Annotated in this window: 206 protein-coding genes, 1 tRNA gene and 3 pseudogenes (2 of these 210 only partly in view); 106 read left to right on the top strand and 104 right to left on the bottom strand. The window is 72.0% G+C overall.

The features are described 5' to 3' along the window. Positions 1-259, top strand: partial view of an MBL fold metallo-hydrolase gene (locus Cs7R123_RS37905; protein ID WP_212833826.1) — the final stretch only. The gene continues 380 nt to the left of window position 1, outside the view; 259 of the gene's 639 nt are visible here — the last part of the coding sequence; its start codon lies off the left edge, out of view; it ends in the stop codon at positions 257-259. A 4-nt stretch (positions 260-263) separates the two neighbouring features. On the opposite strand, the gene Cs7R123_RS37900 is transcribed toward Cs7R123_RS37905, so the two are convergent. Continuing rightward, positions 264-833, bottom strand: coding sequence for an exonuclease (locus tag Cs7R123_RS37900; protein ID WP_212833824.1), 570 nt, complete (start codon positions 831-833; stop codon positions 264-266). A 209-nt stretch (positions 834-1042) separates the two neighbouring features. Between Cs7R123_RS37900 and Cs7R123_RS37895 the strand changes: the two genes are divergently transcribed. Then, positions 1043-1759 carry a hypothetical protein gene (locus Cs7R123_RS37895; RefSeq protein ID WP_212835038.1) on the top strand — a complete coding sequence of 239 codons (717 nt, stop codon included), beginning with the start codon at positions 1043-1045 and terminating at the stop codon, positions 1757-1759. A gap of 150 nt (positions 1760-1909) precedes the next feature. Next, the gene (locus Cs7R123_RS37890; protein WP_244872397.1) at positions 1910-2815 is read left to right on the top strand and encodes a GNAT family N-acetyltransferase; all 906 of its coding nucleotides are present in this window, start codon (positions 1910-1912) and stop codon (positions 2813-2815) included. Here Cs7R123_RS37890 and Cs7R123_RS37885 read toward each other — a convergent pair. After that, entirely contained in the window at positions 2812-3267 is a 456-nt protein-coding gene (locus Cs7R123_RS37885) for a gamma-glutamylcyclotransferase family protein (RefSeq protein ID WP_212833823.1), read from the bottom strand. The two genes, Cs7R123_RS37890 and Cs7R123_RS37885, sit on opposite strands and share 4 nt — an antisense overlap. A gap of 169 nt (positions 3268-3436) precedes the next feature. On the opposite strand from Cs7R123_RS37885, the gene Cs7R123_RS37880 reads away from it, so the two are divergent. The 7 genes from Cs7R123_RS37880 (at position 3437) to Cs7R123_RS37850 (ending at position 12866) form a co-directional block, all read left to right on the top strand. Further along, complete coding sequence (locus Cs7R123_RS37880) at positions 3437-4840, top strand: NAD(P)H-quinone dehydrogenase (protein WP_212833822.1); 1404 nt, start codon at positions 3437-3439, stop codon at positions 4838-4840. Between the two features lie 207 nt (positions 4841-5047). Beyond that, a complete protein-coding gene (locus Cs7R123_RS37875) occupies positions 5048-6628 on the top strand; it encodes a circularly permuted type 2 ATP-grasp protein (protein WP_212833821.1) in 1581 nt (526 codons plus the stop codon). Further along, positions 6622-7575 carry an alpha-E domain-containing protein gene (locus tag Cs7R123_RS37870; protein ID WP_212833820.1) on the top strand — a complete coding sequence of 318 codons (954 nt, stop codon included), beginning with the start codon at positions 6622-6624 and terminating at the stop codon, positions 7573-7575. The genes Cs7R123_RS37875 and Cs7R123_RS37870 overlap by 7 nt, the downstream gene beginning before the upstream one ends. A 29-nt stretch (positions 7576-7604) precedes the next feature. Next, positions 7605-8468 carry a transglutaminase family protein gene (locus Cs7R123_RS37865; RefSeq protein WP_244872396.1) on the top strand — a complete coding sequence of 288 codons (864 nt, stop codon included), beginning with the start codon at positions 7605-7607 and terminating at the stop codon, positions 8466-8468. A 74-nt stretch (positions 8469-8542) separates the two neighbouring features. Continuing rightward, entirely contained in the window at positions 8543-9589 is a 1047-nt protein-coding gene (locus Cs7R123_RS37860; RefSeq protein WP_212833819.1) for a Fic family protein, read from the top strand. Positions 9590-9650: 61 nt separating this feature from the next. Next, positions 9651-11090 carry a GuaB1 family IMP dehydrogenase-related protein gene (locus Cs7R123_RS37855; RefSeq protein WP_212833818.1) on the top strand — a complete coding sequence of 480 codons (1440 nt, stop codon included), beginning with the start codon at positions 9651-9653 and terminating at the stop codon, positions 11088-11090. A gap of 39 nt (positions 11091-11129) precedes the next feature. Further along, positions 11130-12866, top strand: a complete 1737-nt coding sequence (locus Cs7R123_RS37850; RefSeq protein ID WP_212833816.1) for an MOSC and FAD-binding oxidoreductase domain-containing protein — start codon at positions 11130-11132, stop codon at positions 12864-12866. Positions 12867-12876: 10 nt separating this feature from the next. Here Cs7R123_RS37850 and Cs7R123_RS37845 read toward each other — a convergent pair whose 3' ends face one another. Continuing rightward, a complete protein-coding gene (locus tag Cs7R123_RS37845; protein WP_212835032.1) occupies positions 12877-14622 on the bottom strand; it encodes an acetyl/propionyl/methylcrotonyl-CoA carboxylase subunit alpha in 1746 nt (581 codons plus the stop codon). A gap of 259 nt (positions 14623-14881) precedes the next feature. Between Cs7R123_RS37845 and Cs7R123_RS37840 the strand changes: the two genes are divergently transcribed. From Cs7R123_RS37840 to Cs7R123_RS37825, 4 genes are all read left to right on the top strand, one after another. Further along, on the top strand, positions 14882-15487 hold the full coding sequence (locus Cs7R123_RS37840) for a PadR family transcriptional regulator (RefSeq protein ID WP_244872395.1): 606 nt from the start codon (positions 14882-14884) through the stop codon (positions 15485-15487). Positions 15488-15556: 69 nt separating this feature from the next. Then, the gene (locus Cs7R123_RS37835; protein ID WP_212835027.1) at positions 15557-16510 is read left to right on the top strand and encodes an ATP-binding cassette domain-containing protein; all 954 of its coding nucleotides are present in this window, start codon (positions 15557-15559) and stop codon (positions 16508-16510) included. 2 nt (positions 16511-16512) lie between these two features. After that, the gene (locus Cs7R123_RS37830) at positions 16513-17274 is read left to right on the top strand and encodes an ABC transporter permease (protein ID WP_212833814.1); all 762 of its coding nucleotides are present in this window, start codon (positions 16513-16515) and stop codon (positions 17272-17274) included. Between the two features lie 59 nt (positions 17275-17333). Next, positions 17334-18566: a sugar MFS transporter gene (locus tag Cs7R123_RS37825; RefSeq protein ID WP_212833812.1), complete on the top strand. Its 1233-nt coding sequence runs from the start codon at positions 17334-17336 to the stop codon at positions 18564-18566. 367 nt (positions 18567-18933) lie between these two features. Here Cs7R123_RS37825 and Cs7R123_RS37820 read toward each other — a convergent pair whose 3' ends face one another. The 8 genes from Cs7R123_RS37820 to Cs7R123_RS37785 form a co-directional block, all read right to left on the bottom strand. Further along, positions 18934-19593: an O-methyltransferase gene (locus Cs7R123_RS37820; protein WP_212833810.1), complete on the bottom strand. Its 660-nt coding sequence runs from the start codon at positions 19591-19593 to the stop codon at positions 18934-18936. Between the two features lie 31 nt (positions 19594-19624). Next, the gene (locus Cs7R123_RS37815; RefSeq protein ID WP_212833809.1) at positions 19625-20248 is read right to left on the bottom strand and encodes a nucleoside triphosphate pyrophosphatase; all 624 of its coding nucleotides are present in this window, start codon (positions 20246-20248) and stop codon (positions 19625-19627) included. A gap of 11 nt (positions 20249-20259) precedes the next feature. Continuing rightward, positions 20260-21384, bottom strand: coding sequence for a S8 family serine peptidase (locus tag Cs7R123_RS37810; RefSeq protein WP_212833807.1), 1125 nt, complete (start codon positions 21382-21384; stop codon positions 20260-20262). Then, complete coding sequence (locus Cs7R123_RS37805) at positions 21381-22592, bottom strand: hypothetical protein (protein ID WP_212833805.1); 1212 nt, start codon at positions 22590-22592, stop codon at positions 21381-21383. Before Cs7R123_RS37805 ends, Cs7R123_RS37810 begins: the two co-directional genes overlap by 4 nt. Next, a complete protein-coding gene (locus Cs7R123_RS37800) occupies positions 22589-23167 on the bottom strand; it encodes a hypothetical protein (RefSeq protein ID WP_212833803.1) in 579 nt (192 codons plus the stop codon). Before Cs7R123_RS37800 ends, Cs7R123_RS37805 begins: the two co-directional genes overlap by 4 nt. A gap of 125 nt (positions 23168-23292) precedes the next feature. Next, the gene (locus Cs7R123_RS37795) at positions 23293-23508 is read right to left on the bottom strand and encodes an acyl-CoA carboxylase subunit epsilon (RefSeq protein WP_212833802.1); all 216 of its coding nucleotides are present in this window, start codon (positions 23506-23508) and stop codon (positions 23293-23295) included. Beyond that, positions 23505-24446, bottom strand: coding sequence for an NYN domain-containing protein (locus tag Cs7R123_RS37790; RefSeq protein WP_212833800.1), 942 nt, complete (start codon positions 24444-24446; stop codon positions 23505-23507). The genes Cs7R123_RS37795 and Cs7R123_RS37790 overlap by 4 nt, the downstream gene beginning before the upstream one ends. An 83-nt stretch (positions 24447-24529) precedes the next feature. Further along, positions 24530-26113, bottom strand: coding sequence for an acyl-CoA carboxylase subunit beta (locus Cs7R123_RS37785; RefSeq protein ID WP_212835025.1), 1584 nt, complete (start codon positions 26111-26113; stop codon positions 24530-24532). A 150-nt stretch (positions 26114-26263) separates the two neighbouring features. Between Cs7R123_RS37785 and Cs7R123_RS37780 the strand changes: the two genes are divergently transcribed. The 3 genes from Cs7R123_RS37780 to Cs7R123_RS37770 all read left to right on the top strand — a co-directional run bounded on the left by Cs7R123_RS37780 (position 26264) and on the right by Cs7R123_RS37770 (position 28912). Then, positions 26264-27166: a hypothetical protein gene (locus Cs7R123_RS37780; protein ID WP_212833798.1), complete on the top strand. Its 903-nt coding sequence runs from the start codon at positions 26264-26266 to the stop codon at positions 27164-27166. Between the two features lie 9 nt (positions 27167-27175). Then, entirely contained in the window at positions 27176-27976 is an 801-nt protein-coding gene (locus tag Cs7R123_RS37775; RefSeq protein WP_212833796.1) for a biotin--[acetyl-CoA-carboxylase] ligase, read from the top strand. A gap of 378 nt (positions 27977-28354) precedes the next feature. Further along, complete coding sequence (locus Cs7R123_RS37770; RefSeq protein ID WP_212833794.1) at positions 28355-28912, top strand: PH domain-containing protein; 558 nt, start codon at positions 28355-28357, stop codon at positions 28910-28912. A gap of 7 nt (positions 28913-28919) precedes the next feature. Here Cs7R123_RS37770 and Cs7R123_RS37765 read toward each other — a convergent pair whose 3' ends face one another. The 3 genes from Cs7R123_RS37765 to Cs7R123_RS37755 all read right to left on the bottom strand — a co-directional run bounded on the left by Cs7R123_RS37765 (position 28920) and on the right by Cs7R123_RS37755 (position 32840). After that, positions 28920-29636, bottom strand: coding sequence for a GtrA family protein (locus tag Cs7R123_RS37765; protein WP_212835023.1), 717 nt, complete (start codon positions 29634-29636; stop codon positions 28920-28922). A gap of 77 nt (positions 29637-29713) precedes the next feature. Next, entirely contained in the window at positions 29714-30220 is a 507-nt protein-coding gene (locus Cs7R123_RS37760; protein WP_212833793.1) for a GtrA family protein, read from the bottom strand. Between the two features lie 10 nt (positions 30221-30230). Next, the gene (locus Cs7R123_RS37755) at positions 30231-32840 is read right to left on the bottom strand and encodes a sigma-70 family RNA polymerase sigma factor (protein ID WP_244872394.1); all 2610 of its coding nucleotides are present in this window, start codon (positions 32838-32840) and stop codon (positions 30231-30233) included. Between the two features lie 406 nt (positions 32841-33246). Between Cs7R123_RS37755 and Cs7R123_RS37750 the strand changes: the two genes are divergently transcribed. From Cs7R123_RS37750 to Cs7R123_RS37715, 8 genes are all read left to right on the top strand, one after another. Continuing rightward, entirely contained in the window at positions 33247-35085 is a 1839-nt protein-coding gene (locus Cs7R123_RS37750) for a phosphoenolpyruvate carboxykinase (GTP) (RefSeq protein WP_212833792.1), read from the top strand. Between the two features lie 92 nt (positions 35086-35177). Continuing rightward, positions 35178-35633 (top strand): Rrf2 family transcriptional regulator, encoded by a 456-nt coding sequence (locus tag Cs7R123_RS37745; protein WP_212833791.1) that lies wholly within the window; start codon positions 35178-35180, stop codon positions 35631-35633. A gap of 29 nt (positions 35634-35662) precedes the next feature. Then, positions 35663-36433 (top strand): isoprenyl transferase, encoded by a 771-nt coding sequence (locus Cs7R123_RS37740; RefSeq protein WP_212833790.1) that lies wholly within the window; start codon positions 35663-35665, stop codon positions 36431-36433. Between the two features lie 453 nt (positions 36434-36886). Further along, the gene (locus Cs7R123_RS40600; protein ID WP_244872393.1) at positions 36887-37612 is read left to right on the top strand and encodes a transglycosylase SLT domain-containing protein; all 726 of its coding nucleotides are present in this window, start codon (positions 36887-36889) and stop codon (positions 37610-37612) included. A gap of 129 nt (positions 37613-37741) precedes the next feature. After that, positions 37742-39034: a PhoH family protein gene (locus tag Cs7R123_RS37730; RefSeq protein ID WP_212833789.1), complete on the top strand. Its 1293-nt coding sequence runs from the start codon at positions 37742-37744 to the stop codon at positions 39032-39034. Between the two features lie 183 nt (positions 39035-39217). After that, positions 39218-39904, top strand: a complete 687-nt coding sequence (locus Cs7R123_RS37725; protein WP_244872392.1) for a lytic transglycosylase domain-containing protein — start codon at positions 39218-39220, stop codon at positions 39902-39904. Between the two features lie 93 nt (positions 39905-39997). Continuing rightward, the gene (locus tag Cs7R123_RS37720; RefSeq protein ID WP_212833788.1) at positions 39998-40792 is read left to right on the top strand and encodes a trypsin-like serine protease; all 795 of its coding nucleotides are present in this window, start codon (positions 39998-40000) and stop codon (positions 40790-40792) included. Between the two features lie 9 nt (positions 40793-40801). Then, positions 40802-41776, top strand: a complete 975-nt coding sequence (locus tag Cs7R123_RS37715; protein ID WP_212833787.1) for an NAD(P)/FAD-dependent oxidoreductase — start codon at positions 40802-40804, stop codon at positions 41774-41776. A gap of 24 nt (positions 41777-41800) precedes the next feature. On the opposite strand, the gene Cs7R123_RS37710 is transcribed toward Cs7R123_RS37715, so the two are convergent. Both Cs7R123_RS37710 and Cs7R123_RS37705 read right to left on the bottom strand, forming a co-directional pair. Beyond that, complete coding sequence (locus Cs7R123_RS37710; protein ID WP_212833786.1) at positions 41801-42724, bottom strand: carbohydrate kinase; 924 nt, start codon at positions 42722-42724, stop codon at positions 41801-41803. 46 nt (positions 42725-42770) lie between these two features. Next, on the bottom strand, positions 42771-43466 hold the full coding sequence (locus tag Cs7R123_RS37705) for a TetR/AcrR family transcriptional regulator (RefSeq protein WP_212833784.1): 696 nt from the start codon (positions 43464-43466) through the stop codon (positions 42771-42773). Between the two features lie 119 nt (positions 43467-43585). On the opposite strand from Cs7R123_RS37705, the gene Cs7R123_RS37700 reads away from it, so the two are divergent. Next, positions 43586-44503 carry an NAD-dependent epimerase/dehydratase family protein gene (locus Cs7R123_RS37700; RefSeq protein WP_212833782.1) on the top strand — a complete coding sequence of 306 codons (918 nt, stop codon included), beginning with the start codon at positions 43586-43588 and terminating at the stop codon, positions 44501-44503. A 10-nt stretch (positions 44504-44513) separates the two neighbouring features. Here the strand turns inward: Cs7R123_RS37700 and Cs7R123_RS37695 are convergent, their stop codons facing one another. Continuing rightward, the gene (locus Cs7R123_RS37695; protein ID WP_212833780.1) at positions 44514-45047 is read right to left on the bottom strand and encodes a DUF4245 family protein; all 534 of its coding nucleotides are present in this window, start codon (positions 45045-45047) and stop codon (positions 44514-44516) included. A 127-nt stretch (positions 45048-45174) separates the two neighbouring features. On the opposite strand from Cs7R123_RS37695, the gene glpX reads away from it, so the two are divergent. Together glpX and Cs7R123_RS37685 are read left to right on the top strand one after the other, a co-directional pair. Continuing rightward, entirely contained in the window at positions 45175-46173 is a 999-nt protein-coding gene (gene glpX, locus Cs7R123_RS37690; RefSeq protein WP_212833778.1) for a class II fructose-bisphosphatase, read from the top strand. An 18-nt stretch (positions 46174-46191) separates the two neighbouring features. After that, complete coding sequence (locus Cs7R123_RS37685) at positions 46192-47109, top strand: DMT family transporter (RefSeq protein WP_212833776.1); 918 nt, start codon at positions 46192-46194, stop codon at positions 47107-47109. A gap of 90 nt (positions 47110-47199) precedes the next feature. Here Cs7R123_RS37685 and Cs7R123_RS37680 read toward each other — a convergent pair whose 3' ends face one another. Both Cs7R123_RS37680 and xseA read right to left on the bottom strand, forming a co-directional pair. Further along, complete coding sequence (locus Cs7R123_RS37680) at positions 47200-47391, bottom strand: exodeoxyribonuclease VII small subunit (RefSeq protein ID WP_212833774.1); 192 nt, start codon at positions 47389-47391, stop codon at positions 47200-47202. Further along, positions 47388-48614: an exodeoxyribonuclease VII large subunit gene (gene xseA, locus Cs7R123_RS37675; RefSeq protein WP_212833772.1), complete on the bottom strand. Its 1227-nt coding sequence runs from the start codon at positions 48612-48614 to the stop codon at positions 47388-47390. Before xseA ends, Cs7R123_RS37680 begins: the two co-directional genes overlap by 4 nt. Before the next feature lie 9 nt (positions 48615-48623). On the opposite strand from xseA, the gene Cs7R123_RS37670 reads away from it, so the two are divergent. After that, entirely contained in the window at positions 48624-49610 is a 987-nt protein-coding gene (locus Cs7R123_RS37670) for a 4-hydroxy-3-methylbut-2-enyl diphosphate reductase (RefSeq protein WP_374707104.1), read from the top strand. Between the two features lie 90 nt (positions 49611-49700). On the opposite strand, the gene Cs7R123_RS37665 is transcribed toward Cs7R123_RS37670, so the two are convergent. Continuing rightward, positions 49701-50342 carry an N-acetylmuramoyl-L-alanine amidase gene (locus Cs7R123_RS37665; RefSeq protein ID WP_212833768.1) on the bottom strand — a complete coding sequence of 214 codons (642 nt, stop codon included), beginning with the start codon at positions 50340-50342 and terminating at the stop codon, positions 49701-49703. A gap of 225 nt (positions 50343-50567) precedes the next feature. On the opposite strand from Cs7R123_RS37665, the gene Cs7R123_RS37660 reads away from it, so the two are divergent. Next, positions 50568-51557, top strand: a complete 990-nt coding sequence (locus tag Cs7R123_RS37660; RefSeq protein WP_212833766.1) for a hypothetical protein — start codon at positions 50568-50570, stop codon at positions 51555-51557. A gap of 97 nt (positions 51558-51654) precedes the next feature. Here Cs7R123_RS37660 and Cs7R123_RS37655 read toward each other — a convergent pair whose 3' ends face one another. The 5 genes from Cs7R123_RS37655 to Cs7R123_RS37635 all read right to left on the bottom strand — a co-directional run bounded on the left by Cs7R123_RS37655 (position 51655) and on the right by Cs7R123_RS37635 (position 56578). After that, positions 51655-53097 carry a S10 family peptidase gene (locus tag Cs7R123_RS37655; protein ID WP_212833764.1) on the bottom strand — a complete coding sequence of 481 codons (1443 nt, stop codon included), beginning with the start codon at positions 53095-53097 and terminating at the stop codon, positions 51655-51657. Between the two features lie 21 nt (positions 53098-53118). Continuing rightward, entirely contained in the window at positions 53119-53664 is a 546-nt protein-coding gene (locus tag Cs7R123_RS40950; RefSeq protein WP_212833762.1) for a winged helix-turn-helix domain-containing protein, read from the bottom strand. A 360-nt stretch (positions 53665-54024) separates the two neighbouring features. Next, a complete protein-coding gene (locus Cs7R123_RS37645) occupies positions 54025-54483 on the bottom strand; it encodes a methylated-DNA--[protein]-cysteine S-methyltransferase (protein ID WP_212833760.1) in 459 nt (152 codons plus the stop codon). Beyond that, positions 54480-55862, bottom strand: coding sequence for an AlkA N-terminal domain-containing protein (locus Cs7R123_RS37640; protein ID WP_212833758.1), 1383 nt, complete (start codon positions 55860-55862; stop codon positions 54480-54482). The genes Cs7R123_RS37645 and Cs7R123_RS37640 overlap by 4 nt, the downstream gene beginning before the upstream one ends. Positions 55863-56047: 185 nt before the next feature. Further along, positions 56048-56578, bottom strand: a complete 531-nt coding sequence (locus Cs7R123_RS37635; protein WP_212833757.1) for a hypothetical protein — start codon at positions 56576-56578, stop codon at positions 56048-56050. Positions 56579-56646: 68 nt separating this feature from the next. Between Cs7R123_RS37635 and ychF the strand changes: the two genes are divergently transcribed. After that, positions 56647-57732, top strand: a complete 1086-nt coding sequence (gene ychF / locus Cs7R123_RS37630) for a redox-regulated ATPase YchF (protein ID WP_212833756.1) — start codon at positions 56647-56649, stop codon at positions 57730-57732. Between the two features lie 20 nt (positions 57733-57752). On the opposite strand, the gene Cs7R123_RS37625 is transcribed toward ychF, so the two are convergent. From Cs7R123_RS37625 to Cs7R123_RS37605, 5 genes are all read right to left on the bottom strand, one after another. Next, complete coding sequence (locus tag Cs7R123_RS37625; protein WP_244872391.1) at positions 57753-58850, bottom strand: site-specific integrase; 1098 nt, start codon at positions 58848-58850, stop codon at positions 57753-57755. Positions 58851-58860: 10 nt separating this feature from the next. After that, positions 58861-59037 (bottom strand): AlpA family transcriptional regulator, encoded by a 177-nt coding sequence (locus Cs7R123_RS37620; RefSeq protein ID WP_212833754.1) that lies wholly within the window; start codon positions 59035-59037, stop codon positions 58861-58863. After that, complete coding sequence (locus Cs7R123_RS37615) at positions 59034-59195, bottom strand: helix-turn-helix domain-containing protein (protein WP_212833753.1); 162 nt, start codon at positions 59193-59195, stop codon at positions 59034-59036. Before Cs7R123_RS37615 ends, Cs7R123_RS37620 begins: the two co-directional genes overlap by 4 nt. Before the next feature lie 37 nt (positions 59196-59232). Beyond that, positions 59233-60915, bottom strand: a complete 1683-nt coding sequence (locus Cs7R123_RS37610) for a replication initiator (protein ID WP_244872390.1) — start codon at positions 60913-60915, stop codon at positions 59233-59235. A gap of 71 nt (positions 60916-60986) precedes the next feature. Next, complete coding sequence (locus tag Cs7R123_RS37605; protein ID WP_212833751.1) at positions 60987-61388, bottom strand: hypothetical protein; 402 nt, start codon at positions 61386-61388, stop codon at positions 60987-60989. A 227-nt stretch (positions 61389-61615) separates the two neighbouring features. Between Cs7R123_RS37605 and Cs7R123_RS37600 the strand changes: the two genes are divergently transcribed. Beyond that, complete coding sequence (locus Cs7R123_RS37600) at positions 61616-62386, top strand: GntR family transcriptional regulator (RefSeq protein WP_212833750.1); 771 nt, start codon at positions 61616-61618, stop codon at positions 62384-62386. A 1182-nt stretch (positions 62387-63568) separates the two neighbouring features. Continuing rightward, positions 63569-65218, top strand: a complete 1650-nt coding sequence (locus tag Cs7R123_RS37595) for a pentapeptide repeat-containing protein (RefSeq protein ID WP_212833748.1) — start codon at positions 63569-63571, stop codon at positions 65216-65218. Positions 65219-65967: 749 nt separating this feature from the next. Here Cs7R123_RS37595 and Cs7R123_RS37590 read toward each other — a convergent pair. Next, a complete protein-coding gene (locus tag Cs7R123_RS37590; protein WP_212833747.1) occupies positions 65968-66273 on the bottom strand; it encodes a 4a-hydroxytetrahydrobiopterin dehydratase in 306 nt (101 codons plus the stop codon). 219 nt (positions 66274-66492) lie between these two features. Between Cs7R123_RS37590 and Cs7R123_RS37585 the strand changes: the two genes are divergently transcribed. Beyond that, positions 66493-66900, top strand: coding sequence for a (deoxy)nucleoside triphosphate pyrophosphohydrolase (locus tag Cs7R123_RS37585; protein WP_244872389.1), 408 nt, complete (start codon positions 66493-66495; stop codon positions 66898-66900). A gap of 65 nt (positions 66901-66965) precedes the next feature. Here Cs7R123_RS37585 and Cs7R123_RS37580 read toward each other — a convergent pair whose 3' ends face one another. The 7 genes from Cs7R123_RS37580 to Cs7R123_RS37550 all read right to left on the bottom strand — a co-directional run bounded on the left by Cs7R123_RS37580 (position 66966) and on the right by Cs7R123_RS37550 (position 76746). Beyond that, positions 66966-67982, bottom strand: a complete 1017-nt coding sequence (locus tag Cs7R123_RS37580) for a succinate dehydrogenase/fumarate reductase iron-sulfur subunit (protein ID WP_212833746.1) — start codon at positions 67980-67982, stop codon at positions 66966-66968. Beyond that, a complete protein-coding gene (locus Cs7R123_RS37575) occupies positions 67979-69862 on the bottom strand; it encodes a fumarate reductase/succinate dehydrogenase flavoprotein subunit (RefSeq protein WP_212833745.1) in 1884 nt (627 codons plus the stop codon). The genes Cs7R123_RS37580 and Cs7R123_RS37575 overlap by 4 nt, the downstream gene beginning before the upstream one ends. A 13-nt stretch (positions 69863-69875) precedes the next feature. Further along, a complete protein-coding gene (locus Cs7R123_RS37570) occupies positions 69876-70682 on the bottom strand; it encodes a hypothetical protein (protein ID WP_212833744.1) in 807 nt (268 codons plus the stop codon). Positions 70683-70872: 190 nt separating this feature from the next. Beyond that, on the bottom strand, positions 70873-71430 hold the full coding sequence (locus Cs7R123_RS37565) for an XRE family transcriptional regulator (protein WP_212833743.1): 558 nt from the start codon (positions 71428-71430) through the stop codon (positions 70873-70875). Between the two features lie 756 nt (positions 71431-72186). Continuing rightward, positions 72187-73503, bottom strand: a complete 1317-nt coding sequence (locus tag Cs7R123_RS37560) for a TldD/PmbA family protein (protein ID WP_212833742.1) — start codon at positions 73501-73503, stop codon at positions 72187-72189. Continuing rightward, positions 73500-74936 carry a TldD/PmbA family protein gene (locus tag Cs7R123_RS37555; protein WP_212833740.1) on the bottom strand — a complete coding sequence of 479 codons (1437 nt, stop codon included), beginning with the start codon at positions 74934-74936 and terminating at the stop codon, positions 73500-73502. The genes Cs7R123_RS37560 and Cs7R123_RS37555 overlap by 4 nt, the downstream gene beginning before the upstream one ends. A 55-nt stretch (positions 74937-74991) precedes the next feature. Continuing rightward, a complete protein-coding gene (locus Cs7R123_RS37550; protein ID WP_212833738.1) occupies positions 74992-76746 on the bottom strand; it encodes a prolyl oligopeptidase family serine peptidase in 1755 nt (584 codons plus the stop codon). A gap of 67 nt (positions 76747-76813) precedes the next feature. Here Cs7R123_RS37550 and mshB point away from each other — a divergent pair, with 67 nt between their 5' ends. Both mshB and Cs7R123_RS37540 read left to right on the top strand, forming a co-directional pair. Continuing rightward, positions 76814-77671 (top strand): N-acetyl-1-D-myo-inositol-2-amino-2-deoxy-alpha-D-glucopyranoside deacetylase, encoded by an 858-nt coding sequence (gene mshB / locus Cs7R123_RS37545; RefSeq protein ID WP_212833737.1) that lies wholly within the window; start codon positions 76814-76816, stop codon positions 77669-77671. Then, positions 77668-78102 carry a hypothetical protein gene (locus Cs7R123_RS37540; protein ID WP_212833735.1) on the top strand — a complete coding sequence of 145 codons (435 nt, stop codon included), beginning with the start codon at positions 77668-77670 and terminating at the stop codon, positions 78100-78102. The genes mshB and Cs7R123_RS37540 overlap by 4 nt, the downstream gene beginning before the upstream one ends. Here the strand turns inward: Cs7R123_RS37540 and Cs7R123_RS37535 are convergent. Next, the gene (locus tag Cs7R123_RS37535; RefSeq protein ID WP_212833733.1) at positions 78088-78849 is read right to left on the bottom strand and encodes a hypothetical protein; all 762 of its coding nucleotides are present in this window, start codon (positions 78847-78849) and stop codon (positions 78088-78090) included. The two genes, Cs7R123_RS37540 and Cs7R123_RS37535, sit on opposite strands and share 15 nt — an antisense overlap. Before the next feature lie 53 nt (positions 78850-78902). On the opposite strand from Cs7R123_RS37535, the gene Cs7R123_RS37530 reads away from it, so the two are divergent. Beyond that, a complete protein-coding gene (locus Cs7R123_RS37530) occupies positions 78903-80120 on the top strand; it encodes a hypothetical protein (protein WP_212833731.1) in 1218 nt (405 codons plus the stop codon). 183 nt (positions 80121-80303) lie between these two features. Further along, on the top strand, positions 80304-81236 hold the full coding sequence (locus tag Cs7R123_RS37525; RefSeq protein ID WP_212833730.1) for a hypothetical protein: 933 nt from the start codon (positions 80304-80306) through the stop codon (positions 81234-81236). Between the two features lies 1 nt (position 81237). Here Cs7R123_RS37525 and Cs7R123_RS37520 read toward each other — a convergent pair whose 3' ends face one another. After that, positions 81238-82593 carry a DUF2254 domain-containing protein gene (locus Cs7R123_RS37520; protein WP_212833729.1) on the bottom strand — a complete coding sequence of 452 codons (1356 nt, stop codon included), beginning with the start codon at positions 82591-82593 and terminating at the stop codon, positions 81238-81240. Positions 82594-82734: 141 nt separating this feature from the next. Between Cs7R123_RS37520 and Cs7R123_RS37515 the strand changes: the two genes are divergently transcribed. Beyond that, positions 82735-84447 (top strand): VanW family protein, encoded by a 1713-nt coding sequence (locus Cs7R123_RS37515; RefSeq protein WP_244872388.1) that lies wholly within the window; start codon positions 82735-82737, stop codon positions 84445-84447. A gap of 21 nt (positions 84448-84468) precedes the next feature. After that, complete coding sequence (locus tag Cs7R123_RS37510) at positions 84469-84918, top strand: hypothetical protein (RefSeq protein WP_212833728.1); 450 nt, start codon at positions 84469-84471, stop codon at positions 84916-84918. A 60-nt stretch (positions 84919-84978) separates the two neighbouring features. On the opposite strand, the gene Cs7R123_RS37505 is transcribed toward Cs7R123_RS37510, so the two are convergent. Continuing rightward, on the bottom strand, positions 84979-85929 hold the full coding sequence (locus Cs7R123_RS37505) for a GNAT family N-acetyltransferase (protein ID WP_212833727.1): 951 nt from the start codon (positions 85927-85929) through the stop codon (positions 84979-84981). 139 nt (positions 85930-86068) lie between these two features. Between Cs7R123_RS37505 and fdxA the strand changes: the two genes are divergently transcribed. Genes fdxA through Cs7R123_RS37480 form a run of 5 tightly spaced genes read left to right on the top strand, consistent with a single transcriptional unit; the run spans position 86069 to position 89646 of the window. Next, positions 86069-86395, top strand: a complete 327-nt coding sequence (gene fdxA / locus Cs7R123_RS37500; protein WP_212833726.1) for a ferredoxin — start codon at positions 86069-86071, stop codon at positions 86393-86395. 11 nt (positions 86396-86406) lie between these two features. Continuing rightward, positions 86407-87495, top strand: coding sequence for a succinyldiaminopimelate transaminase (gene dapC / locus Cs7R123_RS37495; protein WP_212833725.1), 1089 nt, complete (start codon positions 86407-86409; stop codon positions 87493-87495). Positions 87496-87538: 43 nt separating this feature from the next. Beyond that, positions 87539-88912, top strand: coding sequence for an AAA family ATPase (locus tag Cs7R123_RS37490; RefSeq protein WP_212833724.1), 1374 nt, complete (start codon positions 87539-87541; stop codon positions 88910-88912). A gap of 48 nt (positions 88913-88960) precedes the next feature. After that, positions 88961-89269: a hypothetical protein gene (locus Cs7R123_RS37485; RefSeq protein ID WP_212833723.1), complete on the top strand. Its 309-nt coding sequence runs from the start codon at positions 88961-88963 to the stop codon at positions 89267-89269. Then, on the top strand, positions 89242-89646 hold the full coding sequence (locus Cs7R123_RS37480) for a hypothetical protein (RefSeq protein ID WP_212833721.1): 405 nt from the start codon (positions 89242-89244) through the stop codon (positions 89644-89646). The genes Cs7R123_RS37485 and Cs7R123_RS37480 overlap by 28 nt, the downstream gene beginning before the upstream one ends. Before the next feature lie 133 nt (positions 89647-89779). Here the strand turns inward: Cs7R123_RS37480 and Cs7R123_RS37475 are convergent, their stop codons facing one another. From Cs7R123_RS37475 to Cs7R123_RS37460, 4 genes are all read right to left on the bottom strand, one after another. After that, a complete protein-coding gene (locus tag Cs7R123_RS37475) occupies positions 89780-90769 on the bottom strand; it encodes an AAA domain-containing protein (protein ID WP_244872386.1) in 990 nt (329 codons plus the stop codon). 279 nt (positions 90770-91048) lie between these two features. Beyond that, entirely contained in the window at positions 91049-92467 is a 1419-nt protein-coding gene (locus Cs7R123_RS37470; RefSeq protein WP_212833719.1) for a hypothetical protein, read from the bottom strand. Next, a complete protein-coding gene (locus Cs7R123_RS37465; protein WP_212833717.1) occupies positions 92464-93390 on the bottom strand; it encodes a hypothetical protein in 927 nt (308 codons plus the stop codon). Before Cs7R123_RS37465 ends, Cs7R123_RS37470 begins: the two co-directional genes overlap by 4 nt. 30 nt (positions 93391-93420) lie before the next feature. Then, positions 93421-94359, bottom strand: coding sequence for a DapH/DapD/GlmU-related protein (locus Cs7R123_RS37460; RefSeq protein ID WP_212833715.1), 939 nt, complete (start codon positions 94357-94359; stop codon positions 93421-93423). 19 nt (positions 94360-94378) lie between these two features. On the opposite strand from Cs7R123_RS37460, the gene dapE reads away from it, so the two are divergent. Next, positions 94379-95449, top strand: coding sequence for a succinyl-diaminopimelate desuccinylase (dapE, locus tag Cs7R123_RS37455; RefSeq protein WP_212833713.1), 1071 nt, complete (start codon positions 94379-94381; stop codon positions 95447-95449). 12 nt (positions 95450-95461) lie between these two features. Here dapE and Cs7R123_RS37450 read toward each other — a convergent pair whose 3' ends face one another. Continuing rightward, a complete protein-coding gene (locus tag Cs7R123_RS37450; RefSeq protein ID WP_212833711.1) occupies positions 95462-95599 on the bottom strand; it encodes a hypothetical protein in 138 nt (45 codons plus the stop codon). 263 nt (positions 95600-95862) lie between these two features. On the opposite strand from Cs7R123_RS37450, the gene Cs7R123_RS37445 reads away from it, so the two are divergent. Further along, positions 95863-96645 (top strand): TIGR00730 family Rossman fold protein, encoded by a 783-nt coding sequence (locus Cs7R123_RS37445; RefSeq protein WP_212833709.1) that lies wholly within the window; start codon positions 95863-95865, stop codon positions 96643-96645. A gap of 77 nt (positions 96646-96722) precedes the next feature. Here the strand turns inward: Cs7R123_RS37445 and Cs7R123_RS37440 are convergent, their stop codons facing one another. Both Cs7R123_RS37440 and Cs7R123_RS37435 read right to left on the bottom strand, forming a co-directional pair. Further along, positions 96723-98228 (bottom strand): thrombospondin type 3 repeat-containing protein, encoded by a 1506-nt coding sequence (locus Cs7R123_RS37440; protein ID WP_212833707.1) that lies wholly within the window; start codon positions 98226-98228, stop codon positions 96723-96725. Positions 98229-98336: 108 nt separating this feature from the next. Further along, positions 98337-99737 (bottom strand): DUF4407 domain-containing protein, encoded by a 1401-nt coding sequence (locus tag Cs7R123_RS37435; RefSeq protein WP_212833705.1) that lies wholly within the window; start codon positions 99735-99737, stop codon positions 98337-98339. Positions 99738-100054: 317 nt separating this feature from the next. On the opposite strand from Cs7R123_RS37435, the gene Cs7R123_RS37430 reads away from it, so the two are divergent. Then, positions 100055-102106, top strand: a complete 2052-nt coding sequence (locus Cs7R123_RS37430; protein WP_212833703.1) for a glycosyl hydrolase family 28-related protein — start codon at positions 100055-100057, stop codon at positions 102104-102106. A gap of 110 nt (positions 102107-102216) precedes the next feature. Here Cs7R123_RS37430 and Cs7R123_RS37425 read toward each other — a convergent pair whose 3' ends face one another. Beyond that, positions 102217-103449 carry a hypothetical protein gene (locus Cs7R123_RS37425; protein WP_212833701.1) on the bottom strand — a complete coding sequence of 411 codons (1233 nt, stop codon included), beginning with the start codon at positions 103447-103449 and terminating at the stop codon, positions 102217-102219. 2 nt (positions 103450-103451) lie between these two features. Continuing rightward, positions 103452-103985: a SigE family RNA polymerase sigma factor gene (locus tag Cs7R123_RS37420; protein WP_212833699.1), complete on the bottom strand. Its 534-nt coding sequence runs from the start codon at positions 103983-103985 to the stop codon at positions 103452-103454. A gap of 173 nt (positions 103986-104158) precedes the next feature. Here Cs7R123_RS37420 and Cs7R123_RS37415 point away from each other — a divergent pair, with 173 nt between their 5' ends. Next, positions 104159-105196 carry a M36 family metallopeptidase gene (locus Cs7R123_RS37415; RefSeq protein WP_212833697.1) on the top strand — a complete coding sequence of 346 codons (1038 nt, stop codon included), beginning with the start codon at positions 104159-104161 and terminating at the stop codon, positions 105194-105196. Between the two features lie 69 nt (positions 105197-105265). Here the strand turns inward: Cs7R123_RS37415 and Cs7R123_RS37410 are convergent, their stop codons facing one another. Both Cs7R123_RS37410 and Cs7R123_RS37405 read right to left on the bottom strand, forming a co-directional pair. Then, entirely contained in the window at positions 105266-105583 is a 318-nt protein-coding gene (locus Cs7R123_RS37410; protein ID WP_212833695.1) for a helix-turn-helix domain-containing protein, read from the bottom strand. After that, positions 105580-105945 carry a type II toxin-antitoxin system RelE/ParE family toxin gene (locus Cs7R123_RS37405; RefSeq protein WP_212833693.1) on the bottom strand — a complete coding sequence of 122 codons (366 nt, stop codon included), beginning with the start codon at positions 105943-105945 and terminating at the stop codon, positions 105580-105582. The genes Cs7R123_RS37410 and Cs7R123_RS37405 overlap by 4 nt, the downstream gene beginning before the upstream one ends. Positions 105946-106043: 98 nt before the next feature. Between Cs7R123_RS37405 and Cs7R123_RS37400 the strand changes: the two genes are divergently transcribed. The 8 genes from Cs7R123_RS37400 (at position 106044) to nudC (ending at position 119325) form a co-directional block, all read left to right on the top strand. Then, a complete protein-coding gene (locus Cs7R123_RS37400; RefSeq protein WP_212833692.1) occupies positions 106044-109253 on the top strand; it encodes an ATP-dependent DNA helicase in 3210 nt (1069 codons plus the stop codon). Further along, the gene (locus Cs7R123_RS37395) at positions 109250-112504 is read left to right on the top strand and encodes an ATP-dependent helicase (protein ID WP_212833690.1); all 3255 of its coding nucleotides are present in this window, start codon (positions 109250-109252) and stop codon (positions 112502-112504) included. Before Cs7R123_RS37400 ends, Cs7R123_RS37395 begins: the two co-directional genes overlap by 4 nt. A gap of 82 nt (positions 112505-112586) precedes the next feature. After that, positions 112587-112730, top strand: a complete 144-nt coding sequence (locus tag Cs7R123_RS37390) for a hypothetical protein (protein ID WP_212833688.1) — start codon at positions 112587-112589, stop codon at positions 112728-112730. Positions 112731-112805: 75 nt separating this feature from the next. Further along, entirely contained in the window at positions 112806-114038 is a 1233-nt protein-coding gene (locus Cs7R123_RS37385; RefSeq protein ID WP_212833686.1) for a S8 family serine peptidase, read from the top strand. A 291-nt stretch (positions 114039-114329) separates the two neighbouring features. Continuing rightward, complete coding sequence (locus tag Cs7R123_RS37380; protein WP_212833684.1) at positions 114330-115706, top strand: FAD/NAD(P)-binding protein; 1377 nt, start codon at positions 114330-114332, stop codon at positions 115704-115706. A gap of 63 nt (positions 115707-115769) precedes the next feature. After that, the gene (locus Cs7R123_RS37375; RefSeq protein WP_212835013.1) at positions 115770-117080 is read left to right on the top strand and encodes a pitrilysin family protein; all 1311 of its coding nucleotides are present in this window, start codon (positions 115770-115772) and stop codon (positions 117078-117080) included. Continuing rightward, positions 117077-118396, top strand: coding sequence for a pitrilysin family protein (locus tag Cs7R123_RS37370; RefSeq protein WP_212833682.1), 1320 nt, complete (start codon positions 117077-117079; stop codon positions 118394-118396). The genes Cs7R123_RS37375 and Cs7R123_RS37370 overlap by 4 nt, the downstream gene beginning before the upstream one ends. Continuing rightward, positions 118393-119325 carry an NAD(+) diphosphatase gene (gene nudC, locus Cs7R123_RS37365; protein ID WP_212833680.1) on the top strand — a complete coding sequence of 311 codons (933 nt, stop codon included), beginning with the start codon at positions 118393-118395 and terminating at the stop codon, positions 119323-119325. The genes Cs7R123_RS37370 and nudC overlap by 4 nt, the downstream gene beginning before the upstream one ends. Here nudC and Cs7R123_RS37360 read toward each other — a convergent pair. Further along, a complete protein-coding gene (locus tag Cs7R123_RS37360; protein ID WP_212833678.1) occupies positions 119248-120504 on the bottom strand; it encodes an MFS transporter in 1257 nt (418 codons plus the stop codon). The two genes, nudC and Cs7R123_RS37360, sit on opposite strands and share 78 nt — an antisense overlap. Positions 120505-120534: 30 nt before the next feature. Then, entirely contained in the window at positions 120535-121107 is a 573-nt protein-coding gene (locus tag Cs7R123_RS37355; RefSeq protein ID WP_212833676.1) for a winged helix-turn-helix domain-containing protein, read from the bottom strand. Positions 121108-121261: 154 nt separating this feature from the next. Here Cs7R123_RS37355 and Cs7R123_RS37350 point away from each other — a divergent pair, with 154 nt between their 5' ends. Both Cs7R123_RS37350 and Cs7R123_RS37345 read left to right on the top strand, forming a co-directional pair. Continuing rightward, positions 121262-122185: a helix-turn-helix transcriptional regulator gene (locus tag Cs7R123_RS37350; RefSeq protein WP_212833675.1), complete on the top strand. Its 924-nt coding sequence runs from the start codon at positions 121262-121264 to the stop codon at positions 122183-122185. A 176-nt stretch (positions 122186-122361) separates the two neighbouring features. Continuing rightward, the gene (locus tag Cs7R123_RS37345; protein WP_212833674.1) at positions 122362-122610 is read left to right on the top strand and encodes a hypothetical protein; all 249 of its coding nucleotides are present in this window, start codon (positions 122362-122364) and stop codon (positions 122608-122610) included. Between the two features lie 198 nt (positions 122611-122808). Here Cs7R123_RS37345 and Cs7R123_RS37340 read toward each other — a convergent pair whose 3' ends face one another. Further along, a complete protein-coding gene (locus Cs7R123_RS37340) occupies positions 122809-123066 on the bottom strand; it encodes a mycoredoxin (RefSeq protein ID WP_212835011.1) in 258 nt (85 codons plus the stop codon). 82 nt (positions 123067-123148) lie between these two features. Between Cs7R123_RS37340 and Cs7R123_RS37335 the strand changes: the two genes are divergently transcribed. The 4 genes from Cs7R123_RS37335 to Cs7R123_RS37320 all read left to right on the top strand — a co-directional run bounded on the left by Cs7R123_RS37335 (position 123149) and on the right by Cs7R123_RS37320 (position 126522). Continuing rightward, complete coding sequence (locus Cs7R123_RS37335; RefSeq protein WP_280517351.1) at positions 123149-125329, top strand: ATP-dependent DNA helicase UvrD2; 2181 nt, start codon at positions 123149-123151, stop codon at positions 125327-125329. Between the two features lie 132 nt (positions 125330-125461). After that, positions 125462-125803 (top strand): hypothetical protein, encoded by a 342-nt coding sequence (locus tag Cs7R123_RS37330; protein ID WP_212833672.1) that lies wholly within the window; start codon positions 125462-125464, stop codon positions 125801-125803. 134 nt (positions 125804-125937) lie between these two features. Next, positions 125938-126300 (top strand): WhiB family transcriptional regulator, encoded by a 363-nt coding sequence (locus Cs7R123_RS37325; RefSeq protein ID WP_212833671.1) that lies wholly within the window; start codon positions 125938-125940, stop codon positions 126298-126300. Between the two features lie 60 nt (positions 126301-126360). Next, the gene (locus tag Cs7R123_RS37320; RefSeq protein WP_212833670.1) at positions 126361-126522 is read left to right on the top strand and encodes a hypothetical protein; all 162 of its coding nucleotides are present in this window, start codon (positions 126361-126363) and stop codon (positions 126520-126522) included. A 92-nt stretch (positions 126523-126614) separates the two neighbouring features. Here the strand turns inward: Cs7R123_RS37320 and Cs7R123_RS37315 are convergent, their stop codons facing one another. From Cs7R123_RS37315 to Cs7R123_RS37305, 3 genes are all read right to left on the bottom strand, one after another. Then, positions 126615-127949: an AarF/ABC1/UbiB kinase family protein gene (locus Cs7R123_RS37315; protein ID WP_212833669.1), complete on the bottom strand. Its 1335-nt coding sequence runs from the start codon at positions 127947-127949 to the stop codon at positions 126615-126617. A 79-nt stretch (positions 127950-128028) separates the two neighbouring features. After that, entirely contained in the window at positions 128029-128991 is a 963-nt protein-coding gene (locus Cs7R123_RS37310) for a hypothetical protein (protein WP_212833667.1), read from the bottom strand. A 187-nt stretch (positions 128992-129178) separates the two neighbouring features. Further along, on the bottom strand, positions 129179-129334 hold the full coding sequence (locus Cs7R123_RS37305) for a DUF5679 domain-containing protein (protein ID WP_212833665.1): 156 nt from the start codon (positions 129332-129334) through the stop codon (positions 129179-129181). Between the two features lie 447 nt (positions 129335-129781). On the opposite strand from Cs7R123_RS37305, the gene Cs7R123_RS37300 reads away from it, so the two are divergent. Further along, the gene (locus Cs7R123_RS37300) at positions 129782-130297 is read left to right on the top strand and encodes a M48 family metallopeptidase (RefSeq protein WP_212833663.1); all 516 of its coding nucleotides are present in this window, start codon (positions 129782-129784) and stop codon (positions 130295-130297) included. A 121-nt stretch (positions 130298-130418) separates the two neighbouring features. Here the strand turns inward: Cs7R123_RS37300 and Cs7R123_RS37295 are convergent, their stop codons facing one another. Beyond that, complete coding sequence (locus Cs7R123_RS37295; protein ID WP_212833661.1) at positions 130419-131705, bottom strand: zinc-dependent metalloprotease; 1287 nt, start codon at positions 131703-131705, stop codon at positions 130419-130421. Positions 131706-131824: 119 nt separating this feature from the next. Here Cs7R123_RS37295 and Cs7R123_RS37290 point away from each other — a divergent pair, with 119 nt between their 5' ends. The 3 genes from Cs7R123_RS37290 to Cs7R123_RS37280 all read left to right on the top strand — a co-directional run bounded on the left by Cs7R123_RS37290 (position 131825) and on the right by Cs7R123_RS37280 (position 136036). Next, on the top strand, positions 131825-132895 hold the full coding sequence (locus Cs7R123_RS37290; RefSeq protein ID WP_212833659.1) for a PDZ domain-containing protein: 1071 nt from the start codon (positions 131825-131827) through the stop codon (positions 132893-132895). 89 nt (positions 132896-132984) lie between these two features. Further along, positions 132985-135867, top strand: a complete 2883-nt coding sequence (locus Cs7R123_RS37285; RefSeq protein WP_212833657.1) for a UPF0182 family protein — start codon at positions 132985-132987, stop codon at positions 135865-135867. Positions 135868-135962: 95 nt separating this feature from the next. Continuing rightward, positions 135963-136036, top strand: a tRNA-Met gene (locus tag Cs7R123_RS37280). A gap of 60 nt (positions 136037-136096) precedes the next feature. Here Cs7R123_RS37280 and Cs7R123_RS37275 read toward each other — a convergent pair. From Cs7R123_RS37275 to Cs7R123_RS37255, 5 genes are all read right to left on the bottom strand, one after another. Next, entirely contained in the window at positions 136097-136531 is a 435-nt protein-coding gene (locus Cs7R123_RS37275; protein ID WP_212833655.1) for a YdeI/OmpD-associated family protein, read from the bottom strand. Positions 136532-136588: 57 nt separating this feature from the next. Continuing rightward, a complete protein-coding gene (locus tag Cs7R123_RS37270) occupies positions 136589-137002 on the bottom strand; it encodes a VOC family protein (RefSeq protein ID WP_212833654.1) in 414 nt (137 codons plus the stop codon). A gap of 182 nt (positions 137003-137184) precedes the next feature. Beyond that, entirely contained in the window at positions 137185-138051 is an 867-nt protein-coding gene (locus Cs7R123_RS37265) for a hypothetical protein (protein ID WP_212833652.1), read from the bottom strand. Beyond that, positions 138048-138650, bottom strand: a complete 603-nt coding sequence (locus Cs7R123_RS37260; protein ID WP_212833650.1) for a hypothetical protein — start codon at positions 138648-138650, stop codon at positions 138048-138050. Before Cs7R123_RS37260 ends, Cs7R123_RS37265 begins: the two co-directional genes overlap by 4 nt. A gap of 66 nt (positions 138651-138716) precedes the next feature. Next, complete coding sequence (locus Cs7R123_RS37255; protein WP_212833648.1) at positions 138717-139499, bottom strand: trimeric intracellular cation channel family protein; 783 nt, start codon at positions 139497-139499, stop codon at positions 138717-138719. 172 nt (positions 139500-139671) lie between these two features. Here Cs7R123_RS37255 and Cs7R123_RS37250 point away from each other — a divergent pair, with 172 nt between their 5' ends. Next, a complete protein-coding gene (locus tag Cs7R123_RS37250) occupies positions 139672-139905 on the top strand; it encodes a hypothetical protein (RefSeq protein ID WP_212835149.1) in 234 nt (77 codons plus the stop codon). A gap of 456 nt (positions 139906-140361) precedes the next feature. Here Cs7R123_RS37250 and Cs7R123_RS37245 read toward each other — a convergent pair whose 3' ends face one another. Together Cs7R123_RS37245 and Cs7R123_RS37240 are read right to left on the bottom strand one after the other, a co-directional pair. Next, entirely contained in the window at positions 140362-141249 is an 888-nt protein-coding gene (locus tag Cs7R123_RS37245) for a siderophore-interacting protein (RefSeq protein ID WP_212833646.1), read from the bottom strand. A gap of 92 nt (positions 141250-141341) precedes the next feature. Further along, entirely contained in the window at positions 141342-142904 is a 1563-nt protein-coding gene (locus tag Cs7R123_RS37240) for an MFS transporter (protein WP_212833644.1), read from the bottom strand. 128 nt (positions 142905-143032) lie between these two features. Between Cs7R123_RS37240 and Cs7R123_RS37235 the strand changes: the two genes are divergently transcribed. After that, on the top strand, positions 143033-143776 hold the full coding sequence (locus Cs7R123_RS37235; RefSeq protein ID WP_212833642.1) for a TetR/AcrR family transcriptional regulator: 744 nt from the start codon (positions 143033-143035) through the stop codon (positions 143774-143776). Between the two features lie 41 nt (positions 143777-143817). Next, positions 143818-145215 (top strand): hypothetical protein, encoded by a 1398-nt coding sequence (locus Cs7R123_RS37230; RefSeq protein ID WP_212833640.1) that lies wholly within the window; start codon positions 143818-143820, stop codon positions 145213-145215. Here the strand turns inward: Cs7R123_RS37230 and Cs7R123_RS37225 are convergent. The 4 genes from Cs7R123_RS37225 to Cs7R123_RS37210 form a co-directional block, all read right to left on the bottom strand. Next, positions 145096-145725, bottom strand: coding sequence for a hypothetical protein (locus Cs7R123_RS37225; protein WP_212833638.1), 630 nt, complete (start codon positions 145723-145725; stop codon positions 145096-145098). The two genes, Cs7R123_RS37230 and Cs7R123_RS37225, sit on opposite strands and share 120 nt — an antisense overlap. Beyond that, positions 145722-146291: a hypothetical protein gene (locus tag Cs7R123_RS37220; protein WP_212833636.1), complete on the bottom strand. Its 570-nt coding sequence runs from the start codon at positions 146289-146291 to the stop codon at positions 145722-145724. Before Cs7R123_RS37220 ends, Cs7R123_RS37225 begins: the two co-directional genes overlap by 4 nt. Further along, entirely contained in the window at positions 146288-146905 is a 618-nt protein-coding gene (locus Cs7R123_RS37215) for a hypothetical protein (RefSeq protein WP_212833634.1), read from the bottom strand. The genes Cs7R123_RS37220 and Cs7R123_RS37215 overlap by 4 nt, the downstream gene beginning before the upstream one ends. A gap of 81 nt (positions 146906-146986) precedes the next feature. Next, positions 146987-147820 carry an aldo/keto reductase gene (locus tag Cs7R123_RS37210; RefSeq protein WP_212833632.1) on the bottom strand — a complete coding sequence of 278 codons (834 nt, stop codon included), beginning with the start codon at positions 147818-147820 and terminating at the stop codon, positions 146987-146989. A gap of 408 nt (positions 147821-148228) precedes the next feature. Between Cs7R123_RS37210 and Cs7R123_RS37205 the strand changes: the two genes are divergently transcribed. Further along, on the top strand, positions 148229-151102 hold the full coding sequence (locus Cs7R123_RS37205) for a glycoside hydrolase family 48 protein (protein ID WP_212835009.1): 2874 nt from the start codon (positions 148229-148231) through the stop codon (positions 151100-151102). 246 nt (positions 151103-151348) lie between these two features. On the opposite strand, the gene Cs7R123_RS37200 is transcribed toward Cs7R123_RS37205, so the two are convergent. Both Cs7R123_RS37200 and Cs7R123_RS37195 read right to left on the bottom strand, forming a co-directional pair. Then, positions 151349-152002 carry a histidine phosphatase family protein gene (locus Cs7R123_RS37200; protein ID WP_212833630.1) on the bottom strand — a complete coding sequence of 218 codons (654 nt, stop codon included), beginning with the start codon at positions 152000-152002 and terminating at the stop codon, positions 151349-151351. A gap of 101 nt (positions 152003-152103) precedes the next feature. Beyond that, on the bottom strand, positions 152104-152298 hold the full coding sequence (locus tag Cs7R123_RS37195) for a hypothetical protein (protein ID WP_212833628.1): 195 nt from the start codon (positions 152296-152298) through the stop codon (positions 152104-152106). A 248-nt stretch (positions 152299-152546) separates the two neighbouring features. On the opposite strand from Cs7R123_RS37195, the gene Cs7R123_RS37190 reads away from it, so the two are divergent. After that, the gene (locus tag Cs7R123_RS37190; protein ID WP_212833626.1) at positions 152547-153761 is read left to right on the top strand and encodes a helix-turn-helix domain-containing protein; all 1215 of its coding nucleotides are present in this window, start codon (positions 152547-152549) and stop codon (positions 153759-153761) included. A gap of 110 nt (positions 153762-153871) precedes the next feature. On the opposite strand, the gene Cs7R123_RS37185 is transcribed toward Cs7R123_RS37190, so the two are convergent. After that, complete coding sequence (locus Cs7R123_RS37185; protein WP_212833624.1) at positions 153872-154168, bottom strand: hypothetical protein; 297 nt, start codon at positions 154166-154168, stop codon at positions 153872-153874. 287 nt (positions 154169-154455) lie between these two features. On the opposite strand from Cs7R123_RS37185, the gene Cs7R123_RS37180 reads away from it, so the two are divergent. Next, positions 154456-155442: a LuxR family transcriptional regulator gene (locus Cs7R123_RS37180; RefSeq protein WP_212833622.1), complete on the top strand. Its 987-nt coding sequence runs from the start codon at positions 154456-154458 to the stop codon at positions 155440-155442. A 54-nt stretch (positions 155443-155496) separates the two neighbouring features. On the opposite strand, the gene Cs7R123_RS37175 is transcribed toward Cs7R123_RS37180, so the two are convergent. The 5 genes from Cs7R123_RS37175 to Cs7R123_RS37155 all read right to left on the bottom strand — a co-directional run bounded on the left by Cs7R123_RS37175 (position 155497) and on the right by Cs7R123_RS37155 (position 165357). Continuing rightward, on the bottom strand, positions 155497-158370 hold the full coding sequence (locus Cs7R123_RS37175) for a glycoside hydrolase family 9 protein (RefSeq protein WP_244872385.1): 2874 nt from the start codon (positions 158368-158370) through the stop codon (positions 155497-155499). Positions 158371-158581: 211 nt separating this feature from the next. Beyond that, positions 158582-159619, bottom strand: a complete 1038-nt coding sequence (locus tag Cs7R123_RS37170) for a LacI family DNA-binding transcriptional regulator (protein ID WP_212835007.1) — start codon at positions 159617-159619, stop codon at positions 158582-158584. A gap of 73 nt (positions 159620-159692) precedes the next feature. After that, entirely contained in the window at positions 159693-162560 is a 2868-nt protein-coding gene (locus Cs7R123_RS37165) for a beta-glucosidase (RefSeq protein ID WP_212833618.1), read from the bottom strand. A 328-nt stretch (positions 162561-162888) separates the two neighbouring features. After that, a complete protein-coding gene (locus Cs7R123_RS37160; protein ID WP_212833617.1) occupies positions 162889-163905 on the bottom strand; it encodes a sulfotransferase in 1017 nt (338 codons plus the stop codon). A gap of 240 nt (positions 163906-164145) precedes the next feature. Further along, the gene (locus Cs7R123_RS37155; protein WP_244872514.1) at positions 164146-165357 is read right to left on the bottom strand and encodes an ROK family transcriptional regulator; all 1212 of its coding nucleotides are present in this window, start codon (positions 165355-165357) and stop codon (positions 164146-164148) included. Positions 165358-165566: 209 nt separating this feature from the next. Between Cs7R123_RS37155 and Cs7R123_RS37150 the strand changes: the two genes are divergently transcribed. The 3 genes from Cs7R123_RS37150 to Cs7R123_RS37140 are packed head-to-tail and all read left to right on the top strand — an operon-like array spanning position 165567 to position 169175. After that, complete coding sequence (locus Cs7R123_RS37150) at positions 165567-167234, top strand: extracellular solute-binding protein (RefSeq protein WP_212833615.1); 1668 nt, start codon at positions 165567-165569, stop codon at positions 167232-167234. A 10-nt stretch (positions 167235-167244) separates the two neighbouring features. Further along, positions 167245-168261, top strand: a complete 1017-nt coding sequence (locus Cs7R123_RS37145; protein WP_244872383.1) for a sugar ABC transporter permease — start codon at positions 167245-167247, stop codon at positions 168259-168261. Beyond that, complete coding sequence (locus tag Cs7R123_RS37140; protein ID WP_212833614.1) at positions 168258-169175, top strand: carbohydrate ABC transporter permease; 918 nt, start codon at positions 168258-168260, stop codon at positions 169173-169175. Before Cs7R123_RS37145 ends, Cs7R123_RS37140 begins: the two co-directional genes overlap by 4 nt. A gap of 50 nt (positions 169176-169225) precedes the next feature. Here the strand turns inward: Cs7R123_RS37140 and Cs7R123_RS37135 are convergent, their stop codons facing one another. From Cs7R123_RS37135 to Cs7R123_RS37125, 3 genes are all read right to left on the bottom strand, one after another. After that, positions 169226-169990, bottom strand: a complete 765-nt coding sequence (locus tag Cs7R123_RS37135; protein ID WP_212833613.1) for an alpha/beta fold hydrolase — start codon at positions 169988-169990, stop codon at positions 169226-169228. Between the two features lie 196 nt (positions 169991-170186). Then, on the bottom strand, positions 170187-171581 hold the full coding sequence (gene xylB / locus Cs7R123_RS37130) for a xylulokinase (RefSeq protein WP_212833612.1): 1395 nt from the start codon (positions 171579-171581) through the stop codon (positions 170187-170189). Positions 171582-171585: 4 nt separating this feature from the next. Then, positions 171586-173955 (bottom strand): TIM-barrel domain-containing protein, encoded by a 2370-nt coding sequence (locus Cs7R123_RS37125; protein WP_212833611.1) that lies wholly within the window; start codon positions 173953-173955, stop codon positions 171586-171588. Between the two features lie 182 nt (positions 173956-174137). Here Cs7R123_RS37125 and Cs7R123_RS37120 point away from each other — a divergent pair, with 182 nt between their 5' ends. Then, on the top strand, positions 174138-176216 hold the full coding sequence (locus Cs7R123_RS37120; protein ID WP_244872382.1) for a beta-galactosidase: 2079 nt from the start codon (positions 174138-174140) through the stop codon (positions 176214-176216). Positions 176217-176300: 84 nt separating this feature from the next. Here Cs7R123_RS37120 and Cs7R123_RS40945 read toward each other — a convergent pair. The 4 genes and pseudogenes from Cs7R123_RS40945 to hisN all read right to left on the bottom strand — a co-directional run. Beyond that, positions 176301-177059: pseudogene (locus tag Cs7R123_RS40945) on the bottom strand (LCP family protein); the annotation flags it as partial. Positions 177060-177469: 410 nt separating this feature from the next. After that, positions 177470-177841 (bottom strand): hypothetical protein, encoded by a 372-nt coding sequence (locus tag Cs7R123_RS37110; protein WP_212833609.1) that lies wholly within the window; start codon positions 177839-177841, stop codon positions 177470-177472. 658 nt (positions 177842-178499) lie between these two features. Beyond that, a pseudogene (locus Cs7R123_RS37105) lies at positions 178500-179294 on the bottom strand (hypothetical protein); the annotation flags it as partial. Between the two features lie 105 nt (positions 179295-179399). Further along, entirely contained in the window at positions 179400-180203 is an 804-nt protein-coding gene (hisN, locus tag Cs7R123_RS37100) for a histidinol-phosphatase (RefSeq protein WP_212833607.1), read from the bottom strand. 80 nt (positions 180204-180283) lie between these two features. On the opposite strand from hisN, the gene Cs7R123_RS37095 reads away from it, so the two are divergent. Then, the gene (locus Cs7R123_RS37095; protein WP_212833605.1) at positions 180284-180562 is read left to right on the top strand and encodes a DUF2087 domain-containing protein; all 279 of its coding nucleotides are present in this window, start codon (positions 180284-180286) and stop codon (positions 180560-180562) included. On the opposite strand, the gene rsgA is transcribed toward Cs7R123_RS37095, so the two are convergent. Continuing rightward, positions 180547-181581 (bottom strand): ribosome small subunit-dependent GTPase A, encoded by a 1035-nt coding sequence (rsgA, locus tag Cs7R123_RS37090; RefSeq protein WP_244872381.1) that lies wholly within the window; start codon positions 181579-181581, stop codon positions 180547-180549. The genes Cs7R123_RS37095 and rsgA overlap by 16 nt on opposite strands. A 10-nt stretch (positions 181582-181591) precedes the next feature. Beyond that, positions 181592-182875, bottom strand: a complete 1284-nt coding sequence (gene aroA, locus Cs7R123_RS37085) for a 3-phosphoshikimate 1-carboxyvinyltransferase (protein ID WP_374707077.1) — start codon at positions 182873-182875, stop codon at positions 181592-181594. A 43-nt stretch (positions 182876-182918) separates the two neighbouring features. Between aroA and Cs7R123_RS37080 the strand changes: the two genes are divergently transcribed. From Cs7R123_RS37080 to Cs7R123_RS37050, 7 genes and pseudogenes are all read left to right on the top strand, one after another. After that, positions 182919-183596, top strand: a complete 678-nt coding sequence (locus tag Cs7R123_RS37080; protein ID WP_212833601.1) for an SOS response-associated peptidase — start codon at positions 182919-182921, stop codon at positions 183594-183596. Between the two features lie 177 nt (positions 183597-183773). Continuing rightward, positions 183774-184235: pseudogene (locus tag Cs7R123_RS37075) on the top strand (WhiB family transcriptional regulator); the annotation flags it as partial. Positions 184236-184305: 70 nt separating this feature from the next. Then, entirely contained in the window at positions 184306-184926 is a 621-nt protein-coding gene (locus Cs7R123_RS37070) for an alpha/beta family hydrolase (protein ID WP_212833599.1), read from the top strand. A 136-nt stretch (positions 184927-185062) separates the two neighbouring features. Then, on the top strand, positions 185063-185893 hold the full coding sequence (locus Cs7R123_RS37065) for a sigma-70 family RNA polymerase sigma factor (RefSeq protein WP_280517350.1): 831 nt from the start codon (positions 185063-185065) through the stop codon (positions 185891-185893). Further along, complete coding sequence (rsrA, locus tag Cs7R123_RS37060) at positions 185890-186165, top strand: mycothiol system anti-sigma-R factor (protein ID WP_212833597.1); 276 nt, start codon at positions 185890-185892, stop codon at positions 186163-186165. Before Cs7R123_RS37065 ends, rsrA begins: the two co-directional genes overlap by 4 nt. Before the next feature lie 136 nt (positions 186166-186301). Further along, positions 186302-186814 carry a SigE family RNA polymerase sigma factor gene (locus Cs7R123_RS37055; protein WP_212833595.1) on the top strand — a complete coding sequence of 171 codons (513 nt, stop codon included), beginning with the start codon at positions 186302-186304 and terminating at the stop codon, positions 186812-186814. Then, complete coding sequence (locus Cs7R123_RS37050) at positions 186811-187950, top strand: hypothetical protein (protein WP_212835147.1); 1140 nt, start codon at positions 186811-186813, stop codon at positions 187948-187950. The genes Cs7R123_RS37055 and Cs7R123_RS37050 overlap by 4 nt, the downstream gene beginning before the upstream one ends. A gap of 63 nt (positions 187951-188013) precedes the next feature. Here Cs7R123_RS37050 and Cs7R123_RS37045 read toward each other — a convergent pair whose 3' ends face one another. The 3 genes from Cs7R123_RS37045 to Cs7R123_RS41165 are packed head-to-tail and all read right to left on the bottom strand — an operon-like array spanning position 188014 to position 191041. Further along, positions 188014-189855, bottom strand: coding sequence for a hypothetical protein (locus tag Cs7R123_RS37045; RefSeq protein ID WP_374707076.1), 1842 nt, complete (start codon positions 189853-189855; stop codon positions 188014-188016). Between the two features lie 7 nt (positions 189856-189862). After that, a complete protein-coding gene (locus tag Cs7R123_RS37040; RefSeq protein WP_212833593.1) occupies positions 189863-190924 on the bottom strand; it encodes an ATP-binding protein in 1062 nt (353 codons plus the stop codon). A gap of 42 nt (positions 190925-190966) precedes the next feature. Continuing rightward, positions 190967-191041: a 50S ribosomal protein bL37 gene (locus tag Cs7R123_RS41165; protein ID WP_372451756.1), complete on the bottom strand. Its 75-nt coding sequence runs from the start codon at positions 191039-191041 to the stop codon at positions 190967-190969. A 125-nt stretch (positions 191042-191166) separates the two neighbouring features. Here Cs7R123_RS41165 and Cs7R123_RS37035 point away from each other — a divergent pair, with 125 nt between their 5' ends. Together Cs7R123_RS37035 and Cs7R123_RS37030 are read left to right on the top strand one after the other, a co-directional pair. Further along, entirely contained in the window at positions 191167-191382 is a 216-nt protein-coding gene (locus tag Cs7R123_RS37035) for a biotin/lipoyl-binding carrier protein (protein WP_212833591.1), read from the top strand. Next, entirely contained in the window at positions 191379-191879 is a 501-nt protein-coding gene (locus Cs7R123_RS37030; protein WP_212833589.1) for a GNAT family N-acetyltransferase, read from the top strand. Before Cs7R123_RS37035 ends, Cs7R123_RS37030 begins: the two co-directional genes overlap by 4 nt. Here the strand turns inward: Cs7R123_RS37030 and Cs7R123_RS37025 are convergent. Continuing rightward, positions 191867-192457 carry a TetR/AcrR family transcriptional regulator gene (locus Cs7R123_RS37025; protein ID WP_212833587.1) on the bottom strand — a complete coding sequence of 197 codons (591 nt, stop codon included), beginning with the start codon at positions 192455-192457 and terminating at the stop codon, positions 191867-191869. The two genes, Cs7R123_RS37030 and Cs7R123_RS37025, sit on opposite strands and share 13 nt — an antisense overlap. 150 nt (positions 192458-192607) lie before the next feature. On the opposite strand from Cs7R123_RS37025, the gene Cs7R123_RS37020 reads away from it, so the two are divergent. Continuing rightward, a complete protein-coding gene (locus tag Cs7R123_RS37020; protein ID WP_374707075.1) occupies positions 192608-194206 on the top strand; it encodes an MDR family MFS transporter in 1599 nt (532 codons plus the stop codon). A 61-nt stretch (positions 194207-194267) separates the two neighbouring features. Here the strand turns inward: Cs7R123_RS37020 and Cs7R123_RS37015 are convergent, their stop codons facing one another. After that, positions 194268-195839, bottom strand: coding sequence for a tetratricopeptide repeat protein (locus Cs7R123_RS37015; RefSeq protein ID WP_212833584.1), 1572 nt, complete (start codon positions 195837-195839; stop codon positions 194268-194270). A 203-nt stretch (positions 195840-196042) separates the two neighbouring features. On the opposite strand from Cs7R123_RS37015, the gene Cs7R123_RS37010 reads away from it, so the two are divergent. From Cs7R123_RS37010 to Cs7R123_RS36985, 6 genes are all read left to right on the top strand, one after another. Continuing rightward, positions 196043-197074, top strand: a complete 1032-nt coding sequence (locus Cs7R123_RS37010) for an SIS domain-containing protein (RefSeq protein ID WP_212834988.1) — start codon at positions 196043-196045, stop codon at positions 197072-197074. A gap of 64 nt (positions 197075-197138) precedes the next feature. Then, positions 197139-198665, top strand: a complete 1527-nt coding sequence (locus Cs7R123_RS37005; protein ID WP_212833582.1) for a sensor histidine kinase — start codon at positions 197139-197141, stop codon at positions 198663-198665. Between the two features lie 393 nt (positions 198666-199058). Beyond that, positions 199059-200765, top strand: coding sequence for a nitrite/sulfite reductase (locus Cs7R123_RS37000; RefSeq protein ID WP_212833579.1), 1707 nt, complete (start codon positions 199059-199061; stop codon positions 200763-200765). Then, complete coding sequence (locus Cs7R123_RS36995) at positions 200762-200959, top strand: hypothetical protein (protein WP_212833578.1); 198 nt, start codon at positions 200762-200764, stop codon at positions 200957-200959. The genes Cs7R123_RS37000 and Cs7R123_RS36995 overlap by 4 nt, the downstream gene beginning before the upstream one ends. After that, a complete protein-coding gene (locus Cs7R123_RS36990) occupies positions 200956-201666 on the top strand; it encodes a phosphoadenylyl-sulfate reductase (protein ID WP_244872379.1) in 711 nt (236 codons plus the stop codon). Before Cs7R123_RS36995 ends, Cs7R123_RS36990 begins: the two co-directional genes overlap by 4 nt. Next, a complete protein-coding gene (locus tag Cs7R123_RS36985; protein WP_244872378.1) occupies positions 201656-202411 on the top strand; it encodes a sirohydrochlorin chelatase in 756 nt (251 codons plus the stop codon). The genes Cs7R123_RS36990 and Cs7R123_RS36985 overlap by 11 nt, the downstream gene beginning before the upstream one ends. A gap of 148 nt (positions 202412-202559) precedes the next feature. On the opposite strand, the gene Cs7R123_RS36980 is transcribed toward Cs7R123_RS36985, so the two are convergent. Together Cs7R123_RS36980 and Cs7R123_RS36975 are read right to left on the bottom strand one after the other, a co-directional pair. Further along, entirely contained in the window at positions 202560-202814 is a 255-nt protein-coding gene (locus Cs7R123_RS36980; protein WP_212833575.1) for a WhiB family transcriptional regulator, read from the bottom strand. A 411-nt stretch (positions 202815-203225) separates the two neighbouring features. Beyond that, positions 203226-204170 carry a diacylglycerol kinase family protein gene (locus Cs7R123_RS36975; protein ID WP_212833573.1) on the bottom strand — a complete coding sequence of 315 codons (945 nt, stop codon included), beginning with the start codon at positions 204168-204170 and terminating at the stop codon, positions 203226-203228. A 295-nt stretch (positions 204171-204465) separates the two neighbouring features. Here Cs7R123_RS36975 and Cs7R123_RS36970 point away from each other — a divergent pair, with 295 nt between their 5' ends. Next, positions 204466-204861, top strand: a complete 396-nt coding sequence (locus Cs7R123_RS36970; RefSeq protein WP_212833571.1) for a hypothetical protein — start codon at positions 204466-204468, stop codon at positions 204859-204861. A 377-nt stretch (positions 204862-205238) separates the two neighbouring features. Here Cs7R123_RS36970 and Cs7R123_RS36965 read toward each other — a convergent pair whose 3' ends face one another. After that, positions 205239-205640 (bottom strand): anti-sigma regulatory factor, encoded by a 402-nt coding sequence (locus tag Cs7R123_RS36965; RefSeq protein ID WP_212834982.1) that lies wholly within the window; start codon positions 205638-205640, stop codon positions 205239-205241. A gap of 154 nt (positions 205641-205794) precedes the next feature. Beyond that, positions 205795-206190, bottom strand: a complete 396-nt coding sequence (gene sodN / locus Cs7R123_RS36960) for a superoxide dismutase, Ni (protein ID WP_212833569.1) — start codon at positions 206188-206190, stop codon at positions 205795-205797. A gap of 78 nt (positions 206191-206268) precedes the next feature. On the opposite strand from sodN, the gene Cs7R123_RS36955 reads away from it, so the two are divergent. The 3 genes from Cs7R123_RS36955 (at position 206269) to Cs7R123_RS36945 (ending at position 209185) form a co-directional block, all read left to right on the top strand. Next, positions 206269-206586 (top strand): S26 family signal peptidase, encoded by a 318-nt coding sequence (locus tag Cs7R123_RS36955; RefSeq protein ID WP_280517349.1) that lies wholly within the window; start codon positions 206269-206271, stop codon positions 206584-206586. Positions 206587-206782: 196 nt separating this feature from the next. After that, positions 206783-207904, top strand: a complete 1122-nt coding sequence (locus Cs7R123_RS36950; RefSeq protein WP_212834981.1) for an NADP-dependent malic enzyme — start codon at positions 206783-206785, stop codon at positions 207902-207904. Positions 207905-208213: 309 nt separating this feature from the next. Then, positions 208214-209185: a zinc-binding dehydrogenase gene (locus Cs7R123_RS36945; protein ID WP_212833564.1), complete on the top strand. Its 972-nt coding sequence runs from the start codon at positions 208214-208216 to the stop codon at positions 209183-209185. Here the strand turns inward: Cs7R123_RS36945 and Cs7R123_RS36940 are convergent. Together Cs7R123_RS36940 and Cs7R123_RS36935 are read right to left on the bottom strand one after the other, a co-directional pair. Further along, positions 209173-209349 carry a hypothetical protein gene (locus tag Cs7R123_RS36940; protein WP_212833562.1) on the bottom strand — a complete coding sequence of 59 codons (177 nt, stop codon included), beginning with the start codon at positions 209347-209349 and terminating at the stop codon, positions 209173-209175. The genes Cs7R123_RS36945 and Cs7R123_RS36940 overlap by 13 nt on opposite strands. Further along, positions 209346-209546, bottom strand: coding sequence for a hypothetical protein (locus tag Cs7R123_RS36935; protein ID WP_212833560.1), 201 nt, complete (start codon positions 209544-209546; stop codon positions 209346-209348). The genes Cs7R123_RS36940 and Cs7R123_RS36935 overlap by 4 nt, the downstream gene beginning before the upstream one ends. Positions 209547-209923: 377 nt before the next feature. Here Cs7R123_RS36935 and Cs7R123_RS36930 point away from each other — a divergent pair, with 377 nt between their 5' ends. Continuing rightward, positions 209924-210349: a LysM peptidoglycan-binding domain-containing protein gene (locus tag Cs7R123_RS36930; RefSeq protein ID WP_212833558.1), complete on the top strand. Its 426-nt coding sequence runs from the start codon at positions 209924-209926 to the stop codon at positions 210347-210349. 55 nt (positions 210350-210404) lie between these two features. Here Cs7R123_RS36930 and Cs7R123_RS36925 read toward each other — a convergent pair whose 3' ends face one another. From Cs7R123_RS36925 to Cs7R123_RS36900, 6 genes are all read right to left on the bottom strand, one after another. Then, positions 210405-211505 (bottom strand): acetate/propionate family kinase, encoded by a 1101-nt coding sequence (locus Cs7R123_RS36925; protein ID WP_212833556.1) that lies wholly within the window; start codon positions 211503-211505, stop codon positions 210405-210407. Beyond that, positions 211502-213577, bottom strand: coding sequence for a phosphate acetyltransferase (gene pta / locus Cs7R123_RS36920; protein WP_212833554.1), 2076 nt, complete (start codon positions 213575-213577; stop codon positions 211502-211504). Before pta ends, Cs7R123_RS36925 begins: the two co-directional genes overlap by 4 nt. 100 nt (positions 213578-213677) lie before the next feature. Next, positions 213678-215054, bottom strand: coding sequence for a glycosyltransferase family 39 protein (locus tag Cs7R123_RS36915; protein ID WP_212833552.1), 1377 nt, complete (start codon positions 215052-215054; stop codon positions 213678-213680). A gap of 54 nt (positions 215055-215108) precedes the next feature. After that, on the bottom strand, positions 215109-215285 hold the full coding sequence (locus Cs7R123_RS36910) for a DUF6104 family protein (RefSeq protein WP_212833550.1): 177 nt from the start codon (positions 215283-215285) through the stop codon (positions 215109-215111). Between the two features lie 94 nt (positions 215286-215379). Next, a complete protein-coding gene (locus Cs7R123_RS36905; RefSeq protein WP_374707074.1) occupies positions 215380-219081 on the bottom strand; it encodes a multifunctional oxoglutarate decarboxylase/oxoglutarate dehydrogenase thiamine pyrophosphate-binding subunit/dihydrolipoyllysine-residue succinyltransferase subunit in 3702 nt (1233 codons plus the stop codon). 157 nt (positions 219082-219238) lie between these two features. After that, positions 219239-219916 carry a hypothetical protein gene (locus Cs7R123_RS36900; protein WP_244872377.1) on the bottom strand — a complete coding sequence of 226 codons (678 nt, stop codon included), beginning with the start codon at positions 219914-219916 and terminating at the stop codon, positions 219239-219241. 79 nt (positions 219917-219995) lie between these two features. Here Cs7R123_RS36900 and Cs7R123_RS36895 point away from each other — a divergent pair, with 79 nt between their 5' ends. The 7 genes from Cs7R123_RS36895 to Cs7R123_RS36865 form a co-directional block, all read left to right on the top strand. Continuing rightward, a complete protein-coding gene (locus Cs7R123_RS36895) occupies positions 219996-220733 on the top strand; it encodes a GNAT family N-acetyltransferase (protein WP_212833547.1) in 738 nt (245 codons plus the stop codon). A gap of 8 nt (positions 220734-220741) precedes the next feature. Continuing rightward, a complete protein-coding gene (locus Cs7R123_RS36890) occupies positions 220742-221563 on the top strand; it encodes a 1-acyl-sn-glycerol-3-phosphate acyltransferase (protein ID WP_212833545.1) in 822 nt (273 codons plus the stop codon). Between the two features lie 100 nt (positions 221564-221663). Beyond that, on the top strand, positions 221664-222353 hold the full coding sequence (locus Cs7R123_RS36885) for a response regulator transcription factor (protein WP_212833542.1): 690 nt from the start codon (positions 221664-221666) through the stop codon (positions 222351-222353). Positions 222354-222421: 68 nt separating this feature from the next. Beyond that, positions 222422-223987: a cell wall metabolism sensor histidine kinase WalK gene (locus Cs7R123_RS36880; RefSeq protein WP_212834977.1), complete on the top strand. Its 1566-nt coding sequence runs from the start codon at positions 222422-222424 to the stop codon at positions 223985-223987. Positions 223988-224053: 66 nt separating this feature from the next. Next, on the top strand, positions 224054-225580 hold the full coding sequence (locus Cs7R123_RS36875) for a S1C family serine protease (protein WP_212833540.1): 1527 nt from the start codon (positions 224054-224056) through the stop codon (positions 225578-225580). 140 nt (positions 225581-225720) lie between these two features. Then, a complete protein-coding gene (locus Cs7R123_RS36870) occupies positions 225721-226383 on the top strand; it encodes a hypothetical protein (protein WP_212833538.1) in 663 nt (220 codons plus the stop codon). Between the two features lie 124 nt (positions 226384-226507). Continuing rightward, on the top strand, positions 226508-226650 hold the 5' portion of the coding sequence (locus Cs7R123_RS36865; protein ID WP_212833536.1) for a PD40 domain-containing protein. The gene runs 1783 nt beyond the window's last position; 143 of the gene's 1926 nt are visible here — the first part of the coding sequence; its start codon is at positions 226508-226510; its stop codon lies beyond the right edge, outside the window.

Genomic DNA, 226650 nt, shown 5'->3' with positions numbered 1-226650 from the left:
GACGCTCTACCACCCGGGCGACTCGTTCGACGTGCCCGCCGACGCGACCGTGGAGACGCTGTTCGTGCCGGTGTCCGGGCCGTGGCTCAAACTCAGCGAGTCGATCGACTTCGTCCGGGCGGTCAAGCCGCAGCGGGCGTACGCCATGCACGACTGCCTCTACAACGAGCACGGCCTGGCGCTGACCGACGCCCACCTGACCGCGCGCTCGGGCGCCGAGTATGCCCGGCTGGCCGCCGGGACGACCGTGGAGGTCTAGCGGGTCACGGCTTCCACTCCATCACGTTGGCGAACAGGTCGGCCTGCTCGACCGCGTCGTCCAGCGCGTTGTGCGTGTGCGGGCGGCGCGACAGCAGGTGTTTGGGCATCTTGCCCTTGACCGCCCCGCCGAACGGCACCTCGGCCTTGATCGCGTATGCCGTCTTGACGTCCAGGCAGCCCGAGTGCCCGAACACGCTGGCCCCGGTGAACCGGATCAGGTACCAGTACACGAACATCCAGTCGAAGCTCGCCGGGTATGCCACGAAGACCGGCCGGGCGTCGCCCGCGGTCTGCCGCACCCAGTCGCTGAGCTCGCGCATCGCGGCGGCCGGGTCGGCGCCGTCGCGCACCAGCGCGTCCCGGTCCAGCCCCGACACCGCCATCGCCTCGGGCACGAAGTCGTCGCTGATCGGCCGCAGCTCCCGATAGAAGGTCGCCGCCGTCGGATCGGCCCGGCTGAAGGTATCTCCCCTGGTCCCGGCCACCGCCAGCCCGACACTGACCATCGAGTACGGCCCGGGGATCGGGCCGTCGGCCTCCACATCGGCCGAGAAGTACATGTCCTGACGCATCGTGCGCCCTCCTGACGTATCGAAGATTCGCCTCAGCGTACGGGCGGCGGCCGATCCGGCCAGCGAGTTATCCACAGGCGTCGGCGCTGTCCACAGGCTCGCGGCCGGATTCCCCCGCTCGGGATCGGCGGGTGCGGCACGGGTGCGGCGCACGGCACAATCCACATGTGACAGTGCCGCTGACCGCCACCACGACGCAGACCGCCGCGATGGCCGCCCCGGCCGTGAACCGGCTGGGCGGTGCGTTCCTGGAGTGCCCGCGCACGCTGCGCCGCGCCCGCGAGCTGGGGCTGACCGGCTGGGCCTGCTACGTGGCCGGACGCGGCGGCGCGCTGGGCGACGTACGCCCCGACACGGTCGCGGCGGCGCTGGGGCTGATCGCCCCGGACGCGGTCCGCGACGCGTGGGACGCGGCCCGGCGCGCCCTGTCGCCGCGCGAGGTCGCCGCGCACATGCTCGCCGAGTGCTGCCGGTGGGGCTCGGAGCATCTCGACGACGCCCCGAAGATCGACCGGCTGGTCGAACTGACCGAGAAGGCGGTGCTCGCCGCCGACGCGTCCGGGCTGCCGTTGTTCGCCGCCTGGCGGGCCATGCCGGTGCCCGACGACGGCCCCGGCGCCCGCGCCGCCGTCGCGCTGCACCTGCTGCGCGAGCACCGGGCCGGGGCGCTGCTGCTCGGGGTGCGGGCGGCCGGGCTGAGCCCGGTGCAGGCACTGGTGGCGGGGCCCGAGGGGGAGGCGTCGGCGGTGGCGTTCGGCTGGCAGCCGCCGTACCCGCCGGTCGGCCCGCTGCTGCGCCGCCGCGCCTGGGCCGACGCCGTCGCCGACCGCACCGCCGGCCAGGCCGTCACCACCTTCACCCCCGCCGAACGCGCGGAGTTCGTCACCCTCCTCCGCACCACCGCCACCACCGTCTTCCCCCGCTGACCGGCCGCCTTCCTGCGTCGATCATGAACTTATGGCCGTGTTCGACGGCGTGTCACCACCCTGGCGCCGTGATCGACATCGGTGGCGGGCGGCTGGGCGGCCGCAGAAATGTGGTGGTGGTGTGTCGGGCGCGGGGGACAGGATGGCGGCGTGACTGACGAGCGACTGCCCGACGGCTGGGGGTTCCGGCCGGCGACCGCCGACGACGCGGCGGATCTGCTGGCTCTGGTGCACGCCAGCGACATGACGGCGATCGGGTTCGCCGACTTCACGCCCGAGGACGTCGCCGACGCCCTGACCGGGCCGTACGGCGAGGTCGCGCTCGCCCCGAACGGCGCGATCGCGGGCTGGGGCTACCTGGAGCCCGGCAGCGGCGAGCGCGAGTTCATCGAGGTGTACGTGCATCCCGAGGGCGGCCTGCCCGCCCAGCGCCCGCTACTGGCCCGCGCCGTGGCCGCCGCCCGGCAGCGGGGCGCGGCGACGGTGCGCTCGGCCTCGATCCCGTCCGAGCGGGAGTGGATCGACTCGCTCACCGCGGCCGGGTTCGGCTTCGTCAAGCAGTACGCCCGGATGCGGATCGACCTGCCCGCACCCGCCGCCGACCCGGTGCCCGGCGTGGTCGTGCGCCCGGTGGCCGAGGCCGACCTGCCGGAGTTCTTCGCCGTGTTCGACGCGGCGTTCCGCGACACCCCCGACCACCAGCCGGGCACCTACCAGCGCTGGCACGAGCGGTACGTCGACGGCCACCGGGTGCGCTGGGACGAGTGGTTCGTGGCCGAGGCCGACGGCCGGATCGCGGGCGTGCTCCAGTCCGCCGAGCAGGGCGAGGACGGCGACGAGGGCTGGGTGAAGCACCTGGCCGTACGGCGGGAGCACCGCAGGCGCGGCGTCGGCCGGGCGCTGCTGGCAGTGGCGTTCGCCCGCTACCTGGCCAACGGGCGCGCGCAGGCCGGGCTCGGCGTCGACCTGGCCAACCCGACCGAGGCGATCAGGCTGTACACCGGCGTCGGCATGGAGCCGGTGTACCGGGCGAACGTCTACGAGCGGGCGCTCTAGGGCCGGACCGTGCGGGTGGGGCGGGAACGCAGCGCGACGACGTAGTCGTCCGGGGCACCCGCCTTCTCCGCGGCGTTGGCGATCTCCGACAGGTACCAGGCGGTCGGCAGGCCGCCCTCGTAGCCGCGGAAGACGTACACCCACGCCAGCACTTCGCCGTCGAGGGTCGCCACGCGCACGTGCAGCTTGGCGTACGTGCCCGCGTTGGCGCCCTCGACCTCGTCGAGCGCGGCCTCGTCCCACGGATGCACGTCGTACAGCGCGACGAAGACCCGGTCGCCGGGTGATTCGACGATCGTGGTGACCGCGCCCTCCCAGCCGACGGTGTCCTCACCGGCGAAGGTGAGCCGCCAGTCCTCCAGCCAGCCGATGCCGACCATGGGGGAGTGCGGACAGTAGGCCCGCATGCGGGCCGGGTCCAGGTTCGAGCCGTACGCTGCGTAATGACGCACGGCGATGACGATAGCCGCCCGGAGCGCTTGCTGAGAATACGCCCGTGCGTGTCGAGCCCTCGGTATCTTTTCGACCACGCGCAGTGAGCGCTGTTCGTCGATGGTGGGCCCGCACACGGACGCCCCCATCCGCACCGTGACGCTTTCCCCGGTAGGGAAGAATGGCACCGTGAGCCGGATTGTGATCATCGGTGGCGGACCCGCCGGATACGAGGCGGCGCTGGTCGCCGCACAGCTCGACGCGGATGTCACCGTGGTGGAGGCCGACGGTGCCGGCGGCGCCTGCGTGCTGCACGACTGCGTCCCGTCGAAGACCTTCATCGCCAGTTCGGACGTGGTCACCGGTTACCGGGACACCGACGAGTTCGGCATCCACTCGGACGGCCTGGAGGCGATCACCGTCGACGCCCCGGCCGTCTACAGCCGGGTCAAGCGGCTGGCCCTGGCCCAGTCCGGCGACATCCAGGCCAAGCTGATCAAGGCTGGTGTCACCCTGATCCGCGGCACCGCCCGGCTCGGCGAGGACACCCTCGGCCACACCCACCGCGTCCGCGTCCGCCCGACCGACGGCGACTCCGAGTACTCCGTCGACGCGTCGACCGTGCTGATCGCCACCGGGGCCACCCCGCGCAGGCTGTCCAGCGCCGTGCCCGACGGCGAGCGCATCCTGACCTGGCGCCAGGTCTACGACCTGCCCCGGCTGCCCGAGCACCTGATCGTGGTCGGCTCCGGCGTCACCGGTGCCGAGTTCGCCTCGGCGTACCTGGCCATGGGCGTGCGGGTCACCCTGGTCTCCTCCCGTGACCGGGTCATGCCGCACGAGGACGCCGACGCCGCGATGGCGATCGAGCGCGTGTTCCGGAGCCGGGGCATGAACATCCTGAACAACTCCCGCGCCGACGAGGTCAAGCGGGTCGGCGACGGCGTCGAGGTCACCCTGGCCGACGGCCGGGTCGTCACCGGCTCGCACGCGCTGATGGCGGTCGGCTCCATCCCGAACACCGCCGACCTCGGCCTCACCGAGTACGGCGTCAACATCGCCCCCGGCGGTTACATCGCCGTCGACCGGGTGTCCCGGACCAACGTGCCCGGCGTCTACGCCGCGGGCGACTGCACCGGCGTGCTGCCGCTGGCCAGCGTCGCGGCGATGCAGGGCCGGATCGCGATGTGGCACGCGCTCGGCGAGGCGGTGGCGCCGCTGCGGCTGCGCACCGTCGCGGCGAACGTGTTCACCGACCCGGAGCTGGCCACCGTCGGCGTCTCGCAGGCCGACGTGGACAGCGGCAAGACCCCGGCCCGGCAGGTCATGCTGCCGCTGGCGGGCAACGCGCGCGCCAAGATGGCCGGGCTCGACGACGGGTTCATCAAGCTGTTCTGCCGCCCGGCCAGCGGGATCGTGGTCGGCGGGGTCGTGGTGTCGCCGCGCGCCAGCGAGCTGATCATGCCGCTGACCATGGCGGTGGAGAACCACATGACCGTGGACCAGCTCGCCCACACGATCACGATCTACCCGTCGCTGTCCGGCAGCATCGCCGAGGCCGCCCGCCAGCTCATGCTCCACGACGTGGAGTAACGCCACGACTTGATCGGTGCAGTTTCGGGGAAAGTGCTGGAATCTTGGGAGATTTGGCGGCACTTTCCCCGAAACTGCATGATCGCCAGCGCTGCGCGGCGGCCCGTGACGGCGGCGGGTGTCCATATCGAGGGGTGTGATACGGGACTCCGTCTCACTGCTCACATCGTTTACGTGGACGCAACGCGCCGCACGTAGCGTCGGGACATGGCGGACCTTTTCGAGGACTACCCGCTCGGTCCCGGCTGGGACGAGATGTTCGGCACGCCCGGCATGCCCCGGTCCACCTACGAGGCGCTGCACGCGACCCTGCGGCCGCTGGCCGGCGGCGAGCTGCGGCTGCGCGCCGACGTGCTGGCCCGGGCCTTCCTCGACCAGGGCATCACGTTCGCGCTCAAGGGCGTCGAGCGGCCGTTCCCGCTGGACATCGTGCCCCGCATCATCGCCGCCGAGCAGTGGCGCCAGGTGGAGACCGGGGTCGCGCAGCGGGTGCGGGCCCTGGAGGCGTTCCTCGCCGACGTGTACGGCGAAGGCCACGCCCTCGCCGACGGCATCGTGCCCCGCCGCATCATCGTGACCAGCGCCCACTTCCACCGCGAGGCGGCCGGGATCGTGCCGCCCAACGGGGTGCGGGTGCACGTGGCCGGGGTCGACCTGATCCGCGACGAGGCGGGCGAGTTCCGGGTGCTGGAGGACAACGTGCGCACCCCGTCCGGGGTGAGCTACGTGATGGAGAACCGGCGGGCCATGGCGCACGTGCTGCCCGAGGTGTTCACCGCGACGCGGGTGCGGCCGGTGGACTCGTACCCGGGGATGCTCCTGCAGGCGCTGCGGGCGGCCGCGCCGGCCGGGGTGGACGACCCGACCGTGGTCGTGCTGACCCCGGGCGTGCACAACTCGGCGTACTTCGAGCACGCGCTGCTGGCCCGGGAGATGGGCGTGGAGCTGGTCGAGGGCCGCGACCTGGTGTGCGCGGGCAACGAGGTGTCGATGCGCACCACCGCGGGCGAGCAGCGCGTCGACGTCATCTACCGCCGGATCGACGACGAGTTCCTGGACCCGGTGCACTTCCGGGCCGACTCGATGCTCGGCGTCGCGGGCCTGCTCAACGCCGCCCGCGCCGGGAAGGTGACCATCGCCAACGCGGTCGGCAACGGCGTCGCCGACGACAAGCTGCTCTACACGTACGTGCCGGACCTGATCCGGTACTACCTCGGTGAGGAGCCGCTCCTGCCGAACGTGGAGACGTACCGCCTCGACGACCCCGACGTGCGCACGTACGTGCTGTCGCGCATCGACGAGCTGGTCCTCAAGCCCGTGGACGGGTCGGGCGGGGCGGGCATCGTGATCGGCTCACAGGCCACCGCGGAGCAGCTGGAGCACGTACGGCAGCGGATCATGCTCGATCCGCGCGGCTGGATCGCCCAGCGCGAGGTCAAGCTGTCCATGGTGCCGACCCTGATCGAGGACCGGCTCCGGCCGCGCCACGTGGACCTGCGGCCGTTCGCGGTAAACGACGGGCGCCAGGTGCGGGTGCTGCCCGGCGGGCTGACCCGGGTGGCGCTGCCCGAGGGCGCGCTGGTGGTCAACTCCAGCCAGGGCGGCGGCTCCAAGGACACCTGGGTGCTGCCGGAGGCCGGCTCGACAGAGGAGATCTGGAGCGAACCGGAGACGGTCTCGGCCGTGCCCTCGCCGCGCCGCCCCGACCCCGGGCCGGGCCAGTCGGGCAACCAGCAGCAGCAACAGCAGCAGCAGGCACGATCCGCCGGGAGGGCCGCGGCATGCTGAGCCGGATCGCCGAGTCGCTGTACTGGATCGGACGCTACGTCGAGCGGGCCGAGGACACCGCGCGCATCCTCGACGTGCACCTGCACCGGATGCTCCAGGACCCGTGGACCGACGAGGAGCAGGCCTGCCGCTCGCTGCTGTCGGTGATGGGCCTGCCCGTTTCCGAGGACGGCGCCAGCCTGCCCGGCGTCGTCGAGCGCCTCGGCCTCGACCTCGGCAGCACCAGCTCGGTGCTGGGCGCCCTGGCCGCCGCCCGGGAGAACGCGCGCGGCGCCCGGGAGACCGTCAGCGCCGAGATGTGGGAGTGCCTCAACACCACCTGGCTCGGCCTGGCCCGGGCGCGCCGCCGCATCGAGGAGGGCGGCGTGCACGCGTTCTTCCAGTGGGTGCGCGAGCGCTGCTCGGTGCTGGCGGGCCTGGCCGACGCCACCATGAGCCGCGACGAGGGCTGGCTGTTCCTGGTCCTCGGCCGCAGCGTCGAACGGGTCGACATGACCGCGCGGCTGCTGTCCACGCACAGCCGGGCGGGCGGCAGCATCCCGAGCTGGCTGACGCTGCTGCGCTCCTGCGGGGCGTGGGAGACGTACCTGCGCACGTACCGGGGCTCGCTCAGCGACCGGCACGCCGCCGAGTTCCTGCTGCTGGACCGGCTGTTCCCGCGCTCGGTGCTGGCCGCGCTGGCCACCGCGGAGTCGTGCCTGGCCGAGCTGGAACCGGCCGGGGGCACCACCCGGTCCGGCCGGGTCGGCGTCGGCACCGACGCGCAGCGCATCCTCGGCCGCGCCCGCACCGACCTGGCCTACCGCTCCTCCGACGAGCTGCTGACCGACCTCGGCACCGTGCTGGCCCGGTTGGAACGCACCTGCTCACAGGTCAACGACGCCGTCTCGGCCCGCTACTTCCGGCAGACCGCGGCGGTGGCCTGGCAGGCCGGAGCGGTCGAGTGAGCCCCCTGGCGAACGAGAGAAGGACGCGCATGACGATGGCGCTGCCCGGCTGGCGGCTGCAGATCAGGCACCGCACCGGCTTCCAGTACGGCGGCCTCGTCGCCTCGTCCTACAACGAGGCCCGGATGACGCCGAGCAGCGAGCCGCGCCAGACGGTGCTCGACAGCCGGCTCACCGTGTGGCCGCCCGCGCGCACCGACCGCTACCAGGACTACTGGCACACCACGGTGACCTCGTTCGACGTGCAGGTGCCGCACGAGGTGCTGGAGGTCGTCGCCGACGCCGTCGTGGAGACGTCGGGTCCGGCCGCGATCCGCGCCGACGGCCCCCGCTGGGCCGAGCTGACCGAGCCGAAGACGGTCGACCGGTGGCAGGAGCTGCTGCTGCCGACCCCGCGTACGGCGCTGGACGAGGAGCTGACCGAGCTCGCCGCCGGGCTGCGCGCCGCGCACACCAGCCCCGACGAGGCGGCGCGGGCGGTGTGCGAGCTGGTCGGGCGGGAGGTGGCGTACGTGCCGGGCTCGACCGGGGTGCTGACCGACGCCGTCCACGTGTGGCGGCAGAAACAGGGCGTCTGCCAGGACATCTCGCACCTGTCGATCTCGCTGCTGCGGGCCATGGGCCTGCCCGCCCGCTACGTCTCCGGCTACCTGCACCCGACTCCGAACGCCCCGCTCGGGCAGGCCGTGACCGGCCAGAGCCACGCCTGGGTCGAGTGGTGGGCTGGGGAGTGGCACGCGTACGACCCGACCAACCGCGTCCCGGTCGGCGAGCGCCACGTCGTGGTCGGCCGCGGCCGCGACTACGGCGACGTCCCACCCCTCAAAGGCGTCTATGCGGGCCCGTCCAACACCGGCCAGACCGTCGAGGTGGTCCTCACCCGCGTCCGCTAATCCGCTAACGAATCCACTAAACTACATAATCGGCATGCGTTTTATGTAGTTTAACGGATTCATTGGGGGATCTCGTGCACGGTTTCTCCGCGCTTGACCGGATCATCGGCCAGGTCCCCGCCAGACTCGTCTCGTCGCTGCGCACGATCGACATCGGGCAGGGCTCGGAGGCTCTCTACCGTGATCAGCTTCCCGGCGTGCTGGCGACGCTCGCCCGCCGCGCCCGGGTCGCCAGCGTGACGGCCTCGTCGGAGATCGAGGGAGTCATCGTCCCGGACCAGATCCGGGCCGAGAACATCATCGAAGGGCGTACGGTCGTGCTGCGCACTCGCAGCGAACAGGAACTGGCCGGTTACCGCGACGCGCTCGACTACCTGTTCCAGCAGAACTGGCGGCCGCTGAACGTGGGCCTCCTGCTGCATCTGCACCGCCTTCTCTTCGGGCGCACCGCAGCCGACGGCGGCCGTTTCAAGCAGCACGACAACGTGGTGGTCGATCGGGCCCCCGACGGCAGCACGACCGTGCGATTCCGGCCGGTCGCCGCCGCGCGCACCGAGTTCTACGTGCACGAACTGGTCTCCCGCTTCCGCGCTGAGTGCGCGGCCGGAGTTCACCACCCGGTGCTGCTGATCGGGCTCTTCGTGCTGGACCTGACGATCATCCACCCGTTCGAGGACGGCAACGGCCGGGTCGCCCGAGTGATCACCAACGCGCTGCTCGCGGACGCCGGTTACGGCGTGGTCCGCTATGTCAGCCTCGAACAGCTCGTCGCCGACGCGGCCGACGAGTACTACCAGGCCCTCTTCGACTCGACCAAGGGCTGGCACGACAACGAGTTCGACCCCTGGCCCTGGCTCACCTACTTCGTCGCCACGCTCGCCCGCGCCTATGAGCAGTTCGCCCAGCGGGCGGCGGCCGACCGCAGCGTCGGAACCAAACAGGACCGCGTGCGCGAGTACGTCCAGCGGCACGCTCCGGCCGTCTTCCGGGTCGCCGACATCCGCAACGCGCTGCCGGGCGTGAGCGATCCGACCATCCGGCTGGTGCTCGACCAGCTGCGGACGGAGGGCGTGGTCATCGCCGACGGTGCCGGCCGTACCGCGTCGTGGCGACGTAGCTGATCAAGGTAGGTATATCGGCGTCGCCGCCGGGGCCGTGCGGTCGATGGGCGAAGATGGCGGTATGCGGTTCCTGTCCGGGGCTCAGCCCGTGTACGACCTGACGTACAACGACGTGTTCATGGCGCCGAGCCGGTCGGACGTCGGTTCCCGCCTCGACGTCGACCTGTCGACCAGCGACGGCACCGGCTGCACGATCCCGCTGGTGGTGGCCAACATGACCGCGATCGCGGGCCGACGTATGGCCGAGACGGTGGCGCGCCGGGGCGGCCTGGCCGTGATCCCGCAGGACATCCCGACCGCGGTGGTCGCCGACGTCATCGGCTGGGTCAAGCAGCGGCACCTGGTGCACGACACCGCGATCACGCTCGGGCCGTACGACACGGTCGGCGACGCGATCCACCTGCTGCCCAAGCGCGCGCACGGCGCCCTGATCGTGGTGGACACCGAGGGCAGGCCGCTGGGCCTGGTCACCGAGTCGGACCTGCAGGGCGTGGACCGGTTCTCGCAGCTGGGCGACGTGATGTCGACCGAGCTGCTGACCGTGCCGGCCACGGCGTCCCCGCGCCAGGCGTTCGACCTGCTCACCAGGGGGCGGCGCAAGGTGGCGCCGGTGGTCGACCACGACGGGCGGCTGGCCGGGATCCTGACCCGGCAGGGCGCGCTGCGGGCGACGCTGTACCGGCCCGCGCTGGACGAGAAGGGGCAGCTGCGGGTGGCCGCGGCGATCGGCATCAACGGCGACTACGTCGGCAAGGCGGCGGAGCTGCTGGAGGCGGGCGTGGACGTGCTGGTGGTGGACACCGCGCACGGGCACCAGGAACGCATGATCAACGCGCTGCGCGCGGTGCGCGGGCTGGATCCGCAGGTCCCGGTCGTGGCGGGCAACGTCGTGACCGCCGAGGGGGTACGGGACCTCATCGACGCGGGCGCCGACATCGTCAAGGTGGGGGTTGGCCCCGGCGCGATGTGCACCACGCGGATGATGACCGGCGTCGGGCGGCCGCAGTTCTCGGCGGTGCTGGAGTGCGCCGGGGCGGCCCGGGAGCTGGGCCGGCACGTGTGGGCCGACGGCGGCGTACGCCATCCGCGCGACGTGGCGCTGGCGCTGGCCGCCGGGGCGGCGAACGTGATGATCGGTTCGTGGCTGGCGGGGACGTACGAGTCGCCCGGCGACCTCTACACCGACCCGGACGGGCGCCGCTACAAGGAGAACTTCGGGATGGCCTCGGCGCGGGCCGTGCGGGTGCGCACCGCCGACGACTCCGCGTTCGACCGCGCCCGCAAGGCGGTCTTCGAGGAGGGCATCTCGACGGCGAAGATGTACCTCGACCCGGCCCGGCCGGGCGTGGAGGACGTCATCGACGAGATCGTCGCCGGGGTGCGCAGCGCGTGCACGTACGCGGGCGCGAACACCCTCGACGAGCTGCACGAACGGGCCCTGGTGGGGGTCCAGTCCGCCGCGGGCTACACCGAGGGCATGCCGCTGCCGACGTCCTGGTAACCGGCCTGGCGGCCCGCCGTTTCGCGTAGATTCGTACGGGTGGCCACCCTGCTGTCGGTCAACGTGGGCCTGCCGAAGGACGTCGCCTGGCGCGGCCGCACCGTGCACACCGGGGTGTGGAAGCAGCCTGTGGACGGCCCCGTCATGCTGCGGCGGCTCAACCTCGACGGTGACGGCCAGGGCGATCTGGGCGGGCACGGCGGCGAGCAGCGGGCGGTGCTGGTGTACCAGCTCGACTCGTACCGCCACTGGCAGCAGGAGCTGGGCCGCGACGACCTGACCCCGGGCATCTTCGGCGAGAACCTCACCGTGGACGGGCTGCCCGACGACGAGGTCTGCATCGGCGACCGCTACCGGATCGGCGGGGCCGTGGTGGAGGTGACCCAGCCGCGCGTGACCTGCTACCGGGTGGGGATGCGGATGAACGAGCCGCGGATGGCGGCGCTGCTGGTCGCGCACCGGCGGCCCGGCTTCTACCTGCGGGTGCTCACCGAGGGCCTGGTCCGGGCCGGGGACGAGATCGTCAAGCTGTCGACCGGCCCCGAGGCGATGACGGTGGCCGAGATCGACGCGCTGCTGTACCTGCCCGGACACTCCCGCGCCGGTGCCGAGCGGGCGCTGCGGATCCCGGCGCTGAGCCCGGGATGGCAGGCGTCCATGCGGGAACTGCTCGCCCAGCCGGACGGGCAGGGCAATCCGGGACTGGCCGCCGTCGGGGTGCCGCCCGCGTGGCCCGGATTCCGCGCGCTGACCGTCACCGCGGTCGACGCCGAGACCCGGGATGTGCTGTCGCTGCACCTGGCGGCCGCCGACGGCGCCCCGCTGCCGGCCCCGCTGCCGGGCCAGTTCCTGACCCTGCGGCTGCCCGCGCCGGGCGGGCCGCTGATCCGCAGCTACTCCCTGTCCGGGCCGCCCGGGGACGGGTCGTACCGCATCAGCGTGAAGGTGGAGCCGCACGGGGCGGCCGGGGCGTATCTGCGCGCCAGCGTCCGGCCCGGCACGGCCGTCGAGGTGGCCGCGCCACGGGGCACGTTCACGCTGGATTCGGGCGACGGGCCGGTGCTGCTGCTGTCGGCGGGGATCGGCGCGACGCCGGTGATGGCGATGCTGCACGCCCTGGCGGGCGAGGAGGCCACCCGCGAGGTGTGGTGGGTGCACTGCGCCCGGGACCGGGCCGAGCACGCGTTCGCGGCGGAGAGCCGGGCCCTGCTGGCCCGGCTGCCCCGCGCGCACGCCCACGTCTGCTACAGCCGCCCCGGACCCGACGACGTCGCGGGCCGCGACTACACCACCCCGGGCCGCCTGACCGTCGAGGTGCTGCGCGGGCTGCGGCTGCCCCCGCAGACCACCGCCTACCTGTGCGGACCGGCGGTCTTCACCCAGCAGGCCACCGCCGAGCTGCGGGAACTCGGGGTGTCGGCCGTCCGCAGCGAGCTGTTCGGCGCCGAGGCCGGCATCACCCCGGGAATCGCCGCCGCGCCTGCCGGGCCGCCGCACCCGCCCGAGGGCGAGCCCGGCCTCGGCCCGGCGGTGGCGTTCGCCCGCAGCGGGCTGACCGTGCCGTGGAGCCCGGCCTACGGCAGCCTGCTGGAGTTCGCCGAGGCGTGCGACGTGCCGGTCCGCTGGTCGTGCCGGACCGGCGTGTGCCACACGTGCGAGAGCGGGCTGCTGTCCGGGCAGGTGGCGTACGACCCCGAGCCGGTCGACGCCCCCGCCGACGGCGACGTGCTGATCTGTAGCGCTCAGCCGCGGACCGACGTCACCCTGGACCTCTGACCGCGCCGGGTTACTTGATCTCGCACAGCGTGGTGCCCGACTGGACGACCTCGCCGACCGAGGCGGCCAGGCCGGTGATGACGCCCGCCTTGTGCGCGGTGAGCGGCTGCTCCATCTTCATGGCCTCCAGGACCACGACGGTGTCGCCCTCGGCCACGGTGTCGCCGTCGGCGACGGCCAGCTTGACGATGGTGCCCTGCATCGGGGCGGTCAGCGCGTCCCCGCTGGCGGCGACGTTGGCGCCGCGCTTGCCGGCCGCACGCTTGGCGGGGCGGTTCGCGGCGGCCGCGGCGGCGGCCGTACCCCCGAACGAGGCGGGCAGCGACACCTCCAGGCGCTTGCCGCCGACCTCGACCACCACGGTCTGGCGGCCGCCCTCGTCGCCCTCGGCGGCGGCGCCCCCGGTGAAGGCGGGCACGGTGTTGTCCCACTCGGTCTCGATCCACCGGGTGTGCACGGTGAAGTCGGCGAAGGCGGGGTCGCGCACGATGGCGCGGTGGAAGGGCAGGGCGGTGGCCATACCCTCGACGATCATCTCGTCCAGGGCGCGGCGGGCGCGCTCCAGCGCCTCGGTGCGGGTCTCGCCGGTGATGATCACCTTGGCGAGCAGCGAGTCGAAGTTGCCGCTGATGACGCTGCCGGTGTCGAACCCGGTGTCCACGCGTACGCCCGGACCGGCCGGCAGGTGCAGTTTCGTGATCGAGCCGGGGGCGGGCAGGAAGTTGCGCCCCGGGTCCTCGCCGTTGATCCGGAACTCGATCGAGTGGCCGCGCGGCGCCGGGTCGGCGTCGAAGCGCAGCTTCTCCCCGGCGGCGATGCGGAACTGCTCGCGGACCAGGTCGATGCCGGAGGTCTCCTCGGTGACCGGGTGCTCGACCTGAAGACGGGTGTTCACCTCCAGGAACGAGATGGTCCCGTCGGTGCCGACCAGGTATTCGACCGTGCCCGCGCCGTGGTAGCCCGCCTCGCGGCAGATCGCCTTGGCCGAGTCGTGGATCGCGGCGCGCTGGGCGTCGGTGAGGAACGGCGCGGGCGCCTCCTCGACCAGCTTCTGGTGGCGGCGTTGCAGCGAGCAGTCGCGGGTGCCCACCACGATCACGTTGCCGTGCTGGTCGGCCAGCACCTGCGCCTCGACGTGGCGCGGCTTGTCGAGGTATCGCTCGACGAAGCACTCGCCCCGGCCGAACGCGGCCACCGCCTCGCGCGTGGCCGAGTCGAACAGGTCGGGGATCTCCTCCAGGGTGCGGGCGACCTTGAGGCCGCGCCCGCCGCCGCCGAAAGCGGCCTTGATGGCGACCGGCAGGCCGTTCTCGCGCGCGAACGCGACGATCTCGTCGGCGCCCTTGACCGGCTCGGGGGTGCCGGGCACCAGCGGCGCCCCGGCGCGCTGGGCGATGTGCCGCGCGGTCACCTTGTCACCGAGGTCGCGGATGGCCTGCGGGGTGGGCCCGACCCAGGTCAGCCCGGCGTCGAGGACGGCCTGGGCGAAGTCGGCGTTCTCGGAGAGGAAGCCGTAGCCGGGGTGGACGGCGTCGGCGCCGGAGCGCTTCGCCGCGTCGATGAGCTTGTCGATGCGCAGGTAGGTGTCGGCGCTGGTCTCGCCGCCCAGGGCGTACGCCTCGTCGGCGATGGTGACGTGCAGCGCGTCGCGGTCGCCGTCGGCGTAGACGGCGACGCTGGTCAGGCCCGCGTCGCGGCAGGCACGTGCCACGCGTACGGCGATCTCGCCTCGGTTGGCGATCAACACTTTGGACAGCATCGTCATCATCGTCCTCCCCGACGGGCCTGCGCGGAGTCTATCGGCGCAGTTGATCATTAACGACCGCTCAGGCGCGATGTGACCAGTCTCATGAACGAACGTTCACCAGAGCTCCGCGATCCGCGCTGTGGTGTGTGCAGTTTCGGGGAAAGTGCAGGAATCTCGGCCTTCTTTCGTGCGGTTTCCCCGAAACTGCACGAACGTGTGCGCCGCCCCGGCAGGGGTCGGCCGGGCGCCGGGTCGCACACTTGCTGGCGTGTCGACGACGCGGATGATGATCCTGGGTGTGGTCCGGCTGCTCCAGCCCGTGCACGGGTACGACGTACGCCGGGAGCTGCTGAGCTGGCATGCCGACCGGTGGGCCAACGTGCAGCCGGGTTCGGTCTACCACGCCCTGAAGAAGCTCGCCGACGAGGGCGCGCTGCGCGAGGTCGGCAGCGAGCAGGTGGGCAGCCGCCCCGCGCGCACCCGGTACGAGGTCACCGAGAAGGGGACCGAGCAGTTCCGCGACCTGCTGACGACGTACCTGTGGGGGCAGCAGGGCGGGGAGGACCCGTTCCTGGCGGCGTTCTCGCTGATGACGGAGCTGCCCCGGGAGGAGGTCGCGGCGGCGCTGCGCAACCGGGCGCGGCAGCTGCGGGCCGACAACGAGGGCAACCGGGCCGCCCTGGACGCGGGCTGGGCGGTGCCGGACAACAAGCCCACGCACGTGCGCTGGATGCTGGAGCTGGGCATCGCGCGGGCCGAGGGCGAGATCTCGTGGTGCGAGCGCGTGGCCGCCGAGATCGAGTCGGGTACGCCGTACTACACCCCGGAACTGCTGGCCCGCTGGCAGGGAAATCCCAACCTCGCAACCGATTAATCAAACTTGACTAGTGTCAGACCCCGGTCCTACGCTCCACGGGTTCCCCCGACTCTGGAGCTACAAATGATCATCGAGACCTCCGGGCTGCGGAAATCGTTCCGTTCCCGTGCCGGTCGCGACGTCAAGACCGTGGAAGCGGTCCGCGGCGTCGACCTGAGCGTCGCCGAGGGCGAGATCTTCGGCTTCCTCGGCCCCAACGGCGCCGGCAAGACCACCACCCTGCGCATGCTCGCCACGCTGCTCGAACCCGACGGCGGCAGCGCCGTCATCGCCGGTGCCGACCTGCGCAAGAACCCGGGCGAGGTGCGCCGCCGCATCGGCTACGTCGCCCAGGGCGGCAGCACCTGGGACGACTCCACCGGCCGCGAGGAGCTCGTGCTCCACGCCCGGATGTACGGCATCAGCAAGGCCGAGGCCCAGCGCCGCGCCGCCGACGCCCTGCAGACCTTCGAGCTCGCCGAGTACGCCGACCGCAAGTGCAAGACGTACTCCGGCGGCCAGCGGCGCCGCGTCGACATCGCGCTCGGCATCATCCACCAGCCCAAGGTCGTCTTCCTGGACGAGCCCACCACCGGCCTGGACCCGCAGTCGCGCGCCCACATGTGGGGCGAGGTGCGCAAGCTCCGGGAGATGGGCATGACCGTCTTCCTCACCACGCACTACCTGGACGAGGCCGACGCGCTCTGCGACCGGCTGTCGATCATGGACCACGGCCAGATCGTGGCCGAGGGCACGCCCGCCGACCTCAAGCAGGAGGTGCTCGGCGACGTCGTCTCCGTGCAGCTCCAGCGCGACGTGGCCCAGGCCGCCGACCTGTTCGGCAACGCCGACTACGTGCGCAAGCTGGAGACCACCGAGCAGTCGCTGCGGCTGTACGTCGAGGACGGCGCCAGCGTCATCCCGCACGTGCTGCGCACCCTCGACGCCGAGAAGATCGCCATCGACGGCATCGAGCTGCACCGCCCCAGCCTCGACGACGTGTTCCTGGCCAAGACCGGCCGCAGCCTCAGGGAGAGCTGATCATGAAATTCCTCCGTGACACCTGGCTGGTGTTCCAGCGGCAGATGCTGCTCCTGCTGCGCAACCCGGTGTGGGTCATCGTCGGCATCACCCAGCCGCTGTTCTACCTGTTCCTGTTCGCGCCGCTGATGAGCAAGGCGCTGGGCCAGGGCCGGCCGCTCAGCCAGGGCGCGACCTACCAGCTGTTCGTGCCGGGCATGCTGGTCATGGTCGCGCTGTTCAGCGCCTTCTCCGGCTTCGGCATCATCGCCGAGCTGCGCGCGGGCGTCATCGAGCGCAACCGGGTCACCCCGGTCAGCCGGGTCGCGCTGCTGCTGGGCCGCTCGCTGCGCGACGTGGTGCAGCTGATGTTCCAGGCCGTGCTGGTGACGCTGCTGTCGTACCCGTTCGGGCTGCGCATCGGCGTCGGCGACGCGGTGCTGGCGTTCCTGCTGGTGGGCCTGATGGCGCTGCTGCTGTCCTCGCTCGGGTACGCGCTGGGCCTGGCGCTGAAGAGCGAGGACGCGATGGCGCCCCTGCTCAACACGCTGATCCAGCCGATCATGCTGCTGTCGGGCATCCTGCTGCCGATCGCGCTCGGCCCGCCGTGGCTCCAGCGCGTGGCCGACTTCAACCCGTTCAGCTGGGCCGTGACCGGCGTGCGCGCGCTGTTCGCGGGCAACCCGGGCGACGACTCGGTGTGGCAGGCGCTGGCCATCCTCAGCCCGCTGACCGTCATCGCGCTGATCGTCTCGTCGCGGACCTTCGCCAAGTCTGTCCGCTGAGGCGTTAGCTCGGTTACACCTGGCAGCCGGGGCACCTGTAAGGAGCGTAGCTTCATACGGTGCCCCGGCTTCATCGCGACCTCGCCACCTGGCTGATCTACCTGCAACTCGGCCTCTGGGGCTACTTCAACTACGGGTTCGGGCCGATCATGCCGCTGCTGCGTGACGAGCAGGGCACCAGTGCCGCGGCGGCCAGCCTGCACAGCACCGCCATCGCGGCCGGGGCGGTCCTCGGCGGCGTCCTCTACCCGGTCCTTTCCCGCCGGTACGGCCGCGCCGCCGTCCTCTGGGGCGGCCAGGCCGTCATCGCGCTCGGCGTGCTCGCCTTCGTCACCCTGCCCCCGCTGTACCCGGTCACCCTGGGGCTGACCGCGCTCATCGCCGTCGCCGGGATCACCATGATCGGCGGCATCGTGGCGGCCCTGTCCGACCGGCACGGTCCCGCCGGGCCCTCCGCGATCAGCGAGGCCAACGCCGTCGCCTGCGCCGCCGGGCTGCTCGCCCCACTGGCCATCGGCGCCACCATGCGCGCCGGGCTCGGCTGGCGCACCGGGTTCGGGCTGCTCGTCGGCCTGATCGCCCTGCTGGCCCTCGTCGCGTACGCCCGCCGCATCCGCGTCGCCGGCGACCCCGTCGCCGCGGCGGCCGAGGCCGCCACCGCCCCGCGCCGCCCGCTGCCCGCCGGATACTGGCTGGCCTGGGCCATGATGACGGTCACCGGCGCGGTCGAAGTGGTGCTGTCGATGTGGGCCGCCTCGGTGCTGCGCGACCGGGCCGGGCTGTCGCCCGGCGCGGCCACCGCCGTGATGTCGGCCGTGGTCGGCGGCATGTTCATCGGGCGGCTGTTCGGGGCGCGGATCGCGCTGCGGGTGCGGTCGATCCCGCTGTACCTGTGCGCGCTGGCGCTGAGCCTGGCCGGGTTCGCCGCGTTCTGGAGCGCCACCGGCCCGGCGCTGGCCGTGACCGGGCTCGCGGTGCTCGGGCTCGGCAACGCGATGCACTATCCGCTGGCGATCTCGCTGGCGCTGGGGGCCGCGGCGGGGCAGGCGGACCGGGCCGCGGGGGTGGCGTCGTACTCGATGGCGGTCAGCTTCGGCGCCGGGCCGCTCGCGCTCGGCCTGGTCGCCGACCAGGTCGGCCCGCACACCGCCTTCCTGCTGATCCCCCTGCTCCTGGCCGCCGCCGCCGCCCTGGCCCTCCGCTTCGCCACCACCACCACACCGGCACCGACACCGACACCGGCACCGGCACCGGCACCGGCACCGGCACCGGCACCGGTCCCTGCCGGTTGATCATGAACTTATGGCCGGGTTCGACGGTGTGTCGCCACCCCGCCACCGTGATCAACGTCCGGTAGCGGGTGGTGATCGCGAATCGTGGACGCTGGGTGTCGCTATGACAGCACCTGGCGTCCACGATTTCGGATCTCCAGCCGTCGGCCTGCTGCCGCCGCGATCGCGGCCGACGCGGGGCCTCGGCGATGATCAGTGCAGTTTCGGGGAAAGTGTGCGAAAGAAGCTCAAGATTCCAGCACTTTCCCCGAAACTGCGCTGATCATGAGCGGCGCGGCGCGGCGCGGCGCGGGCGTGGCGCGGGGCGGGGCGGGCGTGGCGCGGGGCGGGGCGGGCGTGGCGCGGCAGGGTGGTGTGGGCGGGTGGGTCAGCGGATGCGGGCGAGCGTCACGCCGTCGGAGAAGGGGAGCATGACGGGCTCCACGCGGGGGTCGGCGGCGACGGCCGCGTTGAAGGCGACGATCGCCTCGGTCTCCTCGTCGTCGGGTTCGGGGTGCAGCACCCGCCCGGACCACAGCGTGTTGTCGGCGATGATCAGCCCGCCGGAGCGCATCCGGGGCACCAGCAGCTCCCAGTACGTCCGGTAGCTCTCCTTGTCGGCGTCGATGAACGCGAGGTCGAGGTACGGCTGCTCGGGCAGCCGCGCCAGCCCCTCGGCGGCCGGGCCGAGCCGCAGCTCGATGCGGTCGGCCAGCCCGGCCCGCGCCCAGTACCGCCGCGCGATCGAGGTGTACTCCTCGGAGACGTCGAAGCAGGTCAGCCGCCCGTCTTCGGCCATGCCGCGGGCGATCGCCAGCGACGACATCCCGGTGAACGTGCCGACCTCGACCGCCTGGCGCACCCCGGTGAGCTTGGTGAGCATGGTCAGGAACGCGGCGTACTCGGGCTCGATCTGCATGCCCGCGGCCGACCCGGTCGCCTCCTCGGTCTCCGCCCGCAGCGCCAGTTGCAGCTCGTCGAGCGGGGTGCCGTGCCTGACGACGTAGTCGTGCAGCTCCTCGGTGACCGTGATGAAGTTCCGGCTCATGCCTGCGAGCCTATGCCCGTGGCGGTGTGGTTCAGCGGCCCCGCCAGAACTGGGTGATCTCGTAGCCCAGCTCGGCCAGCATGCGGCGCAGCAGCGGCAGCGACAGGCCGATCACGTTCGTGTGGTCGCCCTCCAGGCGCTCCACGAACGCGCTGCCCAGCCCGTCGATGGTGAAGGAGCCGGCGACCCACAGCGGCTCGCCGGAGGCGACGTACGCCTCGATCTCGGCGTCGCTGATGTCGGCGAAGTGCACCACGGTGGCGGCGTCGCCCTGCACCGCCCGGCCGTCGGCCAGGTCGATCAGGCAGTGGCCGGTGTGCAGCACGCCGCTGCGGCCGCGCATCGCCTGCCAGCGCTCGGCCGCCTCCTCGGGGCCGTCGGGCTTGCCGAGGATCTGCCCGTCGAAGGCGAGCACGGAGTCGCAGCCGAGCACCACGGCGTGCGGGTGCGGGTGCGCGTTGTGGCGCAGCCGCTCGGCCACGGCGTGGGCCTTCATCCGGGCCAGCACGCCGCTGAGCGCCTCGGCGGTGGTGGCTTCCACCGCTTCCTCGTCGACGCCGCTGACGATGATCTCGACGTCGATCCCGGCGGCCGCGAGCAGGTTGCGGCGCGCCGGGCTGGCCGAGGCGAGCACGAAGTTCGGACGAGTCGACATGGACCGCAACGCTACCTGCGCACTGTTCGGGCGATGACGACGGCCACGCCGCCGAGGACGATGAGCGCCCCGACCACCAGGGCGATCACGCCCAGCCGCAGGCCGCCGCCGTCGCTGGTGTCGGGGAGTTCACTGGCCCCGAAGGTGGCGACCGAGCCGTCGGTCGGCGCGGCGCTGGGGGACGCGGCCGGGGCGGTGAGCGCGGCGACCGGGTCGACCACGCCGAACCCGTAGTCGCGGTCCTGGCCCTTCGGGCCCTTGTCCACCGCGGTACGGGTCAGCCGCTCCAGCACCTCGTCGCCGGTCAGCGTCGGGTACTTGGACCAGACCAGTGCCGCCACGCCTGCGGCGATCGCGGTGGCGGGGCTGGTGCCGCTGCCGCGCCGGTACTGCGTACCGGCGGACTTGTTGATTTTGCTGGCGCTGGTGATGTCGGCGCCGGGAGCGCTGAGCACCAGCTCCGGGCCGCTCACCGACGAGGTCATGTGTGCGCCGTTGCGGTCGACCGCGCCCACCGCGACGGCGCCGGGGTAGCGGGCCGGGGCGGTGACCACGAAGTCCTCGGGGGCGTTGCCGCTGGCCGCGAAGACCAGGCAGCCCGCGGCACGGGCCCGCGCCACCGCGTCGATGAGGTCGTCGGGCACCGCGGAGAACGCCGACACCGAGATCGAGATGATCTTTATCTTGCGGGTCACGGCCTCGTCGATGCCCTTGACGATGGCGTCGCCGTTGCCCATGCCGGCGCTGTTGGCCATCCGGATCGGGAAGATCTTCGCCTTGGGGGCGACGCCGAGCACGCCCGCACCGCTGCCGTGGCCGTGCGCGGCGATCAGCCCGGCCATGCCGGTGCCGTGCCCGTCCAGGTCGCCCCAGCCGTTGCCGCCGCCGCCGGGCACCACGTCGACGCCGGGCAGCACGTTGCCGTCCAGGTCCGGGTGGTGCGCCTCGACGCCGGAGTCGATCACCGCGACGGTGACGCCCTCGCCCTGGCTGATCGCGTGCGCCTTGGCCAGGTCGAGGTAGCCCAGGAACCACTGGTCGTCGCGGAAGCGGTCGGCGTGCGCGGGAACCGCGCCCACCGCGATGGTGGCGGCGGCGGTGACCAGCACCGCCGCCGCGCGCAGAGCTCGCCTCACCGGTACATGCCGATCGCCGGACCGGGGTCGACCGGGCCGGGCGCCTCCGGTGCGTCCAGCACCGGCGCCACGCCCTGGGCCACGCTCCACAGGGTGTCCGGATCCTCGTGGTCCTCGCCCTCGCCATCACGGCGCTGGCCGGGACGTCCCGGCGCGCCGCCCAGGGGGCCGCCGAGCCCGGCCGTGCCGCGCGCCCCGGCGGCACCGCGCCCGGCCGCGCCGGGTGCACCGCCGCCGATCATGCCGCCGACCGGGTTCGGCCGCGCGCCGCCGGCGCGGGCCGCGCCCGCCGCCGGAGCGCCGCCGATCACGCCGCCGGGCATGCCCGCGCCGCGGGCCAGCGGCGTGCCGACGCCGCCGATCACCGGCGGGCGGGCTCCGGCGGGCAGGCCGGTCATCGGCGGTGCGCCGATGACGCCGGGCGGCAGGCCGGGGTTGCCGGTCGCCGGGGGCAGCGTCGGGTTGGTGGTGGGGGTGCCGCCGACCGGCACCGTCGTGGTGGGCGGCGTCGGGTTCAGGCCGGACAGGTCGGGCCCGCCGGGCATCGGCACCGGGGTCGGCGTGAAGCTCGACGGGGGAACCGCCGGCGGGATCGGCATGATCGGCGGGATCATCGGCGGCACGATCGCCGGCGGCGTGCCGTAGTCGCCGCCGTGGTCGAGCACGGTGCCCCGGCCCGGCGGCACGTACGGCGCGGGCTTGACCATGTTGTACGGCGCCATGACCAGCGACGAGCCGAGGTCGGCCATGATCCGGCGCGCCTCGGCCAGCTTCTTGGCCAGGTACTGGTCGACGGTGCCCTCGCCGCTGGGCAGGTCCGACGGCCGCGTCGGGTTCGGGCCGGACGCCGGGAGGTACTTCATGTACGCGTCGTAGATCGGCTTGAGCTTGCGCTTGGCCTCGTCGATCGAGATCGGCATGTCATGGGCGTACGCGTAGTTGCCGCCGGTCACCTGGCCGACGTTCTCCACCGACGCGATGAGCTCGTCGAGCCGGGTCAGGAACGCCTTGGCCGCCTCGCTGCCCTCGGGCCGCCAGATCCCGGCCAGCTTCTCCCGGTAGACCTTGAGCCGGTCGCGGTGCAGCCCGGCGAGCTCGCTCGCCTTCTTCCAGCCGTCAGCCTGCTCGTAGTGCGGGCTGAGCTGCCGCCCGTTGACCCAGTCCCACATGGTCTGCATCGGGACGGCGTTCCAGTCGGTCCCCGTCATCGGTAGTCACCGCCATTGTCGGAAGTGGTCGCGCCGTCGGTCGGGTTCACGGCCGGGATGGTGGAAGCACCCGGGGTGCCCGCGGGCTGACCCGTGCCGGGCTGCGTGGCCGGCTGCCCGTTCTGGCCGGGCGGGGCCGCGTTCGGGTCGGCGGCCAGCACCCGGTTGACGTCGGAGGTGCGGGTCGCGGTGAGCGCGTCGGTCTTGCCGTACTGCTTGATGATCTCGCGGGTCGCCTTGACCAGGTTGAGCACCGCCTCGTCGTGGCGGGCCAGCGCGTCGGCGGCCTGCACGAGCATGTCGCGGTGGCCCTGCATGCCGGCGCACAGCTCCTGGAACCGCTTGTCCGGGCTCTGCGTCACCGTGGCCATCTGCTCGAACACCACCTGCGCGTGCGGGCGGTAGTCGAGCATGTGCTCCTTCTCCAGCACGTCGGCGAAGAGCTTCAGATCCCCCAGCTCGACGGCGAGCTTGCCCTCGTCGTACCCGGTGAAGCTGCTGGCCTTGGTATATCCGCTGGCGCGGCCGTAGTCACGCAGCCAGGCGGGTCCCTTGTCCTCTTCGGGCAGTCCCATGGCGCTTGTTACCTCCCCCATTGGCGAGTCGGTGGCGTGCCGCCGGCGGCCGACGAGTCGAGGCCATGGGTGCCCACCGATTCCAGCGCTAGCAGACTACCGAAATCGGGCAAGGATGCACACCGTCAGGCGGGCAACCCCGAACGCCGCCACGCGCCCGCGCCGGGCCTGGTCGCACCGGGCCTGGTCACGCCGGGCAGGCCGCTGCGCCACCAGTCCGACGCCGCGTCCGGTGTGGCCGGTGCCACGCCGGGCCGCGCCGACAGCACCGCGACCAGCGCGGCCAGTTCCTCGGCCGTCGGGACGCCGCGTTCGATCCGGATCGGACCCTGCTCGCTCATCTCTGTTCTCCCTCCCCGTGGGGCCGGCTCATGCCGAACTCCCGATACACCCGCGACCAGAAGCCGTCGCGGACCCACAACCGGGCCTTCTCGTACTGCCGCAGCGAGATGCCCAGCTCCTTCTCCGCCTCGACCAGCAGCTCCTTGTCGATGACGGTCGGCAGTTTCGGCCCCGGCAACAGGTCGCCGATGTTGTCACGGCCCCGCGCCAGAATCCACTTCTGCGCGACGAACTCACCGACGTCGATGATGTCGACGCGCTCGGGCAGCGCCGGGCCGATCGGCCGGGACGGTGCGGGCCGCGGCTCGGGGGCCACCGACACCTGCGACACCGGCAGCGCGATCGCCGGGCGGCCCGAGAAGACCTCGGCCGGGGTGGGCGTACGGATGCGGCCGGTCGCCGTGAAGTACGGCCGGACCGTGTCGGCGTCCAGCGTGAACACCGTGTCGCTCTCCCAGAGCAGGCGTTCGGCCTGGTTGGTGCCGTAGGGCGGCTCGACGCCCCACAGGTGCACGCGCACCCCGTAGCTCTGCGCCGCCTCGATCGCCGACAGCATGTCCTCGTCCCCGGCGACCAGCACCGCGTCGGTGATCGCCTTGTGCCGGGCCAGGGTCTCCAGGTCGCTGCGGATCTGGGCGTCCACGCCCTTCTGCTGCCCGCGCATGTTGAGGTTGCCCAGGCGCAGCTTGACCTGCGCCATCTGCGCGATGACGCGCTGGTCGATGGTGGGCACCCGGTCCCGGGCCGCGTCGAACCAGTACACCCGCAGCAGGTCCTCGCCGAGCCGCTGGGCCGCGAGCTGCATGAGTGCGTGAATGAGCGGCTCGGCGTCCACTTTGAACTCCGAGCGGTTCGGGGTGCCCAGCACCAGCTCGCCCGAGGCCGCGTACAGGTAGCCCACGTCGACCAGCACGGTGTGGCGTCGTGGCAGGTTCATCCCGCCATCGTTCCACACCGGACGGTCGACGTGAACGTTGTGCCACATGGGCGTCACTCACCGCTGATGATCGATGACTGCCGTTACAGGGGGATGTTGCCGTGCTTCTTCGGCGGCAGCGTCTCCCGCTTGGTCGCCAGGGTGCGCAGGCCGCGCACGATGTGCGCCCTGGTGGCCGACGGTCGGATCACCGCGTCGACGTAGCCGCGCTCGGCGGCGACGTACGGGTTGCACAGGGTGTCCTCGTACTCGTCGATGAGCTCGGTGCGGCGGGCCACCGGGTCGTCGGCGGCGGCCAGCTCCGCACGATAGAGGATGTTCACCGCGCCCTGCGCGCCCATCACCGCGATCTGCGCGGTCGGCCAGGCGAAGTTGAGGTCGGCGCCCAGGTGCTTGGATCCCATGACGTCGTACGCGCCGCCGTACGCCTTGCGCGTGATCACCGTGATCTTCGGGACGGTGGCCTCGGCGTACGCGTAGATGAGCTTGGCGCCCCGGCGGATGATGCCGTCCCACTCCTGGCTGGTGCCGGGCAGGAAGCCGGGCACGTCCACGAAGGTCAGCACCGGGATGTTGAACGCGTCGCAGGTGCGCACGAACCGGGCCGCCTTCTCCGAGGCGTCGATGTCCAGGCAGCCCGCGAGGTGCATCGGCTGGTTGGCGACGACGCCGACCGGCCTGCCCTCGACCCGGCCGAAGCCGGTGATGATGTTCTGCGCGTACAGCGGCTGGACTTCCAGGAACTCGCCGTCGTCGACGATCGACTCCAGCACGGCGTGCATGTCGTAGGGCTGGTTGGCCGAGTCGGGGATCAGCGTGTCCAGGACGGCGTCGGTGTCGGACGGGTCCAGGTCGGCGGCGGCCGGGTAGGCGGGCGCCTGGTCCAGGTTGTTGCTCGGCAGGTACGACAGCAGCGCCTTGACGTACTCGATCGCGTCGGCCTCGTCGGTGGCCAGGTAGTGCGCGTTGCCGCTCTTCGTGTTGTGGGTGCGCGCGCCGCCCAGCTCCTCCATGCCCACGTCCTCGCCGGTGACGGTCTTGATCACGTCCGGGCCGGTGATGAACATGTGCGAGGTCTGGTCGACCATCACGGTGAAGTCGGTGACGGCGGGGGAGTAGACCGCGCCGCCCGCGCACGGGCCCATGACCAGCGAGATCTGCGGGATCACGCCGGAGGCGCGCACGTTGCGGAAGAAGATCTCGCCGTACAGGCCGAGCGAGACCACGCCCTCCTGGATGCGGGCGCCGCCGGAGTCGTTGATGCCGATGACCGGGCAGCCGGTCTTCATCGCCAGATCCATCACCTTGACGATCTTCTGGCCGAAGACCTCGCCCAGCGAGCCGCCGAACACCGTGAAGTCCTGCGCGAACACGCACACCGGGCGGCCGTCGACCGTGCCGTAGCCGGTGACCACGCCGTCGCCGTAGGGCCGGTTGCGCTCCTGCCCGAAGTTGATGGAGCGGTGCCGGGCCAGCTCGTCCAGCTCCACGAACGAGCCCTCGTCGAGCAGCAGCCCGATCCGCTCGCGTGCCGTCTTCTTGCCCCGGGCGTGCTGCTTCTCCACCGCCCGCGCCGAGCCCGCGTGCACGGCCTCCTCGACCCGCCGGTCGAAGTCGGCGAGCTTGCCCGCCGTCGTCCGGCTCACCTGGCTGCTGTCCTTCGGCACCGTTGTCGTCACGCCGTGATGCTAACGAACCTCCTGAACTCCCGTTCAGTCATCTGCGCCACACGTGTCCGGATCGCCCAACGAAATGATCTTGATGAAGAGGGTGGTCGTTTCGTCTGGTTTAGGGTGGTCGTTAGGACGATTGTGACGATGGTCTTCGGGGTTGCGCTGCTGGTGGGCGGCTTCGCGGTGCTCGCGGTGGTGCGTCCGTGGCAGGGCGAACCGCGCCCCCGTGCGCCGCGTCGGCGGCCCGTGTCCACACCCGGATCCCCCACCAGGCCGCGACCCGGTCCGGGCGGGCAGACCGCCCCCGGAGCCGGCTCGCGCCGACCGCGCCCGGCCCGGCGCGGCCCCGCCAGCACCACCACGCCCGCCGCAGGGCGTGCCGCGCAGCGGCCCGGCACCGGGGCGGGCGGAACCATCCGCGCCGCCGCCCCGGGCGCCCCGGACGCGTGGGAGCGCACGCCGGAGCTGGTGACCGCAGGTGCGGCGCCGCTGCTGGTCACGGCGGCCGCGCCCGCGGCCCGGTCGGCGGACCCGGCCCCGCCGGTCCCGGCCGTCATCGGTACGGGCGTCCCGGGCGTACACGCCGACTCCCGCTTCGCACACCGGCCCGCCGTCGCGGCCGCCGCGCGCGACCGGGCCGCGGCCACCGGCGAAGCCCGCACGACGGTCACGGGCACCCCGCTCGCGGCCGCCGGCGTGCCTGACGGCGCGGTCGGCTCGGTGCACCCGATCCGGCCCGACCGCCCCGCGACCGCACCGGGAGGCGCCCAGCGGCCGGCGCCGCGGCGGCGCGGCGGCGTGCCTGCGGGCGCGGCCGAGGTACGGGTGCAAGCCGGTCCGGCCGAACCCGGCGCCTTCGGGCCCGGCCTGGTCGCCGTGTCCGCCGCCGGGGCGGGCGAGCCGGTCCGCCGCCACCGGATGGAGTCGATCCAGCGCGGACGCCTGGTCGCCACCGAAACCGGGCAGACCGACATCGTGCTGCCGGAGTGGCTCGGCCCGTTCACCGACGCCGACGTCGCCCCGGTCCGCGCCCGGCACGCGGGTTAGCGTGATCCGGTGACCGCCGACCGTTCGCCGCTCAACGGCTCCCACCTGCACGCCGAGATCCAGCCGTTCTGGCGGCCGGAGATCGTCGCCGAGACCGGCTCCACCAACACCGACGTGTCGGCGGCGGCCCGCGAGGGCGCGGCCGAAGGGCTGGTGCTGCTCGCCGAGTCGCAGACCGCGGGCCGGGGCCGGCTCAACCGCAGCTGGCAGTCGCCGCCGAACGCCGGGCTGGCGCTGAGCGTGCTGCTGCGCCCGACCGTCGACGTGTCCCGCTGGGGCTGGCTGCCGCTGCTGGCCGGGGTCGCCCTGGCCGAGGCCGTACGCGCGGTGACCTGGCTGGAACCGCAGCTCAAGTGGCCCAACGACCTGCTGCTCAACGGGCGCAAGTGCGCGGGGCTGCTGGCCGAGGTGCCGGAGGCCGGGGCGGTCGTGATCGGGATCGGGCTCAACGTCACGCTGGGCGCCGACGAGCTGCCCGTCACGCCGTCCGGCCTGCCCGCGACCTCGCTGCTGCTGGAGCAGGCGCACTCGGTCGACCGGACGCAGCTCGCGGGCGAGCTGCTGGGGCGGCTGTATGAGCGGTACCGGCAGTGGCAGGACGCGAAGGGCGACCCGGAGCGCGGCGGGGTGCGCGAGGCGTATGTGCGGCTGTGCGGCTCGGTCGGGCGGGAGGTGTCGGTGTCGATGCCGGACGGGTCGAGCCTGACCGGCACCGCGACCACCGTGGACACCGACGGGCGCCTGGTCGTGGCCGCTACCGACGGCACCCTGCGCCACATCGCGGCGGGCGACGTCGTCCACCTGCGCTGACCTCGCCGCACCCGGGTTCGGGTCGACCTCCACGGGTGACCGGCGGTTGATCGCCGCCTCTGGCCGGAATCCACCCTCCGTACGCCGTCCGGCCCCGCTTTTTCATAGACGTTGGCCTATTACATCGACTATTCGTAGATCATTCTCGATGAGATAGGCCAACGTTTATGAAAAAGCGGGGTTGGGGGAGGGCTCGGGCCGTCTTCGGGGTGTCGGGGTCGTCTTTCACCGGGGGTGCGTCGTGGCGGGACGCACCGGTGATGAGACGGAAAGGTGACGGGCTACCGACGGTGGATTCCGGATGGTGGTGTCGCCGCACTAACCTGCTCGCGGGCGGTCGCGCAGGTGCGGACGGCCCGGGACTTAGGAGGCAAGGGAATGGCGTTCCCCGAGGACGTGCTGACCGACGGCGAACACGTGGTGCTCGACCTGCACCCGCACTGGAAGGCCATGATCCGGCCGGTCGCGGTGCTGGTGCTGGCGCTGGCGGCGGTGATCACCGGGCTGGTCCTGCTGGACAACGAGGTGCTGATCTACATCATCGCGGGCCTGGCCGTGGTGGCGGTGGCGTGGCTGTCGTTCTGGCCGTGGCTGGTCTGGCGCACCACGCACTACGTGCTCACCAACGAGCGGGTGCTGCTGCAGACCGGTGTGTTCTCCCGTGACCGCCGGGACATCCCGCTGTCGCGCGTCAACGACCACTCCATGAACCAGCGGTTCATCGAGCGGATGCTGGGCTGCGGCACGCTGACCATCGAGTCGGCGGGCGAGCGGGGACAGTCGATCCTGACCGACATCCCGCACGTGGAGAAGGTCCAGACCACGCTGTACGAGCTGGTCGAGGCCGACCGGGACCACCACTCGTACAACGACGACGAGCGGCCGAAGTACATCCCGCCGGCGCAGGAGACCCGCGCCGAGGAGAACCAGAAGTAGTCCGCGGTTACCGCTCTGGGCGCCGCTTGGCCCGCGTCAGCTCGTCGGAGAGCTTGGCGTCGCTGAGCTCGGCGTCCAGGGCGGCCAGCTGCTCCGCCTCGGCCGCGAACTCGGCCTCCAGCGGGGCGGTGAGCCGGGCGAAGTCGTCGCGGTGCACCTGCGCGGGCACCGGCACGCCGGCCGCGGTGGTGGCGGCGGCCTCGGCGTCGAGCAGCTCCTCGACGTCGGCGACGTGCAGGTGGGCCGGGCCGAGGTCGATGTCGGCGCCGTCGGCCCCGACCGCCACGGTGTTGCTCGGCGCGAACACGAACGTGCGGTACGTGAAGAAGCGGAAGATCGTGCCCAGGCCCAGGCCGAAGAACTTGGCCACGTTCAGGGCGAAGAGGCTGGTCAGGCCCAGCGCGTACTTGGTGGCGCCCATGACGGCCAGCTCGATGACCAGGCCGGCCGCGTTGAAGATCGCGAACATGATGAACTCGCGGGTCGCCCCGTCCTTCGACCGGTCCTTGTAGGTCCAGTGCCGGTTCATCAGGTACGACGTCACCATCGCCACGATGGTGGCGACGACGTTGGCCTTGAGCTCGCCGCCGGGGAAGATCGTGAGCACCAGTGCGTTGAGCACCAGGAAGTTGATCACCGTATTGGCACCGCCCACGACGGCGAACTTGAGGGCCTCCGGGCCGAGCCGGCGCAGTCGGGCCGGCAGGAAGCGGTCCCACATCATCTGGTCACGGTGCACTCGGTCACTTTACGCGAGATGAATCGGGACGGCAGGTTCCGCAACCCCGGATGCGTGCCATCTCACCTTGCGGAAGCCTGCGCGGGGGCGGGCTGGGCCGCCTCCACCTGCGGCCCGGTGAACACGAACCGCCGGTACGCCCAGAAGCGGAACACGGTCGCGATCGCGTTGCCGACGAGCATCTTCGACACGTTGTCGGCCAGGCGGGTCTGGAAGACCTCCGGCCAGGCGCCGCCGAGCACGTCGTGGCTGAACCACAGCACCGCCAGGCTGATGCCGAGGCCGACCGCGTTGAAGAAGAAGTAGAGGCCGTACTCCCGGGCGAGGCTGGCGCTCTCGCGGTGGCGCCAGGTCCAGTACCGGTTGCCCAGGAACGCGGCGGTGGCCGCGACCGTCGTCGAGACGAGGGTCGCGGCCAGCCAGCCGGTCGACAGCAGCAGGTTGAACACCGCGAAGTCGAGGAGGAAGGCGAGACCGCCGACGACGCCGAACTTGCCCAGCTCCCGCAGCAGGTGGCGGAAGCGGTCGAGGAGGCGGGGGAGCAGGCCGGCGGCTGGTTCAGGGGTCACATGAGGGAGTTTACCGGCCGTCGGCGTCGCGGTCGCCGAGCTGCGCGGAGCCGGTGACGACCGCGAGCACCCCCACCTCCAGCGGGTCGCCGCCCGTACGCAGGCGGGCGGTGCTGCCGGGCGCGGCCGGGGCGCCCAGCCACAGCACGTCCACGCCGGGGGTGCGCCAGGTGCACCGGGCCGGGTCGGGCCGGCAGGCCAGCGCGGCGGCGCTGGTGTTGCGCCCGCCCGCGAGGTTGCCCGCGACCCCCACCTGGGCGTCCCCGATGTACAGCGAGTCGCCGTCCATGCCGAGGTCGCCGTCCCACAGGGCCAGGCCGATCTTGACCTGGCCGCCGGGGCCCAGCGCGACGGTCGCGTCGTCGTCGCCGTGCCCGGCGCGCGGGCCGAGGTAGACGGCGGCCTCGGCGTGCGGGGCGCGGTCGTGGGCGTACACCACGGTCAGGGTCCAGCCCGCGTACTGGCCGCTGCCCTGGGGCAGCCGGTCGGCGGGGGCCGCCAGCCACCAGTCGCCGCCGCCGCGGACCAGGTCGGTCACGTCGGCGAAGCCCTGGGTGAGCGACGGACCGGACGCGCCGTGCCCGAACCGCACCTCGACCGGGTGCCAGCGCCCGCTCGGCCCGTGCAGCGCGACGGTCTGCGGGAACACGTCCGACGAGGTGGCCACGACCAGGCCCGCCCAGCGCACCTTCGCCCCCTTGGGCAGGATCAGCCGCGCTCCGGCGGCGGCCTTCGGGCCGGCGAGCTCGCCGATGCGGCCGTCGGGGCCCTTCGGGCCGCCCCTGTCGAACAGGCCGTCCGGTGCCTGCGGCTCGGCCGGGCCGGGCAGCAGCGGCAGCATGGACAGCAGGTTGTTGTCGTCGGACTGGAAGCACTGCGGGCGCGGCGAGCAGGACAGCAGGGTGTTGCCGGCCAGCGACACGTCGACCCGGCCGCTGGCGGCGTACCCGGCGTGCATGCCGCGGGGGGCGACGGGCACCCGGAACGCGGCGGCGCGCCGCCTGCCGCCGAAGTCGACCATGGTCGCGACCGGCTGGAATCCGCTGACCTCCTTGTCCACCTCGACCGGCAGGCTCGCCGTCGACAGCTGGCCGGGGCGCAGCGCGGCCCTGGCGCAGGCGGCCCCGCCGACGGTGGTCTCGCAGCGCCAGCCGTCGCCGGCGTCGGCGGCGATCAGGTGCACGCCGACCGGGAGGGTGACCTCCAGCCGTACCGGATCGGCGGCCAGGACCACCGGCACGGCCGCGACCGGCCCACCCGTCCGGGCCGCGGTCTGCTCGGGCGTGCCCGGGGCCCGCACCGGGATCGGCAGCGTGCCCCGGCCGCCCGCGGCCAGGTCGGCGGCTGCCGGATCGGTCTGCGCCGCCGGGACCGCCGGGGCGGGGGCGACCGGCTCGGTCGCGCCCGGTGGCGACGCCGCGCCGGTCGGCGACGGCCGCGGCGGGCGGCTGCTCGCGGCCGCCGACGGCACGTCCGTCGCCGGGCCGGTGGGCGCGGCCGAGGGCAGGATGCCGGTGGGCGCGGGTCCGGCAGGCGCGGGCACCGGTATGGCCTGAGGCCGCCGCACCGTCACCGGCGACGCGGTCATCAGCGCGAACACCAGCACCCCGGCCAGCGCCGCGACCGCCACCCCCGCGCCGGCGGCCACGTTGGCCAGCCCGAACCGGGCCGTCAGCCGCCGGGGCGCCCCGGCCAGCCACCACCAGGCGGCGACCCGCGTGGACACCGCGACGGCACCCCGGGCGCGCAGCGTGCGCGCCCGGTCCTGCACCGCGGCGGCGACCCGCCCGCGCAGATTCACGGGGATACGGCCGGGTCGGGCGGCGCTCGCCAGGTAGCCCGCCGCCGCGGCGCCGAGCAGCACGGGCGCTAACACCCCCCGGAGGCCGCTGTTCTCCTCTGTCAGCTCGCGGTGCAGCCGGCGGCACTCGGCGCAGCCGGTCAGGTGCTCCTCGACCTTGGTCCGGTCGCGGCGGGCCAGCGCGGCCCGCACGTATCCGGCCAGGTGCGCGCCGGTCCAGTGGCAGCGCGGGTTGCCCGTGGTGGCGATGTGCTCCTGCAGGTACATCTGGCGCAGCCGTTCCCGGGCCCGGTACGCCAGCGCGGCCACGCCGTTGGGGGTGAGCCCGAGCAGCGGGGCGATCTGGGCCGGGGTCTCGCCCTCGACCTCGGTGTGCCACAGCACGGCCCGCCACCGCTCGGGCAGCCGGGCGAAGGCGCGTGCGGCGTACGAGGTCTCCAGACGGGAGATGGTCGGGTCGTCGACCGGCTGCGCGGTCTCGTACCGGGTGAGGTCGTCGGTGAGCTCGACGCGGTGCTCGCGGCGGGCCCGGTCGTAGCGGGCGTGCCGCATGGTCGTCAGCAGGTAGGCCCGGAACGCGCTGTCCGGGCCGCCGCCGCCGCGCAGCACCGCGAGCACCTTGGCGAACGCCTCGGCGATGAGGTCGTCGGCCTCGGCGGCGTCGTGGTGGAGCACCCGGGCCAGCCGCCTGGCGCTGTCGTAGTGGCGCCGGTAGAGCAGCCCGTAGGCGCCGGTGTCACCCCCTCGTACCAGGGAGATCAGGTGGTGGTCGCTGTGTGGATCGAGCCGATCCAGGGCAGGGTCATACGCAGTGGTCACGGCCGCCTCCGGGGGGAATGTCCGATTTTCGAACGGCTGCTACGGACGTTAGACCAATCACCCGATTTGCGGAATATGCCAAAACCGTGGTGAAGTCGGTTAACCAGGTTCGGGTGCGCCTGGTGACGGGTATGGGCCGAGTGATTTCCGTGCGGTCGCCCGGCCGGGAGGGGCGCCCGTGCCGCATGAGGCGAGAGAAAGGATTTGCGGGAACGTGCGCGGTTCGCCGAAGAACCGAGCGCGAGAGCGCAGTCGCACCGAGGCTTGTGCAGTTATTCACAAGCTGGAGCGGGCTCGCGGCCCCCTGCCGGGCTTACGCTGAGCCCACATCCCGGGACGACAGGCGGCCACCGGCCGTTTCTCTGTCGTATCCGTCGGTCAAAGACGACCAGGAGGAGAACTTTCCATGACCGCGCCGGCAGTCATCGCAGGGCTTGACCAGCACCCGACCGAGCACGCGAAGCTCATCGCCTGGGTGCGCCAGGTCGCCGAGCTCACCACCCCCGACCGCGTCGTGTGGGTCGACGGTTCCGAAGCCGAGTGGACGCGGCTGACCGGCGAGCTCGTCGCCGCGGGCAGCCTGCTCCAGCTCGACCCGGTGAAGCGGCCGAACTCCTTCTGGGCCCGCACCGACCCGTCCGACGTCGCGCGGGTCGAGGAGCGCACGTTCATCTGCTCGGTGGACTCCGCCGACGCCGGCCCGACCAACAACTGGATGGCCCCCGCCGAGATGAAGCAGCTCATGACCGAGCTGTACCGCGGCTGCATGCGCGGGCGGACCATGTACGTGATCCCGTTCTGCATGGGCCCGCTCAACGCGGAGAACCCGATGTTCGGCGTCGAGATCACCGACTCGGCGTACGTGGTGGCCAGCATGCGGATCATGACCCGGATGGGCAGCCGGGTGCTGGAGGCCATGGGCTCCGAGGCCGAGTTCGTGCCGGCGCTGCACTCGGTCGGCGCCCCGCTGGAGCCGGGCCAGGCCGACGTGCCGTGGCCGTGCTCGCCCACCAAGTACATCTCGCACTTCCCGGAGACCCGCGAGATCTGGTCGTTCGGGTCGGGCTACGGCGGCAACTCGCTGCTGGGCAAGAAGTGCTACAGCCTGCGCATCGCCAGCGTGATGGGCCGCGACGAGGGCTGGCTGGCCGAGCACATGCTCATCCTCAAGCTCACCAACCCCGCCGGGAAGGTCCACTACATCGCGGCGGCGTTCCCGTCGGCGTGCGGCAAGACCAACCTCGCCATGCTGGAGCCGACCATCCCGGGCTGGAAGGTCGAGACCCTCGGCGACGACATCGCCTGGATGCGCTTCGGCGAGGACGGCCGCCTCTACGCGGTCAACCCCGAGTACGGCCTGTTCGGCGTCGCGCCCGGCACCGACTGGAAGACCAACCCCAACGCGATGCGCACGCTCGCCTCGGGCAACTCGCTGTTCACCAACGTCGCCCGCACCGACGACGGCGACATCTGGTGGGAGGGCATGGGCGAGCCCCCGGCCCACCTCACCGACTGGCACGGCCACGACTGGACCCCGGACTCCGACCAGGTGTCCAGCCACCCGAACTCGCGGTTCTGCACTCCGATCACCCAGTGCCCGATCCTCGCGCCCGAGTACGACGACCCGAACGGCGTCCCGATCTCGGCGATCCTGTTCGGCGGCCGCCGCAAGACCACCATCCCGCTGGTGAGCCAGGCCCGCGACTGGGTGCACGGCGTCTTCCAGGGCGCGACGCTGTCCAGCGAGACCACCGCCGCCGCGGTCGGCCAGGTCGGCGTGGTCCGGCGCGACCCGATGGCGATGCTGCCGTTCATCGGCTACCACGCCGGCGACTACTTCCGGCACTGGATCGCGATGGGCAAGGGCGCCGACGGCAACGCCGACAAGCTGCCCGGCATCTTCTACGTCAACTGGTTCCGCCGCGGCGACGACGGCCGGTTCCTGTGGCCCGGGTTCGGCGAGAACTCGCGCGTGCTCAAGTGGGTCGTGGACCGGCTGGAGGGCGAGGCGGGCGGGGTCGAGACCCCGGTCGGCTTCGTGCCGCGCGCGCAGGACCTGGACCTGACCGGCCTGGGCCTGCCCGCCGCCGACGTCGAGCTGGCCCTGGAGGTCCGCGCCGACGAGTGGCGCCAGGAGATCCCGCAGATCACCGAGTGGTTCGAGAAGTTCGGCGACAAGCTGCCCGGCGTCCTCTGGGCGGAGCTGGACGCGCTCAAGGCGCGCCTGGGCGTCGCCGACGCGTAGCAGCCCGCCAGGCCGTTCATATTTCGGCAACAACTGTTCACATCCCGCAGGCCCGCTGACATCGTCGGCGGGCCTGCGGGCATGATGGGAGCGTGCAGATCTCGGCGCGAGGCGACTACGCGGTCAGGGCGACCCTTGAACTGGCCAACGCGTACCCCAACACCATCTCGGCGCAGGCCCTCGCCGACGCCCAGGGGCTGCCCCGCAAGTTCCTGGAGGCGGTCCTGGCCGACCTGCGCCGCAGCGGCGTGATCCACGCCGTGCGCGGCGCCGACGGCGGCTACTGCCTGAGCATGGCGCCCTCGGAGATCACCATCGGCATGGTGCTGCGCGCCGTCGACGGCCCGCTCGCGGGCGTACGCGGCCACCGCCCCGAGCAGACCAGCTACACCGGAACCGCCCTGCACCTGCCCCTGGTCTGGGTCGCGGTGCGCTCCGCCGTCCGCAGCGTGGTGGACGAGGTGACGCTCGCGCAGGCCGTCAGCGGCCAGCTGCCCGATGCCGTCCGAGATCTGACCACGGTCCCCGATGCCTGGCAGCCGCGCTGACCAGCTTCGGCAGCGTTAGGCTGCGCAGGATGAAACTCCGCGATCTGGTCTACTCGGTGTACGAGCGCCGCCTGACGTCCCTGCTGGCGGGCAAGCCCCGGCCCCGCCACGTCGGCGTCATGTGCGACGGCAACCGGCGCTGGGCGCGCGACATGGGCTACGTCGACCCCAACGACGGCCACCGCGTCGGCGCAGCCCGGATCAAGGAGCTGCTGCGCTGGTGCGACGAGGCCGACATCGCGCACGTCACGCTGTACCTGTTGGCCACCGACAACCTGCGCCGCCCCGCCGCCGAGCTGGACCCGCTGCTGCAGATCATCGTGGACCTGGTCACCGAGCTGGCCGAGGACGGCAACCCCTGGCAGCTGCGGATGGTCGGCGCGCTGGACCTGCTGCCCGCCGAGACCGCCGCGGCGCTCAAGGCCGCCGAGAACCGCACCGGCGGCCGCGAGGGCGGGGCGTTCGTCAACATCGCGGTCGGCTACACCGGGCGCCGGGAGATCGCCGACGCGGTGCGCTCGCTGCTCCAGGAGCACGCCAAGGCGGGTGCCACCATCGAAGAGGTGGCCGAGCTGATCGACGTCGAGCACATCGCCGAGCACCTCTACACGCGGGGCCAGCCCGACCCCGACCTGATCATCCGGACCAGCGGCGAGCAGCGGCTGTCCGGCTTCCTGCTCTGGCAGTCGGCGCACTCGGAGTTCTACTTCTGCGAGCTCAACTGGCCCGACTTCCGCCACGTCGACTTCCTGCGCGCCCTGCGGGCGTACGCGGGCCGCCAGCGCCGCTTCGGCACCTGATCGAGCCCGCCCGCCCCCACGTCACCCCTCCCCATCGCCCCCGCACCCACGTCGCCCTGTCGCGCGCGGTCGCACGTAGCGATCGGGCCGGAAGCGGCGATCTTCACGGCGTGTCGGGTGGGTGATCGTCGTCCTCGGTCAAAATGCGGCCCTGAAGGCGATGTCCGGACCGCAAGTGGCGATCACCCGGCCCTGCCCCCCGCCACGGAGGCCGCCGAGCGACCCCGTTACCACAATGTGACGCATAGTTGCCGTCCGATTCCTACCCTCGTTCTACCTGCACTCCTGTTGAAAATGTGACGAGTGTCACGATCGTCGTGACGAACTTGTCAGCTGTCGGTGACTTCGGCAAGGTCTGCGACCAGCGCGTTTGCCTCCCCGGGCAGGTCGCGCCACCCCCGGCGCCCCACCCCCAATGCTTGGGCGCGGAACCCCCGACGAAGGGACCGACGCGTGTCGACACCCCGTACGCGCAGCACCCGCCATCGCCTCACCCAGCACCGCGGCCCCCGGCGGTTCGCGGTCCACTCGCGAAAGATCGCCGCCGGCGTGCTCTGCGCCGCGCTGCTCGGCTTCGGTGCCTGGCGGCTGACCGCGGCCGACGAGCCCGCCGCAGTGGACCTCGCCGCGCGTGACGCCGCCGCGCAGCAGTACAGCCGCGACTTCGAGCGCAGCCCCGCCCCGACCCCGTCGGCCGAGCCGACGCCGACCGCGACGCCGTCGCTGCCGCCGCGCGTGCCGCAGACCGCCCCGGCGGCCACCCTCGCCGCCTCGGCGAAGCCGAAGCCGAACCCGAAGCCGACCGCGACGCACGGCACCCCGAAGCCCGCCGCGCCGAAGCCGCCGGCGGTGGCCACGCCGACGTCGTGCAAGGCCTACAGCGGGAACCAGCTGACCGCGTGCAAGCTGCTGCCGACCTTCGGGTTCGCGTACAGCCAGATGCCGCCGCTGGTGAAGCTGTGGACGCACGAGAGCGGCTGGAACGCGCGGGCCGAGAACAAGGGCTCCGGCGCGTACGGCATCCCGCAGGCGCTGCCCGGCAGCAAGATGGCCAAGTTCGGCGGCGACTGGAAGACCAATCCGGCCACTCAGATCAAGTGGGGCCTGGACTACATCAAGAACCGCTACAAGACGCCCGCGGGCGCCTGGAGCCACTTCCAGAACAACAGCTGGTACTGACCCGGCTACAGCCCGCTGATGCCTGTCGCCACCGGTACGGGACGTGAAACACGCTCGTATCGGTGGCGGTAAGTGGCTGATCAGCGCCAACATGCTGGCCAAACAGCTGCGCGGCGGTTAGCGTAAGTCATGGTCGATGTCCCGATACGCACCTACGTACTCGACACCTCCGTGCTGCTGGCCGACCCTGCCGCGATCCGTCGCTTCGCCGAGCACAACGTCGTGCTTCCTCTCGTGGTCATCTCCGAACTCGAGGGCAAGCGGCATCACCCGGAACTCGGCTGGTTCGCCCGCCAGTCCCTGCGGTTGCTCGACGATCTGCGGATACGGCATGGAAGGCTGGACGTTCCGCTTCCGGTCAACGACGCCGGCGGAACGCTGCGGGTGGAGCTCAACCACTCCGACCCGCAGCTGCTCCCGAGCGGCTTCCGCAACGACAGCAACGACGCGCGGATCCTGTCCGTGGCGCTCGGGCTGGCGCAGGCGGGCGAGCTGGTCACCCTGGTCAGCAAGGACATGCCCCTGCGGGTCAAGGCCGCCGCGGTGGGCCTGCAGGCCGACGAGTACCGCCACGACCAGGCTGTGGACCCGACGTGGTCCGGGCTGGCCGAGGCGGACCTGTCGGACGCGCAGATGGCCGCCCTGTACGCCGGCGACGGCATCGACCTGGACGAGGCTTCGGGCCTGCCCGTCCATACCGGACTCATCCTGCACGCGGGGCGCGGCTCGGCGCTGGGCCGCGTGCACACCGACAAGACCGTGAAGCTGGTCCGCGGCGACCGTGAGGCGTTCGGCCTGCGCGGCCGCTCCGCCGAGCAGCGCATCGCACTGGACCTGCTGCTCGACGACAGCATCGGCATCGTCTCGCTCGGCGGCCGGGCGGGCACCGGCAAGTCGGCGCTGGCCCTGTGCGCGGGGCTGGAGCAGGTGATGGAGCGCGGCAGGCACAAGAAGGTGATCGTCTTCCGGCCGCTGTACGCGGTGGGCGGGCAGGAGCTGGGCTACCTGCCCGGCACCGAGGCCGAGAAGATGTCGCCGTGGGCCCAGGCCGTCTTCGACACCCTGGGCGCGCTGGTGCACGACAACGTACGCGACGAGGTGCTGCACCGGGGCATGTTGGAGGTGCTGCCGCTGACCCACATCCGCGGCCGCAGCCTGCACGACGCGTTCGTGATCGTCGACGAGGCGCAGTCGCTGGAACGCGGCGTGCTGCTCACCGTGCTGTCGCGCATCGGCGCCGGGTCGCGGGTGGTGCTCACCCACGACGTGGCCCAGCGCGACAACCTGCGGGTCGGCAAGCACGACGGCGTGACCGCGGTGATCGAGACGCTGAAGGGGCACCCGCTGTTCGCCCATGTCACCCTCACCCGGTCGGAGCGTTCTGCCATCGCCGAAGTGGTCACCGACCTGCTGGAGGAGTGAACACGCCCGGATAAGAGACGATTTGCGGCGTGGCCGGGATCACAGTCGCCCGGGCGGGGGCGGCGGATCCCGGCCCGCTGGGTAAGGCTGGGCCGGAATCCCTCGATGCCCGGCCCCGTCCACCCCCGACACACCCCCTGACACCGGACGCGGCACGCGGGCAGCTGGCGAAAGGACGCCGCCGTGTCTCGGCCCCGCCGTGCCCACCGCCGCCGCGCTACCCCTCGCGGCGCCATCCTGCTGCGGATCGTCGCCGCACTGACCCTCGTCGGCGGCGTCGCCGGCGGTCTCTACGTGGACCGGTTCCACGACGAGCAGGCGGGCGCGGCCAACGCGAGCCGGCTGGACGCCGCCGCCGCGGCCGAGCAGCGGATGCTCAAGGAGCACATCGAGGGCTGGCTGGCCGCCACCGCCGACGAGCGCGCCCTGCAGACGCTGGCCGAGCAGCGGGCCCAGAGCGAGGCCAGCCTCGCCGCCGCCCGCGCCGCCGCCGCCGAGCGGGAGGCCAGCCGCCGCGGCACCGGCCGCACCCAGAACTACGGCCCGATCCCGGCCAGCTGCAACTCCTTCAGCGGCAACAAGGCCATCGGCTGCGCGATCCTGCTCTCCCAGGGCTTCGGCCTGGACCAGATGCCGTGTCTGGACAAGCTGTGGACCAAGGAGTCCCACTGGAACGTCAAGTCGGAGAACAAGAGCTCCGGCGCGTACGGCATCCCGCAGGCGGTGCCGGGGGACAAGATGGCCGAGTTCGGCGACGACTGGCGGACCAACCCCGCCACGCAGATCAAGTGGGGCCTGGACTACATCAAGCGGCGCTACACGACCCCCTGCAACGCGTGGCAGCACTCCGTGGACAGCAACTGGTACTGACCGGACCCGCTCCGGCCCGCCCGGCAAGTCCGACCGCAACTCCGCCGTCCAACCCCTAATATCGGGTGAATTCGGACGGCGGAGGTTGGGGCTATGCGGGCGTTGGCGCTGGTCGTGGGCATGGTGGTCGGGCTGGCCGGGTTCGGGACGGCGGCGCAGGCGCGACCCGACGAACCCCCGCAGATCGAGATCGTCGGCGGGGTGCGGGCAGGCGCCGCCGAGTTCCCCTTCGTGGTACGGCTGAACAACGGCTGCGCCGGCACCCTGGTCAGCTCCCGGTACGTCCTCACCGCCGCGCACTGCTCCGGCCGCAGCGGCGCCACCTCGTCGTTCGTGATCAGCGCCGGCTCGCCCGACCTGGGCTCCGGCAAGATCCAGAAAGTGCGCAGCGAGCGGGTGTACCGCGCCGCCGGGTTCTCCGACGTGACCCGCGGCGACGACTGGGCCCTCATCCGGCTCGCCGACCCGCTCGACCTGCCGACCGTCGCGCTGCCCACCGGCACCGCGCTCGACGGCGGCGCGATGACCGTGATCGGGTGGGGCGCCACCCGCGAGGGCGCCCTGTCCCAGCAGCGCTACCTGCGCAAGGTCCAGGTCCCGTTCGTCGGCGACGGCACCTGCGGCAGCATGTTCCGCAGCAAGGGCTACCCGTTCGTGGCCTCCGACATGATCTGCGCGGGCGACGTCCGCAACGGCGGCAGGGACGCCTGCCAGGGGGATTCGGGCGGGCCGCTGCTGCGCCGCGACGGCACCCGCTGGGTGCAGGTCGGCATCGTGAGCTGGGGCGTCGGATGCGGCCGGGCCGCGTACCCGGGCGTCTACACGCAGGTGTCCCGCTTCGCAGACGATATTCGCGCGGCCATTGAGGAGCAGCCTGCGCGCGACTAGGTTCACCCCATGATTGAGCGCAGCACGGCGGATGTCGATCTGGCGATCATCGGAGCCGGCCCGACCGGCCTCTTCGCGGCGTACTACGCCGGGTTCCGGGGCCTGAGCACCCTGGTCGTCGACGCCCTGCCCGAGGCGGGCGGGCAGGTGACGGCGATGTACCCGGAGAAGATGATCTTCGACGTGGCCGGGTTCCCGCAGGTGCGCGGGCGGGAGCTGATCGCGAACCTGGTCGCCCAGGCGGGCGCCTTCAACCCGTCGTACCGGCTGGGGGTCCAGGCCGCGGCCCTGGCCTATCCCGATGAGCTGCCCGTGCTCGGCCTCGGCGACGGCACCAGCCTGACCTGCGGCGCCGTGCTGATCACCGGCGGGCTCGGCTCGTTCACGCCGCGCCCGCTGCCCGCCGCCGCGGGCTTCACCGGCACCGGCGTCATCTTCTTCGTGCCCGACCCGGCCGTGCTGGCCGGCAAGCACGTCGTCATCGTCGGCGGCGGCGACTCGGCGTTCGACTGGGCGCTCGCGCTGGCCGAGATCGCCGCCAGCGTCACCCTCGTCCACCGGCGCGACAAGTTCCGCGCGCACGCCGCGACCGTGGCCCGGGTCAGCGCGCTGCCGGTGCGCATCGTGGTGAACAGCCAGGTGACCCGCCTGATCGGCACCGACCGGGTCGAGTCGGCCGAGCTCAACGGCACGGAGATCATCCCGGCCGACGTCGTCGTGGCCGCCCTCGGCTTCACCGCCGACCTCGGCCCGCTCGTGGACTGGGGCCTCGACCTGAGCAAGCGCCAGATCCTCGTCGACTCCACCATGGCCACGAACCTGCCCCGCGTCTTCGCCGCCGGCGACATCGTCGAGTACCCGGGCAAGGTCCGCCTCATCGCCACCGGCTTCGGCGAGGCCGCCACCGCGGTCAACAACGCCGCCATCGTCATCGACCCCAGCGCCCACCTGTTCCCCGGCCACTCCTCCGAAGACGTGGCCTGACGGGGGCGGGGCGGGGGCGCCGCCTCAGACGAGTTGGAAGGCGCGGAGCTCGTCCAGGGTCGGCGGGTCGGCGCCGGGCCGCGTGCAGGTCAGCGCGGCGGCGTCGCAGAGGTGGCGCAGCATCAGGCGCAGGGCCTCGGGGGCGAGTTCGCGGGCGAGCTGGTCGCGCAGGCGGCCGGCGTCGTGCAGCCACGCGAGCAGGGCGCCCATCGCGGTGTCGCCCGCGCCGATGGTGTCGACCATGCCGATCGCCGGGGCGGCGACGTTGACCTCGTGCTCGGCGGTCATCGCGGTGGCGCCCGCGTCGCCGTGGGTCAGCACGAGCAGCTTCGGGCCGGCGGCCAGCCAGCGGTGCGCTGTCTCGCGCGGCGGGACGTGCGGGTAGGCGTGGGCCAGGTCGCCCTCGCTGGCTCGTACCAGGTGGGAGAGCGCGACCAGGCGCTCCAGCCGCACCAGCGAGTCGGGCCGGGCCAGCGCGACGCTGCGCACGTTCGGGTCGAAGGTGATGGTGCAGCGGTCGCGGTGGCGCAGCGCCCAGCGCTCCAGCGCGTCCGCGCCGGGCGGCAGGAACGCCGCGAGCGAGCCGATGTGGATCGTGCTGCCGTCGGGCAGGTCGGGCAGCTCGCGGTCGCGCCAGCCGAAGTCGGCGGCACCGGCGAGCCAGAAGTCGTACAGCGCCTCGCCGTCGTCGCCGACCGAGGCCAGGGCCAGGGCCGACGGCTGGGACGTGCTGACCAGGTAGCGGGTGTCGACCCCGGAGCCGGTGAGCCGGTTGCGGAACGCGGTGCCGAACGAGTCGCGGCCCAGGCGCGCGGCCATCGCGACCGGGGCGCCGAGCCGGGCCGCCGCGATGGCGGTGTTGGCCGGTCCGCCGCCGAGCGCGGCACGCAGCAGCCCCTCCCCGGCGGGGACGAGATCCACGACATGTTCTCCGGCGACGACGATCACCCGGACAGTGTGTCGTGCCCGTGCCGGGCGGGCAATGCGGCGGCCGTCACTGGAGTCCGAGGTATTCGCCCATCGCCCGCAGCTGGACGTCGTACAGCTCGCGGCGGCTGTCGTCGATCAGATTGTTGAGCCGTCCGAAGAGTTCGAAGTTGACCGCGCCGAACATCTGCGACCAGGCGGTCAGGGCCCGGGCGAGCAGCCGCCGGGAGACGCCGGGGACCTGCTCGGCGAACCGGTCCAGCTCGGCCGCCAGCCCCGGCGGCACCTGCGGGGTGCCGGGATCGGCCGGGATCGTGCCGGTGGCCACTCCCTGCACGAGCAGGCCGAGCATCTGGATGGTGACCCGGGAGGCGGGGCCGACGGTGTCGCGCGGGGCGTGGTAGCCGGGCACCGGCGAGCCGTAGATCAGGGCGTAGTCGGCGGGGTGGGCCAGGGCCCAGTCGCGTACGGCGTGGCCGACGGCCAGCCAGCGCTCCATCAGGCTGCTGTCGGGTCCGGCGGTGGCGACGGCCTGCTCGGCGGCCTCGCCGAGTTCGTTGTAGCAGTCGATGATCAGCGCGGTGAGCAGGTCGTCGCGGCTGGGGAAGTAGCGGTAGACGGCCGAGGAGACCATGCCGAGCTCGCGGGCGACGGCCCGCAGGGACAGGTCGGCCCCGTCGGTGGCCAGCTGGCGGCGCGCGATCGTCTTGATCTCGCTGGTCAGCTCGTCGCGTACGCGGGCACGCAGGTTCTTCGCCGTCATCGCTAGAGCATAGCAACGTTTAGAGAGCACTGCTCTTGACACGATGCGACGAACATGTGTTCAATGGTCTCAACAGAGAGCGGTGCTCTCTAAGAGATGCAGAGATCTGGGAGACAGAGATGCACGTCATCGTCGGCGCGGGACCCGTCGGCTCCACCACCGCCCGCCTGCTCGCGGCCCGGGGTGAGCGCGTCCGGGTGATCACCCGCCGGGGCACCGGCCCGGCCGAGCCCGGCATCGAACTCGTCGCCGCGGACGCCACCGACGCCGCCCGCCTGTCCGAGCTGACCGCGGGCGCCACCGCCCTCTACAACTGCGCCAACCCGCAGTACCACCGCTGGCTGACCGACTGGCCGCCGCTGGCCGACGCGCTGCTGCGGGCCGCCGAGCGCAGCGGCGCGGTCCTGGTCATCGCCGGCAACCTGTACGGCTACGGCCCCGTCACCGCCCCGATCGACGAGCACACCCCGCTCGCGGCCACGCACCCGAAGCTGCGGCTGCGCGCCCGGATGTGGGAGGACGCGCTCGCGCTGCACCGGGCCGGGCGCATCCGCGTCACCGAGGCCCGCGCCAGCGACTACCTCGGCTTCCAGGCCAACAGCACCCTGGGCGACTACGTCCTGGCCCGTACGGTCAAGGGCTCGACCGCCTTCACCTGGGGTGACCTGGACGCCCCGCACAGCTGGACCGCCATCCCCGACGTGGCCCGCACCCTGGCCGCGATCTCCGGTGACGAGCGCGCCTGGGGCCGGGCCTGGCTCGTGCCGACCCCGCCCGCGATCTCGGTGCGCGGGGCGGCGGCCCGCGCCAACGAGCTGATCGGCGCCCCCGCGCCGAAGATCTCGCGCATCCCGTACCCGGTGCTGTGGGGCATGGGGCTGTTCTCGCCGATCGTCAAGGAGCTGCGCGCGACGTACTACCAGTTCGCGGCGCCGTTCAGCCTGGACTCGTCGCTGACCGAGCGCACCTTCGGGCTGGCCCCGACCCCGCTGGACGAGACGCTGGCGCAGACCGCGGCGCGCTACCGCGACGCGTGACCGGGCGCGGTCAGCGCGAGACCGCCGCCGCCAGCTCGACCAGGTCGACGCCGCGACCCACCAGCAGGATCGCGGTGTCGCCGGACGTGCGGACCAGGGCGTCCTCGTCGTCCGGAGTGTGGTAGCGCTGCCAGGTCACCCCGCCGACCGACTCCTGCGCGCCGGGCTGGGCCTTGTCGCCCAGCTCGGCCTTGACCAGCTCCGCCGCCGCGATGCGCGCCTGCACCAGCCGCGCGCCCCGGTTGTCCGGGTCGAGGTACCCGATGCGCAGCTTGCCGTCGGCCCACTTCGCCGTGACCGTCTGCCAGCCGTCGGGCGCGACCGCGCCGGGCAGCGGGGCCATGCTGGCCCGGCCCGCGCTCTCGATCGCCGCGGTCGGGTCGACGGTCACCGCGTCGTTCCAGCCGTAGAACAGCCGGTAGCCCAGCACCAGCAGCAGCACCGGGACGAGCAGCACGCCCAGCGACAGCGCCATGTCCTTGGGCGTACGGCCGCCGGAGGCGGGGACCTGGGCCGGCTGGGTCTCGACGGGTGCAGTGCTCACCCCACCATCTTCGCCGATGTCACAGGTCACACCGCCACGAGGGCACCGTTCGCAACAACCCGAACGTACGTTCAGTCGACGGCATGACAGGATGCGAGCAGGCGCTTCAACGGTGAGGAGCAGCATGATGACCACCCGTAATCCCCAGGATCTCGACCGCAACCTGGCCCTGGATCTCGTACGCGTGACCGAGGCCGCGGCGATGGCGGCAGGCCGCTGGGTCGGCCGCGGCGACAAGGAGGGCGGCGACGGAGCCGCCGTGGACGCCATGCGAAAACTGATCAACTCGCTGCCGATGCGCGGCGTCGTCGTGATCGGTGAAGGCGAGAAGGACAACGCCCCGATGCTGTTCAACGGCGAGCAGGTCGGCGACGGCAGCGGGCCCGAGGTCGACGTCGCCGTCGACCCGATCGACGGCACCACCCTGATGAGCAAGGGCATGCCCAACGCGCTGGCCGTGCTCGCGGTCGCCGAGCGCGGCGCCATGTTCGACCCCAGCGCCGTCTTCTACATGGAGAAGCTGGTCGTCGGGCCCGAGGCGGCCGACTCCATCGACATCACGGCGGGCTGGACCGAGAACCTGCGCCGCATCGCCAAGGCCAAGCGGGTGCGCGTATCGGACCTGACCGTGTGCATCCTCGACCGGCCCCGCCATGCCGACCTGGTCCGCGAGGTCCGCGACGCCGGGGCGCGGATCAACTTCATCTCCGACGGCGACATCGCCGGGGCCATCTCCGCCGCCCGCGAGCAGTCCGACGTCGACGTGCTGATGGGCATCGGCGGCACCCCGGAGGGCATCACCGCCGCCTGCGCGCTCAAGTGCATCGGCGGCGCGATGCAGGGGCGGCTGTGGCCGCGCGACGAGGCCGAGCGGGAGAAGGCGCTGGCGGCCGGGCACGACCTGAGCCGGGTGCTCACCACCGACGACCTGGTCACCGGGGAGAACGTCTTCTTCGTGGCCACCGGCGTCACCTCCGGCGAGCTGCTGCGGGGCGTGCGCTACCGCGACAACGGGGCGTACACCCAGTCGATCGTCATGCGGTCCAAATCGGGCACCATCCGGGTGATCGACTCCTACCACAGCCTGGAGAAGCTGGCGGGATATTCTGCCGTCGACTTCAACTGAAAGCGGGCACCCCTCACCGTGAACACCGGCACCACCCGTGCCGCCGGCGTCGGCCTGGCCGTCCTGGCGGGAGCAGGCCTGGCCCTCCAGTCACGTGTCAACGGCGAACTCGGTCGGCAGCTCGGCGACGGCATCGCGGCGGCGACGATCTCGTTCGGCGTCGGCCTCATCGTGCTCCTGTTCGCCCTGCCGTTCATGCGCACCGGCGTGCGCCGGGTCGTCGCGGCCGTACGCGGCGGAGGTCTGCGCTGGTGGCAGTGCGTCGGCGGGGCGTGTGGCGCGTTTCTGGTCACCACCCAGGGCCTGACCGTGCCGCTGCTGGGGGTGTCGGTGTTCATCGTGGCGCTGGTCGCCGGGCAGTCCACGTCCAGCCTGGCCGTGGACCGGGCGGGGATCGGGCCGGGCGGCGCACGCCCCGTGACCCGCAACCGGCTCGTCGGGGCCGGGCTGTGCGTGGTCGCGGTGTTCGTCGCCGTGTCGACCCACCTCGGCGATCCGCGCGCGATCGGCCTGGCCGTGCTGCCGCTGCTGGCGGGGCTCGGCCTGGCCTGGCAGCAGGGCGTCAACGGCCGGGTGGCCGCGGCGGCGGGCTCGCCGTGGCCCGCCACCCTGATCAACTTCGCCGTCGGCACCTGCGCGCTGCTGCTGGCCCTGGCTGTCGAATACGCGCTTCGCGGCGCCCCGCCCGGCAACCTGCCCCCGCAGTTCTGGCTCTACCTGGGCGGGCCGCTCGGCATCACCTTCATCGCGATCGCGGCGATGGTGGTGCACCGCATCGGCGTGCTGCTGCTCGGGCTGGGCATGATCGCGGGCCAGATCCTCGGCGCCCTGGTGATCGACGCGATCGCCCCCGGCGCGGCGGGCCGCCCCGACGCCCTCACCATCACCGGCGCCCTGCTCACCCTCGTCGCCGTCCGCATCGCCGCCCGCGGCTGACCTTCAAGGTCATCCAAGTTGCCGGGCAATCGGGCGTATCTTGACGCCTCTTTCGCCCGATCGCCCGGCAACTTGCGCGATCTTGGCGGGTCAGGACGGGGAGGTGGCGGCGTCGAGTCTGGCTTTGGCGGTGTCGAGCCAGGTCTGGCAGATCCCGGCGAGCTTCTCGCCGCGCTCCCAGAGGGCCAGGGACTCCTCCAGGGTGCCGCCGCCGGACTCCAGTTTCTGCACCACCTCGGCCAGCTCCGCGCGGGCCTGCTCGTACGACAGCTGCTCGGTCATGCCTTCCCCTTCTCGGTTCCGTTCACGGTAGCGGCGACCTCGCCCTCGGCCAGCCGCACTCTGAGGGCGTCGCCCTTGGCCACCTCGCCGGCCGCCCGCACCACGTGCCCGTCGGCACGCTGGACGATGGCGTACCCGCGGGCCAGCGTCGCCGCGGGCGACAGCGCGCGCAGCCGGGCCAGGGTGTGGTGCAGATCGTTCTCGGCGCGGTGCAGCCGGTTGCCCAGCGACCGCCCGGCCCGGTCGCGCAGCGCGGTCACCTCGGCCGCCCGCTGCTCGACCATCTGGTACGGCCGGGCCAGCGACGGCCGGCTGCGGAGGCTGTCGAGCCGCTGCTGCTCCCGCTCGACGCGGTGGCGTACGGCCCGCTCCAGCCGCCCCCGGGCCTGCCCGATCAGCCGGATCTCGTCGGCGAGGTCGGGCACCACCCGCTTGGCGGCGTCGGTCGGCGTCGACGCGCGCACGTCGGCGACCCAGTCGACCAGCGGGGTATCCGGTTCGTGGCCGATCGCGGAGATCACCGGCGTACGGCAGGCGAACACCGCGCGGCACAGCGCCTCGTCGCTGAAGGGCAGCAGGTCCTCCACCGAGCCGCCGCCGCGCGCCATGATGATCACGTCGACGGACTCGTCGGCGTCCAGCAGTTGCAGCGCCCCGATGATCGAGGGCACCGCGGTCGGCCCCTGCACGGTGACCGGGACCACCCTGAAGTCGACCGACGGCCAGCGGCGCCGGGCGTTGGTCAGCACGTCGCGCTCGGCCGCGCTGGCCCGCGCCGTGATCAGGCCGATCCGGTTGGGCAGGAACGGCAGCTTGCGCTTGCGGCGCGGGTCGAACAGGCCCTCGGCCTGGAGCAGCTTCTTGAGCTGTTCGAGGCGGGCCAGCAGCTCGCCCAGGCCGACCTGGCGGATCTCGTCGGCGCGCAGGCTCAGCGTGCCGCGCTGGGCGAACCACTCCGGCTTGGCGTGCACCACGATCCGGGCACCCTCGGTGAGCTGCGGCGCCCCGGCGTCGAGCACGTCGCGGCTGGCGGTGACGGTCAGGCTGAGGTCGGCCGACGGGTCGCGCAGGGTGAGGAACACCGTGCTGGAACCCGGGCGGCGCGACAGCTGCGCGACCTGGCCGTCGACCCATACCCAGCCGAGGCGGCCGATCCAGGCATTGATCTTCTGGCTGATCACCCGAACGGGCCAAGGCTGCTCGGGGGTGCTCTGCTCAGTCACCGGCTCACCATAGGCCGACGGTACGATGGTCGGGTGTTCGAGACTCCTCGCAAGCGTGTCCTGCTCGCCAAGCCCCGTGGTTACTGCGCGGGCGTCGACCGGGCGGTGCAGACCGTCGAGGAGGCCCTGAAGCTCTACGGCGCTCCGATCTATGTCCGCAAGGAGATCGTGCACAACAAGCACGTCGTCTCCACGCTCCAGGCCAAGGGTGCGATCTTCGTCGAGGAGAACTTCGAGGTCCCCGAGGGCGCGACCGTCATCTTCTCGGCGCACGGCGTCGCGCCCGAGGTGCACGAGCAGGCCCGCGAGCGCAACCTGAAGGCCATCGACGCCACCTGCCCGCTGGTCACCAAGGTGCACCACGAGGCCCGCCGGTTCGCCGCCGAGGACTACGACATCCTGCTGATCGGGCACGAGGGCCACGAGGAGGTCATCGGCACCTCCGGCGAGGCCCCGCGGCACATCCAGCTCGTCGACGGCCCCGACGGTGTCGCCAACGTCACCGTGCGCGACCCGGAGAAGGTGGTCTGGCTGTCGCAGACGACGCTCAGCGTCGACGAGACGATGGAGACCGTGGCCCGGCTCAAGGAGAAGCTGCCGCTGCTCCAGTCGCCGCCCAGCGACGACATCTGCTACGCGACGCAGAACCGCCAGCAGGTGATGAAGCAGATCGCGCCCGACTGCGACGTGGTGCTGGTCGTCGGCTCGCGCAACTCGTCGAACTCGGTCCGCATGGTCGAGGTCGCGGTGCAGGCGGGCGCCCGCCAGGGCCACCTGATCGACTTCGCGCACGAGATCGACCCGGCCTGGCTGGAGGGCGCGACGACGGTCGGCCTCTCGTCGGGCGCCAGCGTGCCGGAGGAGCTGGTCACCGAGGTGCTGGGCCGCCTGGCCGAGCTGGGCTTCGCCGACGTGGAGGAGGTCCTGACGGTGCAGGAGCGGCTGACCTTCTCGCTGCCCCAGGAGCTCAAGCGCGACATGAAGGCCGCCGCCTGAGTTTTGACGTAAGGAAGGGCACCTTCTGACCGCTGTACGCGGTGGAAGGTGCCCTTCTTCACGGTCGGCTCCGCTCAAGCCGGACCGGTGTCAGAGGCCCAGGAAGGCGGCGATGCCGTTGGCGTGGCCCCGGGCGGTGGCGGTGATGAAGTCGGCCCGCTTGAGCAGGTTGGCGTTGGCGACCGTGTCGATGAACAGGTTCTCGGTCAGCACGGCGGGCATCGCGCTCTCGCGCAGCACGTGCAGGTCGGCGGACTTCAGGCCGCGGTCGGTGATCGACGAGATGGTCCGCATCTGCGACAGCACGTTCGAGTGCACGGTGCTCTGCAGGCGCTGCGTGGTGGCGCCGACGCCCGGGTAGCGGTAGCTCTCGAACCCGGTGCCGCCGCCCGCGTTGATGTGGATGCTGACGAAGATCGTCGCGCCCCAGGCGTTGGCGTCGTCGGTGCGGTACACCAGGCTGCGCGTGATGTCGGTGGTGCGCGACATCCGCACGTCGACGTTCCAGTTCGCCTTCAGGATGTCGCGGGTCTGGAGGGCGATGTTGAGGGTGAGCGTCTTCTCCTGCAGGCCGTTGGCGACCGCGCCCGCGTCGGTGCCGCCGTGCCCGGGGTCCAGGTAGACCTTCGGCACCGCGGCGAAGGCGGGGGCGCCGACCGCGAAGGGGGCCGCGGCCAGGCCGACAGCCGCGGCCAGCAGGGTACGGCGGCGCGCGCCGTTGTTGCCGTTCATGTGTGCCTCTCGGGGGGAAGAGGGAAACGTGACGGCACGAATTTATACGAAGTCCATCTATCTCTGAAGATGTCTTGCATAGAATCTTTGAGAGATGGTCGAAATCTTCACCGGGCGGCGGGCTGAGCGCGGCCGGTACCGGATCGGGATGTCGACATCCGGTATCAGGGCACGGCGCCGCGGACTCTTCCACCGCGAGACGTCCCACCCTCACCGGGAGAAGCCATGCCGCTGCGCGCCGCCATGACCGCCGAGAACTGGACCAACGCGTACATCACCGAGCTGGAGCAGCACATCGCAGGGCTACAGGCCGCCGGGGTCGGCGCGCTGCTGTCGCAGGACCTCGTGCAGGCCGACCCGCACGACGCCTACCTGCTCTCCGACCCCACCGGGCGGCAGTTCGGCACCCTGCGCGGCCAGGGCTCGGCGGTGGCCGCGTTCGAGCAGTACGTCAGGGCCACGTACCCCGACGACCACGACGCCGTCATCGGGCTGATCATCGGGTACGCCAAGGGCGTGAAAGCGTCGTCCTGGGCCAAGATGGTGCAGGTCGTCAAGGAGTTCCTGGTCCGCCAGCGCACCGCCCCGACCGCCGACGGCTACTTCTGGAAGTCGATACACGACGCCCCCAAGACGGCGGCCGAGGCGCTCGGCGACATCCGGACGTACCGCACCGAGATCCTGGGCCTGCCCCGGGGCAACATGTCGACCGACGCGTACGAGCTGAACCTGCGGCGGGCCGTCGTCACCTGGCACGCCTTCACCCAGGAGCTGCTGCGCTGCACCACGTTCCCCGGCAACGACCGGCAGCAGGAGACCGTCACCGTGGTGCGCACCGAGAGCATGGCGGCACTGGACCACTTCACCGTGGCCCGCACCGGTGCACCGATCACCGCGGACCAGAAGGAGGAGCTCAAGCTCCTGCACGGCGTCGAGCTCAGCTGCAAGCGCGGTGCGCTGGAGTCGTCCTCGCTGTACACCATCAAGTGCATCAACGGCAGTGTCGTCACCGAGACGGCCGTGCCGCACCACCGCGTGTTCGCGCTCTACCTGACCGGCCAGCCCCGGACGGTCGAGAACCTGACCTCGTTCTTCGAGAACGACACCGAGAACGAGGTCACCTTCATGCCCGAGGGGCTGCGGTTCATGGTCAAGCCGGAGGCGGAGCTCGCCTACGCCAAGCCCGTGGTCGACGACAACCCCTGGGCGCGCTGACCCGGCCCGCCCGGTCCCCGGAGGCGGCGACCAGCGGCTCCGGGGACGGCAGGCGGCGCGGGGGCGGCTCGACCGGCCGCCGCGATCCCCGCGGGACTCAACCCACGATGAAGTCGGCCAGGTGCTGGGACTGGGCCAGGCGGCTCGGCTCGTGGACGTACATCATGTGGCCGGCCTCGTAGTACTTGAACTCGATGTTGCCGCGCAGCTCGGCGGGGATCTCCAGGTGCGCGAAGGTGTGCTCCGAGGCGTAGTACGGCGTGGCGCCGTCGTGGTAGCCGCAGGCGACCTGCACCCGCAGGTGGGGGTTGGCGCGCATCGCCGCGGCCAGCTTGTCGGCCACGTTCACGTGCTGGCCCTCGAACTCCTTGTACGACCACGGGTGCACGTCGCCCGACAGCGTCCGGTACGGCAGGTCGTTGGCGTAGTCGAGCTCGCCGCGCAGGTACTGGTTGATCGACGCGGTGTACGGCCCCATGATCGCGTCGAAGGACGGGTCGGAAGTCCAGTGCTCGCGCCCGTAGTCGGCGTCCCACCCCAGGAACCGGCCGTCCAGCCGCCCGACCGTACGCCGCCGCGAGCGCAGCAGCTCGGTGAAGAAGCGGACGTGCTCGGGCCGCAGGTCCACCCGGTCCACATAGTCCTCGGTCAGGCCGGTGAGCCGCGCCAGCTGGCCGATCGCGGCGGTCCGCTCAGGCTCGGTGAGCCGCGCGCCGCGCGCCAGCGCCCACGGGTAGGCCCGGTCGGCGAACGCCTCGGCCTCGTCGAGCACCTCGCGCAGCGGCCGGTCGCCGTGCAGCCCGTGGTAGTGCGCGATCGCCGCGTACGTCGGCAGGAACAGCGGGTATGCCACGTCCAGGTGCGGGTGGAACTCCAGGGTGCCGATGTTGAGGACGCTGGAGACGAGCATCAGGCCGTTGAGCCACATGCCGTGGCGCTCCTGGAGGTGGTGGGCGAGCGCGGCGGCGCGCAGCGTGCCGTACGACTCCCCGCACAGGTACTTCGGCGACGCCCAGCGGCCCTCGCGCGACGTCCACAGCCGGATCAGCTCCGCCACGCTCTCCACGTCACCGGTGAAGCCGTGGTAGTCCTTGCTCTTGCCGCCCTTGACCGCCCGCGAGTAGCCGGTCGACACCGGGTCGATGAAGACCAGGTCGGAGTGGTGCAGCAGCGTCTCGTGGTTGTCGGTCAGCCCGTACGGCGGCGGGGTCAGCGCGCCCGCATCGCCCATCACCACCCGGCGCGGTCCGAGCAGGCCGAGGTGCAGCCACACGCTCGACGAGCCCGGCCCGCCGTTGAAGGCGAAGGTGACCGGCCGGGTCGCCGGGTCGGCGCCGTCGAGCGTGTACGCCACGACGAACATCTCGGCCTTCGCCTTGTGCCCGTCGAACGCGTCGTCGGTGTGCGACTCGCCCCGCAGCACGACCCGGCCCGCGGTCGCGGTGTAGCGCAGCCCGCCCCGCTCGTGGCGGGTCACCTTGAGGTCGTCGGCGGGCTCGGCCTCGGCGGCCGGACCGCCGTTGTTCTTCTCGTCTGCCATGGCGACAGACCCTACTGCGACTCAGCGGTGCACGGCGATGCCGTTCGGCGTCTCCAGCCGGTATCCGAACCCGTGCACCGTGGTCAGCGTGCCGCCGTGCTCGCCGAGCTTCGCCCGCACCCGCCGCACGTGCACGTCCACGGTGCGCTCGCCGCTGAACTCGTGCCCCCACACCGCCCGCATCAACTGGAGCCGCGTGAACGCCGCGCCCGGGTGCCGGGCCAGGAAGTGCAGCAGGTCGAACTCGCGCCGGGTGAACCGCACCGCGCGCCCCCGGATCAGGATGCTGCGGCTGACCAGGTCGATGACGACCGGCGCGGTGGGGGAGACCAGCTCGCCGTCGACCGTCGGCGCGGCCAGCTCCGGCAGGCCGCGCAGCGGCTCGGCGTCGGCGAGGGCGTGCACCAGCCGGGTCGCGGCGTGCTCGGCGTCCGGGCCGGTCAGCTTGAGGGTGAGCGTGACGGTCAGCGGCTGGCCGGCGTCGTCGCCGAGGGCCGAGACGGGCAGGGTGATCGTGGTAGACGTCGGCGATACGGCGGGGGTGGGCTCGGTCAGCAGGGTCGTCATCTCGGATCTCCTGGTCGTTGCTTGTCTGCGGGTGGGCTGGTGGGCGAACGAACGATGACATCGGAATGTTCGCGGCACGGAACCCTCCACGAGCGACTCGGCGATACCAGGACACGATATCTCCGCAACTCCTATCGGTCTAGTAGGAAATCGGAGGAGACTGCGGTGTGTGGCCGCTCCGCACCTGTCGGCACTCGTCCCCACCCCGCGTCCCCACCCCGTTTTTCATAAACGTTGGCCTATCTCATCGAGTTCGATCTTCTTGGAGTCGATGAGATAGGCCAACGTCTATGAAAAACCCCGTGAGGTGGTGGCCACGGTGACGTGGCCACGGTGACGTGGGCGCGGGGGTGGTACGGGTCAGGGGCGGTGGGCGGCCTCGTGGGCGAGCAGGCCGCGCTTGACGTCCAGGCCCCAGCGGAACCCGCCCAGCGAGCCGTCGGTACGCAGCACCCGGTGGCACGGCACGAACAGCCCGACCTGGTTGCGGGCGCACCCCTGCGCCGCCGCGCGCACCGCCGCCGGTCGCCCGGTCAGCTCCGCCAGCCGCGTGTACGTCACCGGCTCGTGCACCTCCCGCAGCACCTTCCAGCACTGCTGGAGGTAGTCGGTGCCCCGCCACACCACGGGCACCGCGTCCACGGCGGCGAGGTCGCCGTCGAAGTACGCGCGCACCGCGTCCACCGCCGCCTGCGGCACCGGCCCGTCGGGCGTGCCCGCGACCAGGGGCTGCGGGTCGTCGGCGAACGCGGCCGCGGTGACCGAGGTGCCGTCGCCGGACATCGAGAACGGGCCGAAGGGCGTCTTGATCGTGATCATGCTTGGCTCCAGAGTCGCAGTTGGGCGTACGAGCGCCAGGGCCGCCAGCGCTCGGCGTGCCGCAGCAGGGCGGCGGGGTCGTCGGGCAGCCCGAGCGCCTTGGCGCCCCGGCGCGTGCCCAGGTCGGTGGGCAGCAGCACGTCCGGGTCGCCCAGGGCGCGCAGCGCGATGTAGTCCGCGGTCCACTCGCCGACGCCGGGAAGTGCGAGCAGGGCCGCGCGGGTGGCGGCCCGGTCGCTGCCGCCGTCGAGCAGCAGCCCGTCGCGTACCGCCTCGGCGAGCCGCCGCAGCGTCGCGCGCCGGGCCGTCGGCATGGCGAACGCCTCGTCCGGCAGGGCCAGCAGCCGGTCCGGGTCGGGGAAGACGCCGTCGCGGCACAGCTTCCCCAGCACGGTCCGGGCCCCGGCGACGCTGATCTGTTGGCCGACCACGGCCCGCACCGCCACCTCGAACCCGTCCACGCTGCGCGGCAGCCGTACCCCCGGAAAGGCCGTGACCAGCGGGGCGAGCGCGGGATCGGCGCCCAGCACGGTGTCGACGGCGACGGGGTCGGCGTCCAGGTCGAGCAGGCGGCGGCAGCGCGCCACCGCCGGGGTCAGGTCGCGTACGTCGGCCAGGCTCAGCTCGGCGTGCACGCAGCCGTCGCCGGGCCGCAGCGTCACCGTCGCGGTGCCGTGCGGCAGGGTCAGCGTCCGGGTGTAGGCCTCGCCGTCGTACGACTCGACGCCGGTGACCGCCCGCGCGCCGAGGTAGGCCAGCAGCGAGGCCGCGTGCAGGGGCGGCCGGTAGCTCAGCCGCAGCGCCATGGTGCCGTCGGCGCGCGGGGTGCCCCGACGCAGCTCGGACGGGGCGCAGCCGTACACCTCGCGGATGGTGTCGTTGAACTGGCGGATGCTGCCGAACCCGGCCGCGAACGCGATCTCCGACAGGCTCAGCCCCGTGTTGGTGATCAGCGTCTTGGCCGTCTGCGCCCGCTGCGTCCGCGCCAGGGCCAGCGGCCCGGCCCCGAGCTCGTCGGTGAGCAGCCGGTTCAGGTGCCGCTCGGTGTACCCGAGCCGCTGCGCCAGCGCCGGCACCCCGCCCCGGTCCACGACGCCGTCGCCGATCAGCCGCACCGCCCGCGCGGTGACGTCGGCCCGGCTGTCCCACTGCGGCGACCCCGGCACCGCGTCCGGCGCGCACCGCCGGCACGCCCGGTATCCGCTGCGCGCCGCAGCGGCGGCGCTGACGAAATACCGCACGTTCTCCGCCTTGGGCGTCCGCGCGGGACACGACGGCCGGCAGTAGATCCCGGTCGAGGTGACCCCGATCCAGAACCTCCCGTCAAACCGCCCGTCCCGGCTCTTCACAGCCCGGTACCGCCCGTCTTCACTGTCCACACCCCCACTCTCCCCCGCCCCCCACCCACCCGCTAGCGGAAAACGGACCCCACCGTCCCACCCCACCCCACCCCGCCCCAGTCCGTCGATCATGAACTTATGGGCGTGTTCGACGGTGTGTCCCGCCCATAACTTCATGATCGACGCACGGTGGGGCGGTGGGGCGGTGGGGCGGTGGGGGTGGGTCAGGGGCGGGGGCGTTTGGCGATGACTTTGGGGCGGGTGGGGGAGTGGCGGGGTTTGGGGTTGGTTGAGCGGTCCGGGGTTGCCCACTGCCACAGGCGGCCCAGCGCCACGGCGGTCAGGCCGAGCACGATCAGGGGCTGGAGCAGCCAGTTGGTCTCGGCGGTGTGCGCCGTGCCCGCCCGGTCGCGGCTCACCCAGGCGGTGACGGACGACCCGGTCAGGTCGCGGTCCGAGGTGGGCAGCATCGACACCCCGGGTATGGCGATCGATCCGTCCTCGGTGCGGAACGTGCCCGAGCAGTAGTACACGACAGTCTTCCCGCTCTGGTGCGGGGTGCAGGAGACGTCCGCGACGTGACCGGCGACACCGAAGGCGCGCGCCCACAGTGCGTCGGCGATGGGCAGCAGCACTCCCCAGCAGAGCATGCCCAGGGCGACGGCGAACCCGGCGAGCGGGATCGCGGCGCGCCAGCGCAGGGCCCGTACGTGCGCCACGCGCCGCGTCAGGCCGTGTCGCAGGGAGGTCGACATGGTGGCGAGGGTAATTCCCATACGCAAGATCAAAAGATGGCGAATACGGCCCGATAGACTCGCTGCTCGTGAGCCTTTCCATCGGTATCGTCGGCCTGCCCAACGTCGGCAAGAGCACCCTGTTCAACGCGCTGACCCGCAACGACGTGCTCGCGGCGAACTACCCGTTCGCCACCATCGAGCCCAACGTCGGCGTCGTCGGGCTGCCCGATCCGCGGCTGGACAAGCTGGCCGAGATGTACAGCTCGCAGAAGATCCTGCCCGCGCCGGTGAGCTTCACCGACATCGCCGGCCTGGTCAAGGGCGCCTCCAAGGGCCAGGGCCGAGGCAACGCGTTCCTCGCGAACATCCGCGACTGCGATGCGATCTGCCAGGTGGTGCGGGCCTTCAGCGACCCCAACGTCGTACACGTCGACGGCAAGGTCTCGCCGAAGGACGACATCGACACGATCAACACCGAGCTGATGCTGGCCGACCTCCAGACCGTCGAGAAGGCGCTGCCCCGGCTGGAGAAGGAAGCCAAGGTCAAGAAGGAGCGCGCGGGCATCTTCGCCGCCGCCAAGGCCGCCCGCGAGGTGCTCGACAGCGGCACGACCCTGTTCGCCGGGGCCGCGAAGGCCGGCATCGACCTGGCCGAGCTGCGCGAGCTGCACCTGATGACCGCCAAGCCGTTCCTGTACGTCTTCAACGTCGACGAGGCCGAGCTCGGCAACGAGGACTTCCTGAACGAGCTGCGCGCCCTGGTCGCCCCGGCCGAGGCCGTCTTCATGGACGCCAAGATCGAGTCCGAGCTGATCGACCTGTCGCCGGAGGACGCCGCCGAGATGCTGGCGTCGATCGGGCAGTCCGAGCCGGGCCTCAACCAGCTCATCCGGGTCGGGTTCGGCACGCTGGGGCTCCAGACCTACCTCACCGCGGGGCCGAAGGAGGCACGCGCCTGGACCGTCCCGGTCGGGGCGACGGCGCCCGAGGCGGCCGGGGTCATCCACTCCGACTTCCAGCGCGGCTTCATCAAGGCCGAGATCGTCGCGTACGACGACCTGATGGCCGCCGGGTCCATGTCGGCCGCGAAGGCGGCGGGCAAGGTCCGCATCGAGGGCAAGGAATACATCATGGCCGACGGCGACGTGGTGGAGTTCCGCTTCAACGTCTGAAAGCGGCCCGTTTCACCAGCTCACGGATTGTGCCCCTCGTCCTGGGGCACATCCGGGGCACATGACCACGCGTCATCGATCGCCTTCCGGGTCCGTGCCTCCGAGTCCGGCATCAGGTGGCCGTACGTCGACAGCACCAGGTTGGCGTTCTCGTGCCCGAGCCGTTCGGCGACCGCGACCACCGATTCGCCCTGCGCCAGCAGTACCGAGGCGTAGTGGTGCCGCAGGTCGTGTGACGTGACGGTGCTGGGGAGCCCAGCTCTGCGGACGGCCGTCCGGAAGATGACCGTCCCGTAGTAGTTGTGGCTGTAGGCCGCGCCGAAGCGGGTCGTGAACAGCGTGCCGTCCTCGGCCGCAGGGTACTTGCCGAGATGGTTGGTCAGAGCGTCGGCGACGACCTGCGGCAGCGGCACCGTCCGGCGGCTACGCCTGGTCTTCGGCTCCGAGCGGACCTTTGACGCAGGAGCGATCTGGAACTCGACGCGGACCGTCTGGCGGTCGAAGTCGATGTCGACCCTGCGCAGGCCCAGCAGCTCCCCGATGCGGAGACCGAGCCCGGCCTGCGTGACCACCATCGCGCGGTTCCGATCAGGCATTGCCGAAACAAGGAGCACCACTTCGCGCACGGTCAGCGGCACGATCCGTTCCCGATGCGCCGCAGGTAGCGATACCCGGACGACGGGGGAGCGGCCAACCAGGCGGTCAAGGACCGCTGCGGCGTAGATGGACCGCAGCAGCCCGACCAGGTTCCGGAGCGTCGTGGGTGAGAGGACCTTGGCGCGGCCCGCAGCCCACGCCTGCACCTCCGAGGGCAGGACGGCTGCGAGACGCCGGTTGCCGAGAGACGTTCCGGCGATGTGCTTCTCGATCTGGCCAGCTACGCGGCGGGCAGTGGTCGGGCGGTGAACCCGGCCAGCAGCCCACACCCGCGCGTACTCGATCACCGTCGTGCGGTCGGTGGGATCGACGTACTGACCCCGGAGCAGGTCAGCTTCGATCTCCTTGAGGTACCTGTCTGCGTCGACCTTCCGGTCGAAGGCCTTCTTCCGCTGGCGGCCCGCGTCGTCACGCCAGCGGGCAAGGTAGGTCGTCTTGCCGTTCCGGACGCGCTTGTCCACGCTACCCACGTCAGCCCACCTGCTTGGCGAGCCATGCGCGGACCTCGGCCGGGTCGTACCGCAGGTGCCGACCGACCTTGTACGACCTTGGGCCGGTCTTGCGGTATCGCCACTGGTACAGCGTCCCGACCGGAAGCCGCAGGTAAGAGGCGGTCTCCTGGATTGACCAGAGCGCGGCAGTGGTCATGACTCCTCCACGAGGTCGAGCAACTTGCCGGTGACGACGTAGACCCGGCCGCCGAGGCGGCGGGAGGGCAGTTCGCCGGACGCGGTGGCCCGGTAGGCGGCGGAACGGGAGATGCCCAGCAGCTTCGCCGCCGCAGGGACCTCCAGGAGCAGGGGCATGGACTCACGGTCGAGACGGTTCACGGCTTTCTCCAGGTCAAGCGGCGAGGGTGAGTTGGGCGGTGCTGGTTGGTAGTGCGGTGGTGCGGGCGTGTTCGAGTTCGGTGTGCCAGCGGCGGCGTTCGGAGATGGAGCGCATGAGCCGCACAGCGAGGCTGTCCACGTCCGGGTCTTCGGGCCGTGCCCGCTCGAAGGTGAAGCGGCGGGTGTCCTCGGGCTGGGGCGTCTCGTCGTCGGCTAAGGCGCCGGCCAGAACCGTGCGGACCCAGGCGCGGTTGTCGGCGCGGTGGTCGGCCAGGGTCTTGCCCGACCACTGGCGCGACACGAGGACCCGGCGTCCGGTGAACCCGAGCGTCGTGCGCTGGTGGACCTTCCCGGCGCAGCGGCCCGGGGTGAGCCCAGGCTTGGCGCCGTCCGGCTGCACGCCGTACAGCAGCCAGTTGGAGCACGTCGGAGAGCACGGCAGCACCGACAGCTCGGCGTGCAGCCGGTCGAAGTGCGCCTGCTGCGGGTCGGTGCGGGCGTGCGTGGCGTCGACCAGGTCCTTGGTCAGGTACTTCGTCACGTACCGGATCGCCCGCTCAGCGTCCTTCGTCCCGTGCTCGATCCCTCGCGCGTCCACCCGGCCGAGCCGGATCACATCGGCGGGGGTGGCGTCCTCGTCGTCCAGGGCGTCAAGGGCGGCTTGCCACGTCGCCAATGGAGCGCCGCTGTGCGGGTCGCAGTAGGCGCCGACCTCGACGTTCCACACCGGCACCTTCCCGCCGACGTCGTACACGGGCTGGTCGAAGTGCGGCCACCACACCTGGTGGTACGTCGCGGCCGCGACCTGCCGCATCAGCGCACGCGGAACCGTGCCACGCACCGCGAAGTGCGCGTGCGGAGCGAACCGCTTCTGCAACTCCACCGCCCCGGCGTACTGCACGTTCCAGCCCGCCGCCCGGCGCAGGTTCTGCCAGAACCGGTCCAGGACCCGCGCGAAGTGGATCGCGTCCAGGGCCGCCCGGCGGTAGTCGTAGCTGTCGGGGTCGACCGGGGTGCCGATCAGCGGGTCCCAGTCGGCGTGCAGCCGACCGCACTCGCACTGCGCGACCCAGTTGCCGCGACGATGCGCCGAGTGCACCGCACCATGCGAACCCAGGGTGAGAGTGAGCAGGGTCGAGGGCCGGTGCGTCTTGCCGTCGCGACCGCGGTAGACCCGGCCGACCGTCTTCGCCTCCACCGGCAGCTTCGGCAGGTCCACCGCATCTGCCCGGCGGCGGGTCGACCGGACCCGCTTCGGGACGGCGTCGGGGTTGGGGACCAGGGCGCCACGGATGCGGCACGTCGCCAGCTGCTCATCGATGTCGGCAGCGGCGGCGTCGATGTCGGCCAGCTGCGCGGCCCGCTCCGCAGGGGCCAGCTGCTCGAACGCGAGGGCTGCGCGGTCGAACTCCAGATGCGCCCGCGTGGTCACCAGCGCGATCACGTCGTCGGCGGGCAGCTCCACCGGCACGGCCGGTTCGTCGTCCAGGTGCCAGCCCTCGCGGATCTGCTGACGCCGAAGACGCCGCTCACGCTCGGCGCACGGCTTGCACTTGGACGCCAGCCGCGCCCGGCACGGGATGTCGACGACCTCGGTCCGGCCGGTCTCCAGATCGGTACGCCGGAACGGCATCGGGTTCACACACACGCCGTTGTTTTCGGCCAAGCCCTTGAGCACGTCACGGGCGATCGGCATCGCCAACCGGTCGGCACGCGACCCCGGCCGGACAGGCACAGGATCGCGCGCCACCGAAGAAGCGGGAGAGGTCACCGCTTCTCCCACACGTACACCAGGTTGTCGGCGTCGCTGCCGTAGCAGACCAGCCGCGCCCCGGTGACGACACCGGAACCGCCGACCTCGTGCGGCTTCTCCACGGAATCGGCCAGCGCCGGGGACACGGTGGCGGCGTCGAACGCGGCCAGGTTGAACGGGAACGGCAGCGCCACCTCGACCAGACCGAAGCAGCAGAAGCACGGGTCATCCTCAGACCCGAACTGGAACCCGGCGCCGTTGCAGTTGCGGCAGACTTCCCACTGCGACGCCTCGTGCGCGGCGATGCAGCGGGCCGCCACGCAGTCGCGCCCACCGCAGTAGATGCAGACACCGGCGAAGTTCAGCCGAACGGGCTTGAGGACAACCCCCGCAGGGGCGGTAGTCTGGGTGTGCATCGTGATCCTCTCCGAAAGGACTCGTTGCGACGGCCCCGGCGAGCTGCAACTCGACCGGGGCCTTTACTTTTCACTTTTGACCTTGCTGGGACGTCTGGGCTCTCCTGAGAAGTTATAACAACTATAACCTGTCAGTCAACGGGTGCGACTGACTAGGCACTTTGGCGATGTTTTGCCTGGCCACAGGGGGGCATGCTCTACTTGTCCGAACAACGGCCGGAGGCGTCATGGCTAACTTCTCGGGGCGACCCGCATACCTCCAGATCGCAGATGATCTCCGCAGTCGGATCCTCGACGGCGCACTAAGGGGTGGGGACAAGCTCCCAACTGAAGCCGAGATGATGGCCGACTACGGCGTCTCACGCATCGTCGTACGGCAGGCGATCGACGTCATTCGTGGCGAAGGCCTCGTGGTGTCTCAGCGTGGTGTTGGCGTGTTCGTTCGCGACCAGCAACCGCGCACGCGGCGCATCCTCGGTGACCTCTACGCCCAGCGGGCGACGGGCTCTCCGTTCGCGGCGGCTGCACGGGCGTCGGGACAGAGCCCCGAGTGGGAGTACCAGTCGCGGCAGACCACCGCACCTCAGGCGATCGCCGAACGACTGGGCATCGAGTCGGGCGCTGACGTGATGCGAACGCACTACCGATTCTTCGCCGACAATCAGCCAGTGATGCTGTCGACGTCATACGAGTCGCTGGACCTAACTCGCGGTACTCCTGTTGAGCACCCGGAGGCCGGGCAGGTCAAGGGCGTTGTGGCGCGGATGGACTCGATCGGAGTCCACATCACTCACGTCATTGAAGACGTCCAGGCAAGGGCGCCTCGCCCGTACGAGGCAGAAGCGTTGCAGGTGCCCGCAGGGGTTCCTGTGCTGTATGTGGAGCGGACCTATTTTGAGGGGCAGCGGCCAGTCGAGACAGCCGACATTATTGTCAGCGCTGATCGCTACACGTTCTCCTATGCCGTTCCTATTCCGATTCGGTCCACAAATCGCTAATTGGGTGTCGTATGGCGTTTGCCATTGGATGAGTCCGACCGAGGGCGCTTTTCGGGTTGGCTTCCGGTGTCTACGGAGGCCAACCCGACATGGACTGGCGCTAATTACATGTTTGGTCTGAACACCGAGCACCAAGTGATTACGCCCTTGTAAGTTTGACACTCGTAGGCAAACTGGTAGTCCTGGCCAACCTGGGCACAAACGTCACCGACACGGTTGTTTGCGCAGTAGTCTGCGCCGGTCGCATGTGCTGGCGCCGCCAGGAACAGCGCTGGAACAAGTCCGACTACTGCCGTAAGAGCTACACGAAGCCGCATGTTCATGATCTTCACCTCCTCAAAGGTTGGTCACTAACCAGTGTGAGACGGGTTCCTCTGCTCGGCGTGCCATTTCCCGCAATGGCAGATGGCTCAGGTCGATGCTGCGAAAGTTCGCGAATCTCAAATACTTGTACGGTCACATGAGGTTCGTTCTCGTTACCGCCAGCGGCCACTGCTTTGGTCGTACTGTGCATTTATCAACAATCGCTTCATGAATAACCTTCTCATGGATGATGAAGTTGTGGACCGGGTGCTTGAGTATGTCCCTTTCTGGTCCGGCTAACTCTGCCACTCGCTCTAGAGATCGCTGACGGTGATCGGGCCAGCTGCTGTCAACGTTCGGCGCTGGTGCGCGCAACGGCGGATGATTGCCGAATTAGTCTCTATGGGATCAAGGGCCGCTGACGCGGCCCGGCGCACCGCGTTCCCCCCGCGCTCTGCCTGCGGCCCGCGCGGGGGACGCGGGCGCCAGCCGACGTGATGGCCCAGAACCCCAAGAGCCATGACGGAACACCGCCGTGGACCAGACCGCGCCTCCCGCGACGCCGCAACGCCCGAACACCACAGCTGTCTCAGACCTCAGGGCTCCGCCCCGAACCCCGGCCACCGCTTCAGAGATGCACCCGGAACAGCTGCGGGAAAGTGGGTGGGAAGAGTGGGGGTAGGGGTGGTGATCTCCTTACGCCGTCACCACAAGGGTAGTACCACAAAGGCCGGCGGGCAGCTCCGCTCCGCTACGCCACCCGCCGGCCTTTGTGGTCTGGTCAAGACTGCCGCCGCAAGGAGATCACCACTCGCCAACAGCTGACGCACGTTGCGTCCGATAGGTCACGGTGAACGAACTCACGGCCGATCCGCCGGGATGCGCAACCTGGTTACAACAGACGGTGTGATTCCTCGATGGATGAAGAGCGCCGACAAAGGTAAGCCCGCCAAACTGGTGAGGTTCCCGTTCGCGTTGGCCGCAGTGATCCTCTCCGCGATCGTCATGCTCAGCGGTACCGGGGTGCTCCTGTGGCTCGGACTCGGCTCGCCAACCCTCGGTGTGGGTCAACAGCCAGTCGCCACGGCTCCGGTGAGCCCGACGCCAGCGGCATCAGGGCAGCTGACCACGCAGGACCAGCTGAACATGGTGCAGATAGCGCTCATCATCACTGGCGGACTCGGCGGTGTCGTCGCCCTGGTCGTGGCCTACCGCAAACAGCGCATCGCCGAGGACGCACACCGCTGGGGCGAGGAGACCAACCAACGCGCCATCGAAGCCAGCAGACGGGACGACACCAGGCTGTTCAACGAACGCTTCACCGCCGCCAGCGCCCAACTCGGCCACGAATCAGCCGCCGTACGACTCGCAGGCGCCTACGCCATCGCCGGACTCGCCGACGACTGGGAAGCAGGCCGCCAAACCTGCATCGAAGTCCTGTGCGCCTACCTGCGCATGCCCTACCAGCCCGACCCCGACGCCACCATCGCACCCGCCTGGAAACAAGGCGAACGCGAGGTCCGATGGTCCATCATCAGCATCATCCGAGATCACCTCCAAGACCACACCGATAACCCGGATCTGCAAGCACACACCTGGCAAGGCCGCAACCTCGACTTCACGGGCGCCACCTTTGACGGCGGCAACTTCACCAACGCCCACTTCACCGGAACCACCTCCTTCAGCGGGGCGACATTCTCGGGCGGCGAGGTCGGGTTCGGCGGGGCAACATTCTCCGGCGGCGAGGTCGGGTTCGGCGGGGCGACATTCTCCGGCAGCACGGTCGGGTTCGTCAGGGCGACATTCTCCGGCAGCACGGTCGGGTTCGACCGGGCAGAGTTCTCTGGCGGCAAGGTCTGGTTCGGCGGGGCGACGTTCTCTGGCGGCGAGGTCGGGTTCGCCGAGGCGACGTTCTCGGGCGGCGAGGTCGGGTTCTTCGGGGCGACATTCTCCGGCGGCACGGTCGGGTTCGACCGGGCAAAGTTCTCCGGCAGCACGGTCGGGTTCGACCGGGCAGAGTTCTCTGGCGGCAAGGTCTGGTTCGGCGGGGCGACGTTCTCCGGCGGCACGGTCGGGTTCGGCGGGGCGACATTCTCCGGCGGCACGGTCGGGTTCGGCGGAGCGACATTCTCCGGCAGCACAGTCGGGTTCGACCGGGCAGAGTTCTCTGGCGGCAAGGTCTGGTTCGGCGGGGCGACGTTCTCCGGCGGCAAGGTCTGGTTCTTCGGGGCGACATTCTCCGGCAGCACGGTCAGGTTCGTCAGGGCGACGTTCTCCGGCGGCGAGGTCTGGTTCGGCGGGGCGACGTTCTCCGGCGGCACGGTCGACCTATCGCACGTGCGCGGCTATCAGGTGCCTCCGCAGTTCGACACCTGGACCACACCGCCGACAGGACTACAGCTCCCGCAAGGCAGCGAACAGGCAGCAGAACCACCTCACGCCGAGCAACAGTCGACGACACTAGAAGACAGCGACGGCAGAACGGACGAGCCACAGCCAATACGAGACGAACCCCGCCAAGAGGACTGATCGCGTTCGGGACGAAGCGTTCCGGCCCCCCCGCCGAGAGTCAGCAGAAAGTCAGCGAACCTGCTGACTCCGGCTTAAGCCGAGCGCTTCCAGCCAGTGGCAGGAGCACAGCGTTTCGTGCGCGTTGACAGCGGGCGATACCGGGGGACAGGCCAAGACCGCGTTCACACGGAAGTGCTTGGGGACGGCAGGACGAGCGCCCCAGGACGGCGGAGGACGGTCCGGGACGGCCTGGGGCACATCTGGGGCACACGAGGATGTGAAACAGCGGGAAGAGTCGACCATTGACGGAGAGCGCCAGGAGTGAGCTTCTCCAGGCCGGAGACGTTCACCCTGGCGGACTCCGGAACGTGGGCCGTTCCGCTTCAACGTCTGATCCACCGGCGCACGGCGCACCGTGCGCCGCGTGAGAGTGCAGTTTCGGGGAAAGTGCTCGAATCCGGCCTCGGATTCGAGCACTTTCCCCGAAACTGCATCAGGCCCGTCCCGAGGGGCGCCGCACGTCGGGTGGTGGTTGCGAGGTTGCGCGCGGGCTCATCTCGTGGCGGGACTCCGCAGAAATGCTGCGGGAGATGCTCCGGCAGCATGGTCGAGCCGACGCGAGCCGGCTGAGCCCACGTTTGAGGCCGTCGGCGGATGATCGCGCTCGTCGGTCAGAAAGCACGCCCCGGCTTCACTTCCTGACCGCAAACACCGATCATGAAGGCGCGGACGCGGTGCGGGCGCGGCGCGGCGAGGCGCGGAAGGGGTCAGTCGCGCAGGGACTGGTAGGCGGCCTCTACGCGGGCGGCCATGCCGATCTCGGCGTCGGTGAACATGCCGCCGTCGTCGACGCAGAGCTGGATCTGCGTACGCCCGTCGAGGCGGCGGATGTGGGGGCGGACGCCGAACGTGTCGGCCGCGACCGAGATCCGCTCGGTGAGCACCGCGTGCTGGGTGTCGTCGAGCGGCAGGGTGCGTTTGAGGCAGTCGCCCTCGTGGACCCAGCCGGTGAGTTGGGATAGTGCGTCGCTGAGGTAATCGCGCCGTCGGCCCCGTCTCCAGACTGCGCCCATCAGCACCTCCCGCTCCATTCCCCGGTGGCCGATATCGGCTTGTGGCCGAATCTTGTCCGCACCGTCACTCAGGTGATACCCATCCTGCCCGCAATTTGAGCGCGTGTCCACGCTCACAAAACCGACTTCCAGCACTTCACGGGACGCTGTGTGCAGGGCGGACTCGCTTGGTCACGCAGTGCTATCCATTGCGGCCCAATCTCTGGCACGCTGTCCGCCGTGCCTAACTTCTCCTCCGAGATCCGAATCATCGTCGGTGCCGCAATCATCGCCGACGGTCGCGTGCTGGCCTGCGAGCGCTCTGAACCACCAGAGGTGGCCGGCCGCTGGGAGTTCCCCGGCGGCAAGGTCGAGCCGGGCGAGACCGAGCCCGAGGCGCTGGTGCGCGAGTGCGAGGAGGAACTGGGCGTCCTGGTCGAGGTCGGCGAGCGGGTGGGCGCGGACGTGCTGCTCGGTCACGGCCGTGCCGTGCTGCGGGTGTACGCCGCGAGCCTGGTCAAGGGCGTGCCGCAGCTGATCGAGCACGCGCAGCTGCGCTGGCTGGCCGCCGACGAGCTGGACTCGGTGCCGTGGCTGCCGGCCGACGCGCCGATCGTGGCCGCGCTGCCGGAACTGCTGCGCGGCTGAACCGCCCGCGCGAAAGCCCCGCCGACACAGGTCGGCGGGGCTTTCGGTGTGTCGGAAATGCCGGCTCAGTGGCTGCTGCCGCCGCCGCTGCCGCCGGGGTGGTAGTAGTTCAGGCTCTTCGGGTCGACCGGGAACGTGATGTCGTCGCCGAACGGGGACGGCGCGGCGGCCCGGTCGGACAGCATCTCGTTCAGGTTGACGTGCCCGGCGGCGTTGACCTCCGGCCCGGGCGGCCCGCTCAGCGGGCGGCTGAAGTTGACCGGGGCGGCACCCTCGGCCACGGTGACCGGGCCCGAGTGCACCGCGGGCTCAGCCGCGGCGGTGCTGGCCAGCTGGTCACGACGAAGGATCTTGCGTCCGAATACCACGAGCGGATCATACCGGCGATCCACGACCCGTTCCTTCATGGGGATGATGGCGTTGTCGGTGATCTTGATGTGCTCCGGGCAGACCTCGGTGCAGCACTTGGTGATGTTGCAGTAGCCCAGGCCCTGCTGCTGCTGCGCGATCTCCTTGCGGTCGGCGCGGGCGTCCAGCGGGTGCATGTCCAGCTCGGCGGCCCGGATGAACAGGCGCGGGCCGGAGAAGGCCACCTTGTTCTCCTCGTGGTCGCGGACCACGTGGCATGTGTTCTGGCACAGGAAGCACTCGATGCACTTGCGGAACTCCTGCGACCGGTCGACGTCGACCTGCTGCATCCGGTAGTCGCCGGGGGCCACGCCCTGCGGCGGCGCGAACGCGGGCATCTCGCGCGCCTTCTGGTAGTTGAAGGACACGTCGGTGACCAGGTCGCGGATGACCGGGAACGCCCGCAGCGGCGTGACCGTGATGGTCTCGCCCTCCTCGAACGTCGACATCCGGGTCATGCACCCGAGCCGGGGCATACCGTTGATCTCCATCGAGCAGGAGCCGCACTTGCCCGCCTTGCAGTTCCACCGGCAGGCCAGATCCGGCTCCTGGGTGGCCTGAAGCCGGTGGATGACGTCGAGTACGACCTCACCCTCCTTGACCTCGACCTGGTAGTCGTTGAGCTGGCCGCCGGACTCGTCACCCCGCCAGACCTTGAACTGACGAACGGTCACGACAACTCCTCCTCGGTCATGTACTTGCCCAGCTCCGACTTGTCGAACAGGCCCAGCAGCTCGGCCGTCATGGTCGGGATGGGCTGGTGGGTGAGGTCGACGTCGCCGTCGGTCGAGAGCGAGCAGACCAGGTTGACCTTGCGCCAGGTCGCGGACATCTTCGGGAAGTCCTCGCGGGTGTGGCCGCCGCGCGACTCCTCGCGCTCCAGCGCCGCCTTGGCGGTGCACTCCGACACCACCAGCATGTTGCGCAGGTCCAGGGCCAGGTGCCAGCCCGGGTTGTAGCGGCGGCCGCCCGCCGCGCCGACCTTCTGGATGCGCTCGCGCAGCTCGGCGAGCCGACGCAGCGAGTCCTCCAGTTCGCCCTTGCGGCGGATGATGCCGACCAGGTCGCCCATCACGTCCTGCAGGTCGCTCTGCAGCGTGTACGGGTTCTCGCCACCCTCGCGGGTCAGCGGCGTCAGCGCGGCCTCGACCGCGGCCGCCACCTGCTGGTCGTCGATCTTCGGCCGGGCGGTGAGCCCGGTGGTGTAGGACGCCGCGTACTCGCCCGCGCGCTTGCCGAAGACGAGCAGGTCGGACAGCGAGTTGCCGCCGAGCCGGTTCGAGCCGTGCATGCCGCCGGAGACCTCGCCCGCCGCGTACAGGCCGGCCACGCCCGCCGACGCGGTGTCCGGGTCGACCTCGACGCCGCCCATGACGTAGTGGCAGGTCGGGCCGACCTCCATCGGCTGCGTGGTGATGTCGACGTCGGCCAGCTCCTTGAACTGGTGGTACATCGACGGCAGCTTCTTGAGGATCTCGGCCGCGGGGCGGCGCGAGGCGATGTCGAGGTAGACGCCGCCCGACTTCGTACCGCGACCGGCCTTGACCTCGGAGTTGATCGCGCGGGCGACCTCGTCACGGGGCAGCAGCTCCGGGGGGCGGCGGTTGTTGTCGGGGTCGGTGTACCAGCGGTCGCCCTCCTCGGGCGTCTCCGCGTACTGCTTGCGGAAGACGTCCGGGACGTAGTCGAACATGAACCGCTTGCCCTCGGAGTTCTTGAGGATGCCGCCGTCACCGCGCACCGACTCGGTCACCAGGATGCCGCGCACCGAGGGCGGCCACACCATGCCGGTGGGGTGGAACTGGAGGAACTCCATGTTGATCAGCTTCGCCCCGGCGCGCAGCGCCAGCGCGTGGCCGTCACCGGTGTACTCCCAGGAGTTCGAGGTGACCTTGTACGAGCGGCCGACGCCACCGGTGGCCAGGATCACCGCCGGAGCCTCGAACACCACGAACTCGCCGGACTCGCGGTAGTAGCCGAAGGCGCCCGCGATCCGCTTCTTCGCGCCCGAGCCCTCCAACAGCAGCTCGGTGATGGTGCACTCGGCGAAGACGCGGATGCGCGCCTGGTAGTCGCCGAACTTCGCCTTGTCCTCCTGCTGCAACGACACGATCTTCTGCTGCAGGGTCCGGATCAGTTCCAGCCCCGTCCGGTCGCCGACGTGGGCCAGGCGCGGGTACTCGTGGCCGCCGAAGTTGCGCTGCGAGATCTTGCCGTCCTTGGTGCGGTCGAACAGGGCGCCGTAGGTCTCCAGCTCCCAGATCCGGTCCGGCGCCTCCTTGGCGTGCAGCTCGGCCATCCGGTAGTTGTTCAGGAACTTGCCGCCCCGCATGGTGTCGCGGAAGTGGACCATCCAGTTGTCGTTGCTGTTCACGTTGCCCATGGCCGCCGCGGCGCCGCCCTCGGCCATGACCGTGTGCGCCTTGCCGAACAGCGACTTGGAGATGATGGCGACCTTCTTGCCCGCGAGCCGGGCCTCGATGGCCGCGCGCAGGCCGGCCCCGCCGGCTCCGATCACGACGACGTCGTACGCGTGTGCTTCGATGTTGACCATTCGTCGTCCCCTCTCAGCCGATGAACCGCAGGTCGTTGATCCAGCCGATGGACACGGCCATGACGTAGAAGTCCGTGATCGCCAGGGTCGCCAGCGTCGTCCAGGCCAGACCCATGTGCCGGGTGTTCAGCTTCGACACGAAGCCCCACAGCTTGTAGCGCACCGGGTGCTTGGAGAAGTGCTTCAGCCGGCCGCCCATGATGTGGCGGCACGAGTGGCACGACGCGGTGTACGCCCACAGCATGATCACGTTGATCCACAGGATCACGTTGCCCAGGCCGAACCCGAACCCGCTCGGCGAGTGCATCGCCAGCACGGCGTCCCAGGTGTTGATGACGCTGATCAGCACGGCCGCGTAGAAGGCGTACCGGTGCGCGTTCTGGAAGATGAGCGGGAAGCGCGTCTCACCGGAGTACTTGCCGTGGCCGTCGGGCACCGCGCAGGCCGGCGGCGACATCCAGAACGACCGGTAGTACGCCTTGCGGTAGTAGTAGCAGGTCAGCCGGAACAGCAGCAGGAACGGCAGGGACAGTGCCGCGAACGGGATGAGCGGGTTGTCGGGCAGCCACTGCCCGAACTCCGAAGCCGCCGGAATGCATCCCTTCGACACGCAGGGGGAGTAGAACGGGGTCAGGTAGTGGTACGCGTCGACCCAGTAGTACTTCTGCATGAACACCCGGAAGGTCGCGTAGGCGACCCAGGCGGTCAGTCCGATCACCGTCAACAGCGGCGCGAGCCACCAGCGGTCCGTGCGCAACGTCTTGGCCTCGATAGCGGCGCGCGGGCGCGCGCCGATCGGCCTCGTTGCCGTCGTCGTCATCTTTCGTCGCTCCCTGAGATACCAGTTCGTGGGAACACGTGCGTGGATCAATCACCACACGGTACGCCGAAAGATGTCGATCATGTGACCGGGGACACTGTGATGTTAACGATCGATCGGCCCCGCCCCGCCCCGAAGCGATCCCCCTGGCCAGCTCGTTGACAGTCCGCCCCGGACCCTGACCGGTTAATCAGGAGGCCGCTCGGGCGCCCGTCCACAGCTGCTCGAAGTGCGCCGCGTACCGGTCGAACGCCCCGCCGTCCTGGCATCGCCGCAGGTGGAGGGTGACCGAGTCCTGGCCGAGCCCGTCGCCGATGTGGGTCGCCACCAGCATGTCGTCGTCGAACACCCACACCGACATGGCGATGTGCCGGTCCGACAGCCGGACCTGGGCGTCGACCTCGGCCTTCGCGAGCTCGGCTCGCGTCATCGCGATCCGGGTCGACACGGTCAGCGGCGTCGCCTCGACGGCCTCGCGGTCGCGCGTCACGTGGCTCTCGGGATCGCCGAGCAGGAACCGCACGTCGATTCCGGCCGCGGCCTTCCCGGCGAGCAGCGGTCCCGCGTCCTCGACGTCGAGCCAGATGAAGTACGACGTGTACCCGCCGAACCACAGCCGCCGCTGCGCACCGGCGATCAGGTCGCCGAACAGCGACCTCGGCATCTCGAGCCGCCGGGGGTACACGGCGACCAACTCCCGGTCCGCGCCCAGCTTCACCGCACGGCGCACCGTCTCCGGCCACAACACCCGTACATCTTCGCGCAGAATCTGAGCCGCCTTAACCCGGTGTCTCGGGTGGGGGACCCTGCCCCTGCTCACCCAGCGTTCGACGGTCTTCTGATCGACCGCGACCGCTGTGGCCAAGTCGGCGACCGTATACCCGGCCGAGGCGATCGCGGCGCGTAGGGCGTCGTTGCGTGGCATGTAGGGGACCTTTCGAAGACGTCCCTCAATGGACGCATATGGACGGTGCCCGCGTCCCTGCTCAGGCGGCAATCATCTGAATATGAACTTCGCGAGCGGAAGGGGCTCGGCGTGAACGGCTGCTCGATGCCTGACCGGCCCACCTGGGCCGATGAGCGGACACAGGAGTGGCCCGCCATGGACCGACTCCTGACGCAGGTCAGGCGGATCAACCAGCGGGTGTCCTGGGACGTCAGTACGAGGTCGCTGCGGCTCGTGGTGCAGGCGCTGCGCGCCGACTCCGGGTCCGGCGGCTGACCGCTCGGCGGATACCTGTCGTCGCGGCTCACACCTGTGGTGGTGTACGTACACCACCACAGGTGTATGGCCGCGAGAGAAGCTCCCCGGTCGCCTCATCTCCCGTGGCCCGGGTTGAGGGGGGGGGGGGGGGGGGGGGGGGGGCGGCGGATCGCACCCCGCCGCCCCGTAAGTCGTCCAAGTTGCCGGGCAATCGGGCGTATCTCGGGACTTCGTTCCCCCGATTGCCCGGCAACTTGCGAGCCGGAGCGGACGGCCCGAGGCGCGCGGGCCGGGCGGCGGTCAGCCGGCGGCGCCGCCGGTGATGTTCCAGGAGGCGAGGTGGAGGGCGGGGGCCGTCCAGGAGCCGAGGAACACTCGGGACGGTTGCGGGACCGCTTCGGCGCCGACGGCCAGGACCCGGCCGGGGGCCAGGGCCTGCGGGTACGCCTGGGTGAAGCGCAGGTTGCGCACCGGCCGGGTGACCTCGCCGTCCTCGATGAGCCAGACGCCGTTGCGGGTCAGCCCGGTCAGGGCGAGCTGGCGCGGGTCGAGCACCCGGGTGTACCAGAAGTCGGAGACGAGCAGGCCGCGCTCCACCCCGGCGATCATCGACGCGACGGTGGCGTCGCCGGGCTCGAAGCCGAAGCTGTCCGGCATCGGGCCGAACGACGGGTCGCCGCCGTGGCCGGTGGAGACCGCCCCGGCGGCGGCCGCGGTGCGGCGGTCGTGCAGCAGGGCGCTGGTCACGCCCTTGTCCACGAGTACGAGGCGGCTGCGCGGGCTGCCCTCGACGTCGAAGGGCCGGCGCGGGTCGTCGTATAGCGTGATCTGGTCGTCGAACTGCGTGGTGCCGGGTTCGGCGAAGCTGCGCCGCTCGGCGTGCGCCTTGGCGTTGAAGCCGTAGTACGCGAAGTTGGTGAGCAGGTCCGCGACGGCCTCGGGCTCCAGGACGACCTCGTAGTGGCCGGGCGGGAGGTCGATCGGGTCGCGCTGGCTGGTCGCCTTGGCGTACGCGCGGGCGCCCAGGGCGGCGCCGTCGAGCTCGGACAGCGCCCGGCCGGAGCGGCGCGACACCCCGTCGGCGCCGCGGTCGCGGACGATGCCGTCCATGTCCGCCGTGGTGGCCGAGGCGTGCAGCGCCTGCCCGTTGCTGTTGCGGTAGGCGCCGGCCCAGTAGCCGGTCTGGCAGTAGCCGGCCGTCTCCAGCCCCTGCCCGGCGTCGACGAAGGCGCGGACGCGGGCCGCGCGGTCGTCGGGGGAGGCGTCGCGGGTGGCGGCGTCGACCTGTCCGGGCAGGACCAGCGGCGACGGGCCGGACAGGCCGGGCCAGCCGGGGTCGCGGGGTGCGGAGCGTACGGCGGCGACCGTGCGGTCGACGAGCGCGGTCAGCCCCTCGGGGCTGGTCAGCGTGGTCGTGGTGGTGACCGTGCGGCCGTCGACGTGGGCACGCAGCTGCACGGTGACGGAGTCCTCGGTGACGTTCTGGTGGATGAACGAGTTGGCGAACCGGGTCAGCGCCCGGTGCACGCTGTCGGCGGCGGCCTCGACCTCGCCGCCGGGCAGGGCGCGGCGGGCCAGGTCGAGGACCTGGCCGGTGATCTGCTCGACGTCGGTCATGCGCGGACTCCCACTCGTACCCCCTGGAAGCGGGCCGGTGCCGCCGGGTGGCCGGTGTGGCCGGTCTGGGTCGGCTGGCCCTTGCCGCAGTTGGGCGTGCCCCAGTACTCGATCTCGGACGAGAGCATGTCCATGGACTGCCAGAACTTCGGGCCGATGCCGGTGTAGCTGGGGTTGCGCAGCATGCGGCCGCGCCTGCCGTTCTTGACCTCGTACGCGATCTCGCAGCCGAACTGGAAGTTGAGCCGCTTGTCGTCGATTGACCAGGACCGGTTGTTCTCCATGAAGATGCCGTCGTCGGTCTCGGCGATGATCTGTTCGAGGGTGTGCGGGCCGGGTTCCAGGCCGACGTTGGTCATGCGGACCATCGGCAGCCGGGACCAGCCGTCGGCGCGGACGCTGCCCGCGTAGTCGAGCCCGGCCATCGCGGCGGAGTCGCGTCCGGCCAGGACGCCGACCCAGATCCCGTCGCGCACCGCGTACCGCTTGGCGGCCGGGGTGCCCTCGTCGTCGAAGCCGAAGCTGCCCAGCGCGCCCGGCAGGGTCGGGTCGATCGTGATGTTCATCAGGTCCGAGCCGTAGCGCAGCGAGCCGAGCTGCGACAGGTCCAGCCAGGACGTGCCCGCGAACGCGGCCTCCCAGCCGAGGATGCGGTCCAGCTCGATGGCGTGCCCGACCGACTCGTGGATCTGGAGGAACAGCTGCTCCGGGCCCAGGATCAGGGTGGTCTCGCCGCTGGGGCACTGCGGCGCGGTCAGCAGCGCACGGGACTCGTCGGCGACGCGGGCGGCGTTGCCGAGCAGGTCCAGGCCCTGCACCAGCTCCCAGCCGCGGGTGCCGTACTGGCCGCGCGAGGCCGGGTACGAGCGGACCTGGGTCTCGCCCTCGCCGATGCTGGTCGCCTGGATGCCCGCCCCGCACTCGCGTACGTGCTGGTCGATGCGGTGGCCCTCGCTGGAGACGAACCACTTGCGGGTGTCCCAGACGGCGTAGAGGGCGGTGGCGACGTCGGCGCCGTGCTCGCGCATGGTCTTGGTGGCGTGCGTGAGCAGGTCGCCCTTGTCCGACAGCGGCACCGCCAGCGGGTCGATCAGGCACTCGCTGGCCCAGCTCGCGGTGCTGACGGTGGTCGGCACCAGGTCGGCGGCGGGTCCGGCGACGCTGGCGCTGGCCTTGGCGATGGCCGTGGCGCGGGCGCCGGCCAGCCGGGCCGCGCTGTCGGACAGATCGGGTACGGCGTAGAAGCCCCAGCTCGACCCGACCAGCGCGCGTACGCCGATGCCCGCGGACTCGGTCGAGGACAGGTCCTCCACCTCGCCGTTGCGGGCGTCCATGGACTCGTAGCGCCGGTGCATCACCCGCGCGTCGGCATACCGCGCACCCGCGTCGAGAGCTGCGGCGACAGCCGCCTCTCCCACATCAAAATAGGACATGATCGCGAGCCTAGACGCTGTCGGGGCCCGACGGTGCCGGTTAAGAAGGCGCCGGTCAAGAAGGCGCCCTTCCCATGCGCAGCGCGATGAGCAGGTGCCCTTCCTTGCCCGGGGTGGGCGTGACGACGGACTCCGGCAGCTCGCCCAGGTCGTGCCGCGCGTAGGTCTCGCTGTCCAGCTCGCGGGGGCCGAGGTAGCGCTCGGCCAGGGGAGACGGCAGCGCGGACCAGTCCCACGGGTCGACGGCGATCGCCGCGCGCACCGTGTCCGGCCGCCGGGCGGCCAGCATCGCCGCGAGCCAGCCGCCGTAGCCCGTGCCGTACGCGGTGACCCGCCCCATGTCCAGGTCGGAGTGCTTGTCGGCGAGCAGCCGCAGCGCGTCGGCCTGGTCGGCGACGGCCAGGTCCACCACCCGCCGGTGGGTCACCTTCTCGAAGCTCGGTGACACCCCGAACGTGCCTCTGCCGTCGACCAGCACCACTGCGAACCCGGCCTCGGCCCAGGCGCGGGCGTCGGCGAAGCAGGCGTGGTCGCTGCGCACCTGCTGACCGGTGGGTGCGTCCGGCAGCATCAGCAGCACCGGCACCCGGCGGCCGAAGACGTGGCCAGGCGGGTACAGCACCGCGGTGGGCAGCCGCCGGTCGGTGACGCGGTCCAGGGTCGGGCGCACGATCGCGGCGGGCACGGCCCGGCGCGCGGTCAGCTCGACGATCTGGCGTCCGGCGTACCAGACGGTGAGCAGCTCGTCCTCGTCGTCGAGGCTGCGCAGGCCGGTGACGACCGTGTCGCCGCCGCACTCGGCGCTGTGCCAGCCCGGGGCGCTGGTCAGCCGGTGCACCACCATGCCGCCGCTGGTGCTGCTGCGCACCCGGAACAGGTGCTGCTCGGCGGGTTCGCCCTCGCTCGCCTCGACCAGCAGGTCGCCCAGCTCGCCGCCGGTGGAGCCGGGGCCGAGGCGGCCGACGACGCGCCGGACGTACAGCGTGGGCGGGGTGAGCAGGGTGCCGTCGGCGAACAGGCAGCGTGCGTCGTACCCGTCGTGGGAGATCTCGCCGCCGACCAGCACCCGGCCGTCGGCCAGGTGGCGCGGCGTGCCCTCGACCGGGTTCACCCAGCGCGGATCGGCCAGCTCGGCGTGCACCTGGGTCTCCCCGGTGCGCCGGTCCACGGCCAGGATCAGCCCGTGCCCCTGCGAGCGGCGCAGCACCGTGATCAGCGGCCCGCCGTCGGCCCAGCGCACCGCCCCCAGGTACGGGTAGATCTCGCGGTCCCAGTGCACGTCGACCCAGCCGCCGTCGAGGTCGAGCAGGTGCAGCGACACCTGGTCGCCCTGGCGGCGGGTGGCCAGGATGCTCTCCCCGTCCGGGGCCCACCACCAGCCGGTCGCGCGCCCGAACCAGCCCGCGTCGGCGTCGGCCTCGCCCCAGCGCACCCCGTCCGGCTCGCCGGCCAGCAGCTCGTCGCCGCCCTCCGCGGCCGGGCCGATGGCGGCGACCCGGATCGTGCCGTCGTGGAGGTACGCGATGCGGCGGCCGGTCGGGTCGGGCCGGGCCTGGACGACCGGGCCGGGCGTCGGCACCGGGCCGGTGGCCTGGTTGTGGTGCAGCCAGCCGCCGGAGATCCACACGACGGTGGCGCCGGTGCGGTCGAAGGCGAATGTGTCGACGCCGGAGGCGAGCGTCGACAGCCGCCCGGCGGGGAGTTCGCAGACGCGCAGCACGCCGTGATGCAGATGACCGACCCGGAGTCCGTCGCTGCTCACGGCGATGGTGTGTCCGCCCGTACCGGGCCGGACCTGCTGCTCTCCCATGGCCGGATGCTATCGACGCAGCAGGCTGGCGCGTGGCGGTTTGCCTGATGCGGGCTAGAGTGACCGGGTGGCCCGCAGCATTCTTCTCGTGCACGCACACCCCGACGACGAGTCCATCGGCACCGGCGCGACCATGGCGCACTATGCCGCCCAGGGCGCCAAGGTGACCCTGGTGACCTGCACCCTCGGCGAGGAGGGCGAGATCCATGTGCCCGAACTCGCCCAACTGGAGGCGAGCCAGGGCGACCAGCTCGGCGGCTACCGGCTCGCCGAGCTTCGCACCGCGCTGGCGGCGCTGGGCAACATCGACCACCGCCAGCTGGGCGGCGCCGGGCGCTACCGCGACTCCGGCATGATGGGCACCCCCGCCAACGAGCACCCGCGCGCGTTCTGGGGCGCGGACCTGGAGGAGGCCTCCCGGCACCTGCTCGCGATCATGGACGAGGTGCGCCCCCAGGTCGTCGTGACGTACGACGCCAACGGCTTCTACGGGCACCCCGACCACATCCAGGCCCACCGGGTCGCGATGCGGGCCAGCGAGCTCGCTGCCGAGCAGGGCTTCGGCCCGCAGAAGATCTACTGGACCGCGATGCCGCTGAGCGTGCTCAAGGCGGGTGTCGAGGCGCTGCGCGACTCGACCGACAACCCGTTCGCGGGCGTGACCAGCGTGGAGGACTTCCCGTTCGGCACGCCCGACGAGGAGGTCGCCGCCTGCATCGACGGCTCCGACTACCACGACGCCAAGGTCGCCGCGCTGAGGGCGCACGCGACCCAGATCCCCGAGACGTCCTGGCTCTACTCGATCGCCGGCAACTTCGGCGAGGAGTTCATGGGCGTCGAGCACTTCACGCTGGCGCACGGGGAGCGCGGTCGCGGCGACGGGCCGTACGGCTGGGAGACCGACCTGTTCGCCGGGCTGGAGTGACCCCGCCCGGCACCCGCCCTGCCCCGGGCACGGCCGATGCGGCGCTGTACTGGGTCGATCTGCTGCTGCGCGGGGCGGGGGCGGTGCTGGCGGTCGTGCTCGCGACGCTGACGGCGTTCCTGGAGGCGATGGGCACGGCTGTCCGCATCGACGGCTGGCCCGCGGTGTGGGTGCTCCCGCTGGCCGTCGTGGTGAACGTGCTGCTGATCTGGTTCGCCCGCACGGCGGTGGGCATGCCGTGGGCGTGGTGGTTCGTCGCCGCGCCGTGGTTCCTGGTGATGGTGTTCGCCGTCGGCGGCACGTCGGAGGGCGACCAGCTGGCCAACTCCTGGCTGGGGCTGGGGCTGCTCGCCCTCGGCGGTATGGCCATCGTCGGCCCGGTCGCCTTCCACAGCGCCCGCCGCCCGTTTCCCCGCTCAGCTGCCCAGTGAGTCCAGCCGGGCCACCGCGTTGTCGTAGGCGGCGGCCGGTACGCGCTCGGTGCTGGTGAACGGCCGTTCGATCTGGTGGATCGTCACCAGCAGCAGCGTGATCATGCCGACCACGGCGGTGGTCATCGCCAGCTGCGTACCGATGTGCTCGAACCGGAAGAACAGGATCGGCATCCCGGCGAGCAGCGCCCCGAACAGCAGCGCGAACCAGGTCACGCTGCCGATCCGCTTGTCGGCCAGGGCGAGCCGGTCCTCGCGGGCCTGGATCACGGTCTGCACCACCACGTCCGGGCCGTCGCCGCTGCTGTTCGCCGCGGCGGGCACCCGGGAGCTGATCGTGCGCAGCTGGTCCAGCACGGTCCAGCCCTCGTCGCCGACGGGCTGGTCGGCGCGCAGACGGGGCAGCTCGGTGTCGAGGATCTCGTGCAGGTACTGCTTGGACAGTGCCGTGATCCGGTCGCGGTACTCCGGCGGGCTGTTCTCGGCCGACCAGGCCAGGGCCTGCACCGCCTGGGCTTCGCGGTAGGTGGCGGCGCGGGCGTCGTTGCCGATCTGCCACACGTCGATGAAGACGAACGCGGCGACGACGGCGTAGAGCGTCCCGGTCATCGAGAAGACGACGCTGAGCACGTCGTGGATGTCGGCCCGCTGGTCCGGCGGCCACGAGCGGCGGATGAGCACCACCGCCACGGCCGCGACCGCCGAGACGCCGAGGAACCACATCAACCCGATCACGTACGCCTGCATGCCGTTCCTCCGCGATTCGCCCAAACTGTACATCTGGGGCTATACAGGATGGTATGCGTACGTGCCCCCGATATCGACCCCTGCTCGGCGCGCTCGCGGCCGCCGGTGCCGCGCTGGCGCTGCCGGTGCTGCTGGCCGCCCCCGCCGCGGGCCGGGCCGCGCCCCTGCCGGGCACGCTGCTCCAGGTGCGCACGCCGGTGCCCAACGTGCCGTCCGACCTGGTCGAGCTCGACCCGCTGACCGGCGCCGTACGGGCCGTGGCCGACCTCGACTACACCGTCAACGCCATCGGCTGGGACGCGGCCCAGCAGCTGCTCTACGGCGTGGCGACGCGGCGCTTCGCGGCTCCGCTCGGCGACGGCGGGCACCTCGTCTCCATCACCCGAACGGGTACGGTCACCGACCTCGGCCCGGTGCGCGGCCGCCCGCCGGGCTCCACCACTCCCGTGTCCCGGGCGTACGGCGGCACCGCCGCCGCCGGACTGCTCCACCTCCAGGCCGACGACCGCCTGCTCACCGTCGACATCAGACCGTCCAGCGCGACGTTCGGGCACGTGCTGCGGGACACGGCGCTGTCGGTGCCGGCGTTCCTCGGCGACTGGGACCTGAACCCGGCCGACGGCCTGCTCTACGGCGTCGACTCCAGCACCGGCGGGCCGCCTGAGCTGGTCCGGGTCGACCCGGCCACCGGGGTGGCGGCGCGGCGCGCGCTGTCGGGCGACCCGCGCCGGGGCGGCACCTACGGCACCTCGGCCGTGATCGGCGGCGACCTGTACACGGTCAACAACGGCGAGGGGCGGCAGACCACCCAGTACCGGATCGACCTGGCGACCGCGACGGCGGTGCAGGTGGCCGTCGACGACCCGCTGAGCAGCACCGACGGCGCCTGGATCGCGGCACCGCCGCCGAGCCCGTCGCCCAGCCCGAGTCCGTCGCCCAGCCCGTCGCCGTCGCCCAGCCCGAGTCCGTCGCCAAGTCCGAGCCCGTCGCGGAGCCCGTCGCCGCGGCCCAGCCCGGTGGCGCCGCCGGTGGCGCCCGTACTGCCGCCGCTGCCTCCCCCCTCGCCCGAGCCGCCCTCGCCGTCGCCGCGTCCGAGCCCGCCGCCGTCGCCGAGTCCGCAGCCACCGCCGCGGCCCCGGCACCGGGCGGCCGCCGTGATCAGCTACGAGCACCGCCGCGACCCGGTCAAGACCGGCCGCGACACGGTGACCGTGCTGATCCTGGGCCTGTCCGGCGGACGGCTGCTGCTGCGCCGCTTCACCCGCCGCTGACCCCGGTCGGGTGGGTTGTCGCGTTACCGACACCACACCCGCCCGTCGGGGCGGACATATGTGCTGGTCAGGGTCCATGGCGCCGAGCGTGCGGGCAAGGCCGCGCCGTACGGGCCATGGACACTGACCGGACGTCTGCCCAGGATGTCCTGGTCACGTAAACGGCCAGGGGAGAGCACGACGATGAGGTTGACGGGTCAGCTGTGGCGGCGGCACGCGGCGGTAGGTGTCGTCGGGGCGCTGAGCGTGCTCACCCTCGCCGGATACGCGAAGGAGGCCGGTCCGGCCCCGCTGTCGGTGCCCGCGGCCAACGCGGTCGAGGCGGGCCTGGTCGCCACGTATGAGCGGATCAACGGCACCGTGGCGCAGCGCGCCGCCGTCGAGGTGCTCACGTACAGCGCCTACCAGCAGCCGATGAAGGACTGCATGGCCAAGGAGCACTTCTCCTACACGCCGCCGCCGTTCGCGCCTGCGGGCGCCGCCCGCACGCTGCTGCCGTTCGAGGTGTCGGCGGTGGTCGAGCCGGGCGCCTCGCAGCTGCTGACCAGCGTCGCGGCCTCGGTCGAGGCGACCACGGCCGAGGAGGAGTACAGCAACCCCGGCTTCGACAAGCTGCCGCCCGAGAAGCGCCAGCAGTACTCCGACCAGCTCGTCTACTGCGAGCCGCCCGCGGAGTCGTACGAGGGCAAGTTCGTCCCCGAGGCCAGCCTGGACCTGGACGCGCAGTTCCTCGAACTGCTGCGCCGCGTCGGCGAGGACCCGGCGATCGAGTCGGCCATGCTCGGCTACGGCCCCTGCATGGCCAAGCAGGGCATTCCCGCCAACGACCTCGGCGAGCTCTACGCGGCGGTGCGGGAGAAGTTCAACGACCACGGCCGCCCGGTGAGCCCGAAGACGTTCCCGGGGCCGTGGAAGCAGGCGATCGAGTTCCAGGACCGCGCGGTCGCCGCCGACCGGACCTGCCGGACGTCGGTGTGGCAGCTGGCGATGGCGCGGGCGCGGGCCGAGCTGTCCGGCTTCACCGCCGACCACGAGGGCGACCTGAACGCGCTGGGCGCGAAGTGGGTCGAGACCGGCAAGCAGGGCGAGGCGGTCAAGGCCAAGCTGCCGCTGTAGGTCAGCCTGCCGCGATCGCCTCGACGACGGCCAGCTCCTGCGGCAGCAGACCGGCCCGGCGGGCACCGGCGACGGTCAGGGCGAGCTGCTCGTCCAGGGCGGCGACGGTGGCCGACCGGTCCGGGGTCAGCGGCCCGAGCTCGGGCGCGGTGCAGGCGGTGCGCAGCATCCGCATCGTGCGCAGCAGCGGGACCACCACGCTCGGGTGCGGGGCGGCGAAGGCGCGCAGCTGGTGGAAGGCGTGCTCGACGTAGTCGGCGTGGCCCAGTTCGTACGGCGTGAGCAGGATGCGGTCCTGGGGGTCGCGTACGGCTCGGGCGGGCGTCTCGGCCAGCACCAGCCGCCGCATCACCGAGGCCAGGCGCAGGATCACCTCGATCGCGGTGGTCGGGTCGTTGACGGCGGGCGACAGCGCCCGCAGCCCGATGTCGGACAGCTGGCGCAGCCCGAAGTCGATGTCCTGCTGCATGGTCCGGGCGACCCCGACGATGACGGCCTCGCAGACCAGCCGCGAGGTGGTCGCCGGGTCGGCCGGCTCGGGCCAGATGGTGACCATCGGGGTGCCCGCCACCAGGTACGCCCCCACGCGGGTCTCCAGCCGCACGACCGAGCCGGGCGGCGCCGCCGCGACCAGGGCGCGCTTGCTGAGCTGCTGCACCCAGCCGTCCCGGGTGGCCGCGATGGTGAGCCCGGGTCCCGGCGCGGGCGGGTCGGGCGGCTCGACGGGTTCGCCGACGCGGGCGCCGATGTGCGGGCCGTACGGCAGCTCGGCGATCAGGCAGGTCGTCTCGTGGGCGACCCGTTCCATGATCCGGCCGACGTACTGCTGACGGCTGATGCGGTCGAGGTAGACGACGATCGCCAGCACCGAGGCGATGGTGAGCAGCAGCGCGAACCCGACGGTCAGCGTCGGGGCGGCGGCGTCGGCGGTGTCGACCCGGGCCAGCGCCAGCACGCAGAACGCGAACGTGCTCAGCAGCAGCCCGACCAGCACCTGGCCGCGCCGGTCGCGCCAGAAACCGCGCAGCACCCGGGGCGAGAACTGCCCGCTGGCCAGCTGCAACGACACCACCAGCAGTGAGAACACCACCCCGGCCGTGGTGATCATGGCACCGGCGATGATGCCGAGCAGCGTGATCGCCACGTCGGGCGCGAAGGTGATCCAGGTGCTGAAAGCGCCGTCGTAGCGCGCGTCGAGGTGTCCCAGCAGCACGCTGAGCACCACCGAGGCGGCCAGCATCAGCGCGGGGATGAACAGCAGGCTCTCGGCGAGCTGGTCGCGCAGCGCCCGGGTACGCAGCCGCCGCACATGCGGCGCGACCTGATGTTCCAGCTCAGCACCGGTCAAATCACCCATACCGACCTATTTTCTCGAATGTGGGCGAGCTTCGTATATCGCGTTACCCTAGACCGCCTGGTGTCCCGAACGGGCGCATTCACGTGCGTCACCGGCCGGGACTCCGCCATGAGGCCCCACCAACGATGATGAGGTTCGTCTGTGTTCTCCACCCCCGCCTTCACCCGGCGACGCTGGCTGATCGCAGGTCTGACCACCGCCGTCGCACTGGCGCTGGTCGGATCGTTCGCCGGATACGCCCTGGGCAGTGAGGTCCCGCGCAACGTGCGGGTGCTCGGCATCGAGATCGGCCAGCGCGACCGGGCCGAGGCCGCCGACGCGCTGCGCGCCGGGCTCGCCGCCCGCGCCGACCGGCTCGCCGCGCCGCTGACCGTGCACGTCGGCGACCAGACCGCCACGGTCCAGCCGCAGGACGTCGGCCTGGGCGTGGACGTGGACGCCACCGTGGCCGCCGCCGCGGACGCCGCCTACAGCCCGTGGGACGCGCTCACCTCGACCTTCGGCACCACCGACGTGGCACCGGTCGTCACGGTCGACTCCGCCCGCCTGGCGGCCGCGCTCCAGCCGGTCGTGGCCAAGGCGAGCGGTGCGGCCATGACGCTGCCCGGGGTGGTCTTCGACGGGCGTACGCCCAAGGCCGTCTACCCGAAGGCCGGGCTCGCGCTCGACTCGGCCCGCGCCGCCGACGCCCTGCGCGACGGCTGGCTCAAGGGCGAGGTGACCGTGCCGCTGGCGGACAAGACGCCGGCCAGCAGCGCCGCCGACGTGGACCGGATGATCGCCGAGGTGGCCGCGCCCGCCGTGGCCGCGCCGGTGACTGTCGGCACGCCGCAGGGCAAGCTCACCCTGTCCACCCGCGTCATCGCGTCGAGCCTGGTCATCGGCTCGGACGCCGACGGCCGCCTGACCGTGAAGATCGACGACCAGAAGCTGCGCGACGGCTGGAAGTCGACCCTGGACAAGGTCGAGACGCAGCCCAAGAACGCCTCGATCAGCGGGAAGAACGGCAAGGCGCAGGTCCTGGCCAGCACCGGCGGCACCCTGGTCGACACGGCCAAGCTCGCCGCGGACCTGGTGCCGGTGCTCAAGCAGACCGGCGACCGCAGCGTCACCGCGAAGATCGACGAGGTGGCCGCCGCGACCACCGCGAAGGACCTGGCCAAGCTGGGCATCCGCGAGCAGGTGTCGTCGTTCACCACGTACTTCACCGGTGGGCTGGAGAGCCCGCGCAGCAAGAACATCGTCCAGATCGCCAAGGAGGTCGACGGCGCGATCGTGAAGCCGGGCGAGACCTTCTCGCTCAACGGCCACACCGGTCCGCGCGGCTACGCCGAGGGCTACCACGACGCGCCGATCATCATGGACGGCAAGCTGGTCCCGGGCGTGGGCGGCGGCGCGTCGCAGTTCACCACCACGATCTTCAACGCCTCGTACTACGCGGGCCTGAAGGACGTGGAGCACAAGCCGCACTCGTTCTACTTCACCCGCTACCCGGCGGTCATCGAGTCGACCATCATGTACCCGTCGCTGGACCTGCGGTTCACCAACGACACGCCGTACGGGGTGCTGATCGACACGTCGTACACGGCGGACTCGATCACGGTCAGCATGTGGTCGACCAAGGTCTACGACAGCATTACCACGAAGTACGACCCGAAGCGCGACATCACCGAACCGAAGAAGATCTCACTTCCGGCCGGTCCCACCTGCATCGCTACGCAGGGTAGTCAAGGGTTTACGCAGGACGCCTGGCGCATCTTCCGCAAGGACGGTAAAGAGGTCAAGCGGGAGAAGTTCACCTGGCGGTATGACGCTGAGCCACAATACGTGTGCGACGCCAAGCCGCAGCAGTGACAGGCGCTTGAGGAGGATGCCATGAAGGAGCGGTGGTTGCCGGTCGGAGTGATCGCGGGGACGCTGTTCGTCGTCAACGTGGTCGCCCGGTGGATCGCCAAGGGCATCGAGGACGACGCCAAGCAGGGCGTCGCCGGCATGATCGCGCTCGGCGTGATCGGCCTGGTCTTCTTCGGCATGGCGATCTACTGGGGACGTATCCGGCCGCAGGCCCGGGTGGTCGCCGACCTTGCTGCCGCGGGCGGGGTCGCCTGCCTGCTCAGCGCTCTGGTCGGACCGCTGCTGGCCGGCGAGAACCCGTTCGGTCCGGGTGCCGGGGCGTTCTTCAGCCAGATCTGGTTCTACGGCGGTGTGTTCATCGTCGGCACCGGGCTCGGCCTGCTGGTGCTGACGGCGTTCGCCACCGACTACCGGGCCCGCCAGCTGAAGTCGTTCGCGCAGCAGGCCAAGGCGCGCCCGCGCCGCGTCTAGGCCGTACCGGTCACGGTTCGCCGGAGGACACCTCGGTGTCCTCCGGCGTTCGCGTATGCGTCAGCGCAGCCGGTAGCGGGTGTAGACGTGGTGGCGGGTGAAGCCGAGGCGCTCGTACAGCGCGATCGCGCCGGTGTTGGGCGAGTTGACCTGAAGGAACGCGTCGGTGGCGCCCTGCGCGGCGGCCCAGCGGGCCAGCGCCCCCATCGCCGCGACGGCCAGGCCCCGGCGGCGGGCGGCCGCGGCCGTCTCCACCCCGAACACCCCCAGCCAGCGGCCCGCGCCGGTGACCGAGCCCCGCGCCCGCGCCAGCAACTCGCCCGAGTCGTCGAACTGCTGCGCGAACACCACGCCCGGCACGGCGGTCAGCACGTGCCGCGCCGCGTCCGGCAGCGGCCCGAGCGTGCCCGCGATCATCGTCAGGAACTGCTCCGACGGCGTATCGGCCAGCGCGAACCGCTCGCCGTCGGGCGTCGCCGCGATCAGCTCGTCCAGCGGGCAGGTCTGCACCAGCACCGTGCACTCGGCGTGCCAGCCGCGCCGCAGCAGCTCCCGCTCGACCGCCGAGGCCAGCGGCAGCGGCACGTCGAGCTGCGGCGGCAGCGACTGCGCACGGTAGAAGTCGACCACCGCGTCGACCGCCGCCGGCAGCGGCAGGCCCGGGTCGCCCACGGGCAGCGCCGAGTTGGCCCGGCCGGTGTACCCGCCGGCGGCCCGCAGCCACCAGTCGCCCAGCAGCTCGCGCACCGGTGCGGGCCACGCCTCGGCGGCGGCCAGCTCCAGCGCGGCGACCTCGCGCGCGGTCGGGCCGCGCCGGGCCGGGACCACCTTCGCCCGGTGCACCTGAGCCAGCGGCACGACGACCACGCCTTGAGACGTGCTGACTATCAGTTCGGTGTCGGTGAGGCCGGTGAGTTCGCCCAGTACATCGGTGAACTGCGGGCGGTCGTCGCGGAAACCGGCGAACCGGCGTACCACCACTCGGGACCCGAGATCGTGCTTAGCCAACACTGACTACCTACCTCCCTCTTCCGGATACTAGGCTGGCGTCTGGCCGCGTGGAGCGGCGGAGCACGCGCGTCCCACGGGGGCTTAGGCCGCCGGGGGGTTGCGCGCGCGCTCCGTGGAAGAGTGCGTGGAAGGACGATCAGTGACTTACATCATCGCCGAGCCGTGCGTCGATGTGCTCGACAAGGCCTGCATCGAGGAGTGCCCGGTCGACTGCATCTACGAGGGCAACCGGATGCTGTACATCCACCCGGACGAGTGCGTCGACTGCGGCGCCTGCGAGCCGGTCTGCCCCGTCGAGGCGATCTTCTACGAGGACGACGTGCCGGAGCAGTGGCGCGACTACGTGACGGCGAACTACGAGTTCTTCAACGAGCTCGGCTCGCCCGGTGGCGCGTCCAAGATCGGCAAGATCACCGCCGACGCGACCTTCGTCGCGGGCCTGCCGCCGAAGGAAGGCGAGCACTGAGCACCGGCGCCATGGGTTCCGGCCGGCGGAGGGTCTCCGCCGGCCTGCCCGACTTTCCGTGGGACCTGCTGGAGCCGTCCAAGCGGCGCGCCGCGGCCCACCCCGACGGCATCGTCGACCTGTCCATCGGCACCCCGGTCGACCCGGTGCCCGCCGTCGTCCGCAAGGCCCTGGCCGAGGCGTCCGACTGGCCGGGCTACCCGCTGACCGCCGGGACGCCCGAGCTGCGCCAGGAGATCACCGCCTGGACCGCGCGCGCCTGCCGCGCCGAGCCCGGCTTCGCCGTGCTGCCCTCGATCGGCTCCAAGGAGCTCGTCGCGTGGCTGCCCAGCCTGCTCGGCCTGGGACCGGCCGACACCGTGGTCATCCCCGAGGTCTGCTACCCGACGTACGAGGTCGGCGTCCGGCTGGCCGGGGCGCGGGTCCTGCGCGCCGACACCCCGCCGGCCGGTGAGCGGCCCGCCCTGATCTGGATCAACTCGCCCGGCAACCCGCACGGCCGGGTCGCGGGCGTCGACGAGCTGCGCGCCTGGCTCGCGTACGCCCGTGAGACCGGCGCGGTCCTGGTCAGCGACGAGTGCTACCTGACCCTGCCGTGGACCGCGCAGCCCGAGTCGGTGCTGTCGGTGTGCGGCGGCGACTACACCGGGGTGCTCGCCCTGCACTCGCTGTCCAAGCGCTCGAACCTGGCCGGTTACCGGGCCGGCTTCGTCGCCGGAGACCCCGAGCTGGTCGGCGAGCTGCTGGCGGTCCGCAAGCACGCGGGCATGATCATGCCCGGCCCGGTGCAGGCGGCGATGATCGCGGCGCTGGCCGACGAGACCCACGCCGAGGAGCAGCGCACCCGGTACGCCGCCCGCCGCGACCTGCTGCTCCCCGCGCTGCTGGGGGCCGGGTTCACGGTCGACCACTCCGAGGCGGGCCTGTACCTGTGGGCCACCCGGGGCGAGGCCTGCTGGGACACCACCGACTGGCTCGCCGGCCGCGGCATCCTGGTCGCCCCCGGCGAGATCTACGGCCCGAACGGCGGCCGCCACGTCCGCGTGGCCCTCACCGCCACCGACGAGCGCATCCGCACCGCTGTGGCTCGTCTGACCTGATCCCGGTGGTCTAATGCTCTATCGGTAGACGGAGGGCATCCACATGTACATCTCTCGCGTACGTCTCACCAACGTTCGCGGGTTCAGTGGTGCTCGGGCCGTGGACCTGGAGTTCGCGGCCCGAGCCGACGGAAGCCGTGCCGGGTGGACCGTCATCGCGGGCCGCAACGGTTCCGGCAAGACGACCCTGCTGCGGGCGATGTCGTTGGCGCTGTGTGGCCCGTCCGTCGCGCACAGCCTTGTCCCCGACTTCGACAACTGGATCACCGCTGGCGAATTTGAAGCCGAGGCGTCCGCGGAGGTCCTGCGGGAGCGGCCCTTCGATCGGGTGGGACCGCAACGCCGCCAGACCGGTCTCGAAGTCCCGCCGAGCGAGGCATCCGCAGAGGAACCGCCGGCCACCGCAGTCCTTCGATGGGAAAGGCAGCAGGTCGACAGCCCTGGGCTGCGCCCCGCGCTCGCGGCAGCCGCATCCAGCAAAGCGGTTCGCTCCGGCCTCTGGAACGAGAATCCAGTCGGGTGGTTTCATGCCTCCTATGGTCCGTTCCGGCGGTTGGCCGGGGGCTCAGGTGAGGCACAGCGGCTCATGCTCAGTCCAGGCGCAGGGCGTTCGGCGAGTCTCTTCCATGAGGACGCGTCGTTGGCCGAGGGGGTGCGCTGGCTTATCGACCAGCACCTTCGCTCCCTGGAGCGGAAGCCGGGGGCCGAGAAACTCAAACGCATCGCACTTTCCATCCTCGGCGACGGCCTGCTCCCGGACGGTTACCGGATCAGAGGGGTCGATTCGGATGGGCTGTGGGTCGAACACAAAGGCCACAGGTTTCCGCTCCGGGAGATGAGCGATGGGTATCGCACTGTGGCCGCGCTTGCCGTTGACCTCATCAAACAGCTGCACATTTCGTTCGGCGACCGGCTGCCGTACGACGAGGCAGGCAGCACGCCCCGGATCAGCGCCCCTGGCGTGGTGATCATCGACGAGGTCGATGCCCACCTCCATGTTTCTTGGCAGCAGCGCATCGGAATCTGGCTCAAACAGCATTTCCCGCAGATCCAGTTCATCGTGACCTCGCACAGCCCGTACATCTGCCAGGCCGCAGACCCCGGTGGGCTGATCCGTCTGCCTGGGCCGGATGAGCAGGAACCGCCAAGAGTCGTCGATCAGGATCTCTATGAGCGGATCGTCTACGGCACCGGCGACGATGCGGTCATGTCCGAACTGTTCGGCCTGGATCAGCCTTATTCCGAGAAAGCGGCTCGGCTGCGCCGTGAACTCGGCGATCTTGAGATTCGTGTCCTCTCAGGTGAGGCGAGTCCCGACGAGGTCGCTCGCTATACCCGATTGCAGGAGCAGCTGACCAGTTCACCCGCTTCGGCGGCCCGGGACGCGGCACGGCGGTTCAGCAAGAACAGGGCGTGACGGCCGGTGATCCGGATCAACCGGCCTCCGCTCCCGGTGGAGCTGGATGTGCGCACCAAGCAGCTGAACAACGAGATCGGAGCCGCCGCCGACCGTGTCCGGCACGCCAGAGGCCTCTGGCGTCGCGCCCAGCCCCGCCAGAGCCTGCGGGACCTGCTGCTGGACGCCGCGCCGGGCATCAGCAGGTGCATGTACTGCGGTGACAACCAGGGCACCGACATCGACCACCACGAGCCGCTGTCACGTAACCCGCTGCGTACCTTCGACTGGTTGAACCACCTGCTCGCCTGCTCGTTCTGTAACAGCCACGGCAAGGGCGACCAGTTCCCGTGGATGGTCACGGGCAGTCGCTGCTGATCGACCCCACGGTTGATGATCCTGCCGACCATCTGGCCCTGGCGCTGTCGGTGGGGGAGTACCGGCCGCGCACGGACAAAGGACATCACACGATCGCGGTGCTGCGGCTGAACCGGGCGGTGCTGGTGGAAGGGCGTCAGCAGGCGCGCCGGGTGATCGAACTAGCGCTGCCAGGCTGGTATGACGCCATGCGGCTGGCCGACCGGCGACGGATGAACGAGTGCCTGCTGACCATCCGCAAGCAGCCGTTCGCTGAGGTGATCACGGCGATGCTGCTCGCGGCGACGCAACCGGGTGCGGAGGTGGTCTTCCGCCACGATCCGCGCCTGCTGCGCATCCTGCTGGAACCTCGCCTGCGCGCATCGCTGCTGAACTGACGACCTGCCGTCCACGATCGTTCGTGCAGTTTCGGGGAAAGTGCACGAATCCAGGTCAAGATTCCTGCACTTTCCCCGAAACTGCACCGATCTTGGCGCGCGCCCCCCGGGGGGCGTGGCCGCGTGGGGGGGGTCAGACGCGGAATGGGGCGAGGCGGTCGAGGAAGACGCGGTTGGCCTCCCAGCCGTCGACCTGGGGCGGGTCGGTGCCCAGCCAGACCGGCTCGGCGGCCGGGTACGCGTAGAGCTGGTCGGTGATCCCGGCGCGGGTGACGACGACGCACGCCTGCCGGTGCCGGGACGCGAGCACGCACAACCGCCCCGCCTCCAGGTGGAACGCGCTGGCGTCGCGGCGGCCGCTGAGCGGATGCCACGCCAGCACCACCTCGTACTGGCGGCCCTGGAGCCGGTTGGCGGTGTCCACGGTCACCCCGGTCACGCCCAGCCGCTGCAACGCGGCCTCGACCTGTGCCTTCTGGTCCCGGTGCACCACCCCGACGGCGATGTCGGCGCTGGTCAGCGGCCGCCCGCCGGACGGGTCCACGGTCGACGCGTCGGCCGTGACGAGCTGGTGGGTGAGCTCGGCCAGCACCGCCACCAGGGCCGGGTCGGTGCGCGGCACGTGCGCGGCGGGCAGTTCCAGCAGCGCCCAGCCGGTCTCGGCCGCCTGGGCCAGCGCCGGGTGGGCGAGTGAACGCAGCTCCAGCCGCCGGTCCTGCGCCTCGGCCCCGGCGCGGAACGGCCGGGTGTAGAACGCGTCCGAGATCACCGGGGCGGTGTGCGGGGCCAGCCGCCAGCTCACCGGCAGCGGGATCACCGGGGTGTCCGGGTGGTGGCGCAGCACCGTGCCGGCCGCGGTGTCCAGCGGCCAGGTGGCCAGCGAGCGCACCGAGTGCTCGTCGGCGACGGTGAACGGGGCGAGCTGCCCCGGGTCGCCGACCAGCAGCAGCCGGTCGAACAGGTGCCCGACGCGGACCAGGGCGGCGGCCGACATCTGGTACGACTCGTCGATGATCCCCAGCGGCCACACCCGGTCGTCGGCCTTGACGTAGGCCCACTTCGCGGCCGTGCCCACGATGACGTCGCAGCCGCCCAGCTCGCCGAGTTTGGTGCCGGTGCGCACCCGGTCCCTCGGCCAGCGGGCCGGGGGAGTCCACTCGGTGCCGTGCAGGCGGCCGGTGGACAGGCCCCCGCGGCCAGTGCGATCACGAGGTCGTCGGCCTGGTCGTTGGTCTGCACCACGACCGGCACGTGCTCGCCCGCGGCGACCAGGCGCCGGGTCAGTTCGCGGACCAGGGTCGACTTGCCCGCGCCGGGCGGGGAGTCGACGACGACGGCGCGGTCGGTGCCGCGTACCCGGTCCCAGACCTGCTCGATCGCGGCCTCGTGCCGCCGCGCCGCCTCACTCACCGGTGTCCTCGCGGTCGTCCGAAGCCGACGGCGCCGCCAGGCGCACCGGGCGGGCGGGCCACGGCAGCTCCTCGGGCAGGTTGTCGGGGAAGTGCTGCTGCGGGCCGAACGGGGCGAGCACCACCTCGGCGTCGCACTCGGGCAGCAGGTTGAACTTCGGCCTGGTCACCGCGCCGCTGGTGACCATCAGCTCGACCGTGTCCACGGTGGACGAGCGCACGGTCAGCCCGATCCGGCCCAGCCACAGCTCGGTGCCCGCAGGACGGTCGAAGCCGTGCGTGCGCAGCCACAGCAGCGGCCGCAGCAGCGCCGAGCCCTTGGCGCTGGTCACGGTGTGCTCCAGGTCGCGCTTGATCACGGTACCGGCGACGGCCTCGCCGGTGGCCAGCCAGCGCGCCATCACCAGCGGATCGTCCAGCGCCATCTGCCGCTCCAGCGCCACGGTGCGCGTCTCCAGCTCGTGCAGGAACCGGAACGCGGGCACGTCGGACAGCCTGCCGCCGAACCGGATCGTCCCGGCGGTGATCCGCTCGCGGTGCCGGGTCCACGACCAGCGGTCGGACTCCCAGCGCTGGGCCGTGTGGCCGCCGGGCGGCAGCAGGCCGACCAGGTCCAGCGCGGTCCACGTGTCGCGCCACGCCTGGTCCAGCACCTCGGCCGCGGCCAGCTTCAACCGGCGTACGTCGCCGACCTGCTTGGCCCGCTCCAGCGCCGGGCGCAGCGTCATCAGGTCCCACTCGGGGTCGCTGGCGGGACCGGCGGGCGGGCGCTGCTCGGCGGCGGCCGCGGCGGTCCAGGCGTCCTGCCCGGCGGGCGGTTCGATCCACGCCAGCAGGCGGCCCAGGTGGCCGTCCTCGGTGGGGAGCTGGCCGGTGCGCCAGTGGGTCGACAGCAGGTCCGTCGCGGTGAGCACGGCGCTGGAACCGGGCAGGTGCCGCCGGGAGGCGAACCAGCCCAGGTGCGCGCCCGCGGTCTGGAGCACCGGGTCCACGTCGAGGGTGCGCAGGTACTGCCCGAGCAGGTCCAGCCAGTGCGCGGTGGCCTCGTTCGGCACCACCAGCTGCGGCGCGTCGGTGCAGCAGTGATCGACGTCCAGCTCGCGGCCGTTGCCGACCCGCACCACCGGCTCGGTCTCGGTGTAGCGGCTCAGGTAGGTGGCCAGGTCCCGGGCCAGCGCCCCGAGCGCGGCGAAGCGCTGGTCGCGGTCGCGGGGCTCGGCGACGACGAGCAGTTTCGGCTGGCCGCGGAAGGAGCCGTACCGGATCGCGACCGGCGCCGACGGCTCACCGGCCAGGTGGTAGCCGACCAGCACCCACGGCCGGGGCGACAGGTGGCGGTGCGCCCGGGAGGCGGCTGGCACGGCACGGCGCTGCTGGAGTGCCAGCAGGCGCTGGTAGACGTCCAGGCTCATGCCGACTCGCGGGCCCGGGTGACGGCCTGGCCGTACGCATGGGCCGCGCGGGACAGTTCGGCGGCGATGGCCTGCTCCGTCTCGTCGCCGGGCGGGCGCTCGCCGTGGGCCAGCGCCAGCGCGTCGGCGGCCACCCCGACCGGGCCGCACAGGTTCGCCACGGTCGCCCCGGCGCGGGCGGCGGCACCGGACTGCTCGGCGTCGCCCCGGCAGTACGGGTACACCGCGCAGCTCGGGCACCCGTCGCCGAACCGGGCCGGGACCTGCCCCAGCGCGTCGACGAGCTGTGCCCCGGCCAGGTCCGGGGCGAGCCGGTCGGCGCCGGAGACCAGCCGGTCGAGCACCCAGCGCAGCCGCCGCAGCTGCGGCGCCACGTCCAGCGTCGTGCCGACCGGGTTGAGGCCGAAGTTGCGTGGCAGCACCAGCAGCGAGGTGGTGCTGACCTGCGCCGGGTCGTCGGCGGCCTGCCGCAGCGCGGCCACGGTGACGGCGAGCTCGCGGGCGGTGCCCGCCACCTTGGTGGGATCGGCGTGGCCGTCCAGGCAGGCGTACGACCTGATCTCCACCGGATGCAGCCGCGTCCCGTCCCCGGCCAGCAGCACCCGGTCGACGGTGACGTCCACGTCGCCCAGCCGCAGCTTCGGCGCCCGCCACGACCACAGGCCGACCCCGCCGGGCAGCTCGTCCGTCTCGACCACGGCCTCGGCCGGCACGCCCAGGTGGCGCAGGACCAGCTCGGGCAGCCGGGCCAGGGCCAGCTGCGCGAAGGTGCCGTCCCGCTCGCGCGCGTACGGGCTCTGCCCGCCCTCGGGCGCCCCGACGGCCTCGGCCAGCACCGCGGGCTCGACCCCGGACACGTCCACGGCCAGCCTGCGACGGCAGCCGGGCGCGTCGAGCAGCCCGGCTATCCGTCGCGGGTCCACGCTGGTGCCTCCTGGATCAGTTCCTCAGGTTCAGTCGTTGGCGTGCAGGGCGGCGTTGAGGACGATGCCCGTGCCGGTGCGCGGCCGGGCCTCGATCGCGCCGGTCACCGAGTTGCGCAGGAACAGCACGTTCGAGGCGCCCGACAGGGTCAGCGCCTTGACCGTCTCGCCGGTCTCGACGAGCAGGACCTTGCTGCCCGCGGTGACGTAGCAGCCCGCCTCGACGACGCAGTCGTCGCCCAGCGAGATGCCGATGCCCGCGTTCGCGCCGACCAGGCTGCGCTGCCCGACGGAGATGACCTCTTTGCCGCCGCCGGACAGGGTGCCCATGATCGAGGCGCCCGCGCCGATGTCGGCGCCCTCGCCGACCACGACCCCGGCCGAGATGCTGCCCTCGACCATGGAGGTGCCCAGCGTCCCGGCGTTGAAGTTGACGAAGCCCTTCTGCATGACCGTGGTGCCCGCCGAGAGGTGCGCGCCCAGGCGGACCCGGTCGGCGTCGGCGATGCGCACGCCCGCGGGCACGACGTAGTCGGTCATCCGCGGGAACTTGTCCACGCCGTACACGGCCAGGTGGCGGCCTGCGGCGCGCTCGATCAGGCGCAGCTCGTCGACGCGCTCGGGCGGGCACACCCCGGCGGAGGTCCAGGCGTTGTTGGGCAGCAGGCCGAACACGCCGTCCAGGTTGGCCTGGTGCGGCCGGACGATCCGGTGCGACAGCAGGTGCAGGCGCAGGTAGGCGTCGGCGGTGTCGGCGGGCGCGTCGGCCAGCGACGCGATCGACACGGCGACCGGGACCGTGCGCAGGCCGGGCAGGGCCGGCTCGGCGGCCTTCAGGTCCGGCGCGGACGCTGTCGGGGTGCCCAGGCCGAGCTGACCGGCCGGGAACCACACTTCGAGGGTCTGCTCGCCGCTGACGGTGGCGAGGCCGAAGCCCCAGGCGGGCTGGTCGAGACGTGTGCTGCTCACGGTGCCCTAGGCTACCCGTATGCCGAACCCGCTGACGCCGCAGGTGCTCGTCGATCCCATCGCGCTGACCCGTGCCCTGGTCGACATCGAGTCCGTCTCGGGCAATGAGAAGGAGATCGCCGACGCGGTCGAGGAGGTGCTGCGCGAGCGCGCCCACCTGCGGGTGGACCGGATCGGCCACACCGTGATCGCGCGGACCGAGCTCGGGCGCGAGCAGCGGGTCGTGCTCGCCGGGCACCTGGACACGGTGCCGATCGCCGACAACTTCCCGTCCACCATGGACGAGAAGATCATGTGGGGCTGCGGCACGTCCGACATGAAGAGTGGCACCGCGCTGGCGCTGCACCTGGCCGCGACGGTGGCCGAGCCCCGCTACGACGTCACGTACTTCTTCTACGAGTGCGAGGAGGTCGAGGCGGTGCGCAACGGGCTGCGCATCGTGGCCCAGGAGCGGCCCGAGCTGCTGACGGCCGACTTCGCGATCCTGCTGGAGCCGACGTACGGCATCGTCGAGGCGGGCTGCCAGGGGACCATGCGGGCGAAGGTGCGCACCCACGGCGTGCGGGCGCACGCGGCGCGCTCGTGGCTGGGCGACAACGCGATCCACAAGGCGGGCGAGGCGCTGCGGCGGCTTTCGGCGTACGAGGCGCGCGAGGTCCTGATCGACGGCTGCCGCTACCGCGAGGGGCTGAACGCGGTGCGCATCTCCGGCGGGGTCGCGGGCAACGTCATCCCGGACGAGTGCGAGATCGAGGTCAACTTCCGGTTCGCACCCGACCGCAGCGTCGCGCAGGCCGAGGCGCACCTGCGCGAGGTCTTCACCGGGTACGACGTCGAGATCACGGATTTCGCGCCCGGTGCCCTGCCGGGGCTGGACGCGCCGCCCGCCGCGCAGTTCCTGGCCGCCACCGGGGCGGCACCCGCGGCGAAGCTGGGCTGGACGGACGTGGCACGCTTCGCGGAGCTGGGCATCCCGGCCCTGAACTACGGGCCGGGCGACCCCAACCTGGCGCACAAGCGCGACGAGCACGTGGAACTGGAGAAGATCGAGCAGGGCGCGGCGCTGCTGCGCCGCTGGCTGGTGGGCTGACCGGGTGCCGCGTCAGCGCGCGGCGGCGGTCTCCTCGGCCTGGTCGGTCTCGAACTGGCCGGTCACCTGGGCGATCCGGCGGGCGTGCACGGTGGCGCGGATGCGCTGGCGCATCGCCTGGCGCTGGCGGAGCATCTCGGAGCGGGTCATCACGGTGATCGCCTCCCTCGTCGGCTTCGATTCAACCCTGTTCGTCTGACATTCCTGACGCCAAAGCATGGCGCACGGTTGCGCTGATTCGCAGGGAATTACGCCGGAGCCGGGCCACTGCCCGGCGGTACGTGCCACGGGCGGTTCCACTACCCCGGTGTAGTGGTGCGCCAAACCTTGAAATCGGTGTCCGGCCCCGATTTCTTCCCGGGGGACACCCCCGGTTCCTCCGTGCAACGATCCGGGCGGACTACGGTGATGGGATGACGAACGGCAATTCCCGGCCCGCGCGGCACCGGGGCTCGGTGACCCTGCGCCGCGAAGCGATCTCCACCGGCACGGCGGACCAGGCCCTGCTCGACTCCGTCGGGCGTCCGGATTGGAAGGTCCGCGACTCGTGGCGGACCCTGCGCATCCTGAGCGAGTTCGTCGAGGGCTTCGACACCCTCAGCGACCTGCCGCCCGCGGTGAGCGTCTTCGGCTCGGCCCGCAGCGCCCCGGAGTCGCCGGAGTGCCGGTTGGCCGAGCGGCTGGGCGCCGCCCTGGCCCGCGCCGGATACGCCGTGATCACCGGCGGCGGTCCCGGGGTGATGGAAGCCGCGAACCGGGGTTGCACCGAGGCGGGCGGCCTGTCGGTCGGGCTCGGCATCGAGCTGCCGTTCGAGCAGGGCATCAACGAGTGGGTCGACATCGGCATCGACTTCCGCTACTTCTTCGTCCGCAAGACCATGTTCGTCAAGTACGCCCAGGCGTTCGTGGTGCTGCCCGGCGGCATGGGCACGATGGACGAGCTGTTCGAGGCGCTGACACTGGTGCAGACCGAGAAGGTCACCCGGTTCCCGGTCGTGATGATGGGCGTGGACTACTGGAGCGGCCTGCTGGCCTGGATGCGCGAGCGGATGCTGGGCACCGGCAAGATCGACGCCGCGGACCTGGACCTGCTGCTGGTCACCGACGACGTGGAGGAGGCGGTCAACCACATCGTGGAGGCGGACAAGCTCCTCACCGCCGAGCAGCAGATCCGCCACGGCGGCCCGCGCGGCTAGGCCCGGACCACCACGGCCGGATCCGCGGCTGGACAACCGTCGGCGGCGCGGGACCGGCCCGCGCCGCCGACGTCGGATCAACCGCCGTAGCAGTGCTCGCACCCGCCCGACGGGATGCTGCCGCCCGGCAGGCCGGGCTGCGGCAGGTCGGGCCGTCCCTCGGGCTGCGCCGAGGTGACCCGGTCGGGCTCGGTGATCACCGTGAACACGTCGTCGTCGCCGGTGACCAGCATGATCGCGCCGAGGTTGGGGAACTGCGGGTCCCGGTCGAGGCCCGGCGACCGCCAGCCCTCGACGACGTTGACGGCCGCCCCGCGCAGGCGCAGCGTCTGGCCGACCTGCTCCTGGCTGATGAAGGCGGGACCGGCGTAGTCGGACTCGATGTAGCCGTCCTCGTCGGGGCTGTGGTGGATGGGCCCGTTGTCGTTCGGGTCGTCCGGGTCGTGGCTGTCCCCGTGGCCTTCGGGATCGTCGTTGCTCGGCTCGGCGGGTTCGGCGCCCTCCGACGGTCCGTGGCTCGCACCGCCGTGGTCGCCGCTCGGGGTGTCCTCGTGGCCGTTGCCGCCGCCGCGCGCCGGGTACGTGACGTCCTGGCAGTTCCCGCCGCTCGCGTCACACTGGTGCACGGTGCGCCCGGTGCCGGAGCCGTACTGCGTGAAGGTGGTCGTGACGCGGGTGATGGTGACGCCGGTGAGCTTGCCCGTGTCGTCCCGGTTGTACTCGACGGATTCGGTGTAGGTCTGCGACCAGCCGCCGCCGTCGGTGCGGGTGGTCCGCACGACGGATTCGATCCGCCCGTCGGAGTCGGTGACCGTCTCGGTCGTCATCGGGTTGCCGTCGGCGTCCTTGCCGTTGACGGTGGACTTGCCGCCGATGTGCACCCCCGCGCCGTCGGCGAAGGAGATGTTCCCGGCCCCGGCGGAGTAGGTGGCGATGCCCTTCACGCCGTTGGCGTAGGCGATGAGCTGTGCGGGCAGCCCGTCGTCACCCTTGACCGCCGTCACCGTGGATGCACCGTACGGCTGGCCGAAGCCGGTCGCGGCCCGGATCACGGCCAGCGTCCCGACCCCGATCGGCGCGACCTGGCCCTCCTTGGCCGTGGCGCCCAGGCCGACGGTGAGGCCCCGGAACGGGTCGAGGCCCCACTCGGCGAGCAGCTCGGCGCTGACCCCCATCCGGGCCAGGGCGTCGGCGCGCTTGGCGTACGCGAACACGCCGTCAGTGGACCGGCCGTCCTTCGCCCACGCGTTGAGCACGTCGGCCGGGATGACGGCGAACGTGCCCTGGCCGGTTTCGAAGGACGGCAGCTTGCGGGCGGCGGTGAGTTCCACCAGCAGCGACATTCCCGGGTAGCTGCGCGCGTCGTAGGGATCGGTGCCGGCCACGATCTCGTCCGCGTCGCAGGCCCCGTCGCCGTCCGAGTCGACGGCGCGCCAGGCGAGGTAGCAGGCGGTGGCGTCGCACAGCCGCAGGGACTTCAGCGTCGGCCGCTCGGGCGCGGCCGACGCCGGAAGCCCGGTCGTCGCCGTCGCCGCGACGAGCGCGGCGACGGCGATGGTGATGGCGAGAGTTCTTCGCAACATGCCGAGGACGATCTCAACGGCTCGCCTGGAACTCCCGTGCATGTCGGGATTGCGGCTGGTGGCGGTGGCGGCCCTCGGGATGTCCCTAGGCCGCTCGGTCCGGGGAGTTCAGACCCGCTCGCTGAGGCGGTCGGCGGCGCGGTGCAGGCGGGCGTTGAGCTCGGCCTTGTGCTCCAGCACCTCCAGGTCGATCTCGGCCTTGCGCTTGCGCAGCGCCGCCTCGCGCTCGACGTACTCGGCCTCGATGTCGTGGTTGAGGTCGCGTTCGGCCACCGCGAGCTGCTGGGACACGAGCCGGTCGTAGGTCGTGGTGCCGCCGACGAACTTCACCAGGATCGGCATGCAGTCGACCAGGATGAAGAAGATGCGCACGGCCCAGATGCCGACAGCCAGCACGCCGCTGCTGTCGGCCAGGTCGTGCAGCGCGCCGAGCCGCTCCAGCAGGCCGATGGCGCCCTGGTGGCTGCGCTCCTCCTCGACCCGGGCCTTGATCTTCGTCTCGCGCTCGGCCTCGAAGGCGGCGTGGCTGGCGTTGGCGGACGTCTCCAGCTCCGAGATCCGCGTACGCAGCGCCGCCAGCTTCGCGCTGTTGCCGTCGATGTCGTGGTTGCGGGCGAACGTGTCCGCCTCCTGGCGCAGCCGCCGGCAGTTGGGGCCGACGCCGCGCTGCCCGGTCAGGCCGGGCCCGGAGTCGCCGACGCACTCGCGCCGGGCCATGTCGTTGATGGTCCGCAGCTGCGCCGAGTCGGCGTCGATGGTCTTGATCAGCGCGTCGGCGTCGGCGCGGCGCGTCTGGAGCTCGCGCAGCGTCGCGACGGGCGACTGGTCGAAGTTGAACGTCTCGGTGGCCTTGCAGTCGCCCGGGGCGGCGTCGGCCGAGCCGGGCACCGGGTTGCACACCTTCAGCCGCCCGGCCAGCTCGGCCAGGTGCTCGGTGCGCTGGTCGGCGACGTGCTGCACCACCGCGGTCTCGAAGATCTTCAGCACCAGCGGCTCCGCGATGACGATGCCGAAGAAGACCGCCATCAGCACGCGCATCACCAGCACCGGCACGCGGCGGAACCAGCCCAGGCCCAGCCGGCTGGAGACCAGCCAGCGGTCGACGTTGAGGATGAACAGGAACCACACCGCGACCGGCACGACCACCAGCCAGTGCGAGCCGCCGATCGCCTGGCTGATCGCGAAGAACATGGAGAACGCCGCGATGGTCGCGGTGCCCAGCACCACGCCGCCCAGCGAGGTGTACCAGGCGCGCTCCTGCGGCACCCGGTCCAGCAGCGCCTCGTCCACCCCGGCCAGCACGCGCAGGCGTCGGCCGAGTTCGAGTCTGGGCCACTCGCGCCGCGGTCGCGCGGCGACCGGCTCGGGCTGGGGTTCGGCCGGTGGCGCGGGTGCCCGGTCGGTCTCGGCGGCGGGCAGCGCCAGCGGCTCGGTGTCGTCCACATCGGCCGCGTGGGCGGCCCGGTGTGGCGCAGGTTCGGGCTGTGCGTTCGGTTCGGTCGGGTACACGCCGCGCTCCCAGTGCCGTGGACAACAGGTTTCGATCCTCGCCTGCCGGACGCCTTCTGTCTCTCCGGAGGTTGTCGGGGATGCTCCCTACGGACGGCCGGGTCGATCTCTTCGGCCGAGGCGCCTGCGCAACGACTTGCGACAAGAGCGCAATAACCAAATGGACATACGAATCTGCCGGGCAAGGTTACGGAAAGATTTCAAGGGGTTCTTGTGGGAGCAGACATCGGCAACTTAGAGTCAGCTTCACCTCCTGGCGTCCGCTCCGCCGAGAGCGTCTTTGGCGTTCACCCCTCCGACAGAAACGAGTCAAATCGATGTCTCGGAGCATCACAGGAGCGAGGTGGTCCGGTCGGCGTTGGGCGCCGGTGGCCGTCGCCTCCGCCACCACGGCCGCCGTCGGCCTGAGCCTCGTGGTCGGCAACGCCGTCCCGGCTCTGGCCGCGAACGCCCCCGCCGCCCCGGTCGTGACCCGGGCGGCGCTCGACCCGTCGCTCGTCGCCGGTCGCGGTGCCGCCGTGGCCTTCGCCGAGCAGGAGGCCGAGAACGCGGTCCACAACGGTTCGGTCATCAGCGGCCGGGCCGCGTACACGCTGGCTGCGGAAGCCTCGGGCCGCAAGGCCGTGCAGCTGACCCCCGGGCAGTACGTGGAGTTCACGCTGCCCAGCGCCGCCAACGCGATCACGGTGCGCTACAGCATCCCGGACGCGCCGACCGGCGGCGGCATCACCGCGCCGCTGGACGTCACGGTCAACGGCAAGAGCAAGAAGACCATGACGCTGACCTCGCAGTACGCGTGGCTGTACAACCAGTACCCGTTCAGCAACGACCCCACCGCCGGACTGCTGCACGCCGACTGGTGGATCACCGAGTGCGGCTGCGTGCCGCAGTACACCGACCCGGCGCCGGTCATCAGCACCCCGTTCCGCCCCATGCACTTCTACGACGAGCAGCGCCTGCTGCTCGGCAAGACGTACAAGGCGGGCGACAAGATCCGGCTCACCGCCCCGGCCGGCACCAACGCCGCCACGACCACGATCGACCTGCTCGACTCCGAGCTGGTCGGCGCGCCCAAGGTGCGCCTGATCGCGGCGAACGTGCTGCTGTTCGGTGCCGACCCGACCGGTCGGCGTGACTCGGCGAACGCGTTCGACCAGGCGATCGCCTTCGCCAAGCGGTTCGGCCTCAGCGTCTACGTCCCGCCGGGCGTGTTCCAGGTCAACCGGCACATCATCGTCGACGACGTGACGATCGAGGGCGCCGGCAACTGGTACACCGTGATCAAGGGCAGCGAGGTCGCGCTGAGCACCCCCGCCGCCGACGGTTCGGTGCACACCGGGGTCGGCTTCTACGGCAAGTACGCCGAGGCCGGCGGCAGCAGCGACGTGCACCTGTCCGGGTTCGCGATCGAGGGCGACGTCCGCGAGCGCATCGACACCGACCAGGTCAACGGCGTCGGCGGTTCGCTGAGCGACTCCACCATCGACGGTCTCTACATCCACCACACCAAGGTGGGCATGTGGTTCGACGGTCCGATGGACAACCTGAAGATCACCAACAGCATCATCGCGGACCAGATCGCCGACGCGATCAACTTCCGCAAGGGCGTCACCGGCTCGTCGGTGTCCAACACCTTCATCCGCAACACCGGTGACGACGGCCTGGCCATGTGGTCCGACCAGGTCGCGGACGCGAACAACGTCTTCGACCACAACACCATCCAGACCCCGACCCTGGCCAACGGCATCGCGATCTACGGCGGCACCGACAACACGGTGTCGAACAACCTGATCGCCGACCCGATCCGCGAGGGCAGCGGCCTGCACGTCGGCTCGCGCTTCGGCGCCCAGCCGTTCACCGGCACGCTGGCGATCACGAACAACACCACCGTGCGCGCCGGCACGTACGAGCTGAACTGGAACATCGGCCTCGGGGCCATCTGGTTCCTCGCGCTGGAGCGCAGCATCGACGCCGACATCCAGGTCGTGGGCGACCACTTCCTGGACAGCACCTACAACGCGATCATGCTGGTCAGCGACTGGCCGGTGAAGGACCTGTACTCGATCTCGAACGTGCACTTCAAGGACGTCCGCGTCGACGGCACCGGCACCTCGGTGGTCAGCGCCCGCGCGGCCGGCTCGGCCTCGTTCGAGAACGTGGACGCCCGCAACGTGGGCGCGGTCGGCATCAACAACTGCGGGTCGTTCCACTTCACGCCCGCCGGTTCGGAGTTCTCCTTCAACGACCTGGGCGGCAACGACGGTGGCGGCACCACCGGCCCCTGGTTCGCCTCGTGGGAGCTGCCGAACACCATCACCTGCGACGACCGCCCGCCGGTCGTCGTGCCCCCGGCCCCCTCGGCCTGGTGAACTGAAGTAAGGAAGGGCACCTTCTGATCGGAATCCGATGTGGAAGGTGCCCCTACCAACCTCCGCAGAGGGGCGCTCAGGGTGACCTGGGCGCCCCTCTTCGGCTCGGTCTACGAGCAGTGCCAGACCAGGGCGCGCTGGAGCCCGTCGTGGCCGCCGTCGTCGTTCTGCCCGACGATGACCAGGCCGTCGTCGCTGATCGACTCCCCGAAGTTCATCCCGTACTCCGGGTACCGGGGGAAGATCTCTTCCAGCACCAGGTACCGGGTGCCGTCGGTCAGCACCGCCTGGTTCTTCGTGCTCATGCCGGTCACCCAGCCGTACCGGCTGACGTCGTTGCTCCACGTCAGCTTCGGCAACGACACGACCTTGCCGGTGGCCAGGTCCCAGCGCACCGAGTTGACCTGCTTGCCGGGGAACGTGGCGTAACCCGTGACCCAGCCGTTGGTGATCTTCCGGGCGTCGGTGTCGGTCGCGGTGACCCCGCCCAGCACCGGCGCGGGCAGCGCCCGTCCCTTGCCGGACGCCGACCACACATACGCGGTGCGGTCGCCGCCTTTGGAGACGTGGCCCACGATCATGCCGTCGTCGTCGACGTCGTTGGCGCTGCCCTGGGTGAAGCCCTTGGGCAGCGGCAGCGGTTCGGGGCGGCTGGTCAGCGAGCGCCACACGACCGGGTTGCCGCCCTTCTCGCCCACGACGACCCCGGCGGCGTTGACGCCGCTCGGGGCGGCCCCGTCGGCGCCGGGCAGCTTCGCCACACCGCCGTCGCGGTACACCATCGCGGTCACGCCGGGCGACTCGCCGACGAAGGTCACGCCGACCGCGACGCCCGAGGCGTTGACCGCCTCGAACCCGTTGTCCTCGCCGGGCATCGGCACGTCGACGACCTGCCCGTCGTGCCAGATCCGCGCGTTGGTCCCGTTGATGTAGGTGCGGTAGGCGACGTAGTGCCCGCTCGGGTCGACCGCGCGGGCGTAGCTGTGGCCGCCGCCGGGGGAGGGCAGCTCCGTGGCCTTGCACGCGGTCGGCAGCGGCGGGGCGTCGCCGCGGTCGTAGCGGGATGCGGCCTGGCTGGGCGACGCGGCCGCGGACGCCGTACCCGAACGGGACGCGCCCGGTGCGGCGGCCTGGTCGGCCGACGCGCGGTGGATGACCACCGGCACCGCCATCACCGCGGCCATGGCGACCGCGAGCAGGCCGGTCGTACCCACCGCGTGGCGGGTCCGCCGCCGCCTGCGCCCGGCCGCGACCACCTGGGACAGGTCGATCCGCGACGGGACGGGCGGTTCCCCGGCCAGCGGCTGGAGCAGCCGGCGGCCGTATTCATCCTCGTTGTCCAATGTCAACTCCTTGATTCAGCCAGAACAGGGATCAGGTCGACCCGGTCGCCCAGGTGGCCGCGCAGCGTGGCCAGGCCGTGTGAGGTCTGGCTCTTCACCGTTCCGGCGGTGCAGCCCAGCAGCAGCGCGACCTCGTCGACGGGCAGGTCGCACAGGAACCGCAGCACCAGCACGGCCCGCTGCCGCGCGGGCACCCGCGCCAGCGCGGCGCGTACGGCCAGCCGCTGCTCGGTGTCGTCGGCCCTGGCCTCGGGCTCGTACACCGGCTTCCCGAACAGCAGCACCTTCGCCCAGGACAGGCGCCGCTCGTTGAGGAACTCGCGCACCAGCATGGTGCGCAGGTAGCGGTCCAGCCGCTCGATGTCGCCGAGGCGGTGCCACCGCACGTAGAGCTTGGTGACCGCCTCCTGCACCAGGTCGTCGGCCCGGTGGGAGTCTCCGCACAGCAGGTATGCCGTCCGGCGCAGCGTCGGCAGCTGCGCCGAGACGAACTCCGAGAAGTCGGCATCCCGCTGGCGGGTTCTTTCCGATGCCATCGGCACCCCCGTCCTAGGTGTCCATTGCAGACCTCAGACGGTCCCGGCCGCCACGGGGGTTGTATGCCGGACCTGCCACGTGTCACGGGCGCGACATCGTGGTCGGTGGGTCGGATGAATCGGGGCGCGGACCGTCGTCCATAGGCTGGGCACATCTCACAGGGGAGGCAGACATGCAGTTGTCCAAGCTCCGCGGGACGGCCGTCGCCGCCGCGCTGACCGTGGCGGTCACCACCGCCGTCACCGGGGGTGCCGCCCAGGCCGGTGGCGGCTTCGGAGCCACCGCGACCGGCACCGTGTTCTACCCGAACCCGGTCCAGCAGCTGGGCGACCAGAACCTGGCCGACGCCAAGGACGCCGACAGCCCGGCGTTCGCGGCGGCGTACCGGCGGGTGACGCTGACCGACCTCGACGGCTCCGGCACCCTCACCGGCGCGTACGTCGTCGTCAAGAGCAAGACCGGCCAGCGGGCCCTGGCCGGGAACGGCTCCTTCGCCGACTGGCACCGGGACAAGGACCAGTTCGAGCAGGTCATGGGGTACTACTGGGTCACCACCGCCCAGCACTACCTCCAGCACCTCGGCTTCGGCAGCACGCTGCGGCCGGTCAACCAGCGCCAGATCGAGCTGCGCATCGACCAGTACGGCGGCGACAACTCGTTCTTCCGCGACGACAAGGCCAACATCACCCTCGGCAAGGGCGGCGTCGACGACGCCGAGGACGCCGAGGTGATCATCCACGAGTACGGCCACTCGGTGCAGGACGCCCAGGTCCCCGGCTTCGGCACCGACCTGGAGTCCGGGGCGATCGGCGAGGCCTTCGGCGACTACCTGGCGGTCGTGGTGACCGACTGGGCCACCGGGGTGCCGACCGCCACCGACGAGGCGTGCGTGGCCGACTGGGACTCGACGCCGTACACCGCCGCCCCGCACTGCCTGCGGCGGCTCGACGGGAACAAGATGTACCCGGCCGACGTGCGCGGCGAGGTGCACGCCGACGGCGAGATCTGGTCGCGGGCGCTGTGGGACGTGCACCACGCGCTCGGCGACGTCGCGGGCAGCACGGTGATCGTCGAGGCCCAGTTCGGCTTCGCCGCCGACACCAGCTTCCACGACGCGGCGGCCACCACCGTCGCCACGGCGCAGCGCCTGTACGGCCCCGCGGCCGCCGCCCAGGTCCAGGCCGCCTTCGCCGCCCGCGGCATCCTCTGACCGTGCGCACGCGGTCGGCTGTGGCCCTTCCCGCCCCAGCCGACCGCCGCGGCGAAGGCGGAGCGGGTCCTATGCGATGGCGGCGATGTTGCCGTCGTCGAAGTAGATCGCCTGGTGCAGGCGTCCACCGAGCGCGGCGGCGAAGCGGGCGAGCACATCCTGGCCGGAAATCTTGCCCTGCTCAATCTGGGACACGCGCCCCTTCGTCACCCCCATGCGGTCCGCCACCTCCTGCTGGGTCAGACCTCGGGAACGGCGCACCTCGGCCAGGCGATGTCCGAGCATCTCGTTGACGAGTTCCTGCTTGCCCGCCTCCACGGCCTGCTCGCCGCCGGCGCGGGTGACGTATTCGCCGCGAATGTCCTTCCACCGGACGTAGCTGCTCATGGCCGTCCTCCCTCCTCTTGCGCCCGTTCCTTCAGATAGATCTCGTAGCGCTGCTCGGCCAGGGGGATGGCGTCCCGGTACCAGGCGTTCCACTGCCCGGCCTTGTCGCCCGCGACGAGCAGGATGCTGGCGCGCCAGGGGTCGAAGGCGAAGAGGATGCGTACGGTGCCGGGACGCAGCTCCTTCAGGTTCGCGACAGAGGTGCCGTGGATCGTGTCGACGAGTGGTCGGCCCAGACCTGGACCGATTTCGGCCAGCAGATCGATGGCCTGCACCACCCGGGCTTGGGTGGCCCCGTCCAGGCCGTCGATCCAGTCCCGAACCTCCTCGACGACGTAGATCTCCCATTCGTCGGGCTCCATGGAGTGAGTATAGCGTTCGGTAAACCCGGGAGGGCGCCCGGTGGCGTTGCCGACCCTTGCTGGTCGGCCCGCGTCGGCTGTCGCCCTCTCGTGGTGAAATGTGGGGCGTGAGCAGCGGAGTTCAGCGGGAGTGGCGGCTGGTCCGGGGGAGTGCCCCGGACCAGCCGCCGCTGCTGCCCGACCCCGCCCAACTGCGCGCCGTCGCCCACGACTCCGGCCCGATGCTGGTCCGCGGCGGCCCCGGCACCGGCAAGACGACGACGCTGGTCGAGTCGGTCGCCCGCCGCGTCGCCGAGGGCACCGACCCGCAGCGCATCCTGGTGCTCACCTTCGGCCGCCGCGGCTCGCAGTCGCTGCGCCGCCGCATCGAGGCCCGCATCGCCCAGGGCATCGGTCACGAACCGCTGGTCCGGACCTTCCCGGCGTACGCGTTCGGCCTGCTCAGACGGGCTGCCGCCCTATACGACGACGCGCCGCCGCGGCTGCTGTCCGGCCCCGAGCAGGACCTCGTCATCCGCGAGCTGCTGCCCGGCGAGACGGCCGGCTGGCCCGACCGGCTGCTGCCCGCCCTGAACACCCGCGCCTTCGCCGAGCAGCTGCGCGACCTGCTGCTGCGCGCCGCCGAGCGCGGCATCGGCCCGGACGACCCGCTGTGGCGGCGCCGCGACGACTGGTCGGCCGCCGCCCGCTTCCTGCGGGAGTACGAGCAGACGATGGCCCTGCGCGACGCCACCACCCGCGGCTCGGTCGGCTACGACCACGCCGAACTCGTCCGCGCCGCCACCGGGCTGCTGCGCCGCGACCCCGAACTGCTCGCGGCCGAGCGCTCCCGCCTGTCGGCCGTCTACGTCGACGAGCTCGCCGACACCGACCCGGCGCAGATCGAGCTGCTGGAGCTGATCGCCACCGGGCTGCCGCTGACCGCCTTCGCCGACCCCGACAGCTCGACGTATGCGTTCCGCGGTGCCGACCCGGAGATCGTGCGCACGTTCACGCGGCGCTTCCCGGGCGCCGCCGAGGTGATCCTGCCGACCGCGCACCGGTCCGCGCCCACGGTCCGGGCGGCCACGGCGCGGCTGGCCCGCAGGCTGCCGGGGCACCTGCCCGTGGTGCCGGTGCAGCGCGACGACCAGCCCGCCCGCGAGCCCGACCCGGACACCGGCGTCGAGGTGGTGGCGCTGCGCAGCCGGGTCAGCGAGGCCGCGTTCGTGGCGCACCGGCTGCGGCGGGCGCACCTGGTCGACGGCGTGCCCTGGTCGCGGATGGCTGTGATCATGCGCTCGACCAACAACCAGCTCGCCGCGTACGAGCGCGCGCTGCGCCAGGCGGGCGTGCCGACCAAGGTGCTCGCCGAGGACCTGCCGCTGCACCAGCAGCCGGCCGTGAAGCCGCTGCTGACGCTGCTGCGCTGCGCGCTGCGGCCGCAGCTGCTCACCGAGGAGGCGGCGGTGGCGCTGCTGCACTCCCCGCTGGGCGGCGCCGACCCGATGGCCGAGCGGCGGCTGCGCCAGGGGCTGCGGGCGCTGGCGATGGCGGCCGGAGACGAGCGCGGCTCGGGCGAGCTGCTGGTGGAGGCGCTGCGCGACCCGGCGGAGCTGGCGGCGCTGGACCGGCGCTGGGCGGGCCCGGCCGCGCGGATCGCGATGCTGCTGACCACCGCCCGGGAGGCGGCGGCCCGCCCGGGGGCCACCGCCGAGGAGGTGCTGTGGGCGGTGTGGCGCGCCACCGGATTGGCCGAGCGCTGGGCCGGGGTCGCCACGTCCCCCGCGCTGGGCCTGGACCAGCAGCGGCGCGCGGAGACCGCCGACCGCGACCTGGACGCGGTCCTGGTGCTGTTCGACGCGGCGGGCCGGTTCACCGACCGGCTGCCGGGCGCGCGCATCGACACGTTCCTGGACCACGTCGCCGACCAGCAGCTGCCCGCCGACTCGCTGGCGGCCAGCGGCGACCGGGGCGAGGCGGTGCGGCTGCTGACCGCCCACGGGGCCAAGGGCCTGGAGTGGGACGTGGTCGTGGTCGCGGGCGTACAGGAGGGGGTGTGGCCGGATCTGCGGCTGCGCGGCAGCCTGCTGGGCTCGGAGCAGCTGGTGGACGAGGTGGCGCAGCGGGCGCTGGCGGGTGAGCGCGCCCAGCGGGTGGCGCAGACCGCCGCCCTGCTCACCGAGGAGCGCCGCCTGTTCTACGTGGCGGCGACCCGGGCCCGGCGCCGCCTGGTGGTGACCGCGGTCGACTCGGGCGCGGTCGGCGGCGCCGACGGCGAGGACCGGCCGAGCCGGTTCCTGTTCGAGCTGGCCCCGCCGGTGAAGGTGGACGAGGACGAGGTCGCCGAGCTGGAGCTCGCCCGGCCGCCGCGCGCGCTGACGCTGCCCGCGCTGGTGGCGGAGCTGCGCGCGGCCGTGGTCGGCCCGGACGGCCCGCGCCGTCACGCCGCCGCCCGCGAGCTGGCCCGGCTGGCCGCCGCGGGCATCCCGGGCGCCCACCCGGAGCACTGGTGGGGCCTGCCGGAGCTGACCGACGACGGGCCGCTGCACGGGCCGGACGAGCCGGTGCGGGTCACCCCGTCGACGATGGAGAGCGCGCTGCGCTGCGGGCTGCGCTGGCTGCTGGAGAAGCACGGCGGCGCGGCCGCCTCGTCCAGCGCGCAGGGCGTGGGCAACCTGGTGCACGCGGCGGCGATGCTCGCCGACGAGGCGATGAGCGACCCGGCGGTGCTGGTCGACTACGTCGCGGCGCGGTTCGACGCGATCGAGCTGGCGGCGCAGTGGCTGGCCGGGCGCGAGCGCGACCGCTCCCGCCTGATGCTGGACAAGCTCACCCGCTGGCTGGCCGAGAACCCGCGCCGCCTGGTCGCGATCGAGCGCGAGTTCGCGGTGCGCCTCGAACACGAACCACCGATCGACCTGGTCGGCCGGGTCGACCGGCTGGAGGTCGACGACCAGGGCCGCCTGGTCGTGATCGACCTGAAGACCGGCAAGACCACCACCGCCACCCGCGAGGAGCTGCCCGAACATCCGCAGCTGGGGGCGTACCAGGTGGCGGTGGAGGCGGGCGGGTTCCCGGAGGGGGACGTCTCCGGCGGGGCCGCGCTGGTGCAGCTGGGCACCACGCACAAGGACGCCAAGGAGCAGGTGCAGGAGGCGATCGGCGAGTCCGGCGACCCGAACTGGGCGCACGCGATGGTGCACCGCACCGCCGCCACGATGGCCGCCTCGACGTTCGTGGCGAAGGTCAACGACAAGTGCCGGATGTGCCCGGTGAAGTCGAGCTGCCCGGTCTCGGGCAAGGGGCGCCAGGTGGTCGAGCCGTGACCGCGATCGTCAAAGACGGGCCGCGCTGGACGCCCGACGAGCTGGCGGAGCAGCTCGGGCTGCATCCGCCGACCTCGGAGCAGGCCGCCGTCATCAGCGCGCCGGTCGCGCCGCTGCTGGTGGTCGCGGGCGCCGGGTCGGGCAAGACCGAGACGATGGCCGCGCGGGTGCTGTGGCTGGTCGCCAACCAGCACGTACGCCCCGAGCACGTGCTCGGCCTCACCTTCACCCGCAAGGCCGCGGGCGAGCTGGCGCACCGGGTGCGGATGCGGCTGGGCCAGTTGCGCCGCCACATCGGCGCCCGCGCGGTCGAGGGCTTCGACGGCGAACCCACGATCGCCACGTACCACTCGTTCGCGGCCCGCATCGTCACCGAGCACGGCCTGCGCGCCGGGTACGAGCCGAGCACCCGTCTGCTCACCGAGGCGTCGTGCTGGCAGCTCGCCGACGAGGTGGTGCGCTCGTACACCGGGGACATGACGTCGGTGGAGTCGGCGCCGAGCACGGTCGTCTCGGCGGTGCTGGCGCTGGCCGGGGAGCTGTCGGAGCACCTGGTCGAGCCCGACGACCTGGCCGCGTGGACCGGGCGGTTCCACGCCGAGGTGTCGGCCCGGCCGGGCCGGATGCTGGCCGACGTGCGCGACCTGCTCGGTCGGCAGCGGGCCCGGTTGCAACTGCTGCCGCTGGTCCGGGCGTACGCCGCGCGCAAGCACGCGCTGGAGGCGATGGACTTCGGCGACCAGATGTCGCGGGCGGCCCGGGTCGCGCTGTCGCATCCCGAGGTCGGGGCGGCCGAGCGGGACAGGTTCCGCGTCGTGCTGCTCGACGAATACCAGGACACCAGCCACGCGCAGGTCACGCTGCTGCGGGCGCTGTTCTCCGGCGGCACGCCCGAGACCGGCGCGGGCCACCCGGTCACCGCGGTCGGCGACCCGTGCCAGTCCATCTACGGCTGGCGCGGCGCGAGCGCGGGCACCCTGGACAGGTTCCCGCACGAGTTCCCGGGCGCCGACGGCGTGCCCGCCGAGATGGCGCAGCTCGGGCGCAGTTTCCGCAACCGGTCGGAGATCCTGGCGGTGGCCAACACCGTCTCGGCGCCGCTACGCGAGCGCGGGGCGCGGGTGGTGTCGCTGACGTCCGGCAGCGACAAACCGGGCATCGTGCTGGCGGGGCTGCTCGACACGTACCTCGACGAGGCCGAGTGGATCGCCGACCAGATCGTCACCGCCTGGCGCACCGAGGCGAAGACCACCGCCGACCAGAACCCGGCGCATATCCCGATCGAGCGGCGGCCCAGCTCGGCGGTGCTGGTGCGGGTGCGTTCGCAGATCGCCCCGATCGAGGCGGCGCTGCGCGCCCGCGGCCTGCCCGTCGAGGTCGTCGGCCTCGGCGGCCTGCTGGACACCCCCGAGGTGCGCGACGTCGTCTGCACCCTGCGGGTGCTGTCCGACCCGCTGGACGGGGCGAGCCTGCTGCGGCTGCTGTCCGGCCCCCGCTGGCGCGTCGGCCCGCGCGACCTGGTGGCGCTGCACCAGCGCGCCCGCGAGCTGGCCAAGGGCCGCTGGCAGGGCGGGCCGGACGCCGAGATCGCGGTGGACCGGCTCGACGAGGCGTCGCTGAGCGAGGCGCTGGACGACCTCGGCGAGCCGGAGCAGTACTCGCCCGCGGCGTACACCCGGCTGGCGGCGTACGCCCAGGAGATCGCGAGCCTGCGCACCCGCCTGGACCAACCGGTCAGCGACCTGATCGCCGACATCGAGCGCACCGTCGGCCTGGACGTCGAGGTCGCGGTGCGCGCCGGTGACACCGGCCTGGCCCGCGCCCACCTGGACACCCTCGGCGAGGTCGCGGCCCGGTTCGCGCAGGAGACCGACGGCGCGCCGCTCGGCGCGTTCCTGTCCTACCTGGCCGCGGCCGAGGACGAGGAGCGCGGCCTGACCCCCGGCGAGGTGGACGTGGCCGAGGGCGCGGTGCAGATCCTCACTGCGCACGCCGCCAAGGGCCTGGAGTGGGACGTCGTCGCCGTCGCCGGGCTGACCAAGGACGTGTGGCCGGGCCCCAGCAAGGGCTCCGACCACTTCCTCAAGGGCCTGGGCGTGCTGCCGTTCCCGCTGCGCGGCGACCGCGACGGCCTGCCCGAGCTCGCCGTCGCCGGCACCCGCGACCAGAAGGACCTGGCCGTCGCCGTGACCGGCTTCGAGCAGGAGTGGCGCGAGCACGACGCCCGCGAGGAGCGCCGCCTGGCGTACGTCGCGGTCACCCGCCCGCGCGGCTGGCTGCTCGCCTCCGGCTACTGGTGGGGCGACAAGGTGCGCAAGCCGCGCGGCCCGTCGCCGCTGCTGGCCGAGATCGTCGCGGTGTGCGAGGCGGGCCACGGGCACGTCGACGTGTGGGCGCCGCAGCCCGCCGACGACGCGGTCAACCCGACCAGCGGCGAGGTCGCCGTGACCTGGCCCAGCGACCCGCTCGGTGCCCGGCGGCCCACCGTGGAGGCCGCGGCGGCGCTGGTGCGCTCGATGCTCGACGACCCCGACGGCGGGGTCCGGCTGGCCGAGCACGACGAGGTCACCCGGCGCTGGCGCCAGGAGTCGGACCTGCTGCTCATCGAGCGCGACGAGCAGGCCCGGCGGGCACAGCGCGCCGACGTCGTGCTGCCCGCGCACCTGTCGGTGTCGCAGCTGGTCGCGCTGCGCAAGGACCCGCTGGCGCTGGCGCGGCGGCTGCGCCGTCCGCTGCCCGCCGCCCCCGACGTGTACGCCCGGCGCGGCACCGCCTTCCACCACTGGCTGGAGCAGCGTTACGGCGCCGACCAGCTGCTCGACCTCGACGACCTGCCCGGTGCGGCCGATGAGGACGCCGCCCCCGACGAGGCGCTGGCCGACCTGCGGGAACGCTTCGAGCAGAGCATCTGGGCCGACCGGGTGCCGGTCGAGGTGGAGACCCCGTTCGTGATCGAGCTGGGCGGCACCGTCGTGCGTGGACGGATGGACGCGGTGTTCCGCACCGGCGGCGGCTACGAGGTGGTCGACTGGAAGACCGGCCGGGTGCCCACGGGTTCCGCTGCTGCCGCGGCGGCGGTGCAGCTGGCCGCGTACCGGCTGGCGTGGGCGGCGCTGGCGGGGGTGCCGGTGGCGCAGGTCAGCGCGGCTTTCCATTACGTACGTGACAATCTCACGGTCCGTCCGGCCGATCTGCTCGACCATGACGGGCTGACCGCGCTGCTCACGAGCCTTCCGGCGGAAACCGACTGAGGCGGGTTCGGTCGTAAAACCGACTGCGTGATGTCGTACTCACGATGCAGAGTGGGTACCGCGTATGCATGCGGGAGGCGTTGTGGAGTCGTCGGTACGGGAGATCGCGCTGGTGGTGCTGCTCGCCCTCGCCGGCGTGGCGGTCGCCGGCGCGGTGGTGCTGGCGCCATGGCATGCCGCGCAGGCCGGTATCGTCGTGGACGTCCAGTGCCCGTCGGTGCCCTGACATCCCCGTCACAGCGCCGTGCGAACCTGTGGACCCCCTCGATACCCTGCCGGAGTGCGTGCGATGCCAAGTCGGATGAAACTGCTGTCGGCGGCCGTGCTCGGCGTGGCGCTGGTGCTGAACGCGGTTCCGGCGGCCGCCGCCGAGCCTGATGTCGTCCGCGGACTCCAGTGGCAGCTCGCCGCGCTCGACCTGCCGACCGTGCACCAGCGCGCCGACGGCAGCGGCATCGTGGTCGCGGTGCTGGACTCCGGCGTCGACGCCACCCACCCTGACCTGGCGGGCCAGGTGCTGGCGGGGCCGGACGCACTGGCCACCACCGATGTGGACGGTCGCGGCACCGAGCTGGCCGGCCTGATCGCCGGACGCGGCCACGCCGTCGTCACCGGCGAGCCGCTGGTCCCCGCCTCGCCGTCGGCCTCGCCCCTGCCGTCGCCGTCCGCCTCCGCCGCGGCTCCCGGTCTGGCCCCGAGCCTGGCTCCGGTGCCTCCGGCCGACGACCGCCCCTCGGGCGTGCGCGGCGTGGCGCCCGGGGCGAAGATCCTGCCGGTGGCGTTCGCGCCCGCCGCCGGGTCGGCCGGTGAGCCGGACAAGCTCGCCGACGCCATCGACTACGCGGTCGGCCGCGACGTGAAGATCATCTGTATCGGGCGCGGCGTCGCCCCCAGCAGCAGGTTGCAGGCGTCGGTCGACGCCGCGATCGCGCGCGGGGTGCTGATCGTCGTGGCCGACTCCGCGAAGGCGGGCCGGCCGTTCACGCCGTGGCCGGTGTCTTACCCGGGTGTGCTGGGCGCGATCGCGGCCGACCGCACCGGCTCGGTGCCCGTGCCACCGGTCAGCGGGCAGACCACCGGCATCACCGTGCCGGGCGTCGACCTGATCTCGACCGACGTCGGCGGCGGCTACCACATCGACGAGGGCGGCGCGAGCGCCGCGGCGGTGCTGGCCGGGGCGGCTGCGGTCATCTGGTCGGCGTACCCGCGGTCCACGGCCGCGCAGGTCGTGCAGCGGATGCGGATGACCGCGCTGGACCGGGGCGCCGACGGCCCCGACAGCCGGTACGGCACCGGCGCGCTGAACCTGACCGCGGCCCTGGCCGTGACGCTGCCCGAGCCGTCGGTGTCGCCCAGCCCGGCCCTCGCGCCGAGCCTGGCGCCCAGCCCGGCGGCGAGTTCGTCGCCGAAGCCGGTGGCGCTGGCCGACAGCGGCGACTGGCGCCGCTGGCTGGTCATCCTGCCGCTGCTGGGCTTCCTGGCCGCCCTGGCCCTCTGGGCCCACCGCAGCACCCGCCGCACCCGCACCTCCTGACCCCGGCGGGGAGATCGCTGTCTGCGGTCGGAAGATGCCTTGTCGTCGCAGCTTCTGACCGATGACAGCGATCTTCGCGCCACCGCGTGACCCACGCCCCGCCCCGCGGCGACGCCGTGTCAACAGAACGTTTCGTCGGGGCCGACCCGGACATGTCGGGCGGCCTGGGCTGGCTTCCGCCGCTCGAATATCCTATTCTTCCGGTAGGATTTATGGGTTTTAGGCTGGGTGGATGGCGCCACCTGCGGGCCGGGCCCTAAGTTGATCTGCTGTACGGAGGAGGTACCTGCCATGGGCATCGCGGTCGTGGTCGGCGGCGGCTGTAGCGGCGTGTTCGCCACGCGCGAGCTGCTGCGTGCCGGTTGGCAGGTCGTGCTGGTCGACCCGGGCGCCCGCCCCGGCCGCGGGCTGGCGTACGGCACGGCGGACCCGTGGCACCTGCTCAACTCGCCCGTCGCCGCGATGAGCGCCGACCCGGACCGGCCGGAGGAGTTCCTCGACTGGTGCCGCGCCCGCGCGCCGCGGACCGCGCCCGGCGACTTCGTGCCCCGCACCTGGTACGGCGACTACCTCACCGACACCCTGCTCGCCGCCGACCGCGGCGCCCCCGGGCGGCTGACCGTGCAGCGCGGCCGCGTCGCCCGGATCTTCGACTCCGGTGGCACCGCGCCGGGCCGGCTGACGGTGCTGCTCACCGATGACGTCGTGATCAACGCCGACCACGTGGTGCTGGCGCTGGGCCACCCGGCCCCGGGCACGCCCGCCCGCCTGGACCCGGCCCTGAACAGCTCCCCGGCCTACCTGGCGGACCCGTGGCGGCCGGGGGCGCTGGCCGCGCTGCCGGAGGGGCCGGTGCTGCTCATCGGCACCGGGCTGACCGCCGTGGACGTGGCGCTGACCCTGTCGCGTACCGGGCGGCACCACGCGCTGACCGCGGTGTCGCGGCACGGGCTGCTGCCCCAGCCGCACCGCCGCCCCGGCGTGCCCGGCGCCCCCGTGGACCCCGCCGACCTGGCCGCGCTGCCGGTCGGCTCGCCCGCCGCGCTGGTCCGCGCGTTGCGCGAGCTGGCGACCCGTACGGGCGACTGGCGGGCGGTGATGGACGCGCTGCGCCCCCGCTGGGACACGCTGTGGCAGGGCCTGTCAGAGCCGGACCAGCACCGCTTCCTGCGGCACCTGGCGCGGTACTGGGAGGTGCACCGGCACCGGATGGCGCCGCCGATCGCCGACACGATCGACGGGCTGCTGGCGCACGGCACGCTGACGGTGACGGCGGCGGAGCTGTGCGGCCTGGCGGCCGAGGACTCGGGCGTACGGGCCGTGCTGCGCGAGCGCCGCACCGGCGCGGTCGTGTCCAGCTCGTACGCGGCGGTCGTGAACTGCACCGGCCCGGGGCGCCTGGTCGAGTCCGACCGGCTGGTCCGCTCCCTGATCGCCGACGGGATGGCCCGGCCCGGCCCGCACCGGCTCGGCCTGGACACCGACGCCTCGGGGGCGGTGCTGCGGCGCGACGGCTCGACCGGCCGCACGCTGTGGACCCTCGGCCCGACCCGGCGCGGCCGGCTGTGGGAGACCACCGCCGCCCCGGAGATCCGCGCCCAGGCCCGGACGCTGGCCCTGGCGGTCGGCACGGCCCGGGTCGCGGTGCCGGTGCGCGTCGACTCGTAGGCGGGTGTGATCCGCGACGGGTGTGGCCGAGCCGTCCGGCTTGCTAGGGTCGGCGTTGTGTCCATGGAGACCAGCAGCATCCAGATCCCGCGCACCGCGTACGAGGTGGAGCGGTTCACGCTCGCCAACGGACTGCGTGTGGTGCTCAGCCCGGACCGCAGCGCCCCCGTGATCGGTGTGGCGGTCGTCTACGACGTGGGCATCCGCTCCGAGCCCGAGGGCCGCACCGGTTTCGCCCACCTCTTCGAGCACCTGATGTTCCAGGGCTCGGCCAACCTGGAGAAGCTGGCCCACTTCCGGCACGTCCAGGGCGCGGGCGGCACCTTCAACGGCTCGACCCACCTCGACTACACCGACTACTTCGAGACGGTGCCCAGCAACGCGCTGGAGCGCATGCTGTTCCTGGAGGCCGACCGCATGCGCGGGCCCCGGCTCACCGAGGAGAACCTGCGCAACCAGATCGACGTGGTCAAGGAGGAGATCCGGGTCAACGTGCTGAACCGGCCGTACGGCGGGTTCCCGTGGCTCAAGCTCCCGCCGGTCATGTTCGACACGTTCGCCAACGCGCACGACGGCTACGGCTCCTTCACCGACCTCGAAGCCGCCACGGTCCCCGACGCGGCCGAGTTCTTCGACCGCTACTACGCCTGCGGCAACGCCACGCTGGCGGTCAGCGGCGACTTCGACTCCGCGCACGCGCGCACCCTGATCGAGCGGCACTTCAGCGACGTCCCGGCCCGTCCGGCGCCGGTGCGCCCCGACTTCTCCGAGCCCGACCTGACCGCCGAGCGCCGCAAGTCGTACGAGGACGCCCTGGCTCCGCTGCCCGCCGTCGCCTCGGCCTGGCGCGTGCCCGACCCGATCAACGACTTCGAGGGCTACCTGCCGTACATGGTGCTCGCCGAGGTGCTGACCGACGGCGACGCGTCCCGGCTGGTGGAGCGCATGGTGCTCAAGGACCGCAGCGTCACCAGCGTCGGCGGCTACATCGGCTTCATGGGCGAGCCGTTCGAGGTGCGCGATCCCACGGCGCTGCTGCTCCAGTCGCACCTGCCGCCCGGCGGCAGCGTGGACAAGGTGCTCGCGACCGTCGACGAGGAGCTCGACCGGCTGGCCAACGACGGCCTGACCCCGGGCGAGCTGGCCCGCACCCAGGCCCGCCTGGCCACGCACCTGCTGCGGGAGACCGACGCCGTGCTCGGCCGCGCGCTGCGCATGGCCGTGCTGGAGTTGCAGCGCGGCAACCCCGGGCTGCTGAACGACCTGCCGCACGCGATCGCCTCGGTGACCGAGGACCAGATCCGCGCGGCCGCCGCCACCCTGCGCCCGCAGCGCCGGGCCACGATCGAGGTTGTGCCCGGAGGTAAGCAGTGACTCTCGCCCTGCCCGAACTGGACGCCAACCGTCCGCTCTCGCTGCCGCTGCAGGCCGAGCGCACGCTGTCCAACGGCCTGACCGTCATCGCCATCCGCCGCCCGAGCGTGCCGCTGGTGGAGCTGCGGCTGCGGGTGCCGTTCGCCAAGACCGAGCTGGCCCGGTCGGCCGTGCTGGGCCAGACGCTGTTCTCCGGCACCAGCACCAAGAGCACCGTCCAGATCGCCGCCGAACTCCAGACCGTCGGCGGCGGGCTGGGCGCGGGCACCGACCCCGACCGCCTGCTCATCAGCGGCAACTCGCTGGTGTCGGGTCTGGACCGGCTGCTGGAGCTGCTGGCCGAGGTGCTCGACGACGCGGCGTACCCCGACGGCGAGGTCGACACCGAGTCCGAGCGGCTGGCCGACCGGATCCAGGTGGCGCAGAGCCAGCCCGCGCACCTCGCGCGGGTCGCACTGCTGAAGCGGATCTACCCGGGGCACCCGTACGCGGTGCAGACCCCGAGCGTCGACGAGGTGCGCGCGGTGCGCCCGGAGGACCTGCGCGCCCTGCACGCCGAGCGGCTGCACCCGGCCGGGGCGACGCTGGTGCTGGTCGGCGACATCGACCCCGAGCAGGTCGTCGAGCTGGCGACCAAGCGCCTGGGCGGCTGGAACGGCCGGGGCTCGCAGGCCGAGCTGCCCGCGATCCCGGACCTGGTGCCCGGCCCGCTGCTGCTGGTCGACCGCCCCGGGGCGGTGCAGTCGTCGCTGCGCATCGCGCTGCCCGCGGTGGGGCGCACGCACCCCGACCACGCGGCGCTGCAACTGGCCAACATGGTCTTCGGCGGCTACTTCTCGTCGCGCTGGGTGGAGAACATCCGCGAGGACAAGGGCTACACCTACGGCCCGCACTCGGTGATCGAGCACTCGGTCGCCGGGTCCACCCTCACGGTGTCGGCCGAGGTCGCCACCGAGGTGACCGGCCCGGCCCTGGTCGAGACGCTGTACGAGCTGGGCCGCCTGGCCAGCCTGCCGCCGAGCGAGGCGGAACTGGAGCAGGCGCGGCAGTACGCGCTGGGCACGCTGCAACTGGGCATGTCCACCCAGGCCGGCCTGGCCGGGCTGGCCAGCACGTACGCCGGGTTCGGGCTGCGGCTGAACTACCTGGCCGAGCACTCGGCCCGGCTGGCCGCGGCGACCCTGGACGACGTCCGCCGGGTGTCGCGGACCCACCTGGGCCCGGCCGCCTCCGCGGCGGTGATCCTCGGCGACGCGGAGAAGATCCAGGCCGAGGTGGCCGCCATCGTTCCGGTGCAGGTCGAGTCGAGGTCATGAACCACGTACACGAGCAGCGGGCCGCCGAACTGAACGAGCGGCCCGCGCTGGCCCGGTCCTCCCTGGACCGGGCCGCGTTCCGGCGCGCCGATCCGCAGTGGCTCGCCGACGCCTGGCTGCGCGCCATGGTCGTCGTCATCGGTCCCGACAATCGAGCACTGGTCCGGGGCTCCGAGCTGGTGCTGCTGTCGTCGTCGGACACGCGGGAGCACCCGGCGGGGGACCCGCTGTTCCTGGGCGTCGAGCCCGACGGCACGCCGTACTTCGCGGTGCGCGGGCTGCTGCAGCTCATCGAGGGCGCGGAGCCCAAGCACCTGTATGAAGTCGGTGCCGATCTGACCGAGCGCGACGCGGGGCTGTTCACCCAGGCGCTGGCGCTGGTGGGCTGGCACCGCGACCACCTGTTCGCGCCCAAGTCGGGTCAGCCGACCACGGTCGAGCAGGGCGGCTGGGTGCGCCGCGACGCCGAGGGCGAGCTGCACTTCCCGCGTACGGACCCGGCGGTCATCATGATCGTGCACGACGGGGTGGCCGGGCCGCAGGGCCGCGCCCTGCTCGGCGCCAACGTCATGTGGGCGACGGCGGACAAGCGCCGCTACTCGACCCTGGCCGGGTTCGTCGAGGCGGGGGAGTCGGCCGAGTCGGCGGTGATCCGCGAGGTCGCCGAGGAGTGCGGCGTCACGGTCGCCGACCCGGTGTACGTCGGCAGCCAGCCCTGGCCGTATCCCCGCTCGCTGATGCTGGGCTTCACCGTGCAGGGCGACCCGGCCGAACCGATCCGCACCGACCCGGAGGAGCTGGTCGACGCGCGCTGGTTCACCCGGACCGAGATCGCCGCGGTGCTGGACGGCTCAGACGACAGTTTCGGCCTGCCGAACCGCTCCTCCATCGCCAGCCACCTGATCCGCCGCTGGCTCGACGGCCGCTGACGGCCGCGTCAGCCCGCGACCGGCCCACAGGTAGACGGCGGACACGGTCATCACCACGCCCATGGCCGTCATCAGGATGCGGTAGTCGACCAGGCCCACCAGGGCCGCACCGAAGGCGATGGACAGCGCCTGCGGCGCGCTGAGCAGCGCGTCCATCGCGGCGGAGGTGCGGCCCATCAGCTCGGTGGGCGTGGTGCGCTGGAGCAGCGTCATCAGCCCGACGATCGTGTACGGCAGCCCCAGCCCCGCCAGCACCACCAGCGGGACCGCCAGCCACACCCGGGGCAGCACCCCGGCGAACTGCCACGGCGTGAACAGGGCCAGGCCCAGCGTGATGGCGCCGATCTCGCCGAACCGCCGCACCACCTTCGCCGCGGTCAGCCCGCCCAGCAGCCCGCCGACGCCCTGGATGCTGATCAGCACGCCGAGGAACGTCGGGGGCCGGTGCAGGCCCTGGTCCACGTACGCGAAGAAGACCGACTCGCCGAAACCGAACACGGTGATGGCGATGACGACGCCGATGAGCACCCGGCGCATCGCCGCCGTGGCGACGAGCTGGCGCACGCCCGCCGAGACCTCGGCGGCCCAGCGCAGCTCGGTGCGCGTGGGGCGCCGCTCGTCCACCCGTACCGCGGAGATCACGAGCGCGGCCAGCACGAAGCCGGTGATGCCGACGGCGGCCAGCCCCCATCCCCTGGTGGCGCCGTAGAGGCCCGCGCCCAGCAGCGGGCCGACCAGGCGCAGGCCCTGCTTGACCGTCTGGAGCGCGCCGTTGGCCTCGGCGAGCAGGTCGTCCGGGACGACCTGCTTGATGAGGCCGTTGAGGGCGGCGCTGACCATGATGAAGGACAGGCCGTAGCCGACGCCCACGCTGAACAGGATCCACAGGTCGCCGCGCTCGTGCACGGCGAACAGCGGGGTCAGCATGACCGCCGAGCACAGCAGCACCGCGACGAGGAACGGGCGGCGCCGGAAGCGGTCCACGACGAAGCCGAGCACTGGGGCGAAGGCCATCGGGGCGACCACGGCCAGGATCGCCGCGCCCGCCATGCCGTTGGAGCCGGTGAGGTCCTTGGCCCAGATCGCCAGCGCCAGCAGCAGCACCGACTCGGCGGTCATGCTGAACAGCAGGCCGCAGAAGAGCAGCCGGAACGCGGGTCGGCTCAGGACGGCGCGCATGGTGGAGGTTCCTTCCGGGGGTGGGGCGGGTCAGATCGAGGGGATGCCCCAGGCGATGAGGCGCACGGGTCGGGCGCCCTCGGGCCGGGTGGCGGGATCGGCGATGCGGTCGAGGTGGCGGCTCATCAGCTCGGTCATCACCGTGTTGAGCTCGGCCAGCTCCTCGACGGTGAGCCAGGTGACGGACTGGTTGGTGTAGGCGGCGCGCTGCCAGTCGGCGGGCTCGGCCGAGCGGGTGGCCTCCCAGGCGTTGCGCTGCGCGAGTTCGAACGTGACCAGGGCGTTGCCCATCTCCTCGCCCGCCCGCACCATCTCGGGGGAGTCGTCGGGGTCGCCCCAGCGGTGGCCCGTGGGGATCCAGCGCCAGGGCCTGCTGCGGCCGACCCCGCCCTCGGCCTCCTCGACGTAACCGAACCTGGCCAGCTGCCGCAGGTGCCAGGAGCAGTTCGACGGTGACTCGCCCACCTGCTCGGCCAGCTCGGTCGCGGTCGCCGGACCGCGCATGGCCAGCTCGTTCAGCAGCCGCAGCCGCAGCGGATGCGCCAGTGCCCGCAACATCCGGGGGTCGGTGATCTCCCGGATCTCATGCCGCGCTTCGCCCATGCGTCGAAAGTACCCTTTCGAAAGAACTCTTTCAACCCTGGGGTCCGGCCGCACTTCGGGCCGTCAGCTAAAGGGTGAAAGGCCGCGTGTCGGGGCGGATCAGGAGGGGTAGGACAGCCTAGCCTGGGGGCTGGTTCGCCACGGAGGTCTCCCCTTGCCGCGAGGATCCAGCCCCATCGTCCGCCGCCAGCGCCTGGGCGCCGAGCTGCGCCGCCTGCGCGAGGTCGCCGGGCTCACCGGCGAGCAGGTCGTCGACCGGGTCGGCTGGGCGGCCAAGTCGAAGCTGTCGCGCCTGGAGAACGGCCGTAGCCGTCCCGACCTGGCCGACGTGCTGGACCTGCTCGACCTGTACCAGGTGCGCGGGCGCGACCGCGACCAGCTCGTCGCGATCACCCGCGACGCGGGCAACACCCGCGGCTGGCTGCGCGCCTACCCGGTCATGACCCAGCGGCAGCGGGGCTACGCCGAGCTGGAGGCGGGCAGCGCGGGCATCCGGGAGTACGCGCTGAGCATCGTCCCCGGACTGCTCCAGACCGCCGAGTACGCCCGCACCCGCATCCTGTCCTCGCCGACCCGTGGCCGCGCCGACGGCGTGCCCGCCCAGCGCCCCGCCCCGGCCGGCGGCCCAGCGGCCGAGACGCCCGCCGCGCAGGAGCCGGACACCGAGGTCGCCGCGCGGCTGGCCCGCCAGACCGTGCTCACCCGCCAGCCCGACCCGCCCCGCTATGAGGCGGTGCTCGACGAGCAGGCGCTGCTGGGCCGGGGCGCGCCGCCACCCGTACGCGACGGGCAGCTCGCCCACCTGACGAGCCTCGCGATGTTACCTAACGTGACGATCAGAGTACTGCCGCGCGAGGCGGCGGTCGGACCGGACTTCGTGCCGTATAGTGGATTTTCCATCTATCACTTCACCGATCCGGACGACCCCGAAACGGTGACCGTCGAAGCGCTTGCGCGTGAGCTGGTGCTCACTGACCGTACGGCCGTGGAACGGTACGCCCGGGTGTTCGACTGGCTGCGCGACGCGGCCCTCGATCCGGTCCGATCGCGAGCGTGGCTCGAGTCCCGGCTTGAGTGATCAAAACGCGCAAACGTTACGCTGAGTCACCCGTTCGGGCGGTGCTACCCGACGATCGTCGAGTCTTGCTTGATTCCACCTCAGGAAATGCACAAGCATGAGCACCAGCCGAACGTGGAAGTTCCACCCATGGACCCCACTTCGCCTCCGCCCGGCAGCCAGTGACGGAGCAGCGCATGCGGTACCTGATCGTCCGAACCGAGGTTCGACCGTTCGCCCCTGAGGATGTGGTGGCGTCGGTTCATGAAGAGCTGCCCCTGCGCGACGAGACCGCCAGTCCGGAGCAGCGGCGCCAGGTCGCGGAGGCGGACACGCTGGAGGCGGCGCTGCAACTGGCCAGGGCGCTGGCGTCGGTGGGGGCGGTCCGGTCCGGGCGCCAGCGGGTGAAGGTCGTCCGCCTCGACGCCCCGAAGTGGCCCAGCTGACCGCGACCGGCCGCCTGCCGCGTAACCCGGCTCACATCCCGATGCCCCGCGAGGGGGTCGCCGGCCCTGTTTTTTCATAGACGTTGGCCTATCACATCGAAGTGGATCTACAAAAACTCGATGTGATAGGCCAACGTCTATGAAGAACGGGAGTGGGGGCGCGCTCGCCGCAGTGAGGTCGGCGGGGCGGGTCGGCGGTCAGGCCGGGTCGGCGGCCGGCGCCAGGGTGGCGAGGCGGTCCTTGACCTGGATGATGCTCGGGTTGGTCAGGGCGGATCCGTCGCTGAACTTGACCGTCGGGACCGTCTGGTTGCCGCCGTTGACGCTCATGACGTACTCGGCGGCGTTCGGGTCCTGCTCGATGTCGATCACCGTGTAGGCGATGCCCTCGCGGTCGAGCTGGGTGCGCAGCCGGTGGCAGTAACCACACCAGGTGGTCGAGTACATGGTCAGCATGGTCATCCTCGGTTCGGGGGAGATGGCCTCCGCAGGGACTCTAGCCGCAACAACATCCACAGGACCTGGGATGATTCCGGGTGTGACCAAAGACCTCGCCGCCGACAGCGCCCCGGTCCGGGCGAAGCGGGTGCTGGCGGGGCTGGACGACGAGCAGCGCGCCGCCGTGGTCGCCCCGGCCGGTCCAGTGTGCATTCTGGCTGGTGCGGGCACCGGCAAGACGCGCGCGATCACGCACCGGATCGCGTACCGGGTGGTGACCGAGCAGGTCCAGGCGCGGCATGTGCTGGCGGTCACGTTCACCGCGCGGGCCGCCGCGCAGCTGCGCGAGCGCCTGGCCGCGCTGGACGCGCGCGGGGTGCAGGCGCGCACCTTCCACGCCGCCGCGCTGCGCCAGCTCCGCTTCTTCGCGCCCCGGCTGCTGCGCGGCCGCGAGATGCCGGAGCTGGTGGAGAGCAAGGCCCGGCTGATCACGCTGGCGGCGGGCCGCGCCGGGGTGCGGGCCGACCGCGTCGCCGCCCGCGACCTGGCCGGCGAGATCGAGTGGGCCAAGTCGTCCCTGGTGGAGCCGGGGGAGTACGCCGTCGAGGCGGCGAAGGCCGGGCGCGAGGTGCCGCTGGAGGTCGCCCAGGTCGAGGCGGTGTTCAAGGCGTACGAGCAGGTCAAGCGCCAGCAGGGCGTGATCGACTTCGAGGACCTGCTGCGCGCGATGTGCTGGGGCATCGAGGAGCACTCCGACGTCGCCGAGCAGGTGCGCGCGCAGTACCGCCACTTCGTCGTCGACGAGTACCAGGACGTCAACCCGTTGCAGCAACGGTTGCTGGAGGCGTGGCTGGGCGGCCGCCGGGACCTGACCGTGGTCGGCGACGCCGCGCAGACGATCTACTCGTTCACCGGCGCGACCTCGTCGTACCTGGTGGATTTCGCGCGCTCGCACCGCGACGCGACCGTGGTGCGGCTGGTGCGCGACTACCGGTCCACCCCGCAGGTGGTGGGCCTGGCCAACGCCGTGATCCGGCAGGCGAAGGGCAGTGAGGCGCGGCTGCGGCTGGACCTGATCGGCCAGCGCCCGCCCGGCCCGCAGCCGGACCTGCGCACGTTCCCCGACGAGGCGAACGAGGCGATCGCGGTGGCGCGCCGGTGCGCCGAGCTGATCGCGGCGGGCACGCCCGCGGCCGAGATCGCGGTGCTGTTCCGCGCCAACGCCCAGTCGGAGACGTACGAGCAGGCGCTGGCCGAGCACGGCGTGCCGTACGTGCTGCGCGGCGGCGAGCGCTTCTTCGAGCGCCCCGAGATCCGCCAGGCGATGGTGGCGCTGCGCGGGGCGACCCGCTCCGACGCCGGCGGCGACCTGGTCGGCACGGTCGGCGCGGTGCTGACCGGGCTGGGCTGGCAGCCGGACCGGCCGCCCGCCGGAGGCGCGGCGCGTGAGCGCTGGGAGTCGCTGGCGGCGCTGGTGCGCCTGGCGACCGAGTTCCGCCCCGAGCCGGACGCCCAGAGCGGACTCGTCGCGTTCACCGAGGAGCTGGCGCGCCGGGAGCACGCGCAGCACGCGCCCACGGTCGACGGGGTGACGCTGGCCAGCCTGCACGCGGCCAAGGGCCTGGAGTGGGACGCGGTGTTCCTCGTCGGCCTGGTCGAGGGCACCCTGCCCACCGGGTACGCCCGCACGCCGGAGGCGCTGGAGGAGGAGCGGCGCCTGCTGTACGTCGGGATCACCCGGGCACGGCAGTGGCTGTGGCTGAGCTACGGCGAGGCCCGCTCGCCGGGTGGCCGCGCCCGCCGGGCCTGCCGCTTCCTGCCCGGTCCGGCCGACGGCGGGGCGGTGCCGTCGGCGCGGCGCGCGGCGGCGGTGCCGGGTGCCCCGGCCGAGCGGCGGGTGCGCACCGTGATCGTGACCTGCCGGGTGTGCGGGGCGAGCCTGCTGACCGGCCCGGAGCGCAAGCTCGGCCGCTGCATGACCTGCCCGTCGACGCTGGACGAGGCGCTGCTGGAGCGGCTGCGCGACTGGCGCGGCCGGGTGGCGGCGGTGGCGCGGGTGCCCGCGTACGTCGTGTTCACCGACGCGACGCTGACCGCACTGGCCGAGCGTCGTCCATCTGACACATCGGGTCTGGTGGAGATCGCGGGCATCGGCCCGCGCAAGTTGGCGCAGTACGGCGACGCTGTACTGGCCCTGCTCAATGGCATGGCAGTGGCAGATCTGATGCCCGATCAACCCGATTCAGAAGATCTTCAAAAAGATTTGGCAACAGAGCCGTAAAACCGTTTGCGCGCCCCCGCCCCGGGGGCATAGCCTTCGGTCACACCTCAAAGAGCGCACATCTGTGCTGCTCGGAGAGTGTGATTCACGTTCTGTAGCGACTAGGGCACGTTCGGAGAGGAGGCGAGTCCCATGGAGATGACCAACACGATCACCCTGTCGGTGTTCGCTTCTGCCTGCGCGCCGACGTTCGCGTTGCCCGTGAACCCCGTCCTGCCCGTGGACCGTGCCCTGGTGGCCTCAGTCCCGGCAGTCGCCAGCCCGCTGGCGGCCCAGCTGATCGCCCAGCGACAGCTGCACTGGACCCCGAGGAACCCGATCCTGGCCACCGCTGCGGCGGGTGCCCCGGTCCTGATGAGCAACACGAGCATCACCAGCAGCAACAGCACCACCAAGGGTTACCGGAAGAACGAGTCCGAGGGCGTCAAGCTCGATGGATTCGGCGGCGTTCCACCTCGAGGTATACCGGTCTAGCAGACCGAACCGGCTCACCTCGAGGCCGCGGAACCCGTACACCGGGATCCGCGGCCTTAGTTATTTCCGGTCAACAGACCGGGCCCCCGATTTGCAGCCACCGCAACTGCAAACGAAGGAAAGGTGACCGAAAGATGAGTCTGGCGTTGGCCCCAGTCCTCGACTTCAGCGTCGAGCTGGGTGCAGAGCTGCCCTGCCGCAAGTTCGACCCGGACCTGTGGTTCTCCGACGCTCCCGCGGAGCTCGAGCTCGCCAAGTCGATGTGTGGCGAGTGCCCCCTCAAGGTCGAGTGCCTCGCCGGGGCGCTGGAGCGCGAGGAGCCGTGGGGCGTATGGGGCGGTGAGATCTTCGAGCGGGGTGCCGTCGTGGCGCGCAAGCGTCCGCGTGGCCGTCCGCGCAAGGACGACCTCGCCCGCGAGGCGGCCCTCGTGGCCGAGACCGAGGCGCGGGTCGCCGCGACGGTCACCGCGCGCGAGTCGGTCCGACTGGCCGCCTGAGCTCTGCCACCATCCACACCAGCCGCCTGCCGGCTAGCAAGTTCCCGAATGGAAGAAGAAATGAACGAGAAAATCGGAGTCACCGACATGTATATGATCCACGAAATCATGAGCCGGGCTCGAATGCCGAAGCCTCAGACCATCCCCTCTGAGGCTTCCCGTTCCGCTCGACAGGTCATCATCGCCGCTCAGCGGCGCGCCCGAGAGTTCTCGATGCGCTGAGAATGACCGCCTGACGCGTGTACACCATCGGATGCCCGCCGCTTCCCCAGCGGCGGGCATCCTTATTTCGTACGGCATTCCGTACGGCCCGGTCAGTGCTCCGGTTCGGCGAAGCCGGGCAGCCAGCGCTGGAGGATCTCGCGGTAGCCCGCCTTGGCTTCGAGCTGGCAGAGCACCCCGATCGATCCCAGCGTCACCCGGTGGATCATCAGGTACGACGGCGGCAGGTTGAGCTGGCGCCCCAGCTGGTACGCGGGACCGCGCGGGTTGGCCAGGCGGGCCGCCTCGTCGCGCAGCCACTGCCGGGTGAAGCGGAACTCCTCGACGGCCAGCGGCTCCAGCATCGGCCGGACGAAATCCAGCAGGGCCTGCGCGTCCACCTGGGTGTCGGGCCGCACGAACCCCTCGGCCCGCAGCCCGGCCAGCACCGCGTCGGACTGCCCGGCCAGCGCGAGCCGGGTGATCCGGCCGACGGGCTCGGGCAGCCCCTGGGGCAGCCGTGCCACCGCGCCGAAGTCGATCACCGCGAGCCGTCCGTCGGGCAGCAGCCGGTAGTTGCCCGGATGCGGGTCGGCGTGCAGTAGCCCGGCGCGTGCCGGGGCAGAGAAGTGCAGCGTGGCCATGAGCGCACCGGCCCGGTCCCGCTGGGCCACAGTGCCACTGCCGATGATCTTCGACAGCGGGATGCCCTCGACCCACTCGGTCACGATGACCTGCGGCGCCGCAGCCAGCACCTGCGGCACGAGGATCTCCTCATCCCCGGCGTACGCGGCGTGGAAGGCGCGCTGGCTCTCCGCCTCCAGCTCGTAGTCCAGCTCCTCCACGACCCGCTCGCGCAGCTCGGCGACGAGCGGCTTGACGTCCAGTCCGGGCTGGATCACCTTGAACAGCCCGGCCAGCCGCGACAGCTGGGTCAGGTCCGCGATCAGTGCCTCGCCGGCGCCCGGATACTGCACCTTCACCGCGACCGGCAGGCCGGTGCGCTTGCGGGGCACCTTCCACTCGGCCCGGTGCACCTGCCCGATGCTGGCCGCCGCAGCGGGGGAGTCGTCGAACTCGCGGAACATGGTGCGCCAGTCCGGCCCCAGCTGCTCGGCCAGCACCTTGTGCACGGTCGCGGCGGGCAGCGGCGGGGCCGCCTCCTGCAACTTCACCAGCGCCTCGCGGTACGGCTCCGCCAGCGCGTCCGGCAGCGCGGCCTCGAAGACGCTCAGCGCCTGGCCGAGCTTCATCGCCCCGCCCTTGAGCTGCCCGAGCACGCTGAACAGCTGCTCGGCGGTGCGCTCCTGGATCTCGGCGCTGATCACGTCGGAGGCGAGGCCGGTCATCCGCTTGCCGAAGCCGAGCACGGTCCGCCCGGCGAAGCCGAGCGGCAGGGACGCGAGTTTGGCGGTCCGGGAGACGGCTCGGCGCGGAATGTCGGTCACCGTGCCATTGTCGCCGACCTCGGGCCGGATGGGTCGTTGCGCGGTGAAGACTTCGTGAAGGGCCCCCCGCCGCTGCTGATCATCTGCGCCGCCGGGTGCAGTCGCAGGCAGGGTGCGGTGCCCACGAGCGCCGTCGCCACGGCGCCACCCCGTTGATCTCCACGGTGGTGCCGATCGTGGTCGGTTCGGCGCCGTCGAGGTAGGCCAGGACCTCCGCGGCGGCGAACCCGGCCGCGGTGACCCGGGTGGCCGCCGCGCACGGATCGCGTTCCGGCACCGCCTGCACCAGCTGCGCGGCCAGGTCGGGCCAGCACGGGTCGCGGTCGGCCCGGTGCAGCTCCAGGCAGTGCAGGCAGGGGCCGCCGGTGGCGGGCACCAGCGGGCCCACCACGGCGGTGCCGTCACGCACGCCCAGGGCCAGGTGCGGCACGCGGCGGCGGGTGCCCCGGCCCGTCACGGCGGGACCGACCTGCACCCGGAACGTGGCGTCGGTGGCGCGCATCGGGTGCCGGGCGGCGCCGGAGACCCGGGCGGTGCCGCCGGGAGTGCGCACCCAGGCGACGGTGCCGACCCCGGCGGCCTGCAGCGTCTGGCCGAGCAGGTCGGCCAGCGGGCCGGTGCCCGCCACCACGATCCGGGCGGCGCCCCGGCGGCGCAGCGTCCGCGCCGGGCGGGCGCCGTGCTGCCCCGCCTGGCGCAGCGCCAGCGCGGTGGCCTCGTCGCGCAGCTCGTCGCGCCGGTCCGGGGGCAGGGCGGCGGGCAGCAGCGCGTCGGCGGGCACGACCAGCCCGGCCTCTACCAGCGCGCCCAGGATCTCGTGCACCTGCGCCGCGGCCATGCCGATGCGGCCCATCTCGGCCAGCACCGCCCGCTCGGTGCGGGCGCCGTCGAGCAGTTCGAACAGGCGGGCGGCGGCGGGGTGCGGCAGTTCCAGCACGACCGCCTGGCCGGGGTCGGTGCCCAGCTGCACGGTGTGCCGGTTGCGCCAGAGCAGGCGCAGGCCGGGTAGCAGCGTCGGGCGCGGCATCGGATGACGTTCCACGGGGTGAGCCTGCGGTGCCGCGCGGCTGTCCACCGGGTTATCCACAGCCCATCCCCGTTGATCAAGGCGTTTTCCACAGCCTCGGCCGTAGTTATCCACAGATCTTTGAGAGATTTGTCGGGTGTACGACAGAAGGCCCGCGTAACCTCGCGGGCCTCCTGTGCTGCGTGTCGGACGGTCGGCGGGCTCAGGCCTTGCCGAGAATGCGGTTCACCGTGGTGCCGCAGACGGGGCAGGGACCCTTGGCCATCCGCATGCCGGTCTTGGAGATCTCCACCTTCCCGGTGAAATCCCGCTTCTCCTTGCACTTCACGCAGTAGCCGTTGTACTTCTCCTCGGACACGATTCCTCCTCCATGATCGACAATGACGGGCGCTGGTGGGGAGCTGACAACCGACCGCCGGGTCAGGGCGGACGGCCGAGATGAGCCACTAGCGACGGATCGCCTGGCGCCACCGCCGGGGCGCCCGTGCTGTGACGGTCGAAGTCTGCCTGTCCGGATCGATCTGACTAGTCAGGTTACGCGAGACACGCCGGAGTCATCACGCTTGTCGAAGATGAGGCATTCTCTGGAAGTCGCCTGCGTATTGAGCAATGTCCCTTATGACAACCTAGGCGATCATGCTCTTCGCCAAGAATTTTCTTGGCGAAGAGCACCTATCCCCGCAAATCTGGCGATGATCACAAGATTGACCCTTGCGGAACCCTGGGAGGCGGCCGCTAGCGTCCTTGCCGTGAGCAACACCCCCCTGGTTACCCCCGCAAACCGCCTGGCCCGTGCCGGTCGCTGATGGCCGCCGCACGCAAGCCCGTGGTCGAGGTCCGGCGCAGCGAGCGTCGGCGTCGGACGGTGTCCGCCTACCGGGAGGGCGAGCGGGTGGTGGTGCTCATTCCGAGCCAGTTCTCCCGCGCCGAGGAGAGCGAGTGGGTCAACAAGATGCTCGCCCGGCTGGCCGCTCGTGATCTGCGCAGCCAGCGCAGCGACGCCGACCTGGAGATGCGGGCGCGGCAGCTCGCTGGACGCTACCTGACCGAGTTCGGGGCGATCGCGATGCCCGCCAGCGTCCGCTGGGTGAGCAACCAGAACGGGCGATGGGGCTCCTGCACCCCGGCCGACCGCACCATCCGGCTGTCGGAGCGCGTGCGCGAGATGCCCGGCTGGGTCGGCGACTACGTGCTGCTGCACGAGCTGGTGCACCTGATCGTGCCCAGCCACAACGCCCGCTTCTGGGAGCTGGTCGGCCGCTACCCGCGCACCGAGCGCGCCCGCGGCTACCTCGAAGGCATCGCCGCCTCCGGCCACTGACGGGCCGCCCGCCCACGCCGCCCGCGCCGCGCGCACACCAAGATCGGAAAAGTTGCCGGGCAATCGGGCGTATTCACCTTCAAGATACGCACGATCGCCCGGCAACCTGGGTGATCTTGGGTCAGTGGGGGCCGTCGGGGTTCTGGTCCGGGTTGTCGTCGGCCGGGCCGGGCTCCGGGTTGGGGGCCAGGTTCTCCAGGGCGCTGATGTCCCAGTCGGTCTCGGCGTGGGTCGCGTACGCGACCGGGTCGGCGAACGCCTCGTCGTCCGGGAGCAGGTCGGGGTGGGCCCAGAGCGCGTCGCGCCCGTCGACGCCGCGGTGCTCGGTCAGCGCCGTCCACAGGGCCGCGGCCTCGCGCAGGCGGCGCGGCCGCAGTTCGAGCCCGACCAGCGCCGCGAACGTCTGCTCGGCCGGTCCGCCCGCGGCGCGGCGGCGCCGGAACGTCTCGGACAGCCGGACCACGTTGGGCAGGCGCCCGGCGGCCGCGGCCTCCACGGTGTGGCACACCCAGCCCTCGACCAGGGCCAGCGTCGTCTCCAGCCGGTTGAGCGCGGCCCGCTGCTGCTCGCTGTCCTCGGGCGTGAAGATGCCCTCCAGGCGCAGCTCGCTCATGGACTCGGGGTCGGCCGGGTCGATGCGGCCCAGGGCCTCCTCGATCGCCTCCCGGTCCACCTTGATGCCGTTGGCGTACGCCTCGACGGCGCTGAGCACGTGCCCGCGCAGCCACGGGACGTGGCCGAACAGCCGCTGGTGGGCGGCCTCGCGCAGGGCGACGAACAGGCGCAGCTCACCGGCGTCGAGTTCCAGGCCCTCGCCGTACGCCCGGATGTTGGCCGGGACGAGTGCGGCCGTGCCGGCGGGGCCCAGCGGCAGGCCGATGTCGCCGGCCGACAGCACCTCGGTGGCGAGCTTGGCGAGTGCCTGCCCGAACTGGCCGCCGAACAGCGCGCCGCCCAGGCCGTTGATCATCGCGGCCATCGGGCCGAGCTGGGCGCGGCGCTCCGGCGGGACCAGGTCGCTCATGGCGGCGACCATCCGCCCGGCCACCGGGTCGGCGAGCTTGCGCCAGACGTCCAGCGTGTTGAAGATCCACTCGTTGCGGTTCCAGGCCGCGGTGCTCACCAGGCCGCTGGGCAGCGAGGTGACCGGTTCGAGCCACAGGTCCGCCAGCCGCAGTGCCTCCCCGACCTCGGCGCGGTCGGCGGCCGACACCGCCGGGTCGCCCTCGGTGTTCAGTGCGGTGGTGGCGACCTGCCGGGCGAGGTCCCAGTTCACCGGGCCTCCGCCGGGCTGGCTCATGGCCATGAGCTGCTGCAGACCCGCCAGGAACTGCTGCATCTGCTGCGGGTCGTTGGGGTCTGGTGGTTGGCCGCCGGGGAAGGCGAACCCGAATGGGGTGTCAGGCACGCCCTCCACCGTACGCGAAGTTGAGCCGAAGTGACTCATACCCCGGGCTGATCGGGGACAATTCAGGGTCGGCGGCTCTAGGAGCCGGGAACCCGGCGGCGGCGGCTACGCTGGCCCGCATGAAACGTCGCGGTGTGACCGTACTGGCGGGCTTCGTGCTCGCCGTGCTGCTGGTGGCCGGGATCAACCTGGCCCGGGTGCCCTACGTGGTGATGAGCGCCGGTCCCACCGTGAACACCCTGTCAGCCGTGGACGACAAGGGGCGCGCGTGCACCGTTGGCGCCAAGGACGCGCCCAAGAGCTGCCAGAACGTGATCCAGATCGCCAAGACCGACGCCTCGGCGTCGAAGGGGCAGCTGCGGCTGGTCACCGTCAACGTGCAGTCCAGCGTGAACGTGCTCGACGTGATCAAGGGCTGGTTCTCCGACGAGCAGGCGGTCATCCCGTACGAGTTCGTCTATCCGCCGGACCGCACCAAGGACCAGGTCGAGCAGCAGAACCAGGAAGAGTTCAAGAACTCGCAGAGCAGTGCGGAGACCGCCGCGCTGCGCAAGCTGGGCTACCCGGTGCGTGTCGGCGTGGGCGGGGTCACCGCGGGTGGCGCCGCCGACGGTCTGCTGAAGAAGGACGACGTGATCGACGCCGTCGACGGCACCAAGATCGAGTCGCCGTCGCAGCTGATCGAGCTGGTCAAGGCCAAGCCCGCCGGGACCGTGCTGAAGTTCGAGGTCACCCGTGACGGCAAGGCCGAGACGGTCGAGGTGACCACCCGGCCCGCGTCGGACACCGACAAGACCCCGCGCATCAACATCGAGGTCACCACGGTGCAGCCGCACCCGTTCGACCTGACCATCAAGCTCGACGACATCGGCGGCCCGAGCGCCGGCCTGATGTTCGCGCTGGGCATCATGGACAAACTGACCCCGGAGGACCTCACCGGCGGCAAGATCATCGCCGGTACGGGCACCATCGACGACGACGGCAAGGTCGGCCCGATCGGCGGCGTGCCGCAGAAGCTGTACGGTGCCCAGGCCGCCGGGGCCGTCGTCTTCCTCACCCCGGCCGACAACTGCGCCGAAGCGAAGGCCAACGCCCTGCCCGGCCTGCCGCTGGTCAAGGTGGCGACCCTGGACGACGCGCTGAACGCGCTGGCCACGCTGCGGGCGGGCGGCCAGCCGCCGACCTGCTGACACCGTCGGCCCTGCGACGCAGGTCACGTGGTTCTTGCGCGGCCACGTAGGCTTCCTACGTGGTGACCCGATCAAGTCAACTGCCGCACATGAGCCGCCGCGGCCGCGCCTGGCTCATCGTGCTGACCGGCCTGCTGGTGTTCTTCGCCCTGATCGGATGGGTGGTGGACGCCTGGACCGAGTGGCTGTGGTTCGACGAACTCGGCGCGACCAGGGTGTTCACCGGGCAGCTCGGCACCCGGATCGGCCTGTTCGCGGTCGTCGGCCTGATCATCGGGGCGTTCCTGTTCGGCAACCTGTACCTGGCGTACCGGCTGCGGCCGTTCCTGCCCCCGACCGGGGTGGAGCAGCAGACGCTGGAGCGCTACCGGTATCTGCTCGGGCCGCACCTCAACCGGTGGTTCGCGCTGCTGTCGGCGGCGATCGCGTTCTTCGGCGGCCTGGCCGCGCAGGGCCACTGGCAGCAGTGGCTGCTGTTCGAGAACGCGGTGCCGTTCGGGCAGAAGGACCCGCAGTTCGGCACCGACATCGGGTTCTACGTCTTCAAGCTGCCGTTCTGGCAGTACCTGCTGAACACCGGCTTCACGGTCACGGTGCTGGCGCTGCTCGGCGCGATGGGCGTGCACTACCTCTACGGCGGGGTGCGCCTGGCCGGGCCGGGCGACCGGATGACCACGGGCGCGCGCGCCCACCTCACCAGCCTGGTGGCGCTGTTCGTGGTCCTCAAGGCGATCGCGTACGTGCTGGACCGCCGGGCGCTGCTGCTGGACACCATCACGGGCACCGGCCTCACCGGCGCCGGCTACACCGACGTGCACGCGCTGCTGCCCGCCAAGGAGATGCTGACCTACATCTCCGTGATCGTGGCGATCGCGATCCTCATCTTCTCGAACGCGTGGCTGCGCAACCTGACCTGGCCGGGTGTGGCGCTGGGCCTGCTGGCCATCTCGGCGGTGGCGATCGGTGGCATCTACCCGTGGGGCGTGCAGACGTTCCAGGTGGACCCGAGCCGCAACAGCCGGGAGGCGCCGTACATCGAGCGGGCCATCGCCTCGACCCGGACCGCGTACGGGCTGGACACGGTGGCGAGCACGCCGTACTCGTCGGAGACGCTGGTGCCGCCGACCACCCTGGCGCAGGACAAGACGATCGTGCCGAACATCCGCCTGCTCGACCCGGCGGTGGTCTCGGAGACGTACACGCAGCTGTCGCAGGTGCGCAGCTTCTACCAGTTCGGCGACAAGCTCGACATCGACCGCTACATCGTCGACGGCAAGCTCGCCGACTACGTGGTCGGCGTACGTGAGATCGAGTACAGCAAGCTGTCGGCGGCCCAGAACAACTGGATCAACCGCCACACGGTCTTCACCCACGGCTACGGCCTGGTGGCGGCCCCGGCGAACACCACGGTCTGCAACGGGCAGCCGTTCTTCGTCTCCGGCTTCTTCAGCGGGCAGCAGCAGCAGGCCAGCGAGCAGGGCTGCTCCTCGACCACCGACAAGCTGCCGGTCGACCAGCCGCGCATCTACTACGGCGAGCGGATGAGCGACTACGCCGTGGTCGGCAAGACCGACGGCGGCACGAGCGCCGAGTACGACCGCCCGACCGGCGACACCAGCGACGCCCGGTACACGTACACGGGCAACGGCGGCGTCTCCATCGGCTCGACCTGGCGCCGGCTGCTCTACTCGATCAAGTACGCCGAGTCGAAGTTCCTGCTGGCCGACGCGGTCAACGCGAACTCGAAGATCCTGTACGAGCGCGACCCGCGCGACCGGGTGCAGAAGGTGGCCCCGTTCCTGACCCTGGACGGCGACCCGTACCCGGCGGCGGTGAACGGCCGCATCGTGTGGATCGTCGACGGCTACACCACCAGCGCGAACTACCCGTACGCGCAGCGCATCGACCTGCAGGACGCCACCAGCGACTCGCTGACCGGCGACGGCACGTTCCGGCTGGCCAAGCAGGAGATCAACTACATCCGCAACTCGGTCAAGGCCACCGTCGACGCGTACGACGGCAAGGTCACCCTGTACCAGTTCGACGATAAGGACCCGGTCCTCCAGGCCTGGAACAACGCGTTCGGCGGCAAGCTGATCACCCCGAAGGACAAGATCCCGGCGGAGCTGGCGGCGCACTTCCGCTACCCGGCGGACATGTTCAAGGTGCAGCGCGACCTGCTCACCCGGTTCCACGTCAACAACGCCAACGACTTCTTCAACGCCCCCGACTTCTGGGCCGTGCCCAACGACCCGGCCGGTCACGGCGACGCCAAGCAGCCGCCGTACTACCTGCTCACGCAGCTGCCCGGTCAGACCGAGCCCCGGTTCCAGCTCACCTCGGCGGTGACCCCGGCGGCCCGGCAGAACCTCGCCGCGCTGATCTCCGGGTCGTACGTCGACGGCAAGCCGGTGCTGGAGGTGCTGGAGCTGAACAAGGACGGCCGGATTCCAGGCCCGGGCCAGGCCCAGCAGCAGATGGAGAACGACGGCGCGGTGCGCCAGCAGCTCAACATCTGGGGCGCGAACGTGGTCAAGGGCAACCTGCTGTCCCTGCCGTTCGGCGGCGGCATGCTCTACGTCGAGCCGATCTACCTGCGCTCCAACGGCGAGAAGGCGTACCCGCTGCTGAAGAAGGTGCTGCTCAACTACGGCGACAAGGTGGCCTTCGCGGACACCCTCGCCGACGGCATCAAGCAGCTCGTGGGCACCACGACCAACACGCCGCCCGTGGTCACGCCGGAGCAGCCGCCACCGGTCACGGGCACCCCGCTGGCCACCGCGGCGGCGAAGGTCGACAAGGCCATCGACGACCTGCGGGCGGCGCAGCAGAAGGGCGACTTCGAGGCGTACGGCAAGGCGCTGGCCGCCCTGGACGCGGCGATCAAGGAGTTCGAGGCGGCCAACGCCGCCGCGAACCCGCCCAGCGCCACGCCGACGCCCGCCCCGAGTCCCACGCCAACAACGGGCTGACCAGCGCGTACGGGGTGATCCGGAACATATGTCCCGGAACACCCCGGCACCGATTTGCAGCCCCGGCGATCAACAGGCTAGTGTTAAGGAGCCGACGCGGGGTGGAGCAGCTCGGTAGCTCGCTGGGCTCATAACCCAGAGGTCGCAGGTTCAAATCCTGTCCCCGCTACAAAGAAGTTCGAGGGCGCTCATCCGGATCACCGGGTGAGCGCCCTTGATCGTTGGCGGGTCAGCCCCGCAGGGTGGCGATGGCCTTCTCGATGCGCCGCTGGCGCGTCTCGGGCTTCTTCGCGCTCTCGATGGCGTGGACGTGCTCGCGCTTGTGGCTGTACGCCAGCTTGTCGTACGCGGCGCGGGCGACCGGGTCGTCGTCCAGCGCCTTGGCGAAGTCGGCAGGCTCGGCGACGACACGCGGTTCGGTGTCCAGCTCGACCTCGACCTCGACCTCCTCGCCGATCGCGACACCAGCGGCCAGCCGGTTGGCGTTGCTGAGGCCGAGCAGGTGGCGTCCCCGCATGATGGCGACGCGGCTCTGCCAGGAATGCCCGCCGACCGTGATGGTCACCGCCGGGCGTGCGCCCCCGCCGAGCGCCGACACGACCTCGGGCGGGACCTCCAGCCCTCGCATGGGCTCCGGCGGCTCGACGACGGTCCGAAACTTCATGGTCTTATCCTCCTGCTCTGCCGGCATCGCGGCGGCCGTCCTGGGCACCGCTGCCGGCTACTCCGCGTAGGGCTGGTCCTCGCCCTGGGCGCTGTAGCCGAGGCTCCAGACGTAGCCGTCCGGGTCGGCGAAGGTGCCGCCGTATCCGCCCCACGGCAGGGCGCCGGCGGGCTTGAGGATCGTGGCACCAGCCTTCTCCGCTTCCGCCATGATCTCGTCGACCCGGGCCTCGGTGCGGACGACGTACGTCAGCACCAGCCCGCTGAAGCCGCTGCCCTCCGGGCTCGTGCCCACCTGGCCCGCCAGCCCCTCGCGGCTGTAGAAGCCGACAGGCGAGGCGCCGTCGGACTCGAAGAACACCGAGATGCCGTAGTCGTTCTGGACCTTCCAGCCGAGCCCTTCGGTGTAGAACTGCTTGGCCCGGTTCATGTCCCGAACGCCGAGAAGAATCGAGCTGACGTGTGCCTTCATGTCTTACTCCTGGTGGTGGGGCGGCTGAGCGCTGATCGGTTACGAATAGAGCTTCTCCCGGCCGCGGTCGGCGGGCATCCGTGCCGACCACGGAGACCACCACGGACCCGTCCTACGGGTAGGCACAAGAATCGGGGCGCTCATCCGCTGGATGAGCGCCCCGATGGCTTTCGGCCGGGGTGTCAGTGTGCGAGCAGCGCGTCGTAGAAGTCGCGGTAGCGCTGCACCGCCTGCCGCAGCTGCTCGGTGTCGGTGCCCGCGTCCTGCGCCACCGACGCCAGCTCGTCGTGGCGTCGGGACAGCTCCTCCTGCATCGTGCGCAGCGCCTCCTCCACGAGGTCACGCAGCTCGGCCGTGATCGCGGCCGGGTCGTCCACGAACCGCAGCTGGAGCGCCTCCCAGCGGTCCCGCAGCCGGTCGGTCTGCCCGTCCGCCCACAGCGTGGCGGGCAGCGGCCGGCTCGGGTCCTCCGCGGTCGGCACGGCCGCGACCCCGACCGCCGGGCGGTCGGCGTCCAGCGTCGGCGCGTCGGCGCCCGCCGCCGCAGCAGCCGCGGCCACCTCGGCGTCGCTCAGCGCCTCCTCAGCCGTCGCGGCCTCCTCGGCCGTCGCAGTCTCGTCCCGCCGCGCGACCTCGTCCCGCAGGTCGGTCTCATCCCGCAGGTCGGCGTCGGTCCGCAGGTCGGACTCGTCGCGCAGGTCCGCGTCGGTCCGGTCGCCGTCGGCGGGCACGTCGTCGTCGAGGTGCTCCGACAGCGGGGCCGCCTCGTCGGTCTCCGGGCGGAACTCGCCGGGCCGGTCCTCGTCGGCCAGCCCGTCGTCCTCGGTCTCGTCGCCGGTGGCGGCGTCGGACGGCACGTACACGCCGTCCCGCTCCTCCAGGTCGATCGCCTCGTCGTCGCCGCGCGCCTCCGGGCGCTGCGGTGCGTCCACGTCGACCACCTCGCCCTCGGCCACGTGGTTGCCCTCGTAACCGCGCGGCGCCTCGGCACGCGGCATGTCCTCGTCCTTGTCCAGCTCAGTTCGCGTGTGCGTGTCGTACGTGGTCATGCGTGCACCTCTTTCGGCTGCGGGGCGTCGTCGGTTCGGGGGGACTCGCGCTCGGTCAGGGGCGCCACCGGTTCCTCGCCCAGCAGCTGCGCGGCCAGCTTGCGGTAGTGGACGATCGCGACCCGCAGGTCCTCGGTGTCCGCCTGCCCGGCGCGGTCGCGCTCGCTGATCTCGTGGGCGTGCCGGTACGACTCCAGCGTCCCGGCGTGGTCCACCGACAGCTGGGCCAGCTGCTCGTCGTAGTCCCCGGTGGGGTAGCCCCGGGCCGCCACGAGTTCGGTGATCAGGTCGTCTGCCTCCGCGACGGCCGCCGAGGGCTCGTCGACGAAGCGGTGCTGCACCTCGCGCCACCGGGCGGCGAACCCGGCGCGCTCGTCGTCGCTCAGTTCGCGCAGCTCCAGCTCGGCGTGGCGGCGTTCGCGCTCGCGCAGCTCGTGCTCGGCGGCGGTGCGGGACTCCTGCTCGGCCAGTACGCGGTCGTATTCGGGCCCGAACCGCTGCCGCAGCGCCGCCCGGCGGGCGACCAGCCACGCGCCGACCCCGCACAGCACGAGGACGACCACTACCGCGATCAGCAGGACCAGCTGTGTCGATGTCATGGTGGGGTACCTCCTTCAGAGGCGGAGATACCCGACCGCCGACCGGTCAACCCTCCGGGCGCGATCTCAGCGGGCGGGCGCGTCCTCGACCAGCAACCCGAGGTCGTGCAGCTCCTGGTCGGACTTGTCGTGCAGCTTGCGGCCGAGCAGCACATGCGGCTTGTGTACGACGATGCCCGCGGGCTCCGACGCCAGCGGCTCCTCCCAGCCGTAGAACAGCGCGGCCAGCCGGAAGCAGAACCCCGCCGTCACCGGGATCCACGCCGACCACCAGGTGCTCAGCCCGGCGGTGTCGCAGGCGATCCACACCACGCCGGTGAGCAGTGCGGTGCCGACGAACCACTCGCTGCGGATGAACTGCTTGGGCGGGACGCCGCTGCACAGGTCGATGTAGAACCGCCCGGCGGTCGGGCCGATGACGGCCAGCAGCAGGATGCCGATCGCGGGGATACCGGCGGCGGCCGACTTCTCGGCGGCGGCCACGGCATACCAGGGCAGCGAGAAGGCGGTCATGAGCTGGAAGAAGCCCTCGCGGAACAGCTGCCCGGGGCCGTAGGCGACCTTGTAGCCGACGTATCCGAAGATCACGCTGAGGGTGATGAACGCCGGGTTGGTCAGCGCGCTCGGGACCTGGTTGATGAGCACGTCGCGGGTGACGCCGCCGCCGATGCCGCCCAGCAGCGCCATCAGGATCACGCCGATCACGGTGTACTGCCGGAAGTGGTCGGGCCGCCGGGCCAGCAGGGCACCGTTCAGCGCGTTGGTCGACGCGGCGATGAGGTTGATCAGGGTCTGATCGCCGAACCACTGCCACCCGCCGAACTGGATGGAATGCCCCAGCCCACTCATATCCGCAGCGTATCGGCGAAACCCCCAAACCAGTGCAGTATCACCAACCACGCCCCAGCCACCTCACACCCGCAGCCCAATCTGCGCCGACCCCGCCGATCTCCGCCGATCTCCGCCGATCTCCGCTGAAGATCGCTGCCTGCGGTCAAGACATGCACTAGAACCGCCCTCCTTGACCGGAAACGGCGATCTCCGACCCTTGCGCGCCGAGGTCAACGGCGCGGATCTGGCGATCGCCGGTCCGCTGCAGAAGGGCCGATTCGTGGCCCTGTGCTGGATCGGCCAGATCTACCGCCACATCGCCGACCCCAAACCCGCCTACGTCGCGGATTGGGACCTCCTGCCGCCCTGGCAGCAGGAGACCGACGCCGACATCTTCGAACGTGTCGAAACCATGATCCGCTGACCGTAGCCGTTGAAGATCGCTATCTGCGGTCGAACCGCAGCGCTGGACTGCGCAGTTCGACCTAAACCCGCGATCTTGGAGCGCGCGGAGCCTACGGGAAGCGGAGATGTCTAGCGGATTCCTCGCCGAAACGACGATCTACTGCTGAAGATCGCTGCCTGCGGTCAAAAGGTGCGCTCGAACTGCACTCCTTGACCGGAAACGGCGATCTTCGACCGCCGCCGCCACCACCGCGACCCGGCCGCGTTCGGCGTGACCCGGCCGCGTTCGGCGTGACCCGGCCGCGTTCGGCGCGATCCGCCGCGACCGGCGCGGTCAGAGATCGCTGCCTGCGGTCGAATAACGGCGCTGGACTGCGCAGTTTGACCTGAAACCGCGATCTTGGCGGCGCGTCGGGGCGCGCGGGAGGCGGAGGTGTTCCGGGAGGCGGAGGTGTTTCGGGAGGGCGGGGACGGGTCAGGCTTCGGCGCGGCCGTGGCGCCAGTAGCCCATGAAGGCGACCGAGGCGCGGTCGAAGCCGAGCTCCGTGACCAGGTGGCGGCGCAGGGTACGGATCATCGCCGCCTCCCCGGCCAGCCAGGCGTACGCGGTGGTCCCGGCGTTCTCCGGCACCTCCCACAGGATCCCGGCGTCGACGTCGACGTCCTCGATCTCCGCGCTGGCGCCCGCGCCCGGCACCAGGCGCGCGGCCGCGGCCTGGACCGCCGGGATCAGGTGGGTGCCGTGGGCCCGGCCGTCGCGGGCCAGCCACTGGATCGTCACCCCGGCGGGGGCGACGAGGCCGAGCTCGTCGGCGGCGACCGGCACCTCCAGGATCGCGGCGCCGACGGTGTCGTCGGGCAGCCGCTCCAGGATCGCCGCGATGGCGGGCACCGCGGTCTCGTCCCCGGCCAGCAGCACCGGGGTGCCGGGCGCGGGCGGCCGGAACTCGACGCCGCCGTGCTCGCCGGGGTACGCGGCGTTCGGTCCGAGCAGCATGATCTCGTCGCCGGGCCGGGCGGCACGGGCCCAGCGGGAGGCGGGGCCGGTGTCGCCGTGCAGGGCGACGTCCACATCGACCTCGCGCAGCTCGGGGCGTACGGCGCGGGCGGTGTAGGTGCGGATCGGGTTGCGCCGCTCGACGGGCAGCGACCGCCACGCGGTGTACCAGTGCTCGTCGGTGGGCAGTTCGGCCAGCCCGAGGCCGGGCAGCGGCAGGACGAGCTTGATGCGCTGGTCGTAGCCGTTGTCGGCGAAGGTGTGCAGGTCGGCGCCGGTGAACGTCAGGCGCAGGAACGAGGGGCTGAGCTCGGCGGTCCGTACGACGGTGGCGGTGAAGAAGCGCCAGGGTTCGGTGACGGACATGCCGGGCCTCCACGGGGATGTGCGATGCCGCCCCGCCGATGGCTCAACCGGCGGGGCGGCGATTTAGGTTAGGCTAGCCTATCCATCGGTGTCTAGGCCACGAGGTCGAGTTCCGCCGGTGCGGCCGCCGGGGCGGGGTCGGCCGCGACCTGCGGGACCCGGCGCAGCGCGATCAGCGCGATCACGGCACCGAGCGCCATCACCGCGACCGCGCCGAACGCGGCGGCGTGCATCCCCGTGGAGAAGGCGGCCTTCGCCGAGGTCAGCAGGTCGTGCGCGGCCGGGCCGGGCAGGGTGCGGGCGACGGCCGCCGCCCCGGCCAGGGTCTCCCGGATGGTGCCGGCCGAATCCTCCAGCCCGGCGGGCACCGGCACCTCGTGCCGGTAGACGGCCGCGCCGAGGCTGCCCAGCAGCGCCATGCCGAGCGCGCCGCCGAACTCGGTGCCGGTCTCCGACACGGCCGAGGCCGCACCCGCCTGCTCCACCGGCACCGCGCCGACGATCATCTCGGTGCCCAGGGACATCACCACGACCAGGCCCACTGCGTACAGCATCGCGCAGACCAGCAGCAGCCACAGCGGGGACGTCGCCTTGACCAGCTGCAACGCGGCGAACCCGACCAGCGCGATCAGGAATCCGCCGCACACCAGGTGGGCCTTGCGCACCCCGCGCTGGGCCAGCGCCGCCGCTCCCGGCGCCGCACCGCCCACGACCAGCGACGGCGCCAGGCTCCACAGCGCCGCCTTCAGCGGCGTCATGTCCAGCACGGACTGCAGGAACTGGGTGGTGAAGATGGCGAAGCCGACCAGGCCGAACATGGCGATCACGCTGACCGCGATGGCGCCGCCGAACGCGGGCCGCCGGAACAGGGCCAGATCCAGCATCGGGTACGCCGCAGCGCGCTGGCGCCACACGAACCCCGCGCCGAGCAGGACCCCGACCCCGATCGCGGCCAGCGGCCGGGCGCTCACGCCGTTGGCGGCCAGTTCCTTGACGCCCCAGATCACCGGCAGCACCGCGCCCAGCGACAGCACCGAGCCGGGCAGGTCGAACCGCCCGCCCTGGACGTGCTTCGACTCGGGCACCAGCGCCGGGGCGAGCACGACCAGCAGCAGCATGAACGGCACGTTGATCAGGAAGACCGAGCCCCACCAGAAGCGCTCCAGCAGGAAGCCGGACAGGATCGGCCCGAGCGCTATGCCCGAGGTCAGCGCGGCGGTCCAGATCGCGATCGCGGTGGCCCGCTGCTTCTCCTGCTGGAACATGTTGCGCACCAGGGCCAGCGTGGACGGCATCAGGGTGGCGCCGCCGATGCCGAGCAGGGCGCGGGCCCCGATGAGCGCCCCGGCGGTGTGCGCGTACGCCGCGGCGGTGGAGGTGGCGGCGAACGCGAACGCGCCGATCAGCAGCAGCCTGCGCCGCCCGATCCGGTCGCCGAGCGCGCCCATCGTGATGAGCAGCCCGGCCAGCACGAAGCCGTAGATGTCGAAGATCCACAGCTGCTGGGTGGCGCTGGGGTGCAGGTCGAGGCTGATGAAGGGGACGGCGAAGTAGAGCACCGACACGTCCATGGAGACCAGCAGCAGCGGCAGCAGCAGCACCGTCAGGCCGATCCACTCGCGCCGGCCCGCCAGCGGGGCGATCTGGGGACTCATGGGAGACCACCTTCTGCGTACATAGTACGCGCTTCTGTGTATGCCATACGCTTTACTGTGTACGTTATACGCGGTACTAGGATTGGCGGTCAAGCGCGAAGTCGCGCACCGAACAGAGCGGGAAGCAGATGGAGCTGGACAGCACGGCCCTGCCGCCGAACATCGCGGCTGCCTGGGGGCTGCGCGAGCGGCCGGGCAAGGGGCCCAAGCCCGGCCTCAGCCTCGACCTCGTGGTCGCCGCGGGCATCCGCGTCGCCACGGCCGAGGGCATCGGCGCGGTGTCGATGAGCAAGGTCGCCGCCGCGGCGGGCGTCTCGACTATGGCCCTCTACCGGTACGTGCGCTCCAAGGACGAGCTGCTGGAGCTCATGGTCGACGCCTGCATCGACGCACCGCCCCCGCTCGACCCCGCCCTGGACTGGCGCGACGGCCTGACCGCTTGGGCCTGGGCCGTCCGCACCGTCTACCTCGCCAACGCCTGGGCGCTCAAGGCCCCGATCAGCGGCCCCCCGGCCACCCCGCACCAGCTCGCCTGGCTGGAGGCGGGCCTGCACTACCTGACCGGCGCACCCCTGTCCGAGGCGCAGAAGATGTCCGTGATGCTGCTGCTCAGCGGGTACGTGCGCAACGAGGCGACGCTGACCGCCGACATCACCGCCGCCACGGCCGCGGCCTCGGCGACGATGGACGACGCGCTGGCCATGTACGGCAAGCTGCTGCGGATGCTGGTCGACCCCGCCAAGCTTCCCGCGCTCGGGCGCGTGGTCGAGGCGGGGGTGCTGGAACGGGCCGACGACCCGACCGAGGAGTTCCTGTTCGGACTGGAGCGCATCCTCGACGGCGTGGGATTGCTCATAGCCCGGCAGGCCTGACCGGCCCACCGTCCGCACCCGACAGCGGGTAGCGTGCTCGCGTGTCCGACTACCCCTCTCCCGTCGTGGCGGTGCGCCCGCGGCACGGCCTGATCTGGTCGGTGCGGCACGTGTTCGCGGTGCTCGGCACGACCGCCGCCCTACTCGCCAAGCACCTGCCGGTGCTGCTGGCGCTGATCTTCGCCGGCATGGCCGGGCGGCGCGGCCTGATCTGGGCCGCCGTGCAGCTCAGCGACGTCAACGGCTTCGCGGGCATGCTCGTCTTCCTGATGACGCCGGTGCCGATGGCGCTGGCCGTCGTGCTGATGCTGCGCACGGTGTCCGCCTCGCTGCCGTCGCGCTTCATCGACGAGGGCACCGGCCCGGCCGGCCGCCGGACGCGGGTGCTGCGGCACTGGGCCAGCGTCATCGTGCCGTTCGCCGTCGTGTACACCGACTTCGGCTTCTTCGAACACGACAAGCTGGTCTACGTGTACGAGGTCCGGCGCGACGAGATCTTCAACAACGGCGACGCGTACACCAGCTCGCCCACCGACCCGTTCCAGTACCACCCCGAGGCGATCAACATCGACGAGCGGCTGCCGTTCGACCGCGTCGGCACGCTGTTCCTCATCCTGGTCGCGGTGCTGCTGCTGCGGGCGCTGCTGGGCCTGCGCGCGAAGAACCTGTGGCACTGGCTGAGCATGGTGCGGGCCTACCTGGAGGTCACCACCGTCGCGGTGGCGCTGGTCATCCTGCGAAACCTCAAGGAACCCGTCGTCACGTACGCCGAGAACCGGGTGTCGGTCCACTGGGGCGTCGGGCTGCACGACCGCCTGCCGGCGCCGGTGACCGCGGTGTGGGACGGGGTCGTCTGGCTCATGTCCGACGTCAGCTCGGTGCTGATCGCCCCCATCGCCTGGCTGGCGATGGCCGCCGTCGTCTACGGCCAGTACCTGGGCGCCACCGTGCTGAAGGGTAAGGCGTTGGCCGCGGCGGTGCGCCGGTGGCGCCGGGTGCCGGGGCGGCTGCGCTCGTTCGCCCGTACGGCCACGGCCGACGGCCGCGACTCGCTCGGCCCGCTGCTGCGGGTGCTGCGCACCCTGGCCACCACCGGCCGGGTGCCGGTGCTGCTGTTCTGCGTGCTGTTCGTGGCCACCCAGCTGCTCGGCGGCGGCCTGTTCGAGCTGGAGCGGATGCTCATCGGGCCGAACGACCGCATCCTGTTCTGGATGCCGGTGGGCTGGGTGCTGGACACGTTCAACGACGCGCTGGTGCTGACGCTGCAGATCGGCCTGGCCGCGGCCACGGTCGACCGGGTGCTGCGGCTGGACCGGCTCTCAGCCCTGCGGCGTCAGCCGGTAGTCGTGGTAGGCGTCGGAGGGGAAGTGCAGCCGTACGGCCACGGCTTCGGTGCCGACGGGCGTGGCGAAGTAGGCGACGGTCTCGTACACGCGTGAGCCGCTCGCGGCGTCCGGCCCGCTGGTCGGGCTGGGCGCCGCCCCGGGCGAGGCGGACGCGGTGGGTGAGGCGGACGCGGTGGGCGAGGCGCCGGGCGCCGGGCTCGCGTCGGCCTTGCAGGTGGCGAAGTCGGTCCTCGCGCGGCTGATCTCGTCGGCGCCGGTCTCGTACACGCGGCCCGCCGCGTCCTCCAGCGCGATCTCGCAGTAGTCGTTGAGCGTGGGGTCGGCCGACTCCAGGCGCAGCACCGCGCGCCAGGCCATCACCCCGTGCGGCAGCTCGAACGGCTGGTCCCCGTACGTCGTCAGCTGCGCGGGGCTGAGCTCGACCAGGGTGACCCGGGCCCCGGCGAACGTGACGCTGCCGTCGGCGGCGGCGGGCAGGACGGGCAGCTCGTGGCGGCGCCACTGGTCGAGGTTGGGCAGCAGCGCGGTGAACACCATCGCGGCCAGCGCCGGGAGCACGGCGACCAGGCCCCAGCCGTTGCGCCGCCACCAGCCCCGCTTCACGCGACGGCCTTCGGCAGGAAGACCGGCGCGGGCGCGGAGTCTGGCAGCAGCCTGCCGACGTCCGAGATGGGCAGCGGGATCGCGATCATCGTGTCCATCTCCCGTTCGAGCGAGTTGTACGCCAGCAGCAGCGTGAGGTCCCCGGCCGCGTCGACCGGCACCTCGAAGACGATCTCGCCCTCGACCGGGATGCCCGGCTGGAGGTCGTGGTTGAGCATGAACTGCTGGAGCCGGTCGCTGGTGAGGAAGGTGCGCCCCCGGCCGTCGCGCAGCGCGGACCAGCCGATGTGGGTGGTGCGGTCGCCGGCCACGGCACGGATCTTGGCGATGACCCATACCCCCTGGGTGTCCAGGATCGCCTCGCCGAGCTTGAGCTTGGCGGCGCAGCGCACCCGCACGCCGGTGGCGTCGAACTGGCGGCCGTGCACCCGCTGCGCGAAGTCGCCGCGCACCTCGAAGGGGCGGTCCGCGGTCCAGTCGTCGGCGACGTGCAGCAGGTAGCCGCCGACGGCGAGCGTGACCAGGACGAGCGCGAGGGTGCCCAACCGGTGGGCCAGCCGCCTCACTTCGTGTCTCCCACCACGACGGGGGTGGTCACCGTCGCGGTCGGGTCGGTGTCGGCCAGGTATTCCGGCATGCCCAGCTCGGGATCGTCGTCATGGGTCTCACACAGCACGGCCACCGGCACCGATGCCGGTGCGGGCTCGGTGCCCGCCTGCTCCCACACGAACGCGACCCGCTCGGGCATGTCCGGGTGCAGCCGCTGGATGTCGTTGCCGTCGCGGGAGAGCAGGATCCGCTCGGGCTCCTCGCGGGTCAGGCCCTTCACCTCGGGCAGGCGCACCATGCTGATGAGGTTGTTCATGCTGGTGTCGGCCGTGATGGTGATCGTGACGATGACGGCGAGCCAGCGGTCGCCGTCCTTCTTCAGCCGCAGGTCGCCCAGCGTGGTGAAGGACTTGACGGTGGTCACCGCGATGTTCCAGCGGCCGCAGTCGACGACCTCGCCGACCGCTGCGGGCCTGCCCCCGGCCGGGGCCGGCGGCACCTTGTTCAGGCCGCCGAAGGCTCCGGTCACCGCCACCAGCCCGGCGGCGAGGAGGTAGTAGACCTTGCGGAAGACCGCCTCGAACAGCTCGCCGACAACCTGCCGGACGGCCCCGCCCCCCATGTCTGACACAGCGGCGAGCATACTGACCGCCTGTTCGCGCGGACAGCGGGCGTCCGAAGTGGGACGCCCGCCGCCGGGAGCCGTTGCGGCTCAGCCCATCCAGGCGAACGTCGCCGGGTCGGGGCCGATGCGGCCGCCGTTGTCGAGGGCACCGATCGCCGCCATGTCCGCGTCGTCCAGGGCGAAGTCGAAGACGTCGATGTTCTCGGCGATCCGGGCCGGGGTCACCGACTTGGGGATGACCACATTGCCCAGTTGCAGGTGCCAGCGCAGTACGACCTGCGCCGGGGTCTTGCCGTACTTCGCCGCCAGATCGGCCAGCACCGGCTCGGCCAGCAGCGCCTTGCCCTGCCCGAGCGGGCTCCACGCCTCGGTGGCCACGCCGTGCTCGGCGTGCAGGGTGCGCATGGCCTGCTGCGGCAGGTACGGGTGCAGCTCGATCTGGTTGACTGCCGGAACCACCTCGAACCCGTCGACGAGCCGGGTCAGCGCCTCGGCGGTGAAATTGGACACACCGATCGCCCGCGCCCGCCCGTCGGCGTAGATCTTCTCCATCGCGCGCCACGCCTCGGTGAAGAGGTCCTGCGACGGCACCGGCCAGTGGATGAGGTACAGATCCAGGTAGTCCAGGCCGAGCTTGTCCAGGCTCTCGTCGAAGGCGCGCAGGGTGTCGTCGTAGCGGTGGTCGGTGTTCCACAGCTTGGTGGTGACGAACAGCTCCTGGCGGGGCAGCCCGCTGTTGCGCAGCGCCCGGCCCGTCCCCTCCTCGTTGAAGTAGATCTTCGCGGTGTCGATGCTGCGGTAGCCCACCTCCAGCGCGGTGGTCACGGCCTTCTCGGCCTCGTCGTCCTCGACCTGCCACACCCCGAACCCGAGCTGGGGCATCGCGACCCCGTTGTTCAACGTCACCTCAGAAACCGTCATACCCCCATCTTCTTATCCCGGCCTGGGCGCGCGGGCGGGGGAATGCAGTTTCGGGGAAAGTGCTCGAATCGGCGCCAAGATTCCAGCACTTTCCCCGAAACTGCGCCATCACGCCGGGGCGCGGGAGTGCGGGAAAGTGAGGGGTTGCGATGGAAGCGCTCCCATGAAAGACTGGGCGCACTCGCGACCGGGAGCCAGCGTCGCGCGAAGCGGCACGTCAGGGCACGGACGAGCCGAAGCGACACCGTCGCCGTTCCGCCCAAGGGACTGCGACGGCAGCAGGTTTCCACAGCCGGGCGTCGCGCCCGGCGCATCCGCGAGGAGTTCATCTTGTTGCACACTCTGCGGCGGTCCCGCCACAGAATCTTCCGCAGGTCCAGCGCGGTCGTGACCGCCGCTGTGGTCGTCATGGGCGGCCTGGCCGTCGCGGCGACCCCGGCTCACGCCGCCGTCGCCTGCGAGGTCGTATACACCGCGAGCCCCTGGACCGAGGGCCCCGGCACCGGCGGCTTCACCGCCAACATCACGCTGAAGAACCTCGGCGACGCGTGGAGCAGCTGGTCGCTGACGTACGCGCTGCCCTCCGGCCAGTCGGTCACCCTGCCGGGCTGGTCGGCGAACTGGGCGCAGTCCGGCCAGAACGTGACCGGCACCAACCTGAACTACAACGGCAGCATCGGCACCGGCGGCAGCACCGGCATCGGCTACAACGGCCGCTGGAGCGGCACGTACACCAGCCCGACGTCGTTCAGCGTCAACGGCACCGCGTGCACGGGCGCGAACCCGGCCCCGACGGTGAGCATCACCGCCCCGGCCAACAACACCCACTACACCGCGCCCGCCTCGTTCACGATCGCGGCGAACGCGGCCGACACCGCCCCGGGTTCGGTGGCGAAGGTCGAGTTCTACCGCGACGGCCTGCTGCTGGGCTCGGACACCGCCGCGCCGTACACGTGGGACGTGTCGGCGCTGCCCGCGGGGACGTACGTGTTCCAGGCGAAGGCGACCGACAACCAGGGCGCGTCCGCGACCGCGAACACCACCGTCGTCGTCGACCCGTCGACCGCGCCGAAGGTGCTGGTCAACGGTGCGAGCACGGCGGCGGTCAGCGTGACCGAGGGCAGCACGAACACGTTCAAGGTGAAGCTGTCGGCCGCGCCGACCGCCAACGTGACCGTGGCCGTGGCCCGCACCGCCGGTGACACCGACCTGACGGTGTCGACCGGCGCGACGCTGACGTTCACCTCGGCGAACTGGGGCACCGAGCAGTCGGTGACCCTGGCCGCCGCGCAGGACGCCGACAACGCCAACGGCTCGGCGACGATCACCGCCAGCGCCACCGGGTACGACCCGGGCGTGGTGACCGCGACCGAGGCCGACGACGAGGTCAACGTCTACACGCAGCGCTTCCTGGAGCAGTACAACAAGATCAAGAGTGTCGCGAACGGGTACTTCTCGCCCGAGGGCGTGCCGTACCACTCGATCGAGACGCTGATCGTCGAGGCGCCCGACTACGGTCACGAGACGACGTCCGAGGCGTTCAGCTACTGGCTGTGGCTGGAGGCCTACTACGGCCGCTTCACGCAGGACTGGACCAAGTTCAACCAGGCCTGGACCGTGATGGAGCAGTACATCATCCCGTCGGCGACCGACCAGCCCAACGCGGGCGTGGCCGGCACCCCGCAGTACGCCGCCGAGCACCTCACGCCGGCGGAGTACCCGTCGCCGCTGGAGCCGAGCATCCCCGTCGGTGTCGACCCGCTGCGCAGCGAGCTGCAGAGCACCTACGGCACCGGCTCGATCTACGGCATGCACTGGCTGCTCGACGTCGACAACAAGTACGGCTTCGGCCGCTGCGGCAACGGCACCACGCGCCCGGCGTACATCAACACCTTCCAGCGGGGTCCGCAGGAGTCGGTGTGGGAGACCGTCCCGCAGCCGAGCTGCGACAACCTCAACTACGGCGGTTCGAACGGCTACCTCGACCTGTTCGTCAAGGAGTCGAGCGCCCCGGCCGCGCAGTGGAAGTACACCAACGCCCCCGACGCCGACGCGCGTGCCATCGAGGCCGCGTACTGGGCGCTGACCTGGTCGACCGAGCAGGGCAAGCAGGCTCAGGTCGCGTCCACCATCGCCAAGGCGGCGAAGATGGGCGACTACCTGCGCTACGCCATGTTCGACAAGTACTTCAAGAAGATCGGCAACTGCGTCGGCGCCAGCACCTGCGCCGCGGGCACCGGCCGTGACTCCGAGCACTACCTGCTGTCCTGGTACTACGCCTGGGGCGGCGGCCTGAACTCGGCGTGGTCGTGGCGGATCGGTTCCAGCTTCAACCACTTCGGGTACCAGAACCCGCTCGCGGCGTACGCGCTGTCGAACGTCACCGGCCTCAAGCCGCTGTCGCCGACCGCCAACGCGGACTGGAGCACCAGCCTCACCCGTCAGCTGGAGTTCTACCAGTGGCTCCAGTCGGCCGAGGGCGGCATCGCCGGCGGCGCGACCAACAGCTGGGCCGGCTCGTACGCGCAGCCCCCGGCGGGCACGCCGACCTTCTACGGCATGTTCTACGACGAGAAGCCGGTCTACCACGACCCGCCGTCGAACCAGTGGTTCGGCATGCAGGTGTGGTCGATGGAGCGCATGGCGGAGCTGTACTACGCGACCGGCAACGCCAAGGCCAAGGCGCTGCTGGACAAGTGGGTGCCGTGGGCGCTGGCCAACACCACCGCCAGCGGCTCGAACTTCGCCGTCCCGTCCGAGCTGGGCTGGTCCGGCGCCCCGGCGACCTGGAACCCCACCAGCCCGGCGACCAACACCGGCCTGCACGTGACCGTCACCAGCACCGGCCAGGACGTCGGCGTCGCCGCCTCGCTGGCCCGCACCCTGCTGTACTACGCGGCCAAGTCCGGCAGCACCGCGGCCAAGGCCACCGGCAAGGCGCTGATCGACGCGCTGTACACCAAGGCCGAGGCCAAGGGCGTGTCGACCACGGAGACCCGCACGGACTACGCGCGGTTCGACGACCCGTACAACGCCAGCACGGGCCAGGGCATCTACATCCCGTCGACCTGGACCGGGCGCATGCCCAACGGCGACACCATCGCCGCCGGGAAGTCGTTCATCGACATCCGCTCCTGGTACAAGCAGGACCCCGACTGGGCGAAGGTGCAGACCTACCTCGGCGGTGGCGCTGCTCCGCAGTTCAACTACCACCGGTTCTGGGCGCAGAGCGACGTGGCGATGGCCTTCGCCGACTTCGCGGCGTTGTTCCCGAACGGCTGAGTGAGCAGCCCGGCCTGACGGCCGGGCAAGGTCCCGGCAGCCTGCTCCGGCGGGCGGGCCGCCGGGACCGGCAATCCCCTCTCGCAGGTGGGGACGCGGGGGTACGGGCTTCGGCCCGTACCCCCGCGAGCTTTGCCCCGCGGCATCGTGCAGTTTCGGGGAAAGTGCACGAATTCCGGCCAAGATTCCAGCACTTTCCCCGAAACTGCACCGATCTTGAGGGGGTGCGGGCGGAGAGGAGGTGGGTCAGTCGCCCGTGATGAGGGTGGCGGGGAGGTGGGGGACCTCGCCGAGGCGGAAGGTGCCGCCGCCGTCGCCGTCCAGGCGGAGGTTGACGACGGCCGTGTTGGGCACGGTGAACGCCAGTGAGAAGGCCCGGAACCGGCGCATCTGCGCCGGGGTGGGCTCGGCCGGTTCGGTGAGGTGGGCCCACAGCACCGCGCGCATGAAGACGCCGTGGGTGAACACGGCGACCGGTGCGTCCGGACGCCGGTGCAGCCGTCCGAGGAGGGACCGGGCCCGGTCGAGCAGGTCGGCGAAGGATTCCGCGTCAGGGCCGTCGACCTGGTGGGGGTCGGCCCGGCGCCAGTACTCGTCCACCATCGGTCGGCGCTGCGCCGCCGTCGTCGGTCGGCCGTGCAGGCTCGCCAGGTAGCTGAACTCCTGCACCGGCCATTCCTCATGTGCGACGTCGGGGAACCGGTCGCGGGTGGGGGCCGCGGTCTGTTTCGTCCTCAGGTAGCCCGAGGTGACGATGAGGGCGGGCGGCCCGGGGAGCGCCGCGGCGAGGTGGTCTGCCTGCGCCCTGCCCCGTTCGGTGAGGGGGATCGTCACCGGATGGTCCGTCGCCCCGCCCGAGTTGGCCACGCTCTCCGCGTGCCTGATCAACCACGCTGTCATCGCGATCTCCCTTCAGCGTCATGCCGCAGTTTCGGGGAAAGTGCACGAATCCCGGCCAAGATTCCAGCACTTTCCCCGAAACTGCAGCATGGCCTCACGTGTCACGTGTCCGTGCGGTGGCGGTGGTCGAGGGTTGGTGGGGTGGCTGGTGTGGCGGTGGTGTCCGTGACGCCGCCCCAGGGGTCGCGGCAGGTGTAGGAGAGGCTGGCGTGGATCCACGTCCCACTGTTGTCGCGCAGCACCGGCACGCGGCAGTGCCGGCAGGGTGAGACGCGGGGGTAGGTCGACGACGTCATCCCGAGCTCCTGTCTGTGACGGCCGTGCGCCGGAGCGGGTGGTTGCGAGGCCATGGGCCCGCTCCGGCGGGCGATCCGACAGGCAGGCGGCAGGACGGGATGTTCGTCTAATGTGTACGAAATCACGGCACTCGGCCTGGTCGGAAAGCCGGAAGAAGCATCACCCGCGATCGCGCCGCCGGTCGCCGTTGTACGTTGACCCAACCACCGTTGCGCCAACAGCGGAGGGCGCCACCATGATCACTGGAATGGATCTGCGCAACGCCCGGGAAGCGCGTCAGCTCACCCTCGGCACGTTCGCGCGACGGATCGGCCGCAGCAAGAGCTACCTGAGCCGGGTCGAGCGGGGCCTCTATCCGGTCAACGCCGCGCTGGTCCGTGACTACGGTCGAGCGCTCGGCATCAGCGTTGCTGCAACGGTCGACCCTGTCGCCGCAACGGCTCCCGTGCCTAACCTGGACGACATGAGAAGGCGCGACCTGCTCGGCGCGGTCGCCGCCGCGTCCGTGGGAGCCGCGTCGGCGCAACCGCTGCTGCAACTGCTCGACGGGGTCACGACCCGCCTGCCCGCCTCGGTAGGCGCTGCGGAGGCCGCCGCGGTGGAGGCGGCCGCCGACCTCTACATGCGGCTGGACCTGGCGCACGGCGGTTCTGCCGCAGCCGCGCTCGCGCGGGGCACCCTCGACTGGGCGGTCGGCCTGCTCGGACAGCCCATGGCCGAGGCGACGCGGACCCGCCTCTCGTCAGGAGTCGGGCTGCTGGCCGACCGCTTCGGCTGGTCGCTGTATGACATCGGCGAGACCGACGCCGCCGCGCGCGTGCTCACGTTCGCGCTCGACGAGGCGGCGCGGGGCGCCGACCGGGACCTGCGCGCGCACGTCATGCTCGACCTGTCCACACTGCTGGCCGACACCGGCCGCCCCGCCGACGGAGTGGACGTGCTGCGGATGGCGCTGGGCGACGAGCGGGTCAGCCCGGCCGAGCGCGCCAACCTGCACGCGGTCTGCGCCCGTCACTGTGGATCGGCGGGGATGCGCGACGCCGGGCTGCGGCACGTGGCACTGTCGGAGGAGGCGGCCCTCGGCACCGATACCGCTGACAAGCCCGACTGGGCGCACCGCATCACCCTGTCGCCGGGGCACCACGACAGCGCCCTCGGCCTGGCCCTGTTCGAGCTGGGAGACGACGTCCGAGCCAGGGAGCGGTTGAGCCGGGCGCTGGCCGGGCTCGGTTCCGGGCGCACCCGGACAGGGTTGCGCTGCCGGACCCGGCTCGCGGTTCTGCATCTGCGGGCGGGGGAGTTCGACATCGCGGCGGAGCAGGCGCACCGGGCGATCTCGGACGCCGTCGGGGTCCGTTCGCGGCGGGTCGCCGCCGATCTCCGGTTGATGGTCACGGAAGCGGACCGGCTGGGTCGCGGCATGCTCGCCGCGGACCTGACCGCACTGGCCGAGGCGGCCTAGCCGCAGGCGCACGGGGGCACGGCTCAGCCGCACCCCCGTGCGGTGTTTCCGGGCCGGAACGTGACGGGTGAACCGGTGCACCACCCCCGTTTGACTTGCGGTGCACCGGTTCACGACCGATCCGCGGGTCCGGCCCGCGTATAGGGGTAGACGACGCGCCAGAGCCTCAGCTCAGGGGCGGCCGTCAGCGACCGCTCGACCAGGCGCCGCAGGCTGTCGTACGCGGCGGCGGCGCTCGGGGCGAGCAGGAAGCCCGCCAGGTGCAGGCCGGTGGCGTTGCCTCTGACGTGCAGCAGTTCGAGCCGGTCGGCCGCCGCGCGATGCCGCCACACCAGGTCGTGCACGGCCTGCGGGTCGACGCCGGCCGGCCCGGCCAGCGGTGCGATCCGGATGATCGCCAGCAGCATCGGAGCCTCCCGAGCCGGTCCGGGTCCGGGAGTCGGCGGCCGCGTACGCGATCTCAATTAATCGATACATGACGATGTATTTGCGCCTTCTGCCTCGCTGGGCGTTGTCGGGGATCTGTGGCGTGAGCTCGCCTGTGTATCGAGCATGCCGGGCTGCCGGGCTGAAGTCAGCACCTGCGGCCTGGCGCGAACCCGCCCGGCGGGTTCGTGCCACCCGGAATCGCCGCGGCGTGGCGCGTTCGCGTCCGGCGGCATAATGGATCACGCGACCGCAGGGGGAGGAATCGATGCTGGGTGCACTCGGTCTGTCCGATACGGACGAACGCGTCTACCGCTGCATGCTCGATCAGCCTGGGCTCGGCGTCGCGGAGATCGCCCAGCGGTTGTCGATCGAGGCCGACGTCGTGCGGGCCGCCTTGACCACCCTGGCCGACCTGGCCCTGCTGCGCGTGACCGGAGAGGCGCTGCGGCCGGTGCGGCCGCAGGCCGGGCTGCTGGCGCTGCTGGCCAAGGCGGAGGCCGACGTCGTGGCGCGGCAGCGGGAGATCGAGGCCACCCGTGCCGCGATCAACAGCATCGCCGCCGTGCACGCCGAGGCCGAACGCCAGGACGAGGGGCGGCGGCTGGAGGGCATCGAGGCGGTGCGCGAGCGCCTGGTCGAACTGCAGGAGCTGACGCGCTTCGAGTGCCTCTCGTTCAGCACCGGAGGCGCGCAGCGGCCGGATGACATCGACGCGGAGAAGCCGCTCAACCAGATCGCCCTGGAACGGGGTGTGCGGATCCGCAACCTGTACCTGGACAGCGTCCGCAACGATCCGGGGACGCTCGCGCACGCCCGCTGGATGATGTCGATGGGCTCCCAGAGCCGGACCGTGCCGACGCTGCCGATGCGGCTGGTGATCATCGATCGGGAGGTGGCGCTCGTGCCGATCGACCCGCACCGTACGCGGGCCGGTGCGCTGGAACTGCGCCAGCCCGGCGTGGTGGCGGGGTTGGTGGCGCTGTTCGAGCACCTCTGGACGACCGGCACGCCGTTCGGGCAGGCCATGCCGCGTGACGAGCACGACCTGAGCCCGAACGAGCTCGCGCTGATCCGGCTGCTGGCCGACGGGCATACCGACGAGTCGGCGGCGCGCAAGCTCGCCGTGTCGGTGCGCAGCGTGCAGCGCATGATGACGGGCCTGACCGAGCGGCTGGGCGCCGCGAGCCGCTTCCAGGCGGGCGTCGAGTCGGCCCGCCGCGGCTGGCTCGACCAGCAACCGCCCCAGGAATGAAGAAGGGCACCCTCTCCATCGCAAAGCGATGAGAAGGTGCCCTTCTTTACTGTGTCAGGAGGCGGTGCAGGTGTTGCCGTTGAGGGTGAAGGCGGTCGGCTTCGGGTTGGACGCGGTCCACGCGCCGTTGAAGCCGATGGTGGTGCTGGCGCCGGGGGCCAGCGTGCCGTTCCAGCCCAGGTCGGTCGCGGAGACGTTCAGGCCGGTCTGCGTCCAGGTGGCGCTGTAGCCGTTGGTCACCGCCTGGCCCGTGGCCGGGAAGGCGAACCGCAGCGTCCAGCCGCTGATGGTGCTGGTGCCGGTGTTCTTGATGACCACCTTGGCCGACATGCCGCCCGGCCACTGGCTCTCGATGGTGTACGCCACGTCGCAGGACGCGCCGCCGCCGGTCGGGAGCGTGGTGAAGGTGACCGGCGTCGAGGCGGTCGAGGCGTTGCCCGACCCGTCGACGGCGACCACGTAGTAGGTGTACGACGTGGCCGCGGTCAGCCCGGTCAGCACCAGCGACGTGGTGGTGGGGGAGCCCACCAGCACGTCCGTGGCGCCCGCCTCGCGGTACACCCGGTAGCCCGCCAGGCCGCTGCCGCCGGTGTCGGTGGAGGCGGCCCAGCTCAGCGTGGCGCCGGTCTGGCTGATCGCGGACGCGGTCGGCGTGCCGGGCTGGCTGGGCGGGGTGGTGTCGTTCGGCGGGGCGCTGGTGGTGAAGGTGACCGGGGTCGAGGCGGTCGAGGTGTTCCCGGCGCCGTCGCGGGCCACCACGTAGTACGTGTACGCGGTGGAGGCCGTCAGGCCCGTCAGCGCGAACGTGTTCGTGGCCGGCGAGCCGGCCAGCACGTCGGTGGTGCCCGCCTCGCGGTAGACGTCGTACCCGGCCAGGCCGCTGCCGCCGGTGTCGGTGGAGGCGGTCCAGCTCAGGGTCGCGCCGCTCGACGTGACCGCCGAGGCGGCCGGGGTGCCGGGCTGGGTGGGCGCGGTGGTGTCGGGCGTGCCGCCGCCGGGGGCGTCGCCCCAGACCTTGGTGGCGCCGTCCCACAGCGTGATCTTGCTGTTGCGGGCCATGACGGCCTGGTACGACCAGTCGTTGCCGACGTCCCAGGTGCCCGCGCTGGTGATGCGGAACTGCACTTCGCGACGCCAGTCCGACTGCCCGGCCGGGATGATGTTCTGCCCGGCGCAGGAGACCGCCACGTAGTACACGTTGCCGCTGTACTGGGTGGGCCCGGTCGGCGGGGAGCACTGGCTGTACGCCACCGACGTGGTGATCTGGCTCGGGGTGGTCGACCCGTCCAGGGTGAAGTAGTAGCGGAACGAGCCGTTGGCCAGGGCCCGCGCCGGCCACGCCGACTTGTTGTAGACCAGGGCCTTGACCTCGGTGAACGTGGTGCCGGTGGTGTTCAGGCCGGACTCGACGTACATCTCGGCGTCGTCGGGGGCCTCCGTGCCGGGGAAGCCCGCCAGTGGGGTGCCGCCGTACTCGCTGTACATGCGGACCAGGGCCGAGGTGAAACCGGCGTTGTAGTCGGTGGCGACCTCGTTCATCTGATAGTTCTGCCGGTCGTCGGTGTAGGCGTCGTTGGCCGAGCCGGGGCCGCCGACCAGGGCGCCGTACAGCGTGTGGCGGTTGTTGACCGGGCTGGTGAGCTGGTCGGTCCACGAGCCGTGCGCGGTGCGGTGGTGCGGGTTGATCGGCGGGTTGGTGCCGAAGCCGTTGACGTAGCTGCGGTGGTTCGGGTTGTCGCCGAGGATGTAGTTGATCTGCCGTACGCCGAAGTCGTGGTAGCGCGCCTTGCGCGTGGCGTCGGTGACCCAGTCGGAGTAGAGCAGCGCGACCCAGGCGGTGTTGGCCGAGTAGCGCAGCGAGCCCCACTGCTGGAGCCACGCCTGGCCGCCGGGGGAGTACGTGATCTTCTGGCCGTTGACGCCGACGGTCCAGTAGTCCAGCCACCGGTTGGCGTCGTCGATGTAGACCTGCTTGCCCGTCAGTTTCGCCAGCAGCACGTACGAGCCGTAGGTCTTGTCGTCCCAGTCCTGGGTCCACTTGTAGGAGTGGGTGGTCGACTGCGGCTCGGTGCTGAGGTTGGCGTAGTACGTCTCCGCCTTGCTCAGGTACGCCGCCTCGCCGGTGGCCCGGTGCAGCCAGATCGCGCCCCAGACCAGCTCGTCATTGTAGCCGCTCCACGAGTTGTAGTAGCTGGCCGCGTCGGTGATGCAGTCGCTGTACTTCTTGCGCACCGTGTCGGCGAACGTGTAGAGCTGCCGCGCGTGGCTGAGCAGCGTGTCGGCGTACGCGGAGTCGGTGGGCCGGAACACGATCGAGGACGCGGCCATCGCGGCCGCGGTCTCGGCGGCCAGGTCGGTGCCGCCGCAGCTCGCATCGATCTTGTACGCGGGCCGCGCCATCTTCATCACCTCGGCCGGACCCCACCACTGGTGGTCGGTGCCGCCGTTGCCGACCTGCCCGTAGAGGACGTTGGCCGACGGGTGCGCCTTGATGAAGTAGTCGTTGACGAACCGCAGGTTGTTCAGCAGCGGGGTGAGCTGTCCGGAGGCGGAGTAGGCCGACCGGTACTCGACGGCGCCCCAGGCCAGCATCGTGGTGGCGGCGGCCATCGGGAAGCCGAACTTGACGTGGTCGCCGGCGTCGAACCAGCCGCCGGTCAGGTTGAGGCCGACGTCGGAGCCGTCGTTCATGGCCGAGTTGCCGCGCCAGCCGACGCGGTTCCAGGACGGCTTCGGGCCGCTGGCCTGAGCCTCGTAGAAGAACAGCGACTTCTGCAGGACCTCGGCGTAGTTGTACGGCCCGGCGGCGTGCGCGGGGGCCGCCGACAGGCCGAGGGCCAGCGTGCTGAGGGTGAGTGCGCTGACGGCACCGGCGAGTCTGCGTCGCCACCTGCCAGAAGGGCGGATGGCGCCAGGAGTGCTGGGCACTAGGATTTCTCCTGTCCGTGGAGCCGCGCGACGTGATGCGTTCGCGGTGGACAGGTGGGGCGGATGTGGGCGCATCCGCCCCACCGCGACAGCTCACGGCCGTGCGGTGGGTGTCAGGGCGAGCGTTCTGATGTGTACACATCAATGGAAGCGCTCCCATTGATGTGCCTCCGATTTAACCCCGCCATTGCCATCGCGTAAAGCCCTGATTTCACATCCGTGCAGCGGTGCTGGTACGCGCCGTGAGCGCCGGGGACAGCAGCGTCGCGTCCGGCACCGCCTCGGCGTCCATCTTGCGCATCAGCAGGTCCACCGCCTGGCGGCCCACGTCCTCGGCCGGGATCTGCACCGAGCTCAGCGTCGGCGAGCAGCGCTCGGCCAGCTCGTCCGGGCAGATCGCCACCACCGACACGTCCTCGGGCACCCGGCGGCCCAGCGCGCGCAGCGTGCTCAGCACGTGCATCACCGCGGCCTCGTTGTGCACCACCAGCCCGGTCAGGTCCGGATGCCGCGCCAGCAGCGCGGTCAGCTCGGCGGTGACCGCGTCGGAGTGCTCCTCGCACGGCTGGGCGTGCGCGGTCAGCCCCAGCCGCCGTGCCGCGTCGGTGAAGCCGTCGCGGGTGCGGTGGGCGTAGCCGGTGTCGCGCTCGTACACCACGCGCGGGGCGCCCAGCAGCGCGACCTCGCGGTGCCCCAGTGCGGCCAGGTGCTCCACGCACACCGCCCCGGCCGCGTGGAAGTCCAGGTCCACACAGGTCAGACCGTCGGCGTCGGCGGGCAGGCCGATCAGGACACTGGGCCGCTCCAGCTCGCGCAGCGTCGGCACGCGCGGGTCGTGCATCTCCACGTCCATCAGCACCAGGCCGTCGACCAGGGCCCCGGCCGCGACCCGGCGCAGCCCGGCCGGGCCCTCGTCGGCGGTGACCAGCAGCACGTCGTGGTGGTACGTGCGGGCGCTGGTCACCACCGCGGTGGCGAACTGCATCAGCACCGGCAGGTGCATGCCCTGGCGCAGCGGCAGCACCAGCGCGATCACGCTGGACCGCTTGCTGGCCAGGGAACGGGCGCCCGCGTGCGGGTGGAAGCCCAGCGCCCGGATGCTGGCGTGCACCCGGGCACTGGTGGTGGCGGAGATGGCCCGCTTGCCGCTCAGCACGTACGACACGGTGCTCGTCGACACGCCCGCGTGCCTGGCCACGTCGGCGATGGTCACCACGCCTTCGCGCTGCACGGGGCGCCGGCTGGCCATCCTCCGCATCGCCTCCCCGCCCTCGGTGCGCCTGCTCATGCGCTGTGCCGCAGGATTCGCTCGGTGCGCTCGCTCATGAGAATCGAAGCTCGTCCACGATGATGCCCGGTGCGTCGCAGACCAGGTACAGATCGACCGGGCCGGCCTGCGCCGGGGCGGTCAGCGTACAGGTCGGCGAGGTGTAGGCGTACCGGTCGGAGCCCGGTGCGACCACCTCGGCCAGCACGTCGCCGTCGAGCGGGTCGTCGGCGCGCAGCACCACCCGGCCCGCCGCCCCGGCCACGCCGATCGCGACCGCGGTGCGGCCGGACAGGTCGGTCGGGCCGAACGCCACCCAGCCGCCCGCGTGCACCGCGCTGACCGAGTCGCCCCGCTCGGGCGCGGTGTCCACCAGGGCGATGCCGCACGCCTCGTCGTGGTCGACCGCGCGCACCGCGCCGACACCGCCGCCGACCGGGCGCGGCCGGCGCGGGCCGATCCGCTCCCCGCGTACGGTCAGCGTGGCGCAGCCGCGGATGTCGGTCGCCGAGCGGCCCACCATCACCTTGTGCCGGGCCGCCTCCACCACCGGGCGGCCGGTGGTGACGTCCCAGAACGCCAGCTCCGACACGCGCAGCGGGATGCTGACCACGGCCCGCTCGCCCGGCTCCAGCCGCACCCGGGCGAACCCCCGCAACTGCCGCAGCGGCTGTTTGACCCGCGAGCGCTGCTGGTGCGTGTACAGCTGCACCACCTCCTCGCCGGGCCGGTCGCCGACGTTGGCCACCTCGACCCGGACACTGATCACCGCGTCGGGCTCGACCGTGTCGGCGGCCTGGTCGCCGCTGTGCAGGGTGACCGCGCCGTACTCGAACTCGGCCCAGCTCAGGCCGTGGCCGAGCGGGTAGAGCGGGGTGCCGCGGTAGTACAGGTAGGTGGCGTCGTTGGTGATGATGTCGTAGTCGAACAGGTCCGGCAGCTCGCAGTGGCTGCGGTACCAGGTCTGCGGCAGCCGCCCGGCCGGGTCCTCGTCGCCGAAGAGGACGTCGGCCAGCGCGTGCCCGAACTCCTGGCCGCCGTGGCTGCTCCAGATGATCGCGGGCAGGTGCACGTCGGCCCACGTGATCGCGTACGGATAGCTGCTGGTCAGGACCAGGGCGGTGCGCTGGTTGGCGGCGTACACGGCGCGCAGCAGCGCGTCGGCGGCCGGGGGCAGGAACAGGTTCTCCCGGTCCTCGGTCTCCCGGCCGTTGACCAGCGGGTGGTTGCCCAGCACCACGATCACCGCGTCGGCCTCGGCGGCCACCAGCGCGGCCTGCTCGGCCCCGCTGCGGCGCAGCTCGGGCACGATCCGGGCGGCGTGCTCGGCGTCGGCGCCGACCACGGCGGTGCCGTCCGCGGCGAACGCGACGTACGACCGGGACAGCTCGTGGTGCAGGGACAGGGTGCCGTCGGCGTGCTCGACCAGGCGGAACGTCTCGTGCACCTCCCAGCCGTGCGGGCCGGGGGCGTCGTTGACCAGGGCGTTGTCGCGTACCGTCAGGTGGGCGCCGTTGGCGACCGCCCGCAGCGCCAGCACGCTGCCCGGATGCCCGCCGCGGCCGGGGTGGCTGCCCCAGTCGAAGACGTCGAAGCCGTGCGGGTCGGTCTCGGCGCGGGTCAGCGCCCCCGCTGTCGCACCCGCGACCAGGTAGCCGCCGCCGGCCAGGGCGAGGGCGATCCGGTCGGCTCCCTCGGCGAAGTCCACCCGGTCCGCGCCCAGGCGTGCGACCAGCCCGTCGCGCGCCGTGACCCGGTAGGGCAGCGTGCCGCTGTACCAGTCGGTCATGAGCTGGTCGCCCAGCGGGCCGATCACCGCGACCCGGCCGACGCTGCCGGCGTCCAGCGGCAGCAGCTGGCACTCCTGCTTGAGCAGCACCATCGACTTGCGGGCGGCCTCGCGGGCCAGCTCCCGGTGCGCCGGGTCGCTGATGGTGTCCGGCGTGGTCTGCGCGAACGGGTTGGTCCCGGCCGGGTCGAACTCGCCCAGCCGCATGCGGATCGTCAGCGCCCGGTCCACGGCCCGGTCGACGTCGGCCTCGGTGATCAGGCCGCGCTCCAGCGCCTCGGTGATGCGCTCGACGGTCACGTGCGAGCGGTCGTCGGCGTCGGTGAAGCTGTCCACCCCGGCCCGCAGCGCGGCCGCGTGGCCGGCCGCGTGGTCGGGGAAGTAGGCCTGCTGCGCCGGGTCGGCCAGGTTGCTCGGCGCGTACGCGTCCGAGACCAGCAGGATCTCGTCCTGGGTCCACGACCGCAGCTCGTCGTTGATGAGCGGGGTGACGTGCGCCGGACGGCCGTTGACCAGGTTGTACGACGCCATCACGGCCACCGCGGCACCGTCGGCCAGGGCCGGGCGGTACGCGGGCAGCTCGTACTCGTGCAGCACCCGGGGGCCGAGGTTGCTGCTGCTGGTGCAGCGGTCGTTCTCGTTGTTGTAGCCGAGGAAGTGCTTGAGCGTCGGGGCGGTCTTGAGCAGGGTCGGGTGGTCGCCGCGCAGGCCCTGGGCGTACGCCCGGCCCAGCAGCCCGGTCAGCCAGGCGTCCTCGCTGTACCCCTCCTCGTTGCGGCCCCAGCGCGGGTCGCGCAGCGGGTTGACCACCGGCGCCCACACGTTGAGCCCGGCCCGGGACGGGTCCTTGTGGTGGCTGGCGCGCACCTCGTCGCCGACGGCCGAGCCGACGCGGCGGACCAGGTCCGGGTCCCAGGTGGCGCCCAGGCCCACGGCCTGGGGGAAGACGGTCGCCTCGCCGAGCCAGGCCAGGCCGTGCAGGGCTTCGGTGCCGGTGCGGAAGCCGCCGACGTCCAGGCGGGCGATCGGGGGCTGGTGCTGGTGCAGCAGGCTGATCCGCTCGGCCAGGGTGAGCTGTCGCCGCAGGTCGGCGACGCGTTCGGGCAGGGGAAGCCGCGGGTCGCGGAAGTTCATCGGTTTTTCCTTCGTCTGGGCGGACGGTCGGAAATTGCTGTGGCGGCCGGGAGGGCGGGCCGCCGGAGTGGGGGATCGGGTCCGTGGAGTGGGTGTGCGGTGGTGCGCGTGCTCGCTCCCGTCACCGGCTCGTCGAAGCGCTTCGACGTACGCGGCGGGTGGGTCGCCCGGTGGAGGCGGGCACGGTCACCTGCTGCGAGTGATGTCGAAGCGCTTCGACGACGGTGCGAAAGAAACCCTGTCCGACACGGTTGCCGAGATGTTTCGAACAGAGTCCCTGAGGTTTACCGCGCGGGCGCCCGTGCCGTCAAGGGCCCCGGCGCGACCGTCATCGGGAAAGGACCGGCGCGGCTCCCGGCGCCTGATAGGCCAACGACTCCGGCTCGGCGAAACGTTCACGCAGCTCAGTGGCGAGTCGTCGGGTGGGCAGCGTCCACCGTGGCGCGTCCCGCAGCGGATAGTGCAGCCGGTGCGCCAGGGCCGGCCCGTGCCACACCGACGGGATGCCCACCGACAGCTGGTAGCCCTGCGCGGCCAGATGCCTGCCCGCCACCGCCTCGCACAGCGCGATCTCCCACGGCTGGAGCCGCTCCCGCCAGCTGCCGACCCGCTGGCTGGTCACCGGTTCCCGGGTGAGCCGGTGCCAGCTCTTGCGGCTGGGCACGGCCACCTCCGCGACGCGGGCGGGCTCGGCCATCGCCGGGTCGTACGGCTCGCCGAGGAACGCGCACAGCTGCCGCAGCACCTGCTCCGGCTCGGCCACCAGCTCCTCGTAGCGCAGCTCGTGATAGGAGTCGGCGGGCAGGATGCGCCGGGCACGGGCCGAACTGTCCATCGCCCGCGCCCAGTCGGAGATCGCGTGGCAGACGTCCTTGTCGTACCAGGGGGTCTCGCGGATCGAGGCGATGCAGTCGCGGCCGTCGCGCACGATGTTGACGATCTGCGCGTCCGGGAACAGCCGCCGCACCACGTCCAGGTTGTTGAGGTACGCGGGCCGCTTGTCCCCCCACCGGGCCTTGCCGAACCGCCGGGCGTACGCCTGGAAGACCGTGCCCAGGGCGCTGCCCAGGGTCGGCGCGGCGGCGGCGATCTCCTCGACCGTCGCGGCGGGGTCCAGGCCGAGGTCGGCGAAGGAGGTCTTGCCGGTGGTGATCCACTCGGCGAGGCGGCGGCGGTTGGCGGGGTCGGCGAGGTCGCCGTACCGCGCCCGGTCGGCGTACGCGCGCAGCAGGAAGCGCGTCTCCGGCGGAATCGCGATCCGGGGGTGGGCGTGCAGCATGAGCTGCAGCATCGTGGTCCCGGAGCGGGGACAGCCCACGACGAAGACCGGCCGCTCGTTGCCCATACCCGCCGCACTCCATTAACGGTTTATTTCCGATTTACACCCTTTCAACGACCCGCGACCCCCATCCGCACCGCCACCGCCCCGCCTTTCCCGTCGATCATGAACTTATGGCCGTGTTCGACGGAGTGTCGTCGGGCGATCTCGGGGGTGATCGCGGGTTGCGGTCAAAACCTGCGCTCAAGCAGCACTTTGTGCCCCGAAACGGCGATCTTCAGGGTTCGGCGGCGGGGAGGGTGGGGCTCAGGGGGTGGGGAGGTGGCCTTCGTCGACGTGGTCGAGGACGGTGGCGGCGCCGCCGGTGGCGGCTGCGCCGTGGTCGAGGATGGAGGCCGTGACCTGGGGGCTGCCCAGGTCGGGGGCGATCCGGCGGGAGGCGAGCTCGGCTTCGACGGCGGGCAGGAGCCACGGGGCGAGCGGGACGAAGTAGCCGCCGAGGACGATCACCTCGGGGTCGAGCAGGTCGGCGATCATCGACACGCCCTGGCCCAGGCCGTGGCCGACCTCGGTGAGGGCCGCCAGCGCGGCCGGGTCGTTGGCGCGGGCCCGCCGCACCACCTCGTCGATCTCGGGCTGGAGGTCGGTGAGCTCGCCGTCGCTGGTCGCCTCGGGGATGACCCGGGACACGATGGCCGCGATCCCGGCGACCGCCTCCAGGCAGCCGCGGCGCCCGCACGGGCAGGCGGGGCCGTTGGGGTCGAGGCTGATGTGCCCGATCTCGCCGGGGAAGCCGCGGTGCCCCCGCAGCAGGCGGCCGTCGGCGATGATCCCGGCGCCGATGCCGACCTCGCCGGTGAGGTAGACGAGGTTGCCGGTGCCGGCGTGGGCGCCGTACCGCGATTCGGCCAGCACGGCGAGGTTGGCGTCGTTGTCGACGCGGACCGGGAAGTCGGGGTCGCCGAGGGCCCGGGTGAGCGCCCCGCGCAGGTTGACGTCGCGCCAGCCCAGGTTGCGGGCGAGGGTGACGACGCCGTCGGCGTCGACCAGGCCGGGCACGCCGACGGTCAGCCCGAGCACGCGGCGGCCGTCCTTGACCACGCGGTTGACGGCGCGGCGGCCCAGCGCGGCGATGGCGGTGGCGGCCTGGGCGGGGCTCGCGGCCAGGCCGGGGAAGGACCGGCGCCAGGAGAGCACCTGGGTGCCGCCGAGGTCGATGGCGACGGCGGTCAGATAGTCGGCATTCACCTCGATGCCGATCGCGGCGTATGGTGAGCCGTCGAGCATCAGCATGGTGGCCGGGCGGCCGATGCGGTGCTCGGTCAGGCCCGTCTCCCGCAGCAGCCGCCGCTCGATCAGGTCGGCGACGAGGCTGGACACCGTGGCCTTGTTCAAGCCGGTGGCAGCGGCTATCTCCGCACGGGAGCAGGGCGCGTTGCCACGCACGTAGCGCAGCACGACGGCGAGGTTGGTGGCCCTCACGTCGGCGAAGTCCGCCGGCTGCGGCCCCCGCTGCATCGTGATCACGTGTGCCCTCCGGACTCGCTGCGGTAGTCGCACCATCATGCCGTATGACCGGCGTTCGCCGCCCGCATGGAAGCGCTCCCTTGTAAGCGCTGCCACCTTCCGCTAATTTGTTTAGTCGCCAGACGAATTAAATGTAGCCCGCCCCGAGCCCAGCGGGGCGACTTTGCCCTGATCCTGAATTTCGACGAAGGGAGTACGCCGTGGACCACCCCCTCCCGGGCACGGCGAACCGGCGGACGTTCCTCACCCTGGTGGGGTTGGGAGCGGTCGCCGCCGCCAGCGGCGGCGCTCTGGCCGGCTGCACCGAGAAGGCGGCCGACACCGGCTCGGCGGCGGAGGTCGACAAGCTGTCGGCCGTGCTGCCCAAGTTCAAGCCGCTCGACCTGGTGCAGCCCGACATCAAGGGCACCTCGCCGGTCGCCAACGGCTTCACGAAGTACCCGGCGAACCTGGTCGGGGCGATCACCGACAAGCCCGGTCGCGGCAGCACCATCACCACGATGACGCCGTACTGGGGGACCGTGCCGAAGGGGCCGGGCCAGAACGCGTACGTCGACGCGATCAACACGGAGCTGGGCGCGATCGTCACGCCGGGCATCCAGGACGGCAACACGTACGCCGACAAGCTCAACACCATCATGGGCGCCCGGGACATCCCCGACGTGCTGTGCATCCCGAGCTGGGAGATCGGCAAGATCCCCAACTTCTCGGACGCGGCCAAGGCGCTGTTCGAGGACCTGACCGACCACCTGTCCGGTGACAAGGCGCTGCCGTACGCGATGCTGGCGAACCTGCCGACGGTGGCCTGGTCGAACGCGGTGTGGAACCAGCGGCTGATGGCGGTGCCGTGGCCGACCGACGGCCCGTACCCGTGGGCGCTGTTCTACCGCAAGGACCTCACCGACGGGCTCGGGGCGACGATCCCGAAGACCGCCGACGAGCTGTACGCGTTCGGCAAGGCGGTCACCAACGCCGACAAGGGCGTGTGGGCCTTCAACGACATCCAGGCCATGGTTGAGATGATCTTCCGGGTGCCGGGCGCGAAGGAGGGCTGGCGCAGCAAGGGCGGCAAGGTCGAGTTCAAGTACGAGACCGAGGAGTTCAAGGCCGCGCTGGAGTTCCTGGTCAAGATCTTCAAGGACGGACTGGTCCACCCCGAGGTCGTCGCCAGCAAGGGTGCCGACGCGAAGCTGCTGTTCAGCGGCGGCAAGATCGTGATGATCCAGGACGGGGTGGGCGCCTGGCTCGGCATGCAGGCCGAGCAGCAGAAGGTGACCCCGGCCTTCAACATGCAGCCGGTGCCGTTCTTCGCCGCCGACGGCGGCAAGCCGCTGGTGCACGGCTCGGGCGACCCGATCTTCTTCACCTTCGTCAAGAAGGGCCTCGGCAAGGAGAAGACCGAGGAGATCCTGCGCGTGCTGAACTACATCGCGGCGCCGCTGGGCACCAAGGAGTTCCAGCTCATCGAGTACGGCGTCGAGGGCACCCACTTCACCAAGGGCGCCGACGGCTGGCCGGCCGGAAACGACCTGCTCGGCAAGGAGAAGGCCGACCAGTTCCGGTTCCTGGCGGGCACCGCGCCGACCATCAAGTTCGACGCGCGGGTTCCCGGCTTCGTCACCGACCTGATCAACTGGGGGAACGCCGCCGTCCAGCACATCGAGGTGGACCCGTGGCGCGGGATCAAGCTGGAGATGCCGGCGGGTTATGTGAAGGTGAAGCAGCCGACCGAGGACAAGATCACGGACATCGTCCGGGGGCGCCGTCCGCTGTCCGACCTCGACACGGTGCTCAAGGAGTGGCGTGACGGCGGCGGCGAGGACGGCCGGGCCTTCATGGCGAAGGCGCTGAGCGACGCGGGCCGATGAGGGCTGAGCAGTGAGCACTACAGAGGCGGCCGGGTCTGTGCAGGCCCGGCCCCTTCCCGTACCCCCGGCTGAGGCGGCGCGGGCGACCCCGCGCCGCCGCAGCTCCTTCGCCGCCCGCTGGCGGCGCGACCGGACCCTGCTGCTGATGACGGCGCCCGCGGCGCTGCTGCTGCTGGTGTTCCACTACCTCCCCACGCTGGGCAACGTCGTGGCCTTCAAGGACTACGACCAGTGGTCCGGCGACACCGCGGTCGAGGCGATCGCCAACAGCCCGTGGATCGGCTTCACCAACTTCGCCGAGCTGTTCCGCGACTCGCAGTTCTGGGACGCGCTGCGCAACACGCTGGCGATCACCTCGTTCCAGCTGGTGTTCTTCTTCCCGCTGCCGATCGCGCTGGCGATCCTGCTCAACAGCGTGGTGTCGCGGCGGCTGCGCTCGTTCATCCAGACCGTGGTCTACCTGCCGCACTTCTTCAGCTGGGTGCTGGTGGTCACGTTCTTCGTGCAGATGCTGGGCGGTGCGGGCCTGCTGGCGCAGGTGCTGCGCGACCACGGCGTGCAGCCGTGGGACGTGATGACCGACCCGCACACGTTCATCGTGCTGGTCAGCACCGAGTCGCTGTGGAAGGACGTCGGCTGGGGCACCATCGTGTTCCTGGCCGCGCTCACCTCGATCGACCAGAGCCTGTACGAGGCGGCCGCCTCCGACGGCGCCGGCCGCTGGCGGCGGCTGTGGCACGTGACCCTGCCCGGCCTGCGGCCGGTCGTCATCCTGCTGCTGATCCTCCAGCTGGGCAACTCGCTGTCGGTCGGCTTCGAGCAGTTCATCCTGCAGCGCAACGCGGTCGGGCGGCAGGCGGCCGAGGTGCTCGACACCTACGTGTACTACCTGGGCCTGGTGACCCAGGACTACGGCGTCGGCGCCGCGGCCGGCCTGTTCAAGGCCGCCATCGGCCTGGTGCTGATCCTGATCGCCAACCGGCTCGCGCACCGCTTCGGCGGGCAGGGGGTGTTCACCCGATCATGAGCCTGTTCACCAAGTCGCGCCGCTCCGAGCGCGCCGCCTGGGAGGAGCCCCCGACGCTGGTCGGCCGGCTGCTCAAGGGTGCGGTGCTCAGCGCGGTCGTGCTGGCCGTGCTCATTCCGATGTGGTCGGTGCTGGTCACCAGCTTCGCGTCGAAGAAGGCGATCGCGGACGCGGGCGGGATGGTGTTCTGGCCCCGCGACTTCGACGTCTCGGCGTACGTACTGATCTTCACGCGGGGCGAGGTGTCCGGGGCGGTGTGGCGCAGCACGCTGGTCACCCTGGTCGGCACCGCGCTCAGCCTGGGCTGCACCGTGCTCGCCGCGTACGGCCTGTCCCGGCCGGGCAGCCTGTGGCACCGGCCGCTGCTGCTGTTCTTCCTGATCACGTTCCTGGTCGGGCCGGGCCTGATCCCCAGCTACCTGCTGGTGACCAGCCTCGGGCTGAAGGACTCGCACTGGGCGCTGATCCTGCCCGCCGCGGTCAACGCGTTCAACCTGGTGGTGGTGCGCCAGTTCTTCATGGGCATCCCCGCCGAGCTGCTCGACAGCGCCCGCATCGACGGCGCGGGCGAGTGGGCGATCCTCGGGCGGATCGTGCTGCCGCTGTCCAAGGCGGTCGTCGCCGTGGTGGGCCTGTTCTACGCCGTCGGCTACTGGAACATGTACTTCAACGCGGTGCTGTACCTGAACAACTCTGAGGACCACGTCGCGCAGCAGGTGCTCCAGGCGTACATCCTGGCCGGGCAGAGCCCGGCGGGCATCGGGTCGCCGCCCGCGATCGGGTTCAACGCCCCGCCGAGCCTGGCCGTGAAGATGGCGGTCGTGATCGTGGTGCTGATCCCGATCGTGATCGTGTACCCGTTCATCCAGCGCCACTTCACCAAGGGCGTCATCGCCGGAGCGATCAAGGGCTGACCGTGCGGTGGGGAAGGGCACCTTCGTCGGCGAAGGTGCCCTTCCCCACCTCAGCCGGCGAGGAACGACACGATCGCGGCGGCGAACTCCGGGTTGCGCACCACCGTCAGGTGGTCCCCGGCCAGCACCTTGCACCGGCCGTCGGGCAGCGCCGACGACAGCACGTGCGGCCGCGTCGCCAGCCAGTCGTCCGCCCCGGCCAGCACCAGCGCCGGCACCCCGATCCGGTCCATCCCGATGGGGGTATGGCGACTCGCGCGCGCCTGCGCCGCCAGGCTGCGCCGGTCGGCCCCGGTCGCCTCGGCGAACATCCGGAACCCCAGCGCCCGCTCGTCGGTGACGGTGCCGGGGTCGTCGGTCAGCAGCGCCTCGATCAGCGCCGCGCCGGGCAGCGCGTCGCGGTCCACCCCGCCCTGCTCGGCGGCGCTGGCGCCGATCCCGCCGACGACCAGGCGGCGTACGCGCGGGTCGGCCGCCGCCGTGACCAGCGCGACGACCCCGCCCATCGAGTAGCCGACCAGGTCCACCCGGTCCAGCCCGAGCAGGTCGAACAGGGCGGCCAGGTCGCGCGCCATGGCGTTCTCGCCGTAGTACGCCGGGTCGTGGTGCTTCTGCGAGTCGCCGTGCCCGCGCGCGTCGACGGCGACCACCCGGCGCCCGGCGGCGGTGAGCGCGTCCACGACCCCGGTCACCACCCAGTTGCCCGTCGCCGAGGAGGCGAAGCCGTGGTGCAGGACGACGGTCGGCGCGTCGCCGGCCGCCTCCCAGACGCGATAGGCGATGGACGTGCCGTCGTACGAGGTGAAGGTCTGCATCGGCGCAGTGTCGCCGCCGCCGGACCGCCCTCGCATCGGCGACTTCACCAGTCCGCCGCAGGTCGCGATACTCGCGCGCCCGCAGCCTTCCGGTGGCCGCGGGCGCGCGAGAGCTCGGGAGAGTGGATGCGGTGGTAGCTCACACGTGTGGGGTTGTAGCTACAACCCCACACGTGTGAGCTACGGGCAGAGGTGGTCAGGCCGACCGGGTGAGGGTGTGGTCGCGGGCGTCGGCGTAGCGGGCGCGGACGGCGGGGACCGGGTCGGCGTCGTAGCGGGTGAGGCCGTCGAGCTCCCACGCGGGCTGGACGCCGGTGGTGATCCAGGCTGCCTGGCGGGCGGCGCCGTCGGCGACGTACTCGCCGGGCGGCGGGACCAGCACCGGGCAGCCGAACACGGTCGGGGCGATCTGGCGCAGCGCCTCGGAGCGGGCGCCGCCGCCGACCAGGATGACCCGCTCGACCTGCGCACCCTGGGCGCGCAGCGCGTCGAGGCCGTCGGCCAGCGCGCAGAGCAGGCCCTCGACCGCGGCGCGGGCCAGGTGCGCGGCGGTGGAGCTGCCCAGCGTGAGGCCGTGCAGGCTGCCGGTGGCGTCGGGCTTGTTCGGGGTGCGCTCACCCTCCAGGTACGGCACCAGCACGAGCCCGTCGCTGCCCGCCGGTGCGGTCAGCGCCAGCCGGGACAGCTCGGCGTGGTCGACGCGCAGCATCGCGGCGGCCGAGTCCAGCACGCGCGCGGCGTTGAGGGTGCAGACCAGCGGCAGGAAGTGGCCGCTGGCGTCGGCGAACCCGGCGACCGCGCCGGTCGGGTCGGCGGCGGGGGCCGCGGCGACGGAGAAGACCGTGCCGGAGGTGCCGATGGAGACGATGACGTCGCCGGGGGCGGCGCCGGCGCCCAGCGCGGCGGCCGCGTTGTCACCGGCGCCGGGCCCGAGCGCCTGCCCGGCCGGGGTGGTGCCCGCCCGGTCGGCGGGTCCGAGCACGCGCGGCAGCAGCACGTCCTTGCCGAGGGCGAGCTTCAGCAGGTCGCGGCGGTATTCGCCGGTGGCCGGGGACCAGTAGCCGGTGCCGGAGGCGTCGCTGCGGTCGGTGGCCAGCGCGTCCAGGCTCCGGGCGCCGGCGAGCTGCCAGGTCAGCCAGTCGTGCGGCAGGCACACGGCGGCGGTGCGGGCGGCGTTGGCGGCCTCGTTGCGGGCCAGCCAGCGCAGCTTGGTGACGGTGAACGACGCGACCGGGACGCTGCCGACGGCGTCGGCCCAGGCCTGGCCGCCGCCGAGCTCGGTGACGAGGTCGGCGGCGTCGCCCGCGGAGCGGGTGTCGTTCCACAGCAGCGCGTCGCGGACGACGGCGCCGGAGTCGTCGAGGCAGACCATGCCGTGCTGCTGCCCGCCGACCGAGATCGCCGCGACGTCGGCGAGGCCGCCGGCGTCGGCGATCGCGGTCTGCAGCGCCGCCCACCACGCGTCGGGTGGGCAGCTGGTGCCGTCGGGGTGGGCCGCGCGGCCCTGGCGCACCAGCGCGCCGGTGTCGGCGTCGCGTACGACGACCTTGCAGGACTGCGTCGACGAGTCGACACCGGCGACCAGTGTCATGGTTTCAGTCTCCCGGGGCGAGGGATGCCGTGAGCAGCCCGTCCACCGTGCTCAGCGGTGCCTCGACACCGTTGACGAGCACCGTGGCAGGCGGGGTGCACCCGGCTGTGTCGGGGAAGGCGATCGCGTGCAGGCGGGCAGGCCCCACGATCGTCACCGCGAGAGTATCCCCCGACCGGTGCGCGATGACAGTGCTTGCGTAATCGTCGTCGAGGAGTTCGCAGGTCGCGTCGCCCCCGCCGAAGCTCAGCAGGGTCACCCGCTGCCACGGTCCGTCGGCCACGTGCTCGGCCGGGTCGGTGGTGGGGATCAGGGCGTGGCGGCGGACGTACAGGGGGACGCGGTCCAGGGCCGGGGCGACGGCCATGGTGGTGGTGTCGGGGTAGACCTCGCCGGTCCACCAGCACACCCAGCCGCCACTGCCAGACGGCGGCAGGTACACGTCGCGCCGCTGCGTCTCGCTGATCATCGGGGCGACCAGCAGGTCCGCGCCGAGCCGGTACTGGTGCTCGGCGCGCCACGAGGCCGGGTCGGCGGGGGAGTCGACGGCGAGCGCCCGCATGATCGGCTCACCGGTCGCCTGCGCCCGCAGCGCCGCCGAGTACAGGTACGGCAGCAGCCGGTAGCGCAGCTTCAGCGCCTCGATGGTGGCCGCCTCGACGGCCGGGAACCGCCACGGCTCGCGGGTGGTGGTGCCGTGGAAGCGCAGCAGCGGCGACAGCGCGCCGAACTGGGCCCAGCGCAGGTAGAGGTCGTCGCTGGGCGTGCCGCAGAAGCCGCCGCTGTCGTGCGACCAGTACGGCACCCCCGACATGCCGTGCGCCAGCCCGCCGTTGAGCGAGGACGCCAGCGCCGGGTACGAGCACATCGTGTCCCCGCCCCACTGCGCCGCGTGCCGCTGGCCGCCGAGGTACGACGAGCGTGCCCAGACCATGCCGTGCCCGTGCACCTCGCGGGTCACCGCCATCACGGCGTCGTTGTAGAGCAGCGAGTACACGTTGTGCAGCTCGGTGCCGGTCATGCCGTTGTGGGCCACCGCGTCGGCGGGCACGCCCTCGGCGAAGTCGGTCTTGAACACGTCCACGCCCTGCCGGGCGATCGGCCGCAGCAGGTCCTGGAACCAGGCGACCGCCTCGGGGTTGGTGAAGTCGACGATGCCGCCGGGCGGGAACGACCCGTGCCAGGAGTCGGCGACGTACACCTCGCCGTCGGCCCGGCGCAGCAGGAAGCCGCGCTCGGCCGCCTCGGTGAACCGGTCGGAGTGGTGCGACAGGTACGGGTTCATCCATACGCAGACCCGGAAGCCCTGCTCGTGCAGGGTGGCCAGCATGCCCTCGGGGTCGGGGAAGGTCTCGGGGTCCCAGCGCAGCTCCGACCACCGGCCGTCGGGCTGCCAGTAGGTGTCCAGGTGCAGCACGTCGCAGGGGATGCCGTGTGCGCGGATGGTGGCCGCGCGGGCGAGCACCTGCTCCTGGCTGTCGCGGCAGAAGCCCGACGAGATCCAGGAGCCGAAGGCCCACTTCGGCGGGCACTGCGGGCGGCAGGTGAGCGCGTCGAACCGGTCCAGCACCGCCGCCGGGGTCGGCCCGGCCAGGACGTAGTAGTCGAGCGCGTCGTCGGGGACGAGCAGCTGGGTGACGCTGCCGGTGGCGGCGCCGAAGTCGTACTCGACGGGCAGGCCGGAGTCGACGACCAGGCCGTAGCCGCGGCTGGACTGGTAGAACGGCACGTTCTTGTACGCCCGGTCGGACTCGCTGCCGAAGGCGTCGAAGTTCCACATCACCGGCCGCTGCCCGCGCAGGTTCAGCGCGGTGAAGCGCTCGCCCGTTCCGGTCAGCACCTCGTCGGCGGGCAGCGTGAAACTTTCGTGGTACGCCACGATCCGGCCGTCCACGCGCGAGCAGCCCAGGGGCAGGTTGCGCAGCCGTCCCGAGATGTCGACCAGGCCCGGGTCGCTGCGCAGCAGCTCGCGCCCGGTTACCGTGTCCTGGAAGGACAGTGACCAGGGGCTGAGCACCGCATGGGCGGTGAGCGCGCCGGCGGTGACGCTGATGCTGTTGTCGGCGGCCACCACGGTGGCCACCGCGCCGGGGTCGGGCTGGGTCAGCGGCAGCACCCGCGCGGAGCGGGTGCGCGCGGCGGGGTCGTCGCTCAGCCGTACCCGCAGGATGCCCTCACCGGCGGCGCTGAGCTGGAGGTGCAGGGCGGTTCCGGTCGCGGTGTACGCCCGCAGGGTCACCCCGGTCGAGTCCTTGCCGGTCAGCTCGGCGCGCACGACCGCCTCGGGTCCGGGTTCGCCGGGGGAGCGGCGCGGCAGCTCGGGCGGGTCGGCGGAGAAGTACTCGTGCGCCACCAGCGGCGGGCGAAAAGGCATGGTCGGCTCCTCGGACGGTCGGCGGGCGCGGGAAACGGCGACGGGGCGGCAACGGCCAGTGCGGACCGGCCCGGCCTAGCTAAATTTAGTTTTCCGTGTAGCCAAACAAACGTCAACCGCGCCCGGTTGACGCCGCGCGGAGGCTCCCCTAATTTGGCTGCGTTCCAAACAAAGGGGGAGCGGTGTACCTGTTCGGCGGCGACTACAACCCGGAGCAGTGGTCTGACCAGGTGCGCGCCGAGGATCTGGCGCTGATGCGCGCGGCCGGGGTCAACCTGGTCACCGTCGGCGTCTTCGCCTGGTCGCGGCTGGAGCCCGAACCGGGGCGCTACCACCTCGGCTGGCTGGACCGGGTGCTCGACGACCTGCACGCGGCGGGCGTCGGCGTCGCGCTGGCCACCCCGAGCGCGTCCCCGCCGCCGTGGTTCACCGTCGCCCACCCCGACGCGCTGGCCCAGCGCCGCGACGGCGTCCGGCTGGTGCACGGGTCGCGCGACACGTACTGCGTCAACGCCCCCGCCTACCGGCAGGCGAGCGAGGCGATCGCGCAGCAGCTGGCCCGCCGCTACGCCGGCCACCCGGCCGTGCGCCTGTGGCACGTGCACAACGAGTACGGCACCTGGTGCTTCTGCGACCACTGCGCCGAGGCGTTCCGGGGCTGGCTGCGCGAGCGCCACGGCGGCCTCGACGCGCTCAACGACGCGTGGACCACGGCCTTCTGGAGCCAGGAGTACACCGACTGGGCCCAGGTGCTGCCGCCGCGCGCCACGCAGTACCTCGGCAACCCGGCGCACGAGCTGGACTACCGGCGGTTCGTGTCCGACAGCATGCTCACCGCGTACACCCGGCAGCGGGACCTGATCAAGGCCGAGGCGCCGGACGCGGTCGTCACCACGAACTTCGTGCTCGGCGGCTGGGTGCCGGTCGACCACGCCCGGTGGGCCGCCGAGGTCGACCTGGTCGCGATCGACCACTACCCGTCCGGCCTGGACACCGCCGTGGCCGAGAGCGCGTGGGCCGCCGACCTGGCCCGGGGCTGGTCGCGCGCGGCCGGGCACGGCGGCCGCTGGCTGCTGATGGAGCACGCGCCCGCGCACGTGACCGAGGGCGGCGTGCAGCGGCGCAAGCCGCCCGGCCTGCTGGAGCGGCTCGCGCTCGGCCACATCGCGCGCGGGTCGGCCGGGGCGCTGTACTTCCAGTGGCGGGCGAGCGCCGGCGGCGCCGAGCAGTGGCACACCGCGCTGGTCGGCCACGGCGGCCCCGACAGCCGGATCTTCCGCGAGGCGGCCGCGCTCGGCGCGGTGCTCGCCGCCCTGCCCGAACCCGCCGCGCAGGCCGGGCCGCAGGCCGAGGTGGCGGTGTGGTTCGACGAGCAGTGCTGGTGGGCGGTGCAGGCCGCGCACCTGCCCGCGCCGGTCGACTACGAGGCCGCGGTGCGGCGCTGCCACGACCTGCTGCGGCGGCGGGGGTACGCCGTGGACGTGGTGCCGCCCGGAGCGGACCTGTCCGGCTACCGGGTGCTGGTGGTGCCCGCGGCGTACCTGGTGGACGACGCGTCGGCGGCGAAGCTGGCGCGGTTCGCGCACGAGGGCGGGCAGCTGCTGGTGACGTACCTGTCGGGGCTGGTAGACGCGAACGCGGGGGTGCGGCTCGGCGGATACCCGGGGGCGCTGCGCGAACTGCTGGGCCTCGTGGTGGAGGAGTTCGACCCGCTGCCGCCGGGGCGGTTGCAGGTGCTGAACGCGGCCTGGAGCGAGGCGGCGGTGGCGCGCGGCTGGACCGAGTGGCTGTCGGCGCCCGGCGCCGAGGTGACCGCGCGCTATCCCGACGGGCGCCCCGCCGCCACCAGCCGCGCCACCGGCACCGGGTCGGCCCGCTACCTGTCCTGCGAGCTCGACGACGCGGGCCTGGCCGACTGGCTCGGCGCCGCCTGCGCCGACGCGGGCGTCCCGCCGGTCGTGCCCGGCCTGCCCGACGGCGTGGAGGCCGTCCGCGCGGACGGCCTCCTGTGGGTCTTCGACGCCGCCGGGCTACTTCTCGTTGTTGACGAACTCCGGGTGCTTCGCGGCGAACTGGCCGAGTGCGTCGTTCTTGGCCGCCTTGAACATCTGCAGGGTGAGCTCGTCCAGGCGCTCGAAGCTCTGCCCGTTGACCTTGAAACTGTTGTACGCGCCGCCGTTGGTCTTCAGCAGCACCAGGTCGGATCCGGCCAGGTCCTTCATGGTGAACAGGAAGTCGACCAGGGTGATGCCCCGCAGTGACAGCAGCATCGACTGGCCGACCGCCCGCAGCAGATCATTGATCTTGCCGATGTCGGTGAGGACGCCGCCCGACGACGCCTTCTTCAGCATCGCCTTGATGAGCTGCTGCTGGTGGCGCTGGCGCGAGTAGTCGCCCTGTTTGTCGGCGGCGCCCTTGCGGATGCGCGCGAAGTCCAGCGCCTCCCACGCCTGCATGTCGCGGCAGCCCTTCTTGTGCACGTACTGCTTGCCGTTGATGCCGAGCCGCTTCTCCACCGGCAGCCCGTCGTTGCCCGACCCGCTGACGTACGTCGGCTTCCCGCCCGGCTTGAGCACGAAGTAGTGCGACGACTTCGTGTCCGCCTCGACGCACAGGTTCACCGAGCCCAGCGTCTCGATCACCTTCTTGAAGCCGCTGAAGTCGATCACGGCGGCCCCGTCGAACTCGATGCCGGTCAGGTTCTTCACGGTCCGGGCGGTCAGCGCCAGGCCGCCCGCCCAGCCGCCGCCCTTCATCGCGCCGCGCGCGAACGCGCCGTTGACCTTGTCCGAGATCGACTTCATGCCGTTCGGGGCGTCCGGGATGGTGACCCGGGTGTCGCGCGGGATCGACATCAGGTACGCCTGGTCGTGCGTGGCCGGGATGTGCACCAGCAGGATCGTGTCCGCGCGGGCGTCGTCGTGCTCCTGGGTGGCCCGGGTGTCGATGCCGAGCAGCAGCAGGTCGATCGGGCCGTCGAACGCCTTGCCGCCCGGCCCGGCCGGGGCCTTGGCCGCGTCGTCGAGCACGTCGACGACCTGGATGCTGTCCTGCAGCGTGCTCACCACCGAGTGCAGCGCGATCAGCGCGCCGCCCGCGGCCATCAGCACCACCGCGCCGAACGCGATCGCGATCCGCGACCAGATCGACAGCTTCCGGCGCCGTGATCTCGGGCGGCGCCCGCGCTCGCCCGGCCGGTCGGCGGGCTGGTCGGCGGCGGCCTCCGTGGGATCGACGCCATGCTTGGCGAGGTTGCGCTGCCTGGGAACTGACGTGCTCGACTTGCGGCGCGACGTGGTCGCCATCGCCGTACCTCCCCGTGGTCTGAGTGACACCACTGGGATGACGGCCCCGGCACCACCGAACCTTGCCCCGGGGGGGGGGCGAAATTTTCTCGGGTAGGGGTGGGTGGGTGGTTGGGGTGGAAGTCCGTGATCGCGATCTGCGGTCAGAACGTGAAGCGTGAGGCCGTGTTCTGACCGGAATCGCTGATCTTCGCGGCTTGAGCGGCGGGTCAGGAGCGTTGGTGGCGGGTGGGGATGTCCAGGAGGAAGCATTCCGAGTGGAGGATCTCCAGGAGGGCGTCGGCGACCTTGGTGAGCTGGTCGTCGGGTAGGTCCAGGTGTAGTTGGTGATGGCGGGGGAGGCCGAGTGCGGGGGCGGCGCGCATGCTCACTTCGAGGGAGAGCGTCCGGCCGACGAGGGACCACGCGCCTGCGGCGTTCACGGCGGTGCGGCCGGCCGGGTTGATCAGTTCGTCGGTCATGTCGGCGTAGCGCAGCCGCAGTTGCAGGACGTGGACGCCGCCCGCGCCGAGGATCAGGGTGAGGTCGTCGTCGGTCTCCCGGACGTCGGCTCGATCGACCCGCTGGGCTGGACTGTTCACGCGGGTGACCGTAGCCAGTTCGGGCCGGCGGCGCTCGCGGGTTTCAGGAGTGGGCGGGGCGGCCGGTGACCGGGAAGGCGACCGGGGGGTGGGGCTGGCCCGGGACCTGGGGCGCGGGGGCCTGGCCGGTGCCCGGCTCGTGCCCGGCGCCGAATCCGCCGGGGGTGCCGTAGCCGTGCTGGCCGCTGTGCCCGTTGCCGCCGTGGCCGTTCGGGGTGCCGTGTCCGTTGCCGCCGTGGCCGTTCGGGGTGCTGTGGCCGTTGCCGGGGGTGGCCGGGGCGGGGTGGCCGTTGGCCTGGGCGGGGGCGTAGGCGCCGGTCGGGGCCGGGTGGTGGCCGTTCGAGGCGGGGGCGTAGTCGGCGGCGGAGCCGAACGCGGCCGCCGGGGCGAAGCCCTGGGTGGCGTAGCCGTGGGTGGCCGGGGACCAGCTCGGCGCGGGCTGCGGCACGGGGATCGGCTGGGTCGCCGGGACCGGCTGCACCGGCGCGACGGGCTGGGCGGTCGGCGCCGCGACGTCAGCCTCCTCGTCGCCGGAGCGCTGGACCGTCTGCGAGGCGCCGGGGACCTGGAACACGCCGCGGGCCGGATGCGGCGGCAGGCCGGGCACGGAGGCGGAGGTGCGGCGTACGGGTAAAGGGACCGGTTCGGCGACCAGGTCGTGTTGCGGCTCGGCGAACCTGGTCAGCGCGATGACCGCGCCGAGGGTGAGCACGAAGCCGAGGGCCGCGACCCACACCATGCCGCTGCGGATCTGGTCGCCCAGCAGCAGCATGCCGATCGCGGCGGCCGGCACCGCGCCCGCGGCGTCCATCGCGGCGACGGCGGCGTTGGTCGAGCCGCGCTGCATGGCCAGGCCGAGCAGCAGCTGGCCGGTGAGCGAGTGCGCGATGACCAGATACAGCAGGGGGTTGAGGCCGAACTCGACGATGTTCTGCGCCGAGGCCAGCGGCCGGGCCGCGATGGCGGCGGAGGCGAAGCAGAGCCCGGCGAGCGAGCCGAGCACCACCGAGCCGAGCACGCCCTTGACCTTGCCCGCGACGACGCTGACCGCCGCGATCGCGGCCAGGGCGACGACGAGCGAGATGATGCCCTTGGCGTCGAGCGGTTCGGCGTGGCCGGGCTTGGCCGACGCGGCGAGCATGCCGATGCCCGCGACGACCAGCGTGAGCAGGGAGATCTCGGCCAGCGGCAGCTTCCACTTGAGCAGCACGACGCCGCAGAACGCGGTGACGCACAACCCGGCCGTGACGGCCGACTGGACCAGGAACAGCGGCAGGTCGCGCCGCGCCCCGAGGGCCAGGAAGAAGCCGAGGATCTGGCAGCCGAGCCCGAGCAGGTACGTCTTGTTGCCGAAGAGCCGCAGCAGCAGGCCGGGGTCCAGGTTGTCAGTCGTCGCTGTGCGTGTTGCCGCCATGGACTGCAACAGGTTGGCGATGCCGTACGCGGCGATCATCGCCACCAGGAACCACCAGCCAGAGGACACCACCAACGCAGCTTAGACCCTTAGGGGTCGGGTGCGCCCCACCCGGCGGCCAGATAACCGAGTGAATGAGGTTGACTACAGAGCGCGAAGACCTGCTGGACTCAGCTTTTCCAGGACATCCGTGTGTAACTGCCCGTTCGTCGCGATGGCGGAGCCGCCGCCCGCACCGGGCCGTCCGGACAGGTCGGTGAACGTGCCGCCCGCCTCGGTGATGATCGGCACCAGCGCGGCGATGTCCCACAGCATCAGCTCAGGTTCGATCATGATGTCGACGGCGCCCTCGGCCAGCAGCATGTAGCCGTAGAAGTCGCCGTACGCCCGGCTGCGCCAGGTCTTGCGCATCAGGTCCAGCACCGACGCCAGGCGGCCGGTCTGCTCCCAGCCGTCGAGCTCGGAGTAGCAGAAGCTCGCGTCGGCCAGGCGGCGCACGCCGGAGACGCGGATCGGGGTGGCCGCGGCCTGGTGCCGGCCCGCGAACGCGCCCAGCCCGCGCGCGGCCCACCAGCGCCGGTTCAGCGCGGGTGCCGAGACCAGGCCGACGACCGGCTCGTCCCCCTCCATCAGCGCGATCAGCGTGGCCCAGATCGGCACCCCGCGGATGTAGTTCTTCGTGCCGTCGATCGGATCGATGACCCACTGCCGGTTGCTGGTGGCCCCGGTGATCCCGAATTCCTCGCCCAGCACGCCGTCGCGCGGCCGGATGCGGGCCAGGGTGGACCGCAGCGCCTTCTCCACGGCGGTGTCGGCCTCGCTGACCGGGGTCAGATCGGGCTTCGACTCGACGTGCAGGTCTGTCTTGCGGAAGCGCGACATGGAGATCGAGTCGGCGGTGTCCGCCAGCGCGTGGGCGACGCCGAGGTCGTCCGAGTAGCGGGCCATGCCGAGAATTTATCGGATCTCCGCTATCGCCCGGTATCGGGTGCGAATACCGGCTGGACCAGCCGGGTAGTTTCGTCGGCATGAGTACCGACACCGACCGGGTCCTCGCGCCCTTCCTGGACGAGTCGGGGCGCATCCGCAGCATGCCCGCCCGCGCGGGCAAGCGGCGGCTGCTGCTCGAACACGTGGTGTGCGCGTTCGAACCGGGCGTACGGCTCACCGAGCGCGAGGTCGACGCGGTGCTGCGCGCGTTCTACGAGCACGACTGGGTGTCGCTGCGCCGCTACCTCATCGACACCGGCCTGATGGCGCGCGAGGACGGCGTGTACTGGCGCACCGGCGGCTACGTCGACGTCTGACCGGGGTCGGCGTCACCGGCCCGCGAGGCCAGCAGCCGCCGGAACGACGCCAGCCGCCGCGCGTCGGCGCGCCCCTGCCCCACCCAGGCGTCCAGCACGCACTCGCCGCCGGTGTGCTCGCAGTTCGGCGGGCAGTCGACGGTGCCCTCGACCAGGTCGGGGAAGCCGTGCAGCAGGTCGTCGGAGGAGACCAGGGCCAGGCCGAAGCTGCGTACGCCCGGGGTGTCGATGATCCAGGACTCCTTGCGGTCCGGCAGCCGCAGCGCGACGGCGCTGGTCGAGGTGTGCCGGCCCTTGCCGATCGCGCTGACCACGCCGACGGCCCGCCCGGTGCCCGGAATGAGCCGGTTGACCAGCGTCGACTTGCCCACGCCGGAGTGCCCGACCAGCACCGAGACGCGACCGGACAGGCGCTCGCGCAGCTCGGCCAGGTCACTGTCAGGCCGGCACAGCACGTAGTCGAGGTCGAGCTCGGAGTAGTAGGAGACGACCTGCTCGGGGCCGCCGAGATCGGCCTTGGTCAGGCACAGCAGCGGCTCGATGTCGGCGGCGTACGCGGCGACCAGGCAGCGGTCGATGAAGCCCTCGCGCGGCGGCGGGTCGGCCAGCGCACTGACGATGACGAGCTGGTCGGCGTTGGCCACCACCACCCGCTCGATCCGGCCCTCGGCGGTGTTCTCGTCGTCGTCGGCGGTGCGGCGCAGCACCGAGCGCCGCTCCTCGATCCGTACGATCCGGGCCAGGCTGCCCACGTCGCCGCTGACGTCGCCGACCAGCGCCACCTCGTCGCCGACCACCACCGACTTGCGCCCCAGCTCGCGGGCGCGCATCGCGGTCACCTCGAACGTCTCGCCCTTGCGGTCGCCCGCGACCACGCAGGTGTAGCGGCCGCGGTCGACCGCGACCACGAACCCGGTCACCGCGTCGGAGTGCGTCGGCCTGGTCCGGGTGCGGGGACGGGACGAGCGGGTGGCCCGCACCCGCACGTCGTCCTCGTCGTACTCCCGCTTGCGTTTCAACTGCCTGCCCTCACTGCCCGGCCAACTCGCCCCATAGTGCCGCGAATTCGGGCAGCGTCTTGGCGGTACACGCCACGTCGGACAGCTGCACGCCCGGCACCCGCAGACCGATGACCGCGGCGGCGTGCGCCATCCGGTGGTCGTCGTAGGTCTCGAAGTGGGTGCCGGTCAGCGGCGCCGGGGTGATCTCCAGGCCGTCCTCGGTCTCGGTGACGCGGGCGCCCAGCGCGGTGAGCTCGCGGGCCAGGGCCGCCAGCCGGTCCGTCTCGTGGGTGCGGATGTGGCCGACGCCGCGCAGCACCGACGGCCCCTCGGCCAGCACGGCGAGGGCGGCGACGACGGGTGTGAGTTCGCCCACATCTGAGAGATCCGCGTCGATGCCGTTGATCACGCCGGTGCCCGCGACGGTCAGGCCGTGCTCGGACAGGGTGAGCGCGCCACCGAGCTGGGTGAGCAGCTGGCGCACCTTCTCCACCGGCTGCACGCTGCTGCGCGGCCAGCCGGCCAGGGTGACGCTGCCGCCGGTGACCAGCGCGGCGGCGAAGAACGGCGCGGCCCCGGACAGGTCGGGCTCGACCTGCCAGGCCCGGCCGCTCAGGCGGCCCGGGGCGACGTGCCAGACGTTCGGGGTGGCGTCGTCGACACCGGCGCCCGCGGCGCGCAGCATCTGCACCGTCATCCGCAGGTGCGGGGCGCTGGGCACGGGGTTGGTGCCGACGTGGCGCACGGTGATGCCCTCGTCGAAGTCGGCGGCGGCCAGCAGCAGGCCGGAGATGAGCTGGCTGGACAGCGAGGCGTCCACGTTCACCTCGCCACCGCGCAGGCGGCCCTTGCCGTGCACGGTCAGCGGCAGGCCGTCGATGCTGGACGCCTCGATGGTCGCGCCGAGCTCGCGCAGCGCCTTGAGCAGCGGGCCGAGCGGGCGCTGCCGGGCGCGGGGGTCGCCGTCGAAGGTGACCGGGCCGTTGGCCAGCGCGGCCAGCGGCGGCACGAAGCGCATCACCGTGCCGGCCAGGCCGACGTCGACGTGCGCCGGTCCGATGAGCGGACGCGGCCGGACCTCCCAGCGCTGCTCGTCGGCGGTGTTCACATGGGAGCCGAGCGCGCGCAGCCCGGCCGCCATCAGTTCGGTGTCGCGGGCCCGCAGCGGGGCGAGCAGGGTCGAGGGGCCCATCGCGACGGCAGACAGCACCAGCGCGCGGGCGGTGATGGACTTCGATCCGGGCAGCCGGACCACCGAGTTCACGGGGCCGGTGGCGGTGGGCGCGGCCCACGGCTGTAGTGGTCTGCTCACGCCCTCCAGTCTGCCTGATCCACCCAGGCGTAAGGTGAGCGGCATGTGCGGGCGCTATGCGACGACGCGTACGGCGGTGGATCTGTCCCGGCTGTTCCAGGCCGAGGACGACACGGCCGGCGGGCTGGCCCCCGACTACAACCTGGCCCCGACCGATCCCGCGCCGATCGTGCGCGTCTCGGCCTCGCGCGGCGGCCGGGTGCTGAGCGTGGCGCGCTGGGGCTTCCTGCCGCCGTGGGCCGACGACCCGCGCACCGGTTTTAAGATGATCAATGCCCGGTCGGAGACGCTGGCGTCCTCGCGGGCGTTCGGGCCGTCGTTCGCGGCCAAGCGGTGCATCGTGCCCGCCGACGGCTGGTACGAGTGGACCCGCACCCCCGAGGGCAAGCAGGCCTACTACATGACGCACGGGGACGGGCTGGCCCTCGCGGGGCTGTGGACGGCCGGGAAGTTCGGCCTGAGCTGCACCATCATCACCACGGCGGCCCAGGGTGCGCTGGCCTCGGTGCACGACCGGATGCCGCTGCTGCTGGCCCCGGCGGACTGGGCGGCCTGGCTGGCCGGCCCGGCCGACGCCGACCTGCTGGCCCCGCCCGGCCCGGAACTGGTGTCCACGGTGGAGATCCGTCCCGTCGGTCCGGCCGTGGGCGACGTCCGCAACGACGGCCCTGGATTGACTCAACGGCTGGTGGGACCGGCCGAACCGGCAGCGCTGTTCTGATTTTGCGGCGGATCGTGACAGTTTGCGTCACGAATTTGCGGGTAAACCCTTGTCTGGACTCCCCGCTGTGCGGTAAGACACAGCGTCGTGTGGCGCGGTTGTCTTAGCGTCAACGACATTCAGCCGGATCCCATCGTCAGCTGGCGATGGGACCGACCCACGGGGGAGGTGGGTGGAATGACCCGGGCGCGGGTTCCACGCCCGCATGAAATCGCGGCCGCGCGCCGCGATCCGCGTCTGATGCGCGCGGTGCGGGAACGTCACGACAATGCCTGGCGGACCAGAGGTGCGTGCCAGGCCGCCGATCCGGAGACCTTCTTCCCGGCGCCGCTGGAGGCGGCCGACACAGCAGTGCAGCTGTGCGGTCGTTGCCCGGTGTCCGGGGCGTGTCTGGCCTGGGCGCTCAGCGTCGGGGACTGCCACGGGGTCTGGGGCGGCACGACCGCGCGGGAGCGCCGGGCGATGCTCGTCGCCTGGCGCACCGAGGAGTCGGCGGAGGAGACGCAGTTCGTCGCCTTCGGCCCTCAACCGGAGCTGGTGGTATCGGCCGGGCAGTTGCAGCCGCCGCGCCGTGCCGCCACGACCCGGCGGATCCCGACGCAGAGCCGGGCCGAACTGGCCCTGGTCACCCTCGGCGAGGCCGAGCGGGACGCCCGTCACGGCGTGCCGCTGCTGGCCAGGGAGCACGCTCACGCCGCATGATCGTCGGGTGCGCAACGGCACCCAGACCATCGAGACCGAACGCGGCCCGGCACGGGTCGACCTGACCGTGCCGGGCAGCCGCGCCGTCCCCGCCTCGCTGCTCGTGCTCGGGCACGGGGCGGGCGGCAGCGTGGACGCCCCAGACCTGACCGCCGTACGTGACGGCGCGCTGGCCGCGGGCGTCGCCGTGGCGCTGGTCACCCAGCCCTACCGCGTCGCCGGACGGCGCACCCCGCCCCCGGCCGGACACCTGGACGAGGCGTGGCGCGCGGTGCTGGAGGTGCTCACCGCGCAGGCCGGACGCGTGCCGGTGCTCGTCGGCGGGCGCTCCAGCGGGGCCCGGGTGGCCTGCCGGACCGCCGCCGAGGTCGGCGCGGCCGGGATCGTCGCCCTGGCGTTCCCGCTGCACCCGCCGGGCAGGCCGGAGCGCAGCCGCGCCGCCGAGCTGCTGACCGGGCTGCCGACACTGGTCGTCAACGGTGATCGTGACCCGTTCGGGGTGCCTGGTGCCACCCCGGGGGTGGAGATCGTTGTACTTGTCGGGGAGCGGCACGACCTGCGCCAGGCCCCGCACGCGGCGGCCGGGGCGGTGGTCGCGTTCCTGCGCGCCCACGGCTGGGCGCGCTGAGCCGCGGCCGTCCGGCCGGGTCCACGTGACGGGCGCCACCCGTGCGCGGCCGTCCGGAATGCGGGAGCCGACGACCGGTGTTGCACCCCGCGGGTAAGCCGGCGCACGCCGGCTCCAGGGCGAGAGGTGGTCGATGGTGCGAACCGGTACACGCTGCCTGGCACGGTCGAACGACGATCCGGTCCTGCGCGCGGTGGAGAACCTGCTCTCCGCGCCGCAGTGGCCCGCGCTGCTCGACTCCGACGCGGTCAGCGGTATTACCGCCGTGCCCGCGCCCCGGGTGCAGCTGTCATCGGTAGAGTCAGCCTCAGCGCAGCGGCCCGTCGTGGAGGAGCCGCAGCCGAAGAAACTGCAGAAGGTGGTTTCGCGGTTGACCAGCACCGACAGCGTAGAAGAGCGCCGTGCCCGCTTCGAGCGGGACGCGATGCCCTTCCTCGACCAGCTCTACGCGGCGGCGCTGCGCATGACGCGCAACCCGGCCGACGCCGAGGACCTGCTCCAGGAGACGTTCCTCAAGGCGTTCGCCGCGTTCCACCAGTTCGAGGACGGCACGAACCTCAAGGCGTGGCTCTACCGCATCCTCACGAACACCTTCATCAACTCGTACCGCAAGAAGCAGCGCCAGCCCATCCAGGCGCCGACGGACGAGATCACCGACTGGCAGCTGGCCGAGGCGGAGTCCCACACCTCGTCCGGTCTGCGCTCGGCCGAGACCGAGGCGCTGGACCGGCTGCCCGACAGTGACGTGAAGGAAGCCCTGCAGTCGCTGCCGGAGGAGTTCCGGCTGGCGGTCTACCTCGCCGACGTGGAAGGCTTCTCCTACAAGGAGATCGCCGACATCATGGGCACGCCGATCGGCACCGTGATGTCGCGGCTGCACCGCGGTCGACGGAATCTGCGTAACCTCCTGGAGGACTACGCCGCCGAGCGCGGCTTCACGGGTCAGCACGCTCGGGAGGCGTCATGAGCGACCATGAGGGCGGCGACTGCCGCGAGGTGCTCACGGAGGTATATCTCTACCTCGACCTGGAGTGCAGCGACGACCGCCGCTTCGTGATCAAGCAGCACCTCGATGAGTGCTCCCCCTGCCTGCGCGAGTTCGGCATCGAGCAGGAGGTCAAGGCGCTGGTCAACCGCTGCTGCGGGCAGGAGCAGGCGCCGAGCGAGCTCAAGGAGCGGCTGCGCGCGAAGCTGTCCGAGCTGGTCGTCGAGCACGAGACCGCCCGCGAGCCCGGCTGAGGCCGTACCCCCTGATGTCGAGAGAGCCGCCCGCACGGGCGGCTCTTTTCGTGCTCCGGGTCACGGCTGGGTAACGAACAGCGCGGGCATGCAGGGTCGGGCGCCGCCGGAGCCTCCTGTGTAGTGGAGGTGGCGGGTGGGACCCGATGTCGAACAGGAGTTCCGCGCGTTCGTGGCGCGGGCGACCCCGGAGCTTTTCCGGGTCGCGTTCGCGCTGACCGGGGCGCAGCATGCCGCCGAGGACCTGCTGCAGACCGCACTGGAGCGGCTGGTCACGCGCTGGCACCGGGTCGAGGACCCGGACGGGTACGTGCGCCGGGTCATGTACCACGAGTACGTGTCCTGGTGGCGGCGGCGCCGGTGGCGGGAGGTGCCGGTGGCGGTGCTGCCGGATCTGGACATCACCGACGATCCCGCTCAGCTCGTGGTGCTGCGGCGGGCGCTCGCCGGGGCGCTGCGGACGCTGGCGCCGCGCCAGCGCGCCGTGCTGGTGCTGCGCTATCTAGAGGACCGCAGCGAGGCGGAGGTGGCGGCGCTGCTCGGCTGCTCGGTCAAGACCGTGAGCAGCCAGGCGTCCCGGGCGATGGCGCAGCTGCGCGCCGCCTGCGGCCCATTCCTGGAGGTACGACCGAAGGACGGTGCGCGGTGATCGACCTCGACGACGAGCTGCGCCGTGGCCTCGGCGCGCTGGCCGACCGGGGCCAGGCGGTGGATCTCGGCTCGCGCGCCCTGGCGGGGGTGCGCCGCCGCCGGATCGTGCGCCGGGTGAGCGCGGCCGCGGTGGTGCTCGCGGTGCTGGCGGTGCTGGCCCCGGCGTACCTGCTGCGGCACGCCCGGACGGCGCCCGACGTGGCGGCCAGTGTCGCCGCGTCGCCGAGCGCCGGGCCGCCGCGCAGCCTGGTCGCCGCGTACGCCGATCAGGCCGGCGACTGGTGGCTGCTGGACCCGGCCCGGGGGGAGTACGCCCGGGTCGAGCACGGCTGGGCGGTCACCTCGGTCGCGCCGGGGCTGGGCAGCGCGACCGTGACCGACGGCCGGGCGCTCGGGGTGATGGGCCTGGCCGACCGGGTGGTGCGCCGCGTCGAGCTGCCGTTCACGTCGCCGGGCACCCCGGTGTGGTCGGCCGACGGCAGCCGCTTCGCGGTGCCGCCCGCGGCGGACCGGTACACCGACGCGCTGGTCGTCGAGGCCGGCTCGCTGCGGACGACGCCGGTCGAGCTGACCCGGTCGCCGGGGCGGTACGGGTACAGCCTGGCCTTCTGGGGCGACGACCTGGTGGCCGCGACGTACCTCGACCAGGTGACCCACGGGGTGGTGGTCACGATCGTGCGCGGCACGACGTACGTCGTCTTCGACGGCGAAGGCGGGCAGCGCTCGATGAGCGGGCCCGACTCCGGCGGGTCCGACCGGCCGCAGTGGCTCGACGCGGGTGCGGCGGCGCCGGGCCGGTCCGCCGTGGTGCGCAACGGGCGGGGGCAGGTCGACCTGGCCTACTACGAGCCGGGCACCCAGCGGCTCGGTCGCGGAACCGTCACGGTGCGCGGACCGCGGCTGTCGCCCGGCCAGACGTGGTCGGTCCGGGTGCTGTCGGCCCGCTCGGCGACCGAGATGGTGATCGAGCAGCGGGTGACCGACCGGCAGGGCCGCACCGTCTCGTACGGCGTGTACCTGGCCGACCTGGCCGCCGCCGCCCTGACCCCCCACCCCCTACCCGCTACCACCACCGACGCCCTGGTCGTCTCCACCACCGCCTTCCCCGCCGCGCTCACCCCCCTGGCCTGGTGATCACGGTGCCGGGGTGGGGACACACCGTCGAACACGGCCATAAGTTCATGATCGACGGGCCGGTCAGCGCAGGGCGAAGACGGGGCCGCGGGGGGTGAAGGGGAGGCGGGCGTGGGCGGGCATCAGGTAGGCGTGTTCGCGGCGGACGCGCAGGACGTCGCACTCGCCGTCGGTGATGATCAGGATGGGGCCGTCGGCGGGGAAGTCGTCGGCGCGTTCGAGGACGCGGATGCCGGGTTGGAGCTCGGTGCCGCCGCGGCCGCGTACGTGGACCCGGCCGGCGATCTCCTCGACCGGCAGGTAGCCCGCGTCGTAGGCGGCCGCGTCGCAGAACACGACCCGGGCCGCGGGCACGTCGCGGGCCAGGGCGTACGACGCGATCGCGCCCAGCGCCCGGCCCATCAGCTCGGCGCTCATCGAGCCGGAGGTGTCCAGCACGACCCCGAAGGTGCGCTGCCGCTCCAGCTGCTCGGGGTAGTACCGCCCCGGCCGGGGGATGTCCGGCGCCGAGGCCTGGCGCCGCGACGGGCGGGCGTACGTGCGCACCGGCTCCAGCGGGGTGAAGTACCGGTCGAACCACTGCGCCAGCTGCACGTCCCAGGGCGGGGGCGGGTTGTCCAGCACCCGGATCTCGGCGACCAGCCCGGCGGGCAGCAGCCCGCGCCGGCCCTGCTCGTGGTACGACAGGCCGGTGCACAGCGCGCGGCGGTAGAAGTCGTCGAGGTCGCCCGCGTGCCGGGCCTCCCCGGCGCCCGGGGCCGGGCGGTTCAGGATGTCGCCGAGGCCGCGTCCGCGCAGGGTGGCCAGCTTGCGGTAGCGGCGCAGGTTGGTGGTGATCTCGTCGTACACCTGCTCGCTGGACTTGCCCTTGAGCGCCGGGTCGTGGAGCAGGTCGTCGGGCACCTCGCCGACGCCCATCTCGACCAGCCAGCCGTTGATGACGAAGTCGGTGGCGACGTTCCACAGGTACGGGTCGCGCGGGCCGGTGCGCTCGCCGTGGCGCAGCGCCGCGTGCAGCATCTCGTGCGCCAGCACGAACCGGCACTGCGGCTCGGACAGCTTGTTCAGCGGGTTGACGTAGATCTCCCCGGCGGTCGCGTCGATCGCCGCGACGGAGATCTGCCAGGCGCGGGCGAGCTCCACGTCGGCCACGATCCGGAAACCGGCGGCGAGGGCTCCCAGCAGCGGGTACGACGAGACGAACCAGCTGCGCGCCTTCTCCCACGGGCTGTCGGGGTCGAGCTCGCCGTCGGGGCGGGTGCGCAGGTCGCCTGACGCGCGCACCGCCTCGGTGGCCGCGGCGGCCAGCCCGACGGCGAACAGCTCCGGCCAGGTCAGCGGCGGCGGCCCGGCGGTCCGCCCGGCGCGCGGCCCGTCCTCGGGCACGACGCCGGCCGGATCCTGGTCGGACCCGGTGCCGCCGCAGCCCAGCGCGCCGAGATCCGCGGGGACGGCGGTGTCGCGCCACAGCTGCGCCATCCGCTCCTCGTCACCGCCGGGCAGCTCGGCCGGGACCGCGAACGGCGGCTTGCCGAGCCGCAGCTGCTGCTGGAAGCGGGCCACCGCCACGCAGGCCGCGGCCTGGGCGGCCCGGTCGGTGCGGCGCCCCGGCTCCAGGTGGCCGAAGCCCAGGTGCAGCACGCAGTGGGTGAGGATCCAGGTCCACTCCTCGGCGGTGGCGCGCGCGGCGCTGTTGACCGTGATCCGCCCGTCCGGGTCGACCCGGGCGAAGCCGCGGGCCCGGCCCAGCTCCTCGTCCGGCGCCCAGTGCGTACGGATGCTGCGCCGCCAGCCCAGCCCGCCGGAGCTCATCGGGCGGAACATCGGCAGGTTGCTCACGGTCTGGACCGCCTCGGTGTAGGCCTCCGTGTTCGGGTCGGCCTTCGGCGGGGGACGGCGTCTCACCGGGCGGTCACACCCGGGCCGCGACCAGGCGCGGCAGGTCGCGGGTGACCTCGACCAGGAACCACGCGGGCAGCACCGGCCGGCCCTCGTCGTCGGCGGCCACCACGAGCTGCGCGCACTCCAGCGAGATCTCGGCCAGTTCGACCAGCAGCCCCTTGGCGCGCACCGCGAAGTCGCGTACCGCGCGGGAGGCGTGCTCACGGCTGGCGGGCAGCTCCTTGACCAGGCGGGCCCGGAACGTCTCGGCGAAGAAGTAGAGCAGGTCGCGGTCGGTGACCGCGCGGGGCCAGGACGCCTCGCCCCGGATGATCGCGTCGAGGCCGTACCGGTGGCGCACGGTCTTCACGTACGCGCAGAAGCCCGACGCGTGCGCCGCGGTGAGGGTGCCCCCGGCCAGCAGCCGCAGCGTCTCCTCCTCGACCCCCTCGCCGTACGAGGTGAGCGCGTCGGACAGCATGTGCCAGGAGCGCGGGCTGGAGAACGGCTCCTCGGTCTTGGGCGGCTGGGTCCACAGGTGGTCGGGCCGCTGGGTCAGGTAGTCCAGCACCCACGGGTGGATGGCGGATTCGGCGGCCCAGGCCAGCCAGTCGGTCGCCGAGGCCCGCAGGTGCACGTGGATCAGGCGGTTGACCAGGGCCGACGCCATCGGCCGGGCGAGGGCGTTGTCGGTGGCGCGGTTACCCGCTCCGATCACGATCGAACCGGCCGGCAGCTCGTACGAGCCGATGCGGCGGTCCAGGATCAGCGAGTAGAAGGCCTTCTGCACCTCGGGGCTGGACGCGTTCAGCTCGTCCAGGAACAGGCAGTAGGGCTCGGTGCGCGCGATCGACTCCGGCGGCGCGAAGCGGCTGCGGCCGTCGCGCAGCTCGGGCACGCCGATCAGGTCCTCGGCGGCGAGCTGGGTCCCGACGAGGGTGACGCAGGGCAGCCCGAGGGATTCGGCGAAGGCGCGGACCAGGGAGCTCTTGCCGATGCCGGGGGCGCCCCAGACGAACACGGGCCGGACCACCGCGACGTGCAGCAGCAGGTCGGGCAGCCGGGCGGGGGTGACGGTGAGCGCGGAGTGCACGACGGGCAATGCTCCGCCCCGCCGTGCACCCCGGCAACAGGATTAGCTGTTGGGTCGCTTGCCGTGGTTGGCCTTCGAGCCCTTGCGCTGCCTCTTCTTACGTGCGCGCTTGCCCATGGTCGACACCTCTTCTCCCTGACGGGTGCATGTCCGTCGAAATCCTATGCGCCGGTTGGCCGTCCGTGTTCCGGCGCTCCGTGATTGGATACGGACGTCTTACTTCAGCGAGGAAGGGGCAGGCGATGGCCGAGGAGATCCGGGCCGAGATGGTGGCGAACGTGTGGAAGGTCGTGGCGGCTGCCGGTGACGAGGTCTCCGACGGCGACACCCTGGTCATCCTCGAGTCGATGAAGATGGAGATCCCCGTCATCACCGAGTCCGACGGCGTCGTTTCCAAGATCGCCGTGAACGAGGGCGACGTCGTCCAGGAGGGCGACCTGATCGCCGTCATCGAATGACGGCCGGGATCGTCGTCCGGTCGGCCGTCCCCGCCGACCTGGACGAGATCGGCGAGCTGTCCGTCGCCGCGTACCGGGGTGACGGGCAGACCCGCGAGGGGCACCCGTACGAGGCGCACCTGCTCGACGCGGGCGCCCGTGCCGACCTGGGCGCGCTGCTGGTGGCGGCGGACGCCGCGACCGGCCGGGTGCTGGGCGCGGTCACGTTCGTGCTGGCGGGCACCCCGCTGGCGGAGGTCTCCAAGGCGGGGGAGGCCGAGTTCCGGATGCTGGCGGTCACGCCGTCGGCGCAGGGCCGCGGGGTCGGCGAGGCGCTGGTGCGCGCCTGCCTGGACCGGGCCGCCGAGGCGGGCTGCGCCACCGTCGTCATCTGCGTGCGCGACTTCGCGCGCGACGCCCAGCGCCTCTACGAGCGCCTGGGCTTCGAGCGGTTCCCCGAGCGCGACTGGTCGCCGCTGCCCGGGGTGACCCTGCTCGGGCTGCGCTATCCGCTCTGACCCGCGCGGTCGATCAGGTCCAGCGCGACCTCGACGGACGCCTCCTGGCGCTGGTCGTCGGTGATCTGCTCGTTCTCCAGCAGCAGCCAGCTCGCGTGCAGCGACATCACCGCCAGGCCGGCGCGCAGCCGGTCGGTCGGGCTGGCCGTGGCCGGGTCGGCGAGCAGGTCGATGACCTGGATGAACACCTCGCGCATGCGCGCGCCGTTCTGGGTGTGCTTGATCGCCGGCTGGTTCTGGTGGAAGAACTTCATGATCTGGTGGTGCTGGCCCCGGTAGAGCTGGTCGGCGTAGCGCTGGAGGAACTCGCGCCGGAACTGCGGGGTGCGCTCCTGCTGCTGGCCCCAGGCCACGATCTCTTTGATCTTCTCGAAGTGGTCGGCGCTGAAGCTGTCGACGATCTCTTCTTTGCTCTTGAAGTGGTAGTAGAGTGCGGCCTTCGTCACGCCGAGGCGCTCGGCGATCTCGCGCAGGGACGTGGCATCGTAGCCGTGCTCGGTGAACAGTTCGAGCGCGACGGCCTGGATGCGGGCCCGGGTGTCCGGCCGGCTCTCGGCGCGGTGCTCTGCAGGGTTCATCGCTGGCTCCGTTGTCGGGTGGACCACACTTCTCATCCTCCCGCGTTACTAGCTTGACGGGCGGCAAGTAAGTAACTTACCGTACGGCTAGTAAATTATCTAGCCGGGCGGCAAGTAAGCAAGCCGGTAATCAGAAGCGGAGCCTCCCCCGTGACCGAAGTCCTAGATCGGGCGTCATCCCCGACAATCCCCAAGCCGAACCTCAAGGTCGTGCTGCCCGGTCTGATGCTCGCCATCCTGCTGGCGATGCTCGACAACATGATCGTCGGTACCGCGATGCCGCGGATCGTCGGCGAGCTGGGCGGCCTGGACAAGCTCTCCTGGGTGGTCACGGCGTACGTGCTCGGCACCACCATCTCGACCCCGATCTGGGGCAAGCTCGGCGACCTGTACGGCCGCAAGACCATCTTCCTGACCTCGATCGTGATCTTCCTGATCGGCTCGGCCCTGTCGGGCGCCGCGGGCGAGATCGACCCGGCCTCGGGCATGACCCAGCTGATCGCCTTCCGGGCGCTGCAGGGCCTCGGCGGCGGCGGTCTGATGGTCGGCGCGATGGCGATCATCGGTGACCTCGTGCCCCCGCGCGAGCGCGGCAAGTACCAGGGCATGATGGCCGCGATCATGGGTGTCGCGATGATCGCGGGCCCGTTCATCGGCGGCTTCATCACCGACCACGCCGACTGGCGCTGGGCCTTCTACATCAACCTGCCCCTCGGCGGCGTCGGCCTGTTCGTGCTGGCCACCACCCTGCACCTGCCGAAGTACCGCACCGAGCACCGCATCGACTGGATCGGCGCCGCGCTGCTCAGCGTCGGCGTGACCGCGCTCGTCCTGATCACCACCTGGGGCGGCTCCAAGTACGCGTGGGGCTCGAAGGAGATCATCGGGCTGGCCGTCGCGGGCGTGCTGCTGCTGGGCGTCTTCCTGTGGACCCAGACCCGGGTTCCGGAGCCGATCCTGCCGCTGGGCATCTTCCGCAACCGCAACTTCAGCCTGGTCTCGATCATCGGCTTCATGGTCGGCTTCGCGATGTTCGGCGCGATCTCCTTCCTGCCGCTGTACATGCAGACCGTCCAGGGCGCCTCGGCGACCAACAGCGGCCTGCTGCTGCTGCCGATGATGGCGGGCATGATGGTGACCTCGGTCGTCGCGGGCCGCACCATCACCAAGACCGGCAAGTACCGGATCTTCCCGATCCTCGGCGGCGTGGTGCTCGCGGTCTCGATGTTCCTGCTCACCCGCCTGGACACCGACACCAGCCGGACCGAGTCGTCGATCTACATCCTGCTCCTGGGCATCGGCATGGGCTTCCTGATGCAGACCACCATGCTGATCGCGCAGAACAGCGTCGACCGCAAGGACCTGGGCGTCTCCAGCTCGACCGCGACGTTCGTCCGCTCCATCGGCGGCTCGTTCGGTGTGTCGCTGTTCGGCGCGGTGTTCATCAACCGCCTGAAGGACGACATCGCCGCCAACGTCCCGGCCGGCGCGGGCAGCTCGATGGGCAGCATCAACATCGGTGCGCTCCAGCCGACCCAGCTCGACGCCCTGCCGCCGGCGGTCAAGCAGATCGTGATCCACGGCATCTCGTTCGCGACCTCGGGCCTGTTCTGGTGGGCGCTGGGCTTCGCGATCCTGGTCCCGGTCGCGGCCTGGTTCATCAAGGAGGTGCCGCTGCGCGGCGCCGAGCCTGCCGCCGAGGGTGCCGAGGGCGAGGCCGAGCTGCGCCCGCTGGTCGCCATCGACTGATCCCGCAAGACCTGGCAGCCCCGGCGACCCGCCTGTCGCCGGGGCTGCCGCCTGTCCGGGGTCAGGGGCGGCGCAGGAGGCGGTCCAACCAGGAGCGCCGCGGCGGCGCGGGCAGTGCCCGGTGCGCCATCGGGGTGTACGGCCGGGGCCAGTGCCCGGCGCAGACGGCCCAGACCCGGGTCCGGACCGCCTCGTCCAGTCCCGGCGTGATGAAGGCGAGCTGCGCCACCGTCGCGCCGCCCTCGGCGGAGGCGGCCGCGTCGAAGCGCGCCGCGACCAGCTCGGCCACGTCGGCCCGGCAGTCCGGATCCACCCACGCGGCGGTGGCCAGGGCGTACAGTGCCGCCTCGGCGGCGCCGTCGGCCGGGCCGAACGCCAGGTCGACCAGCGTGCGGCGGCGGGTCGAGGTGGCCCACGGCTCGCCGGTGCGGTGGTGCAGCAGCCCGAGGCAGCACCACAGCTGCCGCCGCCGGGCGCCCGCGTCCCCGCCCTCGGCGGCGTGCAGCACGGCCAGCAGGTCCTCGGTGCGCAGCGACGACAGCCGGATCGCCAGGTCGTATCGCGAGGGCGGTGGCCCCCAGTCGAGGTCGAGCAGCGCGTCGAGCTCGCCGCCGCCGCGCAACGGGGCGGCCGGGCCGGACGGCGCGCCGGTCGGCGGCGGGACGTAGCCGAGCCACGGCAGCGCCTCGCAGCACTCGTCGAGGTCGAGGTGCTCGTGGCTGCCCGAGGGCTGGGCGCGCATGAAGTCGGCCAGCGCCACCAGGTGGCCGGGGTCGCCGTCGGCCAGGAACCGCAGCCGGTGTGCGGTGTGCACGGCGCAGTCGTACGTCGGGTCGCGCCGCACCGCCGCCTCGATCAGCCGCAGGCCCTCGTCGGGCCGCCCCGCCTCGGTCAGCCAGATGGCCAGGTCGGAGGTGACGGCCAGGTCGTCGGGGTCGTGCCGCTGCGCCGCCCGCATCGCCGCCACGGCCGCGTCGAGCTGCCCGTCCGCGCGCAGCGCGTTGGCCCGCCACATCTCGGTGAGCTTGCCCGACTCCAGGTACGCCCCGCGCTCGGCCCAGCGCAGCGCCAGCGGCACCGCGCCCATCCGCCGGGCCACCCCGGAGGCCGCCCCGTGCAGCAGCGCCGCGCGCGGGAACGCGGTCAGCGCCCGTTCGGCCAGCACGAGGTAGGCGCGGTTGGCCGCGGCGACCGGCGCGGGGGCCGGGTCGGGCAGCGCGCCGAGCACGGTCAGCAGCACGCCGACCAGGTGCTCGGGGTTGATCCGGCCCGGGTCCACCGCGTGCACCCAGGCGACGTCGGCCCAGGGCCGGGAGGGGTCGTGCGCGGTGGCCTGGGCCAGCAGCGACAGGGCGTCGACGACGTCCCCGCGCCGGGCCAGCACGTGCGCGTACGCCACGACCTGCCCGATGAACGCGCGCCGTCCGGGCCGGAACAGGGCGACGCCGCCGTCGTCGTCGCGCGCGGCCAGCCGGGCCAGCAGCTCGTGCGCCTCGGGAAGGGTCGGCTCGTGGGCCAGGGCCGCGCACAGGTGGTTCGCGGCGTGCTCGAAGTCCTGCTCGTCCCAGGCCAGGGCGGCGAGGGCGAGTTCGCCCAGCGCCTCCTGGTGCGGGTCGTCGACGCCGTCCGACATGGGTTCCTCCCCTCGATGGCAGACAGGCTAGAGCAATGAGCGCCGATGTGTGAGCCTGCTCATTAGTGCGCGCAGTGTTGCCCTTGCGGGCGTAATCGTGCAAGACTGCGCACGAACTGAGCGGCGACTGCGCAGTGCGGTGGAACCGCCCCGATGCGCGACGGAGAATGGTGGGGATGGACATGGTGGAGCGCGGGAACGGGATGGCGACCGACATCGCCGAGCAGCCGCAGGTGATGGCGGGTCTGCTGGAGCCGGCCCACGCCGGTGCCATCGCGCAGGTCGCCAAGGTGATCGCGCAGCGCCAGCCCAAGCACGTGGTGTTCGTGGCCCGCGGCACCTCCGACCACGCCGCGCTGTACGGGTCGTACCTCACCGAGATCCGTCTCGGCCTGCCCGCCGGGCTCGCCTCGCCGAGCGCGATCACCCTCTTCGGCGCCCGCCCCGACCTGTCGCACGCGCTGGTCGTCGGCGTCTCCCAGAGCGGCGGCTCGCCCGACCTCACCGAGGTCGTCCGCGTGGCCCGCGAGGCCGGGGCGCTCACGCTGGCCGTCACCAACGCGCCCGACTCGGTGCTGGCGCAGACCGCCGAGCTGTCGATCGACGTGGCCGCCGGGCACGAGCGCGCCGTGGCGGCGACCAAGACGTACACCGCGGAGCTGTTCGCGCTGCTCCAGCTGGTCGAGGGCATCCGCGGCGGCGGCACGCTGCCCGCCGAGGAGCAGGCCGCCCTGGCCGCCCTGCCCGAGCTGGCCGCGCAGACCCTCGCCGACCCCACCGCCGCCGAGCTCGCGGCCCGCTACCGGTTCGCCGCGCGGATGGTGACCACCGGCCGCGGCTACGCGTACCCGTCGGCGCGCGAGGCGGCGCTGAAGCTCATGGAGACCTCGTACCTGCCCGCGCTGGCGTTCTCCGGCGCGGACCTGCTGCACGGCCCGCTGGCGATGACCCAGCCCGACGTGCCGGTGCTGGCGTTCGTCGGCAACGGCCCCGGCGGGCAGGCCATGCGCGACGTGCTGGCCCGGCTCGACGAGCGCAGTGCCGACGTGGTCGCGGTCGGCCCCGAGCAGGTCGCCGGGGCGCACGCGCAGCTGCCGGTGCCCGCCGTGGACGAGCGCTACGCCCCGCTGCTGGAGATCCTGCCGGTGCAGCAGCTGGTCATGGAGCTGGCGCTGGCCCGGGGCAACGACCCGGACGCCCCGCGCGGGCTGAAGAAGGTCACCACCACGCTCTGATGCCGGGGCTGAGCCGTTCCCGGCTCGGCGTCGCCGCAGGGTGCGGGCATGAGAGGCTTCACTCGTGTCGACACTGCGTGAGCTGGTGGAGGAGCACACCTCCCTGGGACCGGCCGATATCGATCATCTGCACCGGCTCGCCGGGGACTGGCAGCTGATCTCCGACCTGTCCTTCGCGGATCTGCTGCTGTGGGTGCCGGTGGACAACCACGCGGCCGGGTCGCCCGCGTTCCTGTGCGTCGCGCAGGTGCGCCCGACCACGGCACCCACGGCATACCAGGACGACCAGGTCGGCCGGATCTCGCACGGTGCCGAGGTGGCCCACCTGGCGGTGGCGCGCGAGCAGGGCCGGATCTGGCGCGAGGGCGACCCGGTCTGGTACGGCGACACCCCCGCCCGCCACGAGGCCATCCCGGTGCGCCGCCGCAGCGCCGACGGCGAGGCGGGCGACGTCATGGCCGTCGTCGGCCGCGACACCAACCTCTCCACCGCCCGCACCCCGAGCCAGCTCGAACTGAACTACCTGACCACCGCCGACGACCTGGCCCAGATGATCGCCGACGGCACGTTCCCGGCAACCCGGCACGCGGGGGAGACCACGTCGGCCCCGCGCGTCGGCGACGGCCTGATCCGGCTGGACGGCAGCGGCAAGGTCACGTACGCCTCGCCCAACGCGCAGTCGGCGATCCGGCGCCTGGGCTTCTCGGCCCACCTGGTCGGCGAGGACCTGGCCGCGCTGTTCAACCGGCTCGCCGAGGACCCGCTGGAGGGTTCGGAGGCCAGCAACCGCATCCTCGGCGCGCTGCGCGGGGACGCGCCGCCGCGCAAGGAGATCGAGGCGCGTACGGCCACCGTGCTCAGCCGCGCGCTGCCGCTGATGCCCGCCGGGGTGCCGATCGGCGCGCTGGTGCTGGTGCGCGACATCACCGAGGTGAAGCGGCGCGACCGCGCGCTGATCACCAAGGACGCGACCATCCGCGAGATCCACCACCGGGTCAAGAACAACCTCCAGACGGTGGCGGCGCTGCTGCGGTTGCAGGCCCGGCGGGTGACCCTGCCCGAGGCGCGGGCCGCGCTGGAGGAGTCGGTGCGCCGGGTCGCCTCGATCGCGCTGGTGCACGAGACGCTGGCGATGTCGGCCGACGAGGCGGTCGAGTTCGACGGGATCGTGGACCGGGTGGCCAACGCGGCGGCCGAGGTGGCGTCGCCGGAGTCGCCGGTGCGCACGCGCCGGGACGGCACCTTCGGCGTGCTGCCCGCCGAGATCGCCACCCCCCTGGTGATGGTGCTCAACGAGCTGCTGCTCAACGCGGTCGAGCACGGGTTCGAGGCGGTCGGGGGCAGTGTGCCCAGCGGCGCCGAGGTGGTGGTGCACGTGGAGCGGGCCCGCCGGGAGCTGCGGGTGGTGGTGGCCGACAACGGCCGCGGGCTGCCCGAGGACTTCGACCCGACCGCGAACAAGCGGCTCGGGCTCCAGATCATCCGTACGCTCACCACCGGCGAGCTGCGCGGCAGCATCGAGCTGCGCAACCGCGAGGGCGGCGGCACCGAGGCGGTCCTGACCGTCCCGCTGGCCCGGCGCGAGCGCTGAGCGCGCCGCCGTTCACGAGCCTTTAACGACGGGCGCCGCCGGGGCCGGTGATGCCCGCGTGGCGGGAGCGATCTGCGTCACGTGCGCGTCAGTATGTGGGACGTCGCGCCGACGATGATTGGCACGGGGTCGGCGGCCGTGAGAGAGTGACTGCATGACTCCCGCTGCCAGCCGCCGCCTGATGGGGCTCGGGCTCACCGCCCGCCGCCACATCGACTTCGGCCGCGTCCGCAGCGCCATCTGTCCGGCCGGCTGAGCGCCCGGTCCGTTTTCTCTTTCTTGAAACCGGGCGCGACCCCCGCGCCGAAGCATCCACATGCTTGAATCCGCGTGATCCGCGGAGCGGCGCGCAGGGCGCGTCCTCGCTCTAGCCGATCACAGGAGGACGCTGCGATGGCAGCACCAGCAGCAAGCACGCCGGCAGCCACCACCCCGGGCCGGGCTGCGCGCAAGCCGCGCGGAGAGGGTCAGTGGGCGCTGGGCCACCGCGAGCCCCTCAACCCCAATGAGCGCACGAAGAAGGACGACAACGGGCTCAACGTGCGCGCCCGCGTCGAGAACATCTACGCCCACCGCGGCTTCGACTCGATCGACCCGGCCGACCTGCGCGGCCGGCTCCGCTGGTGGGGGCTCTACACCCAGCGCAAGCCCGGCATCGACGGCGGGCGCACCGCGGTCCTGGAGCCGCACGAGCTCGACGACGAATACTTCATGATGCGCGTCCGCATCGACGGCGGTCAGCTCGACCTGGCCCAGCTGCGCGCGGTCGCGAACGTGTCGATCAAGTACGGCCGGGACACCGCCGACATCACCGACCGCCAGAACGTCCAGCTGCACTGGGTGCGGATCGAGGACGTGCCGGCGATCTGGCGGGAGATCGAGGCGGTCGGCCTGTCCAGCACCGAGGCCTGCGGCGACACCCCGCGCGTGGTCATGGGCAGCCCGGTGGCGGGCGTCAGTGCCGACGAGGTGCTCGACGGCACCCCGGCCATCCAGGAGATCGTCGAGAAGTACATCGGCGACCCGGCGCTGTCCAACCTGCCGCGCAAGTTCAAGTCCGTGGTCTCCTGGCTGGCCGACGTGCCGTACGAGGCCAACGACATCTCGTTCCTCGGCGTCGTGCACCCGGAGCACGGCCCCGGCTTCGACCTGTGGGTCGGTGGCGGCCTGTCCACCAACCCGATGCTGGCCCAGCGCCTGGGCGCCTGGATCCCGCTGCACGAGGTCGCCGAGGTGTACGCGGCGGTCGCCCGCCTGTTCCGCGACTACGGCTACCGCCGCCTGCGCGCCCGGGCCCGGATCAAGTTCCTGATCGCCGACTGGGGCGTGGAGAAGTTCCGCCAGATCCTGGAGGACGAGTTCCTCGGCCGCAAGCTCGTCGACGGTCCGGCGCCGGTGCTGCCCGAGCACGCCATCGACCACATCGGCGTGCACCGCCAGCGCGACGGGAAGTTCTACGTCGGCGTCGCCGCCGTGGCCGGGCGGGTCAGTGGCACGGTGCTGGCGCAGGTCGCCGACATCGCCGAGGCGCACGGGTCGGGGCGGGTGCGGCTGACGCCGTACCAGAAGCTGCTCGTCCTCGACGTCGCCGAGGAGCAGGTGGAGTCGCTGGTCGCGGCGCTGGACGCGATCGGGCTCCAGGCCCGGCCGTCGAGCTTCCGGCGCGACACGATGGCCTGCACCGGCATCGAGTTCTGCAAGCTGGCCATCGTCGAGACCAAGGCGACCGCGGCCAGGACCGTGGCGCACCTGGAGCAGGTGTTCGGCCGGATCGACGGCTCGGTCTCGATCAACGTCAACGGCTGCCCGAACGCCTGCGCCCGCACCCAGGTCGCCGACATCGGGCTCAAGGGCCAGCTGGTCCCGGGCCCGAACGGCGAGATGGTCGAGGGCTTCCAGGTGCACCTGGGCGGTGCGCTGAGCATGGCGCAGGGCCAGAACCCGAACTTCGGCCGCAAGCTGCGCGGCCTCAAGACCACCGCCGACGAACTGCCCGAGTACGCCGAGCGCCTGGTGCGCCGGTACCTCGACGGCCGCAAGGACGCGACCGAGCCGTTCGCCGAATGGGTGCTTCGCGTGGACGAAGAGGAACTTCGATGAGCGAGGGTGCTCAACGCGCGGTGCCGTACTACTGCCCGTTCTGCGGCGAGGAGCAGTTCCTGCGGCCGCACGCGGGCCCGGAGACAGACGACGACGAGCCCGCGCCCTCGACGCACGGGCAGTGGGAGTGCCGGGCCTGCCGACGGGTGTTCGCGCTGAAGATGTTGGGCCTGCTGGGGAGGGAGACGCCGTGACCGTGCAGGCGCGTCGCACCACCGAGGAACTGATCGAGCTCGCCACCCGCGCGGGCAAGGAGCTGGAGGGCGCCCCGACCGAGGAGATCATCGGTTGGGCCGCCGCCACCTTCGGAGCCCGCTTCTGCATCACCAGCTCGTTCGCCGACGCGGTGCTCGCGCACGTCGCGGGGCGGGTCGTGCCCGGGATCGAGGTGGTCTTCCTGGACACCGGACTGCACTTCGGCGAGACGCTGCGGGTGCGCGACATCGCCTCGCGCACCATCCCGGTGACGGTGCGCACGGTGCGCCCGGAGCTGTCCCTGGCCGAGCAGGACGAGCAGTACGGCCCCCACCTGTACTCCCGCGACCCGGACTCCTGCTGCTACCTGCGCAAGGTGCGGCCGCTGGAGCAGGCGCTGGCCGAGTACGAGGCCTGGGGCGCCGGCCTGCGCCGCGACGAGTCGCCCAGCCGGGCGAACACGCCCGTGGTGCACTTCGAGCACGCCCGCGGCAAGGTCAAGGTCAACCCGCTGGCCAACTGGACCCAGGCCGACGTCGACGACTACATCGCCGCCCACGACGTGCCGGTCAACCAGCTGCTCAACCAGGGTTACGGCTCGGTCGGCTGCTGGCCGTGCACCCGCCGCGTCGAGCCGGGCGAGGACGCCCGCGCCGGGCGCTGGGCCATGTTCGACAAGACCGAATGCGGCCTGCATGCCGCGTGAGGTCATGATCCATCCGCTGGCGCCGGCGGGGGAGCCGATCCCGCTGGTGCTGGTGGCGCACGGCTCGCGCGATCCGCGCGCGCAGGCGTCCACCCGGGCGCTGGCGCGCGGGGTCGCCGCGGCGCGCCCCGGGCTGGACGTGCGCTCGGCCTTCCTCGAACTGGCCGAGCCGACCCCGGCCCAGGTGCTGTCGGCGCTGCGCGCCGGCGGTGCCCCCGCCCCGATCGTGGTGCCGGTGCTGCTGACCCGCGCCTACCACGGCCGGGTGGATCTGCCGGCCCAGGTCGCGGGCTTCGACTGCGCGATCGCGGACACCCTCGGCACGGTGTCGGAGCCGCTGCTGGCCGGGCTGGTGCGGCGGCTGCGCGAGGCGTGTCCGGAATACGACGCGGTGGTGCTGGCCGCGGCGGGCACCAGCGTCGCCTCCGGCCGGGCCACCGTGGCCGGGGTCGCGGCGGAGCTGGGGCGGCGGCTCGGGGTGCCGTGCGAGGTGGCGTACGCCAGCGCGGGCGGTCCGGGCGGGGCCGACGCGGTCGCCGCACTGCGGGCGGCGGGAGCGCGGCGGGTGGCCGCCGCGGCGTACTTCCTCGCGCCCGGTCGGCTGTACGACACGGTGATGTCCGATGCGCTACAGGCGGGCGCCGTGGGGGCGGCGGCGCCGCTGGGGGCGGCCAGAGAGCTCGTACGGCTTGTGCTGGCAGCAGCGGATGCCGCGGCACCGCAGCTCGCGCTGACGGCCGCCTGAGGGCCGTTTCCAACGATTTGCGCTCAGTGCCACTCTCCCGATACCGTGCGTGAGTTGGCCGGGCAACGTAAAAGCCCCGGAGCAACAATGCTCATCGGGGCTTTCTACGTTTTGTGGCGGTGGTGCGAGCGGTGTTGCGGGTTGTTGCTCAGAGAGAGTGTGCGCGGACCCGAAGGCCGCCACGGCGCTTGACAGCGCGCCGCTCCTCTTCGCTCATCCCGCCCCAGACGCCGGCGTCCTGGCCCGTCTCCAGCGCCCACTTCAGGCACTCGTCGACGACGGGGCAACGACGGCACACCGCCTTGGCCTGCTCGACCTGAAGAAGAGCGGGGCCAGACGTCCCGATCGGGAAGAACAGCTCCGGGTCTTCGTCACGGCAGACTGAATGGTGGCGCCAGTCCATGGCGGAAACACTCCTTGCTGGTGATGGCAGTGGGACATGCTGAGGCTTGTTGGTACGTTGCGGGCTTCTCTGTATGCGAACGCGCGTGAGGCGATTTGGATGCGATCCAGTCATCACTGACCGCTACCGAAACCGGCGGCGCGTATACGGGCAACAGATTCAGCGCTCGGTACGCTTGTGAATGCTTTCACGAACTCCCGCGATGTCAAGGGGGGTGCTCGAAATTAGGACAGACGGGTGAGCAAGCTCACGACCGATTTGTCCAGATCACCGGGCGTGACCCCAGACCCCGACTAGCGACAGTCAGTGATCAATGTAGTACCGCCGGTTAGGCGTCGCCAGTGTTTCCAGTGTGTGTCACGTGTGCCCATCGACACAGATGCGCGGCGGATCCCCGTGTCGCGGCGCTTCTTAGCAGATTACGCGCAGGGCCCCGGGCACCGAGGTGAATTTCACCTTTTCGCGCTCACCGAGATAATCGCCGTCGAGCTGGAACGCCTGCGGCGTGTCGCAACGGACCTCGAATTCCGCCAGGTCGTGCCGGATCATCACCTTGTCGCCGTCCATGTCTGATCGTTCGGCGGGATCGTCCGGCTGACGGGACAGCATCTGGGTGACCGTATGAAGGGTGCTGGGCAGGTGGAGGCCCCGCAGCGCCAGTACATCGAGCCCCGTGTCGAACGACGCGCGGGCGCTGGCGTGGATCGGGCGCTCGCCCAGATACGTCCACGGCGCGGTGTTCTGCACGATCACGTTCGCGAGCCCGGCCTCGCTCTCCTCGCCCGGCTCGGCCAGCGTCAGCCCCGGCCGGCGGCGGCCCGGATCGAAGAAGTACTGGCCCAGCGTCGAGCGCAGATACAACCCCGGCGTCGAGCGGCGGCCCTTGCGGCGGGCCTGCTCCACCCGGCGCACCACGGCGGCGTCCAGCCCGATCCCGGCGCAGAAGGTGAAGTAGCGGTCGTCGGCCCGGCCCAGCCCGACCCGGCGGTGCCGGCCCTCGCGCAGCGCGTGCAGGATCACGGCCGTCGCGTCGACCGGGGTGCGCGGCAGGCCCAGCGCGCGCACGAACACGTTGGTGGATCCGCCGGGCACCACGGCCAGGGCCGGGGTCTGTTCGCCGCGCTCCGCGGCCATCAGGCCGTTCACGACCTCGTTGACGGTGCCGTCCCCGCCCAGGGCGACCACCACGTCCATGCCCGCCGTCGCGGCGTCGCGGGCCAGGTCGAACCCGTGCCCCCGGCGCCGGGTGTAGCCCATGGTCAGGTCCATCCGGCTGCGCAGCGCGTCGGCGAGCACGTCCCGCGTGCGCGCGCTGGTGGTGGTGGCCTTCGGGTTCACGACGAGCAGACCTCGCATGCCCGGCAATGTACCGGTCCGGCCCACCTGCCCTAACCCCTGGTCCGCACTCCGTGACCCACCGCTCGCGCCGCGGCCCCGCGCGCCCGGCCCGCCCGGCGCGCTCCCAGCGCGCTCCCTGCGCCTCGAACGGTGTGCACGGGTGCAGTTTCGGGGAAAGTGCGGCCGTCCGGGCCAAGATTCCCGCACTTTCCCCGAAACTGCCCGACGGCGCCGCGGGGCGGTAGGGCGTGCTTGGGCGGAGGGGGAGCGGGCGGGGATGGCGCGCTAGGGTCTCGGGAGCGAAAGGGGAACCATGTCCGACTCCGGCTCGACCACGACCCGGCTTCCCGCGTCCCTGCTGGGCGCGGTGGCCCTGCTGGTGCTGCAGGCCCTGGCGGTGACGGTGGTCGCGGGCGTGCTCCTGTACGCGGACCTGACCGCCGAGGCGACCGACATGCGCATCGCGGCGGGTGTGACGGTGTTCGCGGTGGCGATCGCGGCCTGGCTCGGCGTGGGTGCCCGCCTCCTGCTGCGCCGGAGCCCCCGCGCCCGAGGCCCGGTACTGGCCCTGGAGCTGCTCCTGCTCGCCCCGGCCTACTTCATGATCACCGGTGGTCAGCCCCTGCTCGGCTGGACCGTCCTGGCCGTCTCCGGCGGCGTCATCGCCTGCGTCCTGGCCCCCGCCACCACCCGCACCCTCGGCTGGTAACCCCACCCACCCTCCCGCCCCGGCCGGTAGCCCGCCCCGCCCGGCGGGTAGCCCGCTCGGCCGGCGGGTAGCCCGCCCGGCCGGTAGCCGCCGCCCCTCCCGCCCCGTCGCCGGGGCCGCCCCGCCCCTCACCGTTGATCATGAACTTATGGCCGTGTTCGACGGCGTGTCGCGTGCACAACTTCCTGATCGACTCCATGGCCAGCGGCGCCCGAGGTTCTTCCTGCCCGGAACCCGTGATCTTCTGGCGATGATCGCCGTTTGAGGTCACGGGGTGCGTTCCAGCCACAGTTTGTGGCCGAGAACGGCGATCATCGGCGGGCGCGGCGTGGGCTGCCGCAGCACGGGGCGTGAGCGCGCCGCCCGGCCGTGGCGGGTCAGGAGTGGGGGAGTTCGGTGACCAGTCGGATGCTGGCGCTATCGGCGGACTGCTCGACCTCGACCCGCGAGGTCAGTCCGTTGAGCACCTTCCAGACGAAGGCCGAGCCGTCGGGCAGCCGTTTGCGGCCGTCGACCGGGGCGGAGACGACCACGCCCAGCTCCGCCTCGCCGATCTCGAACCGGCAGTGCAGGTCGGCACCGGACGGTGCGATGACCAGCAGCATCGCGCAGGCCTCGTCGACCGCGATGCGAAGATCTTCGATCTTGTCGCCGGCGAACCGCAGTCGGGCCGCGAGCCCGGCCGTGGCCGTACGCAGGATGCCGAGCCAGCCGCCGTCAGCGGGCACGGTGACCGCCACGACGTTGTCCGCGAGCGGCACCGCCGTACTGTGCAGAATCTGACTCACCTCGCCAACCCCCCGGCGCGGAGCCTAGCTCATGGCCGGGCACCTGCGCGCGTTCTGCGGCGGGCTGAATCCCGCACGCGCGGCCGGTACGCGGCCTCCCGGTGTGCCGCCCACGCTGGCCGCACACCGGGAGGATCGGCCGCGATCAGGCCTGCTTGGTCTCCCAGAAGATCTTGGAGATCTCCTCGATCTTGCCCAGCAGCTGCTCGGCCACGGCCGGGTCGGCCTGGCCCTTCGCGCCACCCGCGCCGGCCAGCTTGGTGGCCTCGTTGAACAGCTGGTGCAGCTGCGGGTACTTCTCGAAGTGCGGGGCCTTGAAGTAGTCGGTCCACAGCACCCACAGGTGGTGCTTGACGAGCTCGGCCCGCTGCTCCTTGATCACCAGCGCCCGGGTACGGAACTCGGGGTCGGTGTTGGCCTGGTACTTCTCGCAGATGGCCTTGATCGACTCGGCCTCGATCCGGGCCTGCGCCGGGTCGTACACGCCGCAGGGCAGGTCGCAGTGCGCGCTGACCACCGTGCGCGGCTTGAAGAACTGCATCAGGTCCTCCATGAGATGCGGTAGGTCTGAACGGGACAATGATCCCCAGGTCGACCCTATACCGGTGAGGAGAACACATTGCGTTGGCCGCTGTATCCCGTCATCGTGCGGGGACCGTCCATGGTGCCCACGTTCCGGCACGGCGACATGCTGCTCGTGTGTCGCGGCGGCCGGGCGGTCCGGCCGGGCGACGTGGTGATCGCACGCTTCCGTACCCGGCCTGACCTGCTGGTAATCAAGCGGGCCGAGTCGGCTCGCGACGGCGGGTGGTGGCTTCGCGGCGACAACGACCTGGTCGCCGACGACTCCCGGGCGTACGGCGTGGCCGACGTCGTCGGCCGGGTGGTGCTGCGCTACTGGCCCCGTCCCCGGGTGCGTCTGGGCAAGGGAGTGTGAAAAATCCGCCAACCGGACACCCCGGTCGTTGATCATGTATACGACCAGGAATAAACTCCTGACCTCGGGAGAACCCCGTGAACTCCGCCGCGCCGTGTCAACGCTGACCCGTCGTTGATCTCGACCGGCCCGTGTGTTGAGACTATGGGAGTCCACCGTGGAGCATCCGGCGTTCGAACGGCACCGAGGCGGCAAGATGGTCGTCGCCAGCACCGTGCCCCTGGCCACTCGAGAAGACCTGTCCCTGGCGTACACCCCGGGTGTCGCGCTCGTCTGTGAGGCGATCGCGCAGGACCCGTCGCTGGCGTACGACTACACCTGGGTGGGGCACACCGTCGCGGTCGTCACCGACGGTTCGGCCGTACTCGGCCTGGGCAACATCGGGCCCAAGGCCGCGCTGCCCGTGATGGAGGGCAAGGCGGTCCTGTTCAAGCAGTTCGGCGGGGTCGACGCGGTGCCGGTCTGCCTGGACACGCAGGACCCCGACGAGATCGTGGCGATCGTGAAGGCGCTCGCGCCGAGCTTCGGCGGCATCAACCTGGAGGACATCTCCGCGCCGCGCTGCTTCGACATCGAGCGGCGGCTGGTGGAGGCGCTGGACATCCCCGTGTTCCACGACGACCAGCACGGCACCGCCGTGGTGGTGTTCGCCGCCCTGCGCAACGCCGCGACGCTGACCGAGCGCAAGCTCGGCGACCTGCGCGTGGTCATCTCCGGCGCCGGCGCGGCAGGCGTCGCGGTGGCGAAGATGCTGATGGCGGGCGGGGTCGACCCGGCCGCGCTGGTGGTGTGCGACTCGCGCGGCGCGATCCACCTGGGGCGGCCCGACCTGGTCGCGGGCTCGGCAAAAGCTGAGCTCGCCGAGCGTACGAACGCTGAGGGGGTGCGCGGCGACATCGCCGCCGCGCTGTCCGGTGCCGACGTGCTGATCGGAGTGTCCGGCGGGCAGATCCCGGAGGAGGCGGTCGCCGGGATGGCGCCGGGCGCCATGATCTTCGCGCTGGCCAACCCGACGCCCGAGGTGCACCCGGAGGTCGCCGCGCGGTACGCCGCGATCGTCGCGACCGGGCGCAGCGACTTTCCGAACCAGATCAACAACGTGCTCGCGTTCCCGGGCATCTTCCGGGGTGCGCTGGAGGCCCGCGCCACCCGGATCACCGAGGGGATGAAACTGGCCGCGGCGATCGCCATCGCCGACGTGGTCGCCGCCGACCTGAGCCCCGACGCGATCGTGCCCAGCCCGCTGGACCCGCGCGTGGCCCCGGCCGTGGCGGCGGCCGTAGCCGACGCCGCCCACCGCGACGCCGTCACCCGCTGACCCATCCCAGCCCACCTCGCCCGTCCCGCGTCGCGAGACCCCGCCCGTCACGCCTGACGGCGCACGCCTAACGGCGCACGTCAACGCCTACCGGCGCACGGCGCCCACTTGTCATAGACGTTGGCCTATCACATCGACTGATCGAAGATCGAACTCAACGAGATAGGCCAACGTCTATGACGAAACGGGGTGGGTCGGCGGGCGCTCGGTCGTGGCTTGGCCGGCATGTCCCGCGATCGCCCGGCAGCTTGCCCGATCCCGGGTGGCGGGCGGGGCGGGCGGGCACGGGTGGGCTGTTAGCGTCGCGGTATGCGTGCGGTTTATGCGGAATCGATCAATGAGGATGATCCGTTGGCGGGGCTGGTCGTGGGGGAGCGGCCGGAGCCCGAGGTGCCGGAGGGGTGGACGACCGTCCAGGTGCGCGCGAGCGCGCTGAACCACCACGACCTCTGGTCGCTCAAGGGGGTCGGGCTGTCGGCGGACAAGCTGCCGATGATCCTGGGCGACGACGCGGCGGGCGTGGACGCCGACGGCAACGAGGTGGTGGTGCACTCCGTCATCGGCGATCCGGCGGCGGGCGGCGGCGACGAGACGTTCGACCCGCGGCGGACCCTGCTGTCGGAGCTGCACCCGGGCACGATGGCCGATCTGGTCGCGGTGCCGCGACGCAACCTGGTGCCCAAGCCGGAGGGTATGAGCTGGACCGACGCGGCGTGTGTGCCGACGGCGTGGCTCACGGCGTACCGGATGCTGACCACGCGGGGGCGGCTGCGCGAGGGCGACAGCGTGCTGGTGCAGGGCGCGGGCGGCGGCGTGGCCACGGCGGCGATCGTCCTGGGCCGGGCGCTCGGCGCGCGGGTGTACGCCACCAGCCGCGACGCGGCCAAGCGGGAGCAGGCGCAGGCCCTGGGCGCGACCGCGCTGGCCACCGGTGACCGCCTGCCCGAGCGCGTGGACGTGGTGATCGAGACGGTCGGCGCGGCCACCTTCGACCACTCGGTCAAGAACACCAAGCCCGGCGGCCGGATCGTGGTGTCAGGTTCGACGTCGGGGCATCTGGCGACCGTGGACCTGCGCCGGGTGTTCTTCCTCCAGCAGGAGATCGTCGGGTCCACCATGGGCACCCGCGACGAGCTGGCCGCGCTGCTGGCCCTGATGGCGGCGAAGAAGATCACCCCGGTGGTGGCCGGGGTGTACGCCTTCTCGCAGGCGCGTGCCGCGTTCGAGGAGCTGGCGGCGGGGCACGCGTTCGGAAAGATCGTGCTCGATCACAGCCGCTGACGTGGTTGCACCGGGGCCGCGGTGGTGGCGGTCAGGCCGCCCCACCGGTCCCGGCACACGTAACTCAGGTCGGCGTGGATCCAGCGGTCGTCGTTGTCGCGCAGCACCGGGCGGTCGCAGTGCGCGCACGGACTGACCCGGGGGTACGGCGAGCGCCCGCTCATGGTCGCGGCCCCTTCCGCCCCCGGACCACCAGCCGGGCGTCGGCCTCGCCGGGGCCGCCCGGCTCGCTCAGCGGCCGGCTGGCGATGCCCAGCCGACCCAGCTTGACCAGGCCATTGCGGAACGTCACGTCGAGCAGCTGCCCCACGGGCAGCAGCTCCAGCCGGAGCCGGTACGGCGCGCTCTCGGTGATTGCCACGATCTCTCCGTTCGCATCGGGTCCCCACGGCGAGGACATGTTGTCGACAATGTCGACGTAGTCACCTGATCAATGTAGCTTTGTCGCAATAGGACCGCAACTCCGGACCAGCTCACGGCACCCTCTGGTGTCATCGCGCCCATCCGCGACAGAGCCACCCGCCTGAAGCGATCGTGCAGTTTCGGGGAAAGTGCACGAACGCAAGCCAAGATTCCGGCAACTTCCCCGAAACTGCAGTGATCTCGCGACCCATCCGCCCCCATACAGATCGGCGCCCCCGCCGCCCCCGTATCCGCCGAACCCCGCCAAGCACCGTCCGACCAGCGCTAATGTGAGGCTCGTACGGCTTGACGAGCCCGAGTACGGGGGTACTTCGCATGTCGCAGGAGCAGGACAAGGAAGGCGGGCTGGAGAAGCTCGAACAAGAGGCCGCAGGCTTCATGAACCCCTTCAAGTGGGGCAAGAAGAAGAAGGAGGAGGCCCCGCCGGCCGCCGAGGCGCCCGCGGCCCCGCCTCCGCCCGCTGCCGCGCCCGCACCGCCTCCGGTGGCGCCCCCGGTCGCCGAGGCGCCGGCCGCGCCCGCGAAGCCCGCCGCCGCACCCGCGGCGAAGCCCGCCGCCGCCACGACCAAGGCCAAGCAGGCGCAGGAGCGCACCTACCGGGTCAAGGCCGGGGACACGCTGTGGGACATCGCCGCCAACTACTACGGCGACGGGCGCCAGTACATGAAGATCGCCAAGGCGAACAACATCGCCGACCCGAACCAGATCGACATCGGCTGGGTGCTGAAGATCCCGGACTGATGCCGCGAGACCCTACTGGAAACACGGCGGCGGGCCGATTCACGGCCCGCCGCCTTTACTGCGTACGGGCCAGCACGGCCTCGGTCTGGGTGGCGATCTCGCACTCCTCGTCGGTCGGCACGACGCACACGGCGACCTCGCCGCCGTCCGGGGAGATGAGCCGCTCCTCGCGGCCGGGCGCCTCGTTGCGGGCCGGGTCGACCGCGATGCCCAGCCGCTCCAGCCCGGCCAGCACGGCCGCGCGCACGGGCGCGGCGTTCTCGCCCACCCCGGCGGTGAAGGTGACCGCGTCCACGCGCCCCAGCAGCGCGTAGTACGCCCCGACGTACTCGGTGGCCCGTGCGCAGTACACGTCGAAGGCCAGCGCGGCCCGGTCCTCGCCCTCGGCGCGGCGGCGCAGCACCTCGCGCATGTCGTTGTCGCCGCAGAGGCCCTTGAGGCCGCTGCGCTGGTTGAGCAGGTCCTCGATCGCGTCGAAGCCCATCCCGGCGTGCCGGTGCAGGTGGAACACGGCGGCCGGGTCGATGTCGCCGCTGCGGGTGCCCATCACCAGGCCCTCCAGCGGGGACAGGCCCATGCTGGTGGCGAAACTGAGCCCACCGCGTACGGCGCACGCGCTCGCGCCGTTGCCCAGGTGCAGCGTGATCACGTTGACCTCGGCCGGGTCCTTGCCGAGCAGCGCCGCCGTACGCCGGGACACGTACGCGTGGGAGGTGCCGTGGAAGCCGTAGCGGGCGATCCCGTTCTCCTGCGCCACCTCGACGTCGATCGCGTACGTCGACTGCGCCGGGGCGATGGTGCGGTGGAACGCGGTGTCGAACACCGCCACCTGCGGGACGTCCGGCAGCAGCTGCCGCATCATCTGCACGCCGAGCAGGTTGATCGGGTTGTGCAGCGGGGCCAGCGGGACCAGCTTGGTGACCGCCTCGACCACCTGGTCGTCCAGCAGCGTCGGGGTGGTGAAGCGCAGCCCGCCGTGCACCACCCGGTGCCCGACCGCGTCCAGTCCGCTGGAGTCGACCTCGAACATCAGCTCGCGCAGCGCCTGCGCGTGGTTGGTCACCCGGTCGATCAGGCCCCCGTCGACGGCGGCCCCGTCGGCGAACAGGCCCCACTTCACCGAGGCGGAGCCGCAGTTGAGCACCAGGATCTTCACAGGGCCACCTGCGACTGGATCGCGGTGATGGCCACGGTGGAGATGATGTCGCGCACCGTGGCGCCCCGCGACAGGTCGTTGACGGGTTTGCGCAGGCCCTGCATCACCGGGCCGACCGCCACCGCCCCCGCCGAGCGCTGCACCGCCTTGTACGTGTTGTTGCCCGTGTTCAGGTCGGGGAAGATCAGCACCGTGGCCCGGCCCGCCACCTCGCTGCCGGGCAGCTTGGTCGCGGCCACGGTCGGGTCGACGGCGGCGTCGTACTGGATCGGGCCCTCCACCGGCAGGTCGGGGCGCCGCTCGCGGACCAGCTTCGTCGCCAGCGCCACCTTGTCCACCTCGGCGCCGGTGCCGGAGCCGCCGGTCGAGTAGGACAGCATCGCCACCCGGGGCTCGACGCCGAACCGGGCCGCGGTCTCCGCCGACGACACCGCGATGTCGGCGAGCTGCTCCGGGGTCGGGTCGGGGTTGATCGCGCAGTCGCCGTAGACGAGCACGTGGTCGGCCAGGCACATGAAGAAGACGCTGGAGGCGACCGAGACGGTCGGCTGCGTCTTGATGATCTCGAACGCGGGGCGGATGGTGTCGGCGGTCGGGTGCACCGCGCCGGAGACCATCGCGTCGGCCCGCCCGGTGTGGACCATCATGGTGCCGAAGTAGTTCACGTTCGTCATCAGGTCGTACGCGATGTCGCGGGTCATGCCCTTGTGGGCGCGCATGCGCGCGTACTCCAGGGCGAACTCGTTGCGCCAGCGGGAGTCGGCCGGGTTGACCAGGCGCGCGTCGCCGAGGTCGAGGCCGAGCTCGCGGACCCGCTGCTCGATCTGGTCGACCGGGCCGAGCAGGGTCAGGTCGCACACGCCGCGCCGGGTCAGCGCCTCGGCGGCGCGCAGGATGCGCTCCTCGACACCCTCGGGCAGCACCACGTGGCGGCGGTCGGCGCGGGCGCGCTCGATCAGCTCGTACTCGAACATCAGCGGGGTGACCCGGTCGGGCCGGGACAGGTCGAGCCGTCCGGCCAGCTCGGCCGTGTCCACGTGCGACTCGAACAGGCCGAGGGCCGCGTCGACCTTGCGCTGGTTGTCGGCGCGCAGGCGGCCCTCCAGGCCGGTCAGCGCCGCGACGGTGTCGTAGCTGTCCGACGATACGGTGAAGATCGGCAACTCGACCCGGAACCGGCTGACCAGCGCGACCACCCGCGGGTCGGGTTCGATGCCCAGCGTGAGCAGCAGCCCGGCCACGGCCGCCTGGCCGCCCAGGTGCGCCGCGAACGTCGCCACGATCAGGTCGGGCCGGTCGCCCGGGGTCACCACCAGGCAGTTGTCCCGCAGGTGGTCCAGGAACGTCGGCACCGAGGCGGCGCCGACCACGGCGCTGACCACGTCGCGCGCCAGCGCGCCCGGGGTCGCCCCGTGCACCGGCACGGCGTGCAGCGCGGCGGCGACCTCGGCCATGGTCGGAGCGGCGATCGCGGGCAGCTGCGGGATCGTGTACACCGGGACGGGCAGGCCGGCCGGGGGCAGCGGCAGCACGTGCTCCGGCACCCGGTTGGCGACCACGGCCAGCACCGGCAGGTCGTTGCAGGCGTAGTAGGCGGCCCGCACGGCGTCGGCCAGCTCGACGGCGTCGTGCCCGTGCCCGTTGACCACGGGCAGCACCGACGCGCCCAGCTCGCCCGCGATGCGCAGGTTCAGGCCGAGCTCGTCGGGCAGGGCGGGCTCGTCCGGTCCGTCGCCGAGGGTGCGCCCGAAGTCGGTGCCCACCACGATCACCGCGTCGCAGGCGCGTTCGAGCTGGTGGTAGTGCTCCAGGATCTCGCCGACGAGGTCGTCCATCCGGTGCGCGCCCAGCAGCGCCGAAGCGTGCTGGTAGCTCGGTCCGGCCGCGCCCGCGCTGCTGTAGCGGCTGCGCAGCAGCGCCACCACCGGATCGGCCGAGTCACCCTCGCGGGTGAGCGGGCGGAACACCCCCAGCCGGCGCACCCGGCGGCTGAGCACCTCCGCCAGGCCGAGTGCCACCGCGGACTTGCCCCCGCCGGCGCCCACGCCGGTCACGTATACGCCACGAGCCATGACGACCTCCGCACCCACCCTACGACGGCAGGCGGCCCCGGTCGGCGGCGGCGGTGCCGCGCCCGAGGGCCCCCAGCATGGCGCGATCCGGCGCACCGGATCACAGGAAATTGTCCCACAGTGCCTGGATCGCAGTGGTCTGCAGCAGGGACAGCGCGACCAGCCCGGCGACGACCAGGGCGGCGGTCCGGCGCGACGCGGCCCGGGTCCAGTGGGCCACCACCACCCCGGCGGTCGCGGCGAGCATCGGATACAGGAACGCCCAGGTCCGCTCCACCTCGCCGGGCCGCAGCCGGGTGACCGAGCTGGGCAGGGCCGCCCACACCACCATGATCAGGACGACGGCGGCGGGCAGCACGGCCGCGCGGGCGGGCGGGAACCGGCGCACCAGTCCCAGCACCCCCAGCGCCGCGATGGGCAGCCCGGCGCAGACCAGCCAGGCCGCCGGAGCACCCGCGAGCCAGTACGGCGTCCAGTGCCGCCCCGACGGGGGCGCGGCCCGGTACTGCGCGAGCAGGTCGAAGCCGAGGGTGATCCGGGCGGCCGCGAGCACCGCCGCGCCGCCCAGCGCCGCCGCCGCGAGCAGGCGCAGCGCCGCGCGCGGGCCCGGCAGCTGGATCAGCACGGCCGCGACCGCGCCCAGGACCAGGAACACCGTGGCGTACGTGAGCAGGGCGCTCACGCCGAGCACCGCCCCGCCCGCAGCCGCCAGCCGGGCCGAGCGCCGGTGGATCGCGACCATCAGCAGCGCGGCCGCCGCCGACATGACGGTGGCGTAGACCGCGTCCATGATCGTGTACGCCAGCAGCAGCGGCCCCGGCGCGGCCGCGAACAGCACCGCCGCGATCCGGCCCGCCCGCTCCCCGCCCAGCGTGCGCCCCATCGCCCAGGCGCCTGCGGCCGCGGTCATGCCGATGGCCGCGACCGCCGTGGCGATGCGCAGCGGGTGCGGCCCCAGCCCCTGGAACAGCCCGTTCAGCAGCAGGTGTATCCCGGCCGGATGGGTCCTGGAGTTGTACGCCCGGAACAGGTGCACCAGGTGCGGCTGCTGCGCCACGAACCCCCGGATGCCCAGCTCGCGTACGAAGTGCTGGTCGGCCGGGTAGTAGTAGCGGTGTTCCACCAGTCCCTCGGACAGGCCCCGGACCAGGTGGGACGGGTCGCCCCGGATCAGGTCGGCCGCGGCGGCGGTGACCGTCCCCGCCGCGATCACCAGGACCAGCGCCGCCCAGGTGGGCAACCGCACCGAGGTGACCAGCACGGCCACCCCGGTCAGCAGCAGCCCGGCCGGGATCATGAGCAGCGCCGAGCTGGGCAGCTCGGGGCGCCAGAAGCCGTACAGGGGCGGGTGCTGGAAGATCCCGTACGGGATGCGCACCCGCGCCGCGCTGTATGCCAGGAACCCGGCCAGCGCGGCCGCCACGGCCGCCATCAGCAGCACGGGCCACAGGCTCAGGGTGCGCGGCCGTCCCGCCACCCTGTCCACGCTAGCCGCCGGGCCGTCCCGCCGGTCGAGGATGGCCGACCCGGCCTACTCCTCGTCGTCGTCCAGGCGGGCGAGCCAGGTGGCGAAGCGCTCGACCGGGATCTCGAACTCCGGGTTGAGGTCGATGAAGTCGCGCAGGCGCTCGGCCAGCCACTCCAGCGTGACCTGCTCATCCCCCCGCCGCTCGACCAGCTCCTCGATCCCGCGATCGGTGAAGTACATCGTGTGCCTCCGGATATGGAGATCGCCGTTTCGGGTCACGGGACGCGTTCTGACTGCGTCCAGTGACCCGAAACGGCGATCATCGCCTAAAGGGTCAGGCCGGGCGCGGGAGCGCCGCCTCGATCAGCGCGGACTGCTCGACGTCGTGGAGCTTGGTGGAGCCCACGGCCGGGGCGGCCGCGGACGGGCGGGAGATGCGGCGCATGCGCACCCCGTCCAGGTGCTCCAGCAGGTTCAGCGCCACGAACGACCAGGCACCCTGGTTGGCCGGTTCCTCCTGCACCCAGCAGAAGTCCTCGGCCGCCGGGTACTTGGCCAGCTCCGCCTTGACCTCCTCGACCGGCAGCGGGTAGAGCTGCTCCAGCCGGATGATCGCGGTGTCGGTGATGCCCCGCTCCTGCCGCGCCTGGACCAGGTCGTAGTAGACCTTGCCCGAGCAGAACAGCACCCGCTTGACCTGCGCCGCGTCCAGCTGCGCGGTCTCGCCCAGCACCGGCTGGAAGGTGCCGGTGGTGAAGTCGGCCACCGAGGACACCGCGAGGCGGTGGCGCAGCAGCGACTTGGGCGTGAACACGACCAGCGGCTTGCGCTTGGGCGACAGGGCCTGGCGGCGCAGCAGGTGGAAGTGGCTGGCGGGCGTCGAGGGGATCGCCACGCGGATGTTGTCCTCGGCGGCGAGCTGGAGCCAGCGCTCGGGGCGGCCGGAGGTGTGGTCCGGGCCCTGGCCCTCGTGCCCGTGCGGCAGCAGCACGACCACGCTGGACTGCTGGCCCCACTTGACCTCGCCGGAGCTGATGAACTCGTCGATCACCGACTGGGCGCCGTTGACGAAGTCGCCGAACTGCGCCTCCCACAGCACCAGCGCGTTGGGGTTCTCGACGGAGTAGCCGTACTCGAAGCCCATCGCGGCGTACTCGCTCAGCAGCGAGTCCTGCACGTGGAAGCGGGCCTCGGGGCTGGCCACGGTGTTGACCGGCAGGAAGTCGCCGCCGGTCAGCGCGTCCACGATCGCGGCGTGGCGCTGCACGAACGTGCCGCGGCGGCTGTCCTGGCCGGACAGGCGCACGGTGACGCCCTGCGAGAGCAGCGAGCCGAACGCCAGGATCTCGCCGAAGCCCCAGTCGATCTCGCCCTCGACCGCCATCTTGGCGCGCTTCTCCAGCAGCTGCTGGATGCGCTTGTGCGGGGTGAAGCCCTCCGGCGGCGAGGTGTGCGCCTCGCCGATGCGGCGGACCAGGTCGGCCGGGACCGCGGTGGCCACGGTCGGCTCGGGCAGCACCTCGCGGGCGCGGGTCAGGCGGCTGGACACCCCGGCGACGGCGTCGCGGGTGGCCTTGAAGACCGTCTCCAGCTGCGTCTGGTAGTCGCGCAGCGCCTCCTCGGCCTGGTCGACGGTGATGTCGCCCCGGCCGATCAGCTCCTCGGTGTAGAGCTTGCGGACCGAGCGCTTGGTGTCGATGATCTTGTACATCAGCGGGTTGGTCATCGACGGGTCGTCGCCCTCGTTGTGCCCGCGGCGGCGGTAGCAGACCAGGTCGATCACGACGTCCTTGTTGAACTCCTGGCGGTAGTCGAAGGCCAGGCGGGCGACGCGGACGACCGACTCGGGGTCGTCGCCGTTGACGTGGAAGATCGGCGCCTGGATCATGCGCGCGACGTCGGTGCTGTACAGCGAGGAGCGGCTGTACTCCGGGGCGGTGGTGAAGCCGACCTGGTTGTTGACGACCACGTGCACGGTGCCGCCGGTGCGGTAGCCGCGCAGCTGGGACAGGTTCAGCGTCTCGGCGACGACCCCCTGGCCCGCGAACGCCGCGTCGCCGTGCACCAGCAGCGGCAGCACGGTGTAACCCTGCAGGCCCAGGTCGAGCCGGTCCTGCTTGGCCCGGACGATGCCCTCCAGCACCGGGTCGACGGCCTCCAGGTGCGACGGGTTGGCCGCCAGCGACACGGTGGTCGTGAAGGCGCCGTCGGGGCTGGTGAACTTGCCGGTCATGCCCAGGTGGTACTTGACGTCGCCGGAGCCCTGCGCGGTCTTCGGGTCGAGGTGCCCCTCGAACTCGCCGAAGATCTTCTCGTACGGCTTGCCGACGATGTTGGCCAGCACGTTGAGGCGGCCGCGGTGGGCCATGCCGATGACGACCTCGTCGAGGCCGCCCTCGGAGGACGCCTGGAGCACCTCGTCCAGCAGCGGGATCAGCGACTCGCCGCCCTCCAGCGAGAACCGCTTCTGGCCGACGTACTTGGTCTGGAGGAACGTCTCGAACGCCTCGGCGGCGTTGAGCCGGCCCAGCACGTGCTTCTGCTCCTCCGACGTGGGCTTGGTGTACTTCTGCTCCACGCGCGTCTGGATCCAGTGGCGCTCCTCCGGGTCGGAGATGTGCATGTACTCCACGCCGACGCGGCGGCAGTAGGAGTCGCGCAGCACGCCCAGGATGTCGCGCAGCTTCATCGTGTCCTTGCCGGCGAAGCCGCCGACCGGGAACGAGCGGTCCAGGTCCCACAGGGTCAGCCCGTGCTCGCGGACGTCGAGGTCCGGGTGCTTGCGGATGTGGAACTCCAGCGGGTCGGTGTCGGCCATCAGGTGGCCGCGGACCCGGTAGGAGTGGATCAGCTCGATGACCCGCGCGGCCTTGTCGATCTGGCCCTCGGAGGTGTGCGCGATGTCCCGGATCCAGCGGACCGGCTCGTACGGGATGCGCAGCGCGGTGAAGATCTCGTCGTAGAAGCCGTGCTCGCCGAGCAGCAGCTCGTGCATGACCTTCAGGAACTCGCCGGACTGGGCGCCCTGGATGACCCGGTGGTCGTAGGTGCTGGTCAGCGAGATGATCTTGCTGACGGCCATGTCGGCCAGCTGGGCGTCGCTCATGCCGGAGAACGGCGCCGGGTACTCCATCGCGCCGACGCCGATGATGGCGCTCTGGCCCTGCATCAGGCGCGGGATCGAGTGCACCGTGCCGATGCCGCCCGGGTTGGTCAGCGAGATGGTGGTCCCGCTGTAGTCGTCCATGGTCAGCTCGTTCTTGCGGGCGCGCCGGACCACGTCCTCGTACGCCTGCCAGAACTGGCGGAAGTCCATGGTCTCGCACGTCTTGATCGACGGCACCACGAGCGTGCGCGAGCCGTCGGGCTTGGCCAGGTCGATGGCGATGCCCAGGTTCACGTGCGCGGGCACGACCATCGCGGGCTTGCCGTTGTTCTGGCCGAAGTGGTTGTTCAGCTCCGGGTGCATGGCCAGCGCCCGGACCAGGGCGTACCCGATCAGGTGGGTGAAGCTGACCTTGCCGCCGCGACCGCGCTGCAGGTGATTGTTGATCACGATGCGGTTGTCCGACAGCAGCTTCGCCGGGACGGCGCGCACGCTGGTCGCGGTGGGCACCTCCAGCGAGGCGTCCATGTTCTCGACGATCTTGGCGGCGATGCCGCGCAACGGCACGATCGTGGTGCCGGCGGGCTCGGCCGGGGCCGCGGCCTTCGGCGCGGCGGCCTTCTCGACCGGCTTGGCCTGCACCGGGGCGGCCTGCGCGGGGGCCGGGGCGGCGGGCTGGGCGGCCGGGGCGGCGGGCTGCGCGGGCGCGGCGGCCTTGGCGGCGGGCTTCGCGCTCGCGGGCGCCGCGCCGTCGGCCGGCTTGTAGTCGGCGAAGAAATCGTGCCAGGCGGGATCGACGCTGGTGGGATCGGCGAGGTACCGCTGGTACATCTCCTCCACGATCCACTCGTTCGGGCCGAAGCTCGCGAGCGGGTTGTCCTGCACTGAGCGACCGCTTGGGCCGGTGCCCGAGCTCTGCTGGGTCGACACGGGTACTTTCGCCTCTTCCGCATGTCTTTAACGAGTACTCAGAAAACCGCGTCCCAGGCTACGCGCTGCCGTACGCCCGAGCACGGGCGGCAGGCCTCCGTGTCGCATGACACAGTCCCGACAGCCGGGATCGCGGGCGCACCGGGGTGAATGTGTGCTACGCCACCGCGATCCAGGTGGCCTCGGCGCGGGCGAGCAGGGCGCCGGTGGCGGCGTACAGCGAGGTGCGGACCAGCGCCTTGCGCCCCTCGCGCCGCACCAGGGCGCCCGTCACGACGCACTCGTCGTCCGGCTCCGGCAGCGCGTCGACCACCGCGGCCATCCGGCCCAGCACGAACGGCTGCGCGGCAGTGAGCACCGTCCAGCCGCCGGGGCAGTCCAGCGCCGCCCACACCACCGGCACGGACACCTGCGGCGGCATCGTGAACGCCGCCGCGGTGCGGCCGTCCGGCAGCGGGCCGGGGAAGATCCGCAGGCCGTCGGCCCGCTGCGGGCTGCACACGTAGCAGGTGGGGAAGGGGTGGCCGGCGTGGCCGGGGTAGCGGCCGGTCGCGGCGAGCGCCTCGGTGCGGCTCACCGGCGGCACCGGCTCGATCTCCGCGGTGCGTACCGCCGCCGTCGCCACCAGCAGCCCGCCCTCGTCGCGCACCGCCCAGCCGCCGTCCTCGGCGGTCACGGCCAGCGGCACGCCCACCGGCGGCGGCTGCCGCAGCGTCACCTCGACGGTCCCGCCGGGCGCGGCCACCTTCTCGGCCACGAGTCCGCTGGTCCAGCCGCCGTTGCCCGTGGCGGGCGGCCCGGTGCGATCGGCGTCGATCACGATGTGCTCGGTCATGCCCATAAGCCTTTCACTCTTCACGTGCCCGTCACCCATCGCAGGTACAGGCTTTATCCAGCGCTTCTACACAATGCACATGACGCAGATGTTGTTGACCGCAGCCCCTACGGGCTACTCCGCGTTGATCGCGGGAGATGCGGCGACGGTGGAGGCGGCCCAGCGGCTGCGCTACCGCGTGTTCGCCGAAGAGATGGGTGCCCAGCTCGACCCGAGCGGGCTCGACCAGGACGAGTTCGACGCCTACTGCGACCACCTGGTGGTGCGCGAGGACCGCACTGGCGAGGTCGTCGGCACGTACCGGCTGCTGCCGCCGCAGCGGGCGATCTGGCTGGGCCGCCGCTACGGCGACAGCGAGTTCGACCTCACCTCGCTGCTGGTGCTGCGCGACCAGCTGGTCGAGGCCGGCCGCTCGTGCGTGCACCCCGACCACCGCACCGGCGCCGTCATCAACCTGATGTGGGCCGGCATCGCCAAGTACCTCGACCGGATGGGCTTCCGCTGGCTGTCCGGCTGCGCCTCGGTGTCGCTGGCCGACGGCGGCGCGCAGGCGTCGCAGGTGTGGGACTACGTCTCGCGCAAGCACCTGGCCCCGCCGCAGCTGCGGGTCCGCCCGCTGCTGCCGTGGACCCCGCAGGCCGTCGAGAAGCCGGCGACCGCCGCCGCGGCCCCGTCGCTGCTGCGCGGCTACCTGCGGCTGGGCGCCTGGGTGGCGGGCGAGCCCGCCTACGACCCGGCGTTCGGCGTGGCCGACTTCTACGTCCTGCTGGGCGTGGACCGGGTCGACCCGCGCTACATGAAGCACTTCCTGGCCTAGGTATAGGCATGTACATGTCGCTGGTGAGCCCGGCCGGTCCCCAGTTCCCGGGCCGGGCTCGGGCCATACCCCCGCAGGTCCCCGACGACCTGTGGCGGCCGGTGTCGGCCTGCGGGCCGCGGTGCCGCAACGCCCCGCAGGCCCGCGCCGGGCGGGCGCGGCAGGCCGTGCGGGTGGCGGCCGCCGCGCTGGTGCTGCTGATCGGGATCGCGCTGCCGTGGCGGGCGGACCTGATGGCCCGTGCGCTGCTGCGGGCCATGGGGGTGCGGCTGCGGTTCGAGGGGCCGCCCATCGCGCCGGGCGCGCTGCTGGTCGGCAACCACGTCTCCTGGCTCGACATCGTGGTGGTGGTCGCCCTGAGCGGGCGGGCGCGCGGCCTGCGCATGGTCGCCAAGTCCGAGGTGGGCGCGTGGCCGCTGATCGGCCGGATCGCCCGCCGCCAGCGGACCATCTTCGTGGACCGGGCCCGGCCCCGGGAGCTGCCGCTGACGGTGGCGCAGGCCGCGGCCGCGCTGCGGGCCGGCGACACGGTCCAGGTCTTCCCGGAGGGCACGACCACCTGCGGCCCCCACCAGGTCCGCTGGCGCAGCGCCTTCTTCCAGGCCGCGCTGGACGCCGGGGCCGCGGTGCAGCCGTTCACCCTGACCTACAACCACCCGGCGGCGTCGTTCATCGGCGACGACACGCTGATCGAGTCGCTGCGCCGGGTGCTGGCCGCCCGGTCGCTGCGGGTGACCGTGACCACGTCGCCGCCCGAGCGCGCGGTCTTCTCACGGCGCCACCTGGCGTACGTGCTGGGCGAAGGAAAGATCCACGTGGCGCCCCGCTGACCCGGGCCCGCGCTCCGGCGGCGCCGATCGTGACCGGGTTCTCAGGAACTGTTCAGGGATTGCACAGCGGAGGGAGAGACTCCGGGCGCACGATGGGGTCATGCCGGAGGCGAACCTGCTGGTGGTCGAGGACGACCCCAACATCCTGGAGCTGCTGTCCGCGAGCCTGAGGTTCGCGGGCTTCGACGTGAAGGCGGTCGGCGACGGCGCGACCGCGCTCGACGCTGCCGCCAAGATGCGGCCGGACCTGGTCGTGCTCGACGTGATGCTGCCCGACCTCGACGGATTCGAGGTGATCAAGCAGCTGCGGGCCGACCGCGGCCGGGTGCCGGTCGTGTTCCTGACCGCGCGCGACGCCACCGATGACAAGATCCGCGGCCTGACGCTGGGCGGTGACGACTACGTCACCAAGCCGTTCAGCCTGGAGGAGCTGACCGCGCGCATCCGGGCGGTGCTGCGCCGCACCAACGGCGAGGACACCGACTCGCCGAAGCTCGTCTTCGCCGACCTGGAGCTCGACGAGGAGACGCACGAGGTGCGCCGCGCGGGCAACCTGGTGCAGCTGTCGCCGACCGAGTTCAAGCTGCTGCGCTACCTGATGCTCAACCCGAACCGGGTGCTGTCCAAGGCGCAGATCCTCGACCACGTGTGGAACTACGACTTCCGGGGCGACGACAACATCGTCGAGTCGTACATCTCGTACCTGCGCCGCAAGATCGACAACGTCTCGCCGCGCCTGATCCAGACGCTGCGCGGAGTCGGATACGTGCTGCGCAAGCCCACGTCGTGAGGGTGCCGGCACTGCTCGTGCAGTGGCGCCGCCACCAGCCGCTGCGGGTGCGGCTGGTGGCCCAGACGATGCTGCTGCTGGTGCTCGCGATCGTGCTGATCGGGGTGGCCAGCCACGTCGCGATGCGCCGCTACCTCACCGAGCGGGTGGACCAGGACCTGAAGTCCGCCAGCGAGCAGATCCAGGGCTCCCTGGCCGACAACCGCAACATGCAGACCCAGATCGTGCTGCTGCCCAGCGAGTTCGTGGTGGCCATGCCGCGCGAGCTGGTGGTCAACCCGGCCGACCCGGGTCCGTGGTCGATCTCGCGCACCGCCTTCATGGCGCCGACCGATCAGCCTGTCCTGCCGGCCAAGCCCGAGGACCTGCGCAGCAAGGTCGGCGAGTACCTGACCGTCAAGGCCCGCGACGGCGCGCCCACCTGGCGGCTGCGCGTCGACCTGCTGCCGGGCAACCACGTGTTCGTGGTCGGCGAGCAGACCAGGACCATCGACGACGCGCTGCACCGCCTGCTCTGGATCAACGTGTACGGCGGCGCCGCGGTGCTCATCCTCGCCGCGATGATCGGCACCGAGCTGGTCCGCCGCAGCCTGCGCCCGCTCAGCGCGATCGAGAAGACCGCCGGGGCGATCGCGGGCGGCGACCTCACCCAGCGCGTCCCGGACCCGGAGCAGGGCGTGCCGCAGGCGCGTACCGAGGTGGGCTCGCTGGCGCGGTCGCTGAACTCGATGCTGGCCCAGATCGAGACCGCGTTCACGGCCCGTGCCGCCTCGGAGACCTCGGCCCGCGCGGCCGAGTCCGCGGCTCGCGACGCCGCCGTGGCCGCCCAGGCGTCGGAGAACCGGGCGCGCCGCTCGGAGGAGAAGATGCGCCGGTTCGTCGCCGACGCCTCACACGAGCTGCGTACGCCGCTGACCACCATCCGCGGCTTCGCCGAGCTCTACCGCCAGGGCGCGGCACGCGCACCGGAGGAGACGGCGGCGCTGGTCAAGCGGATCGAGGACGAGGCCCGGCGGATGGGCCTGCTGGTGGAGGACCTGCTGCTGCTGGCCCGGATGGACCAGGAGCGCCCGCTGCGGCCCACCCCGGTCGAGCTGCGGGTGCTCGCGGTCGAGGCGGCGCAGGCCGCCCGGGTGATGGACCCGGCCCGCGAGATCTCGCTGTCGGTCGCCCCGGACTCGGGCGAGCTGCTGGTGCTCGGCGACGACGCCCGGCTGCGCCAGGTGCTCGGCAACCTCACCAGCAACGCCCTGGCGCACACGCCACCCGGCACGCCGGTCGCGTTGCGGCTGCGCCGCGACGGGGAGCAGGCTGTCATCGAGGTGGCCGACCAGGGCTCCGGCCTGAACGAGGAGCAGCGCGAACGCGTCTTCGAGCGGTTCTACCGGGCCGACGCGGCACGGACCCGGCGCGCCGACGGGCAGGTGAGCACCGGGCTGGGGCTGGCGATCGTCGCCGCGCTGGTCGCGGCCCACCACGGCACCGTCGAGGTGGACAGCGACCCGGGCCAGGGCGCGGTGTTCCGCGTACGGCTACCACTCGTTGACCTCGTCGACGAAGCCGATGAAGCCGATGATGTCGACGAAGCCGGCGATCAGGAGCCGGGGCCGCTGCCGGCGGGCGCGCAACGCTGACGACTCACAGAAAAGTTCCAGACCGATCCCAGAACGAACGCAGCCACACAGGGAAGACTTATCACCATGAGCGAGATCGACAAGCCCCCGTACGGTGCGCAGCCTCCGGCCGAGGGCAACCACGCAGCGCATCCGGACCCGGCCGCCGCGCCCGCGGCGTACCCGGCCGAGGGCACGGCCCCGCAGGCCGCGCACGATCCCGCACCGGCGTGGTCGCAGCCGTCCGGCACCCCTTCCTCCCCGGTGCCGGCGACACCGGCCGGGCCCGAGGCGGGACAGCCCGCGTCGAGCCCGGCCGGGGAGCAGCCGACCGCCCAGCAGCCGACCGTCCAGCAGCCCGCTGTTGCGGCGCCGTCCGGCCAGGTCCCGCAGCACCCGGTGGCCGGCCAGCAGCCGGCCGCCCCGTACCAGGGCGCGCACGGCTACCCGACCGGCGGCTACCCCGGCTACCAGCAGCAGGGCGGCTACCCGGTCGGCGGTTACCCGGCACAGCACGCGTACGGCACCCCGGCCGGGGCCACCTGGACCCCGCCGGGCAGCGGCCAGCAGAAGGGCAGCGGCCTCGGCGGCACCATCGCCAAGATCGCGATCGGTTCCGTCGCCGCGGTGGTGCTCGCCCTGGGCTCCGGCATCGCCGGTGCCGTCATCGCCACCAAGTACGCCGACGACGGCAAGATCACGGTGTCGACCGGCAGCACCGCCGCCGCTCCGGTCATCGACCGCGGCTCGCTGGCGGCGGTCGCCGCCGCGCTGTCGCCCAGCGTCGTCAACATCGCCACCGGCTCCGGCGAGGGCTCGGGCATCGTGCTGACCGAGGACGGCTACATCGTCACCAACAACCACGTGGTGGCCGGTGCGGCCGGGCGCGAGGTGACGGTGACCCTGGCCGACGGCAAGAAGGTCAAGGCCACCATCGTCGGCACCGACCCGCGCACCGACCTCGGCGTGGTCAAGGCCGACGCCAAGGGCCTGAAGTTCGCCACCTTCGGCAACAGCGACCAGGTCGCCGTCGGTGACACGGTGCTGGCCATCGGCAGCCCGCTCGGCCTGCAGGGCTCGGTCACCGCGGGCATCATCAGCGCTCGCGACCGCACCATCTCGGTCGGCGAGAGCCGCGGCACCTCGCTGTCGGGCCTGCTCCAGACCGACGCCCCGATCAACCCGGGCAACTCCGGCGGCGCGCTGGTCAACACCAAGGGCGAGATCGTCGGCATCAACACCGCCATCGCCACCAACGGCACCGGCGACGGCAACATCGGCGTCGGCTTCGCGATCCCGAGCAACAAGGCCAAGTCGGTCGCCGAGCAGATCATGAACGGCAAGCCGGTCAGCCACCCGTACCTGGGGGTGTCGGTGACCGCGGCGGACACCGGCGGCGCGTCGGTGAGCGCGGTGACCGAGGGCAGCCCGGCCGCCAAGGCGGGCCTGCAGAAGGGCGACGTCGTCACCAAGTTCGCCGGGCGGATCATCAACGACTCGGACGACCTGGTCTCCGCCGTCCAGTCGGGCACCGTCGGCCAGCAGGTGACTGTTGAATTCACCCGAAACGGGGAGCCCATGTCGGCAACTGTGACGCTGGGCGAAGCGTCCTAACTACGGCGCACAAGACCTGTGCCTCCTCCCCACAGGGACGGCGGGCGAGCAACGGCCATCGGGGTTGGCCTGCTCGCCCGCCGTTCCGCATTCCGGCCCCGGGCTTGACGGGCGACCGGCCGGGGCCGTACAAAGCCCCGGTGCGCGTGTCCGACATCCCCGTGCCGCCCGCCGTGGCCGCCCGCCCCCGCGACGAGCGGGGCTACCCGGTCCCGGCGATCACCCCCTGGGACGGGGGGCAGCCGAGGTTCGCCACCACCGGCATCGCCCGCACGTACATCTGCGCGGTCGAGCGCCGCTGCTCCATCTGCGGCCTGGCCATGGCGCCCGGTCCGGTGTGGCGGGTCGTCGCCGGGCCCGAGGCCGACGCGATCGCTGCGGCGCTGGCCGAGCCGGACGGCTACGCCAACGCGGCCGCCACCGCCGAAGCCCCCGGCCACCGCACCTGCATGCTGTACGCCGCCGTGGCCTGCCCCTACCTCGCCCATCCCACCGCCCGCCGCGGGCACGACGCGGTCACCCCGACGCTGGCCGCCAGCCGGGGCGACCGCAGCACCGGCGGCGGGGCCGTGGCCGGCTTCGCCGACTACGCGTTCCGGGTGCAGAACGGGATGGTGCTGTTCCGCTTCACGGGCCCGGCGGGGTTGCGCCCGCACACCGTCGGCGCCGAGCAGCTCGACGAGCTGCGCGCCGCGATCGCGGCCGAGCCGGGGCCGGCCGAGCCCGCACCCGCGTATCTCGGCACCGACGAGGCGGCCGCGGACCTGCGGTGCGGCGAGCTGCTGCGGCGCGCGCCCCGCTGACCGTCCGGGTCATCGACCCTGGTCGTTTGAGTCGGATTCAAGCGCGGACGCCCCTCGCTCGACTTCTTTTGAAGGGTTCTCGCCTACGCTGCCCCGGGGTAAACGATCACAGGAAGAGGAACCCATGCGGGCAATGATCGGACGTGACCGGGCGGTGCGGGCCGCGGTCGTCGCAGCCTCGTTCGCGCTGGTGGCGGGGTGCGGTCCGAAGGATTCGCCGTCGGCCGAGTTCTCCAGCCCGGAGCCTGGCGCGGCGCCGGCGGGGAC

The organism is Catellatospora sp. TT07R-123 (assembly GCF_018327705.1).
Classification (GTDB): domain Bacteria; phylum Actinomycetota; class Actinomycetes; order Mycobacteriales; family Micromonosporaceae; genus Catellatospora.
This window is presented reverse-complemented; position numbering and strand designations above follow the sequence as displayed.

Excerpts from the sequence above, each read along its gene's own strand:
- Cs7R123_RS37205 (WP_212835009.1), top strand. The coding sequence starts at position 148,229 with ATGGGCGGCCTGGCCGTCGCGGCGACCCCGGCTCACGCCGCCGTCGCC.
- Cs7R123_RS37555 (WP_212833740.1), bottom strand. The coding sequence starts at position 74,936 with ATGTCCTATTTTGATGTGGGAGAGGCGGCTGTCGCCGCAGCTCTCGAC.
- Cs7R123_RS37180 (WP_212833622.1), top strand. The coding sequence starts at position 154,456 with ATGCTGGGTGCACTCGGTCTGTCCGATACGGACGAACGCGTCTACCGC.
- Cs7R123_RS37080 (WP_212833601.1), top strand. The coding sequence starts at position 182,919 with ATGTGCGGGCGCTATGCGACGACGCGTACGGCGGTGGATCTGTCCCGG.
- Cs7R123_RS37410 (WP_212833695.1), bottom strand. The coding sequence starts at position 105,583 with ATGAGCAGCTACGTCCGGTGGAAGGACATTCGCGGCGAATACGTCACC.
- Cs7R123_RS37450 (WP_212833711.1), bottom strand. The coding sequence starts at position 95,599 with ATGACCCGCTCCGAGATGCTCCGCCAGCGCCAGGCGATGCGCCAGCGC.
- Cs7R123_RS36950 (WP_212834981.1), top strand. The coding sequence starts at position 206,783 with ATGGTCGTCGCCAGCACCGTGCCCCTGGCCACTCGAGAAGACCTGTCC.
- Cs7R123_RS37320 (WP_212833670.1), top strand. The coding sequence starts at position 126,361 with ATGAACGAGAAAATCGGAGTCACCGACATGTATATGATCCACGAAATC.
- Cs7R123_RS37405 (WP_212833693.1), bottom strand. The coding sequence starts at position 105,945 with ATGGAGCCCGACGAATGGGAGATCTACGTCGTCGAGGAGGTTCGGGAC.
- Cs7R123_RS37595 (WP_212833748.1), top strand. The coding sequence starts at position 63,569 with ATGCGCAACCTGGTTACAACAGACGGTGTGATTCCTCGATGGATGAAG.
- Cs7R123_RS37535 (WP_212833733.1), bottom strand. The coding sequence starts at position 78,849 with ATGCAGGCGTACGTGATCGGGTTGATGTGGTTCCTCGGCGTCTCGGCG.
- Cs7R123_RS37875 (WP_212833821.1), top strand. The coding sequence starts at position 5,048 with ATGGCGGACCTTTTCGAGGACTACCCGCTCGGTCCCGGCTGGGACGAG.
- Cs7R123_RS37000 (WP_212833579.1), top strand. The coding sequence starts at position 199,059 with ATGGCAGCACCAGCAGCAAGCACGCCGGCAGCCACCACCCCGGGCCGG.
- Cs7R123_RS36890 (WP_212833545.1), top strand. The coding sequence starts at position 220,742 with ATGTACATGTCGCTGGTGAGCCCGGCCGGTCCCCAGTTCCCGGGCCGG.
- Cs7R123_RS37325 (WP_212833671.1), top strand. The coding sequence starts at position 125,938 with ATGAGTCTGGCGTTGGCCCCAGTCCTCGACTTCAGCGTCGAGCTGGGT.
- Cs7R123_RS37680 (WP_212833774.1), bottom strand. The coding sequence starts at position 47,391 with ATGACCGAGCAGCTGTCGTACGAGCAGGCCCGCGCGGAGCTGGCCGAG.
- Cs7R123_RS37790 (WP_212833800.1), bottom strand. The coding sequence starts at position 24,446 with ATGAACCTGCCACGACGCCACACCGTGCTGGTCGACGTGGGCTACCTG.
- Cs7R123_RS37445 (WP_212833709.1), top strand. The coding sequence starts at position 95,863 with ATGACGAACGGCAATTCCCGGCCCGCGCGGCACCGGGGCTCGGTGACC.
- Cs7R123_RS37235 (WP_212833642.1), top strand. The coding sequence starts at position 143,033 with ATGGAGCTGGACAGCACGGCCCTGCCGCCGAACATCGCGGCTGCCTGG.
- dapC (WP_212833725.1), top strand. The coding sequence starts at position 86,407 with ATGGGTTCCGGCCGGCGGAGGGTCTCCGCCGGCCTGCCCGACTTTCCG.
- Cs7R123_RS37490 (WP_212833724.1), top strand. The coding sequence starts at position 87,539 with ATGTACATCTCTCGCGTACGTCTCACCAACGTTCGCGGGTTCAGTGGT.
- Cs7R123_RS37570 (WP_212833744.1), bottom strand. The coding sequence starts at position 70,682 with ATGACGACGACGGCAACGAGGCCGATCGGCGCGCGCCCGCGCGCCGCT.
- Cs7R123_RS37865 (WP_244872396.1), top strand. The coding sequence starts at position 7,605 with ATGACGATGGCGCTGCCCGGCTGGCGGCTGCAGATCAGGCACCGCACC.
- Cs7R123_RS37620 (WP_212833754.1), bottom strand. The coding sequence starts at position 59,037 with ATGACCACTGCCGCGCTCTGGTCAATCCAGGAGACCGCCTCTTACCTG.
- Cs7R123_RS36900 (WP_244872377.1), bottom strand. The coding sequence starts at position 219,916 with ATGACCGAGCACATCGTGATCGACGCCGATCGCACCGGGCCGCCCGCC.
- Cs7R123_RS36985 (WP_244872378.1), top strand. The coding sequence starts at position 201,656 with ATGCCGCGTGAGGTCATGATCCATCCGCTGGCGCCGGCGGGGGAGCCG.
- Cs7R123_RS37035 (WP_212833591.1), top strand. The coding sequence starts at position 191,167 with ATGGCCGAGGAGATCCGGGCCGAGATGGTGGCGAACGTGTGGAAGGTC.
- Cs7R123_RS37635 (WP_212833757.1), bottom strand. The coding sequence starts at position 56,578 with ATGTCGACCTCCCTGCGACACGGCCTGACGCGGCGCGTGGCGCACGTA.
- Cs7R123_RS37820 (WP_212833810.1), bottom strand. The coding sequence starts at position 19,593 with ATGAGCCGGAACTTCATCACGGTCACCGAGGAGCTGCACGACTACGTC.
- Cs7R123_RS37715 (WP_212833787.1), top strand. The coding sequence starts at position 40,802 with ATGATTGAGCGCAGCACGGCGGATGTCGATCTGGCGATCATCGGAGCC.
- Cs7R123_RS37340 (WP_212835011.1), bottom strand. The coding sequence starts at position 123,066 with ATGCTGACCATGTACTCGACCACCTGGTGTGGTTACTGCCACCGGCTG.
- Cs7R123_RS37195 (WP_212833628.1), bottom strand. The coding sequence starts at position 152,298 with ATGACGTCGTCGACCTACCCCCGCGTCTCACCCTGCCGGCACTGCCGC.
- Cs7R123_RS36995 (WP_212833578.1), top strand. The coding sequence starts at position 200,762 with ATGAGCGAGGGTGCTCAACGCGCGGTGCCGTACTACTGCCCGTTCTGC.
- Cs7R123_RS37330 (WP_212833672.1), top strand. The coding sequence starts at position 125,462 with ATGGAGATGACCAACACGATCACCCTGTCGGTGTTCGCTTCTGCCTGC.
- Cs7R123_RS37385 (WP_212833686.1), top strand. The coding sequence starts at position 112,806 with ATGAAACTGCTGTCGGCGGCCGTGCTCGGCGTGGCGCTGGTGCTGAAC.
- Cs7R123_RS37345 (WP_212833674.1), top strand. The coding sequence starts at position 122,362 with ATGCGGTACCTGATCGTCCGAACCGAGGTTCGACCGTTCGCCCCTGAG.
- Cs7R123_RS37210 (WP_212833632.1), bottom strand. The coding sequence starts at position 147,820 with ATGACGGTTTCTGAGGTGACGTTGAACAACGGGGTCGCGATGCCCCAG.
- Cs7R123_RS37200 (WP_212833630.1), bottom strand. The coding sequence starts at position 152,002 with ATGACAGCGTGGTTGATCAGGCACGCGGAGAGCGTGGCCAACTCGGGC.
- Cs7R123_RS37770 (WP_212833794.1), top strand. The coding sequence starts at position 28,355 with ATGGCGTTCCCCGAGGACGTGCTGACCGACGGCGAACACGTGGTGCTC.
- Cs7R123_RS37615 (WP_212833753.1), bottom strand. The coding sequence starts at position 59,195 with ATGCCCCTGCTCCTGGAGGTCCCTGCGGCGGCGAAGCTGCTGGGCATC.
- Cs7R123_RS37240 (WP_212833644.1), bottom strand. The coding sequence starts at position 142,904 with ATGAGTCCCCAGATCGCCCCGCTGGCGGGCCGGCGCGAGTGGATCGGC.
- Cs7R123_RS37470 (WP_212833719.1), bottom strand. The coding sequence starts at position 92,467 with ATGAGCCTGGACGTCTACCAGCGCCTGCTGGCACTCCAGCAGCGCCGT.
- Cs7R123_RS37780 (WP_212833798.1), top strand. The coding sequence starts at position 26,264 with ATGGTCTTCGGGGTTGCGCTGCTGGTGGGCGGCTTCGCGGTGCTCGCG.
- Cs7R123_RS36975 (WP_212833573.1), bottom strand. The coding sequence starts at position 204,170 with ATGCGAGGTCTGCTCGTCGTGAACCCGAAGGCCACCACCACCAGCGCG.
- Cs7R123_RS37550 (WP_212833738.1), bottom strand. The coding sequence starts at position 76,746 with ATGGGAGAGCAGCAGGTCCGGCCCGGTACGGGCGGACACACCATCGCC.
- Cs7R123_RS37800 (WP_212833803.1), bottom strand. The coding sequence starts at position 23,167 with ATGGGACTGCCCGAAGAGGACAAGGGACCCGCCTGGCTGCGTGACTAC.
- Cs7R123_RS37665 (WP_212833768.1), bottom strand. The coding sequence starts at position 50,342 with ATGAACGGCAACAACGGCGCGCGCCGCCGTACCCTGCTGGCCGCGGCT.
- Cs7R123_RS37740 (WP_212833790.1), top strand. The coding sequence starts at position 35,663 with ATGAAACTCCGCGATCTGGTCTACTCGGTGTACGAGCGCCGCCTGACG.
- xylB (WP_212833612.1), bottom strand. The coding sequence starts at position 171,581 with ATGACACTGGTCGCCGGTGTCGACTCGTCGACGCAGTCCTGCAAGGTC.
- Cs7R123_RS37360 (WP_212833678.1), bottom strand. The coding sequence starts at position 120,504 with ATGCGCGCCGTCCTGAGCCGACCCGCGTTCCGGCTGCTCTTCTGCGGC.
- Cs7R123_RS37135 (WP_212833613.1), bottom strand. The coding sequence starts at position 169,990 with ATGCAGACCTTCACCTCGTACGACGGCACGTCCATCGCCTATCGCGTC.
- Cs7R123_RS37165 (WP_212833618.1), bottom strand. The coding sequence starts at position 162,560 with ATGAACTTCCGCGACCCGCGGCTTCCCCTGCCCGAACGCGTCGCCGAC.
- Cs7R123_RS37855 (WP_212833818.1), top strand. The coding sequence starts at position 9,651 with ATGCGGTTCCTGTCCGGGGCTCAGCCCGTGTACGACCTGACGTACAAC.
- nudC (WP_212833680.1), top strand. The coding sequence starts at position 118,393 with ATGAACCACGTACACGAGCAGCGGGCCGCCGAACTGAACGAGCGGCCC.
- Cs7R123_RS37575 (WP_212833745.1), bottom strand. The coding sequence starts at position 69,862 with ATGGTCAACATCGAAGCACACGCGTACGACGTCGTCGTGATCGGAGCC.
- Cs7R123_RS37030 (WP_212833589.1), top strand. The coding sequence starts at position 191,379 with ATGACGGCCGGGATCGTCGTCCGGTCGGCCGTCCCCGCCGACCTGGAC.
- Cs7R123_RS37355 (WP_212833676.1), bottom strand. The coding sequence starts at position 121,107 with ATGGGCGAAGCGCGGCATGAGATCCGGGAGATCACCGACCCCCGGATG.
- pta (WP_212833554.1), bottom strand. The coding sequence starts at position 213,577 with ATGGCTCGTGGCGTATACGTGACCGGCGTGGGCGCCGGCGGGGGCAAG.
- Cs7R123_RS37530 (WP_212833731.1), top strand. The coding sequence starts at position 78,903 with ATGCGTACGTGCCCCCGATATCGACCCCTGCTCGGCGCGCTCGCGGCC.
- Cs7R123_RS37645 (WP_212833760.1), bottom strand. The coding sequence starts at position 54,483 with ATGATCACGATCAAGACGCCCTTCGGCCCGTTCTCGATGTCCGGCGAC.
- Cs7R123_RS37440 (WP_212833707.1), bottom strand. The coding sequence starts at position 98,228 with ATGTTGCGAAGAACTCTCGCCATCACCATCGCCGTCGCCGCGCTCGTC.
- Cs7R123_RS37300 (WP_212833663.1), top strand. The coding sequence starts at position 129,782 with ATGGCCGCCGCACGCAAGCCCGTGGTCGAGGTCCGGCGCAGCGAGCGT.
- Cs7R123_RS37185 (WP_212833624.1), bottom strand. The coding sequence starts at position 154,168 with ATGCTGCTGGCGATCATCCGGATCGCACCGCTGGCCGGGCCGGCCGGC.
- Cs7R123_RS37805 (WP_212833805.1), bottom strand. The coding sequence starts at position 22,592 with ATGACGGGGACCGACTGGAACGCCGTCCCGATGCAGACCATGTGGGAC.
- Cs7R123_RS37420 (WP_212833699.1), bottom strand. The coding sequence starts at position 103,985 with ATGGCATCGGAAAGAACCCGCCAGCGGGATGCCGACTTCTCGGAGTTC.
- Cs7R123_RS37140 (WP_212833614.1), top strand. The coding sequence starts at position 168,258 with ATGAGCCTGTTCACCAAGTCGCGCCGCTCCGAGCGCGCCGCCTGGGAG.
- Cs7R123_RS37190 (WP_212833626.1), top strand. The coding sequence starts at position 152,547 with ATGGATCTGCGCAACGCCCGGGAAGCGCGTCAGCTCACCCTCGGCACG.
- Cs7R123_RS36910 (WP_212833550.1), bottom strand. The coding sequence starts at position 215,285 with ATGTACTTCACCGATCGCGGGATCGAGGAGCTGGTCGAGCGGCGGGGG.
- Cs7R123_RS37655 (WP_212833764.1), bottom strand. The coding sequence starts at position 53,097 with ATGGCAGACGAGAAGAACAACGGCGGTCCGGCCGCCGAGGCCGAGCCC.
- Cs7R123_RS37270 (WP_212833654.1), bottom strand. The coding sequence starts at position 137,002 with ATGAAGGCACACGTCAGCTCGATTCTTCTCGGCGTTCGGGACATGAAC.
- Cs7R123_RS36970 (WP_212833571.1), top strand. The coding sequence starts at position 204,466 with ATGTCCGACTCCGGCTCGACCACGACCCGGCTTCCCGCGTCCCTGCTG.
- Cs7R123_RS37900 (WP_212833824.1), bottom strand. The coding sequence starts at position 833 with ATGCGTCAGGACATGTACTTCTCGGCCGATGTGGAGGCCGACGGCCCG.
- Cs7R123_RS37155 (WP_244872514.1), bottom strand. The coding sequence starts at position 165,357 with ATGCAGCGGGGGCCGCAGCCGGCGGACTTCGCCGACGTGAGGGCCACC.
- Cs7R123_RS37600 (WP_212833750.1), top strand. The coding sequence starts at position 61,616 with ATGGCTAACTTCTCGGGGCGACCCGCATACCTCCAGATCGCAGATGAT.
- Cs7R123_RS37400 (WP_212833692.1), top strand. The coding sequence starts at position 106,044 with ATGTGGGGCGTGAGCAGCGGAGTTCAGCGGGAGTGGCGGCTGGTCCGG.
- Cs7R123_RS37275 (WP_212833655.1), bottom strand. The coding sequence starts at position 136,531 with ATGAAGTTTCGGACCGTCGTCGAGCCGCCGGAGCCCATGCGAGGGCTG.
- Cs7R123_RS37870 (WP_212833820.1), top strand. The coding sequence starts at position 6,622 with ATGCTGAGCCGGATCGCCGAGTCGCTGTACTGGATCGGACGCTACGTC.
- Cs7R123_RS37245 (WP_212833646.1), bottom strand. The coding sequence starts at position 141,249 with ATGTCCGTCACCGAACCCTGGCGCTTCTTCACCGCCACCGTCGTACGG.
- Cs7R123_RS37510 (WP_212833728.1), top strand. The coding sequence starts at position 84,469 with ATGAAGGAGCGGTGGTTGCCGGTCGGAGTGATCGCGGGGACGCTGTTC.
- Cs7R123_RS37125 (WP_212833611.1), bottom strand. The coding sequence starts at position 173,955 with ATGCCTTTTCGCCCGCCGCTGGTGGCGCACGAGTACTTCTCCGCCGAC.
- Cs7R123_RS37700 (WP_212833782.1), top strand. The coding sequence starts at position 43,586 with ATGCACGTCATCGTCGGCGCGGGACCCGTCGGCTCCACCACCGCCCGC.
- Cs7R123_RS37660 (WP_212833766.1), top strand. The coding sequence starts at position 50,568 with ATGCCGCTGCGCGCCGCCATGACCGCCGAGAACTGGACCAACGCGTAC.
- Cs7R123_RS37375 (WP_212835013.1), top strand. The coding sequence starts at position 115,770 with ATGGAGACCAGCAGCATCCAGATCCCGCGCACCGCGTACGAGGTGGAG.
- Cs7R123_RS37610 (WP_244872390.1), bottom strand. The coding sequence starts at position 60,915 with ATGCCGATCGCCCGTGACGTGCTCAAGGGCTTGGCCGAAAACAACGGC.
- Cs7R123_RS37025 (WP_212833587.1), bottom strand. The coding sequence starts at position 192,457 with ATGAACCCTGCAGAGCACCGCGCCGAGAGCCGGCCGGACACCCGGGCC.
- Cs7R123_RS37895 (WP_212835038.1), top strand. The coding sequence starts at position 1,043 with ATGGCCGCCCCGGCCGTGAACCGGCTGGGCGGTGCGTTCCTGGAGTGC.
- rsrA (WP_212833597.1), top strand. The coding sequence starts at position 185,890 with ATGAGCGACCATGAGGGCGGCGACTGCCGCGAGGTGCTCACGGAGGTA.
- Cs7R123_RS36895 (WP_212833547.1), top strand. The coding sequence starts at position 219,996 with ATGACGCAGATGTTGTTGACCGCAGCCCCTACGGGCTACTCCGCGTTG.
- Cs7R123_RS37520 (WP_212833729.1), bottom strand. The coding sequence starts at position 82,593 with ATGGGTGATTTGACCGGTGCTGAGCTGGAACATCAGGTCGCGCCGCAT.
- Cs7R123_RS37720 (WP_212833788.1), top strand. The coding sequence starts at position 39,998 with ATGCGGGCGTTGGCGCTGGTCGTGGGCATGGTGGTCGGGCTGGCCGGG.
- sodN (WP_212833569.1), bottom strand. The coding sequence starts at position 206,190 with ATGCAGTTCTTCAAGCCGCGCACGGTGGTCAGCGCGCACTGCGACCTG.
- Cs7R123_RS37815 (WP_212833809.1), bottom strand. The coding sequence starts at position 20,248 with ATGTCGACTCGTCCGAACTTCGTGCTCGCCTCGGCCAGCCCGGCGCGC.
- Cs7R123_RS37590 (WP_212833747.1), bottom strand. The coding sequence starts at position 66,273 with ATGGGCGCAGTCTGGAGACGGGGCCGACGGCGCGATTACCTCAGCGAC.
- Cs7R123_RS37605 (WP_212833751.1), bottom strand. The coding sequence starts at position 61,388 with ATGCACACCCAGACTACCGCCCCTGCGGGGGTTGTCCTCAAGCCCGTT.
- Cs7R123_RS37415 (WP_212833697.1), top strand. The coding sequence starts at position 104,159 with ATGCAGTTGTCCAAGCTCCGCGGGACGGCCGTCGCCGCCGCGCTGACC.
- Cs7R123_RS37255 (WP_212833648.1), bottom strand. The coding sequence starts at position 139,499 with ATGAGTGGGCTGGGGCATTCCATCCAGTTCGGCGGGTGGCAGTGGTTC.
- Cs7R123_RS40950 (WP_212833762.1), bottom strand. The coding sequence starts at position 53,664 with ATGACGACCCTGCTGACCGAGCCCACCCCCGCCGTATCGCCGACGTCT.
- Cs7R123_RS37095 (WP_212833605.1), top strand. The coding sequence starts at position 180,284 with ATGAGTACCGACACCGACCGGGTCCTCGCGCCCTTCCTGGACGAGTCG.
- Cs7R123_RS37830 (WP_212833814.1), top strand. The coding sequence starts at position 16,513 with ATGAAATTCCTCCGTGACACCTGGCTGGTGTTCCAGCGGCAGATGCTG.
- Cs7R123_RS37170 (WP_212835007.1), bottom strand. The coding sequence starts at position 159,619 with ATGGCCAGCCGGCGCCCCGTGCAGCGCGAAGGCGTGGTGACCATCGCC.
- Cs7R123_RS37750 (WP_212833792.1), top strand. The coding sequence starts at position 33,247 with ATGACCGCGCCGGCAGTCATCGCAGGGCTTGACCAGCACCCGACCGAG.
- Cs7R123_RS37765 (WP_212835023.1), bottom strand. The coding sequence starts at position 29,636 with ATGATGTGGGACCGCTTCCTGCCGGCCCGACTGCGCCGGCTCGGCCCG.
- Cs7R123_RS36940 (WP_212833562.1), bottom strand. The coding sequence starts at position 209,349 with ATGAGCGGGCGCTCGCCGTACCCCCGGGTCAGTCCGTGCGCGCACTGC.
- glpX (WP_212833778.1), top strand. The coding sequence starts at position 45,175 with ATGACCACCCGTAATCCCCAGGATCTCGACCGCAACCTGGCCCTGGAT.
- Cs7R123_RS37260 (WP_212833650.1), bottom strand. The coding sequence starts at position 138,650 with ATGACATCGACACAGCTGGTCCTGCTGATCGCGGTAGTGGTCGTCCTC.
- Cs7R123_RS37525 (WP_212833730.1), top strand. The coding sequence starts at position 80,304 with ATGAGGTTGACGGGTCAGCTGTGGCGGCGGCACGCGGCGGTAGGTGTC.
- Cs7R123_RS36875 (WP_212833540.1), top strand. The coding sequence starts at position 224,054 with ATGAGCGAGATCGACAAGCCCCCGTACGGTGCGCAGCCTCCGGCCGAG.
- Cs7R123_RS36880 (WP_212834977.1), top strand. The coding sequence starts at position 222,422 with ATGCTGCTGCTGGTGCTCGCGATCGTGCTGATCGGGGTGGCCAGCCAC.
- hisN (WP_212833607.1), bottom strand. The coding sequence starts at position 180,203 with ATGGCCCGCTACTCGGACGACCTCGGCGTCGCCCACGCGCTGGCGGAC.
- Cs7R123_RS37015 (WP_212833584.1), bottom strand. The coding sequence starts at position 195,839 with ATGTCGGACGGCGTCGACGACCCGCACCAGGAGGCGCTGGGCGAACTC.
- Cs7R123_RS37705 (WP_212833784.1), bottom strand. The coding sequence starts at position 43,466 with ATGACGGCGAAGAACCTGCGTGCCCGCGTACGCGACGAGCTGACCAGC.
- Cs7R123_RS36930 (WP_212833558.1), top strand. The coding sequence starts at position 209,924 with ATGTCGCAGGAGCAGGACAAGGAAGGCGGGCTGGAGAAGCTCGAACAA.
- Cs7R123_RS37285 (WP_212833657.1), top strand. The coding sequence starts at position 132,985 with ATGAGCCGCCGCGGCCGCGCCTGGCTCATCGTGCTGACCGGCCTGCTG.
- Cs7R123_RS37795 (WP_212833802.1), bottom strand. The coding sequence starts at position 23,508 with ATGAGCGAGCAGGGTCCGATCCGGATCGAACGCGGCGTCCCGACGGCC.
- Cs7R123_RS37560 (WP_212833742.1), bottom strand. The coding sequence starts at position 73,503 with ATGACCGACGTCGAGCAGATCACCGGCCAGGTCCTCGACCTGGCCCGC.
- dapE (WP_212833713.1), top strand. The coding sequence starts at position 94,379 with ATGCCGAACCCGCTGACGCCGCAGGTGCTCGTCGATCCCATCGCGCTG.
- Cs7R123_RS36980 (WP_212833575.1), bottom strand. The coding sequence starts at position 202,814 with ATGGACTGGCGCCACCATTCAGTCTGCCGTGACGAAGACCCGGAGCTG.
- Cs7R123_RS37160 (WP_212833617.1), bottom strand. The coding sequence starts at position 163,905 with ATGGGCAACGAGCGGCCGGTCTTCGTCGTGGGCTGTCCCCGCTCCGGG.
- Cs7R123_RS37380 (WP_212833684.1), top strand. The coding sequence starts at position 114,330 with ATGGGCATCGCGGTCGTGGTCGGCGGCGGCTGTAGCGGCGTGTTCGCC.
- Cs7R123_RS37265 (WP_212833652.1), bottom strand. The coding sequence starts at position 138,051 with ATGACCACGTACGACACGCACACGCGAACTGAGCTGGACAAGGACGAG.
- Cs7R123_RS37430 (WP_212833703.1), top strand. The coding sequence starts at position 100,055 with ATGTCTCGGAGCATCACAGGAGCGAGGTGGTCCGGTCGGCGTTGGGCG.
- Cs7R123_RS36945 (WP_212833564.1), top strand. The coding sequence starts at position 208,214 with ATGCGTGCGGTTTATGCGGAATCGATCAATGAGGATGATCCGTTGGCG.
- Cs7R123_RS37730 (WP_212833789.1), top strand. The coding sequence starts at position 37,742 with ATGGTCGATGTCCCGATACGCACCTACGTACTCGACACCTCCGTGCTG.
- Cs7R123_RS37010 (WP_212834988.1), top strand. The coding sequence starts at position 196,043 with ATGGCGACCGACATCGCCGAGCAGCCGCAGGTGATGGCGGGTCTGCTG.
- Cs7R123_RS37290 (WP_212833659.1), top strand. The coding sequence starts at position 131,825 with ATGAAACGTCGCGGTGTGACCGTACTGGCGGGCTTCGTGCTCGCCGTG.
- Cs7R123_RS36885 (WP_212833542.1), top strand. The coding sequence starts at position 221,664 with ATGCCGGAGGCGAACCTGCTGGTGGTCGAGGACGACCCCAACATCCTG.